Source organism: Octadecabacter algicola, assembly GCF_021532625.1.
Taxonomy (GTDB): Bacteria; Pseudomonadota; Alphaproteobacteria; order Rhodobacterales; family Rhodobacteraceae; genus Octadecabacter; species Octadecabacter algicola.
This window is the reverse complement of the sequence record NZ_JAKGAR010000002.1, coordinates 627032-857717: the sequence shown is the minus strand read 5'-3', so window position 1 is coordinate 857717 and position 230686 is coordinate 627032. Positions and strand designations below refer to the sequence as shown.

General features: G+C 54.8%; 224 protein-coding genes and 6 tRNA genes (2 of these 230 cut by a window edge). 108 read left to right on the top strand and 122 right to left on the bottom strand.

Features of this window, described 5'->3' with window-relative positions; translation table 11 throughout:
* The 5 genes from L0666_RS11035 to L0666_RS11015 all read right to left on the bottom strand — a co-directional run.
* On the bottom strand, window positions 1-227 hold the 5' portion of the coding sequence (locus L0666_RS11035; RefSeq protein ID WP_235261358.1) for a DUF1804 family protein. The gene continues 193 nt to the left of window position 1, outside the view; the window shows 227 of its 420 coding nt (coding positions 1-227); the start codon lies at window positions 225-227; the stop codon falls past the left edge of the window.
* Window positions 227-439 carry a helix-turn-helix domain-containing protein gene (locus L0666_RS11030; protein ID WP_235261357.1) on the bottom strand — a complete coding sequence of 71 codons (213 nt, stop codon included), beginning with the start codon at window positions 437-439 and terminating at the stop codon, window positions 227-229. The genes L0666_RS11035 and L0666_RS11030 overlap by 1 nt, the downstream gene beginning before the upstream one ends.
* A gap of 112 nt (window positions 440-551) precedes the next feature.
* The gene (locus tag L0666_RS11025) at window positions 552-1571 is read right to left on the bottom strand and encodes a hypothetical protein (protein WP_235261356.1); all 1020 of its coding nucleotides are present in this window, start codon (window positions 1569-1571) and stop codon (window positions 552-554) included.
* Window positions 1564-2757 (bottom strand): tyrosine-type recombinase/integrase, encoded by a 1194-nt coding sequence (locus L0666_RS11020; RefSeq protein ID WP_235261355.1) that lies wholly within the window; start codon window positions 2755-2757, stop codon window positions 1564-1566. The genes L0666_RS11025 and L0666_RS11020 overlap by 8 nt, the downstream gene beginning before the upstream one ends.
* 149 nt (window positions 2758-2906) lie before the next feature.
* Window positions 2907-2996: transfer RNA gene (locus tag L0666_RS11015), tRNA-Ser, on the bottom strand.
* 223 nt (window positions 2997-3219) lie between these two features.
* On the opposite strand from L0666_RS11015, the gene L0666_RS11010 reads away from it, so the two are divergent.
* The 7 genes from L0666_RS11010 to L0666_RS10980 are packed head-to-tail and all read left to right on the top strand — an operon-like array spanning window position 3220 to window position 9697.
* On the top strand, window positions 3220-4107 hold the full coding sequence (locus L0666_RS11010; protein ID WP_235261354.1) for an SPOR domain-containing protein: 888 nt from the start codon (window positions 3220-3222) through the stop codon (window positions 4105-4107).
* Between the two features lie 28 nt (window positions 4108-4135).
* On the top strand, window positions 4136-5326 hold the full coding sequence (locus L0666_RS11005) for a D-alanyl-D-alanine carboxypeptidase family protein (protein ID WP_235261353.1): 1191 nt from the start codon (window positions 4136-4138) through the stop codon (window positions 5324-5326).
* Window positions 5327-5328: 2 nt separating this feature from the next.
* A complete protein-coding gene (tmk, locus tag L0666_RS11000; protein ID WP_235261352.1) occupies window positions 5329-5982 on the top strand; it encodes a dTMP kinase in 654 nt (217 codons plus the stop codon).
* A gap of 1 nt (window position 5983) precedes the next feature.
* Window positions 5984-7150 carry a DNA polymerase III subunit delta' gene (locus L0666_RS10995; protein WP_235261351.1) on the top strand — a complete coding sequence of 389 codons (1167 nt, stop codon included), beginning with the start codon at window positions 5984-5986 and terminating at the stop codon, window positions 7148-7150.
* Between the two features lie 24 nt (window positions 7151-7174).
* Entirely contained in the window at window positions 7175-7972 is a 798-nt protein-coding gene (locus tag L0666_RS10990; RefSeq protein ID WP_235261350.1) for a TatD family hydrolase, read from the top strand.
* On the top strand, window positions 7969-8763 hold the full coding sequence (locus L0666_RS10985) for an MBL fold metallo-hydrolase (RefSeq protein ID WP_235261349.1): 795 nt from the start codon (window positions 7969-7971) through the stop codon (window positions 8761-8763). Before L0666_RS10990 ends, L0666_RS10985 begins: the two co-directional genes overlap by 4 nt.
* A gap of 4 nt (window positions 8764-8767) precedes the next feature.
* Window positions 8768-9697 (top strand): AEC family transporter, encoded by a 930-nt coding sequence (locus L0666_RS10980; protein ID WP_235261348.1) that lies wholly within the window; start codon window positions 8768-8770, stop codon window positions 9695-9697.
* A gap of 53 nt (window positions 9698-9750) precedes the next feature.
* Here L0666_RS10980 and L0666_RS10975 read toward each other — a convergent pair whose 3' ends face one another.
* From L0666_RS10975 to L0666_RS10940, 8 genes are all read right to left on the bottom strand, one after another.
* Window positions 9751-11214, bottom strand: coding sequence for a mannitol dehydrogenase family protein (locus tag L0666_RS10975; protein ID WP_235261432.1), 1464 nt, complete (start codon window positions 11212-11214; stop codon window positions 9751-9753).
* Between the two features lie 28 nt (window positions 11215-11242).
* Complete coding sequence (locus L0666_RS10970) at window positions 11243-12259, bottom strand: ABC transporter ATP-binding protein (RefSeq protein WP_235261347.1); 1017 nt, start codon at window positions 12257-12259, stop codon at window positions 11243-11245.
* Window positions 12260-12270: 11 nt separating this feature from the next.
* On the bottom strand, window positions 12271-13107 hold the full coding sequence (locus L0666_RS10965) for a carbohydrate ABC transporter permease (RefSeq protein ID WP_235261346.1): 837 nt from the start codon (window positions 13105-13107) through the stop codon (window positions 12271-12273).
* Between the two features lie 12 nt (window positions 13108-13119).
* Window positions 13120-14058, bottom strand: coding sequence for a carbohydrate ABC transporter permease (locus tag L0666_RS10960; RefSeq protein ID WP_235261345.1), 939 nt, complete (start codon window positions 14056-14058; stop codon window positions 13120-13122).
* Between the two features lie 172 nt (window positions 14059-14230).
* On the bottom strand, window positions 14231-15523 hold the full coding sequence (locus L0666_RS10955) for an ABC transporter substrate-binding protein (protein ID WP_235261344.1): 1293 nt from the start codon (window positions 15521-15523) through the stop codon (window positions 14231-14233).
* Window positions 15524-15629: 106 nt separating this feature from the next.
* Complete coding sequence (locus L0666_RS10950) at window positions 15630-16667, bottom strand: LacI family DNA-binding transcriptional regulator (protein WP_235261343.1); 1038 nt, start codon at window positions 16665-16667, stop codon at window positions 15630-15632.
* 213 nt (window positions 16668-16880) lie between these two features.
* Window positions 16881-16967 (bottom strand) — tRNA-Leu (locus L0666_RS10945).
* Between the two features lie 69 nt (window positions 16968-17036).
* Window positions 17037-17540: a DUF2306 domain-containing protein gene (locus L0666_RS10940; protein WP_235261342.1), complete on the bottom strand. Its 504-nt coding sequence runs from the start codon at window positions 17538-17540 to the stop codon at window positions 17037-17039.
* 148 nt (window positions 17541-17688) lie between these two features.
* Here L0666_RS10940 and L0666_RS10935 point away from each other — a divergent pair, with 148 nt between their 5' ends.
* From L0666_RS10935 to L0666_RS10910, 6 genes are all read left to right on the top strand, one after another.
* Window positions 17689-18411, top strand: coding sequence for a LytTR family DNA-binding domain-containing protein (locus L0666_RS10935; protein ID WP_235261341.1), 723 nt, complete (start codon window positions 17689-17691; stop codon window positions 18409-18411).
* Between the two features lie 3 nt (window positions 18412-18414).
* Window positions 18415-19074, top strand: coding sequence for a lipoyl(octanoyl) transferase LipB (lipB, locus tag L0666_RS10930; protein ID WP_235261340.1), 660 nt, complete (start codon window positions 18415-18417; stop codon window positions 19072-19074).
* A 270-nt stretch (window positions 19075-19344) separates the two neighbouring features.
* Window positions 19345-21018, top strand: coding sequence for a cytochrome c oxidase subunit I (ctaD, locus tag L0666_RS10925; RefSeq protein ID WP_235261339.1), 1674 nt, complete (start codon window positions 19345-19347; stop codon window positions 21016-21018).
* A gap of 71 nt (window positions 21019-21089) precedes the next feature.
* On the top strand, window positions 21090-21647 hold the full coding sequence (locus L0666_RS10920; RefSeq protein WP_235261338.1) for a hypothetical protein: 558 nt from the start codon (window positions 21090-21092) through the stop codon (window positions 21645-21647).
* On the top strand, window positions 21647-22165 hold the full coding sequence (locus L0666_RS10915) for a DUF2244 domain-containing protein (RefSeq protein WP_235261337.1): 519 nt from the start codon (window positions 21647-21649) through the stop codon (window positions 22163-22165). Before L0666_RS10920 ends, L0666_RS10915 begins: the two co-directional genes overlap by 1 nt.
* Window positions 22166-22214: 49 nt before the next feature.
* On the top strand, window positions 22215-23123 hold the full coding sequence (locus L0666_RS10910) for a DMT family transporter (protein ID WP_235261336.1): 909 nt from the start codon (window positions 22215-22217) through the stop codon (window positions 23121-23123).
* Here L0666_RS10910 and L0666_RS10905 read toward each other — a convergent pair.
* A complete protein-coding gene (locus L0666_RS10905; protein ID WP_235261335.1) occupies window positions 23120-23578 on the bottom strand; it encodes a GatB/YqeY domain-containing protein in 459 nt (152 codons plus the stop codon). The genes L0666_RS10910 and L0666_RS10905 overlap by 4 nt on opposite strands.
* Before the next feature lie 220 nt (window positions 23579-23798).
* Between L0666_RS10905 and carA the strand changes: the two genes are divergently transcribed.
* The gene (gene carA / locus L0666_RS10900) at window positions 23799-24959 is read left to right on the top strand and encodes a glutamine-hydrolyzing carbamoyl-phosphate synthase small subunit (RefSeq protein WP_235261334.1); all 1161 of its coding nucleotides are present in this window, start codon (window positions 23799-23801) and stop codon (window positions 24957-24959) included.
* Window positions 24960-25036: 77 nt separating this feature from the next.
* Entirely contained in the window at window positions 25037-26968 is a 1932-nt protein-coding gene (locus tag L0666_RS10895; protein WP_235261333.1) for a glycosyltransferase, read from the top strand.
* On the opposite strand, the gene L0666_RS10890 is transcribed toward L0666_RS10895, so the two are convergent.
* Entirely contained in the window at window positions 26925-27575 is a 651-nt protein-coding gene (locus L0666_RS10890) for a GntR family transcriptional regulator (protein WP_235261332.1), read from the bottom strand. The genes L0666_RS10895 and L0666_RS10890 overlap by 44 nt on opposite strands.
* 88 nt (window positions 27576-27663) lie before the next feature.
* Here L0666_RS10890 and L0666_RS10885 point away from each other — a divergent pair, with 88 nt between their 5' ends.
* The 5 genes from L0666_RS10885 to L0666_RS17285 all read left to right on the top strand — a co-directional run bounded on the left by L0666_RS10885 (window position 27664) and on the right by L0666_RS17285 (window position 32530).
* A complete protein-coding gene (locus tag L0666_RS10885; RefSeq protein WP_235261331.1) occupies window positions 27664-28308 on the top strand; it encodes a pyrimidine 5'-nucleotidase in 645 nt (214 codons plus the stop codon).
* Between the two features lie 41 nt (window positions 28309-28349).
* A complete protein-coding gene (locus tag L0666_RS10880; protein WP_235261330.1) occupies window positions 28350-29546 on the top strand; it encodes a UbiH/UbiF family hydroxylase in 1197 nt (398 codons plus the stop codon).
* Window positions 29547-29643: 97 nt separating this feature from the next.
* Window positions 29644-31602, top strand: coding sequence for a DNA gyrase/topoisomerase IV subunit B (locus L0666_RS10875; RefSeq protein WP_235261329.1), 1959 nt, complete (start codon window positions 29644-29646; stop codon window positions 31600-31602).
* Window positions 31603-31615: 13 nt separating this feature from the next.
* Window positions 31616-32101: a YbjQ family protein gene (locus tag L0666_RS10870; protein WP_235261328.1), complete on the top strand. Its 486-nt coding sequence runs from the start codon at window positions 31616-31618 to the stop codon at window positions 32099-32101.
* A 297-nt stretch (window positions 32102-32398) separates the two neighbouring features.
* A complete protein-coding gene (locus L0666_RS17285) occupies window positions 32399-32530 on the top strand; it encodes a hypothetical protein (protein WP_272492171.1) in 132 nt (43 codons plus the stop codon).
* Between the two features lie 35 nt (window positions 32531-32565).
* Here L0666_RS17285 and L0666_RS10865 read toward each other — a convergent pair whose 3' ends face one another.
* From L0666_RS10865 to L0666_RS10855, 3 genes are read right to left on the bottom strand one after another with little or no spacing between them, the layout of a single operon-like run.
* Window positions 32566-32739, bottom strand: a complete 174-nt coding sequence (locus L0666_RS10865) for a DUF1737 domain-containing protein (protein WP_235261327.1) — start codon at window positions 32737-32739, stop codon at window positions 32566-32568.
* Window positions 32740-32756: 17 nt separating this feature from the next.
* Entirely contained in the window at window positions 32757-33152 is a 396-nt protein-coding gene (locus tag L0666_RS10860; protein ID WP_235261326.1) for a c-type cytochrome, read from the bottom strand.
* Between the two features lie 9 nt (window positions 33153-33161).
* On the bottom strand, window positions 33162-33563 hold the full coding sequence (locus L0666_RS10855; protein WP_235261325.1) for a c-type cytochrome: 402 nt from the start codon (window positions 33561-33563) through the stop codon (window positions 33162-33164).
* Between the two features lie 117 nt (window positions 33564-33680).
* Between L0666_RS10855 and L0666_RS10850 the strand changes: the two genes are divergently transcribed.
* On the top strand, window positions 33681-34358 hold the full coding sequence (locus L0666_RS10850; RefSeq protein ID WP_235261324.1) for a hypothetical protein: 678 nt from the start codon (window positions 33681-33683) through the stop codon (window positions 34356-34358).
* Here L0666_RS10850 and L0666_RS10845 read toward each other — a convergent pair.
* The 6 genes from L0666_RS10845 to proS form a co-directional block, all read right to left on the bottom strand.
* Window positions 34355-34996, bottom strand: coding sequence for a DUF3047 domain-containing protein (locus L0666_RS10845; protein WP_235261323.1), 642 nt, complete (start codon window positions 34994-34996; stop codon window positions 34355-34357). The genes L0666_RS10850 and L0666_RS10845 overlap by 4 nt on opposite strands.
* 84 nt (window positions 34997-35080) lie before the next feature.
* The gene (locus L0666_RS10840; RefSeq protein WP_235261322.1) at window positions 35081-36040 is read right to left on the bottom strand and encodes an Ldh family oxidoreductase; all 960 of its coding nucleotides are present in this window, start codon (window positions 36038-36040) and stop codon (window positions 35081-35083) included.
* Window positions 36037-36714, bottom strand: a complete 678-nt coding sequence (locus L0666_RS10835; protein ID WP_235261321.1) for an ABC transporter ATP-binding protein — start codon at window positions 36712-36714, stop codon at window positions 36037-36039. Before L0666_RS10835 ends, L0666_RS10840 begins: the two co-directional genes overlap by 4 nt.
* On the bottom strand, window positions 36707-38038 hold the full coding sequence (locus tag L0666_RS10830; RefSeq protein ID WP_235261320.1) for an ABC transporter permease: 1332 nt from the start codon (window positions 38036-38038) through the stop codon (window positions 36707-36709). The genes L0666_RS10835 and L0666_RS10830 overlap by 8 nt, the downstream gene beginning before the upstream one ends.
* A gap of 52 nt (window positions 38039-38090) precedes the next feature.
* A complete protein-coding gene (locus L0666_RS10825; protein ID WP_235261319.1) occupies window positions 38091-38552 on the bottom strand; it encodes a hypothetical protein in 462 nt (153 codons plus the stop codon).
* 23 nt (window positions 38553-38575) lie between these two features.
* Window positions 38576-39925, bottom strand: coding sequence for a proline--tRNA ligase (proS, locus tag L0666_RS10820; RefSeq protein ID WP_235261318.1), 1350 nt, complete (start codon window positions 39923-39925; stop codon window positions 38576-38578).
* Between the two features lie 167 nt (window positions 39926-40092).
* On the opposite strand from proS, the gene L0666_RS10815 reads away from it, so the two are divergent.
* The 4 genes from L0666_RS10815 to L0666_RS10800 all read left to right on the top strand — a co-directional run bounded on the left by L0666_RS10815 (window position 40093) and on the right by L0666_RS10800 (window position 45747).
* Entirely contained in the window at window positions 40093-41220 is a 1128-nt protein-coding gene (locus tag L0666_RS10815) for an AI-2E family transporter (RefSeq protein WP_235261317.1), read from the top strand.
* A gap of 1 nt (window position 41221) precedes the next feature.
* Complete coding sequence (locus L0666_RS10810; protein WP_235261316.1) at window positions 41222-41893, top strand: HdaA/DnaA family protein; 672 nt, start codon at window positions 41222-41224, stop codon at window positions 41891-41893.
* A 39-nt stretch (window positions 41894-41932) separates the two neighbouring features.
* Window positions 41933-44101: an RNA degradosome polyphosphate kinase gene (locus L0666_RS10805; protein WP_235261315.1), complete on the top strand. Its 2169-nt coding sequence runs from the start codon at window positions 41933-41935 to the stop codon at window positions 44099-44101.
* 62 nt (window positions 44102-44163) lie between these two features.
* Window positions 44164-45747, top strand: coding sequence for a Ppx/GppA family phosphatase (locus L0666_RS10800; protein ID WP_235261431.1), 1584 nt, complete (start codon window positions 44164-44166; stop codon window positions 45745-45747).
* Here the strand turns inward: L0666_RS10800 and L0666_RS10795 are convergent.
* From L0666_RS10795 to L0666_RS10765, 7 genes are all read right to left on the bottom strand, one after another.
* Window positions 45744-46112 (bottom strand): hypothetical protein, encoded by a 369-nt coding sequence (locus L0666_RS10795; RefSeq protein WP_235261314.1) that lies wholly within the window; start codon window positions 46110-46112, stop codon window positions 45744-45746. The genes L0666_RS10800 and L0666_RS10795 overlap by 4 nt on opposite strands.
* Window positions 46113-46147: 35 nt before the next feature.
* The gene (locus L0666_RS10790; RefSeq protein ID WP_235261313.1) at window positions 46148-47149 is read right to left on the bottom strand and encodes an endonuclease/exonuclease/phosphatase family protein; all 1002 of its coding nucleotides are present in this window, start codon (window positions 47147-47149) and stop codon (window positions 46148-46150) included.
* Window positions 47146-47829, bottom strand: coding sequence for a TerB family tellurite resistance protein (locus L0666_RS10785; protein ID WP_235261312.1), 684 nt, complete (start codon window positions 47827-47829; stop codon window positions 47146-47148). Before L0666_RS10785 ends, L0666_RS10790 begins: the two co-directional genes overlap by 4 nt.
* 31 nt (window positions 47830-47860) lie before the next feature.
* Window positions 47861-48337, bottom strand: a complete 477-nt coding sequence (locus L0666_RS10780; protein ID WP_235261311.1) for a GNAT family N-acetyltransferase — start codon at window positions 48335-48337, stop codon at window positions 47861-47863.
* A complete protein-coding gene (locus L0666_RS10775; protein ID WP_235261310.1) occupies window positions 48334-48930 on the bottom strand; it encodes a VOC family protein in 597 nt (198 codons plus the stop codon). Before L0666_RS10775 ends, L0666_RS10780 begins: the two co-directional genes overlap by 4 nt.
* 165 nt (window positions 48931-49095) lie before the next feature.
* On the bottom strand, window positions 49096-51222 hold the full coding sequence (scpA, locus tag L0666_RS10770) for a methylmalonyl-CoA mutase (RefSeq protein ID WP_235261309.1): 2127 nt from the start codon (window positions 51220-51222) through the stop codon (window positions 49096-49098).
* Entirely contained in the window at window positions 51182-52210 is a 1029-nt protein-coding gene (locus L0666_RS10765) for a hypothetical protein (protein WP_235261308.1), read from the bottom strand. The genes scpA and L0666_RS10765 overlap by 41 nt, the downstream gene beginning before the upstream one ends.
* Before the next feature lie 178 nt (window positions 52211-52388).
* Between L0666_RS10765 and L0666_RS10760 the strand changes: the two genes are divergently transcribed.
* The gene (locus tag L0666_RS10760; protein WP_235261307.1) at window positions 52389-52856 is read left to right on the top strand and encodes a DUF4174 domain-containing protein; all 468 of its coding nucleotides are present in this window, start codon (window positions 52389-52391) and stop codon (window positions 52854-52856) included.
* A 4-nt stretch (window positions 52857-52860) separates the two neighbouring features.
* On the opposite strand, the gene L0666_RS10755 is transcribed toward L0666_RS10760, so the two are convergent.
* The 7 genes from L0666_RS10755 to L0666_RS10725 all read right to left on the bottom strand — a co-directional run bounded on the left by L0666_RS10755 (window position 52861) and on the right by L0666_RS10725 (window position 59097).
* Window positions 52861-53628 carry a hypothetical protein gene (locus tag L0666_RS10755; protein ID WP_235261306.1) on the bottom strand — a complete coding sequence of 256 codons (768 nt, stop codon included), beginning with the start codon at window positions 53626-53628 and terminating at the stop codon, window positions 52861-52863.
* A gap of 49 nt (window positions 53629-53677) precedes the next feature.
* The gene (locus L0666_RS10750; RefSeq protein WP_235261305.1) at window positions 53678-55723 is read right to left on the bottom strand and encodes an acetyl-CoA carboxylase biotin carboxylase subunit; all 2046 of its coding nucleotides are present in this window, start codon (window positions 55721-55723) and stop codon (window positions 53678-53680) included.
* An 89-nt stretch (window positions 55724-55812) separates the two neighbouring features.
* Entirely contained in the window at window positions 55813-56016 is a 204-nt protein-coding gene (locus L0666_RS10745) for a hypothetical protein (RefSeq protein WP_235261304.1), read from the bottom strand.
* Between the two features lie 346 nt (window positions 56017-56362).
* Window positions 56363-56734 carry a hypothetical protein gene (locus L0666_RS10740; RefSeq protein WP_235261303.1) on the bottom strand — a complete coding sequence of 124 codons (372 nt, stop codon included), beginning with the start codon at window positions 56732-56734 and terminating at the stop codon, window positions 56363-56365.
* Between the two features lie 66 nt (window positions 56735-56800).
* Window positions 56801-56953, bottom strand: coding sequence for a hypothetical protein (locus L0666_RS10735; protein WP_235261302.1), 153 nt, complete (start codon window positions 56951-56953; stop codon window positions 56801-56803).
* A gap of 217 nt (window positions 56954-57170) precedes the next feature.
* Window positions 57171-57584 (bottom strand): DUF6497 family protein, encoded by a 414-nt coding sequence (locus L0666_RS10730; protein WP_235261301.1) that lies wholly within the window; start codon window positions 57582-57584, stop codon window positions 57171-57173.
* On the bottom strand, window positions 57565-59097 hold the full coding sequence (locus tag L0666_RS10725) for an acyl-CoA carboxylase subunit beta (RefSeq protein ID WP_235261300.1): 1533 nt from the start codon (window positions 59095-59097) through the stop codon (window positions 57565-57567). The genes L0666_RS10730 and L0666_RS10725 overlap by 20 nt, the downstream gene beginning before the upstream one ends.
* 183 nt (window positions 59098-59280) lie before the next feature.
* Here L0666_RS10725 and L0666_RS10720 point away from each other — a divergent pair, with 183 nt between their 5' ends.
* Window positions 59281-60516, top strand: coding sequence for a multidrug effflux MFS transporter (locus tag L0666_RS10720; RefSeq protein ID WP_235261299.1), 1236 nt, complete (start codon window positions 59281-59283; stop codon window positions 60514-60516).
* Between the two features lie 53 nt (window positions 60517-60569).
* Window positions 60570-61991, top strand: coding sequence for a helix-turn-helix domain-containing protein (locus tag L0666_RS10715; RefSeq protein ID WP_235261298.1), 1422 nt, complete (start codon window positions 60570-60572; stop codon window positions 61989-61991).
* Here L0666_RS10715 and L0666_RS10710 read toward each other — a convergent pair.
* The 6 genes from L0666_RS10710 to betI form a co-directional block, all read right to left on the bottom strand.
* A complete protein-coding gene (locus L0666_RS10710) occupies window positions 61988-62224 on the bottom strand; it encodes a YdcH family protein (protein ID WP_235261297.1) in 237 nt (78 codons plus the stop codon). The genes L0666_RS10715 and L0666_RS10710 overlap by 4 nt on opposite strands.
* A 90-nt stretch (window positions 62225-62314) precedes the next feature.
* Window positions 62315-62968: a thermonuclease family protein gene (locus L0666_RS10705; protein WP_235261296.1), complete on the bottom strand. Its 654-nt coding sequence runs from the start codon at window positions 62966-62968 to the stop codon at window positions 62315-62317.
* A gap of 54 nt (window positions 62969-63022) precedes the next feature.
* Window positions 63023-64666: a choline dehydrogenase gene (gene betA / locus L0666_RS10700; RefSeq protein ID WP_235261295.1), complete on the bottom strand. Its 1644-nt coding sequence runs from the start codon at window positions 64664-64666 to the stop codon at window positions 63023-63025.
* The gene (gene betB, locus L0666_RS10695; RefSeq protein WP_235261294.1) at window positions 64667-66124 is read right to left on the bottom strand and encodes a betaine-aldehyde dehydrogenase; all 1458 of its coding nucleotides are present in this window, start codon (window positions 66122-66124) and stop codon (window positions 64667-64669) included.
* A 3-nt stretch (window positions 66125-66127) separates the two neighbouring features.
* Window positions 66128-67636, bottom strand: a complete 1509-nt coding sequence (gene betC, locus L0666_RS10690) for a choline-sulfatase (protein WP_235261293.1) — start codon at window positions 67634-67636, stop codon at window positions 66128-66130.
* Between the two features lie 2 nt (window positions 67637-67638).
* Window positions 67639-68208, bottom strand: coding sequence for a choline-binding transcriptional repressor BetI (betI, locus tag L0666_RS10685; RefSeq protein WP_235261292.1), 570 nt, complete (start codon window positions 68206-68208; stop codon window positions 67639-67641).
* Window positions 68209-68388: 180 nt separating this feature from the next.
* Between betI and L0666_RS10680 the strand changes: the two genes are divergently transcribed.
* Window positions 68389-69102: a leucine-rich repeat domain-containing protein gene (locus tag L0666_RS10680; protein ID WP_235261291.1), complete on the top strand. Its 714-nt coding sequence runs from the start codon at window positions 68389-68391 to the stop codon at window positions 69100-69102.
* Here L0666_RS10680 and L0666_RS10675 read toward each other — a convergent pair.
* From L0666_RS10675 to L0666_RS10650, 6 genes are all read right to left on the bottom strand, one after another.
* Complete coding sequence (locus tag L0666_RS10675) at window positions 69099-69641, bottom strand: sarcosine oxidase subunit gamma (protein WP_235261290.1); 543 nt, start codon at window positions 69639-69641, stop codon at window positions 69099-69101. The genes L0666_RS10680 and L0666_RS10675 overlap by 4 nt on opposite strands.
* Window positions 69634-72561, bottom strand: coding sequence for a sarcosine oxidase subunit alpha family protein (locus L0666_RS10670; protein ID WP_235261289.1), 2928 nt, complete (start codon window positions 72559-72561; stop codon window positions 69634-69636). Before L0666_RS10670 ends, L0666_RS10675 begins: the two co-directional genes overlap by 8 nt.
* Window positions 72558-72821 (bottom strand): sarcosine oxidase subunit delta, encoded by a 264-nt coding sequence (locus tag L0666_RS10665; protein ID WP_235261288.1) that lies wholly within the window; start codon window positions 72819-72821, stop codon window positions 72558-72560. The genes L0666_RS10670 and L0666_RS10665 overlap by 4 nt, the downstream gene beginning before the upstream one ends.
* A 1-nt stretch (window position 72822) precedes the next feature.
* The gene (locus tag L0666_RS10660; protein ID WP_235261287.1) at window positions 72823-73245 is read right to left on the bottom strand and encodes a hypothetical protein; all 423 of its coding nucleotides are present in this window, start codon (window positions 73243-73245) and stop codon (window positions 72823-72825) included.
* A 26-nt stretch (window positions 73246-73271) separates the two neighbouring features.
* Entirely contained in the window at window positions 73272-74537 is a 1266-nt protein-coding gene (locus L0666_RS10655) for a sarcosine oxidase subunit beta family protein (protein ID WP_235261286.1), read from the bottom strand.
* A gap of 192 nt (window positions 74538-74729) precedes the next feature.
* Window positions 74730-76172: a Glu/Leu/Phe/Val family dehydrogenase gene (locus L0666_RS10650; protein WP_235261285.1), complete on the bottom strand. Its 1443-nt coding sequence runs from the start codon at window positions 76170-76172 to the stop codon at window positions 74730-74732.
* A 378-nt stretch (window positions 76173-76550) separates the two neighbouring features.
* Between L0666_RS10650 and L0666_RS10645 the strand changes: the two genes are divergently transcribed.
* Genes L0666_RS10645 through L0666_RS10635 form a run of 3 tightly spaced genes read left to right on the top strand, consistent with a single transcriptional unit; the run spans window position 76551 to window position 79613 of the window.
* Complete coding sequence (locus L0666_RS10645; RefSeq protein WP_235261284.1) at window positions 76551-78431, top strand: TadE/TadG family type IV pilus assembly protein; 1881 nt, start codon at window positions 76551-76553, stop codon at window positions 78429-78431.
* A gap of 11 nt (window positions 78432-78442) precedes the next feature.
* Window positions 78443-79012, top strand: a complete 570-nt coding sequence (locus L0666_RS10640; RefSeq protein ID WP_235261283.1) for a TadE/TadG family type IV pilus assembly protein — start codon at window positions 78443-78445, stop codon at window positions 79010-79012.
* A gap of 1 nt (window position 79013) precedes the next feature.
* The gene (locus tag L0666_RS10635) at window positions 79014-79613 is read left to right on the top strand and encodes a TadE/TadG family type IV pilus assembly protein (protein ID WP_235261282.1); all 600 of its coding nucleotides are present in this window, start codon (window positions 79014-79016) and stop codon (window positions 79611-79613) included.
* A 22-nt stretch (window positions 79614-79635) separates the two neighbouring features.
* Here L0666_RS10635 and L0666_RS10630 read toward each other — a convergent pair whose 3' ends face one another.
* Together L0666_RS10630 and L0666_RS10625 are read right to left on the bottom strand one after the other, a co-directional pair.
* A complete protein-coding gene (locus tag L0666_RS10630; protein WP_235261281.1) occupies window positions 79636-80103 on the bottom strand; it encodes a hypothetical protein in 468 nt (155 codons plus the stop codon).
* Window positions 80104-80158: 55 nt separating this feature from the next.
* Complete coding sequence (locus L0666_RS10625) at window positions 80159-81103, bottom strand: NAD(P)-dependent oxidoreductase (RefSeq protein WP_235261280.1); 945 nt, start codon at window positions 81101-81103, stop codon at window positions 80159-80161.
* A gap of 226 nt (window positions 81104-81329) precedes the next feature.
* Here L0666_RS10625 and L0666_RS10620 point away from each other — a divergent pair, with 226 nt between their 5' ends.
* From L0666_RS10620 to L0666_RS10585, 8 genes are all read left to right on the top strand, one after another.
* Window positions 81330-81608: a hypothetical protein gene (locus L0666_RS10620; protein WP_235261279.1), complete on the top strand. Its 279-nt coding sequence runs from the start codon at window positions 81330-81332 to the stop codon at window positions 81606-81608.
* Window positions 81609-81679: 71 nt separating this feature from the next.
* Complete coding sequence (locus tag L0666_RS10615) at window positions 81680-82966, top strand: homoserine dehydrogenase (RefSeq protein WP_235261278.1); 1287 nt, start codon at window positions 81680-81682, stop codon at window positions 82964-82966.
* A 31-nt stretch (window positions 82967-82997) separates the two neighbouring features.
* Window positions 82998-84218: an MFS transporter gene (locus L0666_RS10610; RefSeq protein WP_235261277.1), complete on the top strand. Its 1221-nt coding sequence runs from the start codon at window positions 82998-83000 to the stop codon at window positions 84216-84218.
* 81 nt (window positions 84219-84299) lie between these two features.
* Window positions 84300-85259: a class II fructose-bisphosphatase gene (gene glpX, locus L0666_RS10605; protein ID WP_235261276.1), complete on the top strand. Its 960-nt coding sequence runs from the start codon at window positions 84300-84302 to the stop codon at window positions 85257-85259.
* 136 nt (window positions 85260-85395) lie between these two features.
* On the top strand, window positions 85396-87162 hold the full coding sequence (gene recJ, locus L0666_RS10600) for a single-stranded-DNA-specific exonuclease RecJ (protein ID WP_235261275.1): 1767 nt from the start codon (window positions 85396-85398) through the stop codon (window positions 87160-87162).
* 77 nt (window positions 87163-87239) lie between these two features.
* A tRNA-Glu gene (locus L0666_RS10595) sits at window positions 87240-87314 on the top strand.
* Between the two features lie 35 nt (window positions 87315-87349).
* Window positions 87350-88003, top strand: a complete 654-nt coding sequence (locus L0666_RS10590; protein ID WP_235261274.1) for a lysoplasmalogenase family protein — start codon at window positions 87350-87352, stop codon at window positions 88001-88003.
* Between the two features lie 100 nt (window positions 88004-88103).
* Window positions 88104-88922 (top strand): bifunctional allantoicase/(S)-ureidoglycine aminohydrolase, encoded by an 819-nt coding sequence (locus L0666_RS10585; RefSeq protein ID WP_235261273.1) that lies wholly within the window; start codon window positions 88104-88106, stop codon window positions 88920-88922.
* Here the strand turns inward: L0666_RS10585 and bhcR are convergent.
* The gene (gene bhcR / locus L0666_RS10580) at window positions 88919-89776 is read right to left on the bottom strand and encodes an HTH-type transcriptional regulator BhcR (RefSeq protein WP_235261272.1); all 858 of its coding nucleotides are present in this window, start codon (window positions 89774-89776) and stop codon (window positions 88919-88921) included. The two genes, L0666_RS10585 and bhcR, sit on opposite strands and share 4 nt — an antisense overlap.
* 176 nt (window positions 89777-89952) lie before the next feature.
* Here bhcR and bhcB point away from each other — a divergent pair, with 176 nt between their 5' ends.
* From bhcB to bhcD, 3 genes are read left to right on the top strand one after another with little or no spacing between them, the layout of a single operon-like run.
* Window positions 89953-90903, top strand: a complete 951-nt coding sequence (bhcB, locus tag L0666_RS10575) for a beta-hydroxyaspartate dehydratase BhcB (RefSeq protein WP_235261271.1) — start codon at window positions 89953-89955, stop codon at window positions 90901-90903.
* Between the two features lie 11 nt (window positions 90904-90914).
* Window positions 90915-92072 carry a 3-hydroxy-D-aspartate aldolase BhcC gene (gene bhcC / locus L0666_RS10570; protein ID WP_235261270.1) on the top strand — a complete coding sequence of 386 codons (1158 nt, stop codon included), beginning with the start codon at window positions 90915-90917 and terminating at the stop codon, window positions 92070-92072.
* A gap of 9 nt (window positions 92073-92081) precedes the next feature.
* Window positions 92082-93047, top strand: a complete 966-nt coding sequence (gene bhcD, locus L0666_RS10565) for an iminosuccinate reductase BhcD (protein WP_235261269.1) — start codon at window positions 92082-92084, stop codon at window positions 93045-93047.
* Between the two features lie 70 nt (window positions 93048-93117).
* On the opposite strand, the gene L0666_RS10560 is transcribed toward bhcD, so the two are convergent.
* From L0666_RS10560 to puuE, 3 genes are read right to left on the bottom strand one after another with little or no spacing between them, the layout of a single operon-like run.
* The gene (locus L0666_RS10560; RefSeq protein WP_235261268.1) at window positions 93118-94428 is read right to left on the bottom strand and encodes a uracil-xanthine permease family protein; all 1311 of its coding nucleotides are present in this window, start codon (window positions 94426-94428) and stop codon (window positions 93118-93120) included.
* Between the two features lie 56 nt (window positions 94429-94484).
* Window positions 94485-94967 carry an ureidoglycolate lyase gene (locus L0666_RS10555; RefSeq protein ID WP_235261267.1) on the bottom strand — a complete coding sequence of 161 codons (483 nt, stop codon included), beginning with the start codon at window positions 94965-94967 and terminating at the stop codon, window positions 94485-94487.
* Window positions 94964-96382 (bottom strand): allantoinase PuuE, encoded by a 1419-nt coding sequence (puuE, locus tag L0666_RS10550; protein ID WP_235261266.1) that lies wholly within the window; start codon window positions 96380-96382, stop codon window positions 94964-94966. The genes L0666_RS10555 and puuE overlap by 4 nt, the downstream gene beginning before the upstream one ends.
* Window positions 96383-96541: 159 nt before the next feature.
* Between puuE and uraH the strand changes: the two genes are divergently transcribed.
* Window positions 96542-96898 carry a hydroxyisourate hydrolase gene (uraH, locus tag L0666_RS10545; protein WP_235261265.1) on the top strand — a complete coding sequence of 119 codons (357 nt, stop codon included), beginning with the start codon at window positions 96542-96544 and terminating at the stop codon, window positions 96896-96898.
* Here the strand turns inward: uraH and L0666_RS10540 are convergent.
* Complete coding sequence (locus L0666_RS10540; RefSeq protein WP_235261264.1) at window positions 96883-97815, bottom strand: LysR family transcriptional regulator; 933 nt, start codon at window positions 97813-97815, stop codon at window positions 96883-96885. The two genes, uraH and L0666_RS10540, sit on opposite strands and share 16 nt — an antisense overlap.
* A gap of 105 nt (window positions 97816-97920) precedes the next feature.
* On the opposite strand from L0666_RS10540, the gene L0666_RS10535 reads away from it, so the two are divergent.
* The 7 genes from L0666_RS10535 (at window position 97921) to L0666_RS10505 (ending at window position 103850) form a co-directional block, all read left to right on the top strand.
* Window positions 97921-99156: a urate hydroxylase PuuD gene (locus tag L0666_RS10535; RefSeq protein WP_235261263.1), complete on the top strand. Its 1236-nt coding sequence runs from the start codon at window positions 97921-97923 to the stop codon at window positions 99154-99156.
* A gap of 159 nt (window positions 99157-99315) precedes the next feature.
* Window positions 99316-100182, top strand: a complete 867-nt coding sequence (locus L0666_RS10530) for a metal ABC transporter substrate-binding protein (RefSeq protein ID WP_235261430.1) — start codon at window positions 99316-99318, stop codon at window positions 100180-100182.
* Window positions 100179-101069, top strand: coding sequence for a manganese/iron ABC transporter ATP-binding protein (locus tag L0666_RS10525; RefSeq protein WP_235261262.1), 891 nt, complete (start codon window positions 100179-100181; stop codon window positions 101067-101069). The genes L0666_RS10530 and L0666_RS10525 overlap by 4 nt, the downstream gene beginning before the upstream one ends.
* Window positions 101066-101917, top strand: a complete 852-nt coding sequence (locus tag L0666_RS10520) for a metal ABC transporter permease (RefSeq protein ID WP_235261261.1) — start codon at window positions 101066-101068, stop codon at window positions 101915-101917. Before L0666_RS10525 ends, L0666_RS10520 begins: the two co-directional genes overlap by 4 nt.
* Window positions 101914-102747 carry a metal ABC transporter permease gene (locus L0666_RS10515; RefSeq protein ID WP_235261260.1) on the top strand — a complete coding sequence of 278 codons (834 nt, stop codon included), beginning with the start codon at window positions 101914-101916 and terminating at the stop codon, window positions 102745-102747. The genes L0666_RS10520 and L0666_RS10515 overlap by 4 nt, the downstream gene beginning before the upstream one ends.
* A 105-nt stretch (window positions 102748-102852) precedes the next feature.
* Window positions 102853-103440: a hypothetical protein gene (locus tag L0666_RS10510; RefSeq protein WP_235261259.1), complete on the top strand. Its 588-nt coding sequence runs from the start codon at window positions 102853-102855 to the stop codon at window positions 103438-103440.
* The gene (locus tag L0666_RS10505) at window positions 103437-103850 is read left to right on the top strand and encodes a DUF3995 domain-containing protein (RefSeq protein WP_235261258.1); all 414 of its coding nucleotides are present in this window, start codon (window positions 103437-103439) and stop codon (window positions 103848-103850) included. The genes L0666_RS10510 and L0666_RS10505 overlap by 4 nt, the downstream gene beginning before the upstream one ends.
* Window positions 103851-103904: 54 nt before the next feature.
* On the opposite strand, the gene comE is transcribed toward L0666_RS10505, so the two are convergent.
* Genes comE through hisD (L0666_RS10490) form a run of 3 tightly spaced genes read right to left on the bottom strand, consistent with a single transcriptional unit; the run spans window position 103905 to window position 106310 of the window.
* Complete coding sequence (gene comE, locus L0666_RS10500; RefSeq protein ID WP_235261257.1) at window positions 103905-104459, bottom strand: sulfopyruvate decarboxylase subunit beta; 555 nt, start codon at window positions 104457-104459, stop codon at window positions 103905-103907.
* Window positions 104456-104962 (bottom strand): sulfopyruvate decarboxylase subunit alpha, encoded by a 507-nt coding sequence (comD, locus tag L0666_RS10495; protein ID WP_235261256.1) that lies wholly within the window; start codon window positions 104960-104962, stop codon window positions 104456-104458. The genes comE and comD overlap by 4 nt, the downstream gene beginning before the upstream one ends.
* A gap of 40 nt (window positions 104963-105002) precedes the next feature.
* Window positions 105003-106310 (bottom strand): histidinol dehydrogenase, encoded by a 1308-nt coding sequence (hisD, locus tag L0666_RS10490; RefSeq protein ID WP_235261255.1) that lies wholly within the window; start codon window positions 106308-106310, stop codon window positions 105003-105005.
* A 235-nt stretch (window positions 106311-106545) separates the two neighbouring features.
* On the opposite strand from hisD (L0666_RS10490), the gene L0666_RS10485 reads away from it, so the two are divergent.
* On the top strand, window positions 106546-107577 hold the full coding sequence (locus L0666_RS10485) for a LacI family DNA-binding transcriptional regulator (protein WP_235261254.1): 1032 nt from the start codon (window positions 106546-106548) through the stop codon (window positions 107575-107577).
* 1 nt (window position 107578) lies between these two features.
* Entirely contained in the window at window positions 107579-108826 is a 1248-nt protein-coding gene (locus tag L0666_RS10480) for an NAD(P)/FAD-dependent oxidoreductase (protein ID WP_235261253.1), read from the top strand.
* 13 nt (window positions 108827-108839) lie between these two features.
* On the opposite strand, the gene L0666_RS10475 is transcribed toward L0666_RS10480, so the two are convergent.
* Window positions 108840-108915 (bottom strand) — tRNA-Thr (locus tag L0666_RS10475).
* A 282-nt stretch (window positions 108916-109197) separates the two neighbouring features.
* Here L0666_RS10475 and L0666_RS10470 point away from each other — a divergent pair.
* The 14 genes from L0666_RS10470 to L0666_RS10405 all read left to right on the top strand — a co-directional run bounded on the left by L0666_RS10470 (window position 109198) and on the right by L0666_RS10405 (window position 117857).
* On the top strand, window positions 109198-109347 hold the full coding sequence (locus L0666_RS10470) for a hypothetical protein (protein WP_235261252.1): 150 nt from the start codon (window positions 109198-109200) through the stop codon (window positions 109345-109347).
* A 5-nt stretch (window positions 109348-109352) separates the two neighbouring features.
* Window positions 109353-110624, top strand: coding sequence for a UDP-N-acetylglucosamine 1-carboxyvinyltransferase (murA, locus tag L0666_RS10465; protein WP_216037493.1), 1272 nt, complete (start codon window positions 109353-109355; stop codon window positions 110622-110624).
* On the top strand, window positions 110621-111097 hold the full coding sequence (locus L0666_RS10460; RefSeq protein ID WP_235261251.1) for a DUF2948 family protein: 477 nt from the start codon (window positions 110621-110623) through the stop codon (window positions 111095-111097). Before murA ends, L0666_RS10460 begins: the two co-directional genes overlap by 4 nt.
* Before the next feature lie 9 nt (window positions 111098-111106).
* Window positions 111107-112411, top strand: coding sequence for a histidinol dehydrogenase (hisD, locus tag L0666_RS10455; protein ID WP_235261250.1), 1305 nt, complete (start codon window positions 111107-111109; stop codon window positions 112409-112411).
* A 4-nt stretch (window positions 112412-112415) separates the two neighbouring features.
* The gene (locus L0666_RS10450; RefSeq protein ID WP_235261249.1) at window positions 112416-112895 is read left to right on the top strand and encodes a UPF0262 family protein; all 480 of its coding nucleotides are present in this window, start codon (window positions 112416-112418) and stop codon (window positions 112893-112895) included.
* A 1-nt stretch (window position 112896) separates the two neighbouring features.
* Entirely contained in the window at window positions 112897-113358 is a 462-nt protein-coding gene (locus L0666_RS10445) for an arsenate-mycothiol transferase ArsC (protein ID WP_235261248.1), read from the top strand.
* Between the two features lie 124 nt (window positions 113359-113482).
* On the top strand, window positions 113483-113701 hold the full coding sequence (gene infA / locus L0666_RS10440) for a translation initiation factor IF-1 (protein ID WP_008186030.1): 219 nt from the start codon (window positions 113483-113485) through the stop codon (window positions 113699-113701).
* 15 nt (window positions 113702-113716) lie between these two features.
* Window positions 113717-114295, top strand: a complete 579-nt coding sequence (locus L0666_RS10435; protein WP_235261247.1) for a Maf family protein — start codon at window positions 113717-113719, stop codon at window positions 114293-114295.
* Entirely contained in the window at window positions 114292-115332 is a 1041-nt protein-coding gene (locus L0666_RS10430; protein WP_235261246.1) for a ribonuclease E/G, read from the top strand. The genes L0666_RS10435 and L0666_RS10430 overlap by 4 nt, the downstream gene beginning before the upstream one ends.
* Window positions 115329-115538: a DNA gyrase inhibitor YacG gene (locus L0666_RS10425; RefSeq protein WP_216037500.1), complete on the top strand. Its 210-nt coding sequence runs from the start codon at window positions 115329-115331 to the stop codon at window positions 115536-115538. Before L0666_RS10430 ends, L0666_RS10425 begins: the two co-directional genes overlap by 4 nt.
* Window positions 115539-115635: 97 nt before the next feature.
* Window positions 115636-115710: transfer RNA gene (locus L0666_RS10420), tRNA-Phe, on the top strand.
* 336 nt (window positions 115711-116046) lie between these two features.
* Window positions 116047-116571, top strand: coding sequence for a hypothetical protein (locus L0666_RS10415; protein WP_235261245.1), 525 nt, complete (start codon window positions 116047-116049; stop codon window positions 116569-116571).
* A complete protein-coding gene (locus L0666_RS10410; protein ID WP_235261244.1) occupies window positions 116571-117044 on the top strand; it encodes a hypothetical protein in 474 nt (157 codons plus the stop codon). Before L0666_RS10415 ends, L0666_RS10410 begins: the two co-directional genes overlap by 1 nt.
* A 27-nt stretch (window positions 117045-117071) precedes the next feature.
* Window positions 117072-117857 (top strand): siderophore-interacting protein, encoded by a 786-nt coding sequence (locus tag L0666_RS10405; RefSeq protein ID WP_235261243.1) that lies wholly within the window; start codon window positions 117072-117074, stop codon window positions 117855-117857.
* An 81-nt stretch (window positions 117858-117938) separates the two neighbouring features.
* Here L0666_RS10405 and L0666_RS10400 read toward each other — a convergent pair whose 3' ends face one another.
* The 7 genes from L0666_RS10400 to L0666_RS10370 form a co-directional block, all read right to left on the bottom strand.
* Window positions 117939-119933: a TonB-dependent receptor domain-containing protein gene (locus L0666_RS10400; protein ID WP_235261242.1), complete on the bottom strand. Its 1995-nt coding sequence runs from the start codon at window positions 119931-119933 to the stop codon at window positions 117939-117941.
* 142 nt (window positions 119934-120075) lie between these two features.
* A complete protein-coding gene (locus L0666_RS10395; protein ID WP_235261241.1) occupies window positions 120076-121023 on the bottom strand; it encodes an energy transducer TonB in 948 nt (315 codons plus the stop codon).
* Entirely contained in the window at window positions 121020-121415 is a 396-nt protein-coding gene (locus L0666_RS10390) for an ExbD/TolR family protein (RefSeq protein ID WP_235261240.1), read from the bottom strand. The genes L0666_RS10395 and L0666_RS10390 overlap by 4 nt, the downstream gene beginning before the upstream one ends.
* A 3-nt stretch (window positions 121416-121418) precedes the next feature.
* Complete coding sequence (locus L0666_RS10385; protein WP_235261239.1) at window positions 121419-121805, bottom strand: biopolymer transporter ExbD; 387 nt, start codon at window positions 121803-121805, stop codon at window positions 121419-121421.
* A 5-nt stretch (window positions 121806-121810) separates the two neighbouring features.
* Window positions 121811-122425, bottom strand: a complete 615-nt coding sequence (locus L0666_RS10380) for a MotA/TolQ/ExbB proton channel family protein (protein WP_235261238.1) — start codon at window positions 122423-122425, stop codon at window positions 121811-121813.
* Window positions 122422-122874: a hypothetical protein gene (locus L0666_RS10375; protein ID WP_235261237.1), complete on the bottom strand. Its 453-nt coding sequence runs from the start codon at window positions 122872-122874 to the stop codon at window positions 122422-122424. Before L0666_RS10375 ends, L0666_RS10380 begins: the two co-directional genes overlap by 4 nt.
* The gene (locus L0666_RS10370) at window positions 122874-124910 is read right to left on the bottom strand and encodes a TonB-dependent receptor domain-containing protein (RefSeq protein WP_235261236.1); all 2037 of its coding nucleotides are present in this window, start codon (window positions 124908-124910) and stop codon (window positions 122874-122876) included. Before L0666_RS10370 ends, L0666_RS10375 begins: the two co-directional genes overlap by 1 nt.
* A 206-nt stretch (window positions 124911-125116) precedes the next feature.
* Here L0666_RS10370 and L0666_RS10365 point away from each other — a divergent pair, with 206 nt between their 5' ends.
* From L0666_RS10365 to L0666_RS10350, 4 genes are read left to right on the top strand one after another with little or no spacing between them, the layout of a single operon-like run.
* Entirely contained in the window at window positions 125117-126163 is a 1047-nt protein-coding gene (locus tag L0666_RS10365; protein ID WP_235261235.1) for a hemin-degrading factor, read from the top strand.
* Between the two features lie 39 nt (window positions 126164-126202).
* Window positions 126203-127003, top strand: coding sequence for a heme/hemin ABC transporter substrate-binding protein (locus tag L0666_RS10360; RefSeq protein WP_235261429.1), 801 nt, complete (start codon window positions 126203-126205; stop codon window positions 127001-127003).
* A 3-nt stretch (window positions 127004-127006) separates the two neighbouring features.
* Window positions 127007-128086 carry a FecCD family ABC transporter permease gene (locus L0666_RS10355; RefSeq protein WP_235261234.1) on the top strand — a complete coding sequence of 360 codons (1080 nt, stop codon included), beginning with the start codon at window positions 127007-127009 and terminating at the stop codon, window positions 128084-128086.
* Between the two features lie 3 nt (window positions 128087-128089).
* Window positions 128090-128878, top strand: coding sequence for a heme ABC transporter ATP-binding protein (locus L0666_RS10350; RefSeq protein WP_235261233.1), 789 nt, complete (start codon window positions 128090-128092; stop codon window positions 128876-128878).
* Here the strand turns inward: L0666_RS10350 and L0666_RS10345 are convergent.
* From L0666_RS10345 to L0666_RS10330, 4 genes are read right to left on the bottom strand one after another with little or no spacing between them, the layout of a single operon-like run.
* Window positions 128875-129627 (bottom strand): iron ABC transporter ATP-binding protein, encoded by a 753-nt coding sequence (locus L0666_RS10345; RefSeq protein WP_235261232.1) that lies wholly within the window; start codon window positions 129625-129627, stop codon window positions 128875-128877. The two genes, L0666_RS10350 and L0666_RS10345, sit on opposite strands and share 4 nt — an antisense overlap.
* Window positions 129624-130565 carry an iron chelate uptake ABC transporter family permease subunit gene (locus tag L0666_RS10340; RefSeq protein WP_235261231.1) on the bottom strand — a complete coding sequence of 314 codons (942 nt, stop codon included), beginning with the start codon at window positions 130563-130565 and terminating at the stop codon, window positions 129624-129626. The genes L0666_RS10345 and L0666_RS10340 overlap by 4 nt, the downstream gene beginning before the upstream one ends.
* Window positions 130558-131511 carry an ABC transporter permease gene (locus tag L0666_RS10335; RefSeq protein ID WP_235261428.1) on the bottom strand — a complete coding sequence of 318 codons (954 nt, stop codon included), beginning with the start codon at window positions 131509-131511 and terminating at the stop codon, window positions 130558-130560. The genes L0666_RS10340 and L0666_RS10335 overlap by 8 nt, the downstream gene beginning before the upstream one ends.
* Window positions 131512-131517: 6 nt before the next feature.
* Window positions 131518-132405 carry a siderophore ABC transporter substrate-binding protein gene (locus L0666_RS10330; protein WP_235261230.1) on the bottom strand — a complete coding sequence of 296 codons (888 nt, stop codon included), beginning with the start codon at window positions 132403-132405 and terminating at the stop codon, window positions 131518-131520.
* A 205-nt stretch (window positions 132406-132610) separates the two neighbouring features.
* Between L0666_RS10330 and L0666_RS10325 the strand changes: the two genes are divergently transcribed.
* The 3 genes from L0666_RS10325 (at window position 132611) to L0666_RS10315 (ending at window position 133258) form a co-directional block, all read left to right on the top strand.
* The gene (locus L0666_RS10325; protein WP_235261229.1) at window positions 132611-132772 is read left to right on the top strand and encodes a hypothetical protein; all 162 of its coding nucleotides are present in this window, start codon (window positions 132611-132613) and stop codon (window positions 132770-132772) included.
* Complete coding sequence (gene hemP, locus L0666_RS10320; RefSeq protein WP_235261228.1) at window positions 132769-132933, top strand: hemin uptake protein HemP; 165 nt, start codon at window positions 132769-132771, stop codon at window positions 132931-132933. Before L0666_RS10325 ends, hemP begins: the two co-directional genes overlap by 4 nt.
* 67 nt (window positions 132934-133000) lie before the next feature.
* Complete coding sequence (locus L0666_RS10315) at window positions 133001-133258, top strand: DUF1289 domain-containing protein (RefSeq protein WP_235261227.1); 258 nt, start codon at window positions 133001-133003, stop codon at window positions 133256-133258.
* A gap of 94 nt (window positions 133259-133352) precedes the next feature.
* Here the strand turns inward: L0666_RS10315 and L0666_RS10310 are convergent, their stop codons facing one another.
* On the bottom strand, window positions 133353-133823 hold the full coding sequence (locus L0666_RS10310; RefSeq protein WP_235261226.1) for a Dps family protein: 471 nt from the start codon (window positions 133821-133823) through the stop codon (window positions 133353-133355).
* A gap of 669 nt (window positions 133824-134492) precedes the next feature.
* Between L0666_RS10310 and L0666_RS10305 the strand changes: the two genes are divergently transcribed.
* From L0666_RS10305 to L0666_RS10285, 5 genes are all read left to right on the top strand, one after another.
* Entirely contained in the window at window positions 134493-134669 is a 177-nt protein-coding gene (locus tag L0666_RS10305) for a hypothetical protein (RefSeq protein WP_235261225.1), read from the top strand.
* A 232-nt stretch (window positions 134670-134901) separates the two neighbouring features.
* Window positions 134902-136206: an extracellular solute-binding protein gene (locus L0666_RS10300; RefSeq protein WP_235261224.1), complete on the top strand. Its 1305-nt coding sequence runs from the start codon at window positions 134902-134904 to the stop codon at window positions 136204-136206.
* Between the two features lie 72 nt (window positions 136207-136278).
* On the top strand, window positions 136279-137160 hold the full coding sequence (locus L0666_RS10295; protein WP_235261223.1) for an ABC transporter permease subunit: 882 nt from the start codon (window positions 136279-136281) through the stop codon (window positions 137158-137160).
* Between the two features lie 11 nt (window positions 137161-137171).
* Complete coding sequence (locus L0666_RS10290; RefSeq protein WP_235261222.1) at window positions 137172-138053, top strand: ABC transporter permease subunit; 882 nt, start codon at window positions 137172-137174, stop codon at window positions 138051-138053.
* A 10-nt stretch (window positions 138054-138063) separates the two neighbouring features.
* Window positions 138064-139101: an ABC transporter ATP-binding protein gene (locus L0666_RS10285; protein WP_235261221.1), complete on the top strand. Its 1038-nt coding sequence runs from the start codon at window positions 138064-138066 to the stop codon at window positions 139099-139101.
* Window positions 139102-139162: 61 nt separating this feature from the next.
* Here L0666_RS10285 and L0666_RS10280 read toward each other — a convergent pair whose 3' ends face one another.
* The 8 genes from L0666_RS10280 to L0666_RS10245 form a co-directional block, all read right to left on the bottom strand.
* On the bottom strand, window positions 139163-140752 hold the full coding sequence (locus L0666_RS10280) for an SDR family oxidoreductase (protein WP_235261220.1): 1590 nt from the start codon (window positions 140750-140752) through the stop codon (window positions 139163-139165).
* Window positions 140749-141156, bottom strand: a complete 408-nt coding sequence (locus L0666_RS10275) for a thiol-disulfide oxidoreductase DCC family protein (RefSeq protein WP_235261219.1) — start codon at window positions 141154-141156, stop codon at window positions 140749-140751. The genes L0666_RS10280 and L0666_RS10275 overlap by 4 nt, the downstream gene beginning before the upstream one ends.
* An 84-nt stretch (window positions 141157-141240) precedes the next feature.
* Window positions 141241-143136 (bottom strand): acyl-CoA synthetase, encoded by a 1896-nt coding sequence (locus tag L0666_RS10270; RefSeq protein ID WP_235261218.1) that lies wholly within the window; start codon window positions 143134-143136, stop codon window positions 141241-141243.
* A 170-nt stretch (window positions 143137-143306) separates the two neighbouring features.
* Entirely contained in the window at window positions 143307-143714 is a 408-nt protein-coding gene (lysM, locus tag L0666_RS10265; RefSeq protein ID WP_235261217.1) for a peptidoglycan-binding protein LysM, read from the bottom strand.
* A 70-nt stretch (window positions 143715-143784) separates the two neighbouring features.
* The gene (locus tag L0666_RS10260) at window positions 143785-145578 is read right to left on the bottom strand and encodes an ABC transporter transmembrane domain-containing protein (RefSeq protein WP_235261216.1); all 1794 of its coding nucleotides are present in this window, start codon (window positions 145576-145578) and stop codon (window positions 143785-143787) included.
* A 136-nt stretch (window positions 145579-145714) separates the two neighbouring features.
* Window positions 145715-145789: transfer RNA gene (locus L0666_RS10255), tRNA-Gly, on the bottom strand.
* Between the two features lie 123 nt (window positions 145790-145912).
* Entirely contained in the window at window positions 145913-146521 is a 609-nt protein-coding gene (locus tag L0666_RS10250) for an exonuclease domain-containing protein (protein ID WP_235261427.1), read from the bottom strand.
* Between the two features lie 14 nt (window positions 146522-146535).
* Complete coding sequence (locus tag L0666_RS10245) at window positions 146536-147081, bottom strand: YaeQ family protein (protein ID WP_235261215.1); 546 nt, start codon at window positions 147079-147081, stop codon at window positions 146536-146538.
* 294 nt (window positions 147082-147375) lie between these two features.
* Between L0666_RS10245 and L0666_RS10240 the strand changes: the two genes are divergently transcribed.
* Window positions 147376-148875, top strand: coding sequence for a diguanylate cyclase domain-containing protein (locus tag L0666_RS10240; RefSeq protein ID WP_235261214.1), 1500 nt, complete (start codon window positions 147376-147378; stop codon window positions 148873-148875).
* A 300-nt stretch (window positions 148876-149175) separates the two neighbouring features.
* On the top strand, window positions 149176-150183 hold the full coding sequence (locus tag L0666_RS10235; RefSeq protein ID WP_235261213.1) for an LLM class flavin-dependent oxidoreductase: 1008 nt from the start codon (window positions 149176-149178) through the stop codon (window positions 150181-150183).
* A 46-nt stretch (window positions 150184-150229) separates the two neighbouring features.
* Here L0666_RS10235 and L0666_RS10230 read toward each other — a convergent pair whose 3' ends face one another.
* The 3 genes from L0666_RS10230 to L0666_RS10220 are packed head-to-tail and all read right to left on the bottom strand — an operon-like array spanning window position 150230 to window position 154216.
* Window positions 150230-150874 (bottom strand): response regulator transcription factor, encoded by a 645-nt coding sequence (locus L0666_RS10230; RefSeq protein ID WP_235261212.1) that lies wholly within the window; start codon window positions 150872-150874, stop codon window positions 150230-150232.
* A 33-nt stretch (window positions 150875-150907) separates the two neighbouring features.
* Window positions 150908-152848, bottom strand: a complete 1941-nt coding sequence (locus L0666_RS10225; RefSeq protein WP_235261211.1) for a sensor histidine kinase — start codon at window positions 152846-152848, stop codon at window positions 150908-150910.
* Between the two features lie 36 nt (window positions 152849-152884).
* Window positions 152885-154216 carry an aspartate aminotransferase family protein gene (locus tag L0666_RS10220; protein WP_235261210.1) on the bottom strand — a complete coding sequence of 444 codons (1332 nt, stop codon included), beginning with the start codon at window positions 154214-154216 and terminating at the stop codon, window positions 152885-152887.
* A 236-nt stretch (window positions 154217-154452) separates the two neighbouring features.
* On the opposite strand from L0666_RS10220, the gene L0666_RS10215 reads away from it, so the two are divergent.
* The 5 genes from L0666_RS10215 to L0666_RS10195 all read left to right on the top strand — a co-directional run bounded on the left by L0666_RS10215 (window position 154453) and on the right by L0666_RS10195 (window position 162921).
* Window positions 154453-155415 (top strand): TAXI family TRAP transporter solute-binding subunit, encoded by a 963-nt coding sequence (locus L0666_RS10215; protein WP_272492180.1) that lies wholly within the window; start codon window positions 154453-154455, stop codon window positions 155413-155415.
* 91 nt (window positions 155416-155506) lie between these two features.
* Window positions 155507-158122, top strand: coding sequence for a TRAP transporter permease (locus L0666_RS10210; RefSeq protein ID WP_235261209.1), 2616 nt, complete (start codon window positions 155507-155509; stop codon window positions 158120-158122).
* Complete coding sequence (locus L0666_RS10205; RefSeq protein WP_235261208.1) at window positions 158119-158550, top strand: universal stress protein; 432 nt, start codon at window positions 158119-158121, stop codon at window positions 158548-158550. Before L0666_RS10210 ends, L0666_RS10205 begins: the two co-directional genes overlap by 4 nt.
* A 283-nt stretch (window positions 158551-158833) precedes the next feature.
* Entirely contained in the window at window positions 158834-159871 is a 1038-nt protein-coding gene (locus L0666_RS10200) for an efflux RND transporter periplasmic adaptor subunit (protein ID WP_235261207.1), read from the top strand.
* 8 nt (window positions 159872-159879) lie between these two features.
* Window positions 159880-162921 carry an efflux RND transporter permease subunit gene (locus L0666_RS10195; RefSeq protein WP_235261206.1) on the top strand — a complete coding sequence of 1014 codons (3042 nt, stop codon included), beginning with the start codon at window positions 159880-159882 and terminating at the stop codon, window positions 162919-162921.
* Window positions 162922-162968: 47 nt separating this feature from the next.
* On the opposite strand, the gene cysG is transcribed toward L0666_RS10195, so the two are convergent.
* From cysG to argE, 13 genes are all read right to left on the bottom strand, one after another.
* Window positions 162969-164369: a siroheme synthase CysG gene (gene cysG, locus L0666_RS10190; protein ID WP_235261205.1), complete on the bottom strand. Its 1401-nt coding sequence runs from the start codon at window positions 164367-164369 to the stop codon at window positions 162969-162971.
* Window positions 164366-165307 carry a glycosyl transferase family protein gene (locus tag L0666_RS10185; protein ID WP_235261204.1) on the bottom strand — a complete coding sequence of 314 codons (942 nt, stop codon included), beginning with the start codon at window positions 165305-165307 and terminating at the stop codon, window positions 164366-164368. The genes cysG and L0666_RS10185 overlap by 4 nt, the downstream gene beginning before the upstream one ends.
* The gene (locus tag L0666_RS10180; RefSeq protein ID WP_235261203.1) at window positions 165304-167883 is read right to left on the bottom strand and encodes a molybdopterin-dependent oxidoreductase; all 2580 of its coding nucleotides are present in this window, start codon (window positions 167881-167883) and stop codon (window positions 165304-165306) included. The genes L0666_RS10185 and L0666_RS10180 overlap by 4 nt, the downstream gene beginning before the upstream one ends.
* Entirely contained in the window at window positions 167880-168215 is a 336-nt protein-coding gene (gene nirD, locus L0666_RS10175; RefSeq protein WP_235261202.1) for a nitrite reductase small subunit NirD, read from the bottom strand. The genes L0666_RS10180 and nirD overlap by 4 nt, the downstream gene beginning before the upstream one ends.
* Window positions 168212-170641 carry a nitrite reductase large subunit NirB gene (nirB, locus tag L0666_RS10170; protein ID WP_235261201.1) on the bottom strand — a complete coding sequence of 810 codons (2430 nt, stop codon included), beginning with the start codon at window positions 170639-170641 and terminating at the stop codon, window positions 168212-168214. Before nirB ends, nirD begins: the two co-directional genes overlap by 4 nt.
* A gap of 3 nt (window positions 170642-170644) precedes the next feature.
* Window positions 170645-171064: a globin family protein gene (locus L0666_RS10165; RefSeq protein WP_235261200.1), complete on the bottom strand. Its 420-nt coding sequence runs from the start codon at window positions 171062-171064 to the stop codon at window positions 170645-170647.
* A 3-nt stretch (window positions 171065-171067) separates the two neighbouring features.
* Complete coding sequence (locus L0666_RS10160; protein WP_235261199.1) at window positions 171068-172744, bottom strand: ABC transporter ATP-binding protein; 1677 nt, start codon at window positions 172742-172744, stop codon at window positions 171068-171070.
* A 6-nt stretch (window positions 172745-172750) separates the two neighbouring features.
* The gene (locus tag L0666_RS10155; RefSeq protein ID WP_235261198.1) at window positions 172751-173824 is read right to left on the bottom strand and encodes an ABC transporter permease; all 1074 of its coding nucleotides are present in this window, start codon (window positions 173822-173824) and stop codon (window positions 172751-172753) included.
* Window positions 173825-173898: 74 nt separating this feature from the next.
* Window positions 173899-175266, bottom strand: a complete 1368-nt coding sequence (locus tag L0666_RS10150) for a CmpA/NrtA family ABC transporter substrate-binding protein (RefSeq protein ID WP_235261197.1) — start codon at window positions 175264-175266, stop codon at window positions 173899-173901.
* Window positions 175267-175512: 246 nt separating this feature from the next.
* Window positions 175513-176691, bottom strand: coding sequence for a CmpA/NrtA family ABC transporter substrate-binding protein (locus L0666_RS10145; RefSeq protein ID WP_235261196.1), 1179 nt, complete (start codon window positions 176689-176691; stop codon window positions 175513-175515).
* Window positions 176688-177272, bottom strand: coding sequence for an ANTAR domain-containing response regulator (locus L0666_RS10140; RefSeq protein WP_235261195.1), 585 nt, complete (start codon window positions 177270-177272; stop codon window positions 176688-176690). The genes L0666_RS10145 and L0666_RS10140 overlap by 4 nt, the downstream gene beginning before the upstream one ends.
* Window positions 177273-177412: 140 nt before the next feature.
* Window positions 177413-178576, bottom strand: coding sequence for a M20 aminoacylase family protein (locus L0666_RS10135; RefSeq protein ID WP_235261194.1), 1164 nt, complete (start codon window positions 178574-178576; stop codon window positions 177413-177415).
* Between the two features lie 87 nt (window positions 178577-178663).
* Window positions 178664-179827 carry an acetylornithine deacetylase gene (gene argE / locus L0666_RS10130; RefSeq protein ID WP_235261193.1) on the bottom strand — a complete coding sequence of 388 codons (1164 nt, stop codon included), beginning with the start codon at window positions 179825-179827 and terminating at the stop codon, window positions 178664-178666.
* Window positions 179828-180053: 226 nt separating this feature from the next.
* On the opposite strand from argE, the gene L0666_RS10125 reads away from it, so the two are divergent.
* The 5 genes from L0666_RS10125 (at window position 180054) to L0666_RS10105 (ending at window position 185927) form a co-directional block, all read left to right on the top strand.
* Window positions 180054-181058 carry an ABC transporter ATP-binding protein gene (locus L0666_RS10125; RefSeq protein ID WP_235261192.1) on the top strand — a complete coding sequence of 335 codons (1005 nt, stop codon included), beginning with the start codon at window positions 180054-180056 and terminating at the stop codon, window positions 181056-181058.
* Window positions 181051-182127 (top strand): ABC transporter ATP-binding protein, encoded by a 1077-nt coding sequence (locus tag L0666_RS10120; protein WP_272492170.1) that lies wholly within the window; start codon window positions 181051-181053, stop codon window positions 182125-182127. The genes L0666_RS10125 and L0666_RS10120 overlap by 8 nt, the downstream gene beginning before the upstream one ends.
* A 10-nt stretch (window positions 182128-182137) precedes the next feature.
* Window positions 182138-183859: a peptide ABC transporter substrate-binding protein gene (locus tag L0666_RS10115; RefSeq protein ID WP_235261191.1), complete on the top strand. Its 1722-nt coding sequence runs from the start codon at window positions 182138-182140 to the stop codon at window positions 183857-183859.
* Between the two features lie 126 nt (window positions 183860-183985).
* Window positions 183986-185008, top strand: coding sequence for an ABC transporter permease (locus L0666_RS10110; RefSeq protein WP_235261190.1), 1023 nt, complete (start codon window positions 183986-183988; stop codon window positions 185006-185008).
* Entirely contained in the window at window positions 185001-185927 is a 927-nt protein-coding gene (locus tag L0666_RS10105) for an ABC transporter permease (RefSeq protein ID WP_235261189.1), read from the top strand. The genes L0666_RS10110 and L0666_RS10105 overlap by 8 nt, the downstream gene beginning before the upstream one ends.
* A gap of 26 nt (window positions 185928-185953) precedes the next feature.
* On the opposite strand, the gene L0666_RS10100 is transcribed toward L0666_RS10105, so the two are convergent.
* The 3 genes from L0666_RS10100 to L0666_RS10090 all read right to left on the bottom strand — a co-directional run bounded on the left by L0666_RS10100 (window position 185954) and on the right by L0666_RS10090 (window position 188823).
* Window positions 185954-186883: an MYG1 family protein gene (locus tag L0666_RS10100; protein WP_235261188.1), complete on the bottom strand. Its 930-nt coding sequence runs from the start codon at window positions 186881-186883 to the stop codon at window positions 185954-185956.
* A gap of 51 nt (window positions 186884-186934) precedes the next feature.
* Window positions 186935-187822 carry an NAD(P)-dependent oxidoreductase gene (locus L0666_RS10095; protein ID WP_235261187.1) on the bottom strand — a complete coding sequence of 296 codons (888 nt, stop codon included), beginning with the start codon at window positions 187820-187822 and terminating at the stop codon, window positions 186935-186937.
* A gap of 239 nt (window positions 187823-188061) precedes the next feature.
* Window positions 188062-188823, bottom strand: a complete 762-nt coding sequence (locus L0666_RS10090) for an SDR family oxidoreductase (protein WP_235261186.1) — start codon at window positions 188821-188823, stop codon at window positions 188062-188064.
* Between the two features lie 202 nt (window positions 188824-189025).
* Between L0666_RS10090 and L0666_RS10085 the strand changes: the two genes are divergently transcribed.
* Window positions 189026-190822, top strand: a complete 1797-nt coding sequence (locus L0666_RS10085) for an IlvD/Edd family dehydratase (RefSeq protein ID WP_235261185.1) — start codon at window positions 189026-189028, stop codon at window positions 190820-190822.
* Here L0666_RS10085 and L0666_RS10080 read toward each other — a convergent pair.
* The 4 genes from L0666_RS10080 to L0666_RS10065 all read right to left on the bottom strand — a co-directional run bounded on the left by L0666_RS10080 (window position 190819) and on the right by L0666_RS10065 (window position 194388).
* Complete coding sequence (locus L0666_RS10080; protein WP_235261184.1) at window positions 190819-191475, bottom strand: SOS response-associated peptidase; 657 nt, start codon at window positions 191473-191475, stop codon at window positions 190819-190821. The two genes, L0666_RS10085 and L0666_RS10080, sit on opposite strands and share 4 nt — an antisense overlap.
* A 20-nt stretch (window positions 191476-191495) precedes the next feature.
* A complete protein-coding gene (locus L0666_RS10075; RefSeq protein ID WP_235261183.1) occupies window positions 191496-191804 on the bottom strand; it encodes a DnaJ family domain-containing protein in 309 nt (102 codons plus the stop codon).
* A gap of 1 nt (window position 191805) precedes the next feature.
* Window positions 191806-192660 carry a TPM domain-containing protein gene (locus L0666_RS10070; protein WP_235261182.1) on the bottom strand — a complete coding sequence of 285 codons (855 nt, stop codon included), beginning with the start codon at window positions 192658-192660 and terminating at the stop codon, window positions 191806-191808.
* A gap of 156 nt (window positions 192661-192816) precedes the next feature.
* On the bottom strand, window positions 192817-194388 hold the full coding sequence (locus L0666_RS10065; protein WP_235261181.1) for a bifunctional metallophosphatase/5'-nucleotidase: 1572 nt from the start codon (window positions 194386-194388) through the stop codon (window positions 192817-192819).
* A gap of 147 nt (window positions 194389-194535) precedes the next feature.
* On the opposite strand from L0666_RS10065, the gene L0666_RS10060 reads away from it, so the two are divergent.
* From L0666_RS10060 to arsC, 3 genes are read left to right on the top strand one after another with little or no spacing between them, the layout of a single operon-like run.
* Entirely contained in the window at window positions 194536-194871 is a 336-nt protein-coding gene (locus tag L0666_RS10060; RefSeq protein ID WP_235261424.1) for a DUF952 domain-containing protein, read from the top strand.
* Window positions 194868-195914 carry a quinone-dependent dihydroorotate dehydrogenase gene (locus L0666_RS10055; protein ID WP_235261180.1) on the top strand — a complete coding sequence of 349 codons (1047 nt, stop codon included), beginning with the start codon at window positions 194868-194870 and terminating at the stop codon, window positions 195912-195914. Before L0666_RS10060 ends, L0666_RS10055 begins: the two co-directional genes overlap by 4 nt.
* Entirely contained in the window at window positions 195911-196246 is a 336-nt protein-coding gene (arsC, locus tag L0666_RS10050) for an arsenate reductase (glutaredoxin) (protein WP_235261179.1), read from the top strand. The genes L0666_RS10055 and arsC overlap by 4 nt, the downstream gene beginning before the upstream one ends.
* On the opposite strand, the gene L0666_RS10045 is transcribed toward arsC, so the two are convergent.
* Genes L0666_RS10045 through L0666_RS10035 form a run of 3 tightly spaced genes read right to left on the bottom strand, consistent with a single transcriptional unit; the run spans window position 196243 to window position 198477 of the window.
* Window positions 196243-197565 (bottom strand): MATE family efflux transporter, encoded by a 1323-nt coding sequence (locus L0666_RS10045; protein ID WP_235261178.1) that lies wholly within the window; start codon window positions 197563-197565, stop codon window positions 196243-196245. The genes arsC and L0666_RS10045 overlap by 4 nt on opposite strands.
* Window positions 197558-198040, bottom strand: coding sequence for a PaaI family thioesterase (locus L0666_RS10040; protein WP_235261177.1), 483 nt, complete (start codon window positions 198038-198040; stop codon window positions 197558-197560). Before L0666_RS10040 ends, L0666_RS10045 begins: the two co-directional genes overlap by 8 nt.
* Window positions 198037-198477 carry a PaaI family thioesterase gene (locus L0666_RS10035; RefSeq protein WP_235261176.1) on the bottom strand — a complete coding sequence of 147 codons (441 nt, stop codon included), beginning with the start codon at window positions 198475-198477 and terminating at the stop codon, window positions 198037-198039. Before L0666_RS10035 ends, L0666_RS10040 begins: the two co-directional genes overlap by 4 nt.
* 137 nt (window positions 198478-198614) lie before the next feature.
* On the opposite strand from L0666_RS10035, the gene L0666_RS10030 reads away from it, so the two are divergent.
* The 8 genes from L0666_RS10030 (at window position 198615) to L0666_RS09995 (ending at window position 206489) form a co-directional block, all read left to right on the top strand.
* Window positions 198615-198983 carry a MerR family transcriptional regulator gene (locus L0666_RS10030; RefSeq protein WP_235261175.1) on the top strand — a complete coding sequence of 123 codons (369 nt, stop codon included), beginning with the start codon at window positions 198615-198617 and terminating at the stop codon, window positions 198981-198983.
* A 467-nt stretch (window positions 198984-199450) separates the two neighbouring features.
* Entirely contained in the window at window positions 199451-199852 is a 402-nt protein-coding gene (locus L0666_RS10025; protein ID WP_235261174.1) for a MerR family transcriptional regulator, read from the top strand.
* A gap of 40 nt (window positions 199853-199892) precedes the next feature.
* Window positions 199893-201671 (top strand): acyl-CoA dehydrogenase C-terminal domain-containing protein, encoded by a 1779-nt coding sequence (locus tag L0666_RS10020; RefSeq protein ID WP_235261173.1) that lies wholly within the window; start codon window positions 199893-199895, stop codon window positions 201669-201671.
* A gap of 53 nt (window positions 201672-201724) precedes the next feature.
* Window positions 201725-201937 (top strand): hypothetical protein, encoded by a 213-nt coding sequence (locus L0666_RS10015; RefSeq protein ID WP_235261172.1) that lies wholly within the window; start codon window positions 201725-201727, stop codon window positions 201935-201937.
* A gap of 42 nt (window positions 201938-201979) precedes the next feature.
* On the top strand, window positions 201980-202612 hold the full coding sequence (locus tag L0666_RS10010; protein WP_235261171.1) for a glutathione S-transferase family protein: 633 nt from the start codon (window positions 201980-201982) through the stop codon (window positions 202610-202612).
* 9 nt (window positions 202613-202621) lie between these two features.
* Entirely contained in the window at window positions 202622-203833 is a 1212-nt protein-coding gene (locus tag L0666_RS10005; protein ID WP_235261170.1) for an acetyl-CoA C-acetyltransferase, read from the top strand.
* 5 nt (window positions 203834-203838) lie between these two features.
* Window positions 203839-204291 (top strand): hypothetical protein, encoded by a 453-nt coding sequence (locus tag L0666_RS10000; protein ID WP_235261169.1) that lies wholly within the window; start codon window positions 203839-203841, stop codon window positions 204289-204291.
* On the top strand, window positions 204288-206489 hold the full coding sequence (locus tag L0666_RS09995) for a 3-hydroxyacyl-CoA dehydrogenase NAD-binding domain-containing protein (protein ID WP_235261168.1): 2202 nt from the start codon (window positions 204288-204290) through the stop codon (window positions 206487-206489). Before L0666_RS10000 ends, L0666_RS09995 begins: the two co-directional genes overlap by 4 nt.
* Before the next feature lie 69 nt (window positions 206490-206558).
* On the opposite strand, the gene L0666_RS09990 is transcribed toward L0666_RS09995, so the two are convergent.
* From L0666_RS09990 to L0666_RS09975, 4 genes are all read right to left on the bottom strand, one after another.
* On the bottom strand, window positions 206559-208484 hold the full coding sequence (locus L0666_RS09990; protein WP_235261167.1) for a PhoX family protein: 1926 nt from the start codon (window positions 208482-208484) through the stop codon (window positions 206559-206561).
* 254 nt (window positions 208485-208738) lie between these two features.
* Complete coding sequence (locus tag L0666_RS09985) at window positions 208739-209392, bottom strand: Hint domain-containing protein (RefSeq protein WP_235261166.1); 654 nt, start codon at window positions 209390-209392, stop codon at window positions 208739-208741.
* A gap of 189 nt (window positions 209393-209581) precedes the next feature.
* Window positions 209582-210247, bottom strand: coding sequence for a sulfotransferase family 2 domain-containing protein (locus L0666_RS09980; protein ID WP_235261165.1), 666 nt, complete (start codon window positions 210245-210247; stop codon window positions 209582-209584).
* The gene (locus L0666_RS09975; protein WP_235261164.1) at window positions 210244-211143 is read right to left on the bottom strand and encodes a DMT family transporter; all 900 of its coding nucleotides are present in this window, start codon (window positions 211141-211143) and stop codon (window positions 210244-210246) included. Before L0666_RS09975 ends, L0666_RS09980 begins: the two co-directional genes overlap by 4 nt.
* Window positions 211144-211271: 128 nt before the next feature.
* On the opposite strand from L0666_RS09975, the gene L0666_RS09970 reads away from it, so the two are divergent.
* Window positions 211272-212891: an AMP-binding protein gene (locus L0666_RS09970; protein WP_235261163.1), complete on the top strand. Its 1620-nt coding sequence runs from the start codon at window positions 211272-211274 to the stop codon at window positions 212889-212891.
* A 5-nt stretch (window positions 212892-212896) separates the two neighbouring features.
* Here the strand turns inward: L0666_RS09970 and L0666_RS09965 are convergent, their stop codons facing one another.
* A complete protein-coding gene (locus tag L0666_RS09965; RefSeq protein WP_235261162.1) occupies window positions 212897-213673 on the bottom strand; it encodes a HalD/BesD family halogenase in 777 nt (258 codons plus the stop codon).
* Between the two features lie 104 nt (window positions 213674-213777).
* A complete protein-coding gene (locus L0666_RS09960; protein ID WP_235261161.1) occupies window positions 213778-215592 on the bottom strand; it encodes a BCCT family transporter in 1815 nt (604 codons plus the stop codon).
* 190 nt (window positions 215593-215782) lie between these two features.
* On the opposite strand from L0666_RS09960, the gene L0666_RS09955 reads away from it, so the two are divergent.
* Window positions 215783-216802: a hypothetical protein gene (locus L0666_RS09955; protein WP_235261160.1), complete on the top strand. Its 1020-nt coding sequence runs from the start codon at window positions 215783-215785 to the stop codon at window positions 216800-216802.
* A gap of 64 nt (window positions 216803-216866) precedes the next feature.
* On the opposite strand, the gene L0666_RS09950 is transcribed toward L0666_RS09955, so the two are convergent.
* From L0666_RS09950 to L0666_RS09920, 7 genes are all read right to left on the bottom strand, one after another.
* Window positions 216867-218468: an SPOR domain-containing protein gene (locus L0666_RS09950; RefSeq protein WP_235261159.1), complete on the bottom strand. Its 1602-nt coding sequence runs from the start codon at window positions 218466-218468 to the stop codon at window positions 216867-216869.
* Window positions 218469-218535: 67 nt separating this feature from the next.
* Window positions 218536-219174: a uracil phosphoribosyltransferase gene (upp, locus tag L0666_RS09945; RefSeq protein ID WP_216038277.1), complete on the bottom strand. Its 639-nt coding sequence runs from the start codon at window positions 219172-219174 to the stop codon at window positions 218536-218538.
* Complete coding sequence (locus L0666_RS09940) at window positions 219171-220157, bottom strand: adenosine deaminase (RefSeq protein WP_235261158.1); 987 nt, start codon at window positions 220155-220157, stop codon at window positions 219171-219173. Before L0666_RS09940 ends, upp begins: the two co-directional genes overlap by 4 nt.
* Window positions 220154-221356, bottom strand: coding sequence for a phosphopentomutase (locus L0666_RS09935; RefSeq protein ID WP_235261157.1), 1203 nt, complete (start codon window positions 221354-221356; stop codon window positions 220154-220156). The genes L0666_RS09940 and L0666_RS09935 overlap by 4 nt, the downstream gene beginning before the upstream one ends.
* Window positions 221353-222657 carry a thymidine phosphorylase gene (locus L0666_RS09930; RefSeq protein WP_235261156.1) on the bottom strand — a complete coding sequence of 435 codons (1305 nt, stop codon included), beginning with the start codon at window positions 222655-222657 and terminating at the stop codon, window positions 221353-221355. The genes L0666_RS09935 and L0666_RS09930 overlap by 4 nt, the downstream gene beginning before the upstream one ends.
* Before the next feature lies 1 nt (window position 222658).
* Window positions 222659-223075, bottom strand: a complete 417-nt coding sequence (locus L0666_RS09925; protein WP_272492179.1) for a cytidine deaminase — start codon at window positions 223073-223075, stop codon at window positions 222659-222661.
* A gap of 23 nt (window positions 223076-223098) precedes the next feature.
* Window positions 223099-224187 (bottom strand): cupin domain-containing protein, encoded by a 1089-nt coding sequence (locus tag L0666_RS09920; protein WP_235261154.1) that lies wholly within the window; start codon window positions 224185-224187, stop codon window positions 223099-223101.
* 141 nt (window positions 224188-224328) lie between these two features.
* Here L0666_RS09920 and L0666_RS09915 point away from each other — a divergent pair, with 141 nt between their 5' ends.
* The 3 genes from L0666_RS09915 (at window position 224329) to prpE (ending at window position 229518) form a co-directional block, all read left to right on the top strand.
* Window positions 224329-226623: an NADP-dependent malic enzyme gene (locus tag L0666_RS09915; protein ID WP_235261153.1), complete on the top strand. Its 2295-nt coding sequence runs from the start codon at window positions 224329-224331 to the stop codon at window positions 226621-226623.
* Window positions 226624-227014: 391 nt separating this feature from the next.
* Window positions 227015-227410, top strand: a complete 396-nt coding sequence (locus L0666_RS09910) for a hypothetical protein (RefSeq protein WP_235261152.1) — start codon at window positions 227015-227017, stop codon at window positions 227408-227410.
* Window positions 227411-227625: 215 nt separating this feature from the next.
* Window positions 227626-229518, top strand: coding sequence for a propionate-CoA ligase PrpE (gene prpE / locus L0666_RS09905; protein WP_235261151.1), 1893 nt, complete (start codon window positions 227626-227628; stop codon window positions 229516-229518).
* Window positions 229519-229548: 30 nt separating this feature from the next.
* On the opposite strand, the gene L0666_RS09900 is transcribed toward prpE, so the two are convergent.
* Both L0666_RS09900 and L0666_RS09895 read right to left on the bottom strand, forming a co-directional pair.
* Window positions 229549-230184: a VPLPA-CTERM sorting domain-containing protein gene (locus L0666_RS09900; protein WP_235261150.1), complete on the bottom strand. Its 636-nt coding sequence runs from the start codon at window positions 230182-230184 to the stop codon at window positions 229549-229551.
* 318 nt (window positions 230185-230502) lie between these two features.
* A protein-coding gene (locus L0666_RS09895; protein ID WP_235261149.1) for a hypothetical protein crosses the window boundary here: on the bottom strand, window positions 230503-230686 show its 3' end. It continues 341 nt past the right edge of the window; 184 of the gene's 525 nt are visible here — the last part of the coding sequence; the start codon falls outside the window, past its right edge; it ends in the stop codon at window positions 230503-230505.

Sequence of the window (230686 nt, the reverse complement as noted above, 5' to 3'; positions counted from 1 at the left end):
AACTCATCAGGCCCAAGCTTGCGACTTGTTTTTGGCGTTCGGCTTTCGATGAAGCGTTTGAGTTCGTGACCAAGGATCAAATGGGGCTTCTGACCGTCCAACACAGCAAGCCCTTGCGAACGCCACCCGCGCACTGTCTGGATAGAAACCTCCAACGCCTCTGCGGCACTCTCATAGGTGTATTGGCGATGTATTTTGACCTTACGCGCCGATACGCGCTTGGCCATTAGACCAACCCACCCTTGGAAGGTTCAACGCGCTGGGCCTCTGCCCATGCGTTAAGATCTGCCCCGCGATAGATAATCTTGCGGCCCAAGCGGTAGAACGCAGGCCCCAGCCCTTTGTGACGCCATTGGGCCAACTTGTCGCGATCCCCGATGAGGTTTAGTTCGTCGTCACCAAGTACGTAGTTTCGGTTTTGGTCGAATAGGTTTGCCATGGAATGATCCTTGCTCGTGTTGCCTAAGGATCAAATTGCCTGTTTGAGTTACGTTGATGAACCCGCCAAAACGCCATTAAAGCCCGCCCAATGCCTGCCCGAAATGCCCGCGCTATGTTTGGGCATAGAGGGCATCCAGTTCAGTCGCCATATTCCTTTGGACAGTTGTTCTGCTTGGCGCGCGCCCTAACTCTTTTTCGGCAAAAACAATTAAGGCATAGATGCAATTTTCTTTGCCGTCGGGAAGTTCATTGCTTAACGCAAGTTGCGTCAAGTGGGATTTCATTAAGGACCAATCGACAGCAGTTCGCCTTCCACGCTTTGCTTGCGGACTGGACCTGCTTGCATTGCCTGACATGTAAAAAGCCCCAAATCTCTCGACGGTTACGGCCATTCCCGTATGCAAAAGAAAACTGCGATTCTTGAGCACATCAGCCGTTTTGACACGCAGAGCGACGAACTTTCGCCCCGCAATCAATATCTCGTCCCCCATCCAATCAAAATCCAATGAGTATGCCTCAGGTGGGACTGCCTCAAACCTTGCAGCCGCTTCGTATTCACCATCCTCAACCATTTGATCCCAACGGTCATAATCAATGGCTTCGCTTCCAATTTCGCCTTTCGCTAGACACTGAAATAACTTCGCACAGGCTATCTCTTGATGAGGTGTGAATCCTGCCTCTACAGCGTCCACAAACTCTTTAAGTGGTCCAAGTTCTAATAACTTTTCCCGAGAGTCGTTTGCCATCTTTTTCCAAAAGTCGAAGGTCGAACCATCTTCATTCTCAACGAATGCAGGCTCTTTCGATTCAAATTCTGCAATTCTGTTCGGCAGGTCATCAACAAATTCGAAGGCGCATTTCTCAGCCGCCGCGAAGTATTTCTTATCGACTGGCACCCCAAGACTTTCGAACTCCAACGGGTCAAACCAAGGGTATTCCATCGTTGGTCGGAAATTGTCGGGCATTTCACGCCAATAGAAACGATAATCGACGGCCTCGTCGGTCGATCCGTCGGAATGATGCAGCACTTGTGGAACTCGTCCAAAAGCAACCCATTCAACGGCCTCAGATAAGAAACAATAAGGAGGAAGCTCAACCTCCATAAGAAACGTCAACTTTCTGTCAGCCAATTTTGATCACCTTGCCCTCGATCCCAGACACAAACATTGACCAGCGTTCCATCAATGCCCGCCTCTTGTCCAACAAATCAGAACGCGCATAAGCCCGTTCAACATCTGACCCCACCCTATGCGACAAGCTCATTTCTGCAATCTCACGCGGTGCGTTAGCGACTTCGGATGCCCAATCCCGGAAGGTCGAGCGGAAACCATGAACCGTGACGCCTTCAACATCCATGCGGCGCAACAACATCAACATAGACATGTTGGAAAGCGGTCTATGTCGCTTCTGCCCCTCAAACACAAATTCGGATTTCAACGCCTTCAGCGGTTCAATGATCGACAGCATTTCATCAGTTAAAGGAACGCGATGTTCTTCGCCGGTCTTCATCCGCTCATCTGGGCAAGTCCACAATCGCGCATCCAAGTCGATCTCGTCCCATCGCATCCCTAAAACTTCGCCCGTTCGCGATCCGGTTAAACACGTGAACCGCAAGGCGTGGGCAGACATAGCGACTCGCGTCTTCAAATCTGCGTAGAATGCGGGCACGTCCTGCCAGCGCATGGCTTTATGGTGTTTGACCTTAGCTTTGATCTTAGGGAGTGAACCCGCCTCTTTGATGGCCGTGACAGGGTTTTCGCCAGACCTGAACCCTTTGGATCGCGCCACATCCAGCACAGTCTTGATCCGTTGCGCCAAACGCCGCGCCGTTTCGTGCTTTTCAATCCAGATTGGCGACAGGCACATCATCACTTCGGGTTGCTCGATGCTATCAATTGGCATCCGCCCGATCTTGGGAAACGCATAATCGCGCAACGTGTTGATCCATTGCTGGCCATGCTTGGCGTTCTTCCACGTCGGCATCCGTTCTATGTGGACCTGTTGCGCAAATTCTTCAAACGTCGGTATTTCGCGTTGGGCATTGAAGCGTGGATTTAAGCCCTGCTTTGCCATGCGACGATATTCCAGCGCCCGTTCGCGCGCTTGGTTGATCGTGACAATATCAGCGCCGCCTAAGCCAAAGTCAGTCCGAAGCGGTGCACCCTTCTTATTTTTGGCCCCTTTGACCACAACCCGCACAATCCAGCGCCGCGCACCCGACGGATCAACAACAAGATACAATCCGTTGCCATCCCCGTGCCGCCCTGCACCAAGATTCTCGACCAGCTTCTTTGTCAGTTTGCCAGATAGGGTCATCTAAAATACCACACTCAATACCACTCAAGGAACGAATATAGACACCATCGAAGAAAACTCAACACCAACGGAGATTTACACAAAGCCCAACAATACAAGGCAAAAAGGCCACCCAAGGCGACCCACTCAAACTGTCCAAAATAGTGATGTGGCGGAGGCTCAGGGATTCGAACCCTGGGAGGACTTTCACCCTCGTCGGTTTTCAAGACCGGTGCATTCGACCACTCTGCCAAGCCTCCGCTGCCGACACCTTTAGCTGCGGTGTTTTGATTCTTAAAGTACCTAACCGCTCTCTTTTCTGTGCGAGGTTTTCCGCCGAAATCGGCGCACAAGCCTTTCAAAGTAAGGCGACCACGGCTAATGTCCGCGAAAGGTGCGGTATAACCGCGTCATTTTGACAGAGAAAAGCAGCCCGAAAATGGGCGCGACCGCCGGCAAACGGCGCGAAAACGAGGGCACACAATGTCAGGCAAGACACGGGTAACATTCAAGAAATTTGCGATCCCTTTAGCGGCGTCATCAATCGTCGCCCTAAGCGGATGCGACGAAAACGGTGAATTTTCTTTCCCGACGTTCGGTAATGCCGCAGCGCGTGACACTGGCGAAATTAGCAGCGAAGCAAGCCAAAGCGTCCAACTTGTTGAACGAGATGTCGAAGCGCCTGATGCTTTTCAAGTTACAGAATCTGGTCTTTGGGACGGTCGCCCGTCTTTGGGTGGGGTTTGGGTTGCACATCCTGACGTCACAGAACCTGAACGCGTCATCATCCGAAACCAAGCCAACGGTACCTTCGTGATTGGCGCGCTCTTCCGTCGTGAACGCGACAATCCCGGCCCGTCTTTGCAGGTTTCCTCCGATGCGGCTTCCGCACTTCAGATGCTTGCAGGTGCACCGACGCAGCTTCAAGTCACAGCCTTGCGGCGCGAAGAAGTCGCCGACGCACCAGAAGCAACGCCAACCGCCGACTTTGAAGCCCCCGTAGATATTGCCGCAGCGCCGATCGATAGCGCGCCGCTGGATGTGCCGGACCCGATTGCGGCCGCCGCCGCTGCGATTGACGCTGCTGATGCGGCCACGCCCGCACCAACACCGCCAGCAGCTCCTGTCGCGTCGTCGTTGTCCAAACCCTTCATCCAGATCGGTATCTTTTCGGTTGAAGCGAATGCAAACGGCACCGCGACGCGTATGCGCTCTAACGGAATTGTTCCGACCGTTCTGGAACAAACCAGCCAAGGCCGTACGTTCTGGCGTGTCATTGTTGGCCCTGCTACATCTGAGTCCGAACGCGCCGAGCTGCTGCGTCAAGTCAAAGCCCAAGGCTTTGAGGACGCGTATTTCGTCACCAACTAAACTGTCACCTTTCCACGCAAGAGGCCCCATGATCCGCGTTGCATCCGCCCTACTATTGCTGATCACGAGCGCGCCGATTGCCAGCGCTCAATCTTTTGAAACCCGGGCCACAGCGGCCTATGTCATCGACCATTCAACCGGCACCGTTTTGCTGGAAAAGAATGCCGATGAACCGCTGCCGCCTGCGTCCATGTCAAAACTGATGACGCTCTATATGGCGTTTGAGGCCATCAATCCGTTGAACGGCCAGTTGCCGATGCTCACGGTGGATGATGTTTTGCCTGTTTCCCAGCATTGCATGGATTACACTGGATCAACGATGTTTTTGGACACATCAGATCGCGTTCGGGTCGAAGACCTGCTGCGCGGGGTCATTGTGTTGTCCGGGAATGACGCCTCTTGTGCATTGGCCGAAGGGCTTTCCATCAACGGAACCGAAGCTGGGTTTGCCCAGCAGATGACGGTGCGTGCCCGTGAATTGGGTATGATGAATTCCAGCTTTGCTAACTCGAACGGTTGGCCAGCGGCGGGTCAACGCATGTCCATGCGTGACCTTGGTATTCTCGCCGACCGCCTGATTTCGGATTACCCAACCTTTTATCCTCTCTTCGCAGAGCAAACGTTCGACTACGATGGCGAACACCCCGCCAACACCCAGAACCGCAATCCATTGCTGGCACTCGGGATTGGCGCTGATGGTCTGAAAACGGGCCATACGTCCGAGGCTGGCTATGGGTTAGTCGGATCGGCCAAACAGGGTGACCGTCGTGTTATCTTCGTTCTGACAGGGCTCGAAAGTGCACAGGCCCGCGCCGAAGAAGCGGAACGCATTGTGAATTGGGCGTTTCGCCAGTTTGCACAACGCGACCTGGGACGCAGCGGCACGCGGATCGCAACGGCAGATGTCTGGATGGGCGAAATGCCGAGCGTCGGCCTGACCCTCGCTGAAGATCTTTCATTGCTTGTGCCACTAGCTGGTGGGACTGACATAGCGGCCGAGGTCATTTTTAACGGACCAATCCAAGCGCCCGTCACCCAAGGTGACCAGATTGCGGAATTGGTTATCCAGCTTCAAAATATGCCCGAAACCCGCGTCCCATTGCTCGCAGAGACCACTGTCGCTGCTGGCGGGTTCAACACGCGCCTGCGCACGGCGGCCGACGTCTTGGTCGCTCGCATCAATGAACCTGACGACGCCGCCCCTGCCGAGACTGAATAACCATGAACACCCATGCCCATGACGGCTCCCCTCGCGGGCTCTTCATTTCATTTGAAGGCATTGATGGCTCTGGCAAGTCCACACAAGTGAAACTGTTGGCAGAACGCTTTCCTGACGCGGTTCTAACGCGCGAACCCGGCGGCAGCGCTGGCGCCGAAGAAATCCGCGCCCTTTTGCTAACAGGAGATCCAGATCGCTGGTCTGCGGAAACTGAAATCCTGTTGTTCACCGCAGCGCGCCGCGATCATCTGGAAAAGACGATCCGCCCTGCCCTTGCTGCCGGAAAAACCGTAATCTGTGATCGTTTTGCGGACAGTACACGCGTGTACCAAGGGGCAACACGTGGTGCCCTGCGCAGTACTGTTGACGCGCTTCATGATGTGATGATTGGCCAAGAACCTGACCTCACGTTTATTATCGACATGGATCCAGAGGCCGCCCTCACCCGTGGTCTGGCCCGCAAATCCGGTGAAGACCGTTTTGAAGACATGGGGTTGGCGTTCCAAGAAACATTGCGCCACGGGTTTCTTTCCTTGGCCAAAGCCAACCCGCAGCGCTGCGTGCTAATTGATGGCAACCGTGATCCACAGGCGATTGCAGCCGAGATAGCGGCTCATGTTGCTGATCGTTCCGCAAACGTTTCCGAAGGCGCTTGATATGGCGCGCGCCCCAAAAGACGATGACGTTGAAAAGCCGCTATCGGACCAAATCGAAGGTGCCCCCCATCCCAGCCAGACCGAACAATTGTTTGGGCAATCACACGCCGAAACCGACTTCCTAGACGCGTTCAACTCTGGCCGAATGCATTCGGGATGGATGATCACGGGACCACGCGGCGTCGGAAAGGCCACGCTTGCATGGCGCATGGCGGCATTCTTATTAAGCCAGCCTTTGGTTGCTGCGGACGATATGTTCGGCGCGCCGCCACCGCCAGAAACCTTGGACGTCGATCCAGAGCATCCTGACATCCGCCATCTGCGCGCGGGAGCGCATCCCCGTTTGTTCGTGGTGCGCCGTGTTCTAAACGCCACCGAAACGGGGTTTCAGGATCAGATCACGATGGCTGCGCTGCGGGGGCACAAAGACGGTCCCAACAAGCTCATGGATTTCCTACATCAAAGCGCCACAGATGGTGGTCGCCGCGTCATCATTATTGATGCCGCCGATGACATGAACCCATCAGTTGCCAACTCGATCCTGAAGGTTCTCGAAGAACCGCCAAAATACACCTATTTCCTGTTGGTGTCGCATCAGCCTTCGCGGCTTTTGCCGACGATCCGGTCAAGATGCCGGTTATTGCGCTGCGGCTTTCTAGATGCCGCGGATGTTGGACAAGCATTAGAGCAAGCCGAGGTTCACACAGATGGCAGCGAAAGCCTTGCTGCGCTATCTGGTGGGTCGGTTGGCGAAGCGATCCGTTTAACAAATCTAGACGGGCTGACAATCTATTCCGATTTGGTTGGCCTGATGGGGGGCTTGCCCCGTTTTGACCGCCCGCGTGCCTTGCGCCTTGCCGACAGTTGCACAGGCAAAGCAGGGGCAACGCGGTTCGCCTTGGTGCTTGATCTGATCGACAGGTTTCTGGCTCGCCTTGCGCGCGCTGGCCTTGAAGGGCCGCCCTCTGTGCAGGCATCTCAAGGAGAAGCTTTGTTGTTGTCGCGCCTGTCGCCACACGACGTTGCTGCCCGCAAATGGGCCACCCTGCAACAAGAAGTCAGTGAAAGCACGCGTCACGGCAAGGCGGTCAATCTTGACCCTGCCGCGCTGATCCTTGATACGCTATTTAAGATCGAAAAGGTCGCGCAAGACGTGGCCCACACCTGATTTACCAAAGTCCGAAGGCGCAGTATGTCCATCCCGCAGATTGTCGATAGCCACTGCCATCTGGATTTTCCGGATTTTGACGAGGAACGCGCAGATGTCATTGATCGCGCCGTGACCGCTGGTGTGGCGCGGATGGTGACGATCTGTACGAAACTGCGCCTTGAACCGCAGGTCCGTGCGATTGCCGAAACCTACGCCCCCGTCTTTTACGCTGCGGGCACACACCCAATGAGCGCGGCAGATGAACCCTTAGCAACGGTCGATGAACTGGTGGCCATGTCCCAGCATCCCAAATTTGTGGGGATCGGTGAAAGTGGCCTTGATTACCACTACACGTCCGAGAGCGCCGAGATTCAGAAACAATCACTGCGCATTCACATCCAAGCCGCCCAAGAAACCAGCCTGCCGCTGATCATTCACAACCGCGCAAGCGACGACGACATGATCGATATCCTCAGCACCGCCCACGCGCAAAAGCCATATTCCTGCGTGATGCACTGCTTTTCCAGCAGTGCAGAATTGGCACGTGCGGCGATTGACCTTGGGTTCTACCTTTCGATGTCAGGTATCGCGGCCTTCCCCAAATCAACCGAGTTGCGCGACATCTTCGCGGCAGCGCCCGTAGATCGGATCTTGGTTGAAACCGACAGCCCCTACCTTGCGCCCCCGCCCCATCGAGGCAAACGCAACGAACCCGCCTACACGGCCCACACTGCCAAAATCGGCGCCGAGGCATTCGGGCTGAGCTACGAAGACTTCGCCGCCCAAACCACTGAAAATTTCGACCGCCTGTTTTCTAAGGCTGCAGGTTGGTCTGCATGACGACAACTTTACGTATCCTTGGCTGCGGATCATCCGGTGGTGTACCGCGTCTGGGCGGGCATTGGGGCGCATGTGACCCAAGCAACCCCAAGAATATCCGCAAACGCTGTTCCTTGCTGGTAACACGGACCTCGCCAGTGGGCGTAACACGTGTATTGATCGATACTTCGCCTGATTTACGTCAGCAGCTGTTGGACGCCGAGATTGGCGAACTGGATGCGGTTGTTTACACCCACGCTCATGCCGATCATGTTCACGGCTTGGATGACGTTCGAATGATCGTCTATAACATGAGCCAACGGCTTCAGGTTTGGGCAGACGGCGACACAGGCAACCAACTGCTAGCACGTTTTGGGTATGCCTTTGTTCAACCAAAAGATTCCAACTATCCGCCAATCTGCGATCTCAACACCATTACGGGTGATGTGACAATCGAAGGCGCAGGTGGGCCGATCACGCTATCCCCTATCGAAGTGCAGCACGGGAACATCGACGCGCTCGGGTTCAGGATCGGGAATGCGATGTATTTGCCAGATGTTTCTGACATTCCAGACGCAGCATGGCCCGCCTTTGAAGGTTTGGATCTTTGGATTGTCGATGCTTTACGCCGTGCCCCGCACCCGACCCACGCACACCTTGCCAAGGCGCTGGATTGGATCGACCGCGTGCAGCCTAAACGCGCAGTGCTGACCAACATGCACATTGATCTGGACTACGAGACAGTTGACGCAGAAACGCCCGACCACATTCAACCCGCTTACGATGGGCTGACGTTGACGCTGGACAGCTAAAACCATGATAGACATCCTCGTCATTGTTCTTCCGGTTTTCATCGTATTGGGGGCTGGGTACTTGGCGGTCTGGGGCAAGATGTTCACGGACGATGCCGTGGACGGGTTGATGCTGTTTGCGCAAAAATTCGCAATCCCAGTCCTGTTGTTTCGTGCCATTTCAACATTGGACATCGGAGAGAATTTCAACGCGCCATTGTTGGTTAGTTTTTACGCCGGCGTTGTTGTTGCATTCATTCTTGGGCTTCTGGCCGCACGCTATTTGTTTGATCGGTCTTGGGAAGACTGTGTCGCCATCGCATTTTGTTGCTGTTTCTCTAACACTTTGCTGCTTGGCGTACCGATCACCGAACGCGCTTTTGGTCCCGGCGCGCTGCTTGGGAACTATACGATTATCGCCGTGCACGCGCCGTTTGGTTACATGCTTGGCATTACGGCGATGGAACTGGCCCGCGCACAAGGAACGGCGCTGCGCAAACTGCCTGCGAAGGTCGCAAAATCCATGTTCTCAAACGCAATGGTGCTGGGGATCGGGCTAGGGTTAGCGGTGAACCTCGGTAATATTCCCTTGCCGTCCGTGTTGACCGATGCCGTACAAATTATGGCCAGAGCGGCCTTGCCGGCCGCTTTGTTCGGCTTAGGCGGCGTGCTGTATCGCTACCGCCCCGAGGGGGACATGCGCACGATCCTATTCGTTTGTGTGGTTTCTCTCATCATCCATCCGATGATCGTCTGGGGGATGGTACACTGGTTTGACCTTTCCACTGCGACCCTGCGCTCGGCGGTGGTCACGGCAGCAGTCGCGCCGGGCACCAACGCTTATGTCTTTGCAAACATGTATGGAACGGCAAAACGGGTGGCGGCATCCTCCGTGCTGCTTGGCACGGTGTTGTCGGTCATAACCACGTCAATCTGGATTAGTTTCTTGCCATAGAAACGGCAAAACTGGGGAACTATGAATCCCCCAGTTTGAATGCTTTAGCCGATTTAGCCCTTAAGGTAGGTTTCAATCGCAGCTTGCGTCCCATCGCTCCAAACGAGGGAAAGCCAGCGGGAAAAACTCTCTGCAAAAACGGTGTTCTGCGCGAGCGTGCCATAGTATTGTTCTTGCCCGATCCATTTAACCGGATCAGATTTCGCAAGGTTCGCGTGCTCGACCAAAGTATCCCAGAACGGGTCATTGGCTTCTATCTCGGAGCCGTCTTCACGTGTCCCAGCGCACATGCGCGCCCAAAGTGCTTCGATCAGGGCAAGGCCCTCCATCGGTGCATTTGCCGCCAAGGCATCGCGAATAATCGGGTGCAAGAAACCCGCATGGCGCGACGATCCGTCAAAAGCCACACGACGGGTCGTGTCGTAAATTTCTGGGTTGGAAAAACGCTCTGCAACCAGATCGACATATTCCACCGGCGTCAGACCCGGAACTGATTGAACGTGCGGGACGATTTCAGTTGTTTCGATCTTGCGGAACAAATCGCGGATCAATGGGTTCGCCATGGTTCCCGCAATCGTTTCGACAGACAGCAGCTCACCTGGTGTCGCGATAATCTGGTGGCCCGCGTTCAACAAACGTAGCTTCATATCTTCAAAGCCGTGAACGTCATCTGTAAACGTCGCGCCGACCTTGTCGTAGTCAGGTCGCCCTGCGCAGAACTTGTCTTCAATCACCCATTGGCGAAACGGTTCGTGCGTGACTGGAACCGCATCGGCAATCCCGAACGACGCAGCTAACTCAAGCTCCTTGGGTCCCGTTGCGGGCACAATGCAATCGACCATAGAATTCGGGAAAGTCGCGTTTTCATCAATCCAAGCTGCAAGGTCCGGATCGGACAAGGCCGCCAGCGCAACAATGGTCTGGTGAAGGATATCGCCATTGCCCTGAAGGTTATCACAGCTTTGGCAGGTGAACGGGCCAAAGCCATTGGCGCGTCTCAGCTTCAGCGCGGCAATCATCGCCCCGAATGCTGTTATGGGCGTGTCTGGGTTCGCCGCATCGTGAACGATGTCAGCGTGCCCCGTGTCCAAGCCACCCTCAACAGATTGATAATACCCACCTTCCGTCACAGTGAGAGATACGATCCTGACCGTTTCCTGCGCCATCTGGGCGATCAGGGACGCGTTATCTGGTTCGACAGGTACGAAATCAATCATCGAGCCGACGACCTCGGCTGACTTACCAGAGGGGTCAAGCTCGATCAAAGTTGTCAAACAATCCTGATCCAAGAGCTTTTGACGTTGTTTGGCGTCTGCGGGGCGCACCCCTGCCCCCGCAATCGCCCAATCATGGGCAAGGCCCTGATCCATCAACCGGTGAAGATACCATGCCTGATGGGCACGGTGGAAGTTGCCCAGACCGATATGAACGATCCCGACAGATAAAGCAGTCCGATCATAGCTCGGCACGCGTACGCTTTGTGGCAGTTCGCCTAGGTTTTTCACGTTGGTCCCCATGGTATTATTCACCGATCAACAGTTTCGATTACGCGATGCGCAACCCTTGCGCATCAAACTTGTGCAGCTGGTCCATCTGTGGCGTCAGGTAGACCGTATCGCCGTGAGACACAGCGATGTCGCCCGAGATGCGCACAGTGAACAAATCACCTTCGCCCGTATCCAAACCCGTATTGTGAACGTGGATGAAGGTATCCGAACCAAGGTGTTCTGCTACGCCAACGGTGCCCTTCCACATACCTTCGGTCGTAGAGACCGAAACGTGTTCTGGGCGAATGCCGATTGTCGTCGCATCATGCTTGGAGGCTTCTTCGCCCTCAATCAGGTTCATCTTCGGAGACCCGATGAAACCCGCAACAAACTTGTTGCGAGGTGTGTGGTACAGCTCAAGTGGGGAACCGACCTGTTCGATCACACCAGCCTGCAACACAACGATCTTGTCAGCCATTGTCATCGCTTCGACTTGGTCGTGCGTCACGTAGATCATGGTTGTCTTCAGTTTGGTGTGAAGTTCCATGATTTCCAAACGCATGCCGACACGCAGTGCCGCATCAAGGTTGGACAGTGGTTCGTCAAACAAGAACGCGGAGGGTTCACGAACAATCGCACGACCAATGGCCACACGTTGGCGCTGACCACCGGACAATTGGCCCGGCTTACGGTCAAGATAGTCAGCCAAGTTCAACGACTTTGCAGCCGCTTCAATCTTGGCGTCCTGCACGTCTTGCGGGACTTTTGCCATCCGCATCGGGAAAGCGATGTTTTTGCGAACCGTCATGTGCGGGTAAAGCGCATAAGACTGGAACACCATCGACAGCCCACGTTTGGCTGGCGACACTTCGGTGACGTCGTTGTCGTCGATGTTAACCTTACCGGCGGTCAAGTCTTCCAGACCTGCGATCATCCGCAACAGCGTGGACTTACCGCAACCCGATGGGCCGACAAATACCACGAACTCGCCGTCGTTGATTTCAAGATCCAGCGGCGGAATGACTTCCACGTCGCCAAATTTCTTCTGAACTTTATCAAGTACGATGCTTCCCATGAGATCGCTCCTTATTTCACTGCGCCAAAGGTCAAACCTGAGACCAACTGTTTCTGACAGAACCAACCCAAGACGATGATTGGTCCGACTGCTGCTGTAGAGACCGCCGACAAGCGACCGAAGAACAAGCCCTCTGGGGCGCGGTTGCCCTCGATCAGCTTGGACAGGGTTGCTGCGTCAATCGTAGTGAGACGCACTGTCCAGTAGGCCTCGTTCCAGCAGAAAATAAACGTCAAGAGTGCCGTAGACACGATACCGCCCCACGCCAGTGGGATCAGGATCTCTTTGACCTCGCCCCATGTGGTTAGGCCGTCCATCTTGCCGGCTTCGATGATGTCTTTCGGGATATCCTTGAAGTAGGTGAACAACATCCAGATCACGATCGGAAGGTTGATCAAGCAAAGGACGAGGATGACCAGAAAGTGCGTATCAAAGACCCCAAAAACGTTCTTTGTCAGGAATGTCATCGGGTAAAGAACAGCCGCCGCTGGCAGCATCTTTGTTGATAGCATCCACATCAGCACGTCTTTGGTCGCGCGGCTTGGGTTGAACGCCATGGCGTATGCACACGGCACCCCAACAGCGAGAGCAAACAAAGTCGCAAGGACAGATGTGATGACCGAATTGGTCGCAAAGCGCCAATAGTCATAGTTTTCCGTCATGTTCGCGTAGTTTTCCAGCGTCGGTGTAAAGCTGAACAGGAATTCGGGCTTAACCGCATCCGCGTCCGTCTTGAAGCTGGTCAAGACCATGTAAAAGATTGGAAAGAAGAAAATCAGTGCGACGACCCAAGCAAGGGTTGGCCAAGCGATTTTCGAGAACCGTGAAGTTGTAGCAACGATTGCCATTGTTATGTCCCCTTATTCCATCAATGTCTTACCAACAGCGCGCAGCAAGAAGATGGCTACGATGTTGGCGAGAATGACTGCGAAAATGCCCGTGGCGCTTGCGGCACCGATGTTGTTGTTGGTGAATTCACCAATCAAGTAGGGCAGGTTTTTGTTGCCGTTACCGCGGCTGACGATTTCGATCTCAGCATAAAGCGAGAGATGGAAAATCGCTTGGATCATCACAACGATCGCCATTGGGCGGCCAAGGTGCGGCAAGGTCAGGAACCGGAACTGGGACCAGCGGCTTGCACCGTCCAGAACAGCGGCTTCTTTTTGCTGCTGATCTTCCGACTGCAACGACGTCATAAAGATAAGAACCGCGAATGGCGTCCACTGCCATGTGACCATCATAATGACGGCGATAGCAGAAGTTTGGGTCGCACGGAATGAAATCGGCTCCAAGACAGGCCAAAGGTTAAAGAACCACCCGACAAGCGGTGCATCTTGCATTCCAGCCGCCATGTCGTTGATCGCGCCAACGGCGATCCCCTGAAGGCCAAGCACGGGATCCAACAACATGTTAATCCACAAAACCGCGTTTACGGCCGGCATCACGAAGAAAGGTGAGATCAGCAAAACGCGAACGATGCCACGGCCCGGGAACGAGCGGTTAATCAATACGGCGATCAACACACCAAGGACGACAGTCAGCGATAGAATGCTACCGACGATGAACAAACTGTTCTTAATCGCGAAAAGGAAATCTTTCGAGTTCAGAACGAACTCGTAGTTCCCGAATCCACGCCAGTTTGACCACGACGGTGTCGTCCATTCTGGGCGGACCGTACTGTTCAAAACATAACGAATAAACGAGTAAAATAGCGTCATCCCGAGCGGGACGAGCATCCAGACGAGCAACAGCAAGACAGCTGGTGTCTGTAGAAGACGAGGGATTGTTCTATTAGCCATGACGAGGTCTCTCAGCTTGGTGAAAGTGCGTAGCAATAAATTTAGGGTTCCCCACGCCAGCCGCAGGCCGGTCAAATCGACAGCGTGCACAGGTCATATTGGCGTATGAAACGGGGGGTAGAGTAAGAAGACCCGACACATGGCCGGGTCTTCTCGAAGGTCAGACTACTTTTTAGTAGTAACCAGCTTCGCTCATGATAGCGTCGGCAGCTGCCTGAGAAGCCTCAAGTGCTTCTTCTACAGTCTTCGCGCCGGACAGAGCCGCTGCGATTTCCTGAGCTACCGCTGTACCCACTTCTGGGAATTCTGGGATAGCTGCGAACTGAACGCCAACGTATGGCTTCAGGTCTGTTGCTGCTGGAGCCGCAGATTCAATCGCTGCCATTTCAGCAGCTGCGAAAGGAGCAGCAGCTTGGAATTCAGCGATTTCATATGTGGACGCACGTGTACCTGTTGGAACAGAACCCCAACCGAAGTCTGGGTGGTTACCTACAGCTTGGATGTACTCTTTAGAAGTTGCCCACTCGATGAACGCGTGTGCTGCTTCGGAGTTTGGTGAACCTGTTGGAACAGCCATTGCCCAAGCCCAGAGCCAGTTTGCACCGACTGGGTTACCAGCGTTTGGAGACTGTGCGTATGCAACGCCGTCTACTTCAAGGAAAGAAGCAGCGATTGTAGCATCAATCCACAGGCCACACTTGCCTTCGTTGTAAAGCGCCAGGATTTCGTTGAAGGAGTTACCTTCGGAACCTGGAGGGCCGTATGTACCCAGAAGCTCAACGTAGAAGTTGATTGCAGCATTCCACTCTTCAGTGTCGAGAGCTGGACGCATGTCAGCGTCGAACCAAGCACCACCGAAGGAGTTAACCATTGTAGTGACGAACGCCATGTTGTCGCCCCAACCTGGCTTACCGCGCAAACATGCACCGTAAACGCCGTTGTCTGGGTCGTGCATTGCAGCAGCTGCTGCCATCACGTTGTCCCAAGAGTCGTTGTCAGCGATAGTTACGCCAGCAGCGTCTGTCAGGTCCTTACGGTACATAACCATAGAGGATTCACCGTAGAATGGTGCCGCGTAGAGTGTGCCGTCAGCAGACAGACCGTTTGCCATAGCTGGCAGAAGGTCACCCACGTCGTAGTCGTCGCTCAGCTCAAGTGGTTCAATCCAACCTGCAGCGCCCCAGATTGGTGCTTCCTGCATGCCGATGTTGATGATGTCGTACTGGCCACCACCAGTTGCTGTGTCAGAAGTAACCTGCTCGCGCAGAACGCCTTCTTCCAAAGAAACCCAGTTCAACTGAACGCCAGTTTCTTCTGTGTAAGCTTCAGCAACAGTTTGCATGTTGATCATGTGACCGTTGTTTACGATCGCAATTGTCAGCTCTGTGTGGCCGTCAGCAGCCGCAGCGCCAGCTGTAAGGCTAAAACCAACCGCAGTGGTTAGAAGTGTTTTCTTAATAGACATGAATGTCCTCCCTTTTTTACGTATGTAAATATTGGCGTCGAGATCCGCACCTGTCAAGAGAGTTTTCAAACTGCCTATTTTCTGCGCTGCAGCGAAAGTTTCAAAGCTAGGCCGATTCACGCAACATTAGACTACCGTCAAACAGCGTAATCTCCGGCGTATCATCTGAAAGACCACCGCTAATCTTCTGCAAAAGCCGAGAAACTGCTTTCTTCCCAATCGCATCTGTATTCTGCGCCACAGTCGTCAACGAAGGGTTAATATTGGGGCAGAGCGGATAATCGTCATGCCCAGCCACTCGGAATCCGCCCTCTTTGCTGCGCCCAGGAAACAGGCCGTGCCGCGTCGCAGCGCGAATGGCGCCTATCGCCAAACGATCATTTGCACAGAGAATCGACCGCTCCGCGAGACGGCCAGCAGACAGCTCAGCATCAAGTACCGCTTCTCCATGCTTCTCAAAATGCCAGTCCTCGTTCACCAATTCCGTACCCAAAACCTGTGGCTTAAATCCAAGTTCTTCCATCTTGGCGATATAGGCCGCTTCACGTTCCAGTGCGTTAAAATTGACCCGTGGCATCGCCAAAAATACCGGCGGATCACCGATCCGGCACAGGTACTCGACGATCAATCCAGTACTTTGGGTGTGATTTGTCCCAACAAAATCAACGCCCTGCATCGTATTTGGACGAGAGTCCATCATAACGAACGGCAGACGAGACTGCAGCCGTCGATAAACGGCCTGATCACTGTGATCCCCAAGTGGTGCAACCAAAGCACCATCAACATTCATCGAAATAAAGGTCTCCGCCGCGCGCGCTTCGATGTCAGGATCAGAGTGAGAGCACTGCGTAATAACCGTCAGACCTGCTTCCATCGCAGCAATCTCAACCGATTCGAGAAGCTTGGTGAAGAACAGATCGTTCAGATAGGGAATGATGACGCCAATCATTCCAGTCGACTTCCGATTTAGGCGTGTCGCAAAGAAGTTCGGGATGTATTCAACCTTAGCCAACCCCGCCTCAATGCGGGCAACCGTGTTCGGCTTAACAAGCGTAGGGTCTTGAAAGAACCGCGACAATGTAGGCCGAGAAACACCAATCGCGGCCGACAATTCTTCCATCGTATTAATGCGCGGTTTGCTCACCCTAGCAACCTCCCCTGATCTTAGCGAACTACTATAGAGATCCAGAACGGTCTGTCGACATTTTTTTACACGCGGCAAAGAAATCCTTACGCGCTTTTTACAAACCAAGGGCCACGGCTACGGCCCGTCAGCCGCAATTCAACCCAATAGGGTCGACAATACGGTCAGCATGACTGGCAATAAGGACTCTATAATGATCGGGAATGCTCCGACTGGTGCGGTCGGGGGGACTCGAACCCCCACGAGTGTTACCTCACAGCGACCTCAACGCTGCGCGTCTACCAATTCCGCCACGACCGCGATGTCCGAAAGCGTAGGCGCCATTTAGCGAAGCACTGCGCCCACCTCAAGCGTTAAATTCAGAAGTTGTTACGATTGCTGCGCCAACGACAGATCTGCTGCGCCGCCACCACTACGAGCGACCCCAATCAAAAGCACAGCAGCAAGGCCGACCACGATCCAACCCAGACCGTCAGAACCACCAAATACAACTTCATTTATGCGACGGTCCGGCAGAAAGTTCGCGGACCCAGCGCCCATTAACCCAAACCAGTAAAGCGCACGGAACGTCGCGCGGTGCGCGCGAACCCGTCCCGCAAAGATATGGCGCATGCCCGTGAAAAGGGACCAAAACGTCAGCAACGCGAATCCATGCAACGGGCTAAATGGGCCAATCACCGCAAAGCTGTGAATAAAGAACGCCGAAGCAGCGACCGTAAACATCGCCACGACCCAGATGTAGCCAGTGACCTTATGTAGTCGATCCCTCTTTTTGCGATAAAGCGGCAGTGGACCAATCCCAACAGCTATCAGCGCGGCGGCGGCGTGGATCTGAATATGAAGCGGTGCGGATAAAAGCGGGTCGAGTGACATTGGAAACCTTTCGAATTGGCAGTTTGTGTTTGATTGCCTATGTCTTAACCAACCGCCTTGCTCACCCAATGTCGCATGGCCCAACCAAAAGAGATTCTACGTGAACAACACCCCCTCGCAGTCCGCGATACGTGAATGGCGGGCCCATATGGCCCAGCCTGCATGCGTCGCAAGCCTGTCGGGGGTCGCGGCGATCTTGACGCTGACTGGCCCGTTCAACACGGATGAGGTCATGCGCCACCTGCCACGGTTTGCCTATTGGAGCACGATTGTCGTTCTCTGTTATAGTTTGGGCTACTTCGGAACACGTTTCGCAGACATGCGCGCTGGCTCGGGTGCTGGGCTGACGTCTAGACTACTTATTGCGACGCCCCTAACCGGCATTGGTGTCTTGGCAGTCGTCTACTTGTTGAATGGCTTGGCCCTTAATTATTGGGCCTCGGGGCGGGACTTGGCGATCATTGCGGGCAATGTCTTTGTTATTTCGTCGATCATCACCGCGATATTCTTTGTCGCGAACAACAGCGCAGAGCAAAACACGGCGCGATTTACCCCGCCCCCAATCCTAGATCGCATTCCTTTTGATAAACGCGGCCCTCTGGTCGCGCTCTCTGTCGAGGACCACTATGTTCGGGTCAGAACGACAAAAGGAGAAGAATTGGTTCTGATGCGATTGGGCGATGCGATCAAAGAAGTCGGTGACACGGAGGGACTGCAGGTCCATCGGTCTCATTGGATCGCCCTGCCCCAAGTGACAGCAGCCAATCGCAAGGGCGACGGCGCAGTGCTAACGCTGACGGATGGCCCCGACGTGCCGGTAAGTCGAGCCAATGTCGGTAAATTAAAGGAGGCGGGGCTTTTGCCTCGGTAAGCGATGGTTGAATGGATCACGACACGGGGGCTAACCGATTACGCGCAAGCCGAAGCCTTTATGGAAGCGCGTGCGGACGCAATCCATCGTGGCGAGGCAGATGAATGCATTTGGCTCATCGAACACCCCCCTCTTTATACGGCCGGAACATCAGCCAATATCGAGGACCTCACAGACCCGGACCGTTTTCCGGTACACAGGACAAAACGGGGCGGGCAATATACCTACCACGGCCCAGGCCAGAGGGTTGCCTATGTCATGCTCGACGTTGGCAAGCGCGGCCATGACGTCCGCCGCTTTGTCAAAGACCTCGAGAATTGGGTCATTGCAGCGCTAGCAGAATTCAACGTCAAAGGTGAAATCCGCGATGGCCGCGTTGGGGTATGGGTGCAGCGGGACGACAAACCGCTAAATGCGTTGGGTCAACCTGCCGAAGATAAAATCGCGGCCCTTGGCATACGTTTGCGCAAATGGGTCAGCTTTCATGGCATCAGCGTTAACGTCGAACCAGACCTAAGCCATTTTAACGGGATCGTTCCCTGCGGTATCACCGAACACGGGGTGACGTCTTTGGTAGATCTTGGCCTGCCGGTCACCATGGAAGACGTCGACGTCGCCCTGCGTAAAACCTTTGAAGATAGTGTAACACTCCGACAGCCCTGAGCGTCTATGCGCGCTCTGTCGCAGCGCAGATAGTCACGTTTGTCCTAGATCAAGGTCTGCCTTTGCGAATCTCTGCATATCGACTTCAGCCACCGATCAGGCGAAATCCATCTTAAAGCGCGGCGTATCCCCACCTGCGCCAATTTAACCCATGCAATTATGCACATGGGTAGTTGCTCTGCTTGGCCACCCCCTCTAAAACTCCCTCAAAGCCTTGGGATGAGTCTGTTCATCCCTCACTGATCATGTTGAAGAAATAGGGAGCGCCACATGGTAGACGCAGCCGTCCACGACCACGGGCACGAAGACAATCGCGGGTTCTTTACCCGCTGGTTTATGTCCACAAACCACAAAGATATCGGTATCTTATACCTGTTCGTGGCGGGTTTCGTCGGGTTCTTGTCCGTCTGTTTCACCGTTTATATGCGGATGGAGCTTATGACCCCAGGCGTTCAATACATGTGCCTAGAAGGCGCACGTTTGTTCCCCGCAGCTCTGAATGAATGTACTCCGAACGGTCACCTCTGGAACGTGATGGTCACCTATCACGGCGTCCTGATGATGTTCTTCGTTGTTATCCCTGCCCTTTTCGGTGGTTTCGGTAACTATCTGATGCCACTGCAAATTGGCGCACCTGATATGGCATTCCCACGTCTGAACAACCTGTCGTTCTGGCTGTTCTGTACTGGTGTTGCGCTTGGTGTCTGTTCACTGCTTGCTCCTGGTGGCAACGGCCAACTCGGCTCCGGTGTTGGCTGGGTTCTGTACCCGCCGCTCTCCACATCCGAGGCTGGTATATCCATGGATCTCGCGATCTTTGCGGTTCACGTATCCGGTGCATCGTCTATTCTTGGCGCGATCAACATGATCACAACATTCCTGAACATGCGCGCACCTGGCATGACCTTGCACAAGGTACCGTTGTTTGCTTGGTCCATCTTCGTAACTGCGTGGCTGATCCTTCTGGCTCTACCTGTTCTGGCCGGTGCGATCACAATGCTTCTGATGGATCGTAACTTCGGTACGACCTTCTTTGACCCTGCTGGCGGCGGCGACCCGATCCTGTACCAGCACATCTTGTGGTTCTTTGGTCACCCTGAAGTTTACATCATTGTTGTGCCTGCATTCGGCATCATCAGCCACATCGTTGCAACCTTCTCCAAGAAGCCGATCTTCGGTTACCTGCCGATGGTTTATGCGATGGTTGCAATTGGTGCGCTTGGCTTCGTTGTTTGGGCCCACCACATGTACACTGTTGGTATGTCCCTGACGCAGCAGTCCTACTTCATGCTCGCTACAATGGTGATCGCGGTGCCCACAGGCGTTAAGATCTTCTCTTGGATCGCGACAATGTGGGGTGGTTCCGTTACCTTCAAAGTTCCAATGCTTTGGGCGTTCGGTTTCTTGTTCTTGTTCACCGTCGGTGGCGTTACAGGCATCGTGCTTTCCCAAGCCGGCGTAGACCGTGCCTACCACGACACATACTACGTTGTTGCACACTTCCACTACGTGATGTCCTTGGGCGCCGTATTCGGTATCTTTGCCGGTATCTACTTCTACCTGCCAAAAATGGCAGGCCGGATGATGCCGGAATGGGCTGGTAAGGTTCACTTTTGGGCCATGTTTATCGGTGCAAACATCACGTTCTTCCCACAGCACTTCTTGGGTCGTAACGGCATGCCGCGCCGCTACATCGACTACAACGAAGCCTTTGCACTCTGGAACTACGTTTCCTCTATCGGTGCGTTCATCTCCTTCGGTTCTTTCGTGTTCTTCATCGTGATCTTGTTCAAGGTCCTGTTGGCTCCACGTAACTGCACTGAGAACAACCCATGGGGCGAATTCGCGGATACACTGGAATGGACACTCCCGTCCCCTCCACCAGAGCACACATTCGAGCAGCTTCCAAAACAGGAAGACTGGGATCACGCTCATTCGCACTAAACGACCGTGAGGTCTGATGAATACGGGCCTCGGCGGAAACGCCGGGGCCCTTCTTTTTTAGGGGCACATTCATGATTGTTTTTTGGGTCATCTTCATAGTTCTGGTCGGCGTACCGCTTATAATCCATGTACGCGGTAGGACCGTTGTTGCGCTCTCGGTCAGTGTCGCCGTGCTTTACCTAATTGCGATCATCGCGGTCTCATCCACTGCGGTAATCACAGCAATTGCTGACCTGTTCAGGACGTTAATCGGACCGCCCTATGTGTCCAGATCCGATTATGTCGAAGATACCTATTTTGTCGCAGGTAACGCCGAACAGCTGCTTGCTCCTATGCTAGTCTTCATGGCCATCGCTCTCGCCTTTTGGCTACTCGCGAGATGGGGCGCGCCGCTCCCTCATGACACTTTGAAGACCCTGTTCTGGATGCTGCATATCACTGTGCTCGCCCTGCCCTTCGCCGCTGCGGCAATGATAACGGCGGGCATGCCAAGGAGCTATCTGGAGGACACGAACGGAGCGAACCCAATGGTCGTTGCCACGTCAATCGTTTCGCTACTGACCTTCATTGCGGTGATTGGCTTCATCTGGATTGCAGCCAAAACGACCGTTCGACGGATACGCGCATAATGCCTGTTGAATGGATCACGCCAAATGCCACGCCCGAGCAAGACGCGCCCCTAAAGCAGGTTCACCTCTGGCCGTATAGGTCCCTGCTGCGCCGTGATTTCGTAATCTTCATCGCTGGCACATTGATGTTGGTTTTACTGCCAATGTTGGCTGTTCTCGGCTCTCCGGTCCTTTGGGGGCTGCTGCCCTTCTTTATCATCGCTATCGCGGGCATGTGGTATGCACTGCATCGCAGCTACAAAGACGGCGAAATCCTCGAAGACTTGTCGATCTGGCAGGACCGGATAACGTTGAATCACCATGACCCGCGCAAAGGCCACCATTTCTGGGAGGCAAATCCCTATTGGGTTCAGGTCAAAATCGACCCACATAATGAACGCATTCCCAACTATGTGACGCTCAAGGGAAACGATCGAGAAGTTGAAATCGGCACATTCTTGTCCGAGGACGAACGCGCCGTTCTTTATGATGAACTCACGGACGCCATTCGCGACGTCAGAAACGCAGTGCAGACTTAGGAGCAGGTTTCGGGTCGCACTTGCCTGACGTCCGCCATAGCGTGTCCTCATGACTGCACAACGCACCATCTCAACCCGAATCTGGGCTGAACTATTTCTTCTCGCGCTCATTTGGGGCGGGGTTTTCCTCGCGGTACGCCTAGCGCTCGACGAAGTGCCCTTTGTAACCTCCGTTGCCCATCGAGTGTTCTGGGCGGCGCTTATCTTATGGGGTTACGTTCTGGCGCGCGGCTTAATTGTCCCACGTGACCTTCGGACATGGGGCGCACTGCTGATAATGGGGTGCTTGAACAACGTCATCCCTTTCTCTCTTATGGCATGGGGACAGCTTCATATTGAATCTGGCTTGGCCTCGGTCTTCAATTCAACGACCGCCATATTCGGCGTCATAGTCGCCGCTATCGTCTTTGCGGATGAACGGCTCACGTTACGCAAGACCGTCGGCTCGGTCATCGGTTTTCTGGGCGTGGCGACCGCGATCGGGTTAGACTCCCTGCGCAACTTCGACATCACGTCCCTTGCCCAATTAGCCGTGATTGGTGGAACGTTGTCATACGCGTTCGCGGGTGCGTGGGCACGGCTAAAGCTCAACACGCTTGCCCCGCAAGTCGCCGCCGCAGGAATGCTGACAGGGTCCTCTGTGGTGATGGTCCCTGCAGCGTTCTTTATCGACGGAGTACCATCACTTGACATTAGCCTGACCGCCATTGGCGCAATCGCCTACTATGTGATCTTCGCTACGGCCGGCGCTTATTTGCTATATTATCGGATTCTTGCGGCCGCAGGGTCTGGCAATCTAATGCTCGTGACCCTGCTAATGCCGCCGATTTCAATCCTGCTTGGGGCTATTGTTCTCCACGAAACCCTGTCGCCCAATGTCTATATCGGACTGGGGATTCTTGCCTTGGGATTGATCATTTTGGACGGCCGCTTCATCGAACGGCTCAATCGTGATTAGCCGAGTTTGGACTTAACCAACGGTCCGACTTTTCCGAAATCAATCTGGCCAGTGTATTTCGCTTTCAAAATGCCCATGACCTTGCCCATGTCACGGATGCTGTCGGCACCGACTTCTGCAATGGCTGCATCGATTTGATTGGCGACTTCATCTTCGGACAACTGCCGTGGCAGGAATTCTTCGATAATGGTGATCTCGGAGAGTTCTTTTTCGGCCAGCTCAAGGCGCCCGCCTTCTTCATAGACTTTCGCGCTTTCTTGGCGCTGCTTGACCATCTTGCCAAGGATACCAAGAACAACGTCGTCGCCCACGCCTTCATCGCTTCCGTTGCCGCGTGCTTCGATGTCGCGATCCTTAATTGCAGCGTTGATCAGACGCAGAGTCGACAAACGATCTGCCTCTTTAGCTTTCATTGAGGCTTTAAGGGCCGCATTGACCCGAGCGCGCAATTCCATGTTGATTATCCCTAATCCTGTGAGCGGTAACAGTGGCGCGGACCATACTGCGAACGTATGGTGATTAACAAGCGCTCAAAAACCTGAAACGATTAGGGCGACGCAACGGCAAAAACCGCTCGATCCATGCCTTGACCATGCCAAGGCCAGCCCTTAGATAGCGGACAATTTGGCTGTGCTCGCTGCCCGCACGGCCCTTATTCATCAGGGGAAAAGACCAATGGCCAACACCAAGAAACCAACCGCATGCCTTGCTCTCGCTGATGGAACCGTTTTCTACGGCATGGGCTTTGGCGCGGTCGGAGAGACCACCGCCGAGCTTTGCTTCAACACCGCGATGACCGGTTATCAAGAGATCATGACCGACCCGTCCTATGCGGGCCAAATCGTGACGTTCACCTTCCCCCACATCGGCAATACCGGCGTAACCCCAGAAGACGATGAGACAGCGGACCCTTTCGCGGCTGGCATGGTCGTAAAATGGGACCCGACCGAACCAAGCAACTGGCGTTCTGTTGAAAAATTGGAACCGTGGCTCGAAAAGCGTGGCCGCATTGGGATCGGCGGCATCGACACGCGACGCTTGACCCGCGCGATCCGCCAGCAAGGTGCGCCACATGCAACACTTGCCCATGATCCAGATGGAAACTTTGACGTTGAAGCATTGGTCGCGTCTGCACGTGGCTTTGCTGGGCTCGAGGGTCTCGACCTCGCTAAGGATGTAACCTGTGCGCAATCTTACCACTGGGATGAAATGCGTTGGGCGTGGCCTGATGGCTTCCCGCGCCAAACTGCCCCGAAACACAAAGTCGTTGCCGTGGACTTCGGCGCAAAGCGCAACATCCTTCGCTGCCTTGCATCTGCAGGCTGTGATGTAACCGTTTTGCCAGCATCAGCCACCGCCGAAGACGTTATGGCGCACAATCCTGACGGTGTTTTCCTTTCCAACGGACCCGGAGATCCGGCGGCAACGGGCGAATATGCTGTACCAATGATCAAAGATATTTTGGCGAAGGACCTGCCGGTTTTCGGCATTTGTCTTGGCCACCAGATGTTGGCACTGGCCCTTGGTGCCAAGACCGTGAAAATGAACCATGGTCATCACGGTGCCAACCACCCTGTCAAAGACAACGATACGGGCAAGGTTGAAATCACGTCGATGAACCACGGGTTTACCGTTGATACTCAGTCCCTACCAAGCGGAGTGCGTGAAACACATGTATCGCTTTTTGATGGGTCCAACTGTGGTATCGCCGTCGAAGGTAAGCCTGTTTTCTCGGTTCAATACCACCCAGAAGCATCGCCAGGCCCAATGGACAGCTACTATCTGTTCGAACGGTTCTCAGCGGCGATGGCTGAACGCGCGGGTGCGAAAGTTTAACTATGTTACCAAGCCCTTAACGGCCCGTTAACCGTTTTGCCCCCACATTAGGGGCGGGACAGGTTAACGAGGCTTTGATGGCTCTTACGTTTAGCACACGTCGGCAACATATGTTGCCTGACGCTGGTAATGACGCGCGGCGGCTCGCTGAGCCCATAAGCGTTGGTGACATTCTTGGGCCAGATGGCGTCGAAAATGCAGTAACTGACGCGCGGCGTGACCGAAGTGGACGCGATGCTGCGGCTCTCGCAACTGCGCTACGTCACAGGCTAGGCCTCCCGCCCGAAACATTGGCACAAGTAGAAGCTGGGCTCATTGGGACGTCTGTAATCGACCCTGTCCTTGCCCCAGCGGACCCGCGACTGATCCAACAATTTGGCCCGGAACTGTGCCTTAAACATCGCGTGCTACCATGGCGTTCTTCCGCAGGTCGGGTCACTGTTTTGGCCACCTCACCGGATCGGTTCTTGCGAGTTCGAGACGCGCTCGTCGCCATTTTCGGACCGGTTCATTTGGCAATCACAACGAATGAAAAGCTGGACGTGGCTCTTAGCAAGATGTGCCATAAGACCTTGATCCATAATGCCGAAAAACGAACGAAACGGGTTGAATCTTGTCGAGGCTGGGACGCCGGCAAGGCCTTTCGTTGGGGCGGCGCGATTGTCTTCACCATACTTGCCTGTCTGATTGTTTGGCCAACGGTCAGCTTCCTCGTGCTGTGTGGTTGGGGTGTCTTTACTTTAATCCTGAACACCGTGCTCAAGGTTGCATCTGTGATTTTGCATCTCACGGCCAAATCCGACCCGCCCCCCGCAGCCGCACCACAACTGGCGCATCTCCCAGTCGTTACGATCCTGGTTCCACTGTTCCGAGAGCGCGACATCGCCGGCGCACTGGTTCAACGGCTGTCAAAACTAGATTACCCGACCGACCGCCTCGATGTGTGTTTGGTCCTTGAGGCCGATGACGCCACGACCCAAGAAGCCTTGGCGAAGACACAGCTTCCATTTTGGATGCGTGCTATTCGCGTTCCCTTGGGCACGTTGCAAACCAAACCACGGGCACTGAATTACGCGCTGTGTTTTGCCAAAGGGTCAATCATCGGGGTCTATGACGCCGAAGACGCCCCTGCGCCCGACCAAATCCATGTTGTCGTGAACCGTTTTGCCCAGCGCGGGCCGGACGTCGCCTGCTTGCAAGGTCGGTTGGATTTTTACAATTCGCATTCCAACTGGTTGGCGCGGTGTTTTACCGTCGAATATGCCACGTGGTTCCGCATTGTTCTTCCGGGTCTCGAACGGCTCGGCCTTGCGATACCATTGGGCGGGACAACATTGTTCTTCCGGCGCGAAATTCTGGAAGAATTAGGTGGTTGGGATGCCCATAATGTCACGGAAGACGCGGACCTCGGGATCCGGCTGGCTCGTCATGGATATCGCACCGAAATCATCGACACCGTCACCCAAGAAGAAGCCAATGCGCGGGCTTGGCCTTGGGTCAAACAGCGGTCTCGCTGGTTAAAAGGCTATGCCATCACCTATGGTGTTCACATGCGCAACCCTTTGAAGTTATGGCGTGACTTAGGCCCATGGCGGTTCTTCGGAGTGCAGCTTTTGTTTGCGGGAACCATCAGCCAATTCTTGCTGGCGCCTTTGTTGTGGTCATTCTGGTTGATGCTGTTTGGCGTGCCACATCCGCTAGATGGCGTCCTTGCGCCATCTGTCGCGATCACCTTTTCACTGATTTTTCTGGTGAGCGAGCTGATCGGGATAACGGTATCTGCCATCGCCGTGACGTCTACGGGAAAGCCGGACCTCATCAAATGGACGCCGACCCTGCACCTCTATTTTCCACTGGCTTCATTGGCAGCATATAAAGGCGTAATCGAACTGGCGACGAAACCATTCTACTGGGACAAAACCAGCCACGGCATCTTTGCCCCAGCTACGGAAAGCGTCGCAAACGTTAGCCAGCCTGTACGGCCTCTGCATCCAACCGCAGCCGAATAATATAGGCCTTGGAGATGTGTTCGCGAAGGGCTGCATCCGCCGCGTCGCCGTCCCCTGCCTCAATGGCACGAACGATAACTTCGTGTTCTTCCATCGTGTCCTTTGTCCGCCCTTCGGCCGCAATTGACGTGGACGCCAAAAGCGCCATAGATCGGTGAACCAGATCCAACTGCTGCACCAAGAACCGGTTATGAGAGGCTAGGTGAATTTGTTTATGAAACCGCCTGTTGGCGCGGCTCATTGCATCTGGGTCATCCACCAGCTTGCGGTCCGCCTCGAGCATATCGCGCAGAACGGCCAGTTCCTCGGGGGTTGCATGGCGTGCCGCCAGCCGCGCGGCCAAACCTTCAAGTGCACCGCGAACCACATAAAGTTCACTAAGCTGGCCATGATCCAGCGACGCAACAATCAAAGAACGCCCATCCCGAGTGAGCAAGCTCTGCGTCTCAAGCCGTTGCAAAGCTTCGCGAACAGGAGTGCGCGAAAACCCGAACCGTTCTGCCAATTCGCTTTCGACAAGCCGGCTTCCGGGTTTGTAAGTTCCTGTGTCGATCGCTTCTAGAATCAATTCGTAAGCGACTTTTTGTGGTTGTTCGTGCTGGGGCATATAAAATTCCTTGGTCAACAGTTTGTAGCCCACGGTTTCCCACGGTATCAACCCTTAGGATTTTAGAGCCAAACGGAACGGAAACCACATGGTCAAAGCGTCTTTCTCTCACGTGCGTGCTTGGGTCTTTGACCTCGACAACACACTGTACCCGCCTGCGGTTAACTTGTTCAGCCAAATCGAAGATCTTATGGCGACCTATGTTTCAAACGCGCTCAACATCAGCACGGCCAAGGCAAATGACTTGCGCAAGCACTACTGGGCGACTTACGGGACAACCCTTGCAGGATTGATGGCAGAACACGACTTGGACCCTGACCCGTTTTTGCATGCAGTTCATGACATTGATTTCTCCGTTCTGCCAAAGGCACCGGACCTTGCCCGCGCGATCCGCGCATTGCCGGGGCGCAAAATCGTATACACAAATGGATCGGAACCTTACGCGGAGAATGTTTTGGCCGCGCGTGGATTGGACGGGCTATTTGACGCCGTTTACGGCATCGAACATGCAGGCTATCGCCCAAAACCCGAACAGGCCGCCTTCGAAGCCGTCTTTGCCCTAGACAAGTTGCCAGCAGACCAAGGCGCGATGTTCGAAGACGATGTTCGCAATCTTGCGGCCCCCCATGCGATGGGCATGCGCACGGTGCATGTGGCCCCTTTAGCGGATCACCACGATCATATTCATCACCACACCGACGATCTGGCAGGCTTCTTGTCGCAGCTTGTCTAACGCGGCTTTCACGTGCCGCTGGCAAGGTTTAGACTAGTTATATGATGCAAACTGATATCTTCATTTCAGGTGGCGGCGTTGCGGGTCTTACCGCAGCAGCGGCCTTTGGCACGGCTGGATTTTCGGTCGTGATTGCGGACCCGATGCCGCCCGTGACCGATGAAACCGCCGACGGCGCGGACCTGCGAACAACGGCATTCCTTCAGCCTGCACGGGATTTCCTGGAGATTTCTGGGCTTTGGGCCCGATTGGCGCCCTTTGCGGCCCCGTTGCAAATCATGCGCATCGTCGATGCTGGCGGCGTGGACCCGACGGCCCGTGTAACCCGCGACTTTGATGCCGCCGATATTTCTGATTTGCCATTTGGCTGGAACCTCCCCAACTGGTTGCTACGCCGTGAAATGGTCGCGCGACTTGCTGAGCTTCCCAATGTGACATTCCTGTCTGGTGTCGGTTTTGAAAAGCTTCTGACCCGCACATCTCAGGCCCGCGTGACCCTGACAGACGGAACGCGCATCGCAGCGAAATTGGTCATAGGCGCCGACGGCCGTAACAGCCCAGTACGAACTTCGGCAAGTATATCAGCCAAGACGACGCGTTATGGCCAAAAAGCCGTGACATTCGCCGTCACCCACGAAGCGCCTCATGATAACATTTCAACCGAAGTCCACCGTACCGGTGGCCCATTCACTTTGGTTCCGCTGCCCGATCACGACGGCAAACCGTGTTCATCGGTGGTCTGGATGGAAGACGGGCCAGAAACCGCGCGCCTTGCTGCCCTCCCCGACGCCGAATTTAACCATGAGGCAACGCAGCGCAGCGCAAACACTTACGGCCCCCTTACCCTAGTTTCACCGCGCATGGTCTGGCCGATCATCAGCCAAGTTGCGGATAGAATGTCATCCGAACGTGTGGCCCTCGTCGCCGAAGCCGCCCACGTCGTCCCTCCGATTGGGGCGCAAGGGTTGAACATGTCACTGGGCGATCTGGCGTGCCTGCTGGACCTTGCCGCCGCTACCCCCGACACTCTCGGCAGCGCGGAGATGCTCAAGACCTATCACAATCGCCGCCATGCTGAGGTTAAGCTGCGCGTCAAAGGCGTGGACCTTCTAAATCGTGCAAGCCAAGCCGAAAACCCTCTGCTGCGCGACTTGCGCGCCAAAGGGGTGGATGCCCTTTACGGGTTGGCCCCGTTGCGCAAAACATTGATGAAGATCGGCTTGGGGGCCAAAGGTTAACCAAACCTGCGAAACCTTATCCACAGCCACGCAACCACACTTCCCCCTCTCCACGCGCCATGGCATACTGCTCAAAATCAAAACCAAAGAGCAGCACATGGCCAATGATCTTCTAAGCGGCAAACCCGCGTCCGACTACGATGCTTCCTCCATTCAAGTGCTTGAGGATATGGAGCACGTCCGCCTGCGCCCCGGTATGTATATCGGTGGTAAGGATGACCGTGCGCTGCATCACATGGTTGCCGAAATTGTCGACAACTCCATGGACGAAGCCGTTGCTGGCCATGCCACTTGGATTGAGGTCGAGCTTCATGAAAACGGCCATGTCACCGTGCGCGACAACGGGCGCGGCATTCCGACCGACCCGCACCCCTCCGACCCATCAAAATCCGCGCTTGAGATCATCTTTTGTACCCTGAACGCAGGCGGCAAATTCTCGGGCGAAAACTATGAGACTTCGGGTGGTTTGAACGGCGTTGGCTCCTCTGTGGTGAACGCCCTTTCCGATCACCTGCGCGTCGAAGTGGCCCGCAACAAAGAACTCGTCGCGATGGAATTCAGTCGTGGCGTCCCCCAGACAAAACTGGAAAACGTAGGCGCGGCCCCAAATCGGCGCGGTACGGCCGTTACGTTCCACCCTGACCCCGAAATCTTCGGCTCGTTGAAACTAAAACCTGCCCGCCTGTTCGCAATGGCCCGCAGTAAGGCCTATCTGTTCTCTGGCGTCGAAATCCGTTGGAAAACCGCCATTGCGGACGGCGACACCCCGATGGAGGCAAAGTTCCACTTCCCGAATGGTCTGGCGGATTACCTGACAGAACGTCTTGACGGCGCCACTGTCTATTCCGAACGCCCCTTCGCCGGCACCGTAGATTTTCGCGACAAGTTCAACGAAGCCGGTAAGGTCGAATGGGCGATCAACTGGACCCCTGCCCGCGACGGGTTCACCCTGTCTTACTGTAACACCGTCCCCACCCCCGAAGGCGGCACCCACGAACAAGGCTTCTGGACCGCCGTGCTGAAAGGTATCCGCGACTACGGCGACCGCGTGGCCAACAAAAAGGCCAAACTCATCAACCGCGATGACCTGACAACAGGCGGCTGCGCCTTGGTGTCCGTCTTTGTGCGCGATCCGCAATATGTTGGCCAAACCAAAGACCGTTTGTCCAATGAATCCGCGGCCAAGATGGTCGAAGGGTCTGTGCGGGACCACTTTGACAACTGGCTGGCCGCCGATACCAAAGCCGCGGGCGCGATCCTCGACTTCCTTGTGCTGCGAGCCGAAGAACGACTCAAGCGCAAACAAGAAAAAGAAACCGCGCGTAAGACCGCGACTGCGAAATTGCGTCTCCCCGGTAAGCTGGTGGATTGTTCCTCCAAAGACCGCGACGGCACTGAACTGTTTATCGTTGAGGGTGACTCTGCGGGGGGCTCGGCCAAAATGGCGCGGGATCGTAAGACCCAAGCGTTGCTGCCCCTGCGTGGTAAGATCTTGAACGTGCTGGGGGCTGCGTCCTCAAAGCTCGGCACAAACGCTGAGATTAGCGATCTGACGCAGGCCTTGGGCGTGCAGCTCGGCGCGAAATTCAACGTCGATGATTTACGTTATGACAAGGTCATCATCATGACCGATGCGGACGTCGACGGCGCGCATATCGCAGCCCTGCTGATGACATTCTTCTTTAGCCAGATGCGCCCGATGATCGACGAGGGGCACCTGTATCTGGCCTGCCCGCCCCTGTTCCGCGTCACCCAAGGGGCCAAGCGCGAATACTGTCTGGACGAAGCGGAAAAGAACGCGGTGCTGGCCAAGGGCCTTGGTGGGTCGGGTAAAATGGACGTCAGCCGCTTTAAGGGTCTGGGCGAAATGGACGCGAAAGACCTGAAAGAAACCACGATGGACGTAAGCACCCGCAAACTGATCCGCGTGAGCATTGACGAGGATGAACCGGGCGAGACAGGTGATCTGGTCGAACGTTTGATGGGCAAGAAACCGGAAATGCGGTTCCAGTACATTCAAGAGAACGCGCGGTTCGTTGAGGAGTTGGATGTTTGAGTGAGGTAAACGAATGGCTACCTGTGTAGGATGTCAGCAGTCCCATTTTGGAATATTTCAATTGAAAGCTGGGTTCTGTGAAGAATGCCGAAATAAAAGGGAGGCTAGCGCGTCTGCCAAAGCCGAAAAGCGCGCCGCTGTTTCAAGCAAGACCAACATCGAAGACATTTTGCTAACGACAGAAAATGATCCCCAAGGCCTTCTCATCGAAGAAAGGCTTGGCATCATCAGCGCAGAGTGTGCTTTTGGGATGCATGTCTTTAAGGACCTTTTCGCAGGAGTGCGCGACATAGTAGGTGGCAGATCTGCAGCTGTACAAGACACGCTGCGCGACAGTCGCGAGGTAGTATTACACGAATTGAGAATGGAAGCGGCACAGGTCGGCGCGGATAGCGTTATTGCAGTAGATTTTGAGTATGTTGATCTAAGCACTTCAGGAAACATGGTTCTGCTCGTAGCAAATGGAACAGCCGTAAGAACGAGAGTACAGAGCACTTAAGCCCGAGCCATGGGGCGGGTGCGAAGCGCCCTCCCCATGGGGGAGGTTCGGGCGCAGCCAAGTCTTTGATTTGGCAGGGGTTACCACCGCAGATCGGCCCCAGAAATCATCCACCTTGCTATCCCGTGTCCAAAGGCGCACCCTGCCCCTGCAGGTCCGCGCCTATTCAAAAAGACGCCTTCCCGCTGCCTTGCTGGCTGCATCGCCCTGACCGCTACCGCTCAGGCAACCCTGCCCTCCGCTTTGCACCCACCCGCGCCGCATCCGCTGCGTGGCATCAATTCAGGAGACGTCCCCATGTCCAAAGGTAAAAGCGCCAACAAACGCGAAGCAAAGAAGCCAAAACAGGAAAAGCCAAAGGTTTCAGCGACCTCGAACAGCAATCTCAACAAAGATGGCATCATGATCGCGGGCAAGCGGGCGAAATAGCCCGCCATCAGGGAAAATGCCCCACCAACGCGCCGCTAAAACCGATCCGCGTATTTCACCATGGCTTGCGAATAGGCCGAACGAAACCCGTCCCCGCGTGGGCTGATGGATAGCGCTCCGTAGGGTTGCCAGCCGTCATGGATTGCGGCTTCAACGTTCTTGCCCAGAACTTCTGGGTCTTCTTGCGTCAGGATTTTATATTCTGTCACGTGTTGCGTGTGCGTTATCATTCCGCCTGTATCCCTTCCAGAAACGCGACAACATCCGCCAAGGTGCGCGATGTCATCATCGGTTGGCCAGTTTCCAATTTGATCGGGGTGTCATTGCCTTCAAAATAGTCACCATAAACGGGCATCGGTGATCCGTGGCTGACCAACGGGTCGCGCCCGTCGATGCGCATGGCCACACGCGTGGTCGGAAAGACGCCGTCATTGCGATCCGCCAGCAGCGTCAAATCAGGGGGTTGCAAGATCAATGTCGCCGACATCGGCCCGCCGCCCTGTGCATCCACGCCGTGGCAGGTCGCGCAATAGGTTTGATAGATCAACTGGCCCTCAAGCGCGTCTTGTGCCGCCAAAGGGGCCGCCAGAACGGCCAACATAGCTGCTAAGGTCGTCTTCATCGCAAACTCCTATTCTTGAATGGACTCCAGATATGTTCCGAGCGCCAACAAACGCGCGGGGATCGGGGTCACTTCGCCGTTGTCATCTTCTACCAAAACAGTTGGTCCCATGCCTTCGGCGCCAAATTCCGGCATCGCGGCGCTGAACTCTGGATCGCGGTGGAACCCGTCAATCACACCCAGCACGTAATCGCGGGGAAAGACGCCGCCATTGTCGGCTGCAAGCACCGTCAAATCAGATGGCATGTTGAACAGCTGTTGGCCAAATTCGCCCATGCCTTTGCCGTCGCTGCCGTGACAGGCCGCACAGTTATTCTGAAATAGAAATTCGCCAGCCTCGACGCTGACATCCAGTTCTTGCTCAACACAGCCCGCCAAAAGCAGCGGTGCAATCCATAGGGTATGTTTCATGATCGTCTCCCTTTTTCTTTAGCCTAAACCTTAGGAGAGCGAGCACCTTGATTCAGATCAACGTGAAGTCAGGCACCTCTCTTTCCCTTTGGGCGATGTGCGCTTAGGCTTTGGGTCATGCGAATTCTCATGGCCTTTTTGATCTTATGTGGCTGCGCCCGTGGCCTAAGCGACGGGGAGCGCGCGCTTATGTCCCCGATCATGGGGGACACCTTTGTCGCCGAGGATGCGCGCCTGATGGAAGTGGGCGTTATCGGCATGGTGACGCGCACCTACCCGACCCGTCCCCAGACCACCTGTCGCGAACGGATCAACCCACCGCCAACAGGCCCGACGATCCAGACCCGAACGGCAGGTGCTGTGGCCTGGACCCATGTGTTGACCAATCCCGACTGGACCTTGCCCGATTACGCCCCCCGCTACCCAGAGGCGATCAACCTGTCCGCTGCGCTGTATTTCGCCCATGAGATGACGCACATCTGGCAATGGCAAAACCGCGCGACAACGGGCTATTCGCCATTTCGCGGGTTGGCGGAACACAAGCCGGGGGCCGACCCCTATCTGTTAAAGGCAGACAGCGAAGTCGCATTTCATGATTTAGGATATGAGCAACAGGCGGTTTTGATCGAAGAGTTTATCTGCTGTCGCACGCTCGCGCCGAACGGTGCGCGCACAGAACGGCTGTATGAAACGCTGTCAGCTGTGATGCCCGTGCAGCACCCGACACAAACCCCAAAGCCCGATGAGGTCTTTGGGGTCTATGAAGATGCCGATCTGCGCGGGGTTTGCGACTAGCGCACCGCGAGGTTTGAAACCGATGCGCGGATCGTTGAACCCGTGTCATCACTGTCTGCCGATACTGCAACACCAACCAATGCACCGATGCTTCCACCAAATGCCGCAGCGTAATCGCTGGCAAGGTTTACGCTTTCAGAATTGCTGCCCGTTCCAGCGGAACGCAGAATGACGTTTGCCCCTTGACCGGGAGCGTAAGGCGACTGTTGGATCGCGCCACGCGAATGGTTTCCACCCCAGACGTACTGCAAGATGCGCACATTGGGGTTGCTATTAAGCTGACGAATGTTCGCGCCTTCCATTGATGCGGCGTCGGCCTCTGGCAGGAATACGAAATAAACAGAGATATTGCGATCATCCCCGCCCTTTCGGCGCAAGTCGGTCGCGGGAACGGATTGATCGACAGACCAATTCCAAGACGCCGAAGTAGACCCCCAATCGCTACGGCCTGTACGTGCCCAAGCAAGGGACACCCCACCATCAGATGCGATGCTCATGGAGCCGCCGTTGAAGGAGTAGTCGTTAGAGTTGAACAGTTGCAAACGTTGTTCGTTCCAGTTCCCGCCAAAGGAAATCGGGCCAGCCGCCGCAGCTGAGGCCGCGAGAACAACAGGAAGAGCAAGAGACAAAATACGCATAAGAACACCTTTCGTTTTGTTGAAAGCACGTTGACCCAAAATCGGTGGCAATCTCAACGAAAGGTTGCGGTTCTCACGTGAATGTCAGGCCGACGCGAGCGCGCGTGATGCGCTCCATAATGCGTCAGGCACGTCAATCTCGCCCATTGGCTCTCGATTTTGGCCGGGAATGCGCGCGCCGTCTTGTTCAGCAACAGCTTGCGCCACACGAGACAGCCGCGCTGCGAAGTCTGCACCGGGTTCCATCAGGATATAGAACTGGCCAAGGTCATGTGGCTTACCATCGGGCAGCTTTAGCCCGCTGACATCCAATGAGTTTACCGATCCGGTCATGCCTGCCGCAAGAACTTCGGCCATCAGGCCGAAGCCCCAACCTTTGTAGCCCCCCGCCGACACCAAAGCGCCCTTGAGCGCGGCGTCGGGGTCGGTTGTTGGCTGGCCGTTGGCATCCACAGCCCAGCCGAGCGGTATTTTTTCACCTGCAGCTTTCGCCATTGTGATCTTGCCAAGCGCCACAGCTGAGGTCGAGAAATCCCAATGCATTCCGCCATCCGGCAAAGACATCGAAATAGGGTTGGTCCCGATCACGGCCTTGTTGCCATTAGGGGGGGCCACCACAGGGGATGCATTGGTAAATCCTATGCCGACCAACCCTGCGGCTGCGATTTGTTCTGTAAAAAACCCAAGCGACGTGCAGGTGTGCGCATGGGCAACGGCCAGCGTGGCCACGCCGTTTTCCTGTGCAGCTTTTACTGCATCTGGCAAACCACGGCTAAACGCTGGCTGTGCGAACCCGAACCGTGCGTCTGCAATAACTTGACCTGCCTTCGGACGGCTAATGACTGGCTCGACCTTCCCGTCCACTCGGCCTGACGCCAGCTGAGTGCAATAGCTTTCAAGGTAGTAAAGGCCGCAGATGACATTGCCAAAGGCTTCGGCGCGGGCCACTGCACGGGCCACTTCACGTGCTTGCCACGCACCTGCCCCGTGGGCAGTCATCGCAGCCTTCGCCGCGTCCTCGATTTCGGAAACGAATACCTTCATGCGATCAACCCTGCCTCTAGTTTCACCGTGCGATCCATCCGCGCAGCCAGTTCCAAATTATGCGTTGCGATAAGCGCCGACAGCCCCGAGCTACGCACCAATTCCATCAATGCATCGAAAACGCGGTCTGATGTGCCGGGATCAAGGTTTCCCGTTGGTTCATCAGCCAGCAGCAATCTCGGCTTATTGGCGAGCGATCTACAAAACGCGACACGTTGTTGTTCACCACCCGACATCGCGGCCGGACGATGATCCGCACGGCCATCAACACCAACACGGGTCAGCAGGTCCATGGCGTGGGCCTCAGCCTCGGCCTGAGGTATCCCATTCGCCAGTTGCGGCAACACGATGTTCTCCAACGCCGAAAACTCAGGAAGCAGATGGTGGAACTGATAGATGAACCCTACATCATTGCGCCGCACAGACGTGCGCTTACGGTCCCCCAGCGCGGTCATGTCTTCGCCACCGATGGCGACCGTGCCCTCGTCCGGCGTGTCCAATAGTCCTGCTATATGCAACAGCGTAGACTTTCCCGCCCCTGATGGGGCAACCAGCGCCACGACCTCGCCTTTGGCGACTTGCAACGACACTCCGCGCAATACTTGCACTTCGTTGGGCTTACCGTGGTTATACCCTTTACGAAGGCCATCCAGTTTCAGGGTCAGATCACTCATAGCGCAGCGCCTCTACAGGGTTCATCCGCGCAGCACGGCGGGCAGGGAAAATTGTCACGATCCAAGACAGGGACAGCGACAGAGCAACAGCCTTGAGCACGTCATCCAGTTCCAATTTAGCGGGGATCGCATAGATGCCGCGAATAGACGGATCCCAAACACCGCCACCGGCCACATAATTAATCAGCGCGAAAATTTGGTCGATGTAGATGACGAACAAACACCCGAGCACCACACCCAAAATCGTACCGATCGTACCGAGGCCCGCGCCGCAAATAAAGAAGATGCGCAAGACCGATCCTTCGGACAGGCCCATCGTACGCAGAATACCGATATCGCGCCCCTTGTTCTTCACCAGCATGATCAGCCCGCTAATGATGTTCATTGATGCGATGAGAACCAGAATAGCCATGATGACGAACATTACGTTATCTTCGACAGTCAGGGCCCGCAGGTAGGCGCCTTCATTGTCTTTCCATGAATAGAGAAAACTCTCTGGGCCAAGTTCAAGGTAAAGCGGCTGTATCCACTCATCCACGCGGTCTGGATCTTCAACGTAAATCTCGATTTCGTCATGCATGCCATCGCGATTAAAAAAGCTCTGCGCATCGGCCAGCGGCAAGTACACGCGGCTTACATCCGTCAGGTAGCGCCCTGTTTGAAAAATATAGGCCACGTCATAGGCCACACGCCGCGGAGAGCGCCCAGCCGCCGTCTGAACGCCTGTGGCAGACAACAAATTGATCCGGTCCCCAACCTGCACGCCCAGTTTGCGCGCAACACCAGATCCCAGCGCAATGCCACCGCCCAAATCATCCGGCCCGAAGTCTTCGATCGCGCCAGAGCTGTTTTGCGGGTTCAACACCAACGGAATGTTCATCAAATCTGTCAGCGTGATCCCATACACTTGCACAAAGGACGATTGATCTGCCTGAGTAGCCAGTCCTTCACCTCGCACAATAGGCGCGGCACGGGTGATCCCGTCCAATGTGCTGAGCTGAGCTGCCAAAACATCGCCGTTTGCAATCGTGTCGATGCGGCGGGTCACATCAACAGACTGATCCCCTTGGGTGACTGTCACGGTCTCCATGAAATTCTGTCGGACTGTCAGATGTGCATTCGCTCCCACAATCGTATCGACGAAATCGGCCCGAAACCCGCTGCGCACGGCTAAGACCGCGATCAAGGCAAACACGGCCAAGGTAACGCCAATCAGTGAAATCCACGTCATGATGCTGACGCCGCCAGTCTCGCGTTTGGCGCGTATATAGCGCCATGCGATCATCCATTCGAAACGGGAAAAGGGGGCTGTTTTGCCTGCCATGTTGCGATGCCTTTTATTTTTATCCTCACCTAAAGGGCGAAGACGCATTGGGTCAACTCTCAGACAGCGATAGACGACCGTGTACCGAGCGGATTAGCGCCGTTGCGCGAACATCATCAGCATCCTTAAACGTGATAATGACGGTTCCAATCGTCGCAGATTTAGAAGCATCGCCAAAACCGCAACTTGTATGATGTATAGATGATCTATCCGCCAGAGTACCGCCTATCGAGTACCTGTCATCTCGACAATGAGAGAACGCTATTTGGGCTCCGACCTCGTTTAGGGCCCGCTTTGCGTCCTTGAAATGATAGTCCAACCCATCGTGATCGTATTCAGTGATGACACGCACCAAAACACCGCCATCCTCGGTGGCAAACGCCTGAGAGGTCGGCGGATCGTAGTGCGGCTTGTCTTGCAGGACCGTTGGATCAGGCACCTCGGTAAACTCGGGCGGCAGGTCGAATTGGGCCAATCGGCGTTTGGGGGCAACGAGCAATGTCGTTTCCCCCATAATCAGACGCCGTAGCCATTGGATCACTTTCCGATACCATGGGCGGCGTAAATCTCGGTGATCTTGGCGATCGCGGCCTCTGGCGCGAGTTCTTCGCTTTCGCCCGTTTTGCGGGACGTCAGCTCAACCACACCGTTTTTCAAGCCACGTGGCCCGACTGTGATGCGCCATGGCAGACCGATCAGGTCCATCGTGCCAAACTTGGCCCCTGCCCGTTCATCACGGTCATCATACAGCACTTCTAGGCCCAAACCCTCGATCTGGTCATAAAGCGACTGACAAGCTGCGTCGGCTTCTTCGTCGCCCTGTTTCAGGTTCACGATGCCAACATGGAATGGCGTCACCCCTTCTGGCCAGATAATGCCCTTGTCGTCATGGCTCGCTTCGATGATCGCGCCGAGCAGACGGGACACTCCAATGCCGTGAGAGCCCATATGAACAGGCGTTGATTTGCCATCAGGCCCCTGCACAGTAGCGCCCATGGCGTCAGAATATTTGGTGCCAAAGTAGAAGATCTGGCCAACTTCGATGCCACGCGCAGTGCGACGGCGGTTCTCGGGAACCTCGGCAAAGAGCGCCTCATCGTGGGTTTCGTCAGTACGTGCGTACTTCGTTGTGAATTCTTCCATGACGCCCGCACATTGCGCGACATTGTCATAATCGATCTCACGATCGCCAAAGCTCAGGTCCGTGACGGCGCTGTCGTAGAACACTTCGCTCTCGCCAGTGTCTGCAAGCACGAGGAATTCATGGGTGTCGTCCCCGCCAATCGGGCCGGAATCTGCACGCATCGGGATCGCCTGAAGGCCCATACGCTCATAGGTGCGCAGGTAGCTAACAAGGTGACGGTTATATGCATGCAGCGCGTCTTCTTTGGTTAAGTCGAAGTTGTAACCGTCTTTCATGTAGAATTCACGGCCACGCATCACGCCAAAACGGGGACGGCGTTCGTCGCGGAACTTCCACTGGATCTGATAAAGCGTAAGCGGCAATGATTTGTAGCTGCTCACATGGCTGCGGAAAATGTCTGTCACTAGTTCTTCAGCCGTCGGCGTGAACAACATATCATGATCGTTACGATCCTTGATGCGCAGCAGCTCGTCGCCGTATGCTTCGTATCGCCCACTTTCACGCCAAAGGTCCGCGCTTTGGATTGTTGGCATCTGAATGGCAATGTGCCCAGCCCGCGCCTGTTCTTCGTGAACGATCTGTTCAATCCGTTTGAGGACTTTGAAACCCAGCGGCAACCATGAATAGATGCCTGCGCTGGATTGTTTAATCATCCCTGCACGCAGCATATACTGGTGGCTGATGATCGTGGCTTCGCGGGGGCTCTCTTTGAGAACCGGCAAGAAATAGCGGCTAAGGCGCATCGGTCTACTTTCAATCTAGGTCACAGACGGTTTAGTCAGCCCCTTAACGGAGAGCAAGCCACGAGGCGCATTGTTCCCACCATCTTTAGGGGCAATTACTTGCTTTGCCCTCGCGCTCGCTGCAAATAAGGTCTCAGGAAACACCAACCGTAAAAGTAGGACAATTTATGGCCCTCCCGACACAGAAACAATTTCAATACTGGGGCATCGTCGCGGTCGTCTTTATCTTGGTGATTTGGGGACTGGGCAACGTTTTGACGCCATTTATTCTTGGCGGCGCGATTGCTTACTTTTTGGACCCTATAGCGGACAGGCTCGAAGAGTGGGGTCTCAGCCGCGCTATGTCGACAATCGTCATAACACTCTCGGCGATCTTCCTTTTCTTCTTAGTGTTTTTGTTGGTTCTCCCAACTCTCATTGGGCAGCTGGGCCAATTAATCAGCACCATCGGTCAGATCATCGAGAACCTGCCGCAAACATGGGGAACGTTTAAAGACTGGCTTTCTGGGCGGTTCCCAAGCCTTGATCTGGAGGGCACGTTCATGACGGATCAACTGGTCAGTCTTGGCAACGCAATCCAGTCGCGCGGCGGGGATTTGGTGACGGCTTTGCTGAATTCAGCGCAGGGCGTTATCAACGTTGTTGTTTTGCTGGTGATCGTGCCTGTCGTCACGTTCTACATGCTGATGGACTGGGATCGTATGATCGCACAGATCGACGAATTACTGCCCCGCGATCACGCGGAAACCGTTCGCAATCTTGCCCGCCAGATCGATAGAACGCTGGCGTCGTTCATTCGCGGTCAAGGTACAGTTTGTCTGATACTGGGAACCTACTACGCGATTGCCTTGATGATTGCGGGTTTAAACTTTGGGCTGATCGTCGGGTTCATTGCAGGTCTTATTTCGTTCATTCCCTACGTTGGGGCCTTGGTCGGAGGCGTTCTTGCGATTGGTCTGGCGTTGTTTCAGTGGTGGGGCGGCACCGAAGTTATTGATGGTGCGACCGTCGAAGTCGGAATCAATTGGCTTCGTATCGGGATCGTTGCCGCAATCTTTATGTTTGGGCAGTTCTTTGAAGGCAATATTCTGACACCCAATCTGGTTGGCAGCTCAGTCGGGCTGCACCCTGTCTGGCTCATTCTGGCCTTGTCTGTCTTTGGCAGTCTGTTTGGCTTTGTGGGCATGTTGATCGCAGTCCCGGTAGCCGCTGTGATCGGGGTTCTGGCACGCTTCCTAATTAAGGAATACAAATCCGGCCTGCTATACAAAGGCCATGTCGGAAAAGACGGCTAAGATGGCACAACAACTTACCTTGGATTTGCCAGCCGACGTGCGGCTGGAGGCTGAGGATTTTTTTGTATCGGACGCCAATGAACAAGCCTTTGCAATGGTGCTTGCGCCAGAGGCTTGGCCCGATGGCAAGCTGGCGCTAGTTGGTGAACCGAGTTCTGGGAAAACCCATTTGGCACGCCTATTTGCGAACCAAGTCAGGGCCACGATTATTGTAGCCCGCGATGCGCGGCCCGATGCCCCGCTTCCGGGTGGCCCTTTGGTGGTGGAAGATTGCGACGCTTTGCCCGCAGACTGCGAAGAATGGTTGTTCCACGCCCACAACCATTTGCGTGCCATGGCCCAACCATTGCTCGTCACTGGGCAAACGGCCCCTGCACGCTGGAACATCTCCCTACCAGACCTTGCCAGCCGCCTAAGTGCGGCCACGACTGTCACTATTGGCACTCCTGATGCATCCTTGCTGACGGCAGTGCTTCTCAAACACTTCCAAGACCGCCAACTGTCGCCGACACCGGACGCAATGGCCTATCTCATCAAACACATACCGCGGTCATTCCAAGCTGTCGGTGATGTAGTCAATCAGCTCGATCGAGAAGCATTGGCCCAATCCAAGGCGCTCACGCGGCCCTTCGTGCGCGCAGTGCTGGACAGTATGGGCGATGATGCGCGATAGTGTCATGTCTCCTTTACAAATTATTGGCACAACGCACTGATGACACTTGCTGATTTCCTAACCGCCGATTTCCCTGAACCGCAACTTTCAGACGGTGATATGACTGGCCCCAGCCGGTTCTTTAATCGTGAACTCAGCTGGCTTGGGTTTAATTGGCGTGTTGTCGAAGAAGCGGAAAACACGCGTGTCCCACTGCTAGAACGTTTGCGGTTCTTGTCGATCTCTGCCACGAACCTCGATGAATTCTACACAGTCCGCGTAGCAGGTCTGCGCGAACTAGCCCGTGAAGGGCGTACAAATCCCTCCATTGATGGCCTCTCGCCGACGGAACAGCTGGAACTGATCGATCTGGATGCGCGAAACCTGCTTGCCCGACAGCAGAAAGTCTTCGACGGTTTGCGCGCCGAAATGGAAGCGGCAAACATCAAAATCCTAGAACGGGACGATCTGACTGATGAGGACCGCGCCCACCTGAAGGATGTGTTCTTTAACCAAGTCTTTCCCGTCCTGTCACCGCTCGCGATTGATCCAGCGCACCCCTTCCCGTTCCTACCCAACGAAGGGTTCGCATTGGCGTTGGAACTGGAACGCACCAAGGACAAACGCGCGCTGCGTGCGTTGCTTCCTGTACCACAGCAGGTTGACCGCTATATCGCTTGCCCCTCCACAGACTGCCTGAGGTTCTTGCCGCTTGAGGAACTGTTAATCGACAATCTGGCCGGCCTGTTCCCTGGGTACAAAGTCAAAGGGTCCTGCGCTTTTCGGATTTTGCGCGACAGCGACCTTGAGGTCGAAGACGAAGCCGAAGACCTCGTACGGGAATTCGAAACGGCCCTCAAACGTCGTCGCCGTGGTGAAGTCGTTTCCATGCGGGTGTCATCGGGCGCCCCCAAAGGGCTGCGCCAACTTATCATGGATGAGCTCCATGTGACCGAAGCCGAAGTCGTCGAAATTGATGGTGTAATCGGTTTGGCTGATGTCAAAGAACTGGTTTTGGATGATCGCGCAGATCTCCTTTGGCCCCCTTTCGCCCCGCGTGTTCCCGAACGCGTACAAGACCATGACGGCGATATGTTTGCGGCGATCCGCCAAAAGGACATGCTGCTGCACCACCCCTATGAAACATTCGACATGGTTGTGCGTTTCTTAACCCAAGCAGCGCGCGATCCGGACGTTGTTGCGATCAAACAAACGCTCTACCGCACGTCCAAACGCTCCCCTATCGTAGAAGCGCTATGCGAAGCCGCCGAAGACGGGAAATCTGTCACCGCCTTGGTCGAACTTAAGGCGCGTTTCGATGAAGCCGCCAACATTCGTCAATCGCGCCGCCTTGAACGCGCAGGCGCGCATGTCGTGTATGGGTTCCTAGACCTCAAGACCCACGCAAAGATCAGCACAGTGGTCCGCCGCGAAGGTGATCAATTGGTGACCTACACGCATTATGGCACGGGCAACTATCACCCGATCACCGCACGCATCTATACCGACCTGAGCTTTTTCACCTGTGACAAGGCCTTGGGTCGAGACGCAACAAAGGTCTTCAATTACCTGTCCGGTTACGTGCAGCCAGACAACCTTGAAAACTTGTCTATTTCGCCGATGTCCCTAAAATCTAGCCTTCTCAAGATGATCGCAGCCGAGGCGAAACACGCCCAGAACGGCAAACCCGCGATGATTTGGGCCAAGATGAACAGCCTTGTCGAGGAAGACGTCATTGATGCGCTTTACGCCGCCAGCCAAGCGGGTGTGAAAATCAGTCTTGTAGTGCGTGGAATTTGCGGGCTACGTCCAGGCGTCAAAGGCCTGAGCGACAACATTCGCGTAAAATCCATTGTCGGTCGTTTCCTTGAGCACTCTCGGATTGTTTGTTTCGGGAATGGCTATGGGTTGCCCCACAAGAAAGCCCGCGTGTTTTTCTCGTCTGCAGATTGGATGGGCCGTAACCTGAACCGCCGCGTCGAAACGCTGGTTGAGGTGAACAACAACACCGTAAAAGCCCAGATCGTTAGCCAGATCATGGCAGCGAACCTAGCTGACGTGGCGCAAAGCTGGATTATGGGTCCGGACGGCAGTTTCGCCCGTGCAGAAGTCGAAGACGGCACATTTGCCTTCAATTGCCACCGCTTCTTTATGGAAAATCCATCGCTCTCTGGTCGCGGGTCTGCGGGTGCTGCCGACGTGCCGCAGTTAACCCACACAGAAGACTAGTCACGCGTTGACTTGGCAAATCACACTGGCCATGGTCAATGGGCAAAACCGTAGGGGGGATGATGGGCGAACAATTGAGTACCGGCCAGATTGCAGATGTTGACCACCCCGAATGGGGACGTTTTGGTCGCCCCCTATTTGATGATGAAAAAGCGCGGGCCTTGTCACGTGTTGGCGTCATCGACATCGGGTCCAACTCCGTTCGATTGGTTGTATTTGACGGTGCTGCCCGTAGCCCTGCCTACTTCTACAATGAAAAAATCATGGCTGGATTGGGTGCTGGCATGGCCGAAACAGGCCGCCTAAACCCCGAAGGCCGCGCCCGTGCACTTTCTGCGATCCGCCGGTTTGTGGCCATTGCGCAGGGGCTTGGAATTCCGCCTTTGACAGCCGTCGCCACCGCCGCCGTTCGAGAAGCCAGTGACGGCCCAGATTTTTGCGCCGATGTGCAGCGTGAAACAGGCCTTCGTATTTGGGTGATCGATGGCCAAGAAGAGGCCCGCCTATCTGCACAGGGTGTTCTTCTTGGTTGGCCGGGAAGCTATGGCCTTGTGTGTGATATTGGCGGCTCGTCTATGGAACTTGCCGATCTTGCAGAAGGCCGTGTCGGCCGCCGCGTGACATCCGCCCTTGGTCCGCTAAAGCTGCGAGAGATCACCAGCAAAAAGAAGCGTCGCGCTTATATCAAAGACACTGTCGCCGATTTATTTGACCAGATGGGCAATGAAACGGGCAAGCGACTATTTCTTGTCGGCGGATCTTGGCGGGCGATCGCGCGCATTGACATGGAACGTCGCGGCTATCCGCTTTCGGTGCTCCACGAATATCGAATGACAGCAAGTCGCCTTTCTAAGACCCTGAAATACATCGAAGAAAGCGACCTTCAAGATCTACGGACACGCTGCGGCATTTCTGATTCACGCATGTCGCTTGTGCCCTATGCCGTTCATGTTTTGCGCGAAGTGGTCAAACGTTTCAAACCCAAAGACATTGCAGTTTCCAGCTACGGTATCCGCGAAGGTATGTTGTACGAACAGATGCCTGCAGAACTGCGCGAACGCGATCCTTTGATCGAAGCCTGCCGTTTCGCAGAAGCTAAAGACGCCCGCCTTCCCGGTTTCGGGCGCACGCTTTATCACTTCGTTATGCCCCTATTTGGTCGCGCGACCTCTCAACGCAAGCGTATCATCAGGGCGGCTTGCCTACTGCATGATGTCAGTTGGCGCGCCCATCCTGACTACCGCCATGAAGTCGTCTTCGACAACACGACACGGGCCAACTTGGGCGGTTTAAAGCATTCAGAACGGGTGTTTCTCGGTATTGCCTTGCTGCACCGTTATACCAAAAATCGCTCAGGGTCGCGATTTGAACCTCTGTTCAACCTCGCTGAGCCGCGCGATCAACTCAGCGCGGAAATTCTTGGCAAAGCCATGCGTCTCGGCGCGATGCTGTGGATCTCTGCAGACGAGCAACCGGGTAAACTGAAATATTCGGCGAAAGCCGGTACGTTGGAACTCGTACTCAAGGACGCCGCATCACCGCTTTTCGGTGAAGTAGCTCAGGCGCGGTTTGACGCCCTCGCAGAAGCCTTGAACGTCAAAGGCGAAGTCCGTTTCAAAGGCAAGCGGCGCAGTTCCAAACTCTAAAGGTCGATGATCGCACCCTCTGGTTCGCGAGGTGTATACTCGGGCGCATCTGGTTTGCGTCGAATGATGATATCACCATTTGGTAAGACTTCAGGCCTGTCGTAAAAGCGCACAGAATCCAACGTTTGGACCAGCTCCAGCAAAGCGGGACCCATCTCAGAGGCCAGCATCTCAAGAGCGGGTTCTAGCTCCCCAGCGAGATCAGAGAACTCATCGAGTGTAGGTTCAACCTCGTTCATGAGGCCGCGAAACAACAGCTTCGCCCCCTCTTCCATGAGGGAAAACCCTTCTTCTAATTCGCCCTCGTCTTCAGCAAAGGCTGGCAAGGGCAGACAAAGGCATACGGCGATTAGGAAATGTTTCATGAACCCAATATAGGGTCCTTGCGGCATTTCTCAATTCAAACCACAAGATCAAGCACAACTGGAAAGTGATCAGACGCCGTCAACAACGCTGCACATAGGTCTTTGTCATTGAAACACTCCGCATGATCGAAAGGGTGATAAATCGTCCAATCCGCCCCCATGTCACGTACGGATTGCGAGACCATGATGTAATCAAGGAGCGCGGACAGATACCGCCCTTCCCGATGGTTTTGGAACCGTGCTGTGATCGGCATTGCACCGATCCGCTGAGACAAAGCCATGCGAGCGTGCGGATCAAACAACTGCTCGCCGTTACCTTCGCCTAAAACAATCTCAACTCCGGACCGCCCGAACAGTTTTTCGTACTCATCCAATCCGGGGCCATCGTTGAAATCCCCCAAGACGACGACATTGTCCCCCGCCGCTAAATGCGCTTCGACACGGCGGCGCAGCCAAATGCATTGGGCCAGCTGCTTGCGCCGGTTTTCAATCGATATCCGCATAACGGCGGCATCGTTGCGCGCGCCATGAGGGGCTTTGGATTTGGCGTGCACACCGATCAACCGGAATTCTGTTCCGTCTTTGTGTTTCACTTCCAACTCAAGGGGCGGTTTAGACCATCGCACCGGATCAGGGTGGGAATCCACATCCAGATCCATCTTGATCGTTCCATCAAAAAATGGCGCACCATCTTCGCGGGGATCATGGCGCACGGTCAAAACGTCTGGGTCGTATAAGAACAGGATTTCCTGTTGCGTATCATTAATGTAGCCAATGACAGCCTTACGAGTACGCAACCCGAACCGCGCTGCAAATCCTTCTAAGGCCGCGACACCATCGCGCCGCGCATGGGCATCCGGCCCTTCGATGACCATGACCCCATCCGCATCCAATGCAGAAAATACCTTACCCACTGCCGCAATCTGATCGCTGCGTTTTACATCCCAACGACCAGACCAACCGCCATCATCCAGCAAGGTGCCTTCATCATTGAAAAGGTTGGAAAACCATTCGACGTTATAAGTTGCCAACCTCATGCCGCACGCTCATTGATTTCGTCCCACGCAAGATTGATCGCAATCATTCTCTTTTCGGCAAGCTTAACAGCTTCTTCGGGGACACCACGCGCCATCATCTGATCTGGGTGTGTCTCACGCACCAGCTTGCGCCACGCGCGCCTAATCTCGGTCATATCAGCATCAGGGGCGACGCCCAGAACATCATAGGGGTCGCGGTCTGCATCTGGAACGAATTGCGCCCGCAGCCGTTTGAACCGCACATCATCCATGCCAAAAATCGCGGCGACTTGCGTTAAGAATTGATCCTCATTGGGATGGTAATGGCCGTCGGCCAATGCAATGTGGAACAACCCCTCCAACAACTCACACAAGGGGGCGGCGTCATCATCGCCATACATCGCCTTGATTTTGCGCGCATAATCCTCGTATCCGGCAACATCCGTGCGAGCGAGGTTGAACAAACGGCCGGCGTTTTTCTCTTCACCTTCGGGAATGGTGAACACTTCTCGAAAGGCCGCGACTTCGTCTTTAGTGACTTGTCCGTCCGCTTTGGCCATCTTCGCGCCAAGCGCAATAACGGCAATTGCAAACGCAACGGATCGTTCCGGCGGCGTGCGCAACTTGGCAAATACGTCCGACAGGCTATCGCCTGCGGTAAGAGACGACACAGCGTCAGTAATGCGAGTCCAGAGTGACATAACGTGACCTTACCCAAACCGAACGAGGATGTCAGAGCCGTTTTTGCATCAAGACAAGGTCCATCCAACGTTCGAACTTCCGGCCCACTTGAGGTAGAACCGCGACTTGTTCAAACCCCAGCGCCGCATGGAATGCAACACCTGCCGCATTCTCGCTGCTGACCCCCGCCCAAAGCGAATGCACTTGCCGCGCGCGGGCATGCTCCATTGCTGCCTGCATCAGCGCTCGCCCCGCGCCCTGCCCCTTTGCGTCGGGCGCAAGGATAATGGTGTGTTCCATCGTATGGCGATATCCGACGCCCCCGCGAAACTGATCGTAAGTCACAAAGCCGATAACCTCCTCCGCGATCTCAGCAACAAGAAAACAAGGTCGCGCCGCGATCATCTCGGCCACGTCATCTGCCGACTTGGGAACCGAATTGAACGTCACCACTGTGTCAACAATTTGTGGTGACCAAAACGCCGCAATCGCCGCGCCGTCATTTTGCGTTGCAGGCCGGATAATCATAACGTCACCACCTTGTTGCGATTGCGAAACCGCGCAGACAATGAAATTTCATCGTCCTTACGAAACCTCACGCGGTCATCGGCCAATATGCCTTCAAGTTCGGCAGAGATTGTATCGGCTATAGGGTGTCGAACCGTCAGTTCTTCGAGAACCAAACGCGTCGGGGTCAACAACACGCCGGGCGGGACGTCCGTATCCCACGACAAAACCGTCGGAAACCCGCCCCCCATTGGTAATGACCCATCTAAAGGAACCCCCATATCCCAGTGCAGATCGCCGCGTTGCATAGGAACACGTTCCATTCCGTGTTTTAGCATGGGGTCCAAAACATCCGGCTCGCAAATCCAGTTAATCAATCGTGGTGGACCACTAAAATTATCCAGATCAAACCAACGCGGCACAGTGCATTGGACGTCGGGATCAATGGCAATCACTTCAAGGTAGATCGACCCAGCCAAGCCCAGAAGCTTATTGTGCGTGCCATAGCGTTCATGTTTGCCACCACTCTCAAACGTGACGCCCAATCGCTCCTCGGCCCATGCAACACCCTCATCCAGCGTTTCCGCCGCAATAGCCAAGTGATCTAGCTTCATCGCCTGTTCCTTAGTTTATCCAAATCCAGACGGCCCAGAATGCGCCGAATATCGTTGGATAGAAACTCGCCGCAAAACCAAACGCGCGCAAGGGTGGCGAAACGTGGTAACCGATCCAGAACAAAATCCGCGCCACAGCCATCCCAAAGAGGATGAGCGCCCGTTTCACCCCTTCGCGTCGCGAATGAGACGCAGAATATCCTGCGCAGCCTCTGGGATATTGGTGCCCGGTCCAAAGATCGCCTTAACGCCTGCATTTTTCAGGAATTCATAATCTTGCTGCGGGATAACACCGCCGCAGATAACCAAAATATCCTCAGCGTCCGCAGCCTTCAAAGCTTCGATCAGTTTCGGAGCAAGCGTTTTGTGCCCAGCCGCCTGTGACGAAATCCCGATGACGTGCACATCGTTATCAACGGCGTCTTGCGCGGCCTCTTCCGGTGTTTGGAACAACGGGCCGACGTCCACATCAAATCCGATATCCGCAAACGCAGTCGCGATGACTTTCGCGCCGCGATCATGGCCATCTTGACCCATCTTCACGACCAACATACGTGGGCGACGCCCTTCGGCTTCGGCGAAGTCTTCAACGTCTTTCTGGATCGCGGCAAAGCCTTCGTCGCCTTCATATGCAGCGCCATAAACACCAGCCAGTGTTTTGACTTCCGCGCGGTGACGTCCAAACTCTTTTTCCATAGCCATACTGATCTCTCCAACCGTTGCACGATGGCGGGCCGCTTCTACTGCAGCTTCCAATACGTTGCCCCCTTCACGGGCGCGGCGTTCAACTTCTGCCAAGGCCTCGTCACACGCTGCCTGATCGCGCGTGGACCGGATCTGAGCCAACCGTGCAACCTGCGCTTCGCGCACAGCGACGTTATCAACATCAAGAATGTCGATCGGGTCTTCTTTGTCCAAACGATACTTGTTCACGCCGACGATCACTTCGTCACCACGATCGATCATCGCTTGTCTTCTGGCCGCAGATTCTTCGATCCGCAGTTTCGGCATGCCGGACGCCACAGCCTTTGTCATGCCGCCCATCTCTTCGACTTCTTCGATGATCTTCCACGCTTCTTCCGCAAGATCAGACGTCAGTTTCTCCACGTAGTAAGACCCTGCCAGTGGATCCACCACATTGGTTACACCGGTTTCTTCCTGCAAAATCAGCTGGGTATTTCGCGCAATGCGAGAACTGAATTCGGTTGGCAAAGCAATCGCTTCGTCCAAGGCGTTAGTGTGTAAAGACTGGGTGCCGCCCAAAACGGCGGCCATCGCTTCATAAGCGGTGCGCACAACGTTGTTGTAAGGGTCCTGTTCCTGCAGGGACACGCCAGATGTTTGGCAGTGCGTCCGCAGCATGGATGACTTTTCGGATTTGGGTTCGAACTCCGCCATAATACGGGACCACAACAGACGCGCCGCCCGCAATTTCGCAGCCTCCATGAAGAAGTTCATGCCAATAGCAAAGAAGAACGACAAACGCGGTGCGAATTTGTCCACATCCATGCCGCGCGCAATCGCGGTGCGCACGTATTCGCGCCCGTCCGCCAGCGTAAACGCAAGTTCCTGCACCAAGTTCGCACCGGCTTCTTGCATGTGATAACCGGAAATCGAAATCGAATTGAATTTCGGCATCTCATTGGCTGTGTATTCAATAATATCCGCGACGAGCTGCATCGATGGTTCAGGGGGATACACATAGGTGTTGCGCACCATGAATTCCTTCAGAATGTCGTTCTGAATTGTGCCCGAAAGAACAGAACGATCATGCCCCTGTTCTTCGCCCGCGACGATGAAGTTCGCCAAAATCGGAATAACGGCCCCGTTCATCGTCATCGACACGCTGACCTTATCAAGCGGAATACCGTCGAACAGGATTTTCATATCCTCAACGCTGTCAATCGCGACGCCTGCTTTACCGACATCACCAACCACACGTTCATGATCACTGTCGTACCCTCGGTGTGTCGCCAAATCGAAGGCCACAGAAACACCCTGCTGACCAGCAGCCAGTGCTTTGCGGTAGAATGCGTTGGATTCTTCAGCCGTGGAGAACCCCGCATATTGGCGGATCGTCCAAGGGCGGCCGGCGTACATTGTCGCCTTTACGCCGCGTGTAAACGGTGCCTCACCTGGGAGCGTACCAAGATGGTCGACGCCAGCCAAATCGTCGGCTCCGTAAACCGGTTGAACATCAATTCCTTCGATGGTGTTCCATGTCAGGTCATCTAGTGGCCGCCCACGCAGTTCAGCTTGCGCCTGATCGGCCCAGTCCTTCTTCGATCCCATTTTGTCGTCCTCTCAATGGCACCGCGTTTTTTACGCTGGTGCGGGTCACGTCAGCCCTGTCAGGCCGGATTTCAGGCATTCTTTGCCCGTTAACTTGTGTTGCTTCAGAATACCGAGCGGGGGTTGGTCGCCCATCTATGAAAGTAGCCATTCCTTGAGCGCCATCCGCCAGCCAAGCGAGGTCACCGCGGTACTCTGCACGCAAGACTGCTTTCTGCTCATCGTCGAAAGGCATCCAGCGCGCTTTCGTTTCCAAGAGACCCGTCGCAATGGGCGCCTCCCCTCTGAGCGCAAGAATTTCGTTCATTTGCCAAACATCAGAGCTGCGACCGCGCCAGACATCGCGCCCTTCAAGCCCTTGGCAGTCGCCGTCCCACAACGCTCCAAGCTGCCGATCCGGTGATCCTGCCATCCGTTCGAAAGGCCAGACAAACAGGTCTGCGTCAGGAAATGTCGTTGAGATATCACGAATGACATGGCGCCAGCGTCGCGGCTGCGTTGTCAAAAAATCCAAGAAATCGACGCTCGGCATTTGAAGGCCGCGCCGAACGAGGCGCGACAGGCACGACGCCCAATAGGCCTCGTAGCTGCGAATGCCCAACCCGATGCGCAGCTTGCGCCCCTCAAACGCGGGGCTGAAGCGCATCAAGCGTTCATTCAGCAACGGATAAAGCTGCGCATCGGCGACATTGTTGCTCATCGTCCCGATAAGGTTCTCTTCGCTTATCAAAAGCCCGTTTTGACCAGCACGTTCCAGCCGTTCGATTTCGACCCTGATCCGCCCGACAGATCGAACCGCATTTCGTTCATCCTCAAGTGTGATCAAAGCCGGACGACGTACCATGCCCGCCATCAATCCATCACGCGTGCGTTTCGGTGTCCAGCTTGTCAGACCGCGTTTGGCCAATCGCACGCGGTTGGTCCAAAGATACTTCTGAAACGATGTCGAGGCACTTCTGTGCGCCCCAAGATGCAGCATGACGTCCATTGACCAGCGCCCCCATTGGATTGAAACAGACCGTGCGTTTGCACAATCTTGAAGTTTACCAATGCAATGGGCGGTGTTCCTGACCATAGGGTTAAAACTAAAAATGTCGCGGTCTTGGGGCGATTGCCCCTTAGTCTTTTGGTCCAGTGCACCTATATCATAATCAAAGGGGAGCAGAATGATCCGACTATTGGCATTATTATCATTGGTCTTATGGGCCTCCGCGGGAAGCGCACAAGACGACGTTGAACCTACAGTCGTAGACCAGTGGGAAACCGACAAAACAGTCGCATTTGATGCAACTTCTTTGGATATTGATAGCTTTATCTGGGTTGCGCGCCCTGTCGTCGTCTTTGCTGACAGTCCGAACGATCCGCGTTTTATCCAACAGATGGACCTCCTGCGCGATCGTGCGGATGATCTTGCGGAACGTGATGTTGTCATATTGACGGACACCGACCCTGATGCAGAAAGCGCGCTGCGCACACGTTTGCGCCCCCGCGGTTTCATGCTCGTCATCATCGGCAAGGACGGTGAGGTCGAACTGCGCAAGCCTTCTCCTTGGACCGTGCGCGAAATCACCCGCTCCATCGACAAGATGCCACTTCGGCAACAAGAAATAGTAGATCGCCGCGCGGAACCGTAATCCATCACGCCTGCCCCCCAGCCCAGCCAAGACCGTCAGCTTTGCGCAGCCGTCGTAGGTGTCGGTTGTAGCGATGGGTCAGATGTTTGCGTTCCTCGGCATCAAATACATCCGGGCGTGGCGTCTTGGCCTTGCGGGCGTTTATTTTTCCGTCCGGTACAACGATTTGATCGACGCTTAACCCAGTGATCGACGCACAAATCTGCACAGTCTCTGCTTCCAGATCTTCTTGCTGCCAAAGCAACATAGGTGAATCTGGCCAAACCGTTGCGACATCACGAACCACTTCAGGCCAACCGCGCCGATTGTCCAGCAAGGCCTCTCGCGCGCTTTCAAGCGGGGGAGCGTTCTTGCCAACTTGTGGCAGGTAATGAAACGCTGAAGTCCAGACAGCCCCGTAGTCACGCACACCCATCGCGACGCGATTGGGTGACTGTGGCAGCAGACTGTCGTAGGCCGCAAGGCGCTGCGCTACATCGCCGTAAAACGACCCCGACCGAAAGTTATTGCCCATAGACCCCATGAGGTTCTCTTCGGACAGGATCAACGTTTTGACCCCACGATCACGTTCCGCCGAGACATCCTCCGCGAACTGAGACGCCAAAGCGTCCAATGCGACTGCCGCCGCTTTATCAACAGGTTCTGCATCTTCATCCAAACGCCGAATTGTTGCCTGAAATCCGTCGGTATCACGCAATCGTCTCGGCCCCCAAATGGCGACACCACAGTCAGGGTGTGCCGCAATCGTCGCCGTAATCGTGCGTTCAACCATGGTTGATCCGGTGCGATGGGCGCCAATATGCAGCACAAGGTCCAAAGGGTTACTCGAATTCCATGATCACATCATCAACGGACAGGCTATCACCAGCTGCTGCGTTAATTTTCGTAACCGTGGCTTTCTTCTCTGCGCGCAAGATGTTTTCCATCTTCATTGCCTCAACAGTGCACAGAACCTGACCATCCTCGACCTCATCGCCAACTTCGACATCAACCTTCACGATCAATCCCGGCATTGGGCACAGCAACATCTTGGATGTGTCCGGCGGCAGTTTTTCTGGCATCAAAGCGGCCATATCTGCCTGCAAACGAGAGCGCACAAAGACCTTTAGGTCGGCACCTCGGTTGCGAATACGAAACCCGTGCGTTGCTTTGCCAACCTTAAGAACCAATGGTTCGCCATCGACGGTCATGGAGGCAATGCTCATGCCTGGAGTCCAAGTGCCTTCAACGCGTAGAGTTGTTCCGTCGTTAAACGTCACATCCGATCCATTCTGATCGGCATCCAACACCACTTCATGCTCGACACCCTGCAACGTCACAACGGCTTTGTTGTCCACGTGGCGGGTATGATTATCCATACGACCCGTAACACGCGTGCGGCGAATTTCAGCAACACGGTGCATTGCTGCACAAGTGGCTGCGATCCGTTTAATCTCACCGTCGGGGAGCGTAACACCTTCGAACCCTTCAGGGTATTCTTCCTCGATGAACGCGGTTGTCATGTTGCCGGAGGTGAATTTCTCGTGGTCATACACGGCGGACAGGAATGGGATGTTGTGGCCGATGCCCTCGACCTCAAACGTGTCCAAGGCCACGCGCATTTCTTCGATCGCTTCGGCACGGGTCGGTGCCCATGTGCAGAGCTTGGCAATCATCGGGTCATAATACATGGAGATCTCGCCCCCATCATAAACGCCCGTGTCATTGCGCACGGCATGTTTACCTTCCGGCGCATCGCCCTGCCATTTGCCATTCGCAACGAGTGGCCCCGCCGCAACCTCGGCTGGTGGGCGATAGGTCGTCAAACGGCCAATAGATGGCAAAAACCCACGATATGGGTCTTCGGCGTAGAGGCGACTCTCCATCGCCCAGCCGGTCAGGGTCACATCCTTCTGCGCGATCTCTAGCTTCTCGCCATAGGCCACGCGGATCATCTGTTCGACCAGATCAACACCTGTGATCAGCTCAGTTACAGGGTGTTCCACCTGCAAACGTGTATTCATTTCAAGGAAGTAGAAGTTACGGTCGCCATCAACGATGAATTCCACCGTACCCGCAGACGCGTAGTCCACAGCTTTTGCCAGTGCGACAGACTGTTCCCCCATCGCTTTACGTGTGGCTTCGTCCAAGAACGGGCTTGGCGCTTCTTCGATGACCTTTTGCTGACGACGCTGGATCGAACATTCACGCTCGCCCAGATAGATGCCATTGCCGTGGCTGTCGCACAGCACCTGAATTTCGATGTGGCGTGGCTGAGTGACGAATTTCTCGATGAAAATCCGGTCATCCCCAAAAGAGTTCGCGGCTTCGTTCTTAGATGACTGGAACCCTTCACGGGCACCATCATCATCCCAAGCAATCCGCATGCCCTTACCACCGCCACCAGCGGAGGCTTTGATCATAACAGGATAGCCGATCTCTTGGCTGATCTTCACGGCCTCTTCAGCGTCCTCAATCAAGCCCATATGGCCCGGAACGGTGCTAACCTCAGCATCTTGGGCGATCTTCTTGGACGTAATCTTGTCGCCCATCTTCTCGATCGCGCCCTTCGGTGGCCCGATAAAAGCAACACCCGCAGCTTCAAGTGCCTCAGCGAACTTGGAGTTCTCAGACAAGAAACCATACCCCGGGTGCACGGCTTCTGCACCGGTCTGCTTGATCGCGTCCATGATCTTATCGATCACGATATAGGATTGGTTTGCTGGGGGCGGGCCAATGTGAACTGCCTCATCCGCCATTTTGACGTGCAACGCATTGCGGTCCGCGTCAGAATAAACGGCAACGGTTTTGATGCCCATCTTGCGTGCTGTCTTGATGACGCGGCAGGCGATCTCACCTCGGTTGGCGATCAGGATTTTCTTGAACATTGGTAGCCCCTTAGAATGCAAAACCGCCGCACAGGGTCATCCCTGAACGGCGGTCATTAGTCGTGATTGCCCCGAGAGGCGTTGTTAGATTAGCGGCAGGCGTTGGTAACTTCGTCGCAAAGCGCGCCAGCCGCGCCGCCAACGAGTGCCCCAGTGACTGGATCGACACCTGTTGCGTCTGCGAGAACTGCGCCTGCGGCAGCGCCGGCAAGGCCGCGTTCAAGGTCGTTGTCGAGACATGCTGAGAGCGACGCAATGGCCCCAACAGCGAGAATAATACGGATATGTTGCATAGGTTACTGCCCTTATTTTGCGTTTTATTATACCGCGCAGAATCTGCCCTTTGCGCAATCAACACAAGCGTTTTCTGCACAAACTGACGTGAGCGGCGCAAATCCCCCATTCGGCAACGAAATAAGGGTGTCGGTCTGAACCCAAAGGGATCAGACCGACGAGGGGAAGGGTAACGGTATTGACAATGCGAGCCGTCCAGATTGCTGGGCTGAGCGGCTACAAGTACAACCTCGCACAAGCGATCTGACCTGTCATTCGGCATACGCAATGGACCCTCAAACTGAGCCATTTCCCGCCAAAGTTGCAAAATCGTCGGCCAAAAACCGCGCACCCGAACGCCTATCATCATGATTGCCCCGGCGCCCAGTCAGGGCGAAAGATTTCTGGAAAAGACTGCTCTGTGCGCCTCAAATCCAACTTCAAAAGCGCTTCATAGCTTTCAGGATCAAAGGGATCTTCAGCAGGGATAACCTCGCGTCCAAAGACGAAATTCAAACGCCCAGCATCCAGATTGCCCCGCTCAAACGGTTGATCCCCGAAGTGTTCTTTCAAGGCCCACATAAACCCTTCGTCTGCACGGCGATCAGCTGGACGACGGTCTGCATAGCGTTCCCGTTGGAACAGCTTTGGCGGCAAACCCTTTTTGACGGGGCGCCGGATTGTGAACTGGAAATCGGAGCTAGGAAGGCGGCTTGGGAATCCGCGGTGCTTTTCCATCACGCTGCCCCCCGAGAACCGGACGCGTGAGTTGGGACAGGCGTCGTCGCCTGCCCCGAACGTCGATTAGTTATATTTGCCGGAGAAAGTCGGCTCGATAGTGACTGGAACTGGGTCAACGACCACGAATTCCTCGACGTCACTTGCGTTGTTCGCGCCACATGCTGCCATAACGGCAAGCAGGGACACGGCAAAAAGGCTCTTGATGCTCTTAGACATGTTTGTCTCCTGTCTCTGTTTTCCACACGAGTTGGACCGGCATTGCGTCGGTCCCCTCGTGCATTTTGAGGGTAGGCCACTTGGGTGTAACCTCGTGGAAAACTACAAGAACGGCGGCGCAAAAGATACGATCCGGATTTCGACGCCCAAGCCTGTGACTCAGCCGCTACAAAACCCCCATTAGGTGAGCTTTGCCGCGCAACATATTGTGGATGCATCAATATTCCTCCCAGATACAGGTGTCATTTTCGGGTCGAAAAACCTCGAAAAACTGAAGAACGTCAGGGTTATCCTCGCCAAATGGGATGTCCATTGCAGACATCGACAGCACGATTTGGCGCGGCTCTAGGCCATGGGCACCCAAGACAGGCATGACTTGCTCATCGCAAACAACCTGAAAATCATGAGCGACATCCATGTAGGTAAATGCATCGCCGATTTGCGGCGCAAGGAACCGGAAGCGAACAACATCCCCATCCTTCTCCGAGATAAACTCGAGAAATGACAACGTCTGCCCGGACGGTACTTGAATGCCCTCAGCCGCAGCATCCGATGCGGTCGAGATCAAGAAACCACAAACCAATCCCGAAATTGTCAGGGGCTTTAGGGGATTAAAGTGGAATATTGTCATGCTTTTTCCAAGGCATTTGCGCCTGTTTTCCGCGCAAACCAGCAAAGGCACGGCACAAGCGGCGACGTGTGTTGCGTGGTGTAATCACCTCGTCGATGAAACCGCGTTCCGCGGCAACAAATGGGTTCGCAAAACGGTCTTCATAGTCTTTGGTATGTGCCGCCGTCTTTTCAGGATCATCAAGATCGGCGCGGTGAATAATCTCCGTCGCGCCCTTTGCCCCCATCACGGCGATCTCGGCAGTTGGCCACGCGTAGTTCAGGTCGCCCTTCATGTGTTTGGAGGACATAACAACGTAAGCACCGCCGTAAGCCTTGCGCGTAATGACCGTGACCTTTGGCACGGTTGCTTCACCATATGCAAACAACAGCTTCGCGCCGTGCTTAATAACGCCGTTATATTCCTGCGTCACCCCCGGCAAGAAACCCGGAACGTCCACGAGGCTCAGGATTGGAATTTCGAACGCATCGCAGAACCGCACAAACCTTGCCGCTTTACGCGCACTATCAATGTCCAGAACGCCAGCAAGAACCATTGGCTGGTTGGCCACGACGCCCACGGTCTGCCCTTCAAGGCGAATAAAGCCTGTCAGCATATTACCCGCGAAATCCGCCTGAATTTCATAAAAATCGCCCTCATCGGCGATCTTATGGATCAGTTCTTTCATATCGTAGGGTTGGTTCGGGTTGTCAGGGATCAACGTATCAAGGCTTTCTTCGACGCGATCAACCTCATCAAAGAATGGGCGCACTGGCGGCTTTTGACGGTTGTTGAGCGGCAAGAAATCAAACAAGCGGCGCACTTCGGCGATCGCTTCGACGTCGTTTTCAAAGGCACCATCAGCGACAGAAGACTTTTTAGTATGCGTGCTCGCTCCACCCAGCTCTTCGGCTGTTACGACTTCATTGGTCACGGTTTTCACAACGTCTGGACCGGTGACGAACATGTAGGAGCTGTCTTTAACCATGAAGATAAAGTCGGTCATCGCAGGCGAGTAAACCGCGCCACCCGCACATGGCCCCATGATCAAGCTGATCTGCGGTACAACGCCGGACGCCATGATATTGCGTTGGAAGATGTCACCGTACCCACCTAGTGCGTCGACGCCTTCCTGAATACGCGCTCCACCGGAATCGTTAATCCCGATGATTGGCGCGCCATTTTGCATCGCCATGTCCATGATCTTGACGATCTTAGCCGCGTGCGTCGCCGAAACCGAACCACCCAGCACCGTGAAGTCCTGAGCGTAAACATAGGTTTGGCGCCCGTTGATCGTGCCCCAGCCTGTGACAACGCCATCCCCAGCTGGGCGCGTCTTTTCCATACCGAAATCGATGCTACGGTGCGATACGAACGTGTCGTACTCCTCAAAGGACCCCTCATCCAACAACAACTCAATGCGCTCGCGTGCTGTTAGCTTGCCCTTGGCGTGCTGGCTGTCGATGCGTTTCTGCCCACCACCCATGCGCGCCGCTTCACGGCGGGTTTCAAGCTCTTTAAGGATGTCTGTCATGGAATTGCCCCTTTAATTTGACGCACAAACTAACTCCTTTCGGAGGGAGTTCCGAGTCTCATTCCGCAAATTTGCAAAATTCGTGATTAGCAAGCTGCCGAAATTGCAAACCTGCAAAACAATCATCTCGACTTTCTTGCGGAAGCCATAGACCTTTCCAAAGGAGAGGCATAGGTTTTCATCATGTCAAATGCAGCAAGCACAGCACCGATTGTCCGTTTTCTGGACCGCACAACACCGCCCCATATCGCGACCTTGATCCTCATGGCTGGCGTCGGGGCATTGTCGTTGAACGTGTTCCTGCCCTCGCTCCCCTCAATGGCCGAGCATTTTGGCGTTGAATATGGCCTAATCCAGCTGTCGGTTTCGGCTTACCTGGCAACAACCGCCATCGTCCAAATCCTGATTGGGCCAATTTCGGACCGCTTTGGCCGCCGACCGGTTGTGCTTGGAACGGTCGCGATCTTTACGCTCGCCAGCCTCGGCGCCGTGCTTGCGCCAAACTTCACGGTATTTCTGATTTGTCGCTTGCTCCAAACAGCAATCGCGACGGCATTTGCAATCAGCCGTGCGGTCGTGCGGGACATGGTACGCCAAGATCAGGCCGCGTCGATGATCGGATACGTGACAATGGGCATGTCGATCGTGCCGATGTTAGGCCCCGCAGCGGGCGGCCTTTTGGATGAAGTCTTTGGCTGGCAGGCGTCGTTCCTTCTACTTGCAGCCAGTGGTTTCTTACTCTTCATCCTTTGCTTCTTCGATCAGGGCGAAACATTCACCAAACGCGAAGGCGGATTTGCAGCGCAAGTCCGCGAATACCCAGACCTTCTGACCTCCCAACGGTTTTGGGCCTATTGCTTGGCCGCCGCGTTTTCATCCGGTGCCTTCTTTGCATACCTTGGCGGCGCGCCATTCGTTGGTACGGAAGTATTCAAACTCGACGCGTCTCAGCTAGGCATCTATTTCGGATCTCCCGCCATTGGCTATTTGGTCGGCAACGGGTTGTCGGGGCGGTTTTCGATACGTGTTGGCGTAAACCGAATGGTTCTATTTGGGGCCGCAATCACCGCCGTCGGTATGGCTCTCTTACTTATGTGTGACCTTGTTGGCCTTGTTCACCCTCTTGTTTTCTTTGGGTTTATGATTTTCATCGGGCTTGGCAACGGCATCCTTTTGCCAAATGCAAATGCAGGGATGCTATCGGTTCGCCCTGCACTTGCGGGATCCGCAGCAGGTCTTGGCGGTGCATTCATGATCGGCGGTGGCGCTGCTTTATCTGTGATCGCTGGATTTGTCCTTGGCCCAGAAACAGGCGCGCGCCCTCTTATCGTGTTGATGCTCCTAACCACAATGTCATCAGTCGTATGTGCCCTTTGGGGGATCATGCGCGCGCGTCGTGTCGGAGCCGAAACCCTCTAACTCTCGACTCATGACTTTGCAAAGTCTATTAACTGCTTTGCAAAGGGGCGATCATGGCAGCACAAAAACTATATGCAGGCGCAAAACTGCGCGAATTACGCGGTCGTATTGGCCTCACGCAAAAGGGTTTCTCTGAGAAACTTGGCGTGTCCCTGCCCTATCTTAACCAGATGGAAAATAATAACCGCCCCGTATCAACGACCGTTGTACTGGCCCTCGCGCAGGAATTCGGATTCGACGTCACGGAACTGCAATCCGGCGACGAAGCCCGCTTGGTCGGAGATATGCGCGAAGCGCTTGCCGATCCGGTGTTCAGCGGCCCGACGCCGCCCCTTGCTGATCTCAGGCTCGCGGCTTCCAACGCCCCAGCGCTCGCTCGCGCTTTTCTTGATTTACACAGTGCCTACCGCCAAACCCATGAGCGCCTTGCTTCGCTCGATGAGGCATTGGGCCGCGAAGACAGCCGCCTTCAACCCTCGCCTTGGGAAGAAGTCCGGGACTTCTTTCATTACTGCGACAACTACATCGACGCCGTGGACCGTGCGGCAGAACGCTTTACTCTCAAAGCCGCAGAAAATGACGATGGAAACATCGAAGCCGCTGCGCGCAAAGCCCTAGCCGAAAGCGGCGTTCGTGTGGTTCTAAAGGACGATCCGTCGCCCAGCTCTGACGCCATTCGCTACTATGATCCAGCCAGCCGGACATTGACCCTATCCACCAAAGCGGCCCCGACAACCCAACGGTTTCAGCTGCTTTTACAGGTCGCCCTGATTAAGCAAGCCAAGCTGTTGGACGCGACCTTGGACTTCGCAAAATTCCAATCCCCCCAAGCCCGCAGTATCGCGATGGTCGGTTTGGCAAACTACTTTGCCGGTGCTGCACTCATGCCTTACGGCGCGTTCTTGGCCGCCGCGCAATTCACCCGCCACGATCTGGAACGATTGGCGGATCAGTTCGGTGCCTCACTGGAACAGGTCGCCCACCGCCTATCAACCTTGCAGCGCCCGGGGTCCAAAGGCATCCCGTTTTTCTTTGTGCGGGTTGATCCTGCAGGCACCATCACCAAACGGCACTCAGCAACGACGCTGCAATTCGCGCGGTTTGGTGGCGCTTGTCCGTTGTGGAATGTGCATGGTGCCTTTGAAACCCCCGGTCGTTGGTTACGACAATTGGCTGAAACGCCCGATGGCGTGCGGTATTTCTGCCTTGCGCGTGATGTCAGCAAACCTGGCGGGTCATGGGGGACTCCGACGCGGCGATATGCCATTGGACTCGGCTGCGAAGTAAAACACGCGGGCGCATTGGTTTACGCTGACCATATGATGACAGATCAAGCAGAAGCCTTTGAACCAATTGGTATTTCTTGCCGTATATGCGAACGCCGCGCCTGCCCGCATCGCTCCGTGCCACCATTGGAACGGCAACTCAGAGTCGACCCGAACGAGCGCGGCATGCTGCCGTATCAGGTTGACTAAGCGTTCAACGCCGCAAAGATTTCGTCTTTCAACTTCATCCGCTCTTTGCGCATCTGCTGCATATGGGCGTCATCTGTCGGCTCAATGTCAGTTTCGGCGCGGTGCACGGCACGGTTCACTTCGTGATACGCGTCGCTGAGTTTGGCAAAATGTGCGTCTGATTGCTTCAAAGCGCTGATCTTGTCGGCAAATTCAGGGAACTCGGCATGCAGTTCATGTGGTGTGTGAGACATTTCTTAATCCTCCAGTATGTTTCTCAACCAAGCTAGACTGGATCAAGAAAACCAACTCTGATCTGGATCAAAGAAAAACGATCTCTGGGATTAATTTCGTGCTGCACGCCAACCAGCTGCGCGGGCCTCGGCCTCGCTACAGAACCAGCGCTCACCGTTGGCTTCATTAATGCGCGTATTATCATAATCGCCGTTGTGAGGCATGTGATAGATCCGGCCCGAGCCCGATATATTACCTTTAATGATGCAGCTAGAATTGGGGGAAACGAAACCTTCGCCCGCTGTGCGTTGTTCGGCGCGAAACTCCGCCGGTGTCTGCATATCGCTGGACCACAGCCCGACCCCACGCACCTGAGCCGCCTTTTCCGCCAGATCATAATCCATCGAGTATTGACGATACGCCTCGGCAAGGCCGTCGGAGACGATGATCTCGTTCACGTTTCGCCCATCGATAAAACAGCGCCCAACGATGCGACCGTATCGATCAACGTCGACTTCTTCACAGGTCGCGATCTGTCCTTCGAACCGGTCCCGAAGTTCGTCACGCACAAACGCACCACATGCCCATTCACCCCGTTGAGGATGGGTACAGGTCTGATCAACCTCAGGCGCATCGATGCCATGCAGACGCACACGGGCATCCCCAACATGGAAAGTATCCCCATCCACGACATGAACAGGGCCCTGAACATCGGCAAAACATGGCGTCGCGAGACACAACAATAAGTAGGTTATTCGAAGCATCCCACTACATAGTGGGTCTCGATGCGCCTTTGCAAGTACTTCCTAAACAACAGGTTAACGTTGCTCGGTCTGCCAATTTGGGTGCAGCCACGGTTCATCATTCGCAGGTGGCAAAGGAGCCTTGCCCAAGATGTGATCGGCCATTTTCTCACCCACCATGATCGACGGCGCATTCAGGTTCCCGTTGGTGATGCGCGGAAAGATTGAACTGTCGGCGACCCGTAGGTTTTGAACACCAATGACCCGCCCTTCTGGGTCAACTACCGCCATCGGATCATCCGCGCGGCCCATTTTGCAAGTGCCACAGGGATGATAAGCGCTTTCGACATGTTCGCGGATAACTGCATCCAACGCTTCATCGCTTTGCGCGTCCACACCAGGGATCAATTCATCGCCCCGATATGGCGCAAAAGCATCTTGGCCGAAAATTTCTCGGGTCAGGCGAATACAGTTGCGAAATTCATCCCAGTCATCCGGATGCGACATGTAGTTAAAGAATATCCGAGGCGCGGTGTCGGGGTCCGCTGAGTTCAACGTTACCTCGCCCCGTGATTTTGAACGCATCGGCCCAACGTGCGCCTGATACCCTTCGCGCGCGCCCCCACCATCATAGCGCACAGCGATCGGAAGGAAGTGAAACTGAATGTCAGGATAGTCTAATCCAGCCTTTGATCGGATAAACCCTGCGGCTTCGAACTGATTGGACGCGCCGACACCTGTTTTTGTAAAGAACCACCGCGCCCCGACCATGGCTTTGCGTAAGATTGGCCAGTATTTGTAAAGGCTATGACGCCCCTTTGCGGCCATTTGCACGTATAGTTCAAGGTGATCCTGTAGGTTTTGACCGACCCCAGCACGGTCAGCCACCAACTCAATTCCATGTTCGGCCAAATGTTCCGCCGGTCCGATCCCCGACAACATCAGAAGCTTGGGCGAATTGATCGCCGAGGCTGCGATGATGACTTCCTTATGCGCCGTTACCTCTCGGCCGTCGGTCAACGCCGCGCCCGTTGCACGACCGTCGTTCATTATCACACGCGCCGCCGTGCCGCGGACAACTTCACACTTTCCGGATGCCTGTGCAGGTCGCAAATAGGCGGACGCAGCTGACCAGCGTTTGCCCTTCCAGATCGTCGCATCAAAGGGGCCAAACCCTTCTTGTTGCTCACCATTGTAATCGGAGGTCAACTGGTAGCCCGCTTGCCCGCCAGCCTTAATGAACGCACGGGTTAGCGGGTTCGTTCCAGGCCCTCGGGTGACATGCAACGGGCCACCTTTACCGCGCCATGCAGGATCACCACCGCGACCGCCTGAGTGCCAATCTTCCATACGTTTGAAGTAGGGCAGTACATCGGCATACGCCCAGCCATCCGCACCTTGATCCGCCCAATGATCATAGTCGCGGGCATGGCCGCGCACATAGATCATGCCATTGATCGAACTCGATCCGCCGACCACTTTGCCCCGTGGACAGGCCAACTCACGTCCGTCCAGATTTGGTTCGGGTTCAGACCGATACCCCCAATCATACAGGCTCATGTTCATCGGATAAGACAGCGCAGCTGGCATATTGATAAGTGGGCCGATGTCACTCCCGCCCGTCTCAATCACGATGACGGACTTGCCCGCCTCGGTCAGCCGATAGGCCATCGTACAGCCAGCGCTGCCCGCTCCGATTATGACGTAATCTGCTTGCATTTAGAACGGCGCCTCAACTGGGCCCATTCCAACGTAGACCGATTTCATTTGGCTATAATGCTCGATCGCCGCTTTAGAGTTTTCGCGGCCAACGCCCGACAGTTTTGTGCCGCCAAACGGAGCCTCAACAGGGGCAAGGTTATAGGTGTTGATGTAAGTTGTTCCCGCCTCAAACCCTGCGACCATGCGGTGCGCGCGTGTCAGGTCTTGGGTAAAGACACCCGCCGCAAGCCCAAAGTCCGTGGCATTCGCGCGTTCCAGCACATCGGCTTCGTCATCAAAGTCCAGCACGCTGAGCACGGGGCCGAAAATCTCATCCGTGGCGATTATCATGTCATCTGTTACGTCTGCAAAAACAGTGGGCTGCAGGTAATAACCCTGCGTGCCCTCACGTTTGCCGCCCGCAACCAGACGCGCACCTTGCTCTAGCCCTTTGGCAATGAACCCTTGCACGATCTCCATCTGGCGCCCTGACACCATCGGCCCAAAGTTCACGGATTCATCCAACGGGTCGCCCATTTTGACATCCTTTAAGCGTTCGGTCAGCCGTTTCAAAAACGCCTCCTTGATCCCGCTCTGAACGAAAACCCGCGTCCCGTTGGAACAGACCTGACCAGAACTGTAGAAGTTGCCCAAAATCGCACCAGAAACGGCGTCTTCTAAATTCGCATCATCGAAAATCACGATGGGGGATTTGCCGCCCAATTCCATTGTGACATGGCGAATACCTTCTGCCGCTGCGGCGTATACCTTGCGACCCGTCGGAACCGATCCTGTCAGCGAAACCTTGTCAACGCGCGGGTCGGTGATAAGCGCGGCCCCAACATCGCCCATACCCTGAACGACATTATAAATGCCTGCGGGCGCGCCGGCCTCGTGCAGGATTTCGGCAACCTTTAAGGCGCAAAGCGGCGTCATTTCTGATGGCTTAAAGATCATCGAATTACCGCAGGCCAAAGCAGGTGCCCCTTTCCAAGCAGCAATTTGCGTCGGGTAGTTCCACGCTCCAATGCCGACACAAACGCCCAGCGCTTCGCGGCGGGTATATACAAAATCATCACCCAACTGGATGTGCTCTCCGGTTAGGGCACCCGCTAGACCGCCAAAATATTCCAAAGCATCCGCCGCAGATGTGGCGTCTGCAACAAGCGTTTCCTGCAGCGGTTTGCCTGTGTCGTTGGTTTCCAGAATACTGAGATCGCGATTACGCTCACGAATGATGTCGGCTGCACGACGCAGCACGCGGCCACGCTCGGTACCGCTCATTGCAGCCCATGCTTTTTGGGCGCGTTTTGCAGCGTTCAAGGCCAGTTCAATGATCGCTGGGGTCGCGGCATGCACTTGCGCGATTTGTTCCTCGGATACGGGGCAAATCACGGGGATCGGCGTTCCTGCTGTGTCTTCTACATATTGGCCGTCGATGAAGTGGCTGGCAGTCGGTTGGATATCATAAGGCATATTTTATTCTCCGCGGGGAAAGCGTTGATTTTCTTCAAGAACATTTAGGTCCATGTGATTGCGCATGTAGCGTTCAGACGCTTTTTGCAGAGGCTGGTGGTCCCATGGGTAATAGTCGCCGTTGCGCAAAGCCTCATAAACGACCCAACGACGGGCCTGGCTTTCGCGAACGGCCGCGTCAAAGGCATTAAGATCCCAGCGTGCTTCGGATTTCGCGCGCAATTGGTCTAAAGTGCCTTGATGTTTAGCAACATCCGCAAGGTTGTTTAACTCATGTGGGTCAGTCTCAATATCAAATAGTTGATCTGGGTCGAGCGCACAGCGCGTGTATTTCCATTTCCCATATCGTAGGCAAACCAATGGGGCATATGACCCTTCGGCGGCGTATTCCATTGCCACCGGTTCGCTCCGTTCAACGCCATTTGCCAATGGCACAAGAGACATGCCTTCGGTCCATGGCATGACTTCCTCCATGGACACACCCGCAAGATCACACAGCGTTGGCGTCACATCGATATTGGACACAGGCGTATCGATTGAACCCGCAGGGACGTCCGGGCCACAGACCATCAAAGGCACCCGCGCAGATCCCTCATAAAATGACATCTTGAACCAAAGCCCACGTTCACCCAGCATATCGCCGTGATCAGCCACAAACAGGATTGTCGCCTCTTGGCGGGTGTCTTCAAGCGTTTGTAAAACCTCACCAATTTTATCATCCAGATAGGAAATATTGGCGAAGTAGGCACGGCGCGCACGGCGCACTTGTTCTTCTGTAATCTCGAAATTCTCGTGATCGTTCGCGTCGAGTATGCGCTGGGAGTGGGCATCTTGATCCTTGTAGGGGATCGGGCCAATCTCGGGCAGCAGGTGGTCGCAATCCTCATAGAGGTCCCAGTATTTCTTGCGGGCCACATAAGGGTCGTGCGGATGGGTGAACGAAACGGTCAGGCACCACGGGCGGGCATCATGCCCCCGCGCGAGATCATAAATCTTACGGGTTGCGTTGTAACAAACCTCGTCGTCGTATTCCATTTGGTTGGTAATTTCGGCAACACCTGCCCCTGTAACCGACCCCATATTGTGATACCACCAATCGATACGCTCACCCGGTTTGCGGTAATCCGGCGTCCAGCCAAAGTCAGGTGGATAGATGTCTGTGGTGAGCCGTTCTTCGAACCCGTGCAGCTGATCTGGTCCGACAAAATGCATCTTTCCGGACAGGCAGGTTTGGTACCCCGCACGGCGCAGATGATGCGCATAGGTCGGGATAGACGACGCAAATTCAGCCGCATTGTCATAGACCTGTGTACGAGACGGCAGTTGCCCCGACATAAACGACGCCCGCCCCGGCGCGCACAAAGGTGACGCGGTATAGGCATTCTTGAAACGGGCGGATTTGGCGGCCAGTTTCTTCAGGTTCGGGGCATGCAACCAATCGGCCGGGCCATCTGGAAACAAGGTTCCGTTCAGCTGATCGACCATAATGATAAGAATATTCTGCTTGCTCATGATCAAGCTCCTGTAAGACGTTCAAGGGCACGTAGTGCGGTAGCCTCAACGTGTTTCGGGTCACTGGTTTGGGCGAGAGCCGCACGTAAATACAACCCATCGATTAAGGCCGACAACGTTTCGGCGTCCTCAACAGGTGTCGACGACAACGGACGCAGCGCATGGGTCAGGTTTGACAGCAACCGCTGCTGGTACAGCCGCAACAAGCGATGCATTTCCGGCTGCGTTGTCGCCTGCGCATAAAGGGTCATCCAAGCGCTCACCGTCGCCGGATCAAAACAGGACGGCGCGAAATTGGCAGAAATCAAGGCCTCGGCGCGGGCGCGCGGGGTATTGGCCCCACGCAGCTTGCTGCGTACTTCGGCCCCGAAATCACGTAAGATGTGACGCATCGCAGCGAGAAAGATTTGATCCTTTCCACCAAAATAGTGATGAGCCAAAGCCGAAGACATCCCCGCCTCTTTGGCGATCTGGCTTACAGTGACGTCGAGCGACCCTTGCGCACCGATCACATCAATTGTCGCCTGCACCAAAGCAGCACGCCGGATCGGTTCCATTCCAAGTTTCGGCATGCCGCCCCCAAGTCTTTGTACTCTCAGGACGGTAAATTATTTTTAATTGACTCGTCAATCAATAAAAAACCTCAGCACTCGCCTGCTATTTCATGCCCGTAAACTGTGCCGGACTTGTAAGGGCCGCTGTTGGCGGCCATGCTGAGGTCCTTGTAAGAAAGAAAGCTTTTTCAAATGCGCATGATCCCTTTAACAGTCGCCTTCGCCGTATTGTCATCTTGCCAAATGACCGATCCCGGCCCTCAGGTCACAACAAGAGAAGAACGGCTCTTACTAGGACGGACGGTCATGGACGACTGCGTGCGGTCCGAGTGCGGTCGGCTGAACCTCGACAGTCAATTGGTCGAAGATTACACCCCTGTTGCCCAAATGGGCCACGTAACGGCATTCATGACAAGTTACACCGACTTCGATGGCTTGTCGGACATCGCCACTATGTCACAATTGAATGAACTCCACATCGGGATGACTCAAGTGACCGACCTCGGCAGCCTTGGCAATTTCCCGAACCTGCGTCTTTTGCATGTGCAAGGCCTATCGGTCGAAGACTTTAGCCCAATCGGACAGCTGCAAAACCTAGAAGAACTTGCCATCGGAGCAAACGCTGTTGGCGATCTTTTATTCGTAAGAGATCTGCGCTCTCTTAAAAATCTGAACCTAGAACGCGCCGAGGTGACGTCCTTTTCAGGATTGCGCAATCACCCGTCGATTGAGCGATTGGACCTTGTGGATGCGGCGCTGCCAAACGATTTGTCTGTCCTGCGCAGTATGCCAAAACTACGTCAGATATCTGTTTCTCAATGGTCACTAAACGAAGACCAACAACTGGTCATCGACGCACTGCGTGACTCTGGCGTTGAGGTGCTCGTCGAAGCGTTAATGGTCGTTTGCTAAGCGGTGGCCCGTGCAGCCATGTTTTCAGCGGCCTGTTCAAGCTCATGCACCAGCGTTCCCGCCATGGACCGCATGACCATCACTTCGAATGAGTGCACGCCAAGACGGGTGATGCTCGCGGTCATATGGCCAACCAAGGTGCGTGCCGTGTGGCCGCGTTTGAACTGACTGTCTCGCACATCAAGGGGCGTGAGTCGCGCCAAGACTGCCGAAGTATCAACACCGTCAATCCGCACAATCGCCCACGCATCCGATTGATCGATACAAGCCGCGCCTTTTAGATCTGGGCAGTTCGCCCCCATCAGCAAAGCCTGTCCCATACCAACCCAAACGGCACGGGCGCCCGTGCCAACGGCGCGGTTCGGCGCGGGAAAGGACACCCCCAATGCATCCTTCAAAGCTGCAGACACGGCTTTCGTTTGCCCCGCGAATGGCGCGATTAATGTGATCAAGGCAGGTTCGACCTCTGTCAAATCAACAGCACCAATTGTTTTCGGCAACAACCCCATGCAGGGCGATTTCGCGATCAGTTTAACCACGGGCAAGTTCCCCTTCTGGATCCAAGAACACAGGGTGACAGACTTCGTAAAGGGTCCGCACATCGCGCAAGTGATCCACCAATATCACATGTTCACCGTATCGGTTTGGGCCGTCTTTGAGGAACGCAAGGCCGAGGTCGTGACCAAGCGTCGGTGAATAACAAACCGACGTGACATAGCCCTGAGAATTCAAACGCACCGCATCCGCTCCCTCAACGAAAAGATGCGCACCAGAAGTGAGCTTTCCGTCCGCCTCAATCGGCTTCAGGCCAACAAGTTGTTCACGTTGAGGATCAAGCAGACCTTCACGGCGCGACGGCGCATTGCCGATACAGTCTTTCTTCTGGCTCACCATACGATCAAACCCGATATCAAACGCGGTTGTGCGACCGTGGATTTCCGCGTGGGTGATGAACCCCTTTTCGATCCGCATAACGTTGAGCGCTTCCATTCCGTAAGCACCCCCACCCATGGCTTCGGCTTGGGCAGTCAACTGCCCGAACAAGGACGCACCATAGCGCGCTGGCACAGCAATTTCATAAGCATGTTCCCCCGAAAACGAGATGCGGAACAACCGCCCCTGAACACCGCTGATCCCTACGGTCCCACAGGCCATAAACGGCCAACTGTCATTGTCGATTTCATCATCGAAAATCGTGTTCAATAAATCCCGAGATTTCGGACCAGCAACGGCAAACTGCGCCCATTGTTCGGTGACGCTTGCGAACCTCACATCAAGATCAGGGCGAAGCGCTTGAGACACCCAATCCAAGTGGCGCATAACCTGCCCCGCTGCAGCGGTTGTCGTCGTCATGACATAGTGGTTTGGCCCCAGACACGCCGTGGTTCCATCATCCATCACATGCCCGTCTTCGCGTAGCATCAACCCGTATCGAACGCGTTTTTCTTTCAACGTGGAGAACGTGTTGCAGTAGACGAAATCCAAAAACGCAGCAGCGTCCGGCCCTTGAATGTCGATCTTGCCCAATGTGCTAACATCGCAAACTCCGACAGCGCCCCGCACCATCGTGACCTCACGATTGCAGCTATCGAGCCACGTTTCCTCACCAGATCGCGGGAAATAGCTGGGGCGATACCATAGTCCCGCCTCGATCATCGGCGCACCGCGGCTGGTGGTGGCATGGTGCGATGTCATCAACCGTTCAGGTGCAAACCCGTGGCCCTGTGATCCAGCCCCCATAGCGGCAATTGCAACGGGCGAATACGGCGGACGAAATGTTGTCGTTCCCGTTTCAGGAATGCCCCGCCCCGTCGCATCAGCCAGCACAGCCAAAGCCGCGACGTTGGAATTTTTGCCCTGATCGGTCGCCATTCCTTGTGTGGTATAGCGTTTCATGTGCTCTACGCTGCGAAAGTTTTCCAATGCCGCAAGCCGGATATCTTTGACGGTCACGTCATTCTGAAAGTCCAACCACTTGCGGCCCTTACCTTCGACCTGCCAAAGCGGTTCGATCCTGTATGGCGCGTCCTCCGCACTTGGCGTTTCTACATCTGCAGCATCCACTCCAAGATCTACTAAAACGCGCTGCGTTGTATCGATCCCGTCCTGAAGACAGCCAAGCGTTGAAAAGACACCATTCGCCGCCCCCGCAACGGACATATTCGGCACGGATCCTTCGGTAGGAACAAAGCTAAATATGTTGTCAGACCATGTGGGGCGCCCGTTCATATGGCAGGTCAAATGAACGGTCGGGTTCCAACCGCCAGACATCGCTAGACAGTCTGTCGCAATTTCTTCGGTACCGCCCGAGTGCTCAACCGTGATAGATGTCAGCCCATGCCGCCCCTTGGTGGCGATCACTTGCCCGCCCTTGAACAAAGGGTAATCGCCCAGTGCATGTGCGCTGTCACGGCTGTCGATCACACCAGCCACCGTCACTCCGGCGTCGATGAAATCCAGCGCCGTACGGTGGGCGTCGTCATTGTTGGCAAACACGGTGACCGCCTGCCCCGGCGCCACGCCCCATCGGTTCAAATAGCTGCGCACCGCGCCCGCCGTCATGATTCCGGGGCGATCATTATTCGGGAACGCGATCGGCCGTTCCAACGCGCCAGCACAAAGGATCGAGCGTTTTGACACAATCCGCCAGAAACACTCGCGCGGGCCCGTCCGGTCTGCACGGTGATGCCCGACCCGTTCAAGCGCCGCATATGTGCCTTGATCATAGGCCCCCGCGACAGTCGTTCGCGGCATGAGGCGCACGTTTTCCATGGCATTCAGCTCGGCGATTTGTTGCGTCGCCCAATCAGCGCCGGCTTGCCCGTCAACGTCATAGGTTTCCGCCAACAGGCGCCCCCCCATGCGGCTGTCTTCATCCGCAAGGATCACATCCAGCCCCGCCCGCGCAGCCGTCAGTGCCGCCATAATCCCAGCGGGCCCCGCGCCAATCACCAACACATCACAATGAGCAAAGGCCTTTTCGTAGGTGTCGTCGTTGGTTTCACCAGACAAAGCGCCAAGCCCAGCGGCCCGGCGAATGATGGGTTCGTACACCTTTTCCCAGAACGCTTTGGGCCACATGAATGTCTTGTAATAGAATCCCGCACTCAAGAAAGGGGACATCAGATCGTTCACCGCCATGACGTCGTTTTTCAACGACGGCCAAGCGTTTTGCGACCGCGCCTCTAGCCCGTCAAAAAGCTCCTGCGTGGTGGCGCGGATGTTGGGGTCTTGCTTCGCCGCCTCACCAAGCGTCACCAAGGCGTTTGGTTCTTCCGATCCTGCCGACAGTATTCCACGCGGACGGTGATATTTGAACGAGCGCCCCACCAAACGCTGCCCATTGGCAAGCAATGCCGCCGCCAACGTATCGCCTTCACGTCCCTGATATTCTTGCCCGTCAAACGTGAACGTCAACGGAGCGCCATTCGCATTTAGACCTTTGCCTTGGACTCTCATGCTTTGGCCTTCTGCGCCAGCTCTGCGCCATAAACTTCGTGCGTAACTGTGTTGCGGTGCACCACGATCCACGCACCACAGCCCGCCTCGTGATGCCAAAGATCACGAGTTTCCCCTGCTGGGTTGTCGCGGTTGTGCAGGTAATCATTCCAAGCAGCGTCGCCTGCATCCCGCGCGGGGCGGTCCAAGGTCACAGCGGCCCCTTGGTAGAAAAACTCGCGACGGTCTCGGTCTCCGCACAAAGGACATGGCAAGCGCATATCAGCCTCCGCAACTTCGTAGGGTCGATGCACCAATGACGATGCCGTCACTGCCGACGGTGCGTATTTGATAGGCGTTACCGAACTGGAAAACATCTGCTTCCCCTGAGGCTTGGCCGCAAAACCCGTTAACGAAACCTTGGGATGCGACGTCATGTAGGATGCGTTTTTGGACAGTTTCCAAACCCGCTCCGCCGATTGGCAATTTCAAATCAAAAACCACCAGCGCGCCCGCAGCCTGAACATTGCTTAAGGTAACCCCACCGCCAAAATCCTCTCCAATTGATGGTGCCATGCCCTGCACCATCAATCCAGACATAAGGCAGGCCTCTGGGCTTTGGCATGGTTCTGTCTGCGGCACCGTGGTGCACGACACTAAAACAGTTAGACCTAGAACGGAGAGGATACGAACAATGATAGCCAATTTAGATGCTCCTATTAAGCAATTTATTAATGAAGATTATGTTGAGAGCCTGTGCCCTCTTCGTCCATCAGCCCAACACCCGTACGAAAACGATCAAGACGGAATTTGGCAGCAGGTTCATGGTGGCGATCTTGGGCAATAAGGTGGGCATACGAAAAGCCTGACCCCGGCACGGCCTTGAATCCGCCGTAGCACCAGCCACAATTGAGGTAGAGCCCCTCGATCCCCGATTTATCAATAATGGGTGATCCGTCTGATGACATATCCATAATCCCGCCCCAGCTGCGCAAGACTTTGGCCTTGCCGATTGCGGGCATCAGCGTCATCGCGGCATCCATTACGTGTTCAGCCATGGGCAGATTGCCCCGTGCTGCATAGGACGCGTAAAAGTCCAGATCACCCCCAAAAACCAACCCGCCCTTGTCAGACTGACTGATGTAGAAGTGACCCATGCCAAAGCTGACAACAGTATCAAGGATCGGCTTCACGCCTTCGGACACAAACGCCTGCAAGATGTGGCTTTCGATCGGTAGACGCAGGCCCGCCATCTGCGCGACCTGCCCCGAACGACCCGCGACGACAATTGCGACTTTCTTGGCGCGGATCGCACCACGCGTGGTCTGCACGCCTTTGACGACGCCAGCTTCGATATCAATGCCCGTCACTTCGCAATTCTGGATCAGATCGACGCCGCGTTGGTCTGCCCCACGTGCATATCCCCACGCAACAGCATCATGGCGCGCTGTGCCGCCCCGTTTGTGCAAAAGGCCGCCGTAGACAGGAAACCGGACATTGTCGAAATCAATAAATGGCACATGCTCGCGCACGCCCTCACGATCCAGCAGGATCGCATCGTCGCCCTGGTTGATCATCGCATTACCGCGCCGCGCAAAAGCATCGCGTTGCCCGTCAGAGTGGAAAAGGTTCAGCACACCGCGTTGCGACATCATCGTGTTGTAGTTGAGGTCTTGTTCCATCCCCTCCCAGAGCTTCAGAGAGTGAGAGTAAAATTCAGAATTTCCGGGAAGCAGGTAGTTTGCCCGCACGATGGTTGTATTACGGCCCACGTTGCCGCCACCGAGGTAGCCCTTTTCGAGCACCGCAACATTGGTGATGCCGTGTTCTTTTGCCAGATAGTACGCTGTCGACAATCCATGCCCACCCCCGCCGATGACAATCACATCGTATTCAGGCTTTGGGGCTGGGTTGCGCCAAACGGGTTTCCACCCTTTTTGCCCCATCAGCCCTTCTTTGATGACTTTTAGTCCGGAATAGCCGCTGAACAATCCCATAACATCCCCTTGCTTCTTTCAAACCCTAGCCATGCTAGCGGCAACCGCAATGCCGCATTTCGACAAAAGCGGTTCTATCCACGACAAGCCAAGCGCTGAGCACTCAAGTTGAAAAAACAACGACATAGTGGAGACCCAACGAAAAAAGGGCAGACGCACGCGCCTGCCCTCGTTTTTAATGGCAAAGGGTCGTTAAAGACCTTTGGCGCGATAACTTTTGGCAACGCGGTCAATCGAAACCAGATAGGCCGCCGTGCGTAGATCATGTACATCATCACGGGCATGCCAGACCTCGCGCATGGCTTGGTAGGCCGTGCGCATCGTGTCATCCAGGCCAGACCGAACGAGTTCCAATTCGTCCGCACCGCGCAAATACTTGTCCTTAAAGTTTGGTGTCATCGACCACTGATCGCCCAAATGGGTGCTGAGACGTTCGAGCTCACCCACGATCAGTTCATGGCGGCTTTCTTCTTGGCGGCGCTGCATACGCCCAAACCGGATGTGGCTCAGGTTCTTGACCCATTCAAAATAAGACACCGTCACACCGCCAGCATTGGCGTACATATCGGGAATGATAACCGTGCCCTTTTCGCGCAAAATATCATCGGCGCCCGCTGTAACCGGCCCGTTCGCAGCTTCGATAATCAATGGCGCTTTGATATTGGCGGCATTGGTCAGGTTGATGACCCCTTCCAGCGCCGCTGGAATCAGAATGTCGCAATCCTGTTCCAGAACAGATGCCCCGTTTTCAACATAGGTCGCATCCGGGTAACCCTTTACGCCACCGTGTTTGCTGATCCATGCATGGACAGCCTCGACGTCGATCCCATTTTCATCAGACAATGCACCATCGCGTTCAATAATCCCTGTAATCAAACTGCCGTCTTCCGAGCGCAGAAACGACGCGGCATGGTAGCCCACGTTGCCCAAGCCCTGAACAACAACACGTTTTCCATCAAGTTTTCCCTTAAGACCCGCTTTCTTGATGTCCTCTGGATGGCGAAAGAATTCCTGCAACGCATATTGGACGCCCCGCCCCGTTGCCTCTACGCGGCCCTGAATACCACCCGCGTGGGCCGGTTTGCCTGTAACACAAGCGGCCGCGTTAATGTCTGTGGTGTTCATGCGGCGGTACTGATCGGCGATCCACGCCATTTCACGCTCACCCGTCCCCATATCAGGTGCTGGAACGTTCTGGGATGGATTGATCAGGTCCCGCTTGGCGAGCTCGTAGGCAAAGCGGCGGGTAATCCGCTCCATCTCGTCCTCGTTCCATTCGCGCGGGTCAATGCACAAGCCACCTTTGGATCCGCCAAAGGGCGTTTCGACCAATGCGCACTTGTAGGTCATCAAGGCGGCCAGCGCCTCTACCTCGTTCTGGTTAACCCCCATGGAAAAGCGAATACCACCCTTCACAGGTTCCATATGTTCGGAATGCACAGACCGATATCCTGTAAATGTTTCGATCTTACCGCGCAGGCGCACCCCGAAACGCACTGTATACGTTGCGTTACAAACGCGGATCTTTTCTTCGAGCCCTAAAGGCAAATCCATAAGCGCGACTGCGCGGTTAAACATTATGTCCACGCTCTCGCGAAATGAAGGTTCTTTAACGTGTTCAGATTGGGTGCTCATGAGGGATCCTTTCATGAATAAAACACAGTCCGCCTATGCGGAAAATCCTGATGTCAGGTTAACCAATAGTGGCTAGCAACATTAGCTTAACCACGATTCGCACAAAAAATGGGCAGATTAATTTGACGTTAAGAAATTTTTTATAAATCCTACGATCGCCCTTTAAAAATAAGCAGGGATTAACCAAGAAAAACGTTGATCGTCCTCGAATTGACGACAATCCGCAGAAAAAAAGTAAACCGTCCTAAAAATGGCGGGGTGTTAACCACTTGTCGCCGCAATTCGCCCTATTTCTGCCATCTGCAAATGCTCTAAGAACTCAGATCAGTAGGACGAGTCCGACTCCGCATTCCGCGTAGGGGCTTTGAGGATAGTGAGATGACAACGATGTTTAACCCAATCAAAACGACCGCAAACGCCGTAACTCGGCAGTTAGGACGTTTCCGCAAAGACGAAGAAGGTGCGATGATCATCTTCTCTCTTATCTTGTTTGTCCTCATATTGACGTTTGGCGGCATGGCCGTTGACTTGATGCGCTTCGAAACAACGCGTGCAAAACTGCAGGCGACTTTGGACCGCGCAACACTTGCTGCAGCAGATCTGGACCAAACAGAAGACCCTGCTGACATCGTCGTCGACTATTTCACCAAGGCCGGAATGATCGACTTTTTGGACGGCCCCCCTATCGTTGAGCAAGGCATCAACTACCGCGTCGTGACAGCCAATGCTAAAGTTGACATGCCGTTGTTCTTCTTTGACCTGCCAAATGTCTTCATGAATCCGTTTAACCCGGGCCTTTCAACATTTACCGTTGTTGGGGCCTCCACCGCCGAAGAGCGTGTAACTGACGTTGAAGTTTCTCTGATTTTGGACGTTTCGGGTTCGATGTCACGCGACAACCGCATTCAGAACTTGCGCCCTGCGGCACGCAACTTTGTGTCTACCGTTTTGGAAAACAACACCAATGCACCAAACGGGCTCATCACAATCTCAATCGTTCCTTACTCTGCTGTTGTGAACCCAGGAACGGGCATTTCTCCGTTGTTGAACATCGACCGCACGCATGACTTCTCTACCTGCCCATTGTTTGAGGATGATTCCCTCTTTGAGACAACTGCGCTTGATCTCGATGAAACCTACCCTCACGTGTCGCACTTTGACCCGGATTGGTATTCTGCCGACTTAAAGCCGATCCAGAACCCATGGTGCCACGTTGGCGATTTCAACAGCATTGTGCCGCTCTCAACGGACGAAGAGTTGTTGCACGATGCAATCGATGCGCTTGAGCCTTATGGCAACACAGCCATTGATATGGGCATGAAGTGGGGCGTTGCCCTGCTTGACCCGAGCACACAAGATATCGTGACTGCACTGGCGGGCGACAGCGATTCAAGCGTTCCTGCCATCGCGGCCGGGCGCCCTCAAGCCCACGACCAGAGCGACATTGCCAAAATTGTTGTTTTAATGACGGATGGTTCGAACACACAGCAATACGACCTGTATGATCGCTTCAAGAACAACATGTCCTATATTTGGTTCAACCTCAGCGACTACGACACCGACTATGGAAACATGGCGCTTCAAGACGTGAACCGGAATTACATTTCGGTTCAGTACGATGGTCTTCGGACGCCAGAATACTATGAAGACGACCGTTTCTACATCAGCCACAGCTATTCTTCTCAGCGTTGGAAAGACTATCCCAGCGGTTATTCATCTAACGCCGAATACGTTGCTGCAATGGAAGCAGGCCCTATCCCTGGTTTGTCGATGGTCAACGGCATGGGAAATCGCTATGCAAATGATGTGCACCAAGCATCTTGGCAGGAACTTTACGCGACTTGGGAATACAACCGCGTGAACAACGATCTGCTGTCGCGCGCGAAAAGCGCCGGCGCAATCCCGAACAGCGCAGGTACAACATGGGCCCGCGATGAGCACGGAAACTATCTGTACGATGAAAACGGTGACAACATTCTCGTCTATTATGCCGACTACAATGACGCCGACTACTCAATCGATTACGATATCGTAGACGGTGATGAGGCTGACGATCGTCTGTCTGACATCTGTGAGGCAGCACGCGACCAAGGCATCATCATCTATACTGTTGCGTTTGAAGCACCACATGGCGGTCAGACAGCGCTTGCGGATTGTGCCAGCTCTCCGAGCCACTACTTCGATGTGGACGGCACCGATATTACCGATGCGTTCTCCTCCATTGCGTCTGACATCCGCGCACTGAAACTGACTCAGTAAGGACCACTGTGATGACACATGGTTTCAAGTCGATAGGACGTTTCCTTCGGGGGTTCCGCCGTGGCGAAGACGGCGGACCAACGATCGAATTCTGCATCATGTTCATTCCGTTCATGGTCCTGACAATTTCGGCGTTCGAACTCGGGCTGTTGACGACTCGTCACGTGATGCTTGAACGCGGCTTGGACATGGCTATTCGCGAAGTCCGTTTGAACACAGGTAATCACATCGACGAGGACGACTTGAAAGTCATGGTGTGCAATGCCGCTGGCCTTATCCCTGAATGCACCGAGAGAATGCGCCTCGAGATGGTTACTGTCGACTTGCGCGTGACCAATGGTGTCGGTGCAGGCAAGGTGGACCCTGTTCCAGAATGTGTCGATAGTTCTGACCCCTTTGCGCGCCCGATTGGTTTTGACAATGGTCTGCCAAACCAAATGATGATCGTGCGCGCCTGCGCCCGCGCTGCTCCTATGTTCCCAGATTCTGCCTTGGGCTGGTTTCTGTCGCGCATGAACGACAATGACCCCGGCTACTACCGCCTTGTTGCGACGTCAGCCTTTGTCATGGAGCCTATTTAACATGTTGAAGTTCATCAAAAACAGCCTAGCAAAGCTTCGTCGCAACGAAGACGGGTCTGTCGTTATTGAATCTGTTATCATGTTCCCAACGCTGTTTACGGTTGTTTTGGCGACGTTCGTCTTCTTTGACGCATTCCGAAATCAGTCAATCAACCTCAAGGCCAACTACACCATCGCGGACTCTATCAGCCGTGAGACGGACTACATCACCAATACGTTCATGACGAATACATGGCTGATGCACCGTTTCCTTACGTCGTCTCCAAACCTGACACGTTTGCGCGTCAGCGTAATCGAATACGATGCAGATACAGACACGCATAATGTTGTTTGGTCCCGTGCCAAAGGTGGCGGAAGTGACTACGATGACACCCCAATTGCGACAATTGGTTTGGTGAAAAGTGAGATCCCGATCATGCCGAACAACGAAATTCTTATCGTGGTTCAGACATCAGTGGACTTTAACCCCTACTACGCAATCGGCCTCGAAGGGTTCACCTTTAAGAACATCAGCTACACCCGCCACCGTTGGTCGCCAAACAATCTTTGTTACAGCGTTAACGGCACGAACAGCGGTCGTATCTGCCCAGGCGATAGCTAACCGATAGATTGGTCCGGCGTGTTTATCGCTGAACGCGAAGCGCGATTTGTTCGGCCATAAAGCGTGCCGAACCAGACGGCGTAACGCCCCCCACACCGATGCGCTTTGAATACCGCCACCAAAGGCCAGGTGCCCATGCACGTTCGCCACTTTCGCGAAGTCGTAAAACAAAACCGTGTGACGGTTTGAAAGCGAATGCACCACGGTCAATCGCTGCAATGTTATCAAGCCGCGTCAGGACATGACCCGTCGTATCGCGCAGGTCAGTTTCAGTAAGAACCAATCCGACCAAGGTCGCGCGACGCAGACGTTCTGCAACGACCAATGCTCCTGCACCAAGCAGGACAAGGAACAATTGCCATCCAAATGAGGGCGGCTGTTTGAACGCCAGTAAGATCAACAAAGCGCCAAGGCCAAAGACCGCTGCATAAGCAAAAATTCGACGTCCAGCCGAGGCAGAAAGGGTCGCGATGGGGGCTTGTTCTGACATACGTGCTCCTATTGGTCGCCCCCCTTTAAAGCTGCAAGGCGCGCAAGAAAAGCGATTAGCGCGGCGGCACGACCTCATAACCCGGTTCTTCAGGTTCATCATCGACCATCACAGCTGGAAAACCCGGTGCCGTGATATCGAGTCCGGTCGGTTCTTCTAGGCGCTTGATGATGTCATCTGACTGCGCGTCAAACCCGTAGCGTTCGATCCCCTCTTCAAAAATTTCCACCATCATCGGGCTAATTTCCAAGGGAACATCGTGGTCTTCGGCAATTTGCTGGAACAAACCGATGTCTTTTTTAACTAGCCCCATGGAAAAACCGATATCGCGGCTGCCATTCAAAATGACTTGGCTTTCTGTCTCATGTACAAAAGACGTACCACTCGAAATCTTGATTGCCTCATAGGTTGTTGCCAAATCCATACCCGCCGCCTTCATTGTTACCATGGCCTCGCAAACGGTTAGCAAATTCGCCGTCGCTAGATAGTTCGTCATCACCTTCAACGTACTCGCCGAACCGACGTCACCTGTATGCAAAACCCGACGCCCCAATGTCGTCAGCAAAGGAAGAACAGTTTCAAAAGTGTCCCGATCACAGCCTGCGAAAATCGAAATGTTGCCCGTCGCCGCGCGGTGACACCCACCCGACACGGGGCAATCAACGGCCATCCCACCCTTAGCGCGCACGTCGGCTGCCAAACGTTGAACCTCGCTTGCATCCGTGGTCGACATTTCCATCCAGATTTTGCCGGCACGAACTTCGGGCATCATCGCCGAAACGACGGCGCCGCAAGCCGCTGGCGACGGCAAGCAGGTAATGACAACATCACTATCGGCCATCACTCGCGCAGGAGATCCGCCATCCTTCGCACCTCGTGCTACAAACCCAGCGACCGCATCTGCATCAAGATCATGCACACGCAGATCAAATCCGTTGCGCAAGATAGATCCCGCGAGCTTTCCGCCAACGGATCCCAATCCAATAAATCCAACTTTCATCGTCACCTCTCCTGTTTTCCCATTGCTCCAGTGCCACCTGCGTCACGTCTGCTCTAAACGCGACTTTTCGCACCCTTGCCACAAATTAATCCGCAAACCGCGAAGGGCTCACATTTGCCGCACACACCTAAAATAACGTGCGGCGAAGCCGCGCCGCATAACGACTGCGCACCTTGTTCACACGCACGCGCACATCTATGGTCGCGCCAACTTTATCGGATACCTTATGCGCCTGACTGCTTTCTTGTTGATTACCCTGTCCGCTTGCACCCAATTTCCGGAGCTTGACGGCACAATCGCGCCCGAGCTGGCGCAGGGCGCAACACCGGACTTGATCCCCCTTGGACCCCTTTTATTGCAAGCAGAAGCCGCTGATCAGGGCGCCGCCGAGGTCGAAACAGAACTTTCGCCGCGTCTTGCTAACCTGCGCACGCGCGCAGCTGGCTTGCGTGGGCCCGTAATTGCACCTGCCATTCGCGCGAGAATGCTGCGCGGTGTGCGTTGAAGTCTTGTCGCGCTCGCGCTAACAGGCTGTAAATCACCGCTTTGGCCAATTTTCTTAAAAGGACGCCCGTTATGACCACTCCTCTTCGTCTTGGTATCGCTGGCCTAGGAACTGTTGGCGTGGGCGTTGTGCGTATCATTCGCCAGCACGCAGCACTGCTTGAAGCACGAACTGGACGCGCCATTACAATTTCCGCCGTGTCCGCGCGCTCCAAAGACAAAGACCGCGGTGTGCCGCTGGGCGATTACGCGTGGGAAGACGACCCTGTAGCGCTGGCGAAACGCGACGACGTTGATGTGTTTGTTGAACTTATGGGGGGCGACGAAGGCCCTGCCAAAGATGCAACAGAAGCAGCCATCGCAGCAGGCAAAGACGTAGTCACCGCAAACAAAGCCATGCTCGCCCACCATGGTCAGGCCTTGGCCGAAGCCGCCGAAGCCGCAGGCAAAGTCATCCGTTATGAGGCCGCCGTTGCTGGCGGTATCCCTGTGATGAAAGCCCTTACCGAGGGTCTGGCGGGCAACGATGTTTCCCGCGTAATGGGTGTCATGAACGGCACCTGCAACTACATCCTCACCCAGATGCAGGCGACCCGTCAGGGCTACAATGCGCTGTTTGATGAAGCAGATAAACTCGGCTACCTCGAAGCAGACCCAAATCTGGATGTGGGTGGCATTGATGCTGGTCACAAACTGGCGCTGCTGTCCTCGGTGGCATTTGGCACGCAAGTTGATTTCGACGCGGTTGAACTTGAAGGCATTCAGGCGATCACCCTTGAGGACATCGATGCGGCCCACGACATGGGCTTCCGTATCAAATTGCTTGGAGTAGCCCAGATGACAGGCCGCGGCCTTGAACAGCGCATGTCCCCATGCCTCGTCCCTGCCAGCTCACCGCTTGGTCAACTCGAAGGTGGCACCAATATGGTGGTCATCGAAGGCGACAGCGTAGGCCAAATCGTATTGCGCGGCGCGGGAGCGGGCGAAGGCCCAACCGCCAGTGCAGTAATGTCTGATGTAATCGATATCGCACGTGGTTTGCGTCTCGCGACCTTTGGCCAGCCAGCGACAACCCTGCGTAAGGCGCGCCCTGCGAAAGCAGCCGTTCCCGCGCCCTACTATCTGCGTTTCCAGCTCGTCGACAAACCGGGAGCCCTTGCAAAAGTTGCTGCGGTCTTGGGTGATGCGGGCGTCTCTATCGACCGTATGCGCCAGTACGGCCATGCCGACACGGCAGCACCGGTATTGATTGTGACCCACAAAGTAACGCGCACAGCCTTGGACGAAGCGCTGGCTGCAATGGACAAATCTGTCGTGCAGGGTGACCCCGTTGCTATTCGTATCGAAGAAGTCGAATAGCGGTCGCGCGATTTACTGATAGTGTAAGGGCATGAAGACCGCCCTTGCCCGCAATATAACGCTCTATCGCTGGTCACGTTTCCTGCGCAGCTTGACCTTTTGGCAAGCTGTTTGGTTTCTGTATTTTCAGGACGTCCTGTCCGGCGCTCAAGCTATTTTGCTCTATGCCGTGTATGACGTTGCTACGACCCTTCTCGAAGTTCCGTCCGGTTATATGTCGGATCGACTGGGTCGCAGGTTTACGCTGATCGCCAGCGCCTGCGCGGCCGTTGCAGGCACAGCGTTGCTGGCGATTGGCGACAGTTTTGCAGTTTTCGCTTTCGGGCAAGTCTTGATCGGTATGGGCGCTGCTTTTGCAAGCGGCACGGATGAAGCCATGCTTTATGAAAGTCTAGCCGCGATAGACCGGTCAGATGAGGTTGAAAGCCAAGAAGTAATCGCGTGGCGGTATTCCTTCATTGCCCTCGCCGTGTCTGCGGTCGCGGGCGGCGCAATGGCGCTAATCTCGCCGACTTTGCCGTTCGGGGCCAGCGCAGTCGCCTTGATGGGCCTGATCTGGGTCACATTTCGATTTGTCGAACCACCGCGCAAAACGGCCATGGCCGAAGGCGCGGAGCTTTTGCGCGTTTCTCATCTTGGGTCGAACGTTCGCAATCCGATCTTGATGTGGTTCTTTGTACTCACCGTGTTGATGTATGGGTTCAGCCATTTGCCATTTGTGTTTGGCCAACCCTTTATTCTAGCGGCCCTAAATGACATCGGCTTTGCCGCATCCGCGCCGTTGGTCAGCGGGGTCATCACGGCCTTCATGATGGGGGTTTCCGTCTTAGCATCATTGTTCGCCCTGCGGCTGCGCCGCGCGTTCGGCCTCCCCCTTCTTTTGTTGGCCGCCTTTGGCCTGCAAATCGCGATATCCGGCGTCATGGCTCTAACCGAAAGTGCCATCGTGTTGGTCTTTCTAATGCTGCGCATGGTGCCAGATGCCTTGTCACGCCCATTCATCTTGGGACGCATCCAGCCGTTGCTGAGCGACGACAGCCGCGCCACTTGGTTGTCTCTCAAAAGCTTCGTGGGGAGATTGGCCTTTGCATCCGCATTATGGATCGGTGCGATCAATGCAAACGACGCAGGGCAACTGCCCTATGCGGACATCCGAGCCATCCTAAGCGTGGCTGTGTTGATTGGCCTAATCGCCCTGATTGGCCTCGCGATTGCGGCACGCAGGATCGAAATTGAGGCGCCCGCGAAATAGCCGCCAGATGTTAGCGCTCCCAGTGTTGCATCTGCCCAAGGCAACCCGATAAGCCGACAGGAACAAACAAAGGATCTTTTCATGCCAATCGCTGATTTTAATGACCGTATGCTTTCCCTTGGCCTTGCCCGTGTTTCCGAAGCCGCGGCCTTGGCCAGCGCGACCCTCATCGGGCGCGGTGACGAAAAAGCCGCCGACCAAGCGGCTGTTAACGCCATGCGTGAGCAGCTGAACAAGCTCGACATTGCGGGCGTGGTTGTCATCGGCGAAGGCGAACGCGACGAAGCACCGATGTTGTTCATCGGCGAAGAGGTCGGATCAGGCAAAGGCCCTGGTGTTGATATTGCGCTGGACCCGCTGGAAGGCACGACACTCACCGCAAAAGACATGCCAAACGCATTGACTGTAATCGCCATGGGCCCACGTGGGTCGATGTTGCACGCGCCTGACGTGTACATGGACAAACTGGCAATCGGCCCAGGCTTTCGCGACGGCGTCGTGACCATGGACATGTCCCCAAGTGAACGTGTTTCAGCACTTGCTGCGGCGAAAGGGTGTTCGACCGAAGATATCACAGTCTGCGTTTTGGAACGTCCCCGCCACGAAGCGATGATTGCGGAACTGCGCGGAACTGGCGCTGCCATCCGTCTGATCACAGACGGTGACGTTGCTGGTGTAATGCACTGCGCTGAATCGGCCACCACAGGCATCGACATGTACATGGGTAGCGGCGGCGCACCCGAAGGCGTTCTGGCGGCTGCGGCACTGAAATGCATGGGCGGGCAAATGTTCGGCAAACTCTTGTTCCGCAATGACGATGAACGTGGTCGCGCATCAAAGGCCGGCATCACCAACTTTGACCGTGTTTACACACGTGATGACATGGTGACGTCTGATGTTATCTTTGCTGCGACAGGCGTAACCGACGGTTCCCTGTTGCAGGGCATCAGACGCGAACCAGGTTTCTTGACCGCAGAAACAATCCTGATGCGTTCCAAAACGGGCTCCGTGCGCCGCATGACATATCGCAACCCCGTTTAAATCTGACGATCTGCGCTTGCAGCGGGCGGGCGGCCCGAAATTCTATGAATTTCCGGCCGTCTTCGGCGAGTGTTTTTGAGAAGCACTGAAGATGGGGCGTGGCGAATCTGGCGAACCACGCATAGGGTTGGCAACGATGAATGACACCCCAAATACCCCGCGCGCATTTTTAGATGTTTCCGAATCCAGTACTGGCCGCCGTTGGGTCGGCCCCAGTGTCGAAGATGACCGCCTAGCGGAGGCAATGGTGCAGGACACCGGCCTACCGCTTCCTGTATGTCGTACACTGGTTCGGCGCGGGGTTCCCTCGACTGAGGCGGCCGCGTTTCTGGCTCCGACCCTTCGCGATTTGATGCCGGACCCGCGTTCCATGAAAGACATGGAACCCGCTGCGGCACGAATTGTAGCAGCGGCTCAGGCGCGTCAGAGAATAGCGATCTTTGCAGATTACGACGTTGATGGCGGCACGTCTGCCGCTTTGTTGATCGATTGGTTGCGCAACTTTGATCTGCGCCCGACGCTTTATGTGCCAGACCGGATCGACGAAGGGTATGGCCCCAACGATGAGGCAATGGCCGCCCTCGCTAAAGACAATGACCTTATTATTTGCGTCGATTGCGGTACGCTGTCTCATGGCCCGATTGAGGCTGCAAAGGGCGCAGATGTCCTCGTACTGGATCACCATTTGGGTGGTGAAACGCTTCCCAATGCGCTGGCTGTAGTGAACCCGAACAGACAAGATGAAAGCGGCGATCTGGCCCATCTCTGTGCCGCCGGTGTTGTGTTTCTCGCACTGGTAGAAGCAAACCGTCAGCTGCGGGAGGCCGGGAAGAAGACACCCGATCTGATGTCGCTATTAGACCTCGTGGCGCTCGGCACTGTGGCGGACGTAGCGCCGCTTGTTGGGGTGAACCGTGCCTTTGTTCGTCAGGGGCTAACGGTGATGGCACGGCGTCAACGGGTCGGCATAACCGCACTGGCAGATGTGGCTCGAATGGACACCGCGCCCAGTTCCTACCATCTTGGTTTCTTGCTTGGGCCACGCGTTAACGCGGGCGGTCGCATTGGCAAGGCTGATCTTGGCGCACGCCTATTGGCGACGACCGATCCTCGCGAAGCACAAGCCATGGCCGACAGGCTGGACCAGCTTAACACGGAACGCCGCGACATCGAATCGGCTGTTCGTGACATGGCCCTTGAACAGATTGAAACACGCGGCAAAACTGGCCCTCTCGTTTGGGCCGCCGGTGAAGGCTGGCACCCTGGTGTTGTAGGCATTGTTGCCTCTCGTTTGAAAGAAGCGACCAACCGCCCAGCGATTGTGATCGGCATGGATGGGGATGAAGGTAAGGGGTCTGGCCGGTCTGTTACGGGGATCGACCTTGGGGCTGCGATTCAGCGTTGTGCCGCTGAGGGGCTTTTGATCAAGGGCGGCGGGCATAAAATGGCGGCCGGACTGACAGTGGCACGCGATAAACTTGATGCCGCGATGGAACGCCTGTCTGAACTGCTTGGCAAACAAGGTGCAGGCGATATCGGGCCAGCTGATCTCAAGGTGGATGGGTTGCTCATGCCCGGTGCCGCCACGGTCGAACTTATCGAACAAATCGAACAGGCGGGGCCTTTTGGCGCCGGAGCAGCTGCCCCTCGCTTTGTCTTTCCCGACTGCACCATCAATTTCACCAAGGTTGTTGGCGCGAACCACTTAAAGGTAACTTTTGGGGACGGAATTTCCGCGCGCATTGACGCGATCGCCTTTGGCGCGATGGATGGCCCCATAGGCCCAATGTTACAAGGCCATAACGGCGCGCGGTTCCACCTTGCAGGCCGTTTGGAAATCAACACATGGCAGGGGCGACAGAGCCCACAACTGCGTCTGGAAGACGCTGCACCGGCTTCGTGAAACTTTCTGCAATTTTATGCAAAGAAACTACTTGCGTGTCTGAAGAGGTTTCCCTAAATACGCCCTCACCAACGAGCGGTCCCTTCGTCTATCGGTTAGGACGCCAGGTTTTCAACCTGGAAAGAGGGGTTCGATTCCCCTAGGGACTGCCATTGGTGTTTTCCGGAAAAATAGATAAATATCCCCCATGGAAATCTTGCTGATCTTGGGCGTTGTTTCGCTTTTGTCTGCGCTCACTTATGGGGCGCATTTTGTTCATGTGCCGGTAGGTTCGGTTCGCAGTGGCGTCAAAATCCCAGCCGTCGGGGCACTAGCTGTCATAAGCCTTTTGTCGCAGGCCCCGATTGCATTGACCCTTGCACTTGCGTTCGGAACGCTTGGCGATCTGTACCTGTCTCGGCATGGCGAGCGTAACTTCCTTTACGGCCTTATCGCGTTTTTGATCGGCCATTTGGCCTATGTTGTATTGCTTTGGCAGTTGGGCGGCGGGATCACTCCACTTTTTGCTGAACCTTGGCGGCTTCTTGTGAGTACGGCGTTGGTTGCGACTGCTGCAACAATCGTCTGGCGCCTCCTGCCACACCTTGGCGCGATGCGTGGCCCTGTGCTGGTCTATTCGGGGGTTATCATTCTCATGGGCCTGTCAGCCCTCGGCCTGCCTGTGACGTGGCCGCTGAGTTTGGCAATCGTCGGGGCGCTTTTCTTCATCGCATCTGATGCGATTCTCGGGTTTGAACTGTTTGTTTTCCATGGCGTTCAGCGGCGCGGCGCAGCGATGCTGCTTTGGGCTCTTTATTGGGGTGGGCAAAGCCTGATTCTACTCGCCGTGCTTTGGGCCTAAATCAGCGCAGCGCGGCGCGCTCGTATTATCAATCTTTTCAAACGAGTGTTGTGGTGTGTTTGGGCCTTGGCCGCAGGCAAAGGGTCTTTATCCTAGAGGTATGACAAAACCCACATATTACGCACCACGTGGCGGCCACCCGCCGCAGACCCAGCTATTGACCGACCGCGCGACGTTTACGGAAAGTTACGCTGTCATTCCTAAAGGCACGATGCGTGACATCGTGACCAGCAACCTGCCGTTCTGGGACAAAACGCGTGCTTGGGTATTGGCGCGCCCCTTGTCAGGATTTGCCGAAACATTCAGCCAGTACATCGTCGAAGTCGCACCCGGTGGTGGCTCCGACAAGCCCGACACGGACGCCGAGGCGCAGGCTGTTTTGTTTGTTGTCGAAGGTGGCGCGACGCTTACGATTGATGGCACCAGTCATACCCTTAGCGAAGGCAGTTACGCCTATATCCCCGTCACGGCGGAGTGGTCGTTCAAGAATGACACCGACACGGCCTGCCGGTTCCATTGGATTCGCAAGGCCTATGAATGGGTGGACGGGATCGACGCCCCGCCTGCCCTTGTGACCAATGACGCCGACGTTGAACCTAATTATATGCCAGACACCAACGAGGCATGGGGGACCACACGGTTCGTGGACCCGTCAGATATGCGCCATGACATGGCCGTTACGATTGTCACCTTTCAACCCGGCGGCGTGATCCCGTTCTTGGAAACCCACGTCATGGAACACGGGCTTTATGTGTTGCAGGGCAAGGCGGTCTATAACCTCAACAACGACTGGGTCGAAGTTGAGGCTGGCGATTTCATGTGGCTGCGCGCCTTCTGCCCACAGGCCTGTTACACGGGCGGCCCCGGTCCGTTCCGGTATCTGTTGTATAAAGACGTGAACCGTCACCCTGGGCTTTAGGCACCACGGCGGTCAGTAACCGCCCCACCCAACGCTTGGGTCAAAGCATCTGCCTCATGGCGCACTTGCTGTCCAATGATCGCAATTCTCTCCTTGGTGATCCGCGCTACAGGCCCTGAGATTGAGAGCCCTGCAACCGGTGCGCCTGTCACATCAAAAACAGGGGCCGCGATACAGCGCATTCCAACGTTTTTCTCTTCTGCATCAATAGAATAGCCTCGTGTCTTTGTTGCTTTCAAATCAGAAGAAAGCCTGTCCAATTGCGTCAATGTATGATCGGTAAACCGTTCCAGATCGCCATTTTCGACCATCGCCGCAACCTGACGCTCCGGCCACTCAGCCAACAGCGCCTTGCCAATTCCGGACGCGTGCATCGGTGACAACGTCCCTGGCGCAAAGAAAGCGCGAACCGCATGGTGCGTTTCGGCCTGCCCCAAGAACAGCACATCGGTTTCTTTTGGCACGCCAAGGTTTGCGGTTTCACCGGTGGCTTCCATCAGGCGGCGCAAATGGGGGCGCGCGCGTTCGATGATCGAGGTGTTGCGCATGAATTTTGCGCCAGTCAAAAACGCCCCTGCACCAATAGCCCATACTTGTCGGGGCTCATCAAAACTCACGAAATCATGGGCAAGATAAGTCGTCAGCACGCGATAAATGGTGGCCGGAGATTGGTTCAAATCGCTGGCCAGTTCGCTCAACGTCGCTTCTTCTAGATCACCGAGACGCGCCAACACGTCGAGCGCGCGATCCAACGACTTGATCGTGTTTTGTGCAGATTTATCGTCCCATGCTTTGGGCCGTCCCCGCGCACGAGATTTCGAAGCAGACGGCGATGCGTGATGTTCTTTTGACATAGACCGCTCATATTTGAAAATATTTTTCAATATATGAAAAATGTAAACCTCTGACAAGTATGTGAATTTTACAAAACCCCTTCATAAAGACGTCAGAACCGAAAAAATTGCCCTAAAGGGCACGGCCCACTACGACTATTGCATCAGCTCGCTAAATGCCAAATCGAGGACGCCTCATGTATATTCCCACCTACCAGAACATGCTGGATGCCCATGACCGGATAGCACCCCACATCCACCGCACCCCCATCCGTACGTCCGAGTTTCTCAACGAATTGACGGGCGCTGAGCTGTTTTTTAAATGCGAGAACTTTCAAACCCCGGGCGCGTTTAAGGTTCGTGGTGCGTCCAACGCGATATTTGGGTTAGACGACGAACAGGCAAAGCTCGGCGTTGCGACCCACTCATCTGGCAACCACGCCTCCTGCCTCAGCTATGCGGCCAGCCTGCGCGGCATTCCTTGCAACGTCGTGATGCCGCGCACTGCCCCGCAAGCCAAGAAAGACACAGTCGCTCGTTACGGTGGCAAAATCACCGAATGCGAACCGTCTACAACGTCACGCGAAGAAACCTTCGCCAAGGTGCAGGCCCAAACAGGCGGCGATTTCGTTCACCCTTACAACGACCCTCGCGTCATTGCGGGCCAAGGCACCTGCGCCCGCGAGTTTATGGAACAAACCGATGGGTTGGACATCGTGATGGCCCCGATCGGCGGTGGTGGCATGATTTCAGGCACCTGCCTGACACTGTCCACCCAAGCCCCCGAAGTGCAGATCATCGCTGCAGAACCCGAACAAGCCGATGATGCCTACCGCAGCTTCAAAGCGGGTCACATTATTGCTGACGACGCACCCAAGACCATTGCAGACGGGCTCTTGGTGCCTCTCAAGGATTTGACATGGCATTTCGTGTCCAACCACGTCACCGATATCCTCACGGCGTCTGAGCAAGACATCATCGACGCGATGAAACTGACGTGGAAGCACCTTCGGATCGTAATGGAGGCCAGCAGCGCTGTGCCCCTCGCCACACTCCTGAAAAACAAAGACCGTTTCGCGGGTAAGCGCGTCGGTATCATCATCACAGGCGGTAATGTCGATCTCGACGCGCTGCCATGGCTCACGTGAAAGGCATAGCAATGACCACGAATTTTGACGACTACGAAGTTGGCTACGATATCCCCGCAAAACCCGGCATGGACGAAGCAGACATTCAAACGCCTTGCCTCGTGCTCGACCTTGATGCGCTGGAACGCAACGTGAAAAAGATGGGCGATTACGCGACATCTCATGGTATGCGACACCGCGCCCACGGCAAGATGCACAAATCCGTCGATGTTTTGAAACTCCAACAAGACATGGGCGCTGCCATTGGCGTGTGCTGTCAAAAGGTATCCGAGGCGGAAGTCTTTGCCCGTGGTGGCATCAAGGACGTAATGGTATCTAACCAAGTCACCGAACCCGCCAAGATTAAGCGCCTTGCCGAGATGCCAAGACACGGCTGCCGTGTATTGGTCTGTGTGGACGATCCTGAAAACGTCGCCGCCCTGTCTGTTGCGGCTGTGGCGGCTGGTAATGAAATAGAAGCCCTCGTTGAAATAGACTGTGGCGCGGGACGCTGTGGCGTTAGCACCACGCAAGACGTGGTTAACATCGCCAAACTGATCAACTCGGCCGCGGGTCTGAAATTTGCGGGCATCCAAGCCTATCAAGGCGCAATGCAACACATGGATCTTTATGCGGACCGTAAAGAAAAGCTCGACGTTGCGATTGCGCAGGTCGCGGATGCCGTTCAAGGGCTAAAATCCAACGGGTTGGAATGCGACATTGTTGGCGGAGGCGGCACGGGATCCTACTACTTTGAAACGGGATCAGGCGTTTACAACGAACTTCAATGTGGGTCCTACGCGTTTATGGATGCGGATTATGGCCGCATCCTTGATGAAAACGGCAACCGGATCGACCAAGGTGAATGGGAGAACGCGCTGTTCATTCTGACCACAGTGATGAGCCATTCCAAAGCCGACAAAGCCATCGTGGATGCTGGCCTTAAGGCACAGTCAGTGGATAGTGGTTTGCCGACCATCTATGGGCGCGATGACGTTGAATACCTCAAGTGCAGCGACGAACACGGCGTCGTTGGTGACCCAAGCGGTGCGCTAAAGGTGAACGACAAACTACGTCTTGTTCCCGGCCACTGTGATCCGACCTGCAACGTCCATGATTGGTATGTGGGCGTGCGCAACGGCAAGGTCGAAACCGTCTGGCCCGTCAGCGCACGCGGCAAAGCCTACTAAGGAAAACCGATGTATATCGTTCCAGAAACGGCAATTGCCGACATACTGACCCGTGAGGCTGCATTTGACGCTGTCGAGAACGTCTTTGCTGCCATGGCAGCGGGGGATGCCTACAACTTCCCTGTTATCCGCGAAGCCATTGGCCACGAAGAGGCCCTGTATGGGTTCAAAGGTGGCTTTGATGGAAAGGGCAAGTCGCTTGGCCTAAAGGCGGGTGGCTATTGGCCCCACAACATGGAACGACGCGGGTTGATCAATCACCAGTCCACCGTTTTTCTGTTTGACCCCGACACAGGTAAGGTCGCCGCAATGGTCGGGGGCAATCTGCTAACAGCCCTGCGCACGGCCGCCGCGTCATCGGTCTCGATTAAGCACCTTGCCCGTAAGGATAGCAAAGTCATGGGGATGATCGGTGCGGGCCATCAAGCAAAATTCCAATTGCGAGCGGCTTTGGAAACGCACCCGTTTGAAAAAGTAATCGCGTGGAACCGCAGCCCTGATCGGCTGGCCAGCTTGGCCGAAGTCGCTGCAGAATTCGACCTTCCGTTTGAAGCCGTGACCTTGGATGGGATGCAGGCCGCTGACGTGGTGATTTCCATCACGTCGGTCTTTTCTCCGGTGTTTGGTGCTGCGCATATCAGCGACGGCACACACGTCGCGTGCATGGGCACCGATACAGTCGGAAAACAGGAATGCGATGTGGACCTCGTTGCTAAAGCCACGGTTTTCACCGACGAGGTCGCGCAATCCGTCACCTTGGGTGAGGCTCAGCACGCAATCGCAAGCGGTGCTAGAACCCACGACGACATCTCCGAGATTGGCGCGGTTATTAACGGCACACATTCTGGGCGTAGCTCGGACAGAGAAATCACGTTGTTCGATGGTACCGGTGTGGGCCTCCAAGACCTCGCGGTGGCAGCGTCGATTGTTGAGATCGCCAAAGCCAAAGGGATCGGAACCGAAGTCGACTTTTAATTACGCTTAAAACGAAAAAGGCCCCCGCAGGAATGCAGGGGCCTTTCTCATGTCTTGGCTAAGTCGCGTCTTAGTCTTCTTGTGGCAGGATCAGGTTCAGGATCACAGCCATAACCGCAGTCGGCGCTACAGCGGACGTTGCCAGCACTTTAAGAGTACCTGGCAGGTACTGAACTGCTGTTGGTACAAGGTTCAGACCCAGACCAAATGCAAGTGACACCGCAATGATGATCATGTTGCGGCGGTTCATTTTGACCTCAGTCAACATGTTCAAGCCGGCAGAAGCCACCATACCAAACATCACGATCACGCCGCCGCCCAGAACAGGCAAAGGCATGGAAGCGATGACAGCGCCGATTTTCGGGACCAGACCACAGATGATCATGATAATACCCGCAATCGTCACCACGTGGCGGGACATGATGCCCGTCATGCCGACGATCCCGACGTTCTGGCTAAAGGACGTGTTTGGCAGACCACCAAAAACACCAGCAACCGCAGTGCCCAAACCATCCGCATAAGTCGCACCAGCAATCTCTTCGTCTGTAGCATTACGCCCAGCGCCCGCTTTTGCAGTTGCCGACGCATCGCCAACGGTTTCGATCGCAGACACAATTGAGATCAGAGTTACCGCGATAACGGCACCAAGGTTGAACTCGAACCCATAAGGCAGAGGGGAAATAGCTGTGATCCAAGACGCTTTACCAACAGCGTCAAAGTTCACCATGCCAAGCGCGAATGCCAAGGCGTACCCCGCCAGTAGGCCAATCAAAATACCGGATGCCGACAATGTCCCTTTGGTGAAGAACTTCACCAGCAAGGACACGACAATAACAGTCAACGCAACAGACCAGTGCTTAAGCGAACCAAAGCTTTCAGCGGCCATCTGGAAATCCGCCGCACCACCAGCCGCGTATTTGATCGCAACGGGGATGAGGTAAAGACCGATTGCCAAAATCACGAGGCCCGTCACAAGCGGTGGGAACAACCAACGCAGGTTCTTGATCACTGCGCCAAGGCAAAAGTGGACTACGCCACCGATAATACACGCCGTCAAAGCAACACTGAGGCCCATGGTTGCTGCGACACCGGCGAGAACACCAACAAAGGCAAAACTCGTACCCTGCATAATCGGCAGCCGTGAACCAATCGGGCCGATACCGACCGTTTGGAACAACGTAGCAATACCCGCAAACAACATGGCCATCTGGATCAGATAAATCTGTTCTGGTCCACCAAAGGCCAAACCTGCGGCCCCGGCAACAATAATAGATGGCGTTACATTAGAGGCGAACATCGCCAATACGTGTTGAAGCCCGAGTGGCACCGCTTGCGCCAAAGGCGGCGTGGTGTTCGGGTTTGAATAGTCTGTCGTCGTCATTGTCTTCGTCCCTTTATATTCATTTTTTATTGTGACACCCGTCTTTGCGGGCTTTTTTACGGCGCAACGATATAGGGATCGTCGAACCAGTATTCTTGTAGATTGTCGCCCGCCCCGATGCGGTCAACGACAGCAAACAGCCCCGGAGCATGCAGCGGCGTCAATACACCGTGCCAGACGTTACGATGGTAATTAACGCCTTGTCCTGCGGTGGTCAGGAACGCTTCCGGTTGATCCGGCGCGCCGTCCAAATCTTTGGCGACGATCACCAGAAACGGGTGTTGCGTCATCGGAATGAACGCTTGGGTGCCCAACGGATGACGTTCCATCATGTCCAGTTTGTATGGAAAGCTGCACGGCTGTGCATTGAACAGGCTGATGCCAGCTTGACCGTCAGCAACGTCCAATCCAGCGCGGTCATGATAGCGTCCGCACATCCCTTGATTGATCATCTTGTCAGGTTCGCCAGAGCAGTCCAGCACGTCTCCGAATGGGGCGAAGGCATCCGCCGAAAGGGGCTGTGGCGATATCAGTGTCATGCGAAATGATCCAGCAGGCGGAATTCAGCAATACGCTCCACCTGACGGCATGCCGTTTCAAACTCTGTCTCGGTGTCATGCTCGATCCGCGCGTGGAATGCGGCTGCAATGCTGTCTTTGTTGTGATCACGCACGGCAATGATAAACGGGAACCCATGTTTGGCGACGTATTGCGAGTTCAACGCTTGAAACATCTCGCGTTCGTCATCCGTAAGCGCATCCAGCCCAGCGCCTGCTTGCTCGGCGGTGCTTTCAGCAGTCAAACGCCCCGCAGCCGCGAGCTTTCCGGCAAGGTCCGGGTGTGCGACCAACACACTAAGCCGTTCATCACGGGTGGCGCTGCGAAACATCCGACAAAGCGCCGAATGCACGCCCGCAGCCGTGTCATGGGTCGGACCGAGGTCTAGCCCAAAGGCACGATCCGCTATCCATGCCGAATGTTCAAAAATCCCGCCAAAGGCTGTAACGAATTCGCCGTGGTCCATCTGAGATGGGCGATCCCAACGTTTATGTGGATGCGTTGAGGCCCAGTGATCGGCAATCTCTTCGCGCGTGGCGAACCAAACACCCTCATGGCTGTTTGCGTACTCAATAAACTGCTGCAACGCTTGCGCACGTCCCGGACGGCCAACAAGACGACAATGCAGGCCCAACGACATCATCTTGGCCTGACCGTCGGCGCCTTCTGCATAAAGAACATCAAAGGTTGCCTTGAGATAATCGAAAAACTGCGTGCCAGAGTTGAACCCTTGCGGCGTTGCAAACCGCATGTCGTTACAATCCAAAGTATAGGGCACAATCAATTGGTCGCGGTCTTCGAACTCTGACCAATAGGGCAGATCATCCGCATAAGCATCCGCGACATATTTGAATTGCCCCGTTTCCGCCGCCAGACGGATCGTGTTTTCGCTTGATCGCCCCGTGTACCATCCTCTCGGTGCGGACCCCGTGACTTCGGTGTGCAAACGCACCGCTTCGGCGATCTGCGCACGTTCTTCGTCTTCGGGCATGTCTTTGTGTTCGATCCATTTCAGACCATGAGACGCAATCTCCCACCCGGCTTCTTGCATCGCTTTGACCTGTTCAGGCGCACGGGCAAGGGCTGTCGCGACGCCGTAGACCGTAACCGGAAGGTGATTCAGGATACGGTGCAACCGCCAAAAACCGGCCCGCGCACCGTATTCATAGATCGATTCCATGTTCGCGTGGCGCTGGTCTGGCCATGCCGCGGCGCCCACAATCTCGGACAAGAACGCCTCAGACGCGGGGTCCCCGTGCAGGATGTTGTTCTCACCACCCTCTTCATAATTAAGGACAATTTGAACGGCAATTCGCGCCCCGTCCGGCCAGCTTGCCGAAGTTGCTTTTGGTCCGTAGCCCGTCAGATCACGTGGGTATCCTGTGGTGTTTGTCATGGTGCCCCTTGTCCCTCAGTTGTATCATAAATCAAAAAATGACTTCGCATTTACAGACAATTCTTGAAAGACTGTTTCACAAGACGACCCACCACATCGCTGCATTTGCCTTGTGACCGCGCAGTCCGCGCATAGGATGCACAAATAAGGAGACCAAAAATGTCCGGATATTTGACCACACACGTCTTAGACACTGCACGCGGTGTTCCTGCTGAAGGAATAAAGATTGCGCTCTATCGTGTCAGTGGGAACAGCCACCGAAAGATCGCGGAAACCGTCACGAACGATGATGGCCGCACTGACAGCCCGATCCTTCCTGTCGGAGACTTCACAACCGGCACTTATGAACTGATCTTCTTTTGCGGCGATTACCTCGAGGCGACAGGTCAAGCCACCGGCGAGACCAAGTTCCTCAGTGAAATCCCGATCCGCTTTGGCATGGACGACGCGGACGCGCATTACCATGTGCCGCTGCTGCTATCGCCCTTTGGTTATTCCACCTATCGCGGCAGCTGAACGCTGGCTTGGGCAGCCTTCATGGCAGCCCCGACTCGCATCGTCATGAAATCCATAAACAGTCGTGTCTTCGGGTCCTGCCTGCGGCGGTGCGTATAAAGACAGGCCATTTGGATCGGTACAGGAGGGGATTTTTCGGCGACCGGAACCAACGCCCCCGAATTCAGGTGTTCGGCAACCTCAAACACAGGTTTGAGCGCGATACCTTCGCCTGCCAAGGCCCACTCGGTTAGCACATCACCGTCATCGCATTCATACCGCCCAGATACTCTGAACCGTTGCGGACCATCTTTGGTTTGTAGGCGCCATTGGAACTCGGGCGCGCCGGGGTAGCGCAGGTTTAGGCAGTTGTGTCCTTCATCTATCAGCGCTTGCCCGTCTGTCGGATTTCCACACTGTTCAACATAAGACGGCGCTGCCACCAACACCCGTTCACAATCCGCGACAGGTTTGATCCGCAGGTTGCTATCTGCCGGCTCGCCCAGAAAGAAAGAGATGTCCAACCCCTCGGTCGTGAGATCAACAGTGCGATCTGTCAGACGAAGCCGAATGTCGATCAACGGGTACTCGCGTCCGAACTCAGGCACCAAAGGCGCCAAGAACCTCCGCCCCACCCCAAGTGGTGCCGCCACATAAAGCGACCCCTTCGGATTGTCAGTGATCCCAGCCACCTGCCCTTCGGCGGCATCAACGGCGTCCAGTACGGCAACTGCGCCCGAATAAAACGCCCGCCCCTGTTCCGTCGCAGTAAGGCTGCGGGTCGTGCGTTGGAACAATCGAACGCTTAAATGTTCTTCAAGTGATGAAATTCGCGACGAAGTGACTGCAGGTGAGATGCGCAAATCCCGTCCGGCGGCTGACATGCTGCCCAACTCGTAGACGCGGACGAAGGTTCGGATATTATCGAGATAGGACATTGTTCTGCATTTCTTGATAGAGCGACGCGTTACTTCGGAATAGCAAAACAAAGCAGCCAAAGATAGGTTGTTGAAACAAGCCCTACCAATGAACGAGGACGAGAGATGTTTGACGCAGTGATTTTATGGGAATGGCTCGCATTCTCGGTCCGCTGGCTGCACGTGATTACAGCAATGGCGTGGATCGGGGCGTCGTTCTACTTTATCGCGCTCGACCTGATGCTAAAACCTGCCGACGACATGCCAGATGGGGCGTCCGGCGAAGAATGGGAAGTCCACGGCGGCGGGTTTTACCACACGACCAAATACATGGTCGCCCCTGCCCGATTGCCTGAACATCTGACATGGCACAAATGGCAAAGCTACTCGACGTGGCTGTCAGGCGCAGCCCTGCTAATGATCATCTATTGGGTCGGCGGAGAGCTTTATCTGATTGACACCGCCAAGGCCGACATCGCGCTTTGGCAAGGCATTGTGATCTCGGCACTTTCCCTTACGATTGGCTGGTTGCTTTATGATTTCATGTGTAAATCCGCGTTGGGCGAAAGCCCTACCCTGCTGATGGTTCTGCTGTTTGTCATTCTTGTGATCATGTCCTACGGCTATAACCAAGTCTTCACGGGTCGCGCCGCGATGCTGCATTTGGGCGCGTTCACCGCGACCATCATGACCGCAAATGTGTTCTTTATCATCATGCCCAACCAACGCATCGTGGTGAAAGACCTGCAAGAAGGCCGCACGCCGGATGCAAAATACGGCAAGATCGCCAAGCTGCGCAGCACCCATAACAACTACCTCACACTACCCGTCATCTTCTTGATGTTGTCCAACCACTATCCACTGTCCTTCGCGACGGACCATTCATGGATCATTGCCTCTTTGATCTTCCTGACGGGCGTCACAATCCGCCATTACTTCAACACCATGCACAAGACCGGGACCGGGCCGCACTGGACATGGGCCGCAACGGCCCTGTTGATGATCATCATTGCGTGGCTGTCCACAGCCAACATGTGGGACAGCTATGACGACGCGGAGGCCCGCGCGCTAACGCCGTATGAAGAGACGTTCGCGGCTGCAGACGGGTTTGACGATGCACATGATATCGTCATGGGACGCTGTTCTATGTGTCACTCGCGCGAACCCAGTTATTCTGACAGCATGCTCTGGGCGCCACGCGGTGTCCTGTTGGACACCTCCGCCGATATCGCCCGAAACGCCCGTGCCATCTATGTCCAAGCAGGCATTAGCCATGCCATGCCCCCTGCCAACATCACCTATATGTCCGATGAAGATCGCGCTGCAATTCGCAGCTGGTATCGCAATGCGGGTCAACTATAGGTGCTAAGCTTTTATTGCGAATAATTCGCAACTGCATTGACATCCCCTCAAACGGGTCCATAACTCCAAGAAACAATTCTTGGAGTTGCCCTCATGCCGACCCGCATCCTGCTTGGTGTTGCCGCCCTTTTGATCATCGCATTTCTTGTGGTCTCGCAGATGTTCTTTTCAACTCCGGAAACATCCGTCAGTTCAGAGAACCAAGCGGCTGAGTTTAAGGTCGTCACGACCTTTACCGTGATCGCTGACATGGCCCGCAATGTAGCAGGTGACGCTGCTACCGTTGAATCCATCACACGGGCGGGCGCTGAGATTCACGGCTACCAACCAACACCGCAGGACTTGGTGCGGGCCTCAGGTGCTGATTTGATTTTGTGGAATGGGATGAACCTCGAACTTTGGTTCGAGCAGTTCATGGACAATGTTGGTGACACACCTTCGGCCACGATCTCTGAAGGCATTACACCCATGTCGATTTCGGAAGGTTCCTATGAGGGTTTACCAAACCCACACGCTTGGATGGGCTTGAACAACGCGCTTATCTACATCGACAATATTGCCGCCGCGATGAGCGAGCATGATCCAGACAATGCAGAGACATACGCCGCAAACGCAGCAACCTATAAAGACGAAATTACCGCGGCGATTGCACCCCTGCGCGACCAGATCATGGCGATCCCCGAAGACAAGCGTTGGTTGGTCACTTGCGAAGGTGCGTTCAGCTACATCGCCGATGATTTCGGCCTGAAAGAAGCCTACCTATGGCCCATGAACGCCGATCAGACCGGCACGCCACAACAGGTGCGCAGTGTCATCGACACCGTAATCGCCAACGACATCCCTGCCGTATTCTGCGAAAGTACCGTAAACACTGACCCGGCCGCACAAGTGGCGCGCGAAACTGGCGCGGCTTATGGTGGCGTGCTGTATGTTGACTCACTATCGCTTGCGGATGGCCCTGTGCCGACCTACCTCGACCTGCTGCGCGTCACGACACAAACCATCGTAGATGGATTGACCCAATGAATTTGCCCCCTCCCGCGCCGCACCAGACCAGCAAGAACCAAGCAGGTCTTTATGCGGATGGCCTAACGGTGACCTACCGAAACGGTGTCACCGCGCTGCGCGACGCAAGTTTTGCAATCCCCCGTGGCACTATCGCGGCCCTTGTTGGTGTGAACGGCGCAGGGAAATCGACTTTGTTCAAGGCGATCATGGGGTTTCTGCCTGCCGCCGCTGGTGAAATCGGTGTGCTTGGCCAGACAGTGCGCCAAGCCATCAAAGCGGGCATCGTGGCTTACGTTCCACAAGCAGAAGAAGTCGATTGGTCCTTCCCGGTGTTGGTCGAAGACGTGGTGATGATGGGCCGCTATGGCCACATGGGGCCACTCCGCCGCCCCAAAGCCGCCGACCACGAAGCCGTCACTGACGCCCTTGCCCGCGTTGGCATGACAGAATTCCGTGACCGCCAGATTGGCGAACTCTCGGGCGGGCAACGTAAACGTGTTTTCCTCGCTCGCGCTTTGGCCCAGAACGGGCAGGTTATTTTGCTAGATGAACCCTTTACCGGCGTCGATGTTCAGACCGAAGAGGCGATCATTACATTATTACGTGAATTGCGTGACGAAGGCCGTGTGATGCTGGTCAGCACCCACAACCTCGGCTCTGTGCCGGAGTTTTGTGACCAAACTGTCTTGGTCAAAGCCACGGTTCTAAACTTCGGACCGACCGAAGAGGTCTTCACCAAAGACAACCTCGAAGCAGCCTTTGGCGGCGTGCTGCGCCACTTCGTGCTGGGCGGCGACGATCTGCATGACGATGACGACGAACGCAAAGTCACGATCCTGACCGACGATGAACGTCCCTTTGTTATCTACGACGACCAAACCCGCACACAGGCTGACAAAGAATGACGGCGCTGCTGGAACCGTTCACATATACCTTCATGCTAAACGCGATGTTCGTTTCGGCTTTGGTCGGGGCAGTTTGCGCGTTTCTGTCATGTTATCTGATGCTTAAAGGCTGGTCTTTAATCGGTGATGCCTTGTCGCACTCCATCGTGCCGGGTGTTGCCGGGGCCTATATGCTGGGTCTGCCCTTTGCCTTGGGCGCATTCCTTTCTGGCGGTCTGGCGGCGGCGGCGATGATGTTTCTAAACCAGCGCACTGGATTAAAAGAAGACGCCGTTATCGGCCTGATCTTCACCAGTTTCTTCGGGTTAGGGTTGTTCATGGTGTCCGTGTCCCCTGTGGCGGTAGATGTGCAAACGATCATCCTTGGCAATATCCTTGCAATCACGCCGAGCGATACGATTCAATTGGCAGTAATTGGTGTGGTCTGTCTGTTGGTCCTGATCGCCAAGTGGAAAGACCTAATGGTGTCCTTCTTTGACGAAAACCACGCGCGATCCATCGGGTTGCGCCCTGAACGTCTTCGGTTCTTATTCTTTGTACTGCTGTCTGCGGCCTGCGTTGCCGCCCTGCAGACAGTGGGTGCGTTTCTTGTGATCGCCATGGTCATTACACCGGGCGCGACTGCATATCTTCTCAGCGACCGTTTCCCGCGCCTTTTGGTTATTGCTGTCTTAATCGGCTCCCTCTCCAGCTTTTTCGGCGCATACCTGTCCTATTTTTTAAATGGTGCCACGGGCGGCGTGATCATCTGTCTGCAAACCGCAATCTTCCTAGCAGCGTTCTTCTTTGCGCCTAAACACGGTTTGATCGCACACCGCAGACGCGCAGCCGAGGCGTTACACACATGACTGATCTCCTCCTGCCGTTCCAATTCCCCTTCATGCACGGCGCGTTCTACATCGCGCTGCTGATTGGGCCGCCAACGGCGTTGCTGTCATGTTTCCTCGTGCTTAAAGGTTGGTCTTTGATGGGAGACGCGGTGTCCCACGCCGTTCTTCCGGGCGTCGTTCTTGCCTATATCGTCGGGCTGCCGTTGATCGTCGGGGCCTTCATTGCAGGCATGGTATGTTCTCTGCTGACTGGATACCTAGACGCGAACAGTCGCGTGCGACAGGACACCGTGATGGGCGTGGTCTTTTCAGGCATGTTTGGGTTTGGTTTAGTTCTGTACACCAAGATCGAAACCAATGTGCATCTCGACCATATCTTGTTTGGCAATATGTTGGGCGTCACCGCCAGCGATCTTTGGACGTCGGGTATCATTGGTATACTGGTGTCGGCGGCCTTGTTAATTGGCTGGAAAGACCTGTTGCTACACGCCTTTGACCCCGCCCAAGCCCGCGCTATCGGGTTGCCTGTGAACTTGTTGCACTACGGATTGTTGGTCATCCTTTCGCTGACAATCGTCGCAACACTAAAGGCTGTCGGTCTGATCCTTGCTATTGGTTTGCTGATCGCCCCGGGAGCAGTAGCATTCCTCCTGACACGGCAATTCAAGCACATGTTGTGGGTGTCTGTGCTGGTTTCGACGTCTTCGCTGTTGGCGGGTGTCTACCTTAGCTTCTGGATAGGCTCGGACCCAGGCCCGACTGTAATCTTGGTGATGACCGCGCTGTTTATGGCGGCTTTCGTCAGCCGATTGATCCGCAATAGATCACAGGAAACAAGCGCAGTCTAATCAGTAGGTATGGGCACAAACGACAGGCTGCGCCCACGCGCGATTAGACAAATGGGACCAGCCCTGCAAAACTAACGCAAACGTACCACTGCAAAGGCCCCGTCTATGAAATATTCCCTGATCGTCACTCTTCTGGCCGCAGCCCCAGCACTCGCAGATTGCCCCGTTGCAGCAGACCTTGAAACGGGCATTCGCGTCACGGAATCCGACGGCACGACTAACACGTTCAGGCTCATCGACGACGGGATCGTGCAAAACGATGGTGTCGCGACCGACGGATATACCTACCGCAACCTACTCGCGCAGGGCACCCATTTGATCGGCCTGAGTGACACGGAAAACGGCAATGACATCCCTGATACGGTTCGCACGATGACTTATGCCTTTGCCCCCGCCGGTATGCCGATCCCCGAAGCCTCAAGCTCCCGGTCGTATCAGACGACCGTGACCAGCCCAACGAGCGTATACCCCGAAACGCAAACTCAGGCTTGGGGCGCCATGACCACCCTCACCATCGGGGACTGCACCTACGATATGATCCCCGGAAAGCTGACATACACCAACACAGATTATGTTGTTTACGAAGGGCTTTATTATCTGCCTGACGTCGGGCTTGGCTTGCTGCATAGCTATCAAATTCAGGGCGATCCCGTTGATCGCTACCAAGCAATCAAGATCGAAGCGCTGCAATGACCGCACTGGCATTGCTTGCCTCGGCAGGGCTGATCGTTATTGCGGCTGTCCATCTTCTTTGGGCGCTTGGGTATTGGTGGCCAATCAAAGACGAGACAGAATTGGCCCGCGCCGTCGTTGGCACCAAAGGCATTGAGAAAATGCCGAATGCTGCCGCCTGCTCAATGGTGGTTGTCGCCCTTCTATTTGCGGCGGCTTGGCCGTGGTTTCCTGATGGGGCGCTGAAATCTCTCGGACTTCTCGGGATCGCGTTTGTGTTCCAAATCCGCGCTGCTGTGGCTTATGCGCCGTTCTGGAAACGCAATTCACCAGAACAACCCTTTCGCCGCTTGGATGAAACCTACTTCGCGCCGCTGTGCATCGGGTTTGGCGTGATATTCATGATTTTGGCCGCTCGGTCATTTTCTTAAACGCAAAAGGGCGACGCAATCGCGCCGCCCCTTTATAAATGCTGTCGCTCAGCCTTAGCTGGCAACCGCTTTCATAAAGCGATCACGGATAATCACAGGATCCATCGTGATGACAGGCATCTTGGCGTTGCCGCTGTCACATTTGACGACCATTACTGTACCTTTGCCGCTGTCGATGACCTCTTGCAGCTTGGCGCCGGTGTCTACGTCTTGTACTTCGATCACGTTTTCACACCCCGCGGCTTTCGCCATGGCGGCCAGATCGGTGCGCATCCCGGCATATGTCGGCTGATCGCCGGTTGAACCATAAGACCCGTTGTCGATGATCATCAGGATGTAGTTGGACGGCATGTTGTTCCCGATCGTCGGCAAGGTACCAAGGTTCGTCAAAACAGAACCGTCCCCGTCAATCGAGATCACAAGTTTGTCCTGCGCCAGCGCGAGGCCAAACCCGATACTTGATGCCAAACCCATCGTGCCCAGCATGTAGAAATTCGTCGGCTGATCATCGATGGCGTGCAGCTCTTGGCTTGGGATTCCGATGTTACAGACGACAAGTTCGTCGCGCAGGATCGGGGCGATTTCTTTCAGGATTTCAGATCTAATCATTGGTCGCCGTAGCCTCCCCAGAAAGACGCATCCGTCAGGATCGCCACAGGTTTGTTGCACATGAAGGTGTATTTCAGGATCGCATCGAGCTCATCCGCATCGCTTTCCTTATGGAAATGATATGTCGGGATGTGCAGCTGGTTCAGCAACGCTTTCGTGTGCACGGCCATTTCAACCTGACACGCCACAGGTTCGCGAAGCTCACCACGGTAAGAAATGATCATCGGCAACGGCATTCGGTAATACTGGGTCAGTGTCGCCAAAGTGTTGATCGTCACACCGATCGCGGTGTTTTGCATGATGATCGCGGGGCGCTTACCGCCCATCCAAGCACCAGCACAAAGGCCCATGCCTTCGTCTTCTTTGTTGGACGGGATGTGAAAAATCTCGTCGCGGGTTTCGACTTCTTCGATAACGCCCGCCAACTGCTTACAGGGGACGGTCGTAACGAACGAAACATCGTTCGCCACCAGATCGTCCACAATCTTTGTACTTATACTCAAGGTTCGCTCCTCCGCGAGATTTCATTAAATTCGTTTGCCATCAGGCTTCTGACGCCAAATCAAAGGTTTCATTCGGGAAATACTTGGCCAACCGCACATCAGCGGAACGAGCATGTCCCTCCATGCCTTCAAGCCGTGAAATACGCGCGGTCGCTTGTGCGACCCGCTTGGACCCGTCGCGGGTGGAACGCTGCCATGTGACCATTTTCATGTATTTATGAACGGAAAGACCGCCTGTGTAACCTGCCGCGCCTGATGTCGGCAAAACGTGGTTGGTCCCAGATGCCTTGTCCCCATAGGCAACGGTGGTTTCTTCACCCAAGAACAAGGATCCGTAGGCCGACAAACGATCAAGCCACCATTCCAGATCACGGGCTTGAACGGTCAAATGTTCAGGCGCGTATTCATCCGAACAGGCGGCCATATCTTCCCGGTCGGAACACAGAATGACTTCTGCGTAGTCTCGCCACGCCGCAAAAGCATTATCGCGGTTCATCTCTGGCAAGGCGTCGATCAAGGCAGGCACGCGGGCCATCACATCCTCGGCTAGGGCGCGATCATCCGTGACTAACCATACCGGTGAATTATACCCATGTTCCGCCTGCCCGACCAAGTCAGTCGCCACAATATGCGCATCGGCCGTCTTATCCGCCAAAATAAGGCTATCAGTCGGTCCTGCGACCATGTCGATCCCGACGCCACCAAACAGGATTCGTTTTGCTTCGGCGACATATTGGTTGCCTGGCCCTACAAGGATATTCGCCTTGGGTAACCCAAACAGTCCGTAATTCATTGCTGCAATTGCCTGCACTCCGCCCATAGCCATGATGGTATCGGCACCACAAATATGCGCGGCGTAGACGATCGCTGACGGCAGGCCGATCTCTGGTCGTGGTGGCGAAGCCGCCGTGATGTGGTTGCAGCCCGCAACTTTGGCGGTGGTCACGGTCATAATCGCACTCGCCACATGACTGAACCGCCCACCAGGCACGTAACACCCTGCCGCGGCAACTGGAATCGCCTTTTGCCCCGCGATCAGTCCGGGTTGAACTTCGAATTGGATGTCCTGAACACTGGCCTTTTGTGCCTCTGCAAAGCGGCGCACGTTGTCATGGGCGAACAGGATATCGTCCTTCAGTTTTTGCGGAACCTGATCGCAAGCCGCCGCGATCTCCTCTTTGGTCAGGACAACATTGCCTTCGTACTTATCAAGCGTGCGCGCGTATTCACGGGCTTTGTCATCACCACCCGTTTCAATGTCACTCAAAATATCTTGCACAATTTCGGAGACGTCCGATGCACCGGACTGCGCCGTCAGCGTCGCCTTCTTGAGGTAGTCACGTGCCATCAACTAATTCCTTCACGAGTACAGCATGTTCTAAAGGGTATCGTCACTGTCTCGGCGTTTCATTTAGGACCACAGGCATGGATCATACCGGACTTCACCAATCACCACCGAATCTGCCACGATGTAAGCCTTTACTTTCGATTCATGCAAGCCTTTACATTGAACCCCGTCAAAAGGCCTCTATAACGGTTGTAGGCATCCCCACCGTCGCCGCGATCAACATCTTGAGTGTCCTATGACAAACAATCCGACCCCTACCCTTTATGATGTGTCTGAAAAGGCTGGCGTTTCGACGGCAACTGTATCGCGGGCGCTGAACTTTCCGGATCGAGTTGCTGAAAAAACGCGCAAACGTGTGATGGATGCAGTAACGGCGCTGGGATATTCGCCTAACTTTGGCGCACGTGCCATGGCGTCCCGTCGAACCAATACCATAGGTGCAGTCATCCCGACGATGGCAAACGCGATGTTTGCCCGCGGCCTGCAAGCCTTTGAAGAAGAACTGCGCCGCCACGGGTTCACGATGCTTGTGGCCAGCACGTCTTACCAACCCAACATCGAGATTGATCAAATTCGCTCTCTCGTTGCGCGTGGGGCTGACGGTCTTTTACTCATTGGTCATCACCGCGACCCTGAAATCTATGATTTCCTAAAGGCACAAGACGTGCCCACCCTTGTGACTTGGGCCTATGATCCAAGTGAACCGCGGCCGTCCGTCGGGTTTGACAACCGTGTCGCTATGAAAGCGATGGCAAACGAAGTGATTAAGATGGGGCACACAAAAATCGCGCTCATCTCCGGTGAATCGTCACTGAACGACCGTGCAGATGCGCGTATTCACGGGGTCGAGGATGCGATGGCTGATGCAGGTCTGGACCCGTCAGACCTTAACATCCATGAAACCACTTTTGGAATCGAAGAAGGCGCGCGCGGATTTGATGCGGTGATGATGAGCATGCCGCGCCCGACAGCAATCATGTGTTCCGCGGACGTTTTGGCGGTCGGGGCGATGCGCCGCGCCCGTGAGCTCGGTATCTCTGTTCCCGATGACGTTTCGATTACGGGGTTTGACGACCTCGAGCTGGCTCAAGTGGTTCATCCTCCGCTGACGACTGTCTTTGTGCCGCACGCCGAAATGGGTCGTCGGGCGGGCCTTGCTTTGGCACGGCAACTGAGTGACGGTACGCCAATGGGCACCACCGAACTGGCAACCCAGCCAATCTTGCGCGGGACGCTCGCGCCACCGAAAAACGGGAAATCATCCTAAAATGCAGCCCCATCACGACTATGATTTGATCGTCGCAGGCGCAGGCATGGTTGGGATGTCCACTGCACTTTGGGCTCAGAGCGAAGGGCTGCGGGTTGTAGTATGTGACCCAAACCCTGCTGGATCCGGCACGACGTCCGGGTCCGCATGTGTGATCGCCACCTACGCCTGCAATCCCGTGAATAGCCCGTCTATTATCAAATCCTTACCCACGTTACTGACCAGCCCAGACAGTCCCCTTAGTTTTAACTTGATGCACGGTTTGAAGAATCCAGCTTGGATGCTGTCTTTCCTCAACAACTGTCGCCCCACGCGGGTGGACCATATCGCTAACGCCCTTGCGGGATTGCTTGCCCATACAAACGACGGGCTGAACCCGTTGATTGCATTGGCGGACGCCCAAGACCTCATCATCGAGAACGACTGCCTTTATGTTTGGTCCACCGCTTCGGGTCATGCTGCGTCCCTTCCGAGTGAGGCCCGTCGCGCCAGCCTTGGCGTACAGTCTGAAGACCTCTCACCAAGCGATATCCAATCCTTGGAACCCAACATTCGCCTGCCGCTCCATCGCGGCCTCCGGTTCAAGGGCGCGCGCCATATCGCATCCCCGCAAGAGCTTGTGTCGCGTATGCACCGCAAGTTCACAGTGCTAGGTGGGACAACCCTGCCGCAAACAATCCTTAGCTCTATTGCCGACGCGGATGGCGTCACCGCTCAATTGAGCGACAACACGCCAATCCGCGCGTCACGGCTGGTCGTCGCTGCGGGCGCGCGATCCCGTGACATCAAAGGCAGCGGAGCCGAAAAATTACCGCTTGGGACCGAGCGCGGGTATCACATTCTTTACGAAAACCATCGCAATCTACTTTCACGCCCAGTGGGTTGGGCAGAAGCCGGGTTTTACGCGACCCCCATGGCGGACGGCCTACGTGTCGCTGGCACCGTTGAAATCAACGCAACTGATGCGCCGTTCAACCAAAAGCGCACGGCCTATCTGACCCGCAAATCCCATGACATGTTCGGCGACCTTGGGGCACCTGATAGTGAATGGCTTGGTCACCGCCCGACGATGCCGGACTCGCTACCGGTGATCGGACATTCAAACAAATCGGATCGCATTATCATGGCGTTCGGGCATCAACACATCGGCCTGACACTCGGCGGCATCACAGGAAAGATCGCAACAGACCTCGCACAAGGGCGCAAACCATCCTGTGACATCACGGCGTTCTCAGCGGATCGTTTCTAAATGTGGATTAAACTGGTGCCGGGAGGGAGAATTGAACTCCCGACCTCGTCATTACCAATGACGCGCTGCTACCACTGAGCTACCCCGGCATACCAACGGCGTGTTACACCGCAAGTGTTGGTCCTGCAAGACCGGAAAATGCTACTCTCCTAACGCAACATTCTCGTTCCCCAGCTCTCTTCCCCATCTTGGGTTTAACAGTCGGGAAACTGCATATATTCTAGCACTTAGAACGCCGCCGCCTTACCCTCAACAAAGAAGGGCGCTGTCTCTGAGCCACAGCAGCGTTCGATGAGCGCGGAAGTAGAGACAAATATCGGTTCTTGCAAGCCCTCTCTGGACGGTTTTTACGCACTCAGGTAACAAGCATCATGAACAACAAATCGCAACCGACACAGGCCCAAATACGGGAAGACCGTTTAAAAGCCGCATTGAAGGCCAACTTGGGTCGGCGTAAGGCGCAAGCGCGCGCCAAAGCAGAAAAACAAGCGGATGAAAAACCCGCGCAAGGGAAAGAGTAACAGGCATGGATTCCATCGTAGTAAAGGGCGGCAAGTCGCTGTCAGGAAAAATCGAAATTGCAGGTGCGAAGAACGCCGCACTTACATTGATGCCCGCGACATTGCTGAGCGATGAACCACTGACATTAACCAACACGCCGCGTCTGTCAGACATTAAGACCATGACGTTGCTGCTGGAATCTTTGGGTGCCGAAATTTCATCCCTGCAAGACGGCAAAGTCCAGACCATGTCCTGTCACGGTGCGGTCAACACGACAGCCGACTACGAAATCGTGCGCAAGATGCGCGCATCCAACCTTGTGCTTGGCCCGCTTCTGGCCCGCGAAGGCCACGCGATCGTATCCCTTCCTGGCGGATGTGCAATCGGCGCACGTCCGATGGACATCCACACAGATGGCCTTGCAAAAATGGGCGCTGAGATTGACCTAAAAGACGGCTATCTGCACGCCAAGGCGGATGGCGGCAAACTGAAGGGCGCGGTGATTGATTTTCCGTTTGCGTCCGTTGGGGCGACCGAAAACATCATGATGGCCGCAACTTTGGCCAAAGGCACGACCGTTATCAACAACGCCGCACGTGAACCTGAAATCGTCGATCTGGCGGATTGCCTGCGTAAAATGGGAGCCCAGATTGAAGGTGACGGCACATCCAGCATCACCATCCAAGGCGTTGACCGTTTGCACGGTGCGACCCATCCTGTTGTGACCGACCGTATCGAACTTGGCACTTACATGCTTGCCCCCGTAATCGCTGGTGGTGAAGTCGAATGCCTTGGTGGCAAGTTGTCCTTGGTCGGCGCGTTCTGTGAAAAACTGGATGCCGCTGGCGTGTCCGTTGAAGAAACCAAAACCGGCCTGAAGGTAAAACTAAAGGGCGACCGCCCGAAAGCCGTCGACGTTACAACAGAACCCTTCCCTGGTTTCCCTACAGATTTGCAGGCGCAGATGATGGCGATGCTTTGCTTTGCCGACGGCACATCGGTTCTTGAAGAGAAAATCTTTGAAAACCGCTTTATGCATGCCCCTGAACTAGAACGTATGGGCGCACATATCGAAGTGCATGGCGGCACCGCTACTGTAACGGGCGTCGACAAAATGAAAGGTGCACCTGTGATGGCGACCGATCTGCGCGCGTCTGTGTCTTTGATCCTTGCGGGTCTAAAGGCCGAAGGCGAAACCCAAGTGAACCGAGTCTACCACCTTGATCGCGGCTACGAAGACGTGGCCGGCAAGCTTGGCGGTGTTGGCGCAGATATTGAACGGGTCCCTGGATCGTGAGTGACGCAACCTTTGAAGACGGCGCAGAAAAGCCGCTACGGCTTAAGGCACTAGACGGCGAAGACTTGGGCGTTCTTTCGGGCCTGATCCAAGACGCGATCTTTCCCGCAACCGAAATCAAATGGGACCGCACGGCACGCCGCTTTGCGATCCTCTTGAATCGTTTCCGCTGGGAAGACGCCCCCAAAGCCGAAGCCCGTAACCGCACCTACGAACGGGTGCAGTCGGTCATCGTCATCGAAGACGCAATGGCCGTTCAAAGCCAAGGCGTCGACCCGCGTGACAAAGACATGGTATTATCCATCTTGTCCGTGTCATTTGATAAGGGCACCGACGGCGGCGGCTATGTGGAACTTACTCTGGCAGGCGACGGTGCAATCCGCGTGCAGGTAGAGGCATTGGAAGTCATTCTTAAGGACGTCACACGCCCCTATGGCGCCCCGTCTAAAGCCAAACCAGAACACGACGCTTAAGGTATTAATATGCCACAGTTTTTAGACACATCGAACCCTTCGTTCGAACAAGCATTCCTCGACCTTTTGGGCGCAAAACGGGAAGACAGCCCTGATGTAGATGCCGTCGTCGCGGACATTATCGCTGATGTTCGTGCACGTGGTGATGAGGCCGTTCTTGATTTGACAGCAAAGTTTGACCGCCTCGAATTGGGCGCAGCCGACCTGCGCTTCAGCGAGGCCGAGATTGAGGACTATAGCGCGCAAGTCAGCAGCGATGATCGTGCCGCACTCGAACTCGCTGCGGATCGGATTCGCGCCTACCACAGCCGCCAAATGCCCAAAGACGAAAGTTGGACCGACGACGCTGGGGCAATGCTCGGCTGGCGCTGGACAGCCGTGTCTGCTGCGGGTCTTTATGTTCCGGGCGGCATTGCCACCTACCCCAGCAGCGTTCTGATGAATGCGATCCCTGCCAAAGTGGCTGGTGTTGGACGTCTGGCAATGGTCGTGCCAACGCCAGATGGCGCGGTAAACCCTCTGGTGTTGCTGGCGGCACGTATTGCGGGTGTTGACGAAATATACCGCATTGGCGGCGCACAGGCCGTTGCTGCATTGGCTTATGGTACTGACACAATCGCGCCTGTCGACAAAATCACTGGACCGGGCAATGCCTTTGTTGCCGCCGCCAAGAGACGCGTTTTTGGCAAGGTTGGCATCGACATGATTGCTGGGCCTTCGGAAATCCTCGTGATTGCAGACAAAGACAACAATCCTGATTGGATCGCGCTTGATCTGTTGAGCCAAGCTGAACACGACGAAAGCGCCCAAAGCATCCTGATCACGGACGATGCCGCATTCGGTCAGGCTGTTGCAGATGCTGTTGAAATCCGCCTGCAAACGCTGGAACGCCGTGCTGTCGCCGGACCTAGCTGGCGGGACTATGGGGCGATAATTACTGTCAAAGACATGGATGAAGCCGTTGTTCTATCCGACAGAATCGCACCAGAACACTTGGAACTTTGCGTTGCAGATGCCGACGGGCTGGCCACGAAAGTCACACACGCTGGCGCAATCTTTATCGGCGCTTGGACCCCGGAAGCGATCGGCGACTACGTTGGCGGGCCGAACCACGTTCTGCCAACTGCGCGTTCCGCGCGGTTCTCTAGCGGGCTGTCTGTCATGGATTTCATCAAACGAACAACGTTGTCGCGCATGACGCCTGATGCCCTTGCGGCGATTGGTCCCGCAGCGGAACGGCTTGCCATTTCCGAAAGTTTAGAGGCACATGGTCTAAGTGTTCGTGCGCGACTCGACCAAGTTAATAAGGACTAAACCCGTGGCCAAGATTATTCATATCGATCTAGACGATAGCGCCTTGGCCGCGCCAACAGCGGAAATAGAACAAGAACGCAAAGTCGCGATGTTCGACCTGTTGGAGGAAAACTCCTTTACGCTACCCGAACGGGACGGCAAGGTCCCACCTGCTGGTCCCTATCGTCTTGGACTTTCGATCCGTCAGAAACGTTTGGTGTTTGAAATCGCCACGGAAAATGGCGAACCCGCCGGTGAGTTCCATCTGTCGCTTGGGCCATTTCGACAGGTCGTTAAAGACTATTTCCAGATCTGCGAGAGCTACTTTGACGCCGTAAAGACCGCCGCACCCAGCCAAATTGAAACCATCGACATGGCACGGCGCGGCATCCACAACGAAGGCGCCCGCGTTCTTGAAGAACGGTTAGAGGGGAAAGCCGAGGTCGACAACGACACGGCCCGCCGCCTCTTCACTCTCATTTGCGTCCTGCATTTCGGAGGCTGAGGTGAGCACCCTTCCACAGTCCATTCTATTTTGCTGTGACCATAACTCTGTGCGATCCCCTATGGCCGAAGGAATTGCAAAAAAACTTTTTGGTACGGATACTTACCTTCAATCAGCCGGCGTCAAGAACGACCTCGAGATCGACGGTTTCGCGGTGAATGTCTGTGCTGAATTGGGGATTGAATTGTCCCGTCATCGTAGCAGATCATTTGAAGAAATGATGCAATGGGGCGATGATCTTTCATCTTTCGAGATGATCGTCGCCCTCTCTCCCGCCAGCCAACGGCTTGCACAAGAACTTACGCGGACGTCTCACACGGACGTCGAATACTGGCCAATCATGGACCCAACAGGCCTAGGAGAAAGCCGCGAAGATCGTTTGGTCTATTACAGACAGGCCCGTGATCAGATCAAAAGCCGCCTGATTGAACGTTGGGGCGAAGGCGCAAACACAGGTCAATAACGTTCTTGGGATGCTTCACGCACCCAATTCGCAGCTTATTGAACGATTTTCCCTTGAAATTAGGTCTGTTAGGGCGCATTTACCCGCTGTCCGCACTGTCGCGGACCTAAGTGTTGGAGAGAACATGGCCAAGGAAGAACTGCTCGAATTTCCCGGTGTCGTAAAGGAACTCCTGCCGAATGCGACATTCCTGGTCGAGCTGGAAAACGGCCATACGATCATCGCACACACGGCAGGCAAGATGCGCAAAAACCGCATCCGCGTTCTGGCTGGCGACAAAGTACAAGTCGAAATGACCCCATATGATCTGACCAAGGGTCGGATTAACTACCGTTTCAAGTAACGTGGCGCAGGTCTTTTGACTGGGCCCCGTTTAGTTTTAGGCTCCGGCTCGCCTCGGCGACTGGAGCTTTTGGCACAGCTTGGCTTGCAGCCGGATGCTGTGCGCGCGCCCGATATCGATGAAACACCAATTGATGCCGAAAAGCCGCGCGATTACGTGCGGCGCATGGCGTTTGAAAAGGCCCAAGCTTCCGCTTGTGCTGCCGATGAAGTTGTACTTTGCGCCGATACGACAGTCGCAATCGGCCGTCGAATTCTTGGCAAACCTGAAGACGCTACCGAGGCTGAGGCTTTCTTGCGTCTTATGTCAGGCCGCCGCCATAAGGTTATTACAGCCATCGCTGTAAAAACACCGAACGGCATTCAGGTGAAAGACGTCGTAACAGACGTCCGCATGAAACGCCTGAATGACGTCGAAATCGCAGGCTACATTGCCACAAACGATTGGCGCGGCAAAGCCGGTGGTTATGGTATCCAAGGCCCAGCGGGTGCATTCATCCCGTGGATTTCGGGATCCTTTGCTGCTGTCATGGGCCTGCCCTTGGTCGAAACCGCTAATTTGCTTCAATCAGCCGGAATCGGAGTTTGGAAATGAAGGGACGCATGATCGTTCTGGACCACGTTGCAGGCCGCGAAGCCGCCGCATTGCTGGTCGACGGTAAACTACAAGACCTGCTTGTGGACGATGACAGCGCGCCGCGCCCTAGCGCAATCTTTCGCGCTGTGTGTGATCGCCCGCTAAAAGGCCAAGGCGGCATGATCCTGCGTCTACCTGAAGGGGAAACAGCGTTTCTTCGTCAAGGCAAGGGCCTTGCACCCGGCCAAACGATTCTGGTTCAGGTCACAGGCTACGCGGACGATGGCAAAGCCGTTCCTGTTACAGATCGCGTATTGTTTAAATCCCGCTATGCCATTGTCACACCCGGAAAACCCGGAATCAATGTGAGCCGTCAGATCAAAGACGATGAAATCCGCGAACGCGTGCTGGCCTGCGCCCACGAAGTCGGTGTTACGGACGGATTCGGCCTGATCTTGCGATCATCTTGCGCAGATGCCGCTGATGAAGACATCATCGAAGACATCGCCGCAATGGACACGCTTGCAAGCGCCATCATGGCCGACACGGCGGGACCTGTAGAGGCGCTGACCGATGGTGACGGGCCCCACGCCCTCGCGTGGCGTGAATGGGTCGAACCTGCGACCGTCATTACCGAATCCGGTGGGTTCGAAAACCATGGCGTATTGGACCAAATCGAAAACCTGCGATCCGCACAAGTTGGATTGGGCGGCGGTGCATTTATGTATGTCGAACCGACACGTGCGCTCGTGGCTGTGGATGTGAACACAGGCGGTGACACCTCACCGGCAGCAACGCTCAAGGCAAACCTTGCCGCCGCCAGCGCCTTGCCGCGTGCACTGCGGTTACGTGGCCTTGGCGGGCAAATCGTGATCGATCCGGCGCCCATGTCCAAAGCCCACCGCAAACAAATCGAAGCCGCGCTGCGTGGTGCATTGAAGTCTGACGCAATCGACACTGCACTGGTTGGCTGGACCCCACTTGGCCACTTTGAACTGCAGCGAAAACGCGAACGTTTGCCGCTTGCGCCACTGCTTGACGCCGTACTGTCATGACCTGCCCGATCTGCGCCAAAGATACTGCAGCTGAATACCGACCGTTTTGTTCCAAGCGTTGTGCGGATGTGGATTTGGCAAAATGGCTTGGTGGTGACTACGCCGTGCCGTCACAGAATCCCGACGACGCTGACGATCTATTAGATGCTTTAGAAAAAGCCGCCGAAGAGCCAAATGAAGACCCTGATTTGCCAAGACTTTCATAAGACTGCAAAGTCATTTCAATGAATGGCAACTTGGGGCTGGACAGTCCCGAACTAGCCGCCTAAAACGCGCTCACCCAAGGGGTTAACCCCTTCCAGTGCCTGGGTAGCTCAGGGGTAGAGCAGTGGATTGAAAATCCTCGTGTCGGCAGTTCGATTCTGCCCCCGGGCACCATTTTACAACCTAGCGATTTCAATACGTGTGATGTTTCGAACTGAACGCTGGTTTCCGTGGTTCGCCCCGCACACCTCACCAAAAACATCCGTACAGTCGAACAAGCGCCTAAGCTCAACTCGCGCGACGCTTGAATTCCCGCCAGCGCTTAGCCGCGGTCAATTCGCATTGCCCGTTAGATGCGAATTGCGGAACAATAAGTCCCTTCCATTTCCTGACTAAATCTGTCAGAAATATTCCACCTAGCCTTCTGCGCCCGGCAAAATCAAAATCTTGAGCCCCGGGCAAAGGGGCCACATGCAGTTTTCTGAACTGCAGTAAGCGTTAGGGGCTTATATGAAAAATCGAACTGTTGCCGAATGTGGCCGCAAGATGCACGAAAAAGACAGCCATTTATCTGATCTGGATATGCCGTTTAGCCATATGGCTGTCCTACAGATTATGCGCCTTTGTATGCAAAGCGTCGCGCACCCACCCTCTATGGCATGGATGGCTGTCCTACCCGGCGCTGACGAGGCTTTCGGCACCACCTACGGGCCACAGATCGCAGCACGTACGTTAGAAACGCTGCAAGCTGTACGACTTTCACGCCGATCCTTGTTTGGCTTCAACAGTCCGACGTGTCCTTCATGTTGCCAAATCGTAACCGAGCATGAACGACGTTTCATGACCGCGCTCGAATGCGTCAGAATCGGCGCGACAGGCCAAGCGAAATTAGAATTGATCATGTTGTGTGAAGGGAACGATGTAACTCCCGCACTTAACGCAATAGATTACCTGAACAGGTTAATCGTGGATTTTCTATGCACCGACCTTCAAGCACCTCACATCTCGAAAAGTACAGTACGGGGATGTTTGTAATGAGTTCGGCACCGATCACATCTGCGAACATTGACCCTGAAATTCGAGCCTTGCTTCCAGTACTCCGTCATCACTTGGCGGCCCTTCAGGGCGCAAGCCCATTGTCATGGCGATTGGCATTTAGCGTGGCAGAGGAACGTTGGGGCGAAGGCCGCGGCCTCGCACTCGCGCACCGCAGTCAGGTGTTTTTGTCGGCGCTGCTTGCTTCGCGATGTGTGCCCCTACAATGCGTTGATCCTTTGGACATCGATGAACGGCACACTCTAACCGAAGACGAATTCATCTTAATGCGCGCTCTATCGGGAATGCGTGAAGACAACGCTCCACTCGCACGCGACTTGATCTCGGACTTGACGGGCGGTCGCGTGACCGCTGCAACCGTCAAAGCAGGGCTGACACTCGTTCATTTATTGAGTGCACCATTAACATCGATCCGGCGCCCAACCCCACCCAAACTGCGGGCCGTGAGCTAAACCAAACCGACAAAGAAGGTAACAAAGATGGCGACCCCCCCCAAACGCGCACCGCGCATCATGCACGTCTCGACGAAGACGTGGGTTACACGAAACATGATCCGCGTGACCTGCCATGCAGATTGGATCAAAACGTTAGATGCTGGGATCGAGGGGGCGCATTTCAAACTGTTCATCCCAAAGCCAGATCAAACAGACGCAGCATTTGTAACCGAGCTGGAAAACGGCCCACGGCCAGATGTGCGCACCTACACTATTCGCTATATCCGTCCAGACCTTGGGGAGATCGATATTGATTTCGTAGACCACGGTGATGCTGGCCCAGCGAGCGCATGGGCCCGCAGATGTGTGTCTGGAGACCTCGCTGGGTTCGCGGGCCCTGGTCCGATCAAGTTGAAAGAATTCTACGCAGACGCCTACATCGTAGCCGCAGACATGTCCGCCCTGCCCGTGGCCGCTGCAACGTTAGAAGCAATGCCGCGCGACGCAAAAGGCGTCGCATTTTTGGAAATCACCACCCCCGAGGACCAGCAAAACGTCGCAGCACCCAAAGGTGTCGATGTACATTGGCTAATTCATTCAGACCCCCATCAACAGGTCACGCAATCCGTTGATCTCATCGCAGCATTGCCCGAATTCACCGGCCCCGTTCAAACCTGCATCGCTGGAGAAAGCAGCATGATCAAAGCCCTCCGCGAAGAAATCATCAATCGTCGCGGTGTCCCCAAGAGTGATGCCTATATTTCAGGGTATTGGAAAATTGGGCTCGTGGAAGATGAACACCAAGCAGCAAAACGCGCGGAAGCTGTGTAATGCAAACAGGTCCGTTCTGACGTCGAAAGTATGACCATTACGATTGTTCGGCGCCCGTAACAACACGGGCGCCGATTGCTTTTAGAACGCGTATTCTACGCTTAGACCGAAGGAACGGCCTTCTTCGTAATTCGGTTCAACGGACGCAAAATCCTGACCGTAAGTCGCACGTGCGACATAGGCCTCATCAAAGAGGTTGTTCACTTCTGCGCGCACTGTGAGCCCGTCAATATTGTTGGGGCGGTACTCAGCAAAAGTGTTCACAACCGTGTAGCCAGCAATATCGACCGAGCTGGTATAGACCGTGTCGGTCAACGTGAAGTCCAACGCATGTTGGATATCCCCACCGATGATCAAACCATTATTGAACTGGTGCGCGGCTTGAACCGACAGCATCTCTCCCAAAGGAATGGTCAGGTAATTGGCAGTATAGGAATCCGCGTTCAATCCGTTCACTTCGGTGTCTGTGTTAGCGTATCCAACTCTAACAAATCCGCTGTCCCAGTTGCTGGAAAAGCCCAACTCGAAACCAGTGGCTTCGACGTCGGCAGTTAGTGCGGGACCACCGCCCCAAGTCGCTGCACGGGAATTGTCGATCTGGGTTGAGAACAGTTTCCCGTCAAAGACACCCCAACCAGCCTTATAGCTTGCGGCAAGATAGAAGTTGTCAGCAGTGACATCTTCTATCTCAGCTACCGAGTAGTCCCATCCAGAGTTCAGGATATAGTTTTCAGCAAGCTCGATGCCGCCCCAAACATGGGAATAGCCTGCGCTCAACGTCAGGTTATTGGTAACATCAACCTCACCGCTCGCGTTAAATGACAGACCGCTAGTTGACTGCTCAGTTCCATCAACTCCAGTGAACCGTTGGAAATCCGCCCGAACGCCCGTGGACAAGCGTGTATTCAATGTGGGTTCCATTCGCAGTTGCGCAAAGACGCCGATGTTAGTTAGTTCTTCTCCTGCGGTATCGTTCCATGATGGGTTCGCTGAGTTTTCGTAATTCAAGAACGTTTCATCCGAGAAGAAGTCGACGCCTGCGTTCACCTCACCAAGCGCGAGCTCGAATGAATTGGAAATTTCTCCGTTCAGGCTTGAGGTTTCACCTTCGCTGTAAGCAGTGGTGCTGAGGTTCAACTCGTCGTTTATGAGCGTCGTACCGCTATAGGACAGACGGAACGTCGGATCCCAATAGGCTGTCGGCTGGACCGTTGTATATTCAAAGCTAAGGTTCGTGCGGGTCAGATCATACGACCGCGTTTCTGGTACCGGACGCCCCCCATTAATAAATCCGATGTTTGCACGGTAGGGACGCAAGGCATCATCCGCGACCTGTTCTAACGCGAGTTCAAAACGGCCGCCTGTCTCTGTTTCATATGCAACTTTGCCTAGAAGGCTGGTCAAATTTGTTGTGGACCCAAGGATCGCATCTCCGTTGCCGTCTTCACGATCGTTGCCCGTTGCAAAACGCGCAAAGGCGAGCGCTTCAAAACGGCCTTCGCGGGCAAATGTTGTCAGACTGTTGGTAAATACGTCACCGTTGGAATCGTATTCTGTTTTGAATGCTCCACCAAAATTGTCGCCCTCGTCCAAAAGGTCCTCAACATCGACGGTTTCGTATTCCAATGCCCCTGCCAATGCACCTGGACCTGCATCCGCTGGCGCGACACCGGGATCAATCCGCACCGCTTGCAGCAAGGACGGGTCGATCAACGTGGTCGTGTTGTGGTGAAAAATGCGGTTGTTCTGACGCGCGCCGTCAATCGAAATCGCAAGGTTGTTCTCTTCGATCCCGTTCACATATAGCTTTTGCGCCATCGGGATTCCGCCGCCGACGGACAATGTTGGCTCGGCCGCGAACAGTTCAGATAAATCAGCAGGGTTGCTCAACGCCAGTGCTTCACTGGTGATTGAAACACCGTCTTCGGCTTCAGGGTTCAGAGGCGCGGAGACAAAGATCGTCCCTAGAAAGACGCGTTCTTCGCTGAAGTCGGTGGTTGCCGACAGGTCTTGTGCCCATGTCGCCGCTGGGCCCATGCCCAACATAATACAGGTCGATAATTTTAGAAATTTCATAGGATATCCCCCAAGAATCATTGCTAGGGGGCTGGGTGATCCTTGCTGCCTATTAGGGCCCATTAATGGGAAGTTTCAGACGAGGACAATACAGGTGTTAAGCATAAGGTAATATGTTGTAATCACGACACAAATGAAGAATCTATCGCCCCTGAAACTGGATCGAGAACGACGTTTGCGCGCCAGCAGGAGGGGCAGGAAATGGGGCCGCTCGGCGGACGTGATTTATAGCAATTCTATCTAACTCAGCATCACCCGAACTTCGCCCAATTCCCACCGATGCCAACTGCCCCGATGCACCAACACGAAAACTAACGACCGCAACACCACGGGATCTGGTGTTCTCGCGGCGGGTTCGGCTAATTCGGCGCATCACGACGTTCCCGTAATTGGCAGCCGCTTGGCGCGCGGCCGCAACCGCAGCTTGGTCGACTTGTTGGCCTTGGCCACTTTGCGTTGCTTGTCCCGTACTTTGCGTTGATGCGACGGTCCCCCTGCGCGCATCTTGGTTGGCATTTCCTTGCGGAGCCGCTGGCGTTTGCCGCACCTGTTGAGTCGCACGTGGCGGCGGCGGTGGTGGCGTCTGTCCTAGATTGGCCGGACGCCGCGGTGGTCGCACGGTATCTGATGTGACTTCGTTGACCTCCACATCGGGCAACGCCTCGATGACCTGCGGTTGAACGCTTGTGATTTCTGTAGGCTGAATTGCCGAAACCGGTGCCGGCGAGACGGGTGCAATTTCCGCGACTGAAACTGCTGCAACATCGGCAAGCATCTCGCTCAATTCTTCGGGTTGCAATTGCAGACCGGGGTCGGCGACGTCGACATTCGAACGGGTTGGCGTGGGGGCGACGGATGGCGCAGGGGCCGCATCTGCCTGATCCGTTACCTTGGACGGCTCAGAGGTGTCAGGCTCTGACGTTTCGATCCCTTGAACCATGTCGGCAAAACTATTGCCTTGCGCCATCAACGCCGGAGGCGGACCTGCTTCGGATGGTGAATTGTCTGGCACAGCCATCGCCAATACGAACGCCCCGTGGACCATCACAGAGACGGCAAAAAATGCGACTGCAGATGCGCGGACGTTCATTGATCCAAACCTCGTTCTGTGACCAACCAAACTGTCTCGGCCCCCGCTCCGCGCAGTTCAGCAACGCGCAACATCAAGGTTTTGGCGGGCACTTCGCGATCCGCAACCAAACGCATATCCGGCCCGTTCGGTCCGTCCAAAGAAGCGTCGACAGCCTCCTCTGCGGTCACTTCGGCGCCACGCAGGAACAGCGCTCCATCGGCGCGCAATACGGTGGTGTCTGGCGGGGCTCGCCCTTCCAGTTCTGCGGTATCAATCAAACTGATGTCATCATCCAAAGTCGGGGCCAATGCCCCTGCGATCATGAAAAATATCAGCATAAGAAAGACGATATTGATGAGTGCAATTGTCGGTTCTGAATGGGTGCGGCGCGTGGATTTCGTCAAAGGCATGGCTTATTCCAACACAACGACAGAAAGATCGGGCCGCGCGGCAAGAACAACCAACAGGTCAACCAAGCGCTGCGACGTGACAGCATCACGCGGCGCAATCACCAATTGCTGCCCTTTGGGTGGAGCAATGGTGTCGATCTGATCAATCACGTCACTCAACGTATAGTCGTGACCGTTCAGCTCCACGCCATTTTCGCTTAATCGGATGAATAATGGCGGGGCTTCAGCTGTGTTTGCCCCCTGTCCTGCACGCGCGCCCGTCAACGGAATTTCCGCGAACCGCGTAAACGTCGAACTCAGCATAAAGAACAGCAGAAGCAAGAAAATGACGTCGATCAGTGACGTCATCGACACCTGTTTACGTCGCAATGTAGCTGCACGAAGGGCCATTTAGATCACCCTGCCCGCGCCGCAAATTTGGATTCAATCGCGCTTTCGGCCAGCACCCGTTCACGGGCGACGCGGCTGTCAAAGAACGTCAAAACCAGCGATGTCGGCATCGCAACCGCCAGCCCTGCGGCGGTTGTAAGCAACGCCACCCAGATACCGCCGGCAAGCAGTGACGGGTCAACCGAATTACCCGCCTGTTGTAGCGCTTGGAAGGCATCAATCATCCCCAACACGGTACCGAACAGGCCCAGTAGTGGCGCAATTTGCGCGATGCTATCCAAGACGCGAAAGCCGGTCTCCAATTTCGCAATATGTGCGCTGGCTTTTGCTTCGATGCGGGTTTTCGGGCCGTTCACTTGGCGGCTTTGCAAAGCGTCCGATAACGAGTTCCGGCTTTTTGCCAAGGCCGTTTCTGCCACGTCTTGGTTACCAGCATCCCATTCAATGATCGCTGTTGTGATTTGAGCATTGCGACCTACACCAAGTCGATAGAACTGCCATATCTTCCAAAGGATCACGCCCAAGGAAAGCACCGACAGTGCCAACATCAAAACAACGACTGGTCCGCCAAGATCGTAGATGGACTGCAACTGGGTTTGTATACTCGCAAAAATGCTCACCCCAAGATCTCCACATCAATTCGCGATGAATAATCCAAGGCGTCTAGACAGGTTGCCGTTTCAAGACCTTCGCCGGAACATTTTGCTACGGCGTTGATCAAAACTTGCCCCAGATCGTCACATGTTAAGGACGGAACATTGAACTGCCGCACACGTGGCGTTCCGCTTGGAAGGTCGCGCATGTCAAACAAGGTCAGGCGATCAACACCCCCTTCTTTGGTCAAAAGCACAGTTTCAAACACCAACGATTCCACGTCGGCGTCAAAGCCATTCGTCAACATAAACGTCAGCTGACAGGCCCCTTCCAGTTGCAAGGTGCTGTTCACTTCGACGCCAATCGAGGGAGCCGCATCTGCGGCTCCCTCTTGGGCAAGGATCGGTACGGGCAGCGCCACGAGGAGTGCGGTTGCCAATGCCAAACCTATTTCGGTTCGGTTTGTTCTCATCATCAAAACTCAAATGTTCGGGTTAGGCTGACTTCATAGGATCGGCCTTCACCTGCATCCCCTGCCAGCGCGTTTTCATACTGGGTGTCCAGTACATTGTTGACGCGGAAACCAACCTCGTAAGCTTGGAATGCGCCGGATTGCGGCTGCCAATCCACGAACAGGTCGTGAACCGCATAGCCGTCATAATCATCACCAGCACCATAACTGATGTCGTCGTAGAATGCGCCCTGCCAACCATATTCTAGGCCGCGTTGTTCATGGCGCCCGCCAACCGTCAGGCTAAGGTTTCGAGCTGGAATAGATGACAGTGTTTCGCCTGTATCCTGATCTTCGCCGCGAACGTCAGAATAGGCTGCACGCACGAACATATTGTCGGCTTCGTATGCAGCTTCGACTTCCAGACCATAGATTTTCGCCGCATCTACGTTTTCGTAATACGCCGTACCTGCGGTGCTATCACGAGAGATCAGGTCATCGACTTCTGAGTAGAAGAATGTGGCCTTAACATCCAAAGCGTCAGATGGTGTGAAAACACCAAAATACGATGCACTTGCGCCGAATTCTGCGCTGGCGGCCGTTTCGGATGCCAGATCTGGGCTATTTGGTTCATCCGCGTCAGACGAGAATATTTCATCCAAAGTCGGTGCACGTTGAGTACGCGCGATGGAGCCAAAGACAGCATATGTGTCATTGATCTGATAGTGAGCGGCCAGTTTCGGGGACACGGCGACTTCTTCGAAATCTGCAAATGCGAGATCATCACCCGCTTCCAAAGAGACAAAGTCAGCGCGTACGCCAGGGATAATTGTCAGACGATCATTAATTATGAATTCGCCTTGGGCATAGACGCCAATCTTCGTGTCCGTCCCTTCAGGGTGATATCCCAAGCCACCAAGTTCTGTTTCCGCGACCCGTTCTTGTTGTGAAAGCTGAACGCCTGCCGTGACATATGCCAAATAGTTTGCACCGCTGAACTCGGATGTGTTTTCCACTTTCAGGCTGGTTGTTTGGTAGCCGTACTCAGCATCACAGAACAGGCCAGCCGTCATACAGGCAGGCCCAAAAGGCGCAGAGGAATCAGACTGAATAACGTCGGTGTCTGAAAGACTCAGCACCACATCCAGATCCAAAAGGTTATTCCCCAGCATTGGATTCTCATAGCGGATTGCCAGCGTTTCATCCGTGATATCACGGTCAATCGTGCCAAACCCGCTTGTGCCAGTTTGGGAATACTCAGTGTCGTCCAGGTCGCTGTTCCAACGCGTATAAGACACGGTCAGCGCTTGCGCGTTGTCGTCACCAAACGTCAGTCGCGATTTCACTAGACCGGAGATGGAATCGAACTCTGACCCTGCAATCTCATTGCCATCACCGTCCGAATAGTTGCCAGCGGTCCGGTAATTAAGGGCGAAAAGATAATCGAGGTTGTCAGCGACCCGTTCCGCCACAATCACAGACGCAGCCATTTCATCGGAGTTGCTGCCGTAGCTGAGACGCGTGCGAACTGCCGTATCGCTCTCTCCCAAGAAGTCAGATGCATCTTTGGTCTCAAAGTTGATAACCCCGCCCAAAGCACCCGCACCATAAAGCGTAGACGACGCGGGCCCGCGTAAAACTTCGACCTGACGGTAAAGTGCTGGGTCCGAGAAGAACGAACCAAGGCGATACTGTTCATAGAACTTAGTCGCGCCATCAACTGTGATAATGATCCGAGATTCGTCAGACGCCGCAAGTGCACCAACCCCACGAATGTTAAAGGACTCGCCACCGACCCGGCCGGACCCAATCGCCTGAACCCCCGGCACGAGATCGAACAGCTCGCCTACAGTAGTGGCTTGAGCTCGGTCGATCTCGTCCTCGTTCACGACCGTTACGGCCTGTGGCGTATCAATTGCGACACCTGACGTACCCGTGCCCAAAACAATCCGTCCCAGCGGTGTTTCAGTGGTGTCTTGAGCAGTGGCTGGCGTCCCAGCCAATAGTGTTACGGAACTGAGAATAGTAGCGCTCAGCAAAGCGCGTTTTAAGTCTGTCATCGTTTTCCCTCGGCCAATATGGCGCGTCGTTGCGTCCTAGCTGGCCGAGGTAAATCGATGGCTTGCTTAGATTTTGATTTTAATCTCTTGCTGCTCCTAATTAACCTGATTAAAACAGTCAAGTAATGAAGAGCTAAAAAATTAACCTTCCAGCCAGCCGTCTGCGCCAGCCCCTTAGTTCCAAACAAAACCAAGAGGACTGCCAAATGGCCATGACCTTCCCGTCCCCCGAAGAGATTCGGGCGTACCTGAACGACAACCCCAAAAAACGTGCACGCGATGCCGCTGACGCATTGAACACAGGCGAGGCCGCATTGTTGGCCGCCCAAGGTGCAATACCGATCAACCCCAACCCTGATGCTGTCATGCCTGCGTTGAACGCAGCGGGATCTGTCATGGCTTTGACGCGCAACGAAAGCGCCGTGCATGAAAAGGATGGCGTTTACGAAAACTATCGTGGTGGCCCACATGCTTCTATGGTTATCAACGATGACATCGACCTCCGTATTTTCCGCAGCCATTGGATTCATGGTTTTGCGCAAACCAAAGATACGGAAAACGGGACGCAACGATCGATTCAGTTTTTCGATGCTGCCGGCGACGCCGTGCACAAGGTCTTCGCGCGAGAAGAAACCGACGTCGCGGCGTGGGACGACATGGTGAAACAGCTATCCAAGGGCGATCAGGCCGCGACCCTCGAGCTTGCGCCACGCGCGCCCGTCGAGGGCCCGAAAGCCGATCCCAAAAAGGCCGAAGAGCTACGCACAGCATGGTCGCAGATGACAGACACCCACCAATTCATGCGGTTGACCTCACAGCTTAAAATGAACCGATTGGGAGCTTACCGCATTGCGGGGAAACCCTTCGTGAGACCTTTGGCACCTTGGGCGTTGAACGACGCAATTGTGGCGTTAGGCGAGGCTGATACAGAAATCATGCTGTTCGTGGGCAATCGCGGCTGCATCCAAATCCATACCGGCCCGCTAAATACCATCAAGCCGATGGGGCCTTGGCAAAACGTATTGGACCCAATGTTCAACCTGCACCTGCGCACCGACCACGTGGCCGAAGTCTGGGCCGTGGAAAAGCCAACGAAACGTGGCATGGCGATTTCCATCGAGGCTTTTGACAAGCACGGCATGTTAATTCTGCAAATGTTCGGCCGTCACCGCGAAACGGATGAGGTGGACCACACCGGTGCTTTCAAAGACCTGATCAAGACGCTCCCAGAACTTCATTTGGAGGACGCATAAGTCATGAAAAACCTATTCCTGTCCGGTGCGACCGCACTTATGTTCCCCGCATTTTCTATGTCCGTCTTCGCTGAAGAACGCGTCTTGTCGATCGGTGGGTCAATCACAGAAATCGTTTTTGCCCTTGGTGAACAGGACCGCTTGATCGCACGCGACACGACATCCAGTTTCCCTGCGGTTGTCGAAGACCTTCCTGATGTGGGCTATATGCGCGCTCTCTCCCCTGAGGGGGTATTGTCCGTCGATCCGACCCTTATCATCGCCGAGGAAGGAAGCGGCCCTTTTGAGACGATTGAAGTGTTGGAAGGCGCGAACATACCCTTCGTCACGATCCCGGATGGGTTTGATCGCGCAGCCGTCGCAACCAAAATCCAAGCCGTCGCACAGGCCCTAGGCGTTCCAGATAAAGGCGCCCAACTGGCGGCTGAAGTCGATGCGCAGCTGGCGGCATTGGACACGAACGTGGACGCCCCATCGCGCGTGATGTTTATCCTATCCACCCAAGGTGGGCGGATCATGGCGTCGGGCACGGATACCGCAGCCGACGGGATTATCGCGCTAGCTGGTGGCATCAACGCAGTCACTGGCTTTGAGGGCTACAAACCTTTGACCGACGAAGCTGTGACTTTGGCTGCCCCCGACGTGATCGTAATGATGACGAGCGACGGCGATCACGGTTCAGCGGATCAAGAACTGTGGTCTCATCCCGCAATATCGACCACCCCCGCGGCGCAAACCCAATCCCTCGTACGCATAAACGGGCTCTTGCTGCTGGGCTTTGGTCCTCGCACGCCAGAGGCTGCAGCGACATTGCACTCTGCGCTCTACGGCGAGGGTTAATCGATGGCGATCATTGAAGCTGGGATACCGTTCCCTCCCAGGCAAGCTGGGGACCGCAGCGCACAGGCGATGGCGGTTCTTGTACTTTGTGCCGTTCTGCTGCTTGTGATGATCATCGCCAGCCTTACGGTTGGCGCCTCAGGGACGTCCCTACTTCAATCCCTGTTTGCATGGGCATCCGGGGAACCGATCGGGTTGCGCGAAAAGGTCATCTTGTTTGACATCCGCGCACCCCGCACATTGCTTGGGGCACTGGTCGGCGCATCCTTGGCGGTATCGGGCGCAGTTATGCAGGGATTGTTCCGTAATCCGCTTGCAGACCCCGGATTGGTTGGTGTCAGCGCGGGAGCGGGCCTTGGCGCGATCATGGCGATTGTTCTGGGTGGCATGTTGCCCCCCGCTTTCGCGGTACTGACAGGCATGTACACGGTCCCTATCGCAGCATTTGCCGGTGGTTGGTTGTCCACCATCTTGCTGTACCGTGTTGCAACACGAAAGGGTCGCACATCTGTTGCCGTTATGCTCTTGGCCGGTATCGCCTTGGGCGCATTAACGGGCGCGATTGCCGGAGTAATGGTCTACATGGCCGACGACAATCAGCTCCGTGATCTGACATTCTGGGGGCTTGGGTCATTGGCCGGCGCCACATGGACCAAACTGTTTGTTGCAGGCCCACTTATCGTATTGGCCTTGGCAACCACCCCGTTCCTCGCACGCGGGCTAGACGCGCTGACCTTGGGCGAAGCCACCGCAGGACATTTAGGTATTCCAGTTCAACGCATGAAAAACGTAGCTATCCTAACGGTCGCGGGCGCAACAGGCGCAGCAGTCGCCGTGTCGGGCGGCATCGGTTTCGTAGGCATTGTCGTGCCCCATTTACTGCGCCTTTCAATCGGGCCAAGCCACCGTTATCTGCTGCCCATTTCCGCCCTTTTAGGTGCCGCCTTTCTGCTTGGCGCAGACATGATTTCACGGACCATCGTCGCCCCCAGCGAACTGCCCATCGGTATCGTCACGGCCACCATTGGCGGGCCATTCTTCCTTTATGTCTTGCTGCGTAATCGCGGCCTCTTGGATATGTAAACGATGCTTAACGCGACAGATATCGAACTATCTATTGGTAAAGCACCAATCCTACACAACGTTGAGTTTCAGGCTCAATCTGGGCAATTGACCGCGATTGTTGGCCCCAACGGATCTGGTAAAACGACACTTCTTAAGGCGATGACAGGCGACCTGCCTTATAAGGGAATTGTCACGCTGGATGGGACAGATGTACAAGCCATTCCCGCGCCCTCGCTTGCCGCTCGCCGCGCCGTCTTACCGCAAGCAGCGGGCCTCGCGTTTCCATTTACAGTGCTCGAGGTTGTGCGCCTTGGCCTGACGGCAGGGCTTGGGGCGCAAGACAGCAGCCTCCCCCAGCGCGCGCTCGCCCATGTGGGGCTGGCTGGCTACGAGGGACGGCTGTATCACGCTTTGTCAGGGGGCGAGCAACAACGCTGCCAGTTGGCGCGCGTGCTGGTGCAAGTCTGGGAACCGACACGCAATGGCAAAGCATCTTGGTTGTTTCTAGATGAACCAGTTTCTGCGCTCGACATCGGCCACCAGCTTGAAGTGATGACAATCGCACGACGGTTTGCCGACGCAGGTGGCGGTGTGATTGCCGTCATGCACGACTTGAACCTGACGTCTATGTTTGCCGATAGTATACTGTTGATGAACAGTGGCCGCACCGTCGTCCAAGGAAACGCCCAAACTGTGCTATCAGACGAATATCTGTCACGGGCCTACGGGTGCCGGGTTCGCGTAAATGTAGCGCCGTTACATATTCAGGATGCACCCTACATACTGCCCCATATGGCCGATCTGATCTAGACCATTACGATTGGCAGGCCATCAATATGCTGAATGTCTGCATCAGTTTGAAACACATCACGCAACAAGTCTGACGTCACCGTTTGGGCAGGCGCTCCCTCAACCGCGATTTGCCCGTCGTGCATTGCCACAAGCCAATCGGCATAGCGGCTCGCGTAATTGATATCGTGCAAAACAATGACGATGGTTTTTCCATGATTATCGGCAAGATCGCGCAACAATGCCATAAGCGAGCGCGCCCCCGCGATATCGAGATTGTTCAATGGTTCATCGAGCAACATATACTCGGTGTCCTGCGCAAAGGTCATAGCAATTTGCGCCCGTTGACGCTGCCCGCCTGACAGTTCATCTACGGATCGTTTCGCCAAACCTGTCAGTCCGAAAACGGCCAGCGCATGTTCAACCGCAGCTTCATCATCGGCGGTAGGACGACCTTGATGATAGGGGTAACGCCCGAATGAAACCAAATCCCGCACACAAAGCCGCGGCACCTGATCAGGCATCTGCGGCAGGATCGAAAGATGTTTGGCCAGTTCGCGATTTGAACAGGACCCGACAGTCAAATTGCCAACGATTACTGACCCGCCTTGCAGCTTTTCCAGCCGCGCGATCAACGACAGCAGGGTCGACTTCCCTGCCCCGTTCGGACCGATCAACGCAGAGATTTTTCCGCGAGGCAAATCCAGCGAAATATCCGTTAAGATTGGCGCACCGCCTATTTGATGGGAAAGGTTGCGAATAGAAATCATCTGCGGTGCCCCTTCAGAAGCAGGATCAAGAACAATGCGCCGCCCAACAGGTCAATCACCACCGACAACGGCGTCGACAGTTTGAACAAGCGTTCTAATATCGTTTGTCCACCGATCAATGTGATCGCGGAAATCAGCCCTGCGCTGACAAACAACACCCCGTGCTTTTCAATAGGCGTCACCAACCGCGCGAGGCTAACGACCAGCAGTCCTAAGAACGCCACAGGCCCAACCAACGCGGTCGACACCGCGACCAACACGGCAGTTAAGACCAAGGCCTTCATTTGTGTGCGTCGTAAATCGACTCCTAGGCTCACAGCCGCCTCGCGACCGAGTGTCATCACATCCAAGGCAAACCGCATACGCCACGCCAAACCCACTCCAACGCAGCACACCACGGTGGCGATCATTAGTAAGTCGGTCTCGATCTGGGCAAATCGCGCATAAGACGCGCCTTGGATGACAGAGAATTCGTTTGGGTCGATCATCCGTTGCATAAAATCCGTCAGGGACCGGAACAATGCGCCCAGAACGATGCCCGTTAGGATCATCCGCATCAGGTTGCTGTGCGCCGAACGAAGAAGTGTTGAAAACAATGCCAATGCTGCCAACGTCATGGCCGACGCTGTGACGGCAAAAATGATCTGGTCCGACAAACCAACAAAGGCCATCCCCCCTAGAAAGAAAACAGCGCCAGTTAAAATCATCACATAGAGCGCATCAAACCCCATGATTGACGGTGTCAGAATACGGTTCTGAGACACCGTTTGAAACAGCACAGTGGATGTCGAAATCGCAAAACCCACGAGGATCAATGCCGCAAGCTTGGTTCCACGAAACGGGATCACAAAGCTAAGCGGTCCGCGTGCACCAATGGTCATGTAGCCAATACAGCACAGACACAAAATCACAGCCAGCCAGATCAAACGACTACGCATATCGTGGTGTCCGGTACAGCAACCAAAGAAAGATAGCGGCGCCGACAACGCCCAACACTGTGCCGACGGGAACCTCAAACGGAAAACGGATCAAGCGACCTGCGATATCTGAACCCAACGTCAAACTAGCTCCCATCATCGCCACCAATGGCAAGGTCCGACGCAGGTTGTCCCCAAACAACCGCGAGATAATATTGGGCACTACAAGTCCTACAAACGGGATGATTCCGACAGTTACGACGGTCAACGCCGATATCAATGAAATGGCGATTAGCCCAACTAAAACGACCTGTTTGTAATTCAAGCCCAATGACGTGGTTACGGCCTGCCCCATCCCAACGATTGCAAATTGATCTGCTGCAAAATATGTCAGTGCGGCACCTGCAGCCGCCAGCCACAATAACTCGTATCGTCCCCTCAGGACGCCCGAAAACTCACCATTCAACCAAACAGAAATGAACTGCAGCAGGTCAGCCTGATAGGCAACGAAAACCACTGCCGCCCCGATGAGCCCGCCATAGACGAGGCCGATCAATGGAACCAACAGTGGCTGGGTTGGTGGCAAACGGCGGACAATGGCAAGAAACCCAAGACTGGTCACCAGCGCCGTCACTGAGGCCAAACTCATCTTTAGAAATATCGAAGCCTGCGGGGTAAGAATGGTTACCACCAAAATGCCCAATGCTGCGCCCTGCCCAGTCCCAGCGGTCATGGGTTCTACGAACCTGTTACGCACCAGCATTTGCATTACACAACCAGCAACGGCCAGCGTTCCACCCGCAATCACGGCGGCGATCGTACGTGGGAACCGGCTAATCCCGATCAGGCGTAATGCCTCGGGGTCGCGCCAAAGATCGCCAAAAGACAGATCAATCACGCCCACGAAAATCGAGATGAATGACAAAAAGGCGAGCGCAAAACCGCCCGCCCAATACCAGCGTGTCATCGGCATTTAGTCCGCAAACGTCGTCGCAAACTGGTTAACGATCTGTGTCATAGACTGAATGCCACCGCTGGAAATGTAGACATTGGCACTGTTCAGGTAGATCACGTTGTGGTTCGCCCATGCGGCCGTTTCGTGAACCAAAGCGTTGTCCAATGTCACAGCTGCTACATCTCCTTCTTGGCCAATAGCGGCGGCACGGTCGATCACGATCAATACATCCGGGTTGGCATCACGGATAAATTCAAAGCTGATCGCTTCGCCGTGGGTCGCCTCTTCGACGGCCTCGACGGCTTCGGGGATTTCCAACGCAGTGTGCAACCAGCCAAAGCGTCCATTGGCACCATATGCCGAAACGGTTGGTCCATTCGTCATGACGATAAGTGCACTGCCCTCGTCGGCCATAGCTACTTTCGCGGCTTCGAGGTTCTGCTCAAATGCGGATAGCAAAACGGCCGCTTCGGTCTGCTTTCCGAAAATCTCACCGTATGCGTTCAATCGCGCTAGGCCCTGACCAACGGTATCTTCCCAAATTGTCATGTCGATTGTCGGCGCGATTTCTGCCAGGTCGGGCGCCACGCGTGATGATCGGCCACCTGCGATCAACAGATCATATCCACCCGCTGCTATCGCCTCGAAATCGGGTTCAAACAATGTGCCGACGCTTGCAGCGCCTTCTGCCGTGTCGGTGACATAGTCAACAAACAGCGGCGAAACAACACCCGCGACTTCGACGCCAAGCGCGTCCAATGTGTCCAACGCAGCAATATCAAACACTGCGATGCGATCAGGCAAGACAGATACCTCCGCAGTACCTGTGTAGGTGTCGATTTCTACCGTTTCCCCAAATGCGGGTGCGGTCACAACAGTTAGGGAAAGTGCCAATGCACGAAACATATCAGTCATCCTTTTGATTGAAGGCATGGCTGACCAAAATGGTTGGCTTTGCAGATTGATCCGTGAATAGAACTGCATTTTTCCAAAGTCCAGAGGGATAAGCCCCCTTGCTTTACATTTCCGACTAATTTAATCAGGTAATCTAAAGCCGGTCCTAGCCAACCTACTTGGAGAGCCCAGACCAGAACCACTCAGGAGATACGTCATGGTCTGGCGAACACAGAAACCACCGACTCAACCAACGGCGAAAGCGCCCATGTTGGACAAGAACGAAGTACTTGAAACCATGCTTGGTGAAGGCGGGCCATCGTCGGGCTTTGCCGAACTTATACTGGACAGGTTTTTGATCGAAGGACGTTTGCAATGACAGACATCGCAGTTCCGACCGTAGTCAACGAAGCCCCCCGCCCCAAAACATATGACGCGCAAGAGTTGATGCCCGATGGGCGTCCAGCCTGCATCGTTTTGGGCGATCAATCTTATTTTCTGCGCATTACGCGCGCGGGAAAGTTGATCCTCACCAAGTAGCTTACCCCGCGACCTGACACCCAGCATCAAGTGGCAATACGGCTGCTTGCCAAGCAAGGAAAACCGAATGCCTAAAACGCCCAGCCCTTGCATTGATGTGTGTAAGTTCAAACGAGAAGGCCATTGTCTCGGGTGTTCTATGACAAAAGAGCAAAAGTCTTTGTTCAAAGAGCTAAAGAAAAACAAAAGTCGTGAAGCCTTTGTTGAAATGTTGATTCAACAACAGGACAGACTGGGAAAATACAGCCATTGGCCAACCAAATATAATAAGAAATGCACAAAGAAAAAGGTCAAGCCAGTCGCCGCGATACAGGGCTTGGCTTGACCTCGCTTGGGTGGCTGCCGGGCTTGCTTGCTACCGCATAGGTGGCTGGCTGGCTCGGTGGCTTCCTTTGCTTTATGACCGCGAAGAAGCGGTTTTAGCTTAGATGGGCCCGCAAGAACCACGCAAATTTTTCGTGCGTTTGACCGCGTGCGATACAAAGGTCTTCGGTTAGCGTATCGCCATGATCCGCTGCAATCGCGCCCGCGCCGGCCAATGTCGCCGCTAATGTTTCCTGGGCGATCTGCATCGCCTTTATCATTTCTTTATCCGTGGCGTGACCGTCATGTTCTTTGACCTTTGAGCGCGCCAACATACCCGCAAGCGTTCCTTCGGCGTGAGCATCAAGGGCCTTAACCCGTTCAGCAAAATCATCTTGCGCAATGAAGTGGTCTTCGTACATCTTCTGGAACAACTCATGCAGGGGACCGAACCCCATGCCGGTTACGTTCCAGTGAAAATTCTGCGCCAGCATCGTTGCGACCGCCGTTTCGGCAACGGACTGGTTGAGGGCTTCAACAATGGCGTTTTTTGCATCTGTAGACAGCGCTGCTGCGGTCTGTGTCATCTCTTTACTCCTGCGAATGAAAAGCTGGCTTGCGACAACGTCACTGGCTTGCTGTCGTCAAAATTAACGTCAGCAATTTAGAATGCAAGAGTTTTTAGAATAATTCTAATTCAGGGAAAAACAGTCAACTATTCTCGTGACCAGAAAGGCAACCAATCTTCGGTTTTCGTGGGCAACGCGGGACCGAAGCAAAAAGGCCCGACTTAGATCGTCCGAAATGGCGCAAGCCTTTCCGAGCTGAACCAGCCATTGCTCATCAAACGTCATTTCCTTTGCGCCCGGTGCCAAGAGCCGTGCCGGTTGCCCCAAAGCTTGAGCCAGACACCGCATCAATGCCTCTGAGTGGGCAGTTTGGTTGTCTGTGCGGGAAACCTGAAGCAAAGCACAAGCTTGAAACAATTCTGTCTGGGGCTTCGCCCGACATTTCATGGCGGTGAACCTAAGATGGTTCAAAAATGCGATGGCCCCAACATCGTGGGGTTGCTCCGACACCTCTTCTAGAATTTCAATCTGTCGAAGTCGTATCATGAGGGCCCTGTTTGCAAAAAATTATTATCACACCCGCATACCTGACTATTACTGTCGGAAATTACAAGCCCAACCAACACGTCCCTTTCAACATTTCGAAAAGGGCCCCCATCAAAGGGGGGAAACGCTGTCGGATATGTCATGCGTGCAGGCTACGATCTCCCGCCGATGAACAGTTATGTTGGGTATGCCGAGGCCATTTCAGTGGGCTTGGCACTTATCTCGCGCGCCAGTGATCGAGAGTTAATTCGTGCAGCCCGTCTCGAAAAGTTGGTTTGTTCTGATGGGTTCTATGACGTTTCGATGACATTTGAGTAACGGCACCATGAAGAGTCGCGCAGCCCTGAGCGTTGTTACAAAAACTCTATGAACTTTTCACAAATCCGTCACGCCGCACCCGTAGCCCACGCCAAGTGCAGACTGATCTGCATATCTTTCAGGTGGATTCCAAATTTCACCAAAGAAGATTTTCCGTTTCAGGGCAGCGCTTTACGCCCCGAAAAATAATGTGCGCCATGGGGCGTGCAAGACATCACACCGGAGTACGATCATGAAGAACATCGCGATAAGCTCAGCTGCTGTGCTTAGCATGTTGGCAAGCACGGCGTTTGCCGAAACCGAAATCACTTGGTGGCATGGCATGGGCGGCGCGCTTGGCGAGACTGTCAATGAAATCGCCGAAGGATTTAACGCAAGTCAAGACGACTACACCATCACGCCCGTATTCAAAGGCACCTACGAAGAAACCCTTACGGCGGGTATTGCCGCATTCCGTGCGGGTGAACAGCCCAACATCATGCAGGTGTTCGATGCCGGTGCCGCCACCGTGATCGCAGCCGAAGGTGCTACCATTCCAGTGCAAGACCTACTGGAAGCCAATGGCGTGGGCTTCGACATCGAAGACTACATTTCAGGCGTTCGTTATTTTTACGCAGACGTCGACGGTAAGATGATTGGGATGCCGTTCAACTCATCCTCGCCAGTCATGTATTACAACATGCAGGCCCTAGAAGCGGCTGGCGTTACGCCGCCAGCCACTTGGGAAGAGTTCGAAACGGTCACAGCACCTGCACTGAAAGACGCGGGCTACGTTGCACTGTCCCAATCCCACCTGCCGTGGATCTTCGTCGAGAACTTTATGTCTCGCAATGATCTGCCGTTCGCGACCAACAACAACGGCTATGACGGCGCTGAGGGCACCGAAATCCTCGTCAATGTTGATCCGCTAAAGGCGCATTTCACAGCGGTCACAGAATGGCAGGACGCAGGTTACTTTGAATGGTTCGGCACAGGCTGGAACGATAACCAAACGCCATTCGAAAACGGTGAAGTTGCGATCTGGCTCGGGTCTTCGGGTTCATTCGGTGGGCTGTCCCAACTGGACCTCGATTTCGATTTCTCGACGACGTATCTGCCGTATTGGGAGGCCGTCACAACAGAGCCAAAGCAAACCTTTATCGGTGGCGCGGCATTGTTCGCGATGTCCGGTCAACCTGACGAAGAAAATGCTGCCACGGCTGCGTTCTTTGAATACCTGACCTCTCCCGAGGTGCAGTACATGTGGCACCGTGAAACTGGTTATGTTCCTGTAACCGAAGAAGCCTACGAACTGGCAAAAGCAGACGGACACTATGACCGTTTCCCAGCTGCTGAAACTGGGATCTTGCAATTGTCCCTAGACGCGAGCGAGAACACACGCGGCTACCGCATGGGGTTTTACGTCCAAATCCGCGACGTAATGAACCGTGAATTCGGCCGCATCCTGACAGGCGAAACATCCGTAGATGACGCATTCGATATCATAGAAGCCGATGCGAATGGCCTTCTGACGCGTTTCGCGCAAACACAGAACTAAACCATTCCGGTTTGACCTTGGCGGTCGCACATACGTGCGGCCGCCCCCATTTCAAATACCCCCGAGGACATCATGAAACGAGCAGGCTTCACCACGCGGTGGCTTCCTATTCTATTGCTACTACCGCAATTGGTAATCATCGCCGTGTTTTTCTACTGGCCCGCGGCCCATGCAGTACAGTCGTCTTTCTATCTGGAAGATCCATTCGGGTTCGGTTCCAGTTTCGTGGGGTTCGACAATTACACCCATCTTGCGCAAAGTTCCGAATACGCCCGCATCGCAAAATTCACCCTGCTGTTCACAATCCTCGTGACGTTCTTTTCGCTGGCATTGGCGCTGGTGCTGGCCGTCAAAGCCGACAATGTGATCCGCGGCGCAAAGACCTACCGCACCTTACTGATGTGGGTTTATGCTGTGGCGCCACCCGTAGCGGGCTTTATCGGGCTGCTGATGTTGAACCAAACGTGGGGCCCACTGGCCGAACTGGCCAAATCCGTTGGCTGGGATTTCAAGCTAGGTGTCAATTTCGCAGATACTGCCGCCGCCATGGTTTTGGTCTCGGTCTGGAAACAGGTTCCCGTCAACTTCATCTTCTTTCTGTCCGGCCTACAATCCATTCCCAAGTCAGTCCGCGAAGCCGCTTTGATCGACGCCAAATCGTCCTTTCGTCGATTTTGGGACGTGACATTCCCGCTGCTGGCACCAACCGGTTTTTTCCTGTTGGTCATTAACATCACCTACGCACTGTTTGACACCTTTGGCGTCGTCGATGTGTTGGTCAAAGGCGAGCCGGGCAACAACCCAATGACCCTAGTTTATAAGGTTTACGTCGACGGCTTCCGTGGCAATGACATCGGCGGTTCCTCGGCGCAATCGGTGATCCTGATGGTGCTTGTCCTTGCGCTGACGATCTTTCAGTTCCGGCTGATCGAACGCCGCATCCACTATACATAAGGGGCCGGATCATGACCGAAACCACCCATATTCCCGTCGCCAAACGCCGCCTGAAATGGGGCCGCGTGCTGGACCATTCGATCCTGATCCTTGGGGCCCAGTTTATGCTGGTGCCATTGCTGATGGTTTTGCAAACGACAACGACGACCGACCTTGAAACGATCCGCAATGGCCCTGAATTTATCATCGGCGACCAGCTTGATGATAACTTCCGCGCTGCCATGTTCACCGCATCCGGTTTTTCGGGCGAAAACACCGGTCTGCGGATGCTGGCTAACTCAATGATCCTTGGGATCGGCTTTGCCTTGGGTAAGATCGTGATTGGGATGATGGCCGCCTACGCGCTGGTTTACTTCCGCCTGCGTTTTGCGACCTTTGCTTTCTGGCTAATCTTTACGACGCTGTTGTTACCACTCGAAGTTCGCATCCTGCCCTCTTACGAGATTGCGCAAAGACTTGGATTGTTGAACACTTACACTGGCCTGATCCTTCCGCTGATCGCCTCTGCGACAGCGACCTTCTTCTTTCGACAGTTTTTCCGCTCCGTCCCAGAGGAGTTGGTCGAAGCCGCACGCATCGACGGCGCGGGCCCCGTCAAATTCTTCATCGACATCCTTGTGCCGCTGTCCCAAACCATGATCGCTGCAATGTTCATCATAATGTTTGTGTTCGGTTGGAACCAGTATCTTTGGCCGACAATGGTGACCACAGACGAAGGTATGTACACCCTCGTGCGCGGTATTAAGCAACTTACCCAAGATCTCGAGGGGACAAGCATCCCCGAATATGGCCGTGCCAACATGCTGGCGCTGATCGCGATCCTGCCACCTGTGCTGGTCGTAATTATTTTCCAAAGCTGGTTCGTCAAGGGCCTGACTGAATCCGACAAATAGGACGAATAAAATGGCGCAAGTCTCGCTTAACAAAATCCGCAAAGTTTACCCAAATGGTTTTGAGGCCGTTAAACCCATCAGTTTCGATATCACCGATGGTGAATTTGTTGTGCTGGTCGGCCCGTCTGGTTGCGGCAAATCCACCCTCCTGCGCATGGTCGCCGGTCTCGAGGATATTTCCGAGGGCGCGCTGTCCATCGGAGATCGCAATGTGAACCACGTCGACCCCGCGGATCGCGACATCGCAATGGTATTCCAAAACTACGCTCTTTACCCGCATATGACCGTGCGCAAAAATATCGGTTACGGGCTGAAGAACCGCAAAATTGCCGCGCACGACATTGAGGCAAAGGTGCAAGCAGCGGCCAAGATGCTCAACCTCACCGATTATCTGGATCGTAAGCCGAGCCAGCTGAGCGGCGGTCAGCGACAGCGTGTTGCCATGGGGCGCGCTGTGGTCCGCGATCCAGCGTTATTCCTGTTTGACGAACCCCTGTCTAATCTGGACGCCAAATTGCGCCACCAGATGCGCATCGAAATTAAGGCCCTGCAACGGCGTTTAGGCGTGACCTCGATCTATGTGACCCATGATCAGGTCGAGGCAATGACAATGGCGGATCGTATCATCGTCCTGAACAATGGCCAGATTGAACAAATCGGCACGCCCGCTGAAATTTATCACAGACCCGCATCCACCTTTGTGGCCAGCTTTATGGGCGCGCCACCGATGAACCTAATTGCCGCGCAAGGGCACGATGGCCGCATCATGGTTGGCGACATGGCTTTGGCGTCCAACAATATCATAGGTCCTGTCACCATGGGCATCCGTCCCGAGGATGTAGAAATTGGTCCCGATTGCGAAATCCCGTTCACGGTCGACATCGTCGAAGAACTGGGTGCACACCGGCTGTTGCACGGGCAAGTCGACGGGCAAGATTTCACCATCCATGTGGCCAAAGACGTCGCGCTCTCAGCCGGCCCGATCCGTATGACGATCAAACCCGAAGCGATGATTTTGTTTGACGCGCAAACTGGGCTAGCACTGTGATCACCACTTAGCCTGTCACGCGAGTCCTGATCTGTACGGCCAAGCAGGAGCGTATTCAGCCTTAGGGCGCGCCCTTCTGGTCTGGCCTGAGCCACCCTTTATAATGCACTAAGGTCGCGCCTGTCGGGGCCTTGAGAAGTACATCAAAATGAAACACACCATCGATCTCGGCTTCACTTGCGATGCTTTCAGGCAATAGAAAACGGGGAATCGGGATCGAACCGATACGCCCGCCTTTGACAGGGAAATTCAGCCGTGCGTCACGTACATGAAGATCGAGGTCAAACGTCAACAGACCGAATTTCTCACTCATGCCATCCGAGGTGGGACACAGGACGGATTTAAACGTGCTGCGCCCGAACCGCCGCAGCCATGTTTCACCGTTCTTAAATGGGGTCTTTGTGACCTCGACTTCAATGTCATCCGTTGTGGCCGGAAACCCGAACATAAGCGCCGCAATGCGGGCCTGTAGCCCCCTACCCCGCGTCACGCTTGCCCGTCCACGGAATGCACGAGGGATCACTGACTCATGGGTCTTACGAACGGTATTCGGTAATGTGTCGAACGTCGCGCCCAGAACAGTCTGGAATGGCGACACCACTTCGCGGGTTTGCATTTCCGTTTCAATGTCGAGGCCCTCGAAGCATGCTTCAATCGCATCCAATGAAACCAAAGACAGCGCAGGCCCAGCGCCGTTCGGGATCATCCCCAAATCCCGACAGGCAGCCCGCACCGCAATGGCTGGCGTATAAGGGCCATCTCCGCTGTTTGCCCGCATGATCCAGCGTCTAAGTTCAAAGCCATCGTGATTTGGGACAATGACTTCTACGATCATCCCTCCGCGATCGGACCCAAACGGCGTAAGCGCCTTGGCCCCCAGCATCATTCCATTGACCATCCAATCGCGCAGGCGAAACCCAAGCGCGCCGCGCAGGATTGAAAACGCCGCCAAACCGTAGCGCATAACGCTCAATTCCAACCCAGCGCGAAACGTAACTGTGGAACAATCAAAGTGATCCGGAAACAATCTCTGATCGGGCACTTCAATCCGCCAACCCTGTCTGCTGAAGGTGCCGAGATCATAACCTTTGGGGTCAGACCAAGACCGCACAAGTTCGTCGTTTCCGCCATGCTTTTCCGTATATGTGCAGCCCGCTTGTTCGAGGATACTTTCAACTACAGCGCGGCCCCTTGGGGCCTTGTTCCCTGGCAGTATTGCGCATTCGATCATCAAGGGTTTGGTATGTTCACGAAGGGTTTCGACAGCCGCTGATGTAATCGCAGGCGTGGACGACATGCCCGAATAAACGCAAACGCCATTATCCTTCGCTTGTTGGTTCAGACAACTGATCCCTGCACAAAACGCAGCATTGTCGCATATATCAAAGTAATGCGCACCGTACGCAATCGCCGCCTTGGCGACGCGGTATGGATCATCCCCATAAGAATGAAACGGACCGGCTGCGTCCACGATAACGTCAAACCCGTCCAAGCCCGTAAGCGGCCCATTTCGATCAAAGACACGATGGGGGAACGGTGATGCGTCAGGTTTTCGGCGGCTCGCAATCGTAACTGCAACACCATCTCGCGCCAAAAGCTCGCAAAGGCGTGCTCCGAACGCGCCGGTTCCTCCGATGACCAAAACCTTCATGGCAGCAATCGAGCCTTCAATGCCTCATTAGGTATTTCGCACATCTCGGCGCGCCCAAACATCGCGTAACGGTTACGCGCCACACGGGCATACAACCAATCGCGCGCGGGTTTCGGAAAGAGCTTCAACCATACCAGCAGTCGCCCAATGCCACCCGTGCGCCGCCCCAACTGAATTAAGGCGTCCAGATCACGCCAGACAGCGCCATCCTCTTCGATAAATAACCACGAGTCGGGGTCCAGCGGGTCTAGCCAATGCTGGCGCATTAAATCAGACCCTGTCTTCCCCTGAATTGGGGCAATTCGGATTGACCCACCCTTGTCTAACCGATGGACCATTTTAGCCCCGAACGCACAAAGCGCACAGGTTCCATCCATCACAGCCACGGCATAAGGTTCGCTCACGAGCAATAATCCCTTCGCAGCATAGCTAAACGAAAAACGCCGCCCAGTTAAAGGGCGGCGTAGTGTCTCACGGCGTAAAGATAATCAGTCAGCCCAGCGCCATGGACGGGTGAACGCCCCCAAAGCTGATACGACCTGTTCATCGCTCACATCGCCCGTCTTGCTTAGCTGCGCAACAAGGCCAAGCTTCTTGTCTTCGACAACCGATGTGACTTCGGCGGCGACATTAGCTTTGCTCAAGGTCATATTGTAAATCCGCGTGATCGCGGACTTACGCAGGTCTGGCTTAAAGATTTTGCCGACAGCCGTCTTGGGCAACTCATCCATGATCTCTAGGTGTTTTGGATAGGCTGCACGTTCATGGATGTGACGCTTAGCGTGGTCCAAAAGTTCCTCGACTGTTGCTGTCGCTCCCTCAACCAGTTCAACAAATGCAGCAGGAACTTCGCCCGCGTGTGCATCCGGTTGCCCAATCGCACCTGCGAAGGCGACATCGTGGTGGCCTGCTAGGGCTTCTTCGATCTCTGCTGGGTCGATGTTGTGGCCCCCGCGGATAATCAAGTCTTTGGCGCGCCCTGTAATCCAAAGGTAACCGTCTTCATCGATACGTCCCAAATCACCTGTGCGCAGGTATTGGCGGGTTTTGACGTTGGCACCCGGGTAGAACAGATCCGCGTTCTTGGCCGCTTCCGTATAGGTGTGCCCCTCATAGACACCGGGGGAATTCACGCAAATCTCACCAATCTCGTCCGTGCCAAGATCAACATGAGTATGCGGATCAATGATCCGCACTTTGGTGTGCGGGAACGGAATCCCGATTGACCCGACCTTCTTTTCGCCCTCAGGCGGGTTGATCGACACAAGGCAGGTTGCTTCTGTCAAACCGTAGCCTTCGCAGATTGTGACACCAGCTGCGGCTTCGAATTTCTTGTAGAGTTCAAGCGGCAAAGGTGCCGACCCACAAAACGCTAGGCGCAGACTTGAAATATCGGCGTTCACTGGACGTTGCATCAACGCCGACATAGCCGTCGGAACCGTGATCATGAACGTCACCTTATGGCGCTCGACCAGCTTCCAGAAATTATCAAACACCCCGTCCCCGCGATAACCCTGCGGTGTTGGAAACACGATATGCGCACCAGAACCCAACGACGCCCCGAGCGATACAATTGTCGCGAACACGTGGAACAATGGCAGTGGACAAATCAGAATGTCCTCGGGTTCAAACAACAATTTGTCCCCGAGCCATGAATTATAAAGAATCCCTGAATTGAGGTGTTGTGCCACCTTGGGCATACCCGTCGTCCCACCCGTGTGGAAATACGCCGCTGGCCGATCTTCTTTGGGGTCTTCAAAGGTAAGGGTCGTTAGTTGTTTGGCGATGGATTTATTGAAATCAATGATCCGCGCACCGTGGTTCACTTTGACCTTTGGGCGGATCATCGGCACGATCAGACGCTTGATGCCACCGATATATTTCAGCAGGTCCACTTCGACGACCGTTTTGACATTTGGCGCGTGATCTACGGCTTCGGCTGCTTTTTGAGCCACGTCAGTCTTTGGAAATGCCTTGAGCGTAACGAGAACCTTAGCGCCCGTTTCTTTTAGAATTGCACCAATCTGATCGGCATCCAGCAACGGGTTAATCGGGTTCACGATACCAGCGACAGCACCACCAAGGTATGTCAGCACAGTTTCCATCGAATTTGGTAAAAGGAACGCAACAACGTCATCCGTGCCAACACCAAGTTCGCGGAAGAGGTTTGCAGTCTGTGCGACTTTGCCTTGCAGATCGGCCCAGTTCAGCGTTTCGCATGGATCATTCTCACCCGAGAACATCTGAAACGTGACCGCATTACGGTTCGCGTGTTTATCAGCATTGCGGCCAAGCTGTTCCCAAATGGAATGGGCTACGCCGCGCTCTTCCCATGTACGTTCATTTTCGATCGCATTGCGATCCGCCATTGAAGCGAATGACATAGCACGCTCCTCCCTGTTATGTGTTCCCACCTTTACTGGTGGGCTTCTCCCTGACTGTAAGATGTGGCCGAATGACGCGCTACGCAAGTCTGACGCCGCGGAAAAAAGGGGCCCCTATCGGAGCCCCTAATGATCTAGCTGTCATTTTCTTGGCCAAGCCTAAGAAATTATCAGTCTTGAGGGATCCGCAAGACTTGCCCTGGATAGATTTTATCTGGGTTGCTCAGCATCGGTTTGTTTGCCTCGAAAATCTTCATGTAGGCATTGGCATTGCCCAAGGTCTTCTTAGCAATCGCTGACAGATTGTCGCCAGCTTCTACCGTGTGGAATACTGCCGTGTCAGCAGCGTCGTCTTCGACTTCGGCAACGCCATCGACGTTACCGACCGCAAGAATTACCTTTTCACGGGCTTCTTTAGACGTGGCTTCACCTTTAATTTTAACCTTGTCGCCTTCGACGGTGATCTCAAGACCTTCCGCATCAAGCCCTAGATCAGCAACTTCTTTTTGCAATGCTTCTGCGGTTGGCTCATCGGCAATTTTTTTGCCCGAGCGCTTCAGAAAACTAAACAATCCCATCTTTTCTTTCCTTATCTGTATTGAAGGTTGAACAAGACCCTAAAGGTTTAATGCACAATGATAAGGGGAATTACTCTGCTACAATCCCATCTGTAAATTGTAGCTTTGCCAGACGCGAATATAGTCCGCCCTGCGCAACCAAATCATCATGGGTGCCAATCGCAGCAATCTGACCTTCTTCGAATACGATAATGCGATCGGCCTTTTTCACAGTTGCCAAACGGTGCGCTACGATAAGGGTGGTACGATCTTGGGACAAAGTGTCTACCGCACTTTGCACGGCACGTTCGGACTCCGCGTCCAAAGCGCTGGTGGCTTCGTCCAACAACAAGACAGGCGCATCCCGCAAAATCGCACGTGCTATCGCAATCCGCTGTTTCTGCCCGCCAGACAACATAACCCCACGTTCACCTACATATGAATCGTAGCCCTCTGGCAGTGCCATCAAAAACTCATGCGCTGCGGCGGCTTTGGCGGCCGCCTCGACGTCGGCATCGCTTGCGTCGGGTCGGCCAAAGCGGATATTTTCGCGCGCGCTGGCTGCAAATATCACAGGGTCTTGTGGGACCAATGCCATATGGCGACGGAAATCGGCGCGTTCTAAGTCGCGCAAATCCTGACCATCAAAGGTCACGCGCCCAGACGCCGGATCATAGAACCGCAACAAAAGCTGGATGATGGTTGTCTTTCCCGCGCCAGACGGACCGACAAGCGCTACAGTCTCTCCGGGGGCGACCTTGAAAGACACGCCATTCAGCGCCCGCACGCCAGGCCGCGATGGATAGGCAAAATTCACATCCTCAAACGCAATCTCGCCGAGGCGCACGGCCGGAGCCTGTAAAGGTGCCGCGGGATCAGTCACCGCATCGTCAGCACTCAGGAGTTCCACCAACCGTTCGGTGGCCCCCGCCGCACGCTGCAATTCTGACCAAATCTCAGTCAGCGCCGCTAAAGCCCCTGCCACCATGATCGTGTAAATCATGAATTGGACCAGTTCGCCGACTGTGATTATGCCACTGCGCACATCGGATGCGCCCATCCACAAGAAGCCGACAATCGCGCTGAACGCCATGAAGATTACGATTGCCGTTAGAATAGCGCGGGTCCCGATACGGCGCCGCGCGGCTACGAAACTATGTTCAGTGACGTCGTGGAATTTGGTACGGCTCTGCGCCTCGTGCGTAAAGGCCTGCACTGTTTGCGCACTGAGCAACTGCTCGGAGGCATCTCCAGAACTTTGCGCGATCCAGTCTTGGTTTTCCTTGCTCAGTCGTCGGACGCGACGGCCCAGAATTATGATCGGAAATACGATAATCGGAATCGGCCAAAGAACCATCAGCGACATCTTTACAGATGTGATGAGCATCAACGTGATGCCGCCAAAAAAGATCAACGTATTGCGCAATGCAATCGAAACCGACGACCCGATCACGCTCAGGATCAACGTTGTATCTGTCGTAATCCGGCTGAGTACCTCGCCAGTCATAATTCGCTCAAAGAATGCGGGGCTCATGCCAATGACACGGTCAAACACAGCAACGCGAATGTCGGCTACCACTCTTTCACCCAATCGTGTCACGAAATAATACCGCATCGCAGTGCCCACAGCCAAAAGTGCTGCCAAGCCCAGCGCCGCAGCAAAGTAACCGTCCAACAGGCTCGTCTCGGCGACGTCAAAGTTATCAACGACGCGACGCACAGCCATTGGGAGCGCCAATGACATACACGCCGTAATCACCAACGCTGTGCCCGCCAGCGCGATCATCCAGCCATAAGGCTTCATAAACGGCCAAAGTGCCGACAATGCGCTGATTTTCTTTGATTTAGCGCGGTCTTGTTCCGCGGTTCTTGGGGCGTCGGCCATGGATCATCCTTTTGTCGAACGATGGTCTAGCCGCCAGAAGGCCAACGCACAAGAAGGCCAAAGTGTCGCTGGGACACAATCAACGCGCCAAGCTCACAGCCCAATCACGTCGTGGGCGAACTATCAGGAAGTTTGTTGGAGCGGGTGGGGGGAATCGAACCCCCATCTCCAGTTTGGAAAACTGGGGTCTTAACCATTACACAACACCCGCGACCGAGGCCGTGCATATTTCATGGGTTTAGGGGCGTCAAGACAACGTCAGGAAAAGTATCGTTAAAAAGTACCGACATCGGCAACAAAGAGAGCAAGCCAAACCCAAACGACCCAGTTAGGGTTAGCGCCTAGATCGATCTTCAAACTGAAACGCCAACTGGCGATTGATTTTGAGGTGAGACAGCGCCGTCCCCTGTGTGTCCTCTGCCCTCAAAACCACTGTTGCTGCCGCTCGTGCATCCTCGCCTGCGTCATGGTGGTGGAACTTAAGCCCAAGGTGCTTTTTGAGGTTTGCCAGGCCATGCCCTCCTGCTCCCTTCAGCTCTGGCCATGCTTGACGGGCGACCAAAACGCTGTTGGTCCAATGTGATGTGATCATGGGAATGCCATAACGCGCACAAGCCGACGTGAGTGCCTTTTCATCAAACGTGCTGTGCTGCACGAGAGAATGACAGTTCAAGATTTCAAACAATGCACCAAACACGGTAGGGAATGTTCCCGCCCCCGCGACTGTTTCCGCGCTAATCCCGTGCAGATCCGTATTGAACGGTTCAAAAGGTTCTTCGGGGTCGATCAAGACAGAGTAGGTTTGCATGTCCCCTGACTCGCTAACGAAGCAAAGCCCGATCTGGCAGATGCCACCGACTGTTTTACCCGCAGTCTCGACGTCTAACGCAATGAACCGAAATGGACCGTCAGGCAGCGTCGTAAGATGTCCAAATTTGTTCAACACGTCCTCGCGACCTACCCAGCGCTTTTCCATTCAATCGGTGTCACGTAGACGATGCCGTCACCTACGCTTACCATAACTTCGCCGTCCTGAATATTTACCTGCACCTGCATCGTTCTATTTGCCAGCGCGCCCAAGTCGGCCGTCACGTTCTCGGCCAGTGTCATAACCTGAAGATTGTCGAAACGGGTCGTACTATTTTTAATCTTATCCCACCACATTTCCGCGGTCCTGCCACCGTAACTATAGACAACGACCTTGTCCGCTTTTCCACAAGACTGCCGCACAACCTTTTCACTCGGTAGCCCTAACGCCACCCACAACTCTAACTCACCACTCAGGCTTTTCTGCCAGATGTCAGGTTCATCGTCGGTTGAAAGACCTTTGGTCATTTCCAGATGCTCATGGGCATTCAAAGCAAACGCGAGAACGCGGACCATCAGCCGTTCATCTGTCTCTGATGGATGTTTTGCCACAGTCAACTTATGAGTCTCATAATAGTGGCGATCCATATCGGAGACGGAGAGTTCAATTTTATAGATCGTCGCTTTTTGCGCCATGACATGCCCCAGACTTTAAAAGATAGTCATGCCTAATGCGGCTGGCGATGTTCTGAAAGGGCTTGAACGCCTGCGAATGGCGGCAAAGAGGTCTTTTTACACGCGGTGGGTGTCATGACAACGATTGGCTTCAAATGAAGGCGCATTTTCCAATCGCACGTAATGGCCACGTAGACAGCGATATTTAACGCTTTTTTAACACCTTTAAGGGATTTCACCCTCACCATCTTACATGGGCAAAAGGTTGTGAATTGAGTGCCGTCCACAAAACACAGGTTACCCCTAGGCGGGTACATGCCAACATTTTTATCGGTTCTTGCCGTAATCGGGCTCGGATATTTTGCGGTGCAACAGGCCGAAACTATCAGTGCCCAAACCGAACGTGATCATGTGCGCGCAAAATTGCAGACGCAGGCAGCACAGATAGAAGGTCGACTAAACGCCATGATCGGTGCGGCTAGCGGATTGGTCGCCACCTTATCTACCGAGCCGGACATGTCTCAGACGCGATATCGGTCGCTCGCAAGGCGCATCGTTTCCTCAAGCTCCGGAATTCGCAACATCGCTGCGGCCAAGGATTTGATCGTTAACCTCATTTATCCAATCGAGGGCAATGAATTTGTTTTGGGGCTGGATTACCGTCAAAATGCTGCCCAGCGCGCCGCCGCATTTCGTGCGCGTGACACCGGCACGTTCACTTTGGCAGGACCTGTCGACCTCGTGCAGGGCGGGCAAGCATTTATCGGTAGATTTCCGGTCTTTAGCGGAGATTCCAATCAGAGGCAGTTTTGGGGAATTCTATCCGTTGTTGTTGATCTCACCAGTTTCTATGAGGAGACAGGTTTGACTGCGCTATCTTCCGAGCTGGCAATCGTCCTAGTCGGCAAAGACGGTTTGCAGCAAGAATCGAGCCCCTTTTTTGGGTCTCCCGAAATACTGGACGCTCAACCGGAGAGCATCAAAATAAACTTCCTAAATGGCTCTTGGGATATGTCGGCGATACCAATCGACGGCTGGGGAAGCACCCTTTCCAATGGTTGGGTAAAGGCGAGCACGATCCTCATTGCATTGACGATTGCATGCCTGACAGGCCTTGCGAATTTCATTGGATTGCAGCGTTCAACGATCATTGGCAAACTCAAGCAAAGAGAGCTGCAGCTCGAACAATCTCATGCGGAGATTGAGAAGCTCGCCCTTCATGATCATTTGACTGGACTACCCAATCGACGCTTTTTGGAACGGCGACTTTGCGAACAAAGATCACGATTGCATGGGTTGATGATTCTGGACTTGGACGGCTTCAAATCAGTCAATGATCTCTTCGGACATAAGGTCGGCGATTGTGTTCTTGTGGCCGTGACCCAACGCCTTCAGAAAGCAATTGGGGAAAATGGTATTTTAGTCCGCAGTGGAGGGGATGAGTTTGTCCTTCTTTGCGAAGGCGACGCGCCTAGCGGGAATAATGATCAGGACACTCCTTCGTCAATTAGGGATTGCCTTCAATCATTGGCAGAACGGCTTTTGGAATGCCTGAAAGAACCAATAAACGGCATGTCCCCCCCGACCCGCATGGGAATTTCAATCGGAATTCGGTGTATTGAAACCAACGAAAAGTGGTCACCCAGCAGTTGGCTAAAACAAGCCGATCGCGCGATGTATCAGTCTAAGAGAGAGGGCAGAAATCGCTCCACTTTTTACGATGAATTGGGTGATGTTTCCGAAGTTTCGGTAGCAGAACAACGCAGCCTACTGGAGGCGATGACAAACCCCAATCAGATGCAAAACACAGGCTAGTAGGTTGCGGGCAACTTCGTCTCCTCCCGAAACGGCATATTTGGACTGACGTCAGAAACAGTAGACAGGCAAGAAGATCTACGTTTTTGCCTCCAAAGCAGCCACACCAAGGAGGGCAATCAGGCGTAACGGCTTTCGTTTTGCGGCAGGCTGGCTCCTTCTTTTTTTCTCCCAAAATGACTGGGCATGGCAAAGAATGTGACAACTGCCCCCGCGATCCGTTCCATGTTGATCCCCAATAGGAAGTCTCCCTTGGATTGTACAACGCAGGCGCTTATCTCGATGGCAAAGGATACCAGAATGCAGCACTATTCTCTTCTCGACTTATCACCCGTACCGGAAGGTAAAACCGCTGCGGACGCCCTAGCGAACACGGTCTCGTTAGCTCGCGCTGCCGAAACGTCAGGCTACCATCGTTTTTGGCTGGCCGAGCATCACAACATGGCTGGAATCGCGAGCGCTGCGACGGCGGTTATGATCGGCCAAGTAGCTGCCGCAACCCAAACCATGCGGATCGGCGCCGGTGGGATCATGCTTCCAAACCACGCCCCGCTGGTAATTGCCGAACAGTTCGGGACGCTCGCCACACTTTTCGGTGACCGGATCGATCTAGGCTTGGGTCGTGCGCCCGGAACCGACATGGCAACTGCCCGTGCGCTGCGCCGCCACATGGCACCTGAGGATAGCTTCCCCCAAGACGTGCTAGAATTGATCGGCTATTTTGGCGATATGCCCGCCGATGCAAAGGTGCGCGCTATTCCAGGTGAGGGAACACATGTGCCTGTTTGGATCCTTGGTTCCAGTCTTTACGGCGCCCAACTGGCTGCCCATCTCGGCCTACCCTATGCTTTTGCTTCGCATTTTGCGCCCACCATGCTCGAACAAGCTCTGTCCATCTATAGAACGACATTCAAACCATCTCGTTTCTTGTCCGAACCCTACGCCATCGTCGCCGCAGGAGTTTGCGCCGCCGAAACCGACGAGGCGGCGCAGTTTTTGAAATCTTCGATTACGCTTTCCTTTGCACGCTTATTTTCCGGCACACCGGGCAAATTGCCTGTGCCAGTCGACGAGGTTCAAGCACTTGTCCCTGCTCCCGTTTTGGAACAAGTAAGACAAGCCTTATCATGCTCAGCAACGGGTTCGCCTTCGACAGTAAAGACGCAGCTCAGTGCCATCATCGACAAGTACCAACCAGACGAGCTGATGGTGACCGGCATGATACACGATCACGCAGCGCGGGTCCGGTCGTTTGAAATTGCAGGCAAAGTTTTGGCTTCGTTACGTGCCCCGAAAACGGATAGTTAGTTCCAGCATTAGCCAACAAAGCCCTTGCCCCAATGCGGTCACGATTTCATGAGTCTGCACGATCAGCGTGCGGAATTGCCAAATCAATGAGCTCTGCCACCGATCCGATATCCATTTTTTCAAGAATGCGGGCGCGGTGATGGTCCACCGTCCGTGGGCTAATGTCTAATTCCCTGCCAATTTCCTTACTGGATGTGCTGGACGGATTGGCGATCATGAAGTTAGCGACTTCTTTCTCGCGAAGCGTCAATTTGGCAAACCTTTGTAACGCGGAAATTCGGTGACTTTCCTCGGTTCTTTTTTCCCGATCTGCAAGAAAGGCCGCGTTGATACAGTCGACAAGGACTTTTTGGCGAAACGGTTTTTCCAGAAAATCGACCGCCCCTGCTTTCATCGCTTGGACGGTTTCCGGCACACCCCCGTGACCCGAAATAAAGATGATTGGAATATTGATATTCTTCTCGGCCAAGACCTTTTGCAGTTTCAAACCGTCCATTTGAGGCAAGCCATAGTCCAGCACCAAACATCCCAGATACGACGGATCAAAAGCGTCAAGAAACTGGCGTGCGTCTTCAAAAGTGCGGACCAAAAAACCGCGTTTATTCAACGCCCGTGACAAGCTGGTTCGTACATCCTCGTCGTCATCAATGAGGAACACAGTTGAGGTTTGAGAGGACCGAGAATCGACCATGAAAGCGTTACCTAAATTCGGGTGTTATCTAACCTAATGCGTTTCACAGGGGACTGTAAAACGGAACTGCTGCGATCGCTCGTCGTACCACAGGTCGCCGCCCCCAGCTTCAACGATGGTACGCGAGATCGAAAGGCCCAACCCTAAGCCATCCGGCTTGCTGGTTTGGAATTCCTTGAACAGCGTCAATTCTGGATCAACTCCGGGGCCGCTATCTTCTACTCGAACCTCGATCGCATCAGGCAATTGCAACGCTTTGATTGTGATCTTCCGTTGAGTGGTTTCGGCCGTGACAATCGCATCAATTGCATTTCGGAGGAGATTGATAAGAACTTGCGCGATCTGCACACGGTTCCCAATCGCAGGGCGCAATTCAGGGATTTGCGTTTCCATGGTTATTGCCCCGGCCTCAAGTTCTTGGCGCACCAACCGTTGGGTTTGTTCCACTAACTCCTTGAGCTCGAACGACTGTGGCGTGCCCTTGTCTTTTCGCACGAAGCTGCGCAAAGCGCGGATAATATCCCCGCCTTGGTGCGCCTGCTCATCAAGTTCGGATAGGATAGAAATCAGTTCTTCATTTGGCGCCGGGTCCATCTTGGCGACGGACAAAGCTGTGTCGAGGTTTTGGGAAATCGTCGTTAAAGGTTGGCTTAATTCATGGGCAAGACCGGTTGCCATTTGCCCCATCATGTTTACCCGCGTTACGTGAGACAGTTCACGATTAAGTTCCTGTAGCTTAGCATCCAATTTCCGTCTTTGAGCAATTTCATTGATCAAGGTCGCATTCGCCGCCCGCAGTTCATTGTAGGTGCGCGGCTGTGGGGCGCTTGTCGACACCTCACCTTGGGACACCAATGACGTGCGTACCGCAAAGGCCCTGACGGGTTTCAGGATCAGTTCAGCAAGGATAAGGCCCGCAACAGCTGTCACAATCGAAATGATCGCAGCAATCCAGATATTGCGAGATAGGTTATCTCTGATGCCTTGGATAAAATCGTTCTCTGGGGCAAAAACGGCGATATTCCACGGCAGGTCAATATCAGGAATGGGCAACAGCAATGTCATGTACTGTTGGCCAGAAAACCCGAACTCAGACTGTACTGGCTGTGTCGATGATGAAATTCGACTGTCAAAGTCTGCAAATGCTGCGCGCACGATTGGATCACTGAAATCGTCGATACCAATGAACCCCATCGTTCCATCCTCGTTGCGGGTACTGATACGAGCGGGATCAGGATGCGCGATCACACGGCCATCATCACTTATGATAAAGGCTGCGCCTGAATCCCCAATGGTGAGATCGGACAGGAACAGCGATATGTCGGCAATGTCCAGATCAATGCCTACAACACCGTCTAGTTGTCCTTCCTCGCCTTGGATCGGTGCTGCCACCGTGATGCCAGGCTGTTGGGACGAGAAGAAGATGTAGGGGTCGGTCCATATCCGAGATCCGAGCTGGCTTGCTTCAATATACCATGGCCGCGCCCGCGCATCGAAGGTGTCGTTTGGATCAAAGCTGCGTTCAACGACGCCGTATTCAGCATCGCGCCAGATATATTCAATTGTTCGTTGATCGCTTTCAATTGTGATGAGTTTCGTTCGGTACGGGCCAGGTCCATCGCTGTTCATGACATAGATGAAATTGCCGTCCTCATCCCCATAATAGATCCCCGACAACTGGGCTTCCGTGCGCAGCAATTGAAAGAAATACTGTTCCATCTGGTCTGGCGATGTTGTTGAAACAAGGCCGTTGTTCAACAGACGGCGGGCCTGTTCAGTGATTTCTGTGGCAGGTTCAAGAAACCGTTTGGTGTGTTCTGCGGCGTTCGCACCAGCTTCATCCATCAGCCCACGGGCATGTTCCAACATGGCGCGTTCGGAGGACACGTAAGACGTGGACACGACGATGATGATCGCAATGAATTGCAGCCCTGCAAGGCTCAGCGCCAAAACAAATCCGAGTGAGTACCTCATGAGTGAACTGTGTTAGGTTCTTCGTTGCAGATCAAGTCATAGTCCCAGATCGGCCGTGACGGTATCAACCGCTGCTGTCAATTTTTGTACAACTTCGTCAAGATGATCCATCGTGGAAATAAACGGCGGCGCCAGCAACACATGGTCCCCTTGGACCCCATCAACTGTCCCGCCCATAGGATAACAAATCAAGCCATGGGCAAATGCGGCCTTCTTGAGCTTTGCGTTAAACTTCATCGCTGGATCAAGGCAGTCTTTGGTATCGCGGTCTTTCACGAACTCGACGCCGACAAACAATCCACGTCCGCGAATATCGCCCACGTTCGCATGTTGGCCCAGTGCTGCACGCAGCATATCCTGTAACACCTCACCTTTCGCAGTGACGCCATCCACTAAGCCAGAGGTAAGTTTATCCACCACCGCCAGCCCCGCCGCACAGGCTGTTGGGTGTCCGACATAGGTATGGCCATGTTGGAAAAACCCGCTGCCCTGTTCGATCGCATTGTATATTTTGGATGAACACAGCGTAGCCCCGATAGGCTGGTACCCCGCCCCAAGACCCTTAGCGATTGTGCAAATATCAGGGCTGATGTCGTCATGTTCGCAAGCAAATAACGTGCCGGTTCGCCCCATCCCGCACATGACTTCATCAAGGATGAGCAAGACACCATACTGATCGCAGATTTCACGGATGCGTTTGAAATAGCCGTCCGCCGCTGGTACCGCCCCAAGGGTGGCGCCGACAACAGGTTCAGCGACGAAGGCCATGACTTGATCCTCGCCAAGCCGCAGGATTTCTGCTTCCAACTCGTCGGCCATCCGCAAGCCAAAGTCGGCCTCTGTCTCGCCTTCATGCTGTTCGCGGTAGGCATAACAGGGCGCGATGTGACTAACGTCCATAAGTAACGGCGCAAACGGGGCGCGGCGCCATTCATTGCCACCGACAGCCAGCGCACCCAAGGTATTGCCATGATAACTTTGACGACGAGCAATGATCTTGGACCGTTCAGGCTGGCCAATCTCGACATAGTATTGACGCGCCAGTTTCAACGCCGCCTCAACCGCCTCTGATCCGCCGGAGACAAAGTAAACGCGATCCAAACCTTCGGGGGCATGTTCGATCAGCTTATCTGCTAACTGTTCGGCAGGGCGCGACGACAAAAAACTTGTGTGGGCAAAGGCCATACTATAAAGCTGATCTTTGATCGCTTTGATTACGTCTTGGTCGCTGTGCCCCAAACAAGACACCGCAGCACCGCCCGATCCATCGAAATAGCGATTACCGTTTTCGTCGATCAAATAAACCCCATCCCCCGCAAGACCAGTGGGCGGCAACGATTTTGAATGGCGTGGAAAAACGTGATTCATGGCGGGAAACTCCGACCCAATTTTGCCGAAACCCTCTCATGACTTGGGTCGTCAGGATATAGGTAGTTACGCGCATAGACAGGTTTCGCCCTCACTGAGACAGTCGAGGGACAAGCAGGAATCTCCTGCATTGCTGCACTGGGGCGGAACAACAAGACGGGCAACGGCGCTATGCCAATGCTCGCAATTACCCGTCCCAAAACAAATTAGTTCTTGGGAGAACGTCAATGATCCGAATGAAAACCTCAACTTTTGCCGCCGTTGCGGTCGCTGCTACAATGTCAGCGCCTACCGTCATGGCCGAAGAGTTCATCACAATCGGTACCGGTGGTGTAACTGGTGTCTATTACCCAACTGGTGGCGCGATTTGCCGCTTGGTTAACCAAGGCCGCCGTGACCACGGTGTCCGCTGTTCCGTCGAATCCACAGGCGGTTCGGTCTACAACATCAACACAATCCGCGAAGGCGAATTGGAATTTGGTGTTGCCCAATCCGACTGGCAGTACCACGCCTACAACGGCACATCCCGCTTCGAAGAGTCAGGTCCATTCGAAAACCTGCGCGCTGTTTTCTCAGTCCACCCTGAGCCGTTCACGGTTGTGGCGCGTGCTGACAGTGGCATCACATCGTTCGAGGACCTTCAGGGCAAGCGCGTCAACATCGGCAACCCCGGTTCCGGCCAACGCGGCACAATGGAAGTTCTTATGGAAGCCCTCGGTTGGACAACTGACGATTTCGCACTGGCCACAGAACTGAAAGCGTCCGAGCAGTCCGCAGCACTTTGCGACAACCAGATCGATGCGATGGTTTACACTGTTGGTCACCCTTCCGGTTCCATCTCTGAAGCGACAACAGCATGTGATTCCGTGCTTGTTGAAGTGTCCGGCGATGTTGTGGCTCAGCTGATTGAAGATAACTCCTTCTACCGTTCAGCAACAATCCCGGGCGGCATGTACCGCGGTAACGACGAAGACGTCATGACATTTGGTGTCGGCGCGACTTTCGTCAGCTCCGCTGATGTGTCTGAAGACGTCGTTTACACACTGGTTAAGTCCGTGTTCGACAACATCGACGATTTCCGCGGCTTGCACCCTGCATTCGCAAACTTGGAACCAGCTGACATGGCATCTGCCGGCCTGTCCGCTCCGCTGCATGACGGCGCTGCCAAGTACTACGAAGAAGCTGGCCTGATCGAGTAATCGCCACCTTACCCACAACAACCCCGGGGCCGATCCTTTCGGCCCCGGAACGCGAAACACGATCAGCCGGAAACCGGCGACAGGGGGACTTATGACAACCACAGAAAATCGCGCGCTAAGCGAGGAAGAACTTCAGGAGCTTGTCGCCGCCAGCGACAGTGGTGCCCGAAGTCCTGCTGGCGCAATTGGTAAAATGATCGCAATCACAGCGCTGCTCTGGTCGAGCTTTCAAGTGCTTCTTGCGTCTCCGATTGGTCCTTATGTTTTGCCAGGGGACTTGATCAACAACTCCCGTCAAATCCACCTCGCTTTTGCTATTTTCTTGTCGGCAATGGCCTATCCATTGTTCAAAAACAGCCCCCGCGACAGCATTCCTTGGTATGATTGGATCCTTGGACTAGGCGGCGCGTTCCTCGCGCTCTACGGCTACTTTTTCTATGATAAAATCGTTGGAAATGGTGGGCTTGCAGATCACTCGGATTCCTATTTCGCACTTGCGGGTCTGATTTTCCTATTCATCGCCGCATACCGCACATTGGGCCCTGTGATGGTCCTCTTGGCGGTTGTGTTCCTTGCCTACGTATTCTTTGGATCTTCCGAAGTTGTGCCTGACCAAATCCGTTGGGCTGGTGCTTCTTTGCGTAAAGCCATGAGCCACATGTGGATCACATCTGAGGGTGTGTTCGGGATCGCCCTTGGGGTTTCCACTCGATTTGTATTCCTGTTCGTGTTGTTTGGTGCCCTTCTCGATAAAGCGGGCGCTGGCAACTACTTCATCAAGATGGCCTTTGGCGCATTGGGTCACCTTCGTGGTGGTCCTGCTAAGGCAGCCGTTGTCGGGTCTGCTGCAACGGGCCTGATTTCCGGGTCTTCTATCGCAAACGTTGTGACAACAGGTACCTTCACCATTCCACTCATGAAACGCGTTGGATTTAGCGCCGAAAAAGCTGGCTCTGTTGAGGTTGCATCCTCTGTGAACGGCCAGATCATGCCACCTGTTATGGGGGCTGCGGCCTTTTTGATGGTGGAATATGTGGGCATTTCCTACGTCGAAGTCATCACTCACGCGTTCCTACCAGCGATCATTAGCTACATCGCTTTGGTTTACATCGTTCACCTTGAAGCGGTGAAAAACAACATGCCAACCATCGGCAACAAAGTTGTTAACATGTTCAACACCGTGTTGGGGATGTTCGGTTTCTTCGCTGGTTTCGCTCTGCTGTGCTATGCCACCCAGTATCCGGTAGCGGCCATCGTATCGATGTTCCCAGAAGGCTCCGGTCTGATATTGACGGTATTGCTTGCTCTGGTCTACGTCGGCCTAATCTACCTTGCGGCGCAGGTCGAAGACTTGGAACCCGATGATCCGAATGCCGAGGTTGTCGAACTTCCAGACCTCGCGAAAATCTACAAGTCTGGCCTGTACTACCTGCTGCCGATCATCGTTCTGGTTTACTTCCTGATGATCGAACGCAAATCCCCGGGCCTGTCCGCATTCTGGGCAACATTCATGTTGTTCGGCATCCTGCTGACACAGAAAACGCTCAAAGCATTCTTTCGTGGCGAAGCAAATCCAATCAGCCGCCTCAAAGCAGGTTTGATTGATTTGATCGAAGGCATGATTGATGGCGCCCGCAACATGATCGGTATCGGTCTTGCGACTGCAACTGCGGGTATCATCGTTGGCACAGTGTCCTTGACTGGCATCGGCCAAGTAATGGCGGACTTTGTTGAATTCCTCTCCGGAGGTAACCTGATCCTCATGCTGATCTTCGTGGCAATCTTGTCGCTGATCCTTGGCATGGGGCTCCCAACGACGGCGAACTACATCGTAGTGTCATCCCTTATGGTCGCCGTTGTGGTCGAACTAGGTGCACAGTCTGGATTAGTTGTCCCACTAATCGCTGTTCACCTGTTCGTCTTCTACTTCGGGATCATGGCGGATGTGACGCCCCCCGTAGGATTGGCGAGTTTCGCTGCCGCTGCTGTTTCAGGTGGTGATGCGATCCGTACTGGGTTCACTGCCTTCTTCTACAGCCTGCGCACAGTGGCCTTGCCCTTCGTATTCATCTTCAACACGGACCTCTTGTTGATTGATGTGACGATTGCACAAGGGATAATCGTCTTCATAACGGCGACGATCGGGATCTTGGTGTTCACGGCGGCAACAATGGGTTGGTTCCTCACAAAGAACCGCATTTGGGAAACCGTTGCGATGCTGGTTATTGCCTTTGCATTGTTCCGCCCTGGGTTCTTTATGAACCAGATCCAGCCACCGTTCGATGACATTGAACCCGCCGCATTCTCTCAGGCTCTTGCCGATGCGGAACCAGGTAGTTCATTGCGCACAGTCATCTCAGGACCTGACTTTGACACGTTCGAAATGAAGGACATCACCGTTCCATTGACTGTTCCAGATGTCGAAGGGGCCGATGCGCGCCTTGATGCTCTCGGTATCGTTCTGGTGGCCGATGGTGACGCCCAGAACATGGATGAACCGGGTTTCGGTACAGAACTGTCCGATGCACTTTCATCCTTTGACTTCTACGGTGACGAACCGGTTGCAATCAGCTCTGTGCAGGTCGCTTCCAATCAGATGCCAAAGGAACTCATCTGGATCCCCGCCCTACTGTTGCTCGCCTTGATTGCATTCCTGCAAAAAGGCCGAGCAGCACCAGCAACCCTACGCGAAGGAGAAGTCGCATGATCAAGACAATACTTTGCGCAGTCGACATCAACCGTCCCAAAGACGAAGCCCAAGTCGTCAAGGAAGCCAAGAAACTGGCCGATCTTGATGGGGCCCAGTTGGATGTCATCACGGTCGTCCCTGATTTTGGTGCAAACGTCGTCAGCGCCTATTTCAAAGACCACGATGTCAAGTCCGCTCAGGACGGTGCCGCCAAGCTGCTTAATGAAATGGCCGCGGATGTGATCGGAGCAGAGGCAAACAAAGACGTTCGTCACTTAGTGGCCGTCGGAAGCGTCTACGAAGAGGTGTTGAAGGCAGCCAAACTGTCCAAGGCCGGCCTGATCGTCATCGGTGCCCACCGAGCAGATTTTAAGGACTACCTGCTTGGCCCCAATGCCGCACGCGTCGTGCGACATTCAAACTGTTCCGTCTACGTCGTTAGATAACCAACACTCACAGCGGCCGCTTTGGTGGCCGCTGTGTTCCGGATTGCGATCCGATGTTTCGCACAACATTTCGTTCAGTGTTGACGCGATAGATGCCCCCCCATACTAAACAATTAGTGCGATCCACGGCTGAGTCTCCTGCCACTCAATTTCAGGGTCTTTCATGTCCGGATTCTTTTCTGATCCAGCAAATGAAACAAGCCTTGAAACCCGCCGGACGCAGTATCAGATGCCGTAAACAGGCCCGCCAATAGCTCGCCAAATTTGAACAAAGGAAACGCCGGTGCAAACGTTGATCAAGATCGCAATGCTCATGTCCGCCGCCGTGATGCCCCTAGCGGCACAGGCAGACGGCCCCACCGTTAAGATCGAAACGGCAAGCGCTGGAGAAGAAGACGAAAGACATGTCTTCTTTGGCCAAGTTGTGGCGCGCCAAACGGTAGACTTGGCATTTCAGGTCGGCGGGCAGATCGTAGAATTCCCCGTCGAAGAAGGCACATTCATTGCGCAGGGTGATCTGGTCGCCATGATGGATCAACAACCGTTTGAATTGGCCCTCGCAGAGGCATCGGCCCAACAAACTCAAGCGGCGCGGACGGCTGATCGGTATCAACAACTCGTTGGGAGCGCCGTCGCTGAAAGCAACCTCTTGGACGCAGAGACACAGCAAGAACTCAGCGCCATCGCCCTTAGAAATGCGGAGCGCGAGCTAGACAACGCAACACTCCACGCGCCCTTTGACGCCATCGTGGCCGCACGACTACAGCCAAACTTTTCGACGGTGGCAGTCGGGACGCCAGTGGTGCGGCTCCATGATATGTCCGATGTTCGGATTGAAATCGACGTTCCAGAGCAACTGTTCCAACGCGCTGGTAAGGACGCTGACGTAACTGTGTTTGCCGAATTCCCAGCACATGAAGGCCAATACCCGCTCGACATAAAAGAATTCAACGCCGAGACAGCTCAGATCGGTCAGACGTATACGATCACACTCGGAATGGAACCGCAGGACGGACTGAGCCTTCTACCCGGATCGTCCGCCAAAGTGACCGCGCTTTTGGATACAGGCGTTAGCCATATGGAGGTACCTGCCTCTGCGATTGTTATCGAAAATGACAATTCGACCAGCGTTATGGTCTTCACGCCGACAAACGACGTGGATGGCACTGTTGTCAGAACGCCTGTTGAAATTGCGCCGACGAATAGTGGCGACGTGACGGTCCTATCTGGGCTCGAAACGGGTCAAGAATACGTCTCGATTGGCGCAGCAAGTTTGACTGATGGAGACGCAGTGCGTCGTTTTACCGGCTTTGGGGATTAAGACCGATCATGGATATTGCACGCCTGTCGATCAACCGCCCGATCTATACTTGGATCGTAATGCTCATCTGCCTTCTGGGCGGCCTTTGGGGTTTTAATTCGCTTGGACGACTAGAAGACCCTGCATTTACCATCAAGACCGCAATTGTCGTGACCCAATACCCCGGCGCCTCGGCACAAGAAGTCGCGCTTGAGGTCTCTGAACCCATCGAATCCCAGATCCAGAAGATGGGTGAAGTCGATGACATCCAGACGATGAACCAACCCGGGTTGTCGTGGATCACGGTCAATATGCGCGCCCAGTACGACGGCACGGAACTACCTGAAATTTGGACAAAATTACGCAACCGGGTTGGCGATGCTTCCCTACCCAGCGGCACCTCCGTTCCATTTGTGAACGACAACTTCGGCGACGTCTATGGCATGTATTACGCCGTCACAGCGACAGGATACACGGACGCCGAGATTAACAATCTTTCGACTTACCTGCGTCGCGAATTGCTAAGCGTGGACGGCGTGTCCGACGTAAGCCTGTCTGGCGTCCCTAACGAAGTCATCTACATCGAACCCGAGATGGCGTTGCTGACCAATATGGGCATCCCACCTGCGGCGATCGTATCTGCGATTTCAGGCGCCAACGAAGTGGTCGATGGCGGCACTCTCCAGAACACCGAAGGGCGTACAATCATCCAACGTCCTTACGGGTCCGACAGCGTTTCAGAAATCGCCTCCCTATCGATCGGTGTCGGCGGCGAAGTCGTAAACCTGTCAAACTTTGCCGACGTCTTTCGAGGTCGAGAAGCAAACCCAGACCTGATTGTGCGTCACAACGGAGTAGAAGCTTTTACGTTGGGCGTTGCAGGGATTGCCTCGGAAAACATCGTGGAAGTCGGGAAGCGCGTTGATGCGCATCTCGATATGCTTCGCGCGGACATTCCTCTCGGGATTGCGATTGAACCGATCTACCAACAACATGTTGTCGTCGAAGAAGCGTCCAACGCATTTTTGATCAACCTTGCTATGTCCGTAGCAATCGTTGTTGTCGTGCTGGCCATTTTCATGGGTTGGCGTGCCGCCGTTGTGGTAGGATCAACTTTGTTCCTGACGGTTCTGGGCACACTGTTCTTCATGGCGCTTGGTTCGATTGAAATGGAGCGGATTTCTCTGGGCGCTTTGATTATTGCGATGGGGATGCTTGTCGACAACGCCATCGTGGTGGCAGAGGGCATGCAGATTTCAATGCACCGCGGTCGTAACTCCCGTGACGCGGCGACCGAAGCGGCTAGCAAGACGCAAATTCCATTGCTCGGCGCGACCGTGATTGGGATCATGGCCTTTGCTGGTATTGGGCTTAGTCCTGATGCGACCGGTGAATTTCTGTTTTCTCTGTTTGCCGTGATTGCGATTTCGCTTTTGTTGTCATGGGTCTTGGCCCTGACGGTTACGCCTTTGTTAGGGCATTTCTTTTTCAAACAAGGCGATGATCTGCAAAGTGGCGGATACGACGGTGTTTTGTTCAGGACCTACTCTGCTGTGCTGCGGGCCTGTATCAAGCTGCGTTGGATCGTCATCGCAGGCTTGATTGGCACAACGGTCGTCTGCTTTGCACTATTTGGCCAGATCAAGCAGCAGTTCTTCCCTGACAGCAACACGCCGCTTTACTTCGTGCACTACAAACTGCCGCAAGGTGCATCAATCAGCCAGACATCCGACGACATGGCTGTGCTCGAAAACTGGCTATCCAGCCGCGAAGACGTCACCGCGACTTCTGCCTTCATCGGCATGGGGGCATCACGGTTCATGTTGACCTACGACAGTGAAGACCCGAACCCCGGTTACGGCCATCTGATCGTGCGCGTCACATCACTCGACGTCATCGAAGACGAAATGAACGAGCTTGAGGCCTTTGCCCTATCCGCGGTCCCGCAAGGCGAGTTCCGCGTCAAGCGCTTGGCATTCGGCCCAGGTGGTGGCGCCCCGATCGAAGTGCGTTTTTCAGGCGGCGACCCTGACGTCCTGCGTGATCTTGCCGACGAAGCGATTGCGCGTCTGAGTGACACATCCGAGAACATCGTCGCGCCGCGTCACGACTGGCGTGAACGCGAACTAATTTTGCGCCCGATCTATTCCGAGGACCGCGCTCAGGATGCTGGCGTTTCAAGGTCTGACATAACACAGACCCTGCAATTCGCAGTCGAAGGTTTGGCAGCAGGTACGTTCCGCGAAGGCGATCGCCAGATTCCGATTACGGTCCGCGTTCCACGTGACAGTGATTTGTCCTTGGCCGATCAAGTCATCTATTCCGACAGTGCCGGTGGTTACGTTTCCATGGAGCAAGTCACCGACGGGTTCGTTTTCGAACCCCAAGACACGTTGCTTCTGCGACGTGACCGTGCGGATGTGATCACTGTCGGCGCTGACATCCCACGCGATATGACCGCCTCCGAAGTTCTGGCAGAAGTGCGCGATGTCATCGAAGACATGAGCATTCCCAGTGGATACACAATGGAATGGGGTGGTGAATTGGAAAGCTCTTCAGATGCGCAGGCGTCCCTTGCTGGACAATTGCCATTCAGCATCATCATCATGGTTTTGATTTCGGTGCTTTTGTTCAACGCTTTGCGCCAGCCGATCATCATTTGGCTTTTGGTGCCAATGGCCGTCAACGGTGTTAGTCTTGGTCTGCTTGGTGCGGGTCTGCCTTTCACCTTTACGGCCCTTCTTGGCCTACTGTCGCTTTCTGGAATGTTGATCAAAAACGGGATCGTCCTGATCGAAGAAATCGATTTGACCCGCGCTGCGGAACCCGAGCTTCCGTTGGTAGATGCTATTGTAAACGCATCCACGTCGCGACTGCGGCCCGTGTTCCTTGCTGCGGCCACAACGATCCTTGGAATGTTGCCTCTGATCAGCGACGCATTCTTCCAGTCAATGGCTGTGACAATTATGGGTGGCTTGGCGTTCGCATCGGTACTTACGCTGATTGCGGCACCCGTGCTGTACTACGTCTTCTTCAAACGGTCCGCCGAACGCCAATTGGCCACCGCATAGCTTGCGGGGGTGCGTTGGCCCTTCCCTTGGGCCAACGCCTTAGGCCTTTAGGCCTCTGCCAAGACAGCGTGCGGTGCCATTTGATGCTGGGCGGTACCAACATGTGGGCGAGTCAAAAACAAGATCGCAGGGTTAGATATATCTTTCGTCTTGATTGTGTCCACCAAGGTAGACGCGCAGCAACGCGCAATTGTTTGATCCGCCTGCTGAGCACGCGACACAATGCTGATTTCAACATGGTCCTCTAGGCCTGATTGCTGCAATGCATCCGCGATGTTCGATGCGGCCCCTACGCCCATATAGACAGCAACCCGTGTTCCGGGATGCAGGATGTTCAACCATTCAGGCGTTTTACCCGCAACTTCCGAACGCCCCGTCGCCAGCACCAGCGTATCGCATGTTCCGCGTTCAGTCATGAACCCACCCAGCGCAGCAGACGCCGCACTTGCCGCAGTAACACCGGGGACGATTTCGTAGGCAATCCCTGCAGCGTTCAGCGCATCAGCTTCTTCAGCCCCACGTGCAAAGACACCCGGGTCACCGCATTTAAGGCGCACGACCCGTTTGCCCTGACGTGCAGCAGCCACCAAAACACCAGATATCTTATCCTGCGGCCAGTGATGGCACCCCGGTGCTTTGCCAACATAAACCCGCTCAGCATCGCGGCGGGCAAGGTCGAGGATTTCAGGATCGACCAGTCGATCATAATAGATGACGTCTGCTTCTTGCAGCCGTTGCACTCCGCGCATGGTGATAAGGTCTTTGCACCCAGGTCCTGCCCCGACCAACGCAACCGTTCCCTCATTGCTCGCTCCGAAGGACGCGGTATCAATCGCTTCTTTGATCATGCGCGCGGCTTCGCGTTCGCCACCCCGTGAATGAGCGTCACGCGCAGGGCCAGCAAAGACCCAACGCCACAAATCACGCCGCATCCGCGGGCCAAGACGCATCGCAGCCCGATCGCGCAGACGCCCGGCAAGGGCAGCAAGATCACCAAGACGCGGCTCCAACATTTCCTCAACGCGGGTTTTGATTTGACGGGCCAACACTGGGGCCGTGCCCTCTGTTCCAATCGCCACAACCACCGGAGAGCGATCCACAATCGACGGAGTAATCGCATCACACAAGTCCGGTTGATCCACGACATTCACGGTCGCGCCGACGGACTTGGCCAACACATGAAGGCTCGCGTCCGCGGCAGGACAGCCCGTCGCAATAAACACGAGCGCCGCATCTGCAAAGTCCGGCGCAGTGACCGTCGCAGCGCTCCATTTTATCCGGCCCTGTCCGTGAAGGTCCGACAGTTCAGGATCAAGCGACGGCGCAATAATTGTGATTGCGGCTTCTGTCTTTAGGATCAATCGGCATTTTTGCGCAGCCTGCTCACCACCGCCTGCAATGATGACACGACGGCCCTGCATTTGCAGAAACATTGGGAAAGTCTTCATGCTGAAATCCTCGTTTGTGAGTGACGGTCGATCCAAAGGTCGCGCGCCATGTCGTTTGCTTTGGGCACAGTGTCCGTTGCGCCCAAGGACCACAGCGCCAAAGCGGCGGTGCCGATCACTGTCGTTGTGGCGAATGGGTCGTCCTGCGAGCCAAGCCATAGGGCGGCCAAATCAACGCTTTGGGATGGTTCATGGAGGCGGCGCGTATCATCCAGCAATGCCCCGGTGCTTTCGTCCAACTCCACGCCATTGCGCAGGCCAAAAATCGCAGTACTTTTGGCGGGATTTCGTTCAAACTCGCCGCCCCCACCCTTAATAACGGTCAAGTTTCGGTCGCCCAAAAGTGCAGCCGCGCGTGATTGCAGCCCGCGATAAGACGGATGAAAAACGCCTTGCACAGTTGTGCCCGCGCCGCTCGGGTTCCACATACGCAGAACGGTATTGATACAGCTGCGTAACCCGAACGTATCGCGCAGCTTCAGCACCTCGAACGCCGCAGGACTAAGCGTTTCAAGCGGTTGATACGACAGACCGTCGCCCTCAATCGCCACCTGGTCCATTGCATCGCGTAAATCCGCAGCCGTGCTTTGGTGGGAGTTCCAACCATGCATCGAGACCGTATAACCCGCCTGCGCCACCAGTTTAGCGGCCAGCACAAATAGCGGCGCACCGCGCGTGCGGCCGGCGGCATAACACGGCCAATCCAGATCAGCGGTCGGCAGGTCCGGCGTCGCTTTACGCAAAGCAGCCGTAAATCCTGCGATCTCAGCGTCCGTTTCACCACGCAGGCGCAACACCATCAAGATCGCTCCAACCGCTTCGGGGGCGCCATTGCCTGATAAGATGATTGTCATCGCCTTCTCGGCTTCGTCTTGGGTGAAAGCGCGCGCGCGCCCCTTTCCTTGTGCGACGATGCGAACGTATGGTGCTAGGGTCATTCGGCAGCCATTGGAACTGCGCACTGCGCCAGCAGGCTTTCAAGCTCTGGCTTACAGGACCCGCAATTCGTCCCCGCACAGGTCGCCTCGCCCAAGGCTTCGACGCTATTGGCGCCTTCTGCGATAGCTGTGCGCAGCGTGTTGATACCGACGTTCAAACAGGCACAAACCGTCGCGCCCGGATCGGGCTGATCAGCACCACTACGCCCGGCAAGCGCTTGTAATGGTGGGGTCGCTGTGCCGATCAAGGACACCGCATGAGTACGTGCCAATGTTACTGGCGTTGGGCTGGCGAAAAACATCCCGACCAGTGTTTCGTCCTTATAAAATGCTAGCCGCGTATATCGTCCATCGGCATCGCGAGCCTCTGAAACGGTTGCCCCGTCAACGTCCATCAAACCACGTGCTAAATCTTCCCAGTCGTTCGGAACCGTCAGACCAGCATACTCGCCCTGCCATCCCGACAAAGACCGCGCAACCGCGGCGTAATCCCCTTTTGGGTTGAGCTCAGCCGCGCTGGCGGCGAAGCCATACCATTTGGCGTCAAACTTGGCCGCATCAACAGCATTGTTTTTGGAAGCCGGTTGCCCCGAAAACGGATCAGAAATTGGCGCTGCAAGATTATTTATCCAACCCGCACTGCTTTGTTGACGCGTCCAATGCATGGGCGTGAAAATTTGACGTTTCGCCGTGCGATCGGTGATAAGCGCACGAACCACGGATGCACCAAATCCATTGCTTAGTTTAATTAGGTCACCGGACGTGATCGCCAAAGCTGCTGCGTCATCAGGATGAATTTCAGCGTATGGCTCAGCCAAATGTGCGCCCAATCGCGGGGCTTTGCCGCTGCGTGACATCGTATGCCACTGATCGCGGTTACGCCCTGTGTTCAGAGTAAACGCGTCGCGTTCCTTTGGTTCAGGAGCACAGACAGGTAGCATCTTCGCCTTACCATCGGCATGATAGAATTTACCGTCCGCAAAGAAACGGCGACCATTTTGCGGCCACTGTGTCGGTATCAGATCTGCATAATCGACATCCGCAAAAATACTAAGATCCAGATCACGCTCGAAGTTTTCAGTCGCTGCAGACAGCGCAATATATTCAGCAAATACTTCGGAAGGAGACCCAAATGCAAAGGCGTCGCCCCAGCCCATACGGGTCGCGACACCACAGATGATCTGCCAATCTGGGCGGGCCTCACCGGGGGTCGGCAAAAACGCGCGCTGGCGTGAAACACGACGTTCAGAATTGGTGACGCTTCCGTCTTTTTCGCCCCATCCCGTAGCAGGCAAAAGGACATCCGCCAAATCACCCGTATCGGTGCGCGCATTGATATCGGAAACCGCCACAAACGGGACGTTCTTGATGGCGTTCGCGACGCCATCTGCGTCAGGCAGGCTAACGGCTGGATTGGTTGAAATCACCCAAAGCGCCTTGATCTTTCCGGCCGCACACGCGTCGAACAGATCGACCGCCTTTAGTCCCGCATGGGGTGCGATTGTGGGGCTGTTCCAGAACGCTTGCACCCCCGCACGGTGATCGGCGTTTTCAATGTCGAGGTGGTTGGCCAGCATATTTGCCATGCCGCCGACTTCGCGACCGCCCATGGCGTTGGGCTGGCCTGTGACGGAAAACGGTCCCATGCCCGGTATGCCGATACGGCCCGTCGCAAGGTGACAATTGATGATCGCGTTTACCTTGTCAGTGCCGCAGGACGATTGATTGACGCCTTGGGAATAGACGGTAACGACTTTTTCGGTACCCGCCCAAAGCCCATAGAACTCGGCTAATTCATCCTTGGCCAATCCGCTTTCTTCAGGATCGTCCAGACGCGCTTGCGTCACCGCCGCTTGGTGGCCATTGACGTGCCGATCTATGAAACCCGCATCAAGAGCATTCGTATCCGCAAGGTGGGCCAAAAGCCCGTTGAACAGTGCCACATCGCCATCTGGTGCCACGCGCAAGTGCAAATCCGCCAGCGCTGTCGTCGCGGTCTTTCGTGGATCGATGTTGACGATCTTCATTGTCGGGCGCGCCTCTTTGGCCGCCGCGATCCGTTGGTGCAAGACAGGATGGCACCACGCAAGGTTGGACCCAACGAGCACAATCAGATCAGCGTCTTCGAGGTCTTCATAGGTGCCCGGAACGGTATCCGTGCCGAAAGCACGCTTATGTCCAACAACCGAGGATGCCATGCAGAGCCTCGAATTTGTGTCGATATTTGCAGCCCCGACATAGCCTTTCATGAATTTATTGGCGACGTAGTAGTCTTCGGTAAGCATTTGGCCCGAAGCATAGATCGCAACACTGTCCGGCCCATGTTCGCGGATTGCAGCGCTGAATTTCTCAGCCATCAGATCGAGCGCTTCGTCCCAACCTGCGTCTTTCCCAGCAATCTGCGGGCGCAACAACCGCCCTTCAAGGCCGATCGTTTCGCCCAACGCGGACCCTTTAGAACACAACCGCCCGTAGTTTGCAGGATGCTCTGGGTCGCCTTTGATCGTGCCATCAGGCCCAGCAAGAACACCACAGCCAACGCCGCAATAAGGGCAGACTGTCTTGGTCAAAGTCATGCGACGGCTCGTTGTTTCAAAAAGGCGACGTCTAGTTTGATACGGCCGTCTTCGACGCGAGCAGGATACGTCGTAACTTGCCCTTCATCTGGCCCTTGGACCATACCGGTTTCCAGTGAAATTACCCAATTGTGGAGCGGGCAAGTGACGGCGTTACCATGGACGATCCCTTCGGCCAACGGGCCGTTCTTATGGGGGCATGCGTTATCAAGCGCAAAGACTTCGTCCATTGCGTTGCGAAAAATCGCGACACATCCATGGGCTGTTTTAACCAAACGCGCACCGCGTGCAGGAACCGCATCAAGCGCGGCAATATCGATCCAGTCGCTCATTCTGCGGCCTCCAATGCGAGATTTGCCAGCGGCTGATAGGTATCGGCCTTCTTGACATGCTCCGCCCACGGATCGTGGCGGTAAACGGTTTGAGAAATCTCGAAACGATCTACTAAGTCGGCGCGATTCTCGAGATCTTCTATCTGTTCGGTGATCCAGTCGAGTCCGACCTTCGCCATCCATTTATAGATACGGTCCAGATACTTAGCATTCTCACGATAAAGCTGTGTCACAGCCTTAATAACAAAGATCGCGTCTTCTTCCGTTGGCACCTGCAACAACAGTTCGGTTTCTTTGACGTCCATACCCGCCGCGCCACCGATGCTGATCTGGTAACCACTGTCGACACAGATCACGCCGATATCCTTACACGTAGACTCAGCGCAATTTCGAGGGCACCCTGAGACACCAAGTTTCAGCTTATGCGGGGTCCAAGCGCCGTGAAGCGTCTTTTCCAGCTTGATCCCAAGGCCGGTGCTGTCTTGCGTGCCAAAGCGGCAATGGTCCGTCCCGACGCAGGTTTTGACTGTGCGCAGTCCCTTTGAATAGGCATAGCCCGATACCATTCCAGCATCGTTCAGGTCTTTCCAAATGGCTGGCAAATCTTCGCCCTTTACGCCCAACAGATCGATCCGTTGCCCACCTGTGACCTTAACGGTCGGCACCATGTATTTATCAGCCGCATCCGCAATCGCCCGCAGTTCTGAAGGCGTCGTGATGCCGCCCCACATGCGTGGTACAACGCTGAACGTGCCGTCCTTTTGGATGTTTGCGTGTTTGCGTTCATTGATGAAGCGTGACTGCGGATCATCCTGATATTCGAGAGGCCAATCCGCGAGCAGATAGAAATTCAATGCAGGACGGCACACGTGACAACCGCAAGACGTCTTCCAACCACATTCTTGGAAAACAGCCTGCATCGATGTCAGTTTTTGGCTCTTGATCATGCGCCGCACATCTTCGTGGGTCATGTCAGTGCAGCCACAAACGGATGCGGCGGCTGGGATGACAAAATCATCGCCCAACGTCACGGCAAGAACCTGTTCAACCAATCCTGTGCAAGTTCCACAGGACGCCGAAGCTTTTGTTGTAGCTTTAATCGCAGCTAGGTCGTCTGCACCAGCGGCAATTGCATCTTCAATTTCACCTTTGCAAATGCCGTTACAGCCACAGATTTCCGCATCACGCGGTAAGGCTGCAACGGCTGAGAGCGGGTCCGAGGGGGCACCCCCTTGGTAGGCTGGCCCAAAGATGAGCGTATCTCGCATGTCTGCGATATCGGTCTTGTCGCGGATCAAGCCAAAGAACCAATTGCTGTCTGCCGTGTCGCCATACATGACTGCACCAATGACGTGGTTGCCCTGAAGGACAAGGCGGCGATACACACCGCGCGCAGGGTCACGGAACACGATGTCTTCGCGGTCTTCGCCTTCGGCAAAATCACCAGCGCTGAACAAATCACAGCCCGTGACTTTCAACTTGGTCGACAGTTCTTTTTGAACGAATTGTGCGTCTTCACCCATCAAGGTTTTCGCGACGACCTTTGCTTGATCATAAAGTGGCGCAACCAAACCAAAGATCGCACCGTCATGTTCAACACATTCACCAACCGCCAACACATCGTCATCTGAAGTGCGCATCTGGTCATCGACATGGATACCTTTACCCACGGCCAACCCTGCATCCTGTGCAAGCTGGACGTTCGGGCGGATGCCAACAGCCATCACCAATAGATCGCACGGCAGCTCTGTGCCATCATCAAGCAGTAAGGCTTTTACCTTGCCGTTCTCGCCCAAGATTTCCTTGGAGTTCGCAGAACACTTGACCGTGATGCCTTTGTCCACCAGCGCCTTGCGCAGAAGATAACCCGCCGCTTCATCCAGTTGGCGTTCCATCAAGTGGCCCATGATATGAATAACCGTCACATCAACGCCGCGTGCCGCCATACCGGCCGCAGCCTCAAGCCCAAGAAGACCGCCACCAATCACAACACATTTGTTGTCTGGTCCAAGGCCCATCATGCGTTCGGTGTCTTCCAGATCGCGGTATGCGATCACACCTTCAAGGTCATGCCCCGGGAGTGGGATGATAAATGGATTGGAACCTGTCCCGAACAAGAGCTTGTCGTAGGACAGTACATCGCCGTTATCGGCCGTGACCGTTTTGGCAGCCCGATCAATCGATGTGATCTTTTCACCGAAACGACAGGTTACGCCGTTTTCTTCATACCAGTCGGCAGTATGGATCACGATCTCTTCGTATGTCTTGTCGCCAGACAAAACCGGTGACAGCATGATGCGATCGTAGTTGCCGCGAGGTTCTGCGTTAAACAGCGTGACATCGTAGTCGCCGCCGGCCTTTAGAAGTTGCTCTAGCGCGCGGCCAGTCGCCATGCCTGCGCCAATGATGATAAGTTTCTGGGTCATTTTTTACTCCGCAGCGGGTTTATACGCGGCATTAACCATCACGCCCGAAAGCGTGGTATATGCTGCTGTCCAGGCCTCTTCGACTTCGCCGGTGAAGTCGTCTCCTAATCCAGCTTTTAATGTGAAGAGCAACGTTGCACCCACGATGTCATAGTGTTCGGCTGTTACCCCGTATTCGATGTGCTTAACGGCCAGTGCCTCTGCTACGGGAACAATCTTTTCCAGGTCACGCAGACCGTTTACAACAACGCCCAACGTTGCCATCAATTTTGTGCCCTGCTCTGAAACATCACCTTTGAACATCGGGCGAACCTGCGGTGCGACCTCGAACAAGCGGTTGTAGAAAATTTCTGCTGCGGCATCCTTGATCGGAACAACCTTGGCAAAACTTTCTTGGACAGACGTAATCTGATCGTCGTTCATAACCTACTCCGCAGCTATCGGTTTGGCTTTGGGCTTTGGCTTTGCGCCGTGCTCGTATTCCTCAAGGAAATCGAGGACTTCTGCGCGGTAGTTGTAGTAATCAGGATGTTCCAATAGTGCCTTACGCGTGCGTGGACGCGGCAGTTTTACGTCGGTGATCTTGCCGATCGTGGCCTGCGGTCCATTGGTCATCATCACAACGCGGTCCGCCAAAAGGATGGCTTCGTCGACGTCGTGGGTGACACAAACGGCGGTCACTTTTGTGCGCGACCAAACTTCCATCAGCACCTCTTGAAGCTCCCAACGTGTGAGGCTGTCGAGCATGCCAAACGGTTCGTCCAGCAATAGTAGCTTTGGGGACAGCGCAAAGGCACGGGCAATACCGACCCTTTGTTTCATACCGTTGGACATAGACGATGCTTGCTTATCCATGCTGTCAGCCAAACCAACACGTTCAAGGTAGTATTCAATGACGTCTTGGCGTTCTGCCTGTGACGCGCGCGGGTAAACTTTGTCCACTCCAATCGCGACGTTCTCTTTGGCCGAAAGCCAAGGGAATAGGTTCGGAGATTGGAACACAACTGCACGTTCGGGATCGGCACCTTCGACGTTCCAACCATCAAGACGGATCGCGCCCTTTGAAATCGGGTTAAGACCCGCAGCCATGGTCAGTACCGTAGATTTACCGCAGCCAGAGTGGCCGATCAGACTGATGAACTCGCCTTTGTTAACTTTCAGATCAAAGTCTTCAACAACAGTCAGCGGACCTTTTGGTGTCGGGTAAACCTTATGAAGCTGAGAGAAATTCAGATACTTTTCTTCAATGCCGCCTTCTTGCGCTTCCGCAACGGCCGCAGGAACCGAATGAATCGGTGTAACATCTGGCAAATGGCGAGTGTCTTCGACCTTTGCCGCGATGCCAACGTCCATCAGGTATTTCGTAACGCTCGCACGGAGCGACTTGAAAGTAGCATCGTCATTCATCGCACCGCGATCCCGTGGGCGCGGAATATTGACCTTAACTGGATCGGCTAAAGTACCGTCGGGGTTTAACGGGATAATGCGGTCCGCCAGCAAGATCGCCTCGTCCACATCATTGGTAATCAAGATGCAGGTCTTCTTATCGGTTTCCCAAATATCGAGGATCTCATCAGCAAGATTGGCACGCGTAAGGGCGTCAAGCGCACTAAGCGGTTCGTCCAGCAACAACATTTCAGGGTTCATCGCCAGGGCACGGGCAACAGACACACGCTGACGCATGCCGCCCGACAATTCAGATGGGCGGCGCGTTGTCGCGTGGGATAGGCCCACCATGCCGACATAATGGTTAATCTTTTCCTGACGCTCGGCCTTTGACAATTTTGGAAAGACTGCATCAACCGCAAGCCCGACGTTTCCACCAACGGTCAACCAAGGCATCAAAGAATAGCTTTGGAAGATCAAGCCCCGCTCAGGGCCCGGTCCTGCGATCGGCGCGCCTTTGAAGGTAACGCTACCGGTATCGGGCATTTCGAGACCCGCAATCAGGTTCATCAGGGTCGATTTGCCTGTTCCAGAGAACCCCAGGATCGCTACGAATTCACCGTCTTCGATTTCCAGATTGATGTCCTTGAGGACTTCGTTCCGGTTGGTCCCTTGGCCGAAACCTTTGGACACATTTGTGAAGGAAAGAATGCTCATGATGACTTACCGGTTCTCAGTGAAGGTGAACATGGACTGCAAGGCGAACATCACACGGTCGAGCAAGAACCCGATGATACCGATGGTGAAGACCGCAACCATGATTTTGGCGAGAGACTGGGAAGAGCCGTTCTGGAATTCATCCCATACGAATTTTCCAAGGCCCGGGTTCTGCGCAAGCATTTCCGCGGCGATTAGAACCATCCAGCCCACACCAAGGGACAAGCGCAGACCTGTAAAGATCAATGGCAATGCAGATGGCAAAACCAACTTGGTAATCTTTGAATAGGTGCTCATTTTCAAAACTTTGGAAACACTCACCAGATCTTTATCGATGGATGACACGCCCAGCGCTGTGTTGATCAATGTGGGCCAAAGCGAACACAGCGTCACGGTAATCGCGGACACAAGGAACGACTTGGAAAACATACCGTCGTTGGTGGCATAAACAGCCGAGACGACCATGGTGACAATCGGCAGCCATGCCAGCGGGCTAACGGGCTTAAAGATTTGAATGATCGGGTTGATCGCAGCGTTCGCAGTCGCCGAAAGCCCCGCCAAAATTCCGACCGGAATAGCGATAACGGAACCAATCAAGAACCCGAAGAACACAGTTTTGATCGAAGTCCAAATTTGCTGATAGTACGTCGGCTTGCCTGTATAGACCCGCTGGCGCACGTCATCCGCGTTGCCATTTGCGATCAGTTCCGCGTTGCGTACATCTTGGCGTTCGTAGAACGCCGCTTCTTTTTCGCGTTCGCGAACAGCGTCGGCATTAAGGTTAACCGCCTGTTCCCAAACCTGAACGGGACCAGGGATAGCGCCCAACGAAGTCTGAACTTTCGGGGCCAAAGTCGCCCAAGCGCCGATAAATAGGAAAATCGCCAAAAGCGGCACACCAAGCAGGCGCCAGATTTCGGACATTTGCGCGCGCGGGTTGTCCCCTGCCGCGGCTTTCAAGATCGGCGTCAACCACGCCAGCCCCAAAACCTGAAACCATGCGTCGGCTTTGTTGATCCGCGTAAAGCGGCGGGCGCGGCGGGCTTCTGCCTGGAGTGTATCTGGGTCAATGGCGGTCATGTCGGAACCTGTATTTTGAATAGGGGTTGTAAAGAGGGGCGCCCGCCGCGCGGAGTGCGCGACGAGCCCTGTTTTTAGTTCTGGATTTCGGACCCAGAGATGACTTGGTCACCCTTCAAGCCGATCGGCAGGCTGTCGAGGTATGCGTTTGGTGCGCGGCCATCGTATGGAATGCCGTCGATCACATCTTCTGCTGGTGTTGGGTCTTTGAAACCGTCGCTATCCCAAGGGAAGTCAGCTTCGTTAGCCATACCGTCGTCCACGAGAAGGCGTGCAGCCTCAAGGTAGATGTCTGGGCGGTAAACAGACTGAGCAGTTTCAATGAACCATTCATCTGTCTGCGGCTCGGCGATTTGTCCCCAGCGGCGCATTTGGCTCAGATACCAGATCGCATCGGAATAGAACGGGTAAGTCGCGTTGTAACGGAAGAAGACGTTGAAGTCTGGGACTTCGCGAACATCGCCTTTTTCGTACTCAAACGTACCTGTCATCGAGTTCGCGATAACGTCGTAGTCTGCGCCAACGTATTCAGAACGTGACAGGATCTCGACGGCTTCTTCGCGGTTGGCGTTGTCGTTTTCATCCAACCAGATCGCCGCACGGATCAGCGCTTTGGTTAATGCGATCGTGGTGTTTGGGTTTTCTTCTGCGAATTCAGCAGAGATACCAAAGACCTTTTCAGGGTTGTTGCGCCACAGTTCGTAGTCGGTAACAACTGGAACACCGATGCCTTTGAACACAGCTTGCTGGTTCCATGGCTCACCGACGCAGTAACCGAAGATCGTTCCGGCTTCCATTGTGGATGGCATCTGTGGAGGAGGCGTCACGCTGAGGAAAACGTCCGCGCCGATCTGGCCCGTCACGTCGTCAGGTGAATAGTAGCCAGGCTCGATGCCGCCAGCAGCCAACCAGTAACGCAGTTCGTAGTTGTGTGTAGAAACAGGGAAAACCATGCCCATGTTGAACGGGATACCTTGGTCTTGGTATTCTTCAACAACCGGAGCAAGGGAGCTCGCGCTGATCGGGTGCTGCGGACGACCATCTTCCATCAAAGGAACGTGTGGGCGCATTTGCTCCCAGATGTCGTTGGACACTGTGATCGCGTTACCATTCAAATCCATTGAGAATGGTGTGATGATATGTGCCTCGGTGCCGTAGCCGATTGTCGCAGCCAAAGGCTGACCTGCGAGCATGTGTGCACCGTCAAGCTGACCATCAATGACGCCGTCTAGCAGAACTTTCCAGTTCGCCTGCGCTTCGAGCGTTACAAACAGACCTTCGTCTTCGAAGTAACCGTTCTCATACGCCACAGCGAGCGGCGCCATGTCTGTCAACTTAATGAAGCCAAAAGTGAGCTCGTCTTTCTCAAGGTCCAGCATGTCTGCCATCGCTGGGCTCGCACACAAAGCAGTCGTGGCGATGAGCCATTTGAAAGTGTTCATATTTAGTCGTCCCCGTTTGTTTTTTTGAAACGCAAAAAGCCGCACGATTGACGCATGCGGGAGGAAGGGAGGAGGCATGCACAATCGAGCGGCTTTGCTCATATTTCGGTGGCCAACATCAGTGTCGGCCGGAACGGGCATCGTTGCCCTAACTTGATATTGACCAATTAAGGCCCTGATTACGACTCGCGACCCTCGCATATGCAGCGCAAATTGCCGCAATGCAGAAAGTGCTTAATTTTTGACCTATTCCTCTCCTTCAAAGTCGAAAGTCGCGCCGCTAAAAAATCTGTCCGGCCCAAGAATCATCTGCCCCATGGTTGAGGCAACGGCCACCGATGTCGCCATCGCGCCCTCAACCTTCTCTGACGCGCCCGGCAGGTTCACCCCCAATGGGGCCAACGCCTCACGATAAAGATCACTGCGAAAACACGCGCGCGCTGTCTCTCGCGATGCGGCGCGATCAAATCCGTGCCAACGCGCAATCACATCTGCGATCCAGCTTGCCTGACTGCGCCATGGGAAATTGGCGGCTTTGTTATGGAAGTTCAAAAAGCCTGCCGTAAGCTTGGCATCCTGCCCCGAATAAGTGGCAATACGGCCCGTCAAAGCAGGGTCAATTGCGTGGTCAGGCAGGTCGAGGTGCTGGCTGCGCGCCAAAATCTCAACAGCAAGCGGTGTGTTTTCTGGCAAGTTCAGCCAACGCGCAGCTTTATAAAGCGCGCGGATCATCGCACGGCAAGCCGTCGGATTTGCCTCTGCCCAATCGTGACGCACCCCAAGAACTTTTTCGGGTGCGAATTCCCAAATGCTCGAACCCGGTAGGATCAACGACGCGTCGCTTTGCTGTAAAGCGACCGAGCCCCACGGCTCACCAACGCAGAACACGTCCAACGCCCCATCCGTGACTGCCTGCGCCATTTGGGGTGGCGGGACCGTCACGACCTCAATTCGATCCGGTGAAAACGCGGGGTCTTGGGTTAACCATGTTTCCAGCAACATGCGGTGCATCGAAAATGGAAACGGAACCCCGATCCGCAGGGGGCGGTCGGCCACAGCCAAAAGCGCCTTTGATGTGGCCTTCGGATCATCAAACGTATTTTCCCACCCAGCGCCTAACATCTTTTGGTTCAGCGCGGATGACACGCCAATAACCGTACCATTCACCGACATGACCATCAGCGCATCGATACGGTTGGGCAGCCCACCTAACCCCAGCGACATGGCGATCGGCATCGGCGACAACATATGTGCAAAATCGATATGGCCAAACGCCAGGCGGTCCCGCAATGCCGACCAAGACGGTTGTTTTTGGAGCGTTAGATCCAGCCCTTCCTGCGCGGCAAACTTTAGCTCCTTAGCAATAATCAAAGGAGCGCTGTCCACCAACGGGAGGTATCCGCACTGTACCTGAATAGACTTCATTGCAGCAGCTCCGCCGCCGTGACCAAAGCCGTCGCGACATCAATGACTTTTCGTCCCTGATCCATCGCCGTCTTGCGCAACAAGTTGTAGGCTTCGTCTTCAGAAATATTTCGCGCGCGGATCAACAACCCCTTGGCACGATCAATGGTTTTGCGATCCGTCAGCGCCTGTTTCGCCGCGTCCAGTTCAGACTGCATTTTCGCGAACATGCCAAAGCGGGCAATCGCGGTTTCCAGTACGGGCTTGATGCGGTCCTTCATAAGTCCGTTCACAACATACGCACTCACCCCCGCAGAGATCGCCGCCTGCGTCATCGCATCATCGGTGCGATCCACGAACATGGCGACCGGGCGGTTGCGGGCATTGGACACAAGACCGAGGTGTTCAAGCGTGTCCCGATCCGGATTAGCAAGATCGATGAGGATAATGTCTGGGTCCTGCGTCGTTATCGTTCGCTCAAGCGCACCCGCCGAGCCAATGACCGATAGGTTCTTCCAACCGCCATCCGTCAACGCGTCGATTATATCGCGCGCCTTCTGGGGGTCATCTTCGACGACAAGGATTTTCAGGTCTGTCTGCACTTTGGATCGCTACCCGCAACCCAAAGTGAGACTCCATAGGTATCGGGCAGATGAATAGTGCAAGCGTCGCACTCCGCCGCAAAAGCACGATATTGCGGCGGAGCGCTCAAAAAGCGGGCAGCACAAGAAGCGTGGGTTGTTTATGCCGCAGGCATCCGCTGTTCGACGATCTCGGCCCACCAACTGCACCCAGCTGGGATCGCTTCGTCGTTGAAATTATATTCGGGATGGTGAACCGCCGCCGTGTCGCCGTTGCCAACCAAAATATACGCACCGGGCCGCTCTTCGAGCATATAGGCAAAGTCCTCTCCGCCCATCACCAATGGGGCGTCTGCACAATCCCCCGCAACGGACGCTGCAACCTCGGCGGCGAAATCCGTCTGTTCGTCAGAATTCACCATGACCGGATAGCCGTGATGGTACTGGACATCGACCGTCGCGCCGAACGTCGCGCCGATCCCTGTCGCAATCTCGCCAAGGCGTTTTTCAGCCAGAGCACGGATGTCTTTGTCCAGTGTGCGAACAGTGCCTTTCAGATGAACCCGTTGTGGGATGACGTTGTAGGCCGTTGATGAACTTTCGATGGACGTCACTGAAACTACCACCTGTTCAACAGGGTCCGCGTTTCGGCTGGCGATAGTTTGCAGCGCTGTGATCAATTGGGCGGCAACAACTGTGCTGTCGATCACCTCTTGAGGTTTTGCCGCGTGGCCGCCCTTGCCTTCAACAATAATGTCAAATGTATCCGTTGCGGCAAAGAACGCTCCAGGACGGATTGCGAAGGACCCGACAGGTTTGCCGGGCCAATTGTGCATCCCGTAGACCTCTTGAATGCCGAACTGGTCCATCATGCCATCGTCGCACATCTCCTTACCGCCACCGCCGCCTTCTTCGGCAGGCTGAAAGATCACGACAACCGTGCCGTCAAAATTGCGAGTTTCAGACAGGTACTTTGCCGCGCCAAGCAACATCGCTGTGTGTCCATCATGACCACAAGCATGCATCGCGCCATCCGTCTTGGAGGCATAGTCCAGCCCCGTTTGTTCATGGATAGGGAGCGCATCCATATCCGCCCGAAGCCCGATGACTTTACCTGATCCGTTGGCCTTACCCTTGATCACGCCCACAACACCCGTACGGCCAATGCCCGTAACGATCTCATCACACCCAAACGCCTTTAGCTTTTCAGCAACGATGGCACTGGTGCGGTGTGTCTCAAACAAGATCTCGGGGTTCTCATGGAGGTCGCGCCGCCATTCTGTAATCTCGGGCAGCAACTCGGCAAAACGGTTCTTTACTGGCATTTGGATTCTCCTGATGGGTTCGATGTAAATTGGATCGCACGACGGGGGACAACAAGCCCTTGCAGCCCTCCCCCTTCACGACCGCCCTTAATTCAAGCTATCGAGCAGCTGTTGCATAAATTTCTCGCCCGCTTGGAACTGCTCAATTGTGATGAACTCGTTTGGCTGGTGAGCTTGTGCGATATCGCCGGGTCCGCAGATCACGGCGGAATAGCCGCGTTCTTGAAACTGACCTGCCTCGGTTCCGTAACTGACCACGTTTACGGCGTTATCCCCCGTAATGAGGCGCACCAGTTCTTCGGCGCTGCCTTCAATCTCTGGCTTCAAACCGGGCACATCGAATTTACGACTGTAATCGATCCCTGTGTCAGGATGGATGGCCTGCATTTGCGCTTCGATTTCGGCAACTTTGGCCTCGAACGCTTCAACCCACATCTGGCCCGATTCGCCCGGAACTGTGCGGAATGTCAGCACGAAATTGCAGTCCTTGGCGGTGATGTTGTGGGCTGTGCCACCACTCACCATTCCGACATGTAGCGTGGTGTAAGGCGGCACAAATTCTGCATCCGTTACCAACGGTGTCTTGGCCGCATTTTCGGCATTCATCTCATTGCACCAGTCAATCAACTTGGCTCCGAACATGATTGCGTTGACCCCTTCGTGGATCAGCGATGAATGGACCTCGAACCCACGGACGTGCACCTCAAAACCGATGCCGCCCTTATGGCCTGTAACGACCTTCATCATCGATGGTTCACCAATTACCGCGGCGGCCCCACGTGGCATTCCACTGGCGACCATAGCATCAATCATCACTGGCGCGCCCGTACAGCCAACCTCTTCGTCATAGCTCAACGCAAGCTGCAAAGGACGGGTCACGCCCCGCTTCTTTGCCTCGACCAATGCCCAAATCGCGAGCGCATCAAACCCCTTCATGTCACAGGTGCCGCGCCCATACAGCTTGCCGTCTTTTTCGATCACGTCGAAGGGATTCGAATCCCAAGCCTGTCCATCAACGGGTACAACGTCGGTATGGCCTGAGAGCACGACAGCCCCTTCAACCTGCGGGCCAACATGGGCGTAAAGTGCGGCCTTCATACCCGTCGTATCGGGAACGCGCGTTGACGCAATGCCATGTCCCGCAAGGTAACCTTCAACAAAATCAATAAGTTCCAAATTACTATCTCGGCTTACAGTCGGGAACGAAATCAAGCGCTCCATCAATGCCCGCGCATCAAGTGTCGTTGTCATGAAATCCCTTTCAGATGGCCGTCTCAGCCATACTCCGAGCGTGAAACGGGCATTGAGGCCCGTCAAGAGCCTTAAATCGCAGCTTTTAAAAATTTACCATACGGTAAAATGCTATCGGGGGTTGCGGGATCAAAGTTTGGTGATAACGTCGATGAATACGCAAGGGGCGCGAAGACGAACCTGCAGCAAATATGAATCTTTGACCACTTCCACAGGGGGGTCGCCTATGCCCAATGGGGCGCAGCCTGTACTCGATGTACAGGGGCTGAAAACTGTATTCAAAATCCGCGGCGGCGAAGTGCACGCCGTCAACGACGTGAGTTTTGATCTCCGCCCAGGTGAACTCCTTGGCGTTGTCGGAGAGAGCGGATCAGGCAAGTCTGTCACCATGATGTCTCTGCTCGGCTTGTTGCCGACGCCCCCCGCCGATGTGCGCGGCGGCACAGTGACGTTTCAAGGACAGGACCTTCTGAAAGTCGATGCAGAAACCCTGCGCGGTGTGCGCGGCGGAAAGATCGGTTTCGTGTTTCAGGATCCGATGACGTCGCTCAATCCTGTTTACAATGTCGGCATGCAGATCATGGAACCCCTGCGTAAGCATATGGGCATGAACAAAAAGCAAGCGGCAGTACGGGCCAAAGAACTTCTCGAGCTGGTCGGCATTCCAGATGCTGAACGCCGCCTGAAAGACTACCCACACCAGTTTTCCGGCGGCATGCGCCAACGTGTTATGATCGCAATTGCGCTGGCCTGTGATCCACAAGTCTTGGTCGCGGATGAACCGACAACCGCGCTGGACGTGACCATTCAAGCGCAAATTCTTGAACTGATGAAAGACCTTCAGGAACGGCTTGGAATGGCCGTTATCTGGATCACACATGACCTTGGCGTTGTTGCGGGAATCGCAGACCGTGTTCTTGTGATGTATGGCGGCCAGATCGTCGAACAGGCCCCGACCCGCGAACTGTTCCGTGATCCACAACATCCTTACACCCGCGCGCTACTAAAAACCGTGCCTCGGGTCACCGGCGATCGCGAAGAGCGTCTGGCCATCATCGAAGGCCAACCACCGATCCTTGGTGAACATCCCTCTGCCTGCCCGTTCAGGGATCGGTGCGATGTGGCGCTTGAGCTATGCGCGAAACAGAACCCGCCCCGATATGACGTGGGCAATGGCCACGACGCCGCTTGTTTTTATGACGCCCGCACAGGGGGGCCACGCGATGCTTGATGATCCTAAGCCGACAAAACTGGTCGAGATCGACAACCTCAAAATGCACTTTCCGATCCACACGGGCCTTTTCCGCCGCCACACGGGCGATGTGAAAGCCGTGGATGGTGTCTCCTTTGATATCTTTGAGGGCGAAACACTGGGGCTGGTCGGTGAATCCGGCTGCGGCAAATCCACCTGCGGGCGGGCTGCGCTGCGGCTTTACGATATTACCGATGGATCCATCCTGATTGATGGCGACCAAATCGGTGACATGTCCCAAAAGGACCTGCGCACCAAACGCCCAACAATGCAGATGGTGTTTCAGGACCCACAGGCCAGCCTTAACCCGCGCATGACCGTGCAAGCGATCATTCAAGAACCGCTGGACGAACACACGTCCCTTTCAGCGTCCGAAAAACGCGAAAAAGTTCTGGAGTTGATGGATCAAGTCGGGTTGAACCGCAAATTCGCAGGCCGCTATCCCCATGCGTTTTCTGGTGGCCAACGTCAGCGCATTGGCATTGCCCGCGCCTTGGCACTCAATCCGAAATTCATTGTCTGTGACGAACCCATCGCCGCCCTTGATGTGTCGATCCAAGCACAAGTTGTGAACTTGCTCGAAGATCTGCAAAAGGAATTCGGACTGACCTACCTGTTCATCAGCCACGATCTGTCCATGGTGCGCCATATCGCGACCCGTGTAGCGGTGATGTATCTGGGTAAGATCGTCGAACTTGCCCCGCGCGAAGCGCTCTATGCTGAACCACTGCATCCTTACACTAAAGCGCTTCTTTCGGCGGTTCCCGAACCGGACCCTGATCTGCACGACACCATGGAGCGCACGATCTTGACGGGCGATGTGCCCTCCCCCGCCAACCCGCCAAAGGGATGCAATTTTTGCACCCGATGCCCAGCGGTGATGGACATTTGCAAACAACAAGAACCGGACTACCGCGAAGTGCTGCCAGGCCGCTATGTTGCCTGCCACCACTACAACGAGGTCCAAACAGCCGCCGATTCAACGGCCGCTTCCGAGGCATCAGACCAACAGAGCCTGAGCAATACCAAAAACGATCAAATCAACTAGGAGAGACGTCATGAAACTACGATCAGCCCTAATGGGCGCCACCGCGGCGGTGGCTTTCGCACCAATGGCTTTTGCCGACGGTCACGAAGGCGAACGCGGACGCGATGGCCAGCTCAACATCATTTATTGGCAAGCGCCATCCACGTTGAACCCGTATCTGTCGGGCGGCACAAAAGAAGTTGAATCCGCATCTCTCGTGCTGGAATCCCTTGGCCGTTTCACCAACACAGGTGAATTGGTTCCGTGGCTTGCTGCTGAAATTCCGACTGTTGAAAACGGCGGCATCTCCGAAGACCTGACAAGCATCACTTGGACACTGCAAGACGGCGTTATGTGGTCAGATGGCACGCCACTGACAGCAAATGACGCTGTGTTCACATGGCAGTACTGTACCGCTGAAGGCGGCGGTTGCGCACAGGCATCCTACTTTGACGGCGTTGAAAGCGTCGAAGCTGTGGATGACATGACCATCAAGATCACTTTTGATGCACCAAAACCATTCCCCTACACAGCACTTGTCGGTGCTGAGAGCCCAATCATTCAAGCCGCTCAGTTTGCTGACTGTCTTGGTGCGGCCGCGCCAACATGTGTTGACGCAAACTTTGGCCCGATTGGCACTGGCCCGTTTGTTGTAACGGACTTCAAAGCCAACGACGTTATCCAGTTCTCCGCCAACGAAAACTTCCGCGTCGACGGCCAGCCAGCGTTTGAAACTGTATTGTTCAAAGGTGGTGGCGATGCAGCCGCGGCTGCACGTTCGGTTCTGGAAACAGGCGAGTTCGACTACGCTTGGAACCTTCAGATCGACCCGACAGTTCTGTCCGACATGGAATCTGCCGGCATCGGTACAGTTGTAACCGCGTTCGGTACATCCGTTGAGCGTCTGCACTTGAACCAGACAAACCCATCCCCTGATCTGGGCGATCTGCGCGCAACAGCCGAAGGCGGAGCGCACCCGTTCCTGACCAACCGCACAATCGCACAAGCCATGTCCATGGCGATCGACCGAGGCTTGCTGGTTGAAATCGGTTACGGTGCTGGCGGCCAGCCAACATGTAACGTGCTACCTGCACCTGCGGTTTATGCATCCACAGCAAATGATGCTTGCCTGACGCAAGACATGGCTGGTGCCATTGCATTGCTTGATGAAGCAGGCATCGTTGACACAGATGGTGACGGTGTTCGTGAACTCGACGGCACACCACTCGTCGTGTCCTACCAGACATCCACAAACGCGGTTCGTCAGGATGCGCAAGCGCTGATCAAACAGTGGTGGAGCGAGCTGGGCATTCAAGCCGACCTTCGCAACATCGATGCGTCCGTGTTCTTTGGCGGCGATCCAGCATCACCTGATACATTCCAGAAGTTCTATGCAGACGTTGAAATGTACACCAACAACTTCGCAGGCGTTGACCCAGAAGCCTACATGGCGAACTGGGCCTGTAAAGAATGGCCAAGCCCAGAGTCACAGTGGCAGGGTTCCAACATGCAGCGTTTCTGCGATCCAGCCTATGACGCGCTGATTGATGAACTCGCCTCCACTGCAGGCATCGAAGCACGCGCTGAGATCGTTAAGCAGATGAACGACATGCTGATGGAATCTTACTCCATTATCCCACTCGTTCACCGTGGCGGCGTATCTGCACATGCCAACACATTGGGCGGCATCGCGATCTCCGATTGGGACTCCGAGCTGTGGAACATCGCCAGCTGGTACCGCATGGGCGAATAAGCCTGACCTAAAAAACGGGGTGGGCAGCAATGCCCGCCCTATTCAAAACGCCATTCCCCAGACCGGATTACGTATGACTTGCATTCTTGCCCCTGATCAATCGGCGAAGCCTCGTGAGGCCCACTTATGCTGACCTATACAATCCGGCGCCTTTTCACTGCTATTCCGACGTTGATCTTCATCTCTTTGATCATCTTCCTGTTGCTAGACATGGCCCCAGGTGATCCGACGGCGAGCCTGCCGTTGACGATCCCGCCAGAAGTCCGCGAACAAATCCGCCAGTCCCTCGGAATGGGGGAACCAGTACATATCCGTTATTTTCTTTGGCTGAAACAGATGGTCTGGTCGGAACCCATGTTTTACCTGTCCCAATCCGTCAGTTGGATTGACGCACCAGACGCTGCGCGCCTGATCTCATGGCAGACACGCGCGCCAGTTCTGGATACGGTCTTTGAACGTATTCCACAGACGCTCATGGTGGTCGGGCTGGCCTATGTTGTCGGCGTCCTCATCGCACTTCCGATCGGGATCATCTCTGCGTATCGCCAGTATTCCGTATTCGATCAGGCCGGTACGTTTGTTTCGATGATCGGGTTCTCGATCCCGCCGTTCTTTAGCGGTGTGTTGATGATTATTCTGTTCACCGTGATGATGCCTAACGACAGTTTCTGGTGGTTCCCATCAATCTACGACACTACGTTGATTGTCGATTCATGGGAAAACTTCGGCAAACAAGTGCGCCAGATGGTGCTGCCCGTCATGGTGCTTGCGCTGCAAACCACGGCGCAGATCAGCCGCTTTATGCGGGCCTCGATGCTGGACAACCTGAACCAAGACTACGTGCGCACTGCCCGCGCCAAAGGCATGACCGAAAGCGTTGTCGTCTTAAAACACGTGCTGCGCAATTCCATGATCCCCGTGATCACCGTCATCGCACTGGGCATACCTGCAATCTTTGGCGGTGCCATCATCACAGAGCAAATCTTCAAAGTGAACGGCATCGGCCAACTTCTGATCGTATCGATCCAAGGCAGCGATGTGCCAATGGTGCAAACCTTGACCTTCATCTTTGCGGTGCTGATCGTGTTATTCAATTTGATCGCCGATATTCTCTACGGCATCCTAGACCCGAGGATTCGCTATGACTGAAGCAGCGACACCCCCGTCCCTCGACACCCGCACAGAGGCCCCTGCCCGCAATCAATGGTGGGACGTTTGGGACCAGTTCAAGACTCACAAGGGCGCTGTTATGGGCGCGTGTTTCTTTATCTTCATCGTATTGGCCGTCTACGTGGGCCCTTGGATTTGGTCGATCGATCCGACCTACATCGACATACGTGCCCGCAACCAAGGGTCGTCTTTCGCGCATCCTTTTGGAACGGACCAATTGGGGCGTGACATGCTGGCGAGGATGATGGCCGGTGGGCAGACCTCAATTTCGGTTGGGCTGACGGCGATGGGCCTTGCCTTGTTCTTAGGGACCCTTGTTGGCGTGCTGGCCGGATATTTCAAACGCATCGACGGGCTGCTGATGCGAACGACGGATCTGTTCCTCGCCTTGCCGTTACTACCGCTGCTCCTCGTGATGGTGATGTTGTTTCGCCAACCTTTGTCCGCGTCTTTTGGGCCTGAAACTGGTATCTTCATCCTGATCGTGATTGCTATTGGTATTACGTCATGGATGCCCACCGCCCGCATCGTGCGCGGCGATGTTTTGGCCCTGAAGGAACGGGAATTTGTTCTTGCTGCACGTTCTATCGGAACGCGTCCGGGACGGATGATCCTGCGCCACGTGCTACCAAACGTGATGTCCCCGATCATGGTGTCTGCCACCCTCGGGATTGCCACGGCCATTATTACAGAGTCCGCGCTTAGCTTCCTCGGCCTCGGCTTTCCACCGGACTTTCCGACGTGGGGCCGTCTGCTGTTTGATGCGACCGACTTCATGCAGCAGCACCCACAACGGGTGATGTGGCCCGGCCTTGCGATCAGCCTGACGGTTCTGGCGGTGAACTACATGGGTGACGGGCTGCGCGACGCGCTAGACCCACGTATCCGCGGGCTCTAGCGAAGTCTCCAACATTTGAGGCGCACTCAGGCTTCTGCCTGTTGCGCCTCTTGCACGGCCAGCTCGGCCATTTCCAAAATCGCATCCCGCGAATTGGCGACCGCAATAAAGCGAGCGTTGTGACAGAACTTTGCGCCTTTAACGCCGCTCGCCGCTTCAAGGGCTGCATCCGTCAGCCCCGCCCATGAAACGGGCAAATCGGCACGTTGTTCAAACGTATCACCAGACAGCTTAACGCCGCCAAGTGTCCAATCATCCCCGCGCGGAATCACAACGAACAGGATGTGATCCGCTTCTTTTTTATCCAAAACAGAGCGGTACGGCATCCCCATCGGTAGTTCTAGAATGGGCGATGTTCCCGCTTGATCGATCGCATCTTCGACAAGGCTTTCAGCACGCTTTTTGGCTGCGAGGTTCAGTATCTGCGCTTCAACAAAACGGCGCGCAATCGGTAAGGCAGACATAAACGCGTCGTCATCCGCTGTCGGTGATGGGTCATCAAAGACAGGCTTTAAGCTGCCTAACAAAGACGGCAACGTCAGAATGGACAAAGGTCCTGCGACCGACGGCTCTATCGCGCCGTTATCCAGCAAATCGATCGGCAAGACGAACTTAGTATCAAACTTGCCATGAATGTATTCGATGTGATCTTCGGGCACGTCCATCGCCGCCAGATAGGCCCGCCCATATTGGTTCCAGACCAAACCGAACGAACTATAAGGTTGATCATCTTCGCGCAGCGGACCTGGTTTCTGGTGGTGATCAAAAATCTGCGCATCCGCGTCATAGGCGCCACCCACATCATATATGATCTTGCCCGCACCCGGCGTGATCATTTGCTTATCCCGCGTACGCACAAGCTGCGCTTCAGGGAACAGTAGTGTCAGGATCACGGAAGACAGCAGTTCATCCGCATGAAAGCCACCGGAATGGGTGACGAGGTGTGTGATGGTCATTTGAGGGGGCTCCGATGCCCCCTGCACCAACGCGCAAGGGGCCGATAAGTTCTATTTCTTCAGGCGTTCGACATAGTAATCAGTGAACTCAGGCACGAGGTTTTCGCCGTAACCTGCCTCGATTGCGTCCTTCATGATCTGCAGAGGAGCGGCCGCCATTATGGATGGCGCACCAGCATCACGTGTCATCTGGTCGTAGTAACCAACATCTTTTGTTGCGTTCTTGATCGAGAACGCCAGCTTGCTCGGATCACCGTTGAGCGCATATTCGGCCATGAAGGCCATGAACGGAGACCCAAGAGGTCCCGAATGCATAACGTCGAACACTTGCTTGCGTTCGATGCCCGCAATGTCGGCTTGCGCGAAAACTTCTGCCAAAGCATTGGCCACAGTCTGACCAAAGAAGTTGTTGAGCAGCTTGATCGTGTGTCCATTGCCCAGCGCGCCCAAATGGAACACGTTTTCAGCAAGGTCGTTCAAGACAGGTTCGACTTTCTTGAATGCGGCTTCGTCGCCCGAACACATGATGTTCAGCTCACCGACAAGCGCGTGTGTCGGCGTGCGACCCAACGGAGCGTCCAAATAAGTTCCGCCAGCCGCTGCTGTTGCTTCGCCCATTTTCTTTGTGGATGCCGGTAAGGACGTCCCGAAATCGATGACAACGGCGCCGGAATTCAATCCAGCCAACACACCGTCATTACCAAGCATCCGGCCTTCGACATGTTCGGACGTACCCATGCACAGCATCACGACATCGCTTGCTTGTGCAACTTCGCGGGCGCTCTTGGCCTCGGTCGCGCCACGGGCAATCGCTTTGTCCAGTTCGGTGCGGTCACGGTTGCCCAGCACAGTCACGGAATATCCCTGATCCTGCAAACGGGACACCATTGCCCCCCCCATGAGCCCAAGCCCCATAAAGCCGATTGTTGGTTTACTCATTGGTCGTCTCCTATATCACTGCGCCATTTTAGGGTGGCGTGAAATCAATTCTGTCCAAGGCTTTGTGCTTGGCATGTGTCGCGATGCCCTAAGGCGTCTGTTTTCCGAGGGCACGACATGATGCGGCCAGCATCTATGGCCATATCTTCTGCACTGCGTATAGCTATTTCCCGCGTCGTCGCAAACTTGATTGTTTGTGTGAGCCTTGATCCAAATGCGTCACTGCCTGCGTCATTGTCTCAGCGTCCCATCCAACCGCCGTCAACGACCAGAATTTCACCGTTCACATAATCCGACGCGGCAGACGCCAAGAACACCACGGGCCCCGCAAAGTCAGCGGGTGTCCCCCATCGCCCCTGCGGAATACGCCCGAGGATCGCGTCTGAGCGTTCTTCGTCATCTTGTAGCGCCCGCGTATTGTCCGTCGCGATATACCCCGGAGCAATGGCATTCACATTCAGCCCCAAAGGCGCCCATTCATTGGCCAAGGCTTTGGTCAATTGACCAATCCCGCCCTTTGACGCGGCATACCCAGGCACGGTGATGCCGCCCTGAAACGTCAGCAGAGAGGCCGTAAAGATAATCTTTCCGTGGCCACGTTCGATCATCCCTCGTCCGACTTCACGGGACAGGACAAACTGGGACGACAAGTTAACGTCGATCACTTCGTCCCATAGATCATCATCATGCTCTGCTGCCGGCTTACGCTTGATGGTGCCTGCGTTGTTCACCAAAATGTCCGGTGCCACGCCGTCACGTTCCAATTGGTCTGCAAACGCCCGAACGGCCGCACGGTCAGAAAAATCGCATTGATAGCTTGTGAATTTCCGTCCCTTGGCAGTAATCGCCAATTCAACCGCACTACCGGTTGGTTCTAAACTGGCGCTGACACCTACGATATCTGCCCCGGCATCTGCCAATGCTTCGGCCATGCCGCGCCCGATGCCACGTTTGCATCCGGTCACAAGGGCGGTCTTACCGCTTAGGTCGAAAAGCGTCATCTGGGTTCCTCCGATTGGGGTCGAAATGTCGTGGTTCGTGCGCTGGGTCTCGGCGCACTCCTGCCTCATAAGCCACACTCGGCATCCACACCAGTAACCTTAGCAAAGCACAGCTGACGATGTGCGCTTTCAAATTCCCGTCCACCCGCCTAAAGTCCGCAACGAACACCACTTTCCAGCCCCAATCAGAACAGGCCCGACGATGACAAAGATGACCAAAGAAAACCTGCGGTCCCGTGATTGGTTTAACCGCGCTGGAGATCCGGAAATGTCGGCGCTCTACCTTGAACGCTATCTGAACTACGGGCTCACCCGCGAAGAACTACAGGGCGAGAAACCGATCATCGCCATTGCACAAACGGGCAGCGACCTGAGCCCCTGCAATCGCCACCATATCGAACTCACCAAGCGGGTGCGTGACGGTATTATTGCGGCTGGCGGCACCTGTATTGAAGTGCCCGTTCACCCGATCCAAGAAACCGGCAAACGACCGACCGCGAATCTTGATCGCAACCTCGCCTACCTGTCCTTGGTAGAAACGCTGAACGGCTATCCTATCGACGGCGTTGTGCTGAACATTGGCTGTGACAAGACTACGCCGGCGCTTTTGATGGCCGCCGCGACCGTCAACATCCCCGCAATCGCCCTGTCCGTCGGTCCAATGCTAAACGGTTATTGGAATGGTGAACGCGCCGGATCTGGCACTGTGATCTGGAAAGCCCGTGAACTGATGGCGAAGGGCGAAATCGACGGCGAAGAATTCATGGACATCGCCGCGTCCAGCGCCCCGTCCGTGGGGTATTGCAACACCATGGGCACGGCGACGACGATGAATTCCTTAGCCGAAGCCTTGGGCATGCAGCTTCCTGGTGCCGCCGCGATCCCCGCGCCATACCGTGAACGCGGGCAGATCAGTTATGAGACCGGAAAGCGCATTGTCGACATGGTGTGGGACGACCTACGCCCGTCTGACATCATGACCCGTGAAGCCTTTGAAAACGCGATTGTAATCAATTCAGCGATTGGCGGGTCAACAAACGCACCGATCCACCTGAATGCAATTGCCGCCCATCTCGGCGTGCCACTGAACAACGACGACTGGCAGGCCCTTGGCCACCACGTCCCGCTGTTGGTAAACCTGCAACCGGCGGGCAAATATCTAGGCGAAGATTACCACCGCGCCGGCGGCGTCCCTGCAGTCGTGGCCGAATTGATGAACGGCGGCTTGCTGCCACATCCCAAGGCGATCACAGCCAACGGCACCAGCATGGGCGAAAATTGTAAGACCTGCGCGGCCACAAACACCGACGTCATTCGCACGCTCGAAAATCCACTTGTGCAGGAAGCAGGATTCCTGAACCTCAAGGGCAACCTGTTTGACAGCGCGATCATGAAAACCAGCGTAATCTCGGACGCGTTCCATGCCCGTTATCTGTCCAGCCCAAAGGACCCGATGGCGTTTGAGGGACGCGCAATCGTCTTTGATGGTCCCGAAGACTACCACGCGCGCATCGATGATCCCGCCGAAAACATTGACGATTCCTGCGTTCTGTTCATGCGCGGCGCTGGCCCAAAAGGCTACCCCGGTGGCGCCGAAGTCGTGAACATGCGCGCGCCGTCCTATTTGCTCAAACAGGGCATCGACGCGCTGCCCTGCATCGGCGATGGTCGCCAGTCGGGGACCTCGGGTTCTCCGTCGATCCTAAATGCGTCCCCGGAGGCAGCCGCTGGTGGCGGTTTGGCTTTGTTGAAAACGGGCGACACCGTGCGGTTCGACCTAGGCAAGGGCACGGCTGATATGCTCGTTCCGCTGGAGGAACTCGCCGAACGTGCCCGCGCCCTCACTGAAGCAGGCGGTTATCAGGTCCCCGAAAGCCAAACACCGTGGCAGCAGTATTTCCGCGAACTCACTGGCGGGCTAGACACAGGCATGACCCTGCGCGACGCCCCAAGCTATCGCGACACCGCCCGCAAGGGTATGCCGCGCGACAGCCACTAAACATCAAGCGGGTCGATCAACTCCGGCCCTTGGGCGCGATTGGAATTTACGGCGGTATCGACACGGTGAAACGTCAGCGTGTCTTCGCCTGTGGCCGTCATCAATGTCGCAGCACCCTTGCCCTCCTCACCTAACCACTTTGCCCATTGATCGGCTTCTAAGATAACTGGAATTCGGTGGTGGATCTTACCCATCGCATTGTTAGCCGATGTGGTAACTATTACTGCAGTACTTCCCAGCTCACCCCAATCTTGCCAGATCGCGGCCATCGCCAGTGGCGCGCCGTCGCTGCGCTGCACAAACCATGGCAGCTTTGACCCATCCTCTGGGCGTTCCCATTCGTAAAAACCTGCTGCCGGAATAATACAACGCCGTTCGCGGCAAGCTGCTTTGAATGCTGGTTTTTCGGCAATCGTCTCAGCGCGGGCATTGATCAACAACGGTCCGCCATTAGGCTTTGTGTACCAATGCGGAATGAACCCCCAACGCACAGGCCGATACCTGCGCCCTTCTTCGCCGGATGTCACCGCCGCCACGGGAACCGTGGGACAGACATTGTAGTTCGGCACCTCCGGTAGGTCATTGGCAGGGGCCGCGTTAAACAACTGCGCCATCGCATCATGAGGCAGCGTCATCGCCATTCGTCCACACATCGCGCGTTCCTTTTAGATCTTTACCGTCCGTAAGCCTTTCGCGCCAAATCAATTTTCGCGTCCATCATCGACATCTCTTTCAAGATATCCGCGCGTTTCGTGCGATCATCCGTGTCGAGCAACTCCGCCCGAAGGCGTTCCAACTCTCGGCTAAGGCTCACGAATTCAGGCACCGCTCCATTCTCGCGCATCAAACGGTTCAGCAATGCATTCTCGGGGTCGTCTTCTGGCGCAAGCGGTTTGCCCTGCCCTGCCAGATCATCAAACGCACCGTCCTGCTGGGCGGCGCGAATGCGTGCATCGATTAGGTCTTCTAACGGGTGCGCCATCCTACCAACGCCCCGACGCGCCGCCGCCACCAGAGCTACCGCCCCCAAAGCTTGACCCCGAAGAAGAACCTGATGATGTGCTATGGCTGCGCATCGCTATGATAAAGCCTTGGTCATAGGAGTGGTCGCAATGATCACAATGAAAATGGTGCCGCCCGGAACCCGTCGTGGAAAAGCTGGGCTTGAAATCGACAATCCGGTCTTTGTTCATGCCGCCCCGCCCGCAGTTGGGACATTTGCGCAGTCGCTTGATCATGCGTTTGGCGAAAACGAACAGTGCAGCAAAAGCAGCGAACGCGCCGCCTACAATCCCGAACAGAAACTTCACGCCTCGGCTGTTTTCGGCCTGACGCGCGGGGCGCGGGGCGCCTTCGTTAAAAGGCATAACGATGTCTTCGATCACCGCATCGACGCCGCGCGTAATCCCGCCAGCGTAATCGTCGCTGCGAAAGGCCGGTAGAAAATCATTGTCTACAATATACTGGGCCTCTCGGTTCCAATCCTGCCCGTAGCCTGCGCCCAGTTCTACACGCATAGCCCGATCCGCCCGCAGCACCATGACAAGCACCCCGTCATTGCGCTGCGCGTCGCCAATGCCCCAATGGTTGAACAGTGCCGTTGAAAAGGCCTCTAGGCTTTGGCCTTGGGCAAACGGGCGCTGACTGTCGAGCGTCAACACCGTCATCTCGACACCCGTTTCCTCGCGCAGCGTCTTTAGCTGCGCGGACAGCGCGGCCTCCTCGTCGACGGGCAGAAGGTCGGCATAATCATTTACCGTGATCTGTTCATACAAAGGAAAGGTTTGGGCCATCGACCCGCTCGCCCAGAGGAAAAGAAGAATTAGGAGAATTCGCATGGGTCCAAACCTACCAAGGTCGTTGCGTTTGACAAGGCGTCTTACCTTATCGTGTTCCAAACCGGAATTATCCAAAGCCAGAATAGAAAGACCCCGCCGCACTTGCGCGCGGCGGGGCCAAAGTCGTGGGATCAAACCCGCGCCATAGCTTGTGCCTTATTCGGCGGCTTTCACAGTAATACGACCGTCTGTGTAAGGCGTGTATGGACCTTGCGCGCTCAGGTAATCTGCAACAACACGTTCCAGACCTGGGCCAAAGTCGTAGGCATTTGGCGCATCCTCGAACATAGAGTAGCCGTCACCACCGTTACGCACGTAGTTGTTTGTAACCATCAGGTATGTTTCGGCTTCATCAACAGGTGCGCCCGCGATCATGACTTCGCTCACGCGGCTGCCAGGTTCTGCACCCAAATCGATCGTGAACGTGATCCCGGCAACTTGTGGGAAACGACCTGCGCCTTCTTCGATTTGACCAACACCATTCTCAAGTGCAGCAATCAAGTTGGCACCTGTTGTTTCAAATGTCGCCAAAGTGTTTTGGAACGGAAGCACTGTCAGGACTTCGCCCATTGTCACTTCGCCATCATCGATAGACGCACGCAAACCACCACCATTCTGGATAGCAGCAACTGCGCCCTGATCGGCAACACGGTCAAGCATCGCATCCGCAACAAGGTTGCCCATTGCACATTCAACGGCACGACAAACTTCGCGTGATCCTTCAACGACTGCAGTCGTTTCAGCGACGATCTCGTTCTTCATTTCCTCAACAGGACCGGCAAGTTCTGCGACCCGCGCAACGATGGCTTCGTCTTCGGCAACAGAGGCATCCAACAAGATGGTATCGCCAGTTGCTTCGGTTACGTTGCCGTCATCGTCAAACGTCAGCGTCAGGTGGCCGACGTATTTGGAATAGGCGTAGGCCTGCACAACAGGCACGTCACCAACCATTGTCGGATAAGCATATGCGCCTTCTTCGGTGTTGGAGAACAATGTGTGCGAGTGACCACCCACAACAGCGTCAATACCTTCAACCGCTTCTGCGATCGCCATATCATGCGTTACACCGACGTGGTTCAACGCGATGATCTTCGTCACACCTGCGTCGGTCAACGCCGCTACGTCAGCTGACAGGCTTTCGATTTCGTCCGTGAAGATTACGGCATCCGACGGGGAAGCCGTTTCAGCTGTATCAACAGCCAGTGCGGACACAATACCGATACGCTCACCGCCAACTTCAAGAACAACATGGTTGTCCACGAGGCCCGCTAGCACGTTGGATTGGCTCACGTCGATGTTGCCAGAGATGACAGGAAAATCGACACCGCTAGCCAATTTCGCGAGACCTTCGTCGCCATCGTCAAACTCGTGGTTGCCCACGGCCATGACGTCAAAGCCAATCTCGTTCATCATTTCGATTTCGACGTCGCCTTTGTACGTGGTGTACATCAGAGACCCTTGGTACTGATCGCCTGCATCCAGAACGATCACGTTCTCGCCTGCAAGCTCTTCACGCAGTTGGTCGATCATTGTCGACACACGCGCAACGCCACCAAAACACTCGCCTGCAGCATTGTCTTCGGAGCTACATGTGCCGTCGTATTTGCTGATCGGCTCAATCCGGCTGTGCAAATCGTTGATGTGAACAATGTGCAGCGTGTAATCCGCCGCAGCGGAACCTGCGATCACTGTGAATGCGGCCGTCGTTGAAAGAAGTTTTGTAAGCATAATAATAGCCCCCTGTTTGTTTCTGGCGCCAGCTTGGGTTGAGTCGGGTCCAAGAGTCAAAGCACAAGCGACAAAGTTGGCGTAGCGTCGCCTGATGACAAAGCCATGACACTTGACGTTTGCACAATTGAGCGGCACTTCGGAACCATGTTGATCTATAAAATACTTACCGCTGAACAATGGGCCGTGCTCGACCAATCCGGCACGTTCCAAGGCGCACCGATTGATCTGGCCGATGGCTACATCCACACCTCAACAGCCGATCAAGCCCAAGAGACTGCTGACAAACATTTTGCAGGTGCCGAGGGGCTGATGCTCGCCGCGCTAGACGTTGCCACCTATGGCGATGATCTGGTCTGGGAAATCTCGCGCGGCGGTGCTGAATTCCCCCATATCTACAATCGCCCAATGCTGCGCGATGAGGTTATTTGGGCCCGTCCAATGCCGCTTGTGGATGGTAAGCACAGTCTGGATTTCTCATGAACGCGTTAGAACAAATTGGGCTGCGGGCCCTTCGTGCCTTTGACCCAGAAACCGCACATGGTCTGGCGCTCAAGGCGCTTAACACAGGGCTTGGTCCACGCGGCGGCCCTGTAACATCGGATCGCTTGCGCTGCACTGTGGCGGGCCTCGATCTGCCTAACCCCGTTGGTCTGGCCGCAGGGTTTGACAAAAACGCCACCGCATTGACCGCCCTTGGGCGCACCGGCTTCGGTTTTCTTGAGGTCGGGGCCGCGACGCCGATGCCGCAAGAAGGCAACCCGCGCCCGCGCCTGTTCCGCCTGACCGAAGACGAAGCCGCGATCAACCGTTTCGGGTTTAACAACCAAGGGATGGAGCCGATTGCAAAACGACTAGCGGCCCGCCCTACGGGTCGAATCGTTGGGCTTAACCTTGGGGCGAACAAAACCAGCGAAGACCGCGCAGCGGATTTCGCCAAGGTATTGACCCATTGCGGCCCGCATGTCGATTTCGCGACAGTTAACGTTTCGTCGCCCAACACTGAAAAACTGCGCGATTTGCAGGGCAAAGACGCGCTTGCTGCGTTGTTGGCGGGGGTTATGGCGGCTAATACGACAGGAATCCCGATATTCCTGAAAATCGCACCTGACCTGACGGACGCAGATTTGGCCGATGTCGCGGAGGTGGCTAACACCTCCGGCATTTCCGCCGTCATCACGACAAACACGACCCTGTCCCGGGACGGTCTAACCAACGCCCATAAAAGCGAGGGCGGCGGGCTGTCTGGTCAGCCTTTGTTTGAAAAATCCACGCGAATATTGGCAAAGCTCAGCACCCTAACGGACGTTCCTTTGATTGGCGTTGGCGGCATCGGGTCCGCTGAACAAGCCTATACTAAAATCCGAGCAGGTGCTTCTGCTGTGCAGTTCTACACCGCTCTGGTTTATGGCGGCATCTCACTGGCGGGCGAAATCGCGCAAGAGTTGGATGACCTTTTGGCGCGTGACGGGTTTGCCAATGTCGCGGACGCGGTGGGCACTGCAAAAGAAGAGTGGCTGTCATGATCCTTTGGCACAATCCCCGCTGCACCAAATCCCGCGAGACACTGAAACTGCTGCAAGACGCAGGCCACCAGCCTGCCGTGCGCCTTTATCTCAAAGATGTGCCAACAACGGCCGAAATCATTGCCCTGCGAAACGCCCTTGGTGTGACGGCGGATGCAATGATGCGCAAAGGTGAAAAACTGTACAAGGAACTGGGCCTAGCCTCAGCGGATGAGGACACTTTGATCGCAGCCATGGCTGCCAACCCGATCCTCATCGAACGCCCCGTTTTAGTTAACGACGACAAGGCTGCGATTGGTCGCCCGCCCGAATCCGTTCTAAAGATTATTTAGGCCGTTCCGATAGAGCGTTCCAAGGCAGGGTATTTCCACGCCAGCGTCGCACCGCGTGCTGCAAAGCTGATCAGCAACGCAATCCACAGCCCGTGGCTTTCAAACAATGGCATCAAGACCAGCGCCGCCGCGAAATAGATCAACGTCGACAGCGCCATCATATTACGCATGTCGCGTGTGCGGGTCGCGCCGATGAATATGCCATCCATCATAAATGGTGCCGCCGAAATCAGGGGCGTCAACGCCATGAAAAACAAAAACTCGCGTGCAACAAGACGCACGTCGGAGGCGTTTGTCATCCAGTCAATGATCTGGCCGCCAAACAACCCGAACACCAACGCCAAGGCAACGCCTGTGCTAAAACACCAGATCGACACCATCACAGACGCACGTCGGAATATCGCCCTCCGACCGGCCCCCATCGCCTGCCCGACCAAAGTTTCAGCCGCAAAGGCAAAGCCATCCATGGCGTAGGCCGTCAACGTCAGGAACTGCAGTAAAATATGTGTCGCGGCCAACCGCACATCCCCGTAACGAGCCGCGAAAAACAGAAACGACATGAAGATCGCTTGCAAGAACAGGGACCTGATCAGGATGTCTGCATTTACGGACGCAAATCGTCGCAGTTTCACCGGATCAAGCAAGCGCGCGCGGTCCTGCCACGGGGCGCCTTGAAACGCAGTTCGACAATACCACAGGCCCAGTCCGCAGCCTGCGATCTCGGCGATGACTGTTGCGACAGCCACACCTTCAACACCCCATCCCCAGCCCAGCACGAACAGCAAGTCCAAGCCGATGTTCACTCCATTCATCACCAGTTGAATAACCAGCACATCGCGGGTGCGTTCAGCGGCGACCAACCAGCCTGTGATCGCATAAGTTGCGATCAGGAACGGAGCTGACCAAACCCGGACAGTCATATACGTGCGCGCGAGGTTCTCGACCTCGCCACTCGCAGGGGACAGCCAAAATCCAAACGCAAACAACGGCCATTGCAGCGCGAAAATTGCCAAACCGCCCAAAGCTGCAATCGCTAAGGCGCGGATCAGGATGGTCGCGTTTTCAACAGCGTCCCCTGCCCCAATCGCTTGGGCGGCAAACCCCGTCGTGCCCATCCGCAGGAAACCAAAGATCCAATAAAATCCAGTCAGGATCAGCGCGCCAATCCCCACGGCAGCGATTGGGGCTGCTTCGCCCATTTGACCAACGACGCCTGTGTCCACCAGCCCGAGGATTGGTACAGTCAAGTTGGCCAGCACGACCGGAACCGCAATATTGAGAATGCGCTGATGGGTCAGAGACTGCGGTTGCTCAGTCATCTTTGGGGGGCATTAAAAAGTGCCCCGTTGCTTGGGCAAACAGGCGCGTCCGGTTGTCTTGCCAAGCTTCGACATGAACACTGGCATAGCGACGACCGGATCTATTAATTTTTGCACGAGCATAGGCGTCTCTTGGTAAGCCCGAACGCAGGTAATCAACAGTAAAGTCGATTGTCTTTGGCAGGCGCAGGCCGGTCACATTTTCTCCTGCTTCCATGCGATCCCACATCATCGCCCAACTGAGTTCCACAATCGCGGTCGTTTCCAAGAATGCCGCCGTTGCACCCCCATGCAAGGCGGGCAGCATCGGGTTGCCGATCAGCATATCTTGATAGGGCATTACACCAGTCAACTCGTCGCCACGGCGATCGAACCGAAACCCCATAAACTGGATGTAAGGTACCCCGTCTAGCAGGGACTGTAGTGCGGCATCGCGGCGTTGTTTAATCGCTTGAACTGGTTCTGGGCGCTTCATGGCTTGGCCGCCTTTGCCGTCTGGATTGTAAAGGTGCCTGTAGCCGTTGCCACGGGGCGGCTTGCGTCGGCGTCCGTCGCCGTTACGCGCACAAACGCCACGGAGCGCGTCATGTGGTAACACTCTGCAACGGCCGTGATCATATCTCCTGGTTTTGCAGGGCGCATGTAGTCAATCCGAAGGTCCAAGGTCGCAGTCCCGATCGGCTGGCTATCGTGAACCATAACCGCCGCACCGGCACAGCTATCCATCAAAGCTGAAACCGCTCCGCCTGCGATAACGCCTGTTTCCGGGTCACCTACGAAACGTTCATCATAAGGCATTGTAATCGTGGCGCGCCCTTCCCCGATTTCGGTCAGAGTCATCCCAAGAATTTGAGAATAAGGAATCGCGCCAATGAATTGGGCCGCGATTTTGGTTTTACGTTCAATGCTCATAGCTCTTTTGAACCCCGCCTTGCCTTGCGACACAAGGGGGAAATCAACGGCGCCTTGCATTCCTCAATCACACTGCGTGCAAATCGTTGCCCTGTCGGCTAGGGCGTCGTATAATTGGCGTACTAAAGGAGCACCCGATGACAGAGCCCCGTCTGACGTTCAAAGAAATGTGTGCAAAGTTCGATGTAACACCGCGCACGTTGCGCTATTATGAATACATTGAACTGCTGTCGCCAGAACGCGAAGGCCGGTCACGGTTCTATGGGGCCAAGGAGCTTGCGCGAATGACGCTGATCATGAGGGGGCGCAAGTTTGGCTTTCCTTTGGAAGACATCCGTCAATGGCTGATGATCTACGAACACGAAGGCAACGAAGCGCAAATGCGGACATGGTGCGAACTGGCTGACCGCCAATTGGTAGAGCTGCGCGAACAACGCGAACAACTAGATGACACGATCAACGAGCTTGTGAAACTGCGCGAAGAAACCAGCAAAACCTTCGTATAATCCTAGCGAGAATCAGTATTACGCCTGCTCAAACAGATAAGATGCGTAGCGTTGCACTGGGTTAGCTGTTTGCGCTAACGAAAGTGACGTAGGGTAACAATTTCACCCCCAGCTGCTGTGCGCACCCCTTAAAAACACAAATCGGGCGACGCAACGACACGAATTTTTTTCAATACTTGCAACGAACTAAACTCATGGTTGCACAATCACTTGCCCCTAAGGAACGCTTTTCCCTTGGGTTGAAAGCCGGATTTTCTTGCCCAAAACCTCTTAAAAGCGGTGCTTAGGGGGAAACCATCGGACTTCTTCCCTCTTAGGAAACCCTTCTGGGTTGTACAAAAGTACTTAACCTTTCGTCAGGTGAACTCATGACGCGGCGTTACGTTTACGTTCGCGTCAATAATGATTGTAGGGTGGGTGAAAGCCCCCCATGTCGCGGCAGCTACGCCGCAATAAGGGATAAACAAATGTTAGAAGAGACAATGACCATTCGTCAGATGTGCGATGAATTTGATGTGACACCGCGAACGCTTCGGTTCTACGAAGCCAAGGAATTGTTGTTTCCTGTCCGTGAGGGCCAGAAGCGACTTTATTCTAAACGCGATCGTGCACGGTTGAAGCTGATCATGCGCGGCAAGCGTTTCGGATTCAGCCTCGAAGAAATTCGTCAACTTCTCGATCTGTACTACATGGACGACAGCCAAGAGACGCAACTGCGCGAAACATATCTATTGGCACAAAAACACCTCGCCGACATGGAAGCTCAGCGTTCCGAGCTCGTCGAAGCTATCGAAGAACTTAAAACACAAATGGATTGGGGAGCCGCTCGGCTTGCTAAACTAGACCAACCTCAGAAGTTGACGGGCTGACGCCCCTCTTCTGAGGACACCAAGGGAGGAAACCACTACTATGCCTATCTACAATGCGCCCACTAAGGACATGCAATTCATCCTGCACAACGTGCTGAACGTGTCTGAGCAAGATATCCCGGGATATGAGGATCTTGACCGCGATTTTACCAGCGCAGTGCTGGAAGAGGCCGGCAAAGTGGCGACAGAGGTTCTCCTTCCTTTAAACGAAATCGGTGACACAACTGGATGTGTTCTCGAAAACGGTGTGGTTCGCACCCCAAAAGGTTTTCAAGAAGCGTTTCAACAAATGAAAGACGGCGGCTGGACAGCCATGGACTGTGACCCTGAGTACGGCGGCCAAGGCCTGCCCTACATCATGCACACCGCAGGCCAAGAAGCGTTTGTTTCAGCCAATATGGCGTTCAATATGTACCAAGGCCTGACGCACGGCGCATATTCAGCGATCCACGTTCACGGCTCGGATGAACAAAAGGCTAAATTCCTGCCTAAAATGGTGACCTGTGAATGGACGGGCACCATGAACCTGACCGAACCTCACTGTGGGACGGATTTGGGTCTGATGCGCACCAAAGCGGAGCCGCAAGACGACGGTTCTTACAAGATTTCCGGCACGAAGATCTTTATCTCGGCTGGCGACCACGACCTAGCTGACAACATCATCCACCTTGTTCTGGCGAAAATCCCGGGCGGCCCTGATGGCATTAAAGGTGTCAGCCTGTTCATCGTACCAAAGTTCATCGTCAACGACGACGGCTCTTTGGGTGATCGCAATGGCGTAGAAGTCGGCAAGATCGAAGAAAAGATGGGCATCCACGGCAATTCGACCTGCATCATGAATTACGACAATGCCGAAGGGTATCTCATTGGTGAGATGCACAAAGGTATGCGCGCGATGTTCGTTATGATGAACGAAGCACGGATGGGCGTTGGCCTTCAAGGCTATGCGCAGGCTGAAATCGCTTATCAAAACGCTGTGGCCTACGCGAACGACCGCCTGCAAGGGCGCGCCGTAACTGGTGCTGAAAACCCTGATGGCCCTGCTGATCCGCTGATCGTGCATCCGGACATCCGCCGCAATCTGATGGATCAAAAGTCCTTCGTAGAAGGCGCGCGCGCGCTGACCTATTGGGGCACCAATCTGATTGACCGTTCGGTGAAACTGGATGACGAAGCCGCTGAAGGCCTGATTTCCTTGATGACACCTGTCATCAAAGGGTTCCTGACCGACAAAGGCTTCGAATACGCCGTCGCCGCACAGCAAGTCTGGGGTGGTCACGGCTACATCGAAGAATCCGGCATGTCTCAGTATGCACGCGACGCCCGTATCGCGATGATCTACGAAGGCGCCAACGGTGTTCAGGCGCTTGACCTTGTGGGCCGTAAACTGGCGCAAGATGGCGGCAAACACGTAATGGCCTTCTTTGCGATGATCAAAGACTACATCAGCGAAAACAAGGGCGACGAAGCCTTTGATCGTGACTTCCTTGAGCCATTGAAAGCTGCCTCCAAGGATCTCCAAGCCGCAGGCATGTTCTTTATGCAGAACGGAATGAAGAATCCGAACGACGCTTTGGCTGGATCATATGACTTCATGCACATGATGGGTCACGTTTGCTTTGGCTTGATGTGGGCACGGATGGCGAAAGCCTCCATGGATGCACTGGCTGCGGGCGATACGGATACTGAATTCCATGAGACCAAGATCGCAACTGGCCGCTACTACATGGCGCGCCAACTGCCAGCGACTGCGATGCACCTTGCACGTATCAACACCGGATCCGAAACGGTGATGGCATTGGATGCTGCTAGCTTCTAAGATTTGGGGGGCGGGTTAAATCCGCCCCTTTCAATTCCTATATTAGAGGTCTCATGCCCAAACGCTTTCGCCTAACCCGCCGTTTTCCCTGTGCCATGACCGAAGACGGTTATCGCCGCCTGAAACGCTTCGCCAAAGAAGCCGGACTGGATGAGGGAGAGGCACTATCGTTTTTGTTTGAGAACTTTGATTCCGTCATCGACGAAGACACATTCGGCCACCGTTTGCGTCTGTTCAATTCTGAACTCGATGCTCGCAAAAAATAGCCAAAGCCAGCAAATGGCACATCCCTAGGGAGGGGAAACACCATGATTAAGCTACATTGCTTCGGAGAAAGCGGGCATTCTTACAAAGCTGCGCTAACACTCGAATTGACGGAGACCGAATGGGAGCCCGTCTACATTGATTTTTTCAACGGTGAGACCCGCACACCAGAGTTCCGCGAATTGAACGTCATGGGTGAAGCGCCCGTGATGGAAGACGGTGATCTAGTGCTAACGCAGTCCGCGGTCATTCAAGATTACATCTCCTCTAAAACTGGCAAACTGGGTGGCCGTTCGGCGGCTGAACGCCGTGACGTTCTGCGTTGGATGTTCTTTGACAACAGCAAAGTCAGCGCAGTCGCAGGACCGTTGCGATTCCTGATGAATTTCCTACCAGAAGAGAAGCGCAACGCAGATGTGATCGCGTTTCAAACCGCGCGTCTACTTGGTTCGCTCAAGATCATGGAAACCCAATTGGAAGAGACGCCCTACCTGACGGGCGATAGCCTCACCATCGCTGACATCGCTTGTGTTGGCTACCTGTTTTACCCCGAACCATTCGGGTTTGACCGTAACGATTTCCCACACATTGACGCTTGGATGACCCGCATCGAGGGCACCAAGGGTTGGAAACACCCCTACGATCTGATGCCGGGTTCGCCGGCAGATCGCGCTTAAGGAGAGACCATGACAGACGCTTATATCTACGACGCAATCCGAACGCCACGTGGCAAGGGCCGCAAAGACGGTTCCTTGCACGAGGTGACATCTGCGAAGCTTTCTGCGGGCGTGTTGAACGCTTTGAAAGAACGCAACAACCTTGAAGGCCACGCGGTTGAGGACGTGATTTGGGGCAATGTGACCCAAGTGAAAGAGGCTGGCGGTTGCTTGGCCCGCACAGCCGTTCTGGCGTCTGACCTTGACCAATCTATCCCGGGTCTTGCGATCAACCGGTTCTGTGCCTCTGGCATGGAAGCCGTAAACCTTGCCGCCAACCAAGTTCGTGGCGGCGCGGGTGAAGCCTACATTGCTGGTGGCGTTGAAATGATGGGCCGCGTGCCAATGGGTAGCGATGGCGCTGCGATTGCAGTTGATCCCTCTATCGCCATGGAAACCTATTTCGTCCCACAGGGCATTTCCGCCGACATCATCGCGACGGAATACGGGTTTTCGCGCGATGACGCGGACCAATTGGCCGTTGCGTCCCAACAGCGCGCGGATGCGGCGTGGAAAGACAATCGTTTTGCCAAATCCATCGTACCTGTCAAAGATCAGAACGGCCTGACCATTCTGGACACTGACGAATACATGCGCCCACAAACGGACATGCAGTCTTTGGGCGCATTGAATGCCGCGTTCGAAGCCATGGGAACTACGATGCCTGGCTTTGATAAGGTCGCGTTGATGAAATACCCGCACCTTGAGGCGATTAACCACATCCACACAGCGGGCAACAGCTCCGGCATCGTGGACGGCGCAGCTGGCGTTCTGATCGGGTCTAAGGAATACGGCGAGAAGATGGGCTTAAAACCCCGCGCGCGAATCCGCCAGACGGCCAAGATCGGCACCGATCCAACGATCATGCTGACAGGGCCTGTTCCTGTCACTCATAAGATCCTGGCTGATAGTGGAATGAGCATTGGTGACATCGATTTGTTCGAAGTCAACGAAGCCTTCTCATCCGTTGTTCTGCGTTTCATGCAAGCGTTTGATGTCGACCACTCCAAGGTCAACGTAAACGGCGGATCGATCGCGATGGGTCACCCGTTGGGTGCGACCGGCGCTATCATCATCGGCACGCTGCTGGACGAACTGGAACGCTCTGACAAAGAAGTCGGCCTTGCGACGTTGTGCATTGCATCCGGCATGGGTGCAGCAACCATCATCGAGCGGGTGTAAGCGACATGCAGTTGCACGCGGAAGCCTTAACAATCGCTCAAAGAGCTCTCGACGAGACTGGCGCGGCCATCATGTCAGGGGAATTTGCTGCTATTGAGAAGACTTTCGCGCTTCCGGCGCTTTTCGGGACCTTTGAAGGCGAGGTCATCATCAAAACCGTGCAAGAACTTGCCGCGCGTTTTGCTGATGTTCGCGCCCATCATCGCTCCCTTGGTGTTACGGAAATCGTGCGCAATATCATTGAGTGTGATTGGCATGATGAAAAGACCATACACACGATGTATCAAAGCCGACTTTTGTCCGGAAACATCTTGGTGCAGGCGCCGTACAACACCCTGACCAATCTCAAAATAATCGATGGCGAATGGAAATGTAGCTCAATGCTCATCACCATCCCCGATTCAGAAAAACACAATGAGGCCCTACTTGGGGGTTCTCAATTGGGAGACGACACATGACTGATTTTACAATGAAAACAGACGCCGACGGCGTCGCCACGATCACATGGGACACCGTTGGTAAATCCATGAACGTGATGAACCAGCAGGGGTTCATGGACCTTGATGCGCTGATCGATCAGGCGCTTGCGGATGATGCCGTAAAAGGCGTGATCATCACGTCCGGCAAAGAAGGGTCCTTTGCTGGGGGCATGGACCTCAACATCATCGCGAAGATGAAAGAAAGCGCGGGCGACAATCCAGCGCAGGGTTTGATGGAAGGCCTCATGGCGAGCCACGCGATCCTACGTAAGATTGAACGTGCAGGCATGGACCCAAAGACAAACAAAGGCGGCAAACCCATTGCTTGCGCTATGCAGGGCACTGGTCTTGGCATCGGTTTTGAAATCCCGCTGTCGTGTCACCGCATCTTTGTCGCCGACAATCCAAAGGCCAAGATCGGCCTGCCAGAAATCATGGTTGGCATTTTCCCGGGTATGGGCGGCACAACGCGTCTTGTGCGCAAGATGGGCGCGATGGCGGCATCCCCGTACCTTCTTGAAGGTAAACTGCTGGACCCGAACAAAGCCAAATCCGCCGGCTTGGTGGACGAAGTCGTGCCAGCTGATGAATTGCTTTCCGCCGCCAAAGCATGGGTTCTCTCAGAGCCCAAGATCGTTAAGCCATGGGATGAAAAGGGCTACAAAATGCCTGGCGGTGAACCATATCACCCTGCCGGCTTCATGACCTATGTTGGCGCATCTGCGATGATCAACGGCAAGACCCAAGGGGTTTATCCTGCTGCCAAGGCGTTGCTTTCAGCGGCCTATGAGGGCGCGATGGTCCCGTTTGACACTGCCATCAAGATCGAAGCGCGTTGGTTTACGAACGTCTTGTTGAACCCGAGCTCCGAAGCGATGATCCGCAGCTTGTTCATCAACAAAGAAGCGTTGGAAAAGGGTGCGAACCGCCCTGATGTAGCTGACCAGACCGTTAAAAAGGTCGGGGTTTTGGGCGCGGGCATGATGGGTGCAGGGATCAGCCTTGTGTCTGCATTGGCCGGCATCAAAGTCGTTCTGATCGACCGTGACCAAGACGCCGCCGACAAGGGTAAATCCTACACCACCGCTTACATGGACAAAGGGATTTCCCGCAAAAAAGCGACCGAAGAGAAGAAAGAAAAAGTGCTTAGCCTGATCAATGCTACGACCGATCTGAATGCATTGAAAGACTGTGATCTGATCGTTGAGGCCGTGTTCGAAGATGTCGGCGTTAAAGCTGAGATGACCAAGAAGGTCGAAGCGATCATTGGTGACGATGCGATCTTTGCGACCAACACATCCACCCTGCCAATCACTGAACTGGCCAAAGCATCCGTGCGTCCAGATCAGTTCATCGGCATTCACTTCTTCTCCCCGGTCGACAAAATGCTGCTGGTGGAAATCATCCGCGGTAAAGAAACTGGCGATGTGGCTGTTGCGAAATCTCTCGATTTCGTACGCCAGATCCGCAAGACACCGATTGTTGTGAACGACGAACGCTTCTTCTACGCAAACCGCTGCATTCTGCCATACGTCAACGAAGGCGTGCGTATGTTGCAAGAAGGCGTCGCCCCTGCCCTGATCGAAAATGCCGCCAAGCTGGTTGGTATGCCGCTGGGCCCACTGCAACTGACGGATGAAACGTCGATTGATCTGGGCGTCAAGATCGCCAAGGCAACGAAGGCAGCCATGGGCGATGCATATGATGACAGTGCTGATGAGCTGATCTTCTGGATGGCCGACGAAGGCCGTTTGGGTCGTAAATCCAACGCAGGTTTCTACGACTACAACGAAAAGGGCCGCCGCGAAGGGCTGTGGTCAGGGCTGGGCGAACGCTACAAGCAAGCAGATGAACAGCCTGAGCTGATCGAAGTTCAGCACCGCTTGTTGTTCTCTCAGGTCCTCGAAGCCGTTCGTGCGTTGGAAGAAGGCGTACTGATGGACATTCGCGAAGGCGATGTTGGCGCGATCCTTGGTTGGGGCTTTGCACCGTGGTCCGGTGGCCCGTTCAGCTGGCTCGACATTCTCGGCGCGCCTTACGCGGCGGATCGTTGTGACCAGATGGCCGAGAAATTTGGCCCACGGTTTGCCTGCCCGACCCTGCTGCGCGAGATGGCCGACAAGGGCCAGTCGTTCTACGGACGGTTCGGCACAGGCGTTGACAGCAAAGCAGCCTAAGAAACTCGATACCAAACAAAAAAACGGCCGCCCCGATATGGGGCGGCCGTTCGCATTTGTAAGGAGGCCTTACCCGACCAATGCGTTATCCGCACGCTTCACCGTCACAATGGAGGAGCGCGGCAATGTGCCTTCGCCATCCGGGAACGGCGCTGCGGGGTGTTGTATGCCGACGAACATGGTGCGACGATCAGCCGACCACGTTAGACCCGTAACCTCTGACCCATTCGGCCCCGTCAGAAAGCGACGGATTTCACCAGTGACAGGGTCACCCGCAAGCATCTGGTTGTTCCCCATGCCAAGGAAATCGCCTTCGTTGTCGTCATCCCCGTCTGTCTGGATCCAGATCAAACCAGTGCTGTCGATCACCATACCATCAGGCGAGTTGAACATATTGCCCGCGTTGATGTTGGCCGTTCCCGCATAAAGCCCATCAGAGTAGACGTCCGGGTTACCCGCCATCACATATAGATCCCACTCAAACGTCGCCGCAGCGTGGTCACCATTGTGCGGACGCCAGCGCAGGATTTGACCGTATTTGTTCAGCTCACGCGGGTTGGGCGCATTTGTCGTCATCGGCTCCCCGGCTGCGTTTGTGCGCAAGGACCCATCGTCGTTAGTTGCGCCACGGCGGGAGTTATTGGTGAGGCAGCAGTAGGCCTCAATCGCGGTAGGGTTCACGGCAATCCATTCAGGACGATCCATGGTGGTAGCGCTGACCTGAGTCGCTGCGATACGTGTGAAGATAGCGATTTCCGCTTCTGACATACCTGTGTCTTCTGGCGTCAGGGCGATCCATGTGCCTGTCATGTCGTCATTGAATTTAGCAACATAAAGCTGACCTTCGGTGAGCAATGTCGATGTATCGCCGCCCGGCGTGTAGACGTGACGGCTGACCCATTTGTACATGTATTCTCCGCGCTCATCGTCGCCCATGTAGACAACCACGCGTCCATCCGGTGCTACAACCGATGCTGCGTTTTCGTGTTTGAAACGGCCAAGTGCGGTACGTTTCACAGGAGTGGATGTTGGATCGGCAGGATCGATTTCGACGATGTAACCTGCGCGGTGTGGCTCGTTAGGTTCTTTTGAGAGATCGAAACGCGCATCAAAGCCGTGGTAGTTGTAGCGGCCAGCATCAACATCAGTATTCACACCGTAGCGGGCAAATCCAGCGGCGGTTGTTTCCTCAAGGGACAATTCTTCGGTGGTTCCGAAGTAACCGTTAAAGTTCTCTTCGCATGTTAGGTAAGTGCCCCAAGGTGTGCGGCCAGATCCGCAGTTGTTGAACGTACCGAGCGACGTAGCTCCAGTTGGGTCAGCGCTGGTTTTCATCAGGTCATGACCCGCAGCCGGACCGTCGATCTGCATTGGCGTGCGGTGGTGGATGCGGCGGTTGTAGGGGCTATCAACGACAACATCCCAACCTGCATCCGTCTCAGCGACTTCCATAACGGTAACGCCTTGAAAATTCTGCAAGCGGATGACGTCATCTGTCGAAACAGGTTTGCCCTCTTGTTCAGCGGGCAAGTTGATGCCGCCATTCACATATTCAGAGTTCACAACAAGCAGTTCTTTGTCACCCACAAGGAACAGTTCCATCCCGTCGGTGTTTTCACCAAACACCCGGTCAGACCCTTCGGTCGGAATGCCAGTGGCTTGATCAAAGGCAGGCGCATCCGAGAACAACGGATCGCCCCAGCGTGCTAGGATGTCCCATGTGTAGCCTTCCGGCACGTGCACGGTACCGTCGGTTTGCGGCGCAAGTTGGGTGAAAGCAAAGCGCGAGGTCTGTTGCGCCTGCGCTGAAGTGCCTGATAGCAGACCGGTGCCCATCACCGCTGCGCCAGAGCCGAATGCAAGTGCGCCGCCAAGGAAGCCGCGACGCGAGATCGCCTTTTCGACCACATCGTCAAAGCCTTGCGTGGTTGGGCGCGGGAATTTCAGTTCGTCTTCGTCGTCAAAGGACAGTTCATCGTAGTTAATCTGGGACATTCTTGTGCTCCTGCTGGGACCCGACGCGGGTCCTGACTGGCGCATGTCTGAAAGAGGAAGTTCACAGTTTTGTAATCGTGATATTGCAGTTTAATGAAAATTTGCGCGGTCGGACTGGGTGTCTGCCCCGCCAAATAAATGCCCCGCCGCTGTTACCAACGACGGGGCCCGATTGATCCGTTCAATCTGGGGGATGTCCCGAACCAACCGGTCACAAGCGAGGTCAGCCCCCGTTTGTAACTGGTTACACCGTACTAGGCGGATGCGAATTGAGCGGCGCCGACAGATGCGTGTGCTTCGTCTTCGAACATCAGGCAATCAACCAAATCTTCAGCAACGTCCATCGGTAGGACTGCATAATCAGATTGTGCCGCGTCCGAGATCAGATCGGTCTGAGCGTAGCACAAGAACAAAGCGCCAATATTTGCGAATGCAATTTCGTCCTGTGCAAAGTGCAGCTGGATCACTTCGATCCATTCTGACGGGCGTGACTGTGTAATGCCACGGTAGCCTTCCAAGGCTGCGACTGGGATTATAGCGAAAGGATCGCCTGTCATGTCTTCGGCAGCGTCGCTTTCAATCATGACAGACTGATGCGGCAGCAGTGACATGCCTTCGTGGTTGCCAATGGCACCAGCAGGAACGGCCATTGGCCAGCTGGCGATATTGTTTGTGTCTGCCATCAGGACGTGGCGGGTAACCGCGATGATTGTTTGCAGTCCACCATCAAACGTCAGGACCTGCTGTCCTTCGCGAATAGTTTCGACCTTGGCCCATCCAGTGTTAGTCGCAACCTTGGTTCCAGAGACCATTCCAGTTGTGTGAGTGTCCAATTTTGGCAGTGCGGCAGATGTCCCCCCATTTGAACGAGCAGCTTTTTCCCAAGTTGTAGTTTTCCAAGCAAACATTGTGACATCCCCATGTCTTGTTCTTATTTTTTCGGGCCAGTCGGCAGCGACTTGGTCCTTAGCAACAAGATCATTTGGAATGATTCCCAAGGCGGACCTTGGCTTAGAAAAGGGCATGTTTGGGGCATTGAATAAAATCAGCGGGAAATGTTTTGGTTAACGAACGATTAACCATCAAACCGGAAACAATTAGCCGCCGGTTCCTTCAGGATCGAAGGAATAGCTGTGCAATTTTATGTCCTCAGAACACAGTTCGGCCAGAAGCTCCGCATCAGACTCTGTATAGAATCCGCGCCAATCGCGGGGGCGTGCGCTGGCATTAGCAACCGGAACCTCAAGATCGAAACCCAAGTGTTCGGCCAGCGGTGCGCTGTCCTGTTTCAGGTGTTCCAGCCTGATATACAGGTCCGCATGTTCGACCCCGGCGCCATCCGTCATGTAGGACGCATAGGGCGCCTTACGAAATGTCGCTTGTGTCAGTGGGGCGTTTAGAAAGCCGGAAAACCCCTTGGCTTTTGCCAAGGTCACGGCAGGATGGTCAAAGGTTTGCGTTTGCAGCCAATGGTAATAACTGACCATACGGTCCCACGGATTTCGCACCAGCGTAAAGGTAAACAAGTCCTTCATATCGTCGCGACTAATAAGCCCTTCGGCGTCCGCGAGAGTGGAATGTTTCCAAAGCCGCCCTGCAGTTTGCACGCCTTTCACCTTGCCGCGTCGCTTCACGGCCTTTGGCGTATCGCCGATCATGATGTCATCGGCCTTAGCACGGTTTTCCAGCGCCAAGGCCATCGCCGTGCCGCCCGTTTTGGGGATGTGCACAAAGATATAACCGCGCCCTCGTGAAATAATCATTTTGACCTCACGGCGATGATAGAACCGGATAGGATGATCAAACCCATTCCCACCAACGCGACCGTGCCAAGCGTTTGCCCCCAGAGCAACCATGCAAAGAACGCGGCGAAAACGATCATCGAATATTCATTGATGGCGACATAGGATGCTTCGCCGAGTTGATAGCCTTTGGTCAGGAACAACACCCCGAAAACCGACCCCAGCGCCTGAGCGATTGTCACCCACATCATCGTCTGATCCGGTGGCACATAACCGCGCAGCACCCACCCGTTTTCGGGCGATACGTTTGTGACCGGCCAAATCGTAAGCACAGCCAAGCCGATTGCCCCCCAAAGGCCAAGGATCACGATATAGGCAAAGGTCATCACCCAAACAGATTCGCCTTCGCACCACTGGCGCGTTCCGATGGCAGAGATGGCGTAAAACAGGCCCGCCAAAACTGGCAGCGCCGAATACCATTCCAGATTTCCGTCTTCTGGCCAAACCAGCATAAGCGCGCCGACAAATCCAAGTGTTACGGCCCCCCAGCGCCAAACGCCTGCCTTTTCACCGCGAAACAGGATCGAAAGGACTAACACAAAGATCGGGGCTGTAAGAAAACCCGCCGCAACGATACCGATAGGAAGGAACGCGAGGCAGGCAAAATAGATCAGCAACGCCGTTGCGTTGAAAACGTTGCGCAGGATCACCCAAAAGGGCCGCTGTGCTCGCAGGCTGACAGCACCAATCAACGCCAACGACAGGATCACCCCAACCGCGATGATCCCGCGTAGCGTTTGGAACAACCACAATGATGACGTCTGTGACACCAGCACAATCAGGTTGTCAGTCAGAGCCAGCGTGAACATCCCCGACAGGGTGAATATCATCGACAGTTTTGGGAAAGTCTGTTGCATTGGGCAAGCTTTGCCAGAACCTTCGTCAACTGTCAGTCCAAAAAACGACCCTTTGGACTGTTAAGGTGTTTATCATTTCAAAAATCTGCGACATCCTACGGGCCAATCGCTTCTGGGAGGTTCAGCGAATGGGATGGATGAGAGACGAAACCGGGCTGGACAAATGTGCGGCCAATTATGTGCCGCTGACACCGCTTAGCCATTTGGCACGTGCCGCCAAGGTTTTCACAGACCATGAGGCATTAGTCTACGGCGACATCCGCCGGACTTACGTCCAATATCATGCCCGTGTTAGTCAACTGGCATCCGCCCTCTCGATGGCCGGCGTTCAACCCGGTGATGTGGTAGCGACTTTGCTCCCCAACATCCCCGCCCAAGCCGAAGCGCACTTTGGTGTGCCTGCCTGCGGCGCGGTTCTGAACACCATCAATATCCGGCTGGATGTCGACACCATCGCCTACATTTTCGATCACGGCGAAGCCAAGGTTGTCTTGTGCGACAGCCAATTCCTTCCTGTGTGTATGCAGGCCATTGAACTGATGGATGGCGACGCGCCCTTGGTCGTCGAAGTTCCCGACCCCGTCGCTGGGGTGCCCGAGATTGGCGAGCAAATCGATTACGAAACCTTTCTGGATGCAGGTGATCCGAATTTCGAATGGATGCTGCCAGAGGATGAATGGGAAAGCATTTCACTGAATTACACAAGCGGCACCACTGGCCGCCCTAAAGGGGTCGTGTGCCATCACCGTGGTGCTTACTTGATGACAACGGGAACGCCGATCACATGGCGCATGACCCTGCATCCACGCTACCTGACCATCGTGCCGCTGTTCCATTGCAATGGATGGAACCACACATGGATGATGCCGATGATCGGCGGCACAGTCGTGTGCTGTCGCGATATTACAGCTGCTGCAATTTATGACGCGATTGCTGATGAAGGGATCACACATTTCGGCGGCGCGCCCATTGTGCTGAACCTGTTGGTCAACGCCAAACCTGAGGACGTTCGCGAGTTCGACCACACCGTCGAGGTCTTCACCGCTGGCGCCCCACCTGCCCCGTCGACGTTAGATGCAATCGGGAAACTGGGTTTCAACGTGCAGCAAGTGTACGGACTGACCGAGACCTACGGCCATGTCACCGAATGCCTTTGGAACGAAGACTGGGATGCTTTGCCTGAGGATGAACAGGCCGCAATCAAGGCGCGCCAAGGCGTTGCCCTGCCTCAGATGGAAGACATTACCGTTCTGGATGACGACATGCAGCAGGTTCCTATGGACGGGAAGACCCAAGGCCAAATAATGATACGCGGCAATTCGGTCATGAAGGGATACCTGAAGAACCCTGACGCCACTGCAAAGGCATTCAAGGGCGGCTATTTCCATTCCGAAGACATAGCGGTCCAGCATCCCGATGGCTGGATGCAAATTTCAGACCGCGCCAAAGACATTATTATTTCTGGCGGCGAAAACATCTCGTCCGTTGAAGTCGAAGGCGCGTTGATGGGGCACCCTGATGTGATGCTCTGTGCTGTCGTGGCCATGCCCGACGACAAATGGGGCGAAGTGCCTTGCGCATTCGTTGAGCTCAAGGAAGGACACACCAACGACGAAGCGACCCTGATCGCGTTTACGCGCGAACGCTTGGCGGGGTTCAAATGCCCTAAGAAAGTGGTGTTTGGCGAGTTGCCCAAGACTTCGACTGGCAAGATCCAGAAGTTCGAACTGCGCAAGACGTTCAAGTAGCTCGATTAGGACAAGCGCCCATAAAACGTCATGCGCGCACTTTCTGAAAGCTCGACGCCTGCGGTGTCGTTATAGGCCAACACAGCCAACATGCGGGTCTTATCGCTTTCGTTCGGAGACACGCGATGGATTGAGTTACGGCCGCGAAATAACACCAGCGCGCCTGGTTCCATCTCCAGCACGTCTGGCTGCGTGCGGCCAGCGAGAAGATCGCCCACAGCGTCGTAATTCATGTCACCCGCATCTGCATCGCGTAGGTCTTTAATGTATTCAAAGCGGCTTCCGGCGTCGGGCTTTTCGATCAGCAGGGTTATGGCGAACGACGAGTTGTCGAAATGCCAGCCCAGTTCCTGTCCTCGGTTCGCATAGTGGATATTGATCGATGACAGCGGGTCGGCATACGAATGAAGTTCTGGCTGACCAGTCGTGCGCTTGACGAAGCTACGGAAAATTTCACTGTCATACAGGACCCGCAGCGGGGATTTTTCGGCAATCTTGTCGTCACAGATGCAGCCCTTGGATGACACAACCTGCAAATTTGCGGGGTGATCCGGCGCAAAGGCATCATTTATTGGCGTCAGATAGACCGAATGATCTTGAGCGCAGAAATAAGCGTCTTTCTGTCCCAAGCGGCTTTCGTCTTGCAACGTCACAAGTGCAGCCGAGTTAATGAAATCAGGTAAAACCAGAACTCCGTCGCGGTTCAGAATTTCAGCGCAACGAGCGCCAAACGCTTCGTCTAGCGGGTATTGATCTAGGGCGACGATATCAGAAAGGTGCATGCGGAAGTCCTATGAGAATGTCACTGGACCATGACTCCGCGTCGCGAAGGATGCAAGTTGGGCGGCACATAGGCAATGCGCCGCCCAACACCGTAGCTCAGCAGTTAGTCGGCCTTGGCTCGGCGCGTGTCATTGTACATCGCTTTGATTAACGCGATTACCATCAAGACCATGACAATCGTAAAGGGCAACGCCCCGATGATCATCGCATCTTGAAGCGCATCAAACGGGTTGCCTGTGGTACTGAGCCCACCTGCGACCAGCAAAGAGCCAATCACCAACGTCAGGATGATGCCCCAGATGATACGGTGCTTGATGCCTGTCTCCTGTTCGCCACCAGACATGATCGTGTTCATCACTAAGATACCCGAATCCGCCGAAGTCACGAGGAAGGTCATAATCAGAACCACACACATAATGGTAATGGCCGTCAGGAACCCGCCAGAGATCATATAGCTAAGCGTAACGAACAGTTTGTTCGTATTGGAAGCCCCGATAATCGCACCTTCTGCGGCGCCTGCCAGTTCCAGATCGATGGCCGTGCCACCCAATATGGTCATCCAAGCGAAACACACCAGAGACGGTGCAATTACACAGCCAAGGATGAATTCACGCACGGTGCGCCCGCGTGAAATACGCGCAAGGAACAAGCCGACGAATGGCGAAAACGCAATCCACCATGCCCAGTAGAACGTAGTCCAACCGGACTGCCAACCGAACTGACGTCCTTGATTGCCCGCCTCGTAAGCTGCGGCAAGGGTCTCTTGTGGAAGCGCTGCTGCCTCTCCTTCGAGCCCGCCGACGAACCCGTCGAACGACCCCCATGCGTTGGTCGCACCGCCATAAAGCGCTTCGGCTTGGCCTGCGGCCTCGGCTGGAAGTGCAGCGGCGAACGCATCGGCTGACAATGCCCCCGATGCACCAAACGACAAATTAAAGAAGTGCAGGATATAGTCTACCAACGCCGTTCCATATGTCGTCATCGCAAACATGAACGACCCGAAGATCACAAATGTCAAAAGTAGGATGACGGACAGCACAAGGTTCAAGTTGGACAGGTATTTGATGCCTCGGCCAACACCCGACACCGCCGACAGAATTGACAAGCACATGATGACAAGCAAACCAGCCAACAGGCCAACGGTTGAAGGCGCTGGCGGCGCGTCACCTTCAGCGGCCCCCATCAGCCATTCCATTCCAGTGACTGCGTATACCCCGTCAATGAACTGGCTCACGCCAAACCCAATGGTGACAGAAACACCAAGGATCGTCGCAACAACCCCAAGCACATCAACAACATGTCCGATGAACCCATTTGCGGCACGTCCGAGTAGTGGCGTCAAAGCAGATCGGATCGTTAGTGGCATATCACGCGTATAGGCGTAGTAGGCCAACGACAGCCCAGTCACCACGTAGATCGCCCATGCGTGTAACCCATAGTGCAAAAAGGTGTAACGATATGCACTTTGCACTGCTTCGGGTGAATTCGCAGTAACCTCTCCTGAGACTGTCAATGGGTTTGACCCCCACAGGCCCAAGGGTTCGGCGGTCGCGAAGACCATCAAACCAACACCCAAACCAGCACCAAACATCATCGAGAACCACGAGAAGTTGGAAAACTCGGGGGCTTCGCCCGGCGCGCCGAGTTTCTTTTTACCAATCGGCAATATCGCCAGAACGATTAGAAAGAAGGCAAACGCACCAACTGAAATGATGTAGAATGTGTTAAATCCGAGCAGCAGCGACCAGTTCCAACTGTCTAGCGTATTGCCAGCTGTCACTGGCCAGAACAACGCCCAGAGCACAAGCGCGACCATAAGGCCTTTTGATATCAGTGCGATCGGAAGACTGTATCCATGATAAAATCCCCCGTCTTGTTTGGGGATCTCAAGATCCGTGAATGGTGCCTTAGGTGCCATTTTGTCCCTCTCTTTCGGGCGCTTCTCGCCCTTCCATTGATGGCGCTTAAACGTCTGCGCCTGCGACATTTTAGCACAGCCATAACCCATCTCAAAAACAAACAGCGTCACTTGATAGCCCATAAACGGCTGTTAATTTTTCCGGCTTCGCGTTAGAATTGCAGAAAGCGGAGGCAGAGCAGGCCCCAGAATGACAACGGCACTGACAGATTTCGAACGGTTAGAAAGTGGCGGACTTTGGCGTCCTGACCCTAATGCGCAGCGTCGCGAGGTGACTGTATCCTTCGGCAAAGCTACGCTTGTGATTTCAGATACTGCCGGCCGTGCATTGGCCCATTGGTCCCTTCCGGCAGTCGAACGCCTTAATGCAGGCGAACGACCGGCGCTATTCACACCAGCAATCGATGCCACGGAGACCTTGGAAATCAGCGACGATTTCATGATCGATGCCATGGAAAAGGTCCGCACCACCGTTAAAAAACGCCGTAGCAAACCAGGACGGCTGCGCAATATCGGTCTTCTGATGACGGTTTGTGGGCTAGGCGCATTGGCGATCTTTTGGTTGCCAGATGCATTGATCCGCCAAGCACAAAGCGTGGTCCCCCCAGTACAACGCAGCGAAATTGGAGCGACTTTGCTAGGTCATATTCAACGTGTCACGGGGCAAACCTGCCGCAGCACGTTAGGCACGCAAGCAATGAGCAAGCTTTATACCCGTGCCTTAGGACCAGATGCAGGCGGCCAAGCGCTTGTCGTGCCGTCTGGACCAGATTCCGCGGTTTATTTGCCGGGTGGTTTGATCGTTATGAACCGCGACTTAATTGAAGACACCGAGGACCCCGCAGTTGTGGCGGGGCATATTTTCGCCGCGACCTCGCAGGCCCGCGCAGTTGATCCGCTGGCGGCGCTCTTGAAAGAAAGCGGCATCGGGACGACTTTCACCTTACTGACAACGGGCGAAATCGATGGCGAGACCCTAAAGACCTATGCCGAAACCCTGTTTACCAATCCTCCGCAACGAGCGGACGATGCGGAGCTGCTGAACCTGTTTGAAGCGGCCCAGATCCCAAGCACGCCTTTCGCCTATAGTCTCGACGTGACTGGTGAAAGCACACTTGGCCTTATCGAAGCAGACCCGATGCAAGGGCGCAGCGATGAGACGCTACTCACTGATGCTGAGTGGATCAGTTTGCAAGGGATATGCGGCTAACAAAACCCGAACAAGAAGAGACCCCGCGCTCGATTGCGGGGCCCCTCCTCGGGAGAACTGGTTCTTAGCGGCGAGTGAATGCGCTGGAGAAACCGGCGCTGCGTGCCGTTCCAAGTGCGTTATTTAGCTGACTGTCATTCGCGAACGGTCCCGCCAGTACGATACGCATCTCGCGACCATTCTGATTGAACACGCCAACCCGCATTGGCAACCCACGTGATCGCAAGGACCTTGCAATCGCCTGTGCTTCGTTTCGTGTCCCAAAAGTGCCGACTTGGACATAACGGTGGCCGCTAATCTGTTCAGCCCGCTGCGGCTGTGGTGCAACGGCGCGTGTTGTGGTGCGCTGTTGTGTGGTCGCAGTCGGCTGCGTTGCTGGCACCTGAGCGTAACGCTCGTGATTGGTGTAATCAGACGGGCTACGCGTCATCTGGTTAACAGGGATGCCACGTTGAGTGTTCATGCGACCATCATTCCAAACACGTTCAAAACCGTCTGGCACAGTCGGAGTTGGAAGCGCATAGGTGTTGGACGGGTTAGAATAAGGTGGAGGGGTCTGCCCTAAAAGCCCTGCCAAGAATCCCTGCGATGACTGTGCCCGTGACACGGTCGCGACATGAGTTGTCGTGGTCTGCGATGAAAGCTGTGTGTTTGCACCCGGTACAAAGGTCGTGGACCCAGGAGCTGAATCGAGTGGGTTCGAATAGGAACGTGTGTTTGTACGAGCTGTCGCGACAGGACGCGTCATACCGACGAATGTCGATCCAGGCGCTGCGTCTAGCGGGTTCGAATAGGGTTGCTGAGGCAGTGACAGATCTGCGCGCAGCTGGGCCAATCTGTTGCCTGTCGTTGTTGTGGTGGCACAGTTGATCGGAAGACCGGTCATCGCGCTCACATAACTCCGGCCAGTGGCGGCCATGTCGGCACAGGCTTCTTGACGTGTCAGCCGCGATGGGGCTTCGGCTTGCGTTGCCGTTAGATCGGTCGGCCGGACGACTGGCGTTACAGCAGAGGCAACCTGCGGAGCGGCAGGCGCGCCCCCGCAATCGATTGGCTGACCGGTGCGTTGGCTGATCATGTTTTGCTGGATTCCCGTCAAACCCTCGCAAGCTTCGGCCTTTGTCAGGATGCGAGGCTGAGGCGCTGGAGCCGGCGCTGTAATGACCCGCGGTGACGGGCTCGTTGCTGCGGCAGGTTGCTGCGGTGTCGTGCTGACCGTCGGCGTTACACGCGCGATCGGTGCCGGAGCAGCCTGAACAACTGGTGCTGGGGCAGCTACGGGTTCTGGCGCTGTGGTAGGTGCAGGTGTAGGGGCCGGAGCCGCTGCGGGGGCGCTGGCAACTTGTGCCGGTTCAGGGGTTGGCGCTGGCGCCGTTTGCGGCGCAGCGGCTGTTGTCGTCCCGCTCGATTGGGACGGCTGGAAGCCACAAAGCTGTTCGCGCGAACGAGAGACTCGAGGAACCCACTGTGTCGTTCCGCCAATGCCAGCGCGTACAAACACGCACCCTCGACTGTCGACGTATTGATTAGCTGCATATGATGATGGTGGCAGCTCAGCTGGTGGCTGTGAATTGCGCAATGATTGCGCACTCGCGGTGCCCATTAAGAGTGTCGCGGTAACCGCGACTGACGTAAGCAAACCAAACTGCTGGCGAATATTAAACATTGATGCCCCCACAATATATTGTGGAAGAATGCCCAACAATGCCTAATTTGTAAATAGATTGTCCCCTTTATTTTGTGCCAAACATGCGGTCACCCGCATCCCCTAGCCCTGGCACAATATATCCATTGTCATTCAAGTGACTATCTACCGACGCCGTCACAATTGGCACGTCTGGATGTGCAGCCTTCATTGCAGCAATCCCTTCAGGAGAGGCCAACAAACACAGGAACCGAATGTTTTTCGCGCCTGATTTCTTTAGCAAATCAATCGCAGCGATAGATGAATTTCCAGTCGCCAACATCGGATCAACGGCGATAACCATACGCTCGTCCATTTTCTCCGGCACCTTAAAATAGTACTGCACGGGCTGCAGTGTCTCTTCGTCGCGGTAAAGCCCAACAAAGCCGACACGCGCCGATGGGATGAGCTCTAACATCCCGTCCAACAACCCATTGCCTGCTCGCAAAATCGAAATGAGTGCAAGTTTGCGGCCCTCAAGGGTTGGCGCATCCATCGGCTCCATAGGGGTATCGATACGCTTGGTTGTCATCGGCAATTCGCGCGTCACCTCATAGGCGAGCAGTTGAGAAATCTCACGCAACAACTGACGGAACACCGCGGTTGACGTGTCTTTGTCGCGCATCAGGGTCAGCTTGTGCTGCACCAGCGGGTGTTTGACATGGGTAAGGTGCGGCAGGTCAGTCATGCGATTTCCAATCGTTTGGCAATTTTAGAACGCGTGTCATCGTCACAGAATGCCGCCGCGAGGGCGGTTTCGTTGACGGCTTTGAAATCATCCTCACCCCAACCGAACGTCTGGGAAAGCATGTCGAATTCGTTGGTCATTGTTGTGCCGAAAAAGGGCGGATCATCTGTGGAAACAGTGACCTTAACCCCCGCATCGCGTAACCGCTGGATAGGATGTTCTGACCAACCACCTGTGGCTTGCAAGAACACGTTTGATCCGGGGCAAACCTCAAGCACGACATCGGTGTCGATGATCTGCTTCATCAATGCGAGGTCTTTGATGGCGTCTACACCGTGGCCAATGCGCGTGACCTTGAGATCGCGCAAAGTGGCTGCGATCATTTCTGGGCCGCCCCATTCGCCTGCATGGCATGTCAATTCCAACCCCGCCTCGCGCGCCATATCATAGGCATAAGCAAAGTCGGCTGGTGTCCCGAAGGTTTCTGCGCCGCCCATCCCAAACCCGGTCACAAAGTCACCCTTGGTTTCTGCCGCACATTTGGCGGCAGCATTGGCCTTGTCCGATCCAAAGTGGCGTACGCAGGTCGCCACGCATTTCAATGTAATGCCCAGATCGCGGTCAGATTCATCAGCCGCCATTTGGATGGCATCAAGGTATTCGCGCCATGCGGACACATCACCACCGCCGCAGAAGTCCGGTGAGATAAACGTCTCTTGATAGACAACACCGTGCGAAGCGCTTTCTTCGAGGATGGCTTTCGTCAGACGATAAAAATCCTGTGGGCCTTGCAGGGTCGTGCACGCGGCCTCGTAGACTTCAAGAAAATGATTGAAATCACGATATGCATAGGTGCCATCAGGGTTAAATATACCACTGATATCAATAGACTTTTCCTTGGCGAGCCCTCGGATAAACGCAGGAGGTGCGCAGCCTTCGATGTGCGTATGTAGTTCTACTTTCGGCATAGATTTGTAGGTCATAAGAAGCTCTTTCCGGTGCCTTGAGGCGGCACACCAAGGTGAGTGGCAATGCTCGCGGCGACATCAACGAATGCGATCTGGCCAAGGTCGCGGGACCCTGCCCCGTGGATCAAAACGGGCACCTGTTCGCGGGTGTGATCTGTGCCACCCCATGTCGGATCGTTGCCATGATCGGCCGTGACACACAGCAGGTCTCCGTCCCGCAATTTAGGAAGCAGCTTACCGAGTTCTGCATCAAACCATTCAAGATGGCGCGCATAGCCAGACACATCACGGCGATGGCCATAAAGGCTGTCGAACTCCACGAGGTTTGCAAAGACAAACCCGCCATCGGGCGCATCGTCAACCATATCAAACAAGTGATCCATCAATGTCGCGTCAGCGCCTTTACGGACCTCGTCAATGCCACGCATGGAGAAGATATCTCCAATCTTACCAATCGCTTGCACGGAATGCCCTGCCTCACGCACCCAATCACACAACGTAGGTGACGGCGGTGAGATGGCATAGTCATGTCGGTTCAAAGTGCGTTGATAATCGCCGCTATCACCTACAAACGGGCGGGCGATCACGCGACCAACTTTCATCTCGTGCAGCATGGGCGACAGATCCTCGCAAAGCTGCAAAAGGCGATCTAGCCCGAAGTGGTCTTCATGGGCCGCGATCTGAAGGACGCTGTCCACCGACGTATAGCAAATAGGCTTGCCTGTTCGGACATGTTCATCGCCGAAGTCTTCAATCACTTGCGTGCCAGAGGCGTGGCAATTGGCAAGAATGCCGTCGGTTCCAGCAAGTTCGCTGATGCGGTCGCTCACGGCTTGTGGAAAAGCTGGCGTTTGATTTGGAAATGTATGCCAATCCCACGGCACCGGCACGCCCGCCAATTCCCAATGGCCTGACGGCGTGTCCTTGCCCATGCTTATTTCTACCGCGTTGGCATAGGCACCGGTGGGCGCAGGCCATCCAAGGTCCAACCCTGTGGCATTCTTGATCGCCGCCCCCGCCCCCAGTGCGTTGAGGTTTGGGATATGGAGCGGTCCGCTGCGCCCGTCTTCGGCCTGCCCTGCGGCGCAGGCCTGCGCGATGTGGCCAAGAGTGTTGGCGCCTGTATCGGGAACGTCGCCGTTAAAGAACTGCGCAGCATCTGGCGCGCCGCCGATACCAACGCTGTCAATTACGATCAAAAAGGCGCGCGTCATTCTTCGATCCTTTCAAGTATAAGGTCAGGCGTTTCAACGGCTTGCCCGATTGTGATGGCGTTCTGAACAGTCCGCGCGGCGGCCTCGGCACTGTCTTCGTCGGCGGCGTGGATCGTTACCAGAGGGTCGCCACGGCTCACCTTAGTTCCCAAGGGCAACACATCGGAAAGCCCGACGCGCGGATCAATACGATCACTTTCGACCTGCCGTCCACCACCCATTTGTACGACAGCCAAACCAAGCGCTTCGCCATCAATGGCCGTGATCGTCCCCGACGTCGGCGCAGGCACATCCCCGACAACAGGGGCTTTGGGCAAATGTGTGTGCCAGTCTTCGGCGATATCTGGCGGGCCGCCCATAGCGCGTATCATAGCGGCAAAACACACCATCGCGTGGCCCGAAGAAATTGCCGCCGTCACACGTTCTTCGGCCTCACCCTCGGAATGACCTGACAGCGCCAAGACGCGCGCGCAGAGTGCAACCGTCAGATCATGTAGCCGCGGTGCCGCCGCGCGATTGCCTGAAAGGACCTCAAGACAGGTTGCAACCTCAAGTGCGTTACCAAGGCTAGGCGCGAGGGGCTGCGACATGTCAGTGATGAACGCCGCCGTCGGTGTGCCCGCACCATTCGCCGTTGAAACCAACGCCCGAGCAAGAACCGCGGCCTCCTCAGGTGTCTTCATAAAGGCGCCGCTGCCCGCTTTGACATCCAGAACAAGCCCGTCAAGACCAGCCGCCAGTTTCTTGGACAGGATCGACGCACAGATCAAATCAACACTCTCTACGGTAGCAGTAACATCCCGAATGGCATATAAACGTTTATCTGCCGGCGCGATTGTCCGGGTCGCGCTGACGATTGCACAGCCAACGTCACGGGTCACCTGGCGAAACTCCGCAGGCGTGAGTGCCGTGTTGAGGCCGGGGATGCTTTCGAGCTTGTCCAGCGTACCGCCAGTATGGCCGAGGCCGCGCCCAGAAACCATTGGCACAAAGACATCACAGGCTGCCAAAGCTGGCGCAAGGATCAGAGAAACAGGGTCCCCAACTCCGCCTGTGGAATGCTTATCAAGCACCGGCCCCTGCAAATCCCATTTCATCACGTCGCCGCTGTCGCGCATCCCACATGTCAGCGCAACACGACCTTCTTCGCTCAACCCCTTTAGGCAAACGGCCATCGCAAATGCCCCCGCCTGCGCATCCGAAACGGCCCGCGTGGCAAGACCATTGGCGAACCATGTGATCTCTTCGGTGTTGGGGGCGATGCCCCTCCGCACTTTGGCAATGATGGCGCGCGCATCCATCTTAGGAATTTGCCATGTGATCTGCGGTAAAGCGTCCCGGCAATAGATCGGCCACCGTCATCTGCAATGTTTTTCCATCCATCGTCGCCATGGTCACAACCACATCAGGCCCTGCAAATTCAGCGATTTTCTGTCGGCACCCGCCACAAGGCGGCACAGGTGCGGGCGCATCGGCGATCACGGCCACTTCTGAAATCTGGCGCTCACCCGCTGCACACATGGCGGCAATGGCCCCCGCTTCGGCGCAGGTGCCTTCCGGATAGGCCACGTTTTCAACATTTATGCCTTTGTAAACATTACCATCTATTGTTTTGATCGCGGCCCCAACGGCAAAGTTCGAATATGGGGCATAGGCGTTTTCACGCACCTTACGGGCATCATCTATAAGGGACATTTTGGCAGCTCCTTTTTTATGCAGCGTGAGCCTGTTGCGGTCCAGTTTCAAGCCAAAGTCGTTGTGAATTTTCCGGCAAGCGACACCTCAAGCAGTTCAAGGTCCTCGGTCGCATCACTATATCGGGTCGCCATGCCAGGCGGGATGACGAACGCATCGCCAGCCTCAAGGCGGTATGGATCCTTGCCCTCACCTTCTAGGGTCATCGAACCCTCCATGACAAAGGTGAAATGGATGTCCGCGTCGTGTGTGGCCCATTGGGGGAACCCGTCCCCGCGGCGCACGACCTGTACGCCTGCAACGGACTTTGTAGCCTCATTGATCGTAGTATCCCGCGCTATAAACCCGGGAAGTCGGAAGGGCTGCCAGTGTGCATCTTTACCGACGTTGTGCACGAATTTTTGCCCCTGCCATTCGCGATCGGGGCGCAACTGCGGCGTCGGCAGCGTCATTTCATGCTCAATTTCAGTGATATGCTCTGCGGGCACGCCAATTTCAATCACCTCAATGCCATCTGATGCCTCAAGGACGCGGTGGCGAATTTCCGGTGGCTGGATAAAGCAGTCTCCCGCATGAAGCCGGATTGGGCCGCCCTGATCTTCGTAAATCACATCGACCCAACCTCGATAGCAGTAGATCAACTGAAACCCGACCTTATGGTAGTGCACCATGTCAGGCACCGGGCCGCCGTCGGGAATGCGAATGTGGCTGGCGATGATCGACCCACCCAAACGAGACGGAATCAAGTCTCGGTAATGCATGCCTGCGCGACCTATCACCCAAGGCGCCTGATCTGCCAAACGGCGCACCACAAAGGCGTGGTCTGTTTGCGGCAAATGAAGCGGCGGGTTGAGTCCGTCGATTTCAACTGTCGTACCACCGGGGGATGTGAGGGACCGGCTGTCCGCAAACCCGACATCATCTGTCAAGATACGTAAGCGCCCCGCCTCGCCAGTTTGCGACGCATCCAAACGCACACGTAATCCATGACCGGAAAATACAGCGATAGATGGATCGTCGGCGGGATAAATACTATCCATGCGCATCTTTAAGGTTTTGGTGAAAAAACCAATGTCAGCGGTCAATGCCTTCGTTGGCAGGCAAACCTCAGCACGGATGTCAGGATTATTTATCATTTGGTCAATTTGCGGCCCCGCTTTCCGATTTGCAAGAGAGTGCGCCTTCGGACTATAGGGGAAATAGAGCTTCCTTAACGTCAGCAAGATAGTTTAACGTTAAACTAATTTTTGAATACCCCTCAATCGAACGGGAAACCGATGACTGATACACCCAAAACTCCGCCTAAAGACGCCCAAAAAGAAGCCTTGCGACACGCGGCATTGGAATATCATAAATACCCAAAACCCGGGAAACTGGAGATCCGCGCAACCAAACCGATGGCCAATGGTCGGGACCTGGCGCGCGCCTACTCCCCTGGCGTGGCTGAGGCCTGCCTTGAGATCAAAGAAGATGCCGCCACAGCAGGCGACTACACCGCGCGCGGCAATCTGGTGGCTGTTGTCACCAACGGTACGGCAGTTCTGGGGCTTGGCAACATCGGGGCGCTGGCAAGTAAACCCGTTATGGAAGGCAAAGCAGTCCTATTCAAGAAGTTCGCGAACATCGACTGCTTTGACATTGAGGTAAACGAACCAGACCCTGAAAAACTGGCAGATATCGTTTGCGCACTAGAACCAACGTTTGGCGCGATCAACCTTGAAGATATCAAAGCACCTGACTGTTTTATCGTTGAGAAACTGTGTCGCGAGCGGATGAACATCCCCGTATTTCATGACGATCAGCACGGTACTGCAATTGTTGTCGGGGCTGCTGCGACCAATGCTTTGCAAGTGTCGGGTAAGAAATTTGAAGACATCAAAATCGTCAGCACAGGCGGCGGCGCTGCGGGCATTGCCTGCCTCAACATGCTCCTAAAACTTGGCGTAAAGCGCGAGAATGTCTGGCTGTGTGACATCGAAGGGCTGGTCTATGAGGGCCGCGCGAAAGACATGACACCGCAAAAAGCGGAGTACGCCCAAGGCAAAACACCCGCAACGTTGGGTGATGTAATTGAGGGCGCGGACATGTTCCTTGGCCTGTCCGGCCCCGGCGTTCTGAAACCCGACATGGTCGCTAAGATGGCCAAAGCGCCGATCATTTTTGCGCTGGCCAATCCAAATCCAGAAATTACACCCGAAGATGCGCGTAGCGTTGCACCAGATGCGATTATGGCCACAGGACGCAGCGATTTCCCTAACCAAGTTAACAACGTGCTGTGCTTCCCGTTTATCTTTCGCGGGGCATTGGACGTCGGCGCGACCGAGATTAACGACGCCATGCAAATCGGTTGCGTAGAAGGCATTGCAGCGCTGGCCCGCGCGACAACCTCGGCTGAGGCGGCAGCTGCCTATCAAGGCGAACAGATGACGTTCGGGCCTGAATATCTGATCCCGAAACCGTTCGATCCGCGCCTCATGGGGGTTGTCGCCTCCGCGGTGGCAAAGGCAGCGATGGAAACCGGTGTTGCAGCGCGCCCCGTCGATCTGGATGACTACAAAGCAAAGCTGGATGCCTCGGTATTCAAATCCGCAATGTTAATGCGCCCCGTATTTGAGGCTGCCGCCAAAGAAGCCCGTCGGATTGTATTTGCCGAAGGCGAAGACGAACGTGTTCTGCGGGCAAGCCAAGCAATCTTGGAAGAGACCACAGAAACGCCGATCTTGATTGGCCGTCCTGATGTGATCGCAGCCCGCGCTGAACGCGCTGGGCTTGAGATTGATATTAACAGCCTCGACATCGTGAACCCGGAAAACGACCCGCGGTACCGCGACTACTGGGAAACCTATCACAGCTTACGGTCCCGCAACGGGGTCACCCCTGATATTGCTCGCGCCGTAATGCGCACCAATACCACTGCGATTGGCGCCGTGATGGTTCAACGCGGAGAGGCGGACAGCCTGATTTGCGGGACTTTCGGCCAATTCCGCTGGCATCTGGATTATGTGAAACAGGTTTTGGGCGAGAACCATAAGGTTCAGGGTGCGCTCAGCATGATGATCCTTGAGGACGGCCCCCTGTTCATCGCCGACACCCACGTGCATTCCGAACCTTCGGGTGAACAGATCGCGCAGACAGCAATCGGTGCTGCACGCCACGTGAAACGGTTTGGGCTAGAACCAAAGGTCGCGTTTTGTGCGCAGTCGCAATTTGGCAACCTGAACTGCGATACGGGGACTCGTATACGATCCGCGATGAAAATCCTCGACGCCCAGAAAGTAGATTTCACCTATGAGGGTGAAATGAACGTCGACGCGGCCCTAGACCCAGAACTGCGTGACCGCTTGCTGCCGAACGGTCGCATGAAAGGCGCGGCAAACGTTCTGATTTTTGGCCATGCTGATGCCGCCGGCGGCGTACGTAACATTCTTAAGATGAAAGGCGGCGGCCTAGAAGTCGGGCCAATCCTGATGGGCATGGGCAACCGCGCACACATCGTGACGCCGTCAATCACCGCACGCGGATTACTGAACATGGCTGCCATCGCGGGTACGCCCGTCAAACACTATGGCTAGGCTTTAAAGAGGGGTTATCGTTCCTCGCAAAGTTGTCGATCCGGCCTGCAGGGTAATTCTATTGCCCTGTAGTGTCATCGGGGGACAATCATCTGAAAGGCCCACTGAAAGGGTCAGTTGGTGGGAAAACTGCGCGTGTGTTTACCAGATCAGTTCCAACCTCGCTTGCACTGAGGGCCACGCAACCAGCGAGACTTAGAATTAGAGTTGCGAACAAAGTAGAACGAAACATTAGGACGGCCTTCTTTCGAATTTGATACCCTATAAGCCTGACGAAAGAACGCCCACACAGCTAGGTCATCACATCTTCTTTCTCGGATACTTCGAACCGGCTACCCTTGCAGGCAGGAGATGTGTCGCTAAGGTTGCAAAACAACCAGTTGGAGAATTTATGCCCCGTATCGCACTTGCACTTGCAGCCGTCACAACGATGTCCCTCACAGCCTGTATGGAACCCGCAAGTGGAGGCGCTCCTTTAACTGGTGCCGCGCTTGAGGCTCGGCTAAGCGATCAGGTCATGACGATCCGCCCCATTGATCCGTCGTTGGGTATGCCAACACGTGCAGAGCTGAACTCTGATGGCACTGTGGTGCTTTCCTATGCGGACGGCGAGGTCGCCAACCTTCTCTGGAGGGTCGAAACCCAAGGATTATGTTTTCCATACCGTTCGGACCCGAACAGGTACTCCTGTCGCAATATCGTTGTTACATCGAGCAACCAGTTCTCAATCTACGATACCCGCTTCGGCACGCAAATTCTCGCGAGGGGAACGCTCTCGCCGCTATAGACCTAGAGCGAGTCGCGGCGGCAACGTGGGTTTATTCGCAACTTTGCAAGCAAGCCTGAGCAACTTAGCAATTCACCGCTAAACAATCGACTTTGCAAACTTTGCACTCAAGCAGCTGCGACATTTTGCTAACCCACCCTCATTGGCGGCGCTAACAGGCTTGCCCCATCCCCCCCGCGCGGCCTATCCCTATGTAAAGTAAGGGGAGGCACACTATGTCATACGAAGAAGTCTACAAGAACTGGCAGGATGATCCGGAAGCGTTTTGGATGAACGCCGCCGAAGCGATTGACTGGGTAAAGCCTCCGAGCAAAGCCTTGTTCGACGAAAACGCCCCTCTTTATGAATGGTATGCTGATGCCAAGGTAAACGCTTGCTACAACGCTGTGGACCGCCACGTTGAAAACGGGCGCGGTGAACAGACTGCTATTATCTTTGACAGCCCGATCACCCACACCAAGCGCGAAATCTCATACGTTGAACTGCGCAATCGCGTGGCAAACCTTGCTGGGGCATTGCGCGCCAAGGGTGTCGAAAAAGGCGACCGCGTCATTATCTATATGCCAATGGTACCCGAAGCGATCGAGGCTATGTTGGCCTGTGCCCGCCTCGGTGCGGTGCATTCGGTTGTCTTTGGCGGCTTTGCTGCGAATGAATTGGCTGTGCGGATAGATGATGCCACCCCAAAAGCAATTATCGCCGCGTCCTGCGGATTAGAGCCAGGCCGCGTGGTGCACTACAAGCCGCTGCTGGACGGTGCCATTGAACTGGCGACCCATAAGCCTGATTTCTGCGTCATCTTGCAGCGCGAACAAGAAGTCGCCGAACTGATCGAAGGGCGTGACTACAACTGGCACGGCTTCCAATACGGTGTTGAACCAGCGGAATGCGTTCCGGTAGAAGGCAACCACCCTGCCTATATCCTTTACACATCGGGTACCACTGGCGCACCCAAAGGCGTTGTGCGTCACACCGCCGGCCATTTGGTAGCGCTGAATTGGACCATGAAAAACATCTACAACGTCGACCCCGGTGACGTGTGGTGGGCCGCATCGGATGTCGGTTGGGTCGTGGGCCACAGCTATATTTGTTACGGCCCATTGGTCCATGGCAACACCACCGTGGTTTTTGAAGGCAAGCCCGTTGGCACGCCGGACGCAGGCACGTTCTGGCGCGTGATCGAAGAACACAACGTCAAAAGCTTCTTCACCGCGCCTACCGCATTCCGCGCTGTAAAACGCGAAGACCCAACAGGCGAGTTCGTCAAGAAATACGACCTCAGTTGCCTTGGGCAAGTGTTCTTGGCCGGAGAACGAGCCGACCCTGACACGATCATCTGGGCGCAAGACCATTTGAAGAAGCCGATCATCGATCATTGGTGGCAGACCGAGCTCGGCTACCCCGGTGTGTGTAATCCGGTCGGCATCGAACTGATGGACGTCAAACTTGGCAGCCCATCAGTTCCACTGCCCGGCTTCGATATCGATATCTTGGACGATGAGGGCCACAAGATGCCCGCAGGTGAGTTAGGCGCAATTGCGATCAAACTGCCTTTGCCTCCGGGTACGCTGCCGACATTGTGGAACGCCGAAGACCGGTTCAAATCGAGTTACCTGAAAACCTTCCCCGGCTACTACGAGACAGGTGATGCGGGCATGATCGATGATGACGGCTATCTTTATATCATGGCACGCACCGATGACGTGATTAACGTAGCGGGTCATCGTTTAAGCACTGGCGCTATGGAAGAAGTTCTCGCCGCGCACCCGGACGTCGCTGAATGCGCAGTGATCGGTGTCACCGACCAGCTTAAAGGGCAACTGCCTATGGGCTTCGTCTGTTTGAACAATGGTGCGACGATCAGCGATGACGATGTCACAAAGGAATGCGTTCAGCTCGTGCGCGAGAAGATTGGCCCTGTTGCAGCATTCAAAATGTGCACCGTGGTAGATCGCTTGCCGAAAACGCGTTCAGGAAAGATCCTTCGTGGGACTATGGTAAAGATCGCAGATGGCGAAGATTACAAAATGCCCGCCACGATCGATGATCCCGTCATTCTGGATGAAATTCGCGAAGCGCTAACGAAAATTGGCTACCCAAAGGGGTAGCCAATTACAAAGTTACCGATCTGATTGGCGTTACGCGCGTTTGCGCGCCCGCATGCCAAGTGCGCCAAGTCCAGCAATCAACAGCAGCCCAGAAGCTGGAAGCGGTACTGGCGATGGTTGGCCCGTGACAAGATCCTGCGATCCGTCTGCAAGATAAAACGACAGATCGTAAGCAGGATCAAAATTCGACAAGCTCGTCAGGTATGAACTTGCTTCGGCCTCAACCGCTGCATTGTTCAGCAGTTGAAAAGTACCGGCATCAAGGTCCAAGTCGCTGTCCGTAATGACTTCCCAGATCGAAACCTGGAATGCAGCGGCTTCAACGCCAGTGTCAATATCAGCAACAAAGCCAGTGAATAGACGCGAAAGGTTATCCGTTACAGATGCCGAAAACGGCGTGGCCGTTTCATCATAAGTAAAAGGCAGGGTTAAGTTCTCGGCAAGGTCGATACACCAAGCGATGAAATCAACACCAAATTCCGACGTGACGTGAAAACCGCCCGCTGCAACATTCAATGTGTCAGCGCCGTTCTGAATTCGAACATTGCTGTACAGTGCAGGATCACCAAAAACATTTGTGTAGGTCTTGTCCAGCGCGATGGGCGACGCAGATACTGTCATTGGCAGCACAACAGCGGTCGCGGTCGCAGCAAAAAATTTCTTCATAGAATTTAACATAAAACTTACCTCTTCTGGTCTTACACATAAGATGAAGGTACTTTTCCGTCAATTTTAAGGGGGAAATCGCTCTCGATTACCGCATAACAGGCTACAATGCCCATTACGTAGAGGCACTGTCTCTCTTCAGTTCACTAGGAGCGCCACCCAAGCGTGTGTATGTGAAAAAACTACCCCTTATGCGTGCGAATCATGCAAATTGCGCGCAGATTAGCCGCCTTTCAAGCTCCTGACCGGGATCAAATGGAATAAAGTGTTCGATCTCGGGGGCGGACCTCACATCAACCGATGCCACGTTTTTGACCGTTACTGCCCGATGCGCAAAGGTTTTGGTGATGCGAAGAACTGGTAGTCATCAATCGGGTCTTCAAAGGCTAAATCCGGCCCACTTATCACCTGTGTCCGATAGCCGTTTTCGGTCTTCGTGTAGACGACACAAATCTCACCCAAAGTTGCAAACTCGCTCTCAATAGACGCGAGCATGAGTTCC

What these genes read in the sequence shown, in the direction of transcription:
- L0666_RS11030 (WP_235261357.1), bottom strand. Translation starts at nt 439, where the DNA reads ATGGCAAACCTATTCGACCAAAACCGAAACTACGTACTTGGTGACGAC.
- L0666_RS11020 (WP_235261355.1), bottom strand. Translation starts at nt 2,757, where the DNA reads ATGACCCTATCTGGCAAACTGACAAAGAAGCTGGTCGAGAATCTTGGT.
- L0666_RS11010 (WP_235261354.1), top strand. Translation starts at nt 3,220, where the DNA reads ATGTCAGGCAAGACACGGGTAACATTCAAGAAATTTGCGATCCCTTTA.
- L0666_RS11005 (WP_235261353.1), top strand. Translation starts at nt 4,136, where the DNA reads ATGATCCGCGTTGCATCCGCCCTACTATTGCTGATCACGAGCGCGCCG.
- tmk (WP_235261352.1), top strand. Translation starts at nt 5,329, where the DNA reads ATGAACACCCATGCCCATGACGGCTCCCCTCGCGGGCTCTTCATTTCA.
- L0666_RS10995 (WP_235261351.1), top strand. Translation starts at nt 5,984, where the DNA reads ATGGCGCGCGCCCCAAAAGACGATGACGTTGAAAAGCCGCTATCGGAC.
- L0666_RS10990 (WP_235261350.1), top strand. Translation starts at nt 7,175, where the DNA reads ATGTCCATCCCGCAGATTGTCGATAGCCACTGCCATCTGGATTTTCCG.
- L0666_RS10985 (WP_235261349.1), top strand. Translation starts at nt 7,969, where the DNA reads ATGACGACAACTTTACGTATCCTTGGCTGCGGATCATCCGGTGGTGTA.
- L0666_RS10980 (WP_235261348.1), top strand. Translation starts at nt 8,768, where the DNA reads ATGATAGACATCCTCGTCATTGTTCTTCCGGTTTTCATCGTATTGGGG.
- L0666_RS10975 (WP_235261432.1), bottom strand. Translation starts at nt 11,214, where the DNA reads ATGGGGACCAACGTGAAAAACCTAGGCGAACTGCCACAAAGCGTACGC.
- L0666_RS10970 (WP_235261347.1), bottom strand. Translation starts at nt 12,259, where the DNA reads ATGGGAAGCATCGTACTTGATAAAGTTCAGAAGAAATTTGGCGACGTG.
- L0666_RS10965 (WP_235261346.1), bottom strand. Translation starts at nt 13,107, where the DNA reads ATGGCAATCGTTGCTACAACTTCACGGTTCTCGAAAATCGCTTGGCCA.
- L0666_RS10960 (WP_235261345.1), bottom strand. Translation starts at nt 14,058, where the DNA reads ATGGCTAATAGAACAATCCCTCGTCTTCTACAGACACCAGCTGTCTTG.
- L0666_RS10955 (WP_235261344.1), bottom strand. Translation starts at nt 15,523, where the DNA reads ATGTCTATTAAGAAAACACTTCTAACCACTGCGGTTGGTTTTAGCCTT.
- L0666_RS10940 (WP_235261342.1), bottom strand. Translation starts at nt 17,540, where the DNA reads ATGTCACTCGACCCGCTTTTATCCGCACCGCTTCATATTCAGATCCAC.
- L0666_RS10935 (WP_235261341.1), top strand. Translation starts at nt 17,689, where the DNA reads ATGGCCCAGCCTGCATGCGTCGCAAGCCTGTCGGGGGTCGCGGCGATC.
- lipB (WP_235261340.1), top strand. Translation starts at nt 18,415, where the DNA reads ATGGTTGAATGGATCACGACACGGGGGCTAACCGATTACGCGCAAGCC.
- ctaD (WP_235261339.1), top strand. Translation starts at nt 19,345, where the DNA reads ATGGTAGACGCAGCCGTCCACGACCACGGGCACGAAGACAATCGCGGG.
- L0666_RS10920 (WP_235261338.1), top strand. Translation starts at nt 21,090, where the DNA reads ATGATTGTTTTTTGGGTCATCTTCATAGTTCTGGTCGGCGTACCGCTT.
- L0666_RS10915 (WP_235261337.1), top strand. Translation starts at nt 21,647, where the DNA reads ATGCCTGTTGAATGGATCACGCCAAATGCCACGCCCGAGCAAGACGCG.
- L0666_RS10910 (WP_235261336.1), top strand. Translation starts at nt 22,215, where the DNA reads ATGACTGCACAACGCACCATCTCAACCCGAATCTGGGCTGAACTATTT.
- L0666_RS10905 (WP_235261335.1), bottom strand. Translation starts at nt 23,578, where the DNA reads ATGGAATTGCGCGCTCGGGTCAATGCGGCCCTTAAAGCCTCAATGAAA.
- carA (WP_235261334.1), top strand. Translation starts at nt 23,799, where the DNA reads ATGGCCAACACCAAGAAACCAACCGCATGCCTTGCTCTCGCTGATGGA.
- L0666_RS10895 (WP_235261333.1), top strand. Translation starts at nt 25,037, where the DNA reads ATGGCTCTTACGTTTAGCACACGTCGGCAACATATGTTGCCTGACGCT.
- L0666_RS10890 (WP_235261332.1), bottom strand. Translation starts at nt 27,575, where the DNA reads ATGCCCCAGCACGAACAACCACAAAAAGTCGCTTACGAATTGATTCTA.
- L0666_RS10885 (WP_235261331.1), top strand. Translation starts at nt 27,664, where the DNA reads ATGGTCAAAGCGTCTTTCTCTCACGTGCGTGCTTGGGTCTTTGACCTC.
- L0666_RS10880 (WP_235261330.1), top strand. Translation starts at nt 28,350, where the DNA reads ATGATGCAAACTGATATCTTCATTTCAGGTGGCGGCGTTGCGGGTCTT.
- L0666_RS10875 (WP_235261329.1), top strand. Translation starts at nt 29,644, where the DNA reads ATGGCCAATGATCTTCTAAGCGGCAAACCCGCGTCCGACTACGATGCT.
- L0666_RS10870 (WP_235261328.1), top strand. Translation starts at nt 31,616, where the DNA reads ATGGCTACCTGTGTAGGATGTCAGCAGTCCCATTTTGGAATATTTCAA.
- L0666_RS17285 (WP_272492171.1), top strand. Translation starts at nt 32,399, where the DNA reads ATGTCCAAAGGTAAAAGCGCCAACAAACGCGAAGCAAAGAAGCCAAAA.
- L0666_RS10860 (WP_235261326.1), bottom strand. Translation starts at nt 33,152, where the DNA reads ATGAAGACGACCTTAGCAGCTATGTTGGCCGTTCTGGCGGCCCCTTTG.
- L0666_RS10855 (WP_235261325.1), bottom strand. Translation starts at nt 33,563, where the DNA reads ATGAAACATACCCTATGGATTGCACCGCTGCTTTTGGCGGGCTGTGTT.
- L0666_RS10850 (WP_235261324.1), top strand. Translation starts at nt 33,681, where the DNA reads ATGCGAATTCTCATGGCCTTTTTGATCTTATGTGGCTGCGCCCGTGGC.
- L0666_RS10845 (WP_235261323.1), bottom strand. Translation starts at nt 34,996, where the DNA reads ATGCGTATTTTGTCTCTTGCTCTTCCTGTTGTTCTCGCGGCCTCAGCT.
- L0666_RS10840 (WP_235261322.1), bottom strand. Translation starts at nt 36,040, where the DNA reads ATGAAGGTATTCGTTTCCGAAATCGAGGACGCGGCGAAGGCTGCGATG.
- L0666_RS10835 (WP_235261321.1), bottom strand. Translation starts at nt 36,714, where the DNA reads ATGAGTGATCTGACCCTGAAACTGGATGGCCTTCGTAAAGGGTATAAC.
- L0666_RS10830 (WP_235261320.1), bottom strand. Translation starts at nt 38,038, where the DNA reads ATGGCAGGCAAAACAGCCCCCTTTTCCCGTTTCGAATGGATGATCGCA.
- L0666_RS10825 (WP_235261319.1), bottom strand. Translation starts at nt 38,552, where the DNA reads ATGGGGGAAACGACATTGCTCGTTGCCCCCAAACGCCGATTGGCCCAA.
- proS (WP_235261318.1), bottom strand. Translation starts at nt 39,925, where the DNA reads ATGCGCCTTAGCCGCTATTTCTTGCCGGTTCTCAAAGAGAGCCCCCGC.
- L0666_RS10815 (WP_235261317.1), top strand. Translation starts at nt 40,093, where the DNA reads ATGGCCCTCCCGACACAGAAACAATTTCAATACTGGGGCATCGTCGCG.
- L0666_RS10810 (WP_235261316.1), top strand. Translation starts at nt 41,222, where the DNA reads ATGGCACAACAACTTACCTTGGATTTGCCAGCCGACGTGCGGCTGGAG.
- L0666_RS10805 (WP_235261315.1), top strand. Translation starts at nt 41,933, where the DNA reads ATGACACTTGCTGATTTCCTAACCGCCGATTTCCCTGAACCGCAACTT.
- L0666_RS10800 (WP_235261431.1), top strand. Translation starts at nt 44,164, where the DNA reads ATGGGCGAACAATTGAGTACCGGCCAGATTGCAGATGTTGACCACCCC.
- L0666_RS10795 (WP_235261314.1), bottom strand. Translation starts at nt 46,112, where the DNA reads ATGAAACATTTCCTAATCGCCGTATGCCTTTGTCTGCCCTTGCCAGCC.
- L0666_RS10790 (WP_235261313.1), bottom strand. Translation starts at nt 47,149, where the DNA reads ATGAGGTTGGCAACTTATAACGTCGAATGGTTTTCCAACCTTTTCAAT.
- L0666_RS10785 (WP_235261312.1), bottom strand. Translation starts at nt 47,829, where the DNA reads ATGTCACTCTGGACTCGCATTACTGACGCTGTGTCGTCTCTTACCGCA.
- L0666_RS10780 (WP_235261311.1), bottom strand. Translation starts at nt 48,337, where the DNA reads ATGATTATCCGGCCTGCAACGCAAAATGACGGCGCGGCGATTGCGGCG.
- L0666_RS10775 (WP_235261310.1), bottom strand. Translation starts at nt 48,930, where the DNA reads ATGAAGCTAGATCACTTGGCTATTGCGGCGGAAACGCTGGATGAGGGT.
- scpA (WP_235261309.1), bottom strand. Translation starts at nt 51,222, where the DNA reads ATGGGATCGAAGAAGGACTGGGCCGATCAGGCGCAAGCTGAACTGCGT.
- L0666_RS10765 (WP_235261308.1), bottom strand. Translation starts at nt 52,210, where the DNA reads ATGGACGTCATGCTGCATCTTGGGGCGCACAGAAGTGCCTCGACATCG.
- L0666_RS10760 (WP_235261307.1), top strand. Translation starts at nt 52,389, where the DNA reads ATGATCCGACTATTGGCATTATTATCATTGGTCTTATGGGCCTCCGCG.
- L0666_RS10755 (WP_235261306.1), bottom strand. Translation starts at nt 53,628, where the DNA reads ATGGTTGAACGCACGATTACGGCGACGATTGCGGCACACCCTGACTGT.
- L0666_RS10750 (WP_235261305.1), bottom strand. Translation starts at nt 55,723, where the DNA reads ATGTTCAAGAAAATCCTGATCGCCAACCGAGGTGAGATCGCCTGCCGC.
- L0666_RS10745 (WP_235261304.1), bottom strand. Translation starts at nt 56,016, where the DNA reads ATGCAACATATCCGTATTATTCTCGCTGTTGGGGCCATTGCGTCGCTC.
- L0666_RS10740 (WP_235261303.1), bottom strand. Translation starts at nt 56,734, where the DNA reads ATGGAAAAGCACCGCGGATTCCCAAGCCGCCTTCCTAGCTCCGATTTC.
- L0666_RS10735 (WP_235261302.1), bottom strand. Translation starts at nt 56,953, where the DNA reads ATGTCTAAGAGCATCAAGAGCCTTTTTGCCGTGTCCCTGCTTGCCGTT.
- L0666_RS10730 (WP_235261301.1), bottom strand. Translation starts at nt 57,584, where the DNA reads ATGACAATATTCCACTTTAATCCCCTAAAGCCCCTGACAATTTCGGGA.
- L0666_RS10725 (WP_235261300.1), bottom strand. Translation starts at nt 59,097, where the DNA reads ATGACAGACATCCTTAAAGAGCTTGAAACCCGCCGTGAAGCGGCGCGC.
- L0666_RS10720 (WP_235261299.1), top strand. Translation starts at nt 59,281, where the DNA reads ATGTCAAATGCAGCAAGCACAGCACCGATTGTCCGTTTTCTGGACCGC.
- L0666_RS10715 (WP_235261298.1), top strand. Translation starts at nt 60,570, where the DNA reads ATGGCAGCACAAAAACTATATGCAGGCGCAAAACTGCGCGAATTACGC.
- L0666_RS10710 (WP_235261297.1), bottom strand. Translation starts at nt 62,224, where the DNA reads ATGTCTCACACACCACATGAACTGCATGCCGAGTTCCCTGAATTTGCC.
- L0666_RS10705 (WP_235261296.1), bottom strand. Translation starts at nt 62,968, where the DNA reads ATGCTTCGAATAACCTACTTATTGTTGTGTCTCGCGACGCCATGTTTT.
- betA (WP_235261295.1), bottom strand. Translation starts at nt 64,666, where the DNA reads ATGCAAGCAGATTACGTCATAATCGGAGCGGGCAGCGCTGGCTGTACG.
- betB (WP_235261294.1), bottom strand. Translation starts at nt 66,124, where the DNA reads ATGCCTTATGATATCCAACCGACTGCCAGCCACTTCATCGACGGCCAA.
- betC (WP_235261293.1), bottom strand. Translation starts at nt 67,636, where the DNA reads ATGAGCAAGCAGAATATTCTTATCATTATGGTCGATCAGCTGAACGGA.
- betI (WP_235261292.1), bottom strand. Translation starts at nt 68,208, where the DNA reads ATGCCGAAACTTGGAATGGAACCGATCCGGCGTGCTGCTTTGGTGCAG.
- L0666_RS10680 (WP_235261291.1), top strand. Translation starts at nt 68,389, where the DNA reads ATGATCCCTTTAACAGTCGCCTTCGCCGTATTGTCATCTTGCCAAATG.
- L0666_RS10670 (WP_235261289.1), bottom strand. Translation starts at nt 72,561, where the DNA reads ATGAGAGTCCAAGGCAAAGGTCTAAATGCGAATGGCGCTCCGTTGACG.
- L0666_RS10665 (WP_235261288.1), bottom strand. Translation starts at nt 72,821, where the DNA reads ATGCGCTTGCCATGTCCTTTGTGCGGAGACCGAGACCGTCGCGAGTTT.
- L0666_RS10655 (WP_235261286.1), bottom strand. Translation starts at nt 74,537, where the DNA reads ATGGGATTGTTCAGCGGCTATTCCGGACTAAAAGTCATCAAAGAAGGG.
- L0666_RS10650 (WP_235261285.1), bottom strand. Translation starts at nt 76,172, where the DNA reads ATGAGCACCCAATCTGAACACGTTAAAGAACCTTCATTTCGCGAGAGC.
- L0666_RS10645 (WP_235261284.1), top strand. Translation starts at nt 76,551, where the DNA reads ATGACAACGATGTTTAACCCAATCAAAACGACCGCAAACGCCGTAACT.
- L0666_RS10640 (WP_235261283.1), top strand. Translation starts at nt 78,443, where the DNA reads ATGACACATGGTTTCAAGTCGATAGGACGTTTCCTTCGGGGGTTCCGC.
- L0666_RS10635 (WP_235261282.1), top strand. Translation starts at nt 79,014, where the DNA reads ATGTTGAAGTTCATCAAAAACAGCCTAGCAAAGCTTCGTCGCAACGAA.
- L0666_RS10630 (WP_235261281.1), bottom strand. Translation starts at nt 80,103, where the DNA reads ATGTCAGAACAAGCCCCCATCGCGACCCTTTCTGCCTCGGCTGGACGT.
- L0666_RS10625 (WP_235261280.1), bottom strand. Translation starts at nt 81,103, where the DNA reads ATGAAAGTTGGATTTATTGGATTGGGATCCGTTGGCGGAAAGCTCGCG.
- L0666_RS10620 (WP_235261279.1), top strand. Translation starts at nt 81,330, where the DNA reads ATGCGCCTGACTGCTTTCTTGTTGATTACCCTGTCCGCTTGCACCCAA.
- L0666_RS10615 (WP_235261278.1), top strand. Translation starts at nt 81,680, where the DNA reads ATGACCACTCCTCTTCGTCTTGGTATCGCTGGCCTAGGAACTGTTGGC.
- L0666_RS10610 (WP_235261277.1), top strand. Translation starts at nt 82,998, where the DNA reads ATGAAGACCGCCCTTGCCCGCAATATAACGCTCTATCGCTGGTCACGT.
- glpX (WP_235261276.1), top strand. Translation starts at nt 84,300, where the DNA reads ATGCCAATCGCTGATTTTAATGACCGTATGCTTTCCCTTGGCCTTGCC.
- recJ (WP_235261275.1), top strand. Translation starts at nt 85,396, where the DNA reads ATGAATGACACCCCAAATACCCCGCGCGCATTTTTAGATGTTTCCGAA.
- L0666_RS10590 (WP_235261274.1), top strand. Translation starts at nt 87,350, where the DNA reads ATGGAAATCTTGCTGATCTTGGGCGTTGTTTCGCTTTTGTCTGCGCTC.
- L0666_RS10585 (WP_235261273.1), top strand. Translation starts at nt 88,104, where the DNA reads ATGACAAAACCCACATATTACGCACCACGTGGCGGCCACCCGCCGCAG.
- bhcR (WP_235261272.1), bottom strand. Translation starts at nt 89,776, where the DNA reads ATGTCAAAAGAACATCACGCATCGCCGTCTGCTTCGAAATCTCGTGCG.
- bhcB (WP_235261271.1), top strand. Translation starts at nt 89,953, where the DNA reads ATGTATATTCCCACCTACCAGAACATGCTGGATGCCCATGACCGGATA.
- bhcC (WP_235261270.1), top strand. Translation starts at nt 90,915, where the DNA reads ATGACCACGAATTTTGACGACTACGAAGTTGGCTACGATATCCCCGCA.
- bhcD (WP_235261269.1), top strand. Translation starts at nt 92,082, where the DNA reads ATGTATATCGTTCCAGAAACGGCAATTGCCGACATACTGACCCGTGAG.
- L0666_RS10560 (WP_235261268.1), bottom strand. Translation starts at nt 94,428, where the DNA reads ATGACGACGACAGACTATTCAAACCCGAACACCACGCCGCCTTTGGCG.
- L0666_RS10555 (WP_235261267.1), bottom strand. Translation starts at nt 94,967, where the DNA reads ATGACACTGATATCGCCACAGCCCCTTTCGGCGGATGCCTTCGCCCCA.
- puuE (WP_235261266.1), bottom strand. Translation starts at nt 96,382, where the DNA reads ATGACAAACACCACAGGATACCCACGTGATCTGACGGGCTACGGACCA.
- uraH (WP_235261265.1), top strand. Translation starts at nt 96,542, where the DNA reads ATGTCCGGATATTTGACCACACACGTCTTAGACACTGCACGCGGTGTT.
- L0666_RS10540 (WP_235261264.1), bottom strand. Translation starts at nt 97,815, where the DNA reads ATGTCCTATCTCGATAATATCCGAACCTTCGTCCGCGTCTACGAGTTG.
- L0666_RS10535 (WP_235261263.1), top strand. Translation starts at nt 97,921, where the DNA reads ATGTTTGACGCAGTGATTTTATGGGAATGGCTCGCATTCTCGGTCCGC.
- L0666_RS10530 (WP_235261430.1), top strand. Translation starts at nt 99,316, where the DNA reads ATGTTCTTTTCAACTCCGGAAACATCCGTCAGTTCAGAGAACCAAGCG.
- L0666_RS10525 (WP_235261262.1), top strand. Translation starts at nt 100,179, where the DNA reads ATGAATTTGCCCCCTCCCGCGCCGCACCAGACCAGCAAGAACCAAGCA.
- L0666_RS10520 (WP_235261261.1), top strand. Translation starts at nt 101,066, where the DNA reads ATGACGGCGCTGCTGGAACCGTTCACATATACCTTCATGCTAAACGCG.
- L0666_RS10515 (WP_235261260.1), top strand. Translation starts at nt 101,914, where the DNA reads ATGACTGATCTCCTCCTGCCGTTCCAATTCCCCTTCATGCACGGCGCG.
- L0666_RS10510 (WP_235261259.1), top strand. Translation starts at nt 102,853, where the DNA reads ATGAAATATTCCCTGATCGTCACTCTTCTGGCCGCAGCCCCAGCACTC.
- L0666_RS10505 (WP_235261258.1), top strand. Translation starts at nt 103,437, where the DNA reads ATGACCGCACTGGCATTGCTTGCCTCGGCAGGGCTGATCGTTATTGCG.
- comE (WP_235261257.1), bottom strand. Translation starts at nt 104,459, where the DNA reads ATGATTAGATCTGAAATCCTGAAAGAAATCGCCCCGATCCTGCGCGAC.
- hisD (WP_235261255.1), bottom strand. Translation starts at nt 106,310, where the DNA reads ATGGCACGTGACTACCTCAAGAAGGCGACGCTGACGGCGCAGTCCGGT.
- L0666_RS10485 (WP_235261254.1), top strand. Translation starts at nt 106,546, where the DNA reads ATGACAAACAATCCGACCCCTACCCTTTATGATGTGTCTGAAAAGGCT.
- L0666_RS10480 (WP_235261253.1), top strand. Translation starts at nt 107,579, where the DNA reads ATGCAGCCCCATCACGACTATGATTTGATCGTCGCAGGCGCAGGCATG.
- L0666_RS10470 (WP_235261252.1), top strand. Translation starts at nt 109,198, where the DNA reads ATGAACAACAAATCGCAACCGACACAGGCCCAAATACGGGAAGACCGT.
- murA (WP_216037493.1), top strand. Translation starts at nt 109,353, where the DNA reads ATGGATTCCATCGTAGTAAAGGGCGGCAAGTCGCTGTCAGGAAAAATC.
- hisD (WP_235261250.1), top strand. Translation starts at nt 111,107, where the DNA reads ATGCCACAGTTTTTAGACACATCGAACCCTTCGTTCGAACAAGCATTC.
- infA (WP_008186030.1), top strand. Translation starts at nt 113,483, where the DNA reads ATGGCCAAGGAAGAACTGCTCGAATTTCCCGGTGTCGTAAAGGAACTC.
- L0666_RS10430 (WP_235261246.1), top strand. Translation starts at nt 114,292, where the DNA reads ATGAAGGGACGCATGATCGTTCTGGACCACGTTGCAGGCCGCGAAGCC.
- L0666_RS10425 (WP_216037500.1), top strand. Translation starts at nt 115,329, where the DNA reads ATGACCTGCCCGATCTGCGCCAAAGATACTGCAGCTGAATACCGACCG.
- L0666_RS10415 (WP_235261245.1), top strand. Translation starts at nt 116,047, where the DNA reads ATGAAAAATCGAACTGTTGCCGAATGTGGCCGCAAGATGCACGAAAAA.
- L0666_RS10410 (WP_235261244.1), top strand. Translation starts at nt 116,571, where the DNA reads ATGAGTTCGGCACCGATCACATCTGCGAACATTGACCCTGAAATTCGA.
- L0666_RS10405 (WP_235261243.1), top strand. Translation starts at nt 117,072, where the DNA reads ATGGCGACCCCCCCCAAACGCGCACCGCGCATCATGCACGTCTCGACG.
- L0666_RS10400 (WP_235261242.1), bottom strand. Translation starts at nt 119,933, where the DNA reads ATGAAATTTCTAAAATTATCGACCTGTATTATGTTGGGCATGGGCCCA.
- L0666_RS10395 (WP_235261241.1), bottom strand. Translation starts at nt 121,023, where the DNA reads ATGAACGTCCGCGCATCTGCAGTCGCATTTTTTGCCGTCTCTGTGATG.
- L0666_RS10390 (WP_235261240.1), bottom strand. Translation starts at nt 121,415, where the DNA reads ATGCCTTTGACGAAATCCACGCGCCGCACCCATTCAGAACCGACAATT.
- L0666_RS10385 (WP_235261239.1), bottom strand. Translation starts at nt 121,805, where the DNA reads ATGGCCCTTCGTGCAGCTACATTGCGACGTAAACAGGTGTCGATGACG.
- L0666_RS10375 (WP_235261237.1), bottom strand. Translation starts at nt 122,874, where the DNA reads ATGATGAGAACAAACCGAACCGAAATAGGTTTGGCATTGGCAACCGCA.
- L0666_RS10370 (WP_235261236.1), bottom strand. Translation starts at nt 124,910, where the DNA reads ATGACAGACTTAAAACGCGCTTTGCTGAGCGCTACTATTCTCAGTTCC.
- L0666_RS10365 (WP_235261235.1), top strand. Translation starts at nt 125,117, where the DNA reads ATGGCCATGACCTTCCCGTCCCCCGAAGAGATTCGGGCGTACCTGAAC.
- L0666_RS10360 (WP_235261429.1), top strand. Translation starts at nt 126,203, where the DNA reads ATGTTCCCCGCATTTTCTATGTCCGTCTTCGCTGAAGAACGCGTCTTG.
- L0666_RS10355 (WP_235261234.1), top strand. Translation starts at nt 127,007, where the DNA reads ATGGCGATCATTGAAGCTGGGATACCGTTCCCTCCCAGGCAAGCTGGG.
- L0666_RS10350 (WP_235261233.1), top strand. Translation starts at nt 128,090, where the DNA reads ATGCTTAACGCGACAGATATCGAACTATCTATTGGTAAAGCACCAATC.
- L0666_RS10345 (WP_235261232.1), bottom strand. Translation starts at nt 129,627, where the DNA reads ATGATTTCTATTCGCAACCTTTCCCATCAAATAGGCGGTGCGCCAATC.
- L0666_RS10340 (WP_235261231.1), bottom strand. Translation starts at nt 130,565, where the DNA reads ATGCGTAGTCGTTTGATCTGGCTGGCTGTGATTTTGTGTCTGTGCTGT.
- L0666_RS10335 (WP_235261428.1), bottom strand. Translation starts at nt 131,511, where the DNA reads ATGACACGCTGGTATTGGGCGGGCGGTTTTGCGCTCGCCTTTTTGTCA.
- L0666_RS10330 (WP_235261230.1), bottom strand. Translation starts at nt 132,405, where the DNA reads ATGTTTCGTGCATTGGCACTTTCCCTAACTGTTGTGACCGCACCCGCA.
- L0666_RS10325 (WP_235261229.1), top strand. Translation starts at nt 132,611, where the DNA reads ATGGTCTGGCGAACACAGAAACCACCGACTCAACCAACGGCGAAAGCG.
- hemP (WP_235261228.1), top strand. Translation starts at nt 132,769, where the DNA reads ATGACAGACATCGCAGTTCCGACCGTAGTCAACGAAGCCCCCCGCCCC.
- L0666_RS10315 (WP_235261227.1), top strand. Translation starts at nt 133,001, where the DNA reads ATGCCTAAAACGCCCAGCCCTTGCATTGATGTGTGTAAGTTCAAACGA.
- L0666_RS10310 (WP_235261226.1), bottom strand. Translation starts at nt 133,823, where the DNA reads ATGACACAGACCGCAGCAGCGCTGTCTACAGATGCAAAAAACGCCATT.
- L0666_RS10305 (WP_235261225.1), top strand. Translation starts at nt 134,493, where the DNA reads ATGCGTGCAGGCTACGATCTCCCGCCGATGAACAGTTATGTTGGGTAT.
- L0666_RS10300 (WP_235261224.1), top strand. Translation starts at nt 134,902, where the DNA reads ATGAAGAACATCGCGATAAGCTCAGCTGCTGTGCTTAGCATGTTGGCA.
- L0666_RS10295 (WP_235261223.1), top strand. Translation starts at nt 136,279, where the DNA reads ATGAAACGAGCAGGCTTCACCACGCGGTGGCTTCCTATTCTATTGCTA.
- L0666_RS10290 (WP_235261222.1), top strand. Translation starts at nt 137,172, where the DNA reads ATGACCGAAACCACCCATATTCCCGTCGCCAAACGCCGCCTGAAATGG.
- L0666_RS10285 (WP_235261221.1), top strand. Translation starts at nt 138,064, where the DNA reads ATGGCGCAAGTCTCGCTTAACAAAATCCGCAAAGTTTACCCAAATGGT.
- L0666_RS10280 (WP_235261220.1), bottom strand. Translation starts at nt 140,752, where the DNA reads ATGAAGGTTTTGGTCATCGGAGGAACCGGCGCGTTCGGAGCACGCCTT.
- L0666_RS10270 (WP_235261218.1), bottom strand. Translation starts at nt 143,136, where the DNA reads ATGTCATTCGCTTCAATGGCGGATCGCAATGCGATCGAAAATGAACGT.
- lysM (WP_235261217.1), bottom strand. Translation starts at nt 143,714, where the DNA reads ATGGGATTGTTTAGTTTTCTGAAGCGCTCGGGCAAAAAAATTGCCGAT.
- L0666_RS10260 (WP_235261216.1), bottom strand. Translation starts at nt 145,578, where the DNA reads ATGGCCGACGCCCCAAGAACCGCGGAACAAGACCGCGCTAAATCAAAG.
- L0666_RS10245 (WP_235261215.1), bottom strand. Translation starts at nt 147,081, where the DNA reads ATGGCGCAAAAAGCGACGATCTATAAAATTGAACTCTCCGTCTCCGAT.
- L0666_RS10240 (WP_235261214.1), top strand. Translation starts at nt 147,376, where the DNA reads ATGCCAACATTTTTATCGGTTCTTGCCGTAATCGGGCTCGGATATTTT.
- L0666_RS10235 (WP_235261213.1), top strand. Translation starts at nt 149,176, where the DNA reads ATGCAGCACTATTCTCTTCTCGACTTATCACCCGTACCGGAAGGTAAA.
- L0666_RS10230 (WP_235261212.1), bottom strand. Translation starts at nt 150,874, where the DNA reads ATGGTCGATTCTCGGTCCTCTCAAACCTCAACTGTGTTCCTCATTGAT.
- L0666_RS10225 (WP_235261211.1), bottom strand. Translation starts at nt 152,848, where the DNA reads ATGAGGTACTCACTCGGATTTGTTTTGGCGCTGAGCCTTGCAGGGCTG.
- L0666_RS10220 (WP_235261210.1), bottom strand. Translation starts at nt 154,216, where the DNA reads ATGAATCACGTTTTTCCACGCCATTCAAAATCGTTGCCGCCCACTGGT.
- L0666_RS10215 (WP_272492180.1), top strand. Translation starts at nt 154,453, where the DNA reads ATGAAAACCTCAACTTTTGCCGCCGTTGCGGTCGCTGCTACAATGTCA.
- L0666_RS10210 (WP_235261209.1), top strand. Translation starts at nt 155,507, where the DNA reads ATGACAACCACAGAAAATCGCGCGCTAAGCGAGGAAGAACTTCAGGAG.
- L0666_RS10205 (WP_235261208.1), top strand. Translation starts at nt 158,119, where the DNA reads ATGATCAAGACAATACTTTGCGCAGTCGACATCAACCGTCCCAAAGAC.
- L0666_RS10195 (WP_235261206.1), top strand. Translation starts at nt 159,880, where the DNA reads ATGGATATTGCACGCCTGTCGATCAACCGCCCGATCTATACTTGGATC.
- cysG (WP_235261205.1), bottom strand. Translation starts at nt 164,369, where the DNA reads ATGAAGACTTTCCCAATGTTTCTGCAAATGCAGGGCCGTCGTGTCATC.
- L0666_RS10185 (WP_235261204.1), bottom strand. Translation starts at nt 165,307, where the DNA reads ATGACCCTAGCACCATACGTTCGCATCGTCGCACAAGGAAAGGGGCGC.
- L0666_RS10180 (WP_235261203.1), bottom strand. Translation starts at nt 167,883, where the DNA reads ATGACTTTGACCAAGACAGTCTGCCCTTATTGCGGCGTTGGCTGTGGT.
- nirD (WP_235261202.1), bottom strand. Translation starts at nt 168,215, where the DNA reads ATGAGCGACTGGATCGATATTGCCGCGCTTGATGCGGTTCCTGCACGC.
- nirB (WP_235261201.1), bottom strand. Translation starts at nt 170,641, where the DNA reads ATGACCCAGAAACTTATCATCATTGGCGCAGGCATGGCGACTGGCCGC.
- L0666_RS10165 (WP_235261200.1), bottom strand. Translation starts at nt 171,064, where the DNA reads ATGAACGACGATCAGATTACGTCTGTCCAAGAAAGTTTTGCCAAGGTT.
- L0666_RS10160 (WP_235261199.1), bottom strand. Translation starts at nt 172,744, where the DNA reads ATGAGCATTCTTTCCTTCACAAATGTGTCCAAAGGTTTCGGCCAAGGG.
- L0666_RS10155 (WP_235261198.1), bottom strand. Translation starts at nt 173,824, where the DNA reads ATGACCGCCATTGACCCAGATACACTCCAGGCAGAAGCCCGCCGCGCC.
- L0666_RS10150 (WP_235261197.1), bottom strand. Translation starts at nt 175,266, where the DNA reads ATGAACACTTTCAAATGGCTCATCGCCACGACTGCTTTGTGTGCGAGC.
- L0666_RS10145 (WP_235261196.1), bottom strand. Translation starts at nt 176,691, where the DNA reads ATGAAGTCTATTCAGGTACAGTGCGGATACCTCCCGTTGGTGGACAGC.
- L0666_RS10135 (WP_235261194.1), bottom strand. Translation starts at nt 178,576, where the DNA reads ATGCCAGTAAAGAACCGTTTTGCCGAGTTGCTGCCCGAGATTACAGAA.
- argE (WP_235261193.1), bottom strand. Translation starts at nt 179,827, where the DNA reads ATGACAACGACACTTGATGCGCGGGCATTGATGGAGCGCTTGATTTCG.
- L0666_RS10125 (WP_235261192.1), top strand. Translation starts at nt 180,054, where the DNA reads ATGCCCAATGGGGCGCAGCCTGTACTCGATGTACAGGGGCTGAAAACT.
- L0666_RS10120 (WP_272492170.1), top strand. Translation starts at nt 181,051, where the DNA reads ATGCTTGATGATCCTAAGCCGACAAAACTGGTCGAGATCGACAACCTC.
- L0666_RS10115 (WP_235261191.1), top strand. Translation starts at nt 182,138, where the DNA reads ATGAAACTACGATCAGCCCTAATGGGCGCCACCGCGGCGGTGGCTTTC.
- L0666_RS10110 (WP_235261190.1), top strand. Translation starts at nt 183,986, where the DNA reads ATGCTGACCTATACAATCCGGCGCCTTTTCACTGCTATTCCGACGTTG.
- L0666_RS10105 (WP_235261189.1), top strand. Translation starts at nt 185,001, where the DNA reads ATGACTGAAGCAGCGACACCCCCGTCCCTCGACACCCGCACAGAGGCC.
- L0666_RS10100 (WP_235261188.1), bottom strand. Translation starts at nt 186,883, where the DNA reads ATGACCATCACACACCTCGTCACCCATTCCGGTGGCTTTCATGCGGAT.
- L0666_RS10095 (WP_235261187.1), bottom strand. Translation starts at nt 187,822, where the DNA reads ATGAGTAAACCAACAATCGGCTTTATGGGGCTTGGGCTCATGGGGGGG.
- L0666_RS10090 (WP_235261186.1), bottom strand. Translation starts at nt 188,823, where the DNA reads ATGACGCTTTTCGACCTAAGCGGTAAGACCGCCCTTGTGACCGGATGC.
- L0666_RS10085 (WP_235261185.1), top strand. Translation starts at nt 189,026, where the DNA reads ATGACAAAGATGACCAAAGAAAACCTGCGGTCCCGTGATTGGTTTAAC.
- L0666_RS10080 (WP_235261184.1), bottom strand. Translation starts at nt 191,475, where the DNA reads ATGTGTGGACGAATGGCGATGACGCTGCCTCATGATGCGATGGCGCAG.
- L0666_RS10075 (WP_235261183.1), bottom strand. Translation starts at nt 191,804, where the DNA reads ATGGCGCACCCGTTAGAAGACCTAATCGATGCACGCATTCGCGCCGCC.
- L0666_RS10070 (WP_235261182.1), bottom strand. Translation starts at nt 192,660, where the DNA reads ATGCGAATTCTCCTAATTCTTCTTTTCCTCTGGGCGAGCGGGTCGATG.
- L0666_RS10065 (WP_235261181.1), bottom strand. Translation starts at nt 194,388, where the DNA reads ATGCTTACAAAACTTCTTTCAACGACGGCCGCATTCACAGTGATCGCA.
- L0666_RS10060 (WP_235261424.1), top strand. Translation starts at nt 194,536, where the DNA reads ATGTTGATCTATAAAATACTTACCGCTGAACAATGGGCCGTGCTCGAC.
- L0666_RS10055 (WP_235261180.1), top strand. Translation starts at nt 194,868, where the DNA reads ATGAACGCGTTAGAACAAATTGGGCTGCGGGCCCTTCGTGCCTTTGAC.
- arsC (WP_235261179.1), top strand. Translation starts at nt 195,911, where the DNA reads ATGATCCTTTGGCACAATCCCCGCTGCACCAAATCCCGCGAGACACTG.
- L0666_RS10045 (WP_235261178.1), bottom strand. Translation starts at nt 197,565, where the DNA reads ATGACTGAGCAACCGCAGTCTCTGACCCATCAGCGCATTCTCAATATT.
- L0666_RS10040 (WP_235261177.1), bottom strand. Translation starts at nt 198,040, where the DNA reads ATGAAGCGCCCAGAACCAGTTCAAGCGATTAAACAACGCCGCGATGCC.
- L0666_RS10035 (WP_235261176.1), bottom strand. Translation starts at nt 198,477, where the DNA reads ATGAGCATTGAACGTAAAACCAAAATCGCGGCCCAATTCATTGGCGCG.
- L0666_RS10030 (WP_235261175.1), top strand. Translation starts at nt 198,615, where the DNA reads ATGACAGAGCCCCGTCTGACGTTCAAAGAAATGTGTGCAAAGTTCGAT.
- L0666_RS10025 (WP_235261174.1), top strand. Translation starts at nt 199,451, where the DNA reads ATGTTAGAAGAGACAATGACCATTCGTCAGATGTGCGATGAATTTGAT.
- L0666_RS10020 (WP_235261173.1), top strand. Translation starts at nt 199,893, where the DNA reads ATGCCTATCTACAATGCGCCCACTAAGGACATGCAATTCATCCTGCAC.
- L0666_RS10015 (WP_235261172.1), top strand. Translation starts at nt 201,725, where the DNA reads ATGCCCAAACGCTTTCGCCTAACCCGCCGTTTTCCCTGTGCCATGACC.
- L0666_RS10010 (WP_235261171.1), top strand. Translation starts at nt 201,980, where the DNA reads ATGATTAAGCTACATTGCTTCGGAGAAAGCGGGCATTCTTACAAAGCT.
- L0666_RS10005 (WP_235261170.1), top strand. Translation starts at nt 202,622, where the DNA reads ATGACAGACGCTTATATCTACGACGCAATCCGAACGCCACGTGGCAAG.
- L0666_RS10000 (WP_235261169.1), top strand. Translation starts at nt 203,839, where the DNA reads ATGCAGTTGCACGCGGAAGCCTTAACAATCGCTCAAAGAGCTCTCGAC.
- L0666_RS09995 (WP_235261168.1), top strand. Translation starts at nt 204,288, where the DNA reads ATGACTGATTTTACAATGAAAACAGACGCCGACGGCGTCGCCACGATC.
- L0666_RS09990 (WP_235261167.1), bottom strand. Translation starts at nt 208,484, where the DNA reads ATGTCCCAGATTAACTACGATGAACTGTCCTTTGACGACGAAGACGAA.
- L0666_RS09985 (WP_235261166.1), bottom strand. Translation starts at nt 209,392, where the DNA reads ATGTTTGCTTGGAAAACTACAACTTGGGAAAAAGCTGCTCGTTCAAAT.
- L0666_RS09980 (WP_235261165.1), bottom strand. Translation starts at nt 210,247, where the DNA reads ATGATTATTTCACGAGGGCGCGGTTATATCTTTGTGCACATCCCCAAA.
- L0666_RS09975 (WP_235261164.1), bottom strand. Translation starts at nt 211,143, where the DNA reads ATGCAACAGACTTTCCCAAAACTGTCGATGATATTCACCCTGTCGGGG.
- L0666_RS09970 (WP_235261163.1), top strand. Translation starts at nt 211,272, where the DNA reads ATGGGATGGATGAGAGACGAAACCGGGCTGGACAAATGTGCGGCCAAT.
- L0666_RS09965 (WP_235261162.1), bottom strand. Translation starts at nt 213,673, where the DNA reads ATGCACCTTTCTGATATCGTCGCCCTAGATCAATACCCGCTAGACGAA.
- L0666_RS09960 (WP_235261161.1), bottom strand. Translation starts at nt 215,592, where the DNA reads ATGGCACCTAAGGCACCATTCACGGATCTTGAGATCCCCAAACAAGAC.
- L0666_RS09955 (WP_235261160.1), top strand. Translation starts at nt 215,783, where the DNA reads ATGACAACGGCACTGACAGATTTCGAACGGTTAGAAAGTGGCGGACTT.
- L0666_RS09950 (WP_235261159.1), bottom strand. Translation starts at nt 218,468, where the DNA reads ATGTTTAATATTCGCCAGCAGTTTGGTTTGCTTACGTCAGTCGCGGTT.
- upp (WP_216038277.1), bottom strand. Translation starts at nt 219,174, where the DNA reads ATGACTGACCTGCCGCACCTTACCCATGTCAAACACCCGCTGGTGCAG.
- L0666_RS09940 (WP_235261158.1), bottom strand. Translation starts at nt 220,157, where the DNA reads ATGACCTACAAATCTATGCCGAAAGTAGAACTACATACGCACATCGAA.
- L0666_RS09935 (WP_235261157.1), bottom strand. Translation starts at nt 221,356, where the DNA reads ATGACGCGCGCCTTTTTGATCGTAATTGACAGCGTTGGTATCGGCGGC.
- L0666_RS09930 (WP_235261156.1), bottom strand. Translation starts at nt 222,657, where the DNA reads ATGGATGCGCGCGCCATCATTGCCAAAGTGCGGAGGGGCATCGCCCCC.
- L0666_RS09920 (WP_235261154.1), bottom strand. Translation starts at nt 224,187, where the DNA reads ATGATAAATAATCCTGACATCCGTGCTGAGGTTTGCCTGCCAACGAAG.
- L0666_RS09915 (WP_235261153.1), top strand. Translation starts at nt 224,329, where the DNA reads ATGACTGATACACCCAAAACTCCGCCTAAAGACGCCCAAAAAGAAGCC.
- L0666_RS09910 (WP_235261152.1), top strand. Translation starts at nt 227,015, where the DNA reads ATGCCCCGTATCGCACTTGCACTTGCAGCCGTCACAACGATGTCCCTC.
- prpE (WP_235261151.1), top strand. Translation starts at nt 227,626, where the DNA reads ATGTCATACGAAGAAGTCTACAAGAACTGGCAGGATGATCCGGAAGCG.
- L0666_RS09900 (WP_235261150.1), bottom strand. Translation starts at nt 230,184, where the DNA reads ATGAAGAAATTTTTTGCTGCGACCGCGACCGCTGTTGTGCTGCCAATG.